Below are 230686 nucleotides of genomic sequence, written 5' to 3'. Positions count from 1 at the left end.
AATATTAATAGAAGCCGGTTACAAAACTGTTGGAAAAACAACAGGAACAGATGCAAGAATGATTTACTGGGACACACCGGAGGAAAAGCCGATTAAACGGAAACCTCAGGGGCCGAATATCGGAGAGCAAAAAGAAGTCATGAGAGAAACAGTAGAAAGAGGGGCTAACGCGATTGTCAGTGAATGCATGGCTGTTAACCCAGATTATCAAATCATCTTTCAGGAAGAACTTCTGCAGGCCAATATCGGCGTCATTGTGAATGTTTTAGAAGACCATATGGATGTCATGGGGCCGACGCTTGATGAAATTGCAGAAGCGTTTACCGCTACAATTCCTTATAATGGCCATCTTGTCATTACAGATAGTGAATATACCGAGTTCTTTAAACAAAAAGCAAAAGAACGAAACACAAAAGTCATCATTGCTGATAACTCAAAAATTACAGATGAATATTTACGTAAATTTGAATACATGGTATTCCCTGATAACGCTTCTCTGGCGCTGGGTGTGGCTCAAGCACTCGGCATTGACGAAGAAACAGCATTTAAGGGAATGCTGAATGCGCCGCCAGATCCGGGAGCAATGAGAATTCTTCCGCTGATCAGTCCGAGCGAGCCTGGGCACTTTGTTAATGGGTTTGCCGCAAACGACGCTTCTTCTACTTTGAATATATGGAAACGTGTAAAAGAAATCGGTTACCCGACCGATGATCCGATCATCATCATGAACTGCCGCGCAGACCGTGTCGATCGGACACAGCAATTCGCAAATGACGTATTGCCTTATATTGAAGCAAGTGAACTAATCTTAATCGGTGAAACAACAGAACCGATCGTAAAAGCCTACGAAGAAGGCAAAATTCCTGCAGACAAACTGCATGATCTAGAGTATAAGTCAACAGATGAAATTATGGAATTGTTAAAGAAAAGAATGCACAACCGTGTCATATATGGCGTCGGCAATATTCATGGTGCCGCAGAGCCTTTAATTGAAAAAATCCACGAATACAAGGTAAAGCAGCTCGTAAGCTAGGGGGAAATGCAGACATGTTCGGATCAGATTTATACATCGCACTAATTTTAGGTGTACTACTCAGTTTAATTTTTGCGGAAAAAACAGGGATCGTGCCGGCAGGACTTGTTGTACCGGGATATTTAGGACTTGTGTTTAATCAGCCGGTCTTTATTTTACTTGTTTTGCTAGTGAGCTTGCTCACGTATGTCATTGTGAAATACGGTTTATCCAAATTTATGATTTTGTACGGACGCAGAAAATTCGCTGCCATGCTGATAACAGGGATCGTACTGAAAATCGCATTTGATTTTCTATACCCGATTGTACCATTTGAAATCGCAGAATTTAGAGGAATCGGCATCATCGTGCCAGGTTTAATTGCCAATACCATTCAGAAACAAGGTTTAACTATTACGTTCGGAAGCACGCTGCTATTGAGCGGAGCGACCTTTGCAATCATGTTTGTTTACTACTTAATTTAATGTAAGGTGTGTCAAACGATGAAAAAAGAACTGAGCTTTCATGAAAAGCTGCTAAAGCTGACAAAACAGCAAAAAAAGAAAACCAATAAGCACGTATTTATTGCCATTCCGATCGTTTTTGTCCTTATGTTCGCTTTCATGTGGGCAGGAAAAGCGGAAACGCCGAAGGTCAAAACGTATTCTGACGACGTACTCTCAGCCTCATTTGTAGGCGATATTATGATGGGACGCTATGTTGAAAAAGTAACGGAGCAAAAAGGGGCAGACAGTATTTTTCAATATGTTGAACCGATCTTTAGAGCTTCGGATTATGTAGCAGGAAACTTTGAAAACCCGGTAACCTATCAAAAGAATTATAAACAAGCAGATAAAAAGATTCATCTGCAGACGAATAAGGAATCAGTAAAAGTCTTGAAGGACATGAATTTCACAGTTCTCAACAGCGCCAACAACCACGCAATGGATTACGGCGTTCAGGGCATGAAAGATACACTTGGAGAATTTGCGAAGCAAAACCTTGATATCGTTGGAGCGGGATACAGCTTAAGTGATGCGAAAAAGAAAATTTCGTACCAGAAAGTCAACGGGGTAACGATTGCGACGCTTGGCTTTACCGATGTGTCCGGGAAAGGTTTTGCGGCTAAAAAGAATACGCCGGGCGTGCTGCCCGCAGATCCTGAAATCTTCATCCCTATGATTTCAGAAGCGAAAAAACATGCGGACATTGTTGTTGTGCAGTCACACTGGGGACAAGAGTATGACAATGATCCAAATGACCGCCAGCGCCAGCTTGCAAGAGCCATGTCTGATGCGGGAGCTGACATCATCGTCGGCCATCATCCGCACGTCTTAGAACCGATTGAAGTATATAACGGAACCGTCATTTTCTACAGCCTCGGCAACTTTGTCTTTGACCAAGGCTGGACGAGAACAAGAGACAGTGCACTGGTTCAGTATCACCTGAAGAAAAATGGAACAGGACGCTTTGAAGTGACACCGATCGACATCCATGAAGCGACACCTGCACCTGTGAAAAAAGACAGCCTTAAACAGAAAACCATTATTCGCGAACTGACGAAAGACTCTAATTTCGCTTGGAAAGTAGAAGACGGAAAACTGACGTTTGATATTGATCATAGTGACAAACTAAAATCTAAATAAACGGAGTGATAAAGATGAAATTTGTCAAAGCCATCTGGCCATTTGTTGCCGTAGCCATCGTGTTCATGTTTATGTCAGCTTTTAAATTCAATGATCAGCTGACAGATCAGGAAAAACAGAAGATTGATATGGAAATGAATAAAATCCAACAGCAGGAAGAACCGGTAAACGCCAATAAATAATTCAAAAAAGAGAGTGTCTGATGAGACACTCTCTTTTTATTTGCCCAGCATATTCATTCTGTAAAAATATCAAAAAGTCTCTTAACATATTCAAAAAAATACCGATGTTAAAACTGCAAAAAGAGGAGGAGATAATAAAAGTGAACACACTGGCAAACTGGAAGAAGTTTTTGCTTGTGGCGGTTATCATTTGTTTTTTGGTTCCAATTATGACAAAAGCGGAGATTGCGGAAGCTGATACATCATCAGAATTGATTGTCAGCGAAGCAAAAAACCTGCTTGGATATCAGTATAAATATGGCGGGGAAACGCCGAAAGAGGGTTTCGATCCATCAGGATTGATACAATATGTGTTCAGTAAGGCTGATATTCATCTGCCGAGATCTGTAAACGACCAGTATAAAATCGGAACAGCTGTAAAGCCGGAAAACCTGAAGCCGGGTGATATTTTGTTTTTCAAGAAAGAGGGAAGCACCGGCACTGTTCCGACACATGACGCCCTTTATATCGGAGACGGCCAAATGGTTCACAGTACACAGTCAAAAGGGGTTATCATCACCAATTACAAAAAAAGCAGCTATTGGAGCGGAACTTATATCGGGGCGAGACGAATCGCTGCCGATCCGGCAACGGCTGATGTTCCTGTCGTACAGGAGGCTGAAAAATATATCGGTGTCCCATATGTGTTTGGCGGAAGCACGCCGTCAGAGGGCTTTGATTGCTCGGGGCTTGTGCAATATGTGTTTCAACAGGCACTCGGCATTTATCTGCCACGATCAGCCGAACAGCAGTGGGCAGTGGGCGAGAAGGTAGCCCCTCAGAACATAAAGCCTGGTGATGTCGTCTATTTCAGCAATACGTATAAAACGGGAATTTCACATGCAGGCATTTATGCGGGCGCAGGCAGGTTCATTCAGGCAAGCCGGTCAGAAAAAGTAACCATTTCCTATTTGTCAGAGGATTACTGGAAATCGAAGATGACGGGTATTCGCCGATTTGACAACCTGACAATCCCGAAAGAAAATCCGATTGTTTCCGAAGCGACGCTTTATGTCGGAGAAGTACCTTATAAACAGGGCGGAGTAACACCTGAGACAGGATTTGATACAGCTGGATTTGTCCAATATGTATACCAGAAAGCAGCTGGTATTTCCCTGCCTCGATACGCAACAAGCCAGTACAATGCCGGAACTAAGATTGAGAAGGCGGACCTGAAGCCGGGAGACATTGTGTTCTTTCAATCAACAAGCTTAAATCCCTCCACCTATATCGGAAACGGACAAGTTGTTCATGTCACATTATCAAACGGCGTGACCATCACCAATATGAACACTAGCACATATTGGAAGGATAAATACGCAGGAAGTATACGGGTGCAATAAAAGAAAAAGACTCCAATCTCTGGAGTCTTTTCTTTATGCATATTGTCCTGAAAGAAGCTGGTCTATAAAGTAGGCCACACCATTTTCGTCATTGCTTTTTGTGACAAAGGTGCTTTTTTCTTTTAATTCATCAATCGCATTTTCCATGGCGATACGGTGTCCGGCGACTTCAAACATGGATAAATCGTTTGGACTATCGCCGATCGCATAGATATCCTGTGGTTCAATTCCGTATAGGTCAGCGAGCTTTGTTAACGCGCGTCCTTTTCCTGACGAGGCCGGCAGGATTTCGATAATATGTTTTCCTGAAGAGGTTTGAGCCAGTTTTTTATGATGCTTCAGTTCTTCCTTCGCTTGTTTCAGCTTGTCCATATCAAAGGAGAAGCAAAGAAGCTTATAAATGTTTTCACTCCCGTCAAAAACCGATTCGATATGAGGGATTGGTTTAATGCCAAACTGTTTGAATTGAGTCATGGCTCCTTGCCACAATTCATCCGTCTGCTCGTTTGGGTTTGCGCTCTTTAGAATGTCAAGCTCCGCGTGCAGCTTAGCTTCGCCGTCAAAAGGAGAAAGCAGATGGTCATCTGTATATACCTCAAAATAAATGTTTTTTGAAAGTAAGTAATCAGCAATCGCTTTACCGGCTTCCTGATCCATTAATGTCCGGCTGATCAAACGGTAACCCGTGTCATGGATCGTGCCGCCATTAGCTGCAATGATAGGGATGTCCAAGTCATTCAGCAGCGCTTTTACATCAAATGTCGCTCTTCCCGTGCAAATGGTGACGAGGATGCCGGCATCAACGGCCCGCTTGATCGCCTCTCTGTTTTCCGCAGAAATGACGCTTTCTTTATTCAGTAATGTTCCGTCTAGATCAATCGCAATACATTTCATATGTAGGGGAACCTCCTTAAAAATGAAGCTGCTTCGTGTAGTATGTTCAGCTTGCCTGTGAAACATAATCCATATAAATTAAGGCTAATCGTTACTTTGATAATTTTCAACAAAATAAGTAAAAAAAAACGAAATGGCTTTTGCCATTCCGTTTAAATCAGTTATTTAGGGCATCTTTTAGTTCAGTTTTTACTTTTTCAAGTTTTTTATTATCAAGCTGCAAGTAATACAGTTTTTTGCCCTCACGAGAGCTATAGAGATACATGTCTGATCCCGTAAGCTGCTCAGAATCAACTGATTTTAAAGACGCTATAAAAGGAAACAAACCGATTGCGTCATTTAACGATAAATTCATCTTTAAATTTTTCCCTAGACTATCAACAATATCATCATAGGCTGGAATAGAGCTTAAAGATTTAGATTCTTTAATAATTGCATTTAAGACTTCCATCTGTCTTTGGCCGCGTTGAAAATCTGTATCGGCTTTACGCGTTCTTACATACGCAAGTGCCTCTTCCCCGTCGAGTGTTTGAACGCCGGTTTTTAATACAACTTTTCCTTTTGTATCCTTTTTAATTTGATTAACAACTTTTTCACTTTTTACATTTACACTCACACCATTTAACTCATTAACAACATCTTTAAAGGCAGCAAAATTACTTTCTACTACATAATCTACTGGAATATCCAATAGATTTTCTACTGTTTTTGCCGTGAGTTTTACGCCGCCATATGCATGAGCATGAGTGAATTTATCATAGCCATGGCCTGGAATATTTACATAAGAGTCCCTAGGAATGCTTAACATTGTAGCTGTTTTGTTCTTCCGGTTAAAAGTAACCAATACATTGGCATCACTTCTAGCATCATCAACTGTCTCACCACTTGCGTCTCTTGCATCGATACCGAGAAGCAGTACAGTAAAAGAATCTTTTTTCGGATCAAATTCTTTAATACGTTTTACGGATTGACCATTCTCATTCAGATCAATATGAGCTTCTTTAGAAGCATTGTTCAGCTTTACAAAAGCATAGGCGCCGACAGAGCCTGCCGCAATGACTAAGAAAGCCATTAAACCGGCAACGACTTTTACCCATTTTCTCAGTTTTCTCTTTTTCTTTCTGCGCTGTGATCGTTCTTCCATATATCAATACCTCACGTTTCTTTATTATTTGAAGCGTACCATTCATTTTGCCATGGGGCAACTCCTCGAAAGACATTTTTCGATAAATATTCCTATATTTATAAGTTCTTGTTTTTGAAAATTGATAATGATGATGTGCTGAATCACCTTATATTGGACGCCGCAGCAGGTAAAATGTTTCAGTGACATTGAAAAAAATACAAGTAAATGATTGGAAAACTTATGATCAGCAAAATAAAAAGGTTTAATAGCCGGAAAAAGAGGCTAAAAGATTTCTAAAAAAATCCCACAGACAATGTCATTTCAGCTGATGGAGAAAGGGAGTCATTTTTATGAAAAAGCAGTCAAATATATGGCTTTATTTTTTCGGAGCTCTTGGAGGCGCGTTATATGGCTATGATACCGGAGTGATTTCCGGAGCTATTTTATTTATGAAAAAGGAGTTAGGCTTAAACGCGTTTACAGAAGGTCTTGTTGTCAGCTCCTTGCTGGTTGGGGCGATATTAGGCTCAGGAGCGGCCGGCAAGCTGACTGACCGTTTCGGAAGAAAAAAAGCAATTATGGCAGCCGCGCTGCTGTTTTGTATAGGCGGTCTTGGTGTGGCACTGGCCCCAAATAAGGGAGTCATGGTGCTGTTTCGCATCATTTTGGGACTTGCAGTCGGAACATCGACGACAATCGTGCCCCTTTATTTATCTGAACTGGCGCCAAAACATAAACGCGGGGCGCTGTCATCGCTGAATCAGCTGATGATCACGGTCGGCATCCTTCTTTCTTACATTGTCAATTACATATTTGCCGATGCCGAAGCGTGGCGCTGGATGCTTGGATTGGCTGCTGTGCCGTCATTGCTCTTGCTCATTGGCATTTTGTTTATGCCGGAGAGCCCGCGCTGGCTGTTCACGAATGGCGAAGAAAGCAAAGCGAAGAAAATTCTTGAAAAATTGCGTGGCACAAAAGATATTGATCAGGAAATACATGATATAAAAGAAGCGGAAAAGCAGGATGAAGGCGGCCTGAAGGAGCTGTTCGATCCATGGGTGCGCCCAGCGCTTATTGCAGGTTTGGGACTCGCTTTTTTGCAGCAATTTATCGGAACGAATACGATCATCTACTATGCGCCAAAGACCTTTACAAACGTCGGATTCGGAAATTCCGCTTCGATTTTAGGCACAGTCGGAATCGGCACAGTCAATGTTCTCATGACATTAGTAGCGATTAAAATCATCGACAAGATTGGAAGAAAGCCGTTACTGCTATTCGGGAATGCGGGAATGGTGATCAGCTTGATCGTTCTCGCTTTAGTAAATCTCTTTTTCGATAACACTCCTGCTGCCTCATGGACGACAGTCATTTGTTTAGGTGTCTTTATTGTTGTCTTTGCAGTCAGCTGGGGACCGGTTGTGTGGGTGATGCTTCCTGAATTGTTCCCCCTTCACGTCAGAGGGATCGGAACCGGGGTATCTACCTTGATGCTGCACGTTGGGACATTGATTGTTTCATTAACCTATCCAATATTAATGGAAGCGATCGGCATCAGTTATTTATTCCTGATTTATGCGGCGATCGGTATCATGGCGTTCTTATTTGTCCGTTTTAAAGTGACAGAGACAAAGGGAAAAAGCCTTGAAGAAATTGAGCAGGACTTAAGAAACAAAAACGGGCAGGGAGGATCAGCTGGAAAACAGCAGACTGTCGGAACATAAAAAAGGGTGCGCGATCATGCGCACCCTTTTGATTGCTTACTTTCCCACCGTGCCAAAGTTAATGATTTTAAAAGAAATATCGTACTTAAAATCAGCCTCAGAAAATATTTCATCCCAATGCCCTTTTACTTTATTCCAGTAGTCAGGGTGTTGAATCCTTATGTGGTCTGATAAAAAGACCGGATCGGTTTTATACTCGTGCTGCAGTTTATCCATTACCTGCTTTACGTCTCGTTCAAGCTTTTTCTCAAAAATGTTCTCCAGCCTGTGCAAATATCTTTTGCTAAAGGAGTTTTCATTCGGGTTTTGGTCTTCTGTCAGGAAACCCTTTGTTTTGACAGAGACCTGAAAGACAGGCTTCCCATTTTCAATGGACGGCTTGATTTTAGATTTCGACTTTTTAACCTCAAACGTAATCGGATGACCTTTAACTGTTGTCGGCATAACGCCGCCTTGGATCGTCCCCATGACCCAGGTCAGTGTCTGGGTTTCATCAGCAGAAAGAAATCCGACGAGTTTATTGCTGCCGCTTTTGATAATGCCTGCCCCGTCATACTTTGCTTTTCCCTTTTGGTTTTTTACGGCTTGAATAAGAAAACTGTAGCCATTTTGGCAATAGATAGAAGCTCTGCCGATACGAAGCGGCATCATAATCTTCCCGTTATACCCGCTGTTATTGGTCAGATCAATTAGCTTTTCGGAAGGCATCGGCAGCTGCTGCTTCGGACTTCCTTTTGTGAAAATATCTCCGGCTGTCCCTCTTGCTGCCATCAAATAGCTGCTGCGCCGCAGCTCATCATCCCGGATAAAATGATTGAAGACCTGATCTATGTTTTGATTCCTCATTAGCTTTTCTCCAAGAAGAATGACTTTTAAATGATCGCTATAAATAGGAGGGTCCTTGATGGATACATCACTGACTGCTTCTAGAATGGTTTTCCCATGGGATGTCACATTGACAAATTCGGGTTTTCCGGATGCTTGGCTGTCTTCACTTTGGGGAAGAAGGTTTTGGTATGTTAATTTATACTGGTGGTTATCCGTTTCATCGAGCGCAAGTCCTCTCGCGAAAGACAATTTTTCAATATTTTTTACATCCCAGCATCCGCAGAGCATCTGCAGCATCAGAACCATTACAAAAAGTTTCAGCATTGTCTTCATTGCAGCTGCCCCCTCCCCAGTTTTTTCTGTATCCAGCTTAAAAACCAGATGAAAAATGGTATTACAATGATGCCTAGAAATATATATCCGAGAAGTGTACCGTAATAAAACACGGCATTAAGATCTTCAGGAAACATTGATAGAAAAAATGTAACAGCCAGCAATGCAGTAAGCAGCCAAGGATTGTTTTTATTTTTCAGGTGGAAGATATCTGTTAATCCGATATGCGCCCCTTTAAAGGAGCCGAGCATACATGCAAATTGCTGTGCTGTCCAAGTTAACTGTAAAAACAGGTCAAACCGTTCAATAAAAATGCCCGGGATTTCTAATGCATGAATGAGTGAAATCGTCGGCCACGTCACTGTTTTTGCCTCAGCCACACTCATACAGCCAATGACAATAAACAAAGTAATGCTGTAGAAAACAGTTGAGGTTACAATACCAAAGGCGACAGCTTTTTTTACCTGCTTTGGATCTTTCATAAAGGGAACGAGATAAAAAATAATTTCAAATCCAGAAAAATATAAAAGGGTTTTAGGAAATAAAGAAAAAAAACTTTGAAAGCCGCCTTCAAAAACGGGCCGTATAAAATCTAACTGAAACAAACGAAAGCTAAACATCAAAAGCATGAGAAAAATAATAATTGTAATAGGGAAGATATATGCATATACCTTCGCAATGGGGTATACGCCCCCAGCCACATGATAAATGGCAACTGCCAGAAAAATGATCACAACAACCGCCATCGGTGTGTTTTTTAAAAGAAAGAATCCGACAACCTCGCCTAAAATCCGTGTCTGAAAACATACGATACCGATAAAATACAGGGAAATAAATACATTCAAAAAGAAACCAACCACTTTTCCCGCTGCAATGCTGTTGAGCTCAAAAATCGTTTTCCCGCTGTTTCGTTGAAGAAAAGGCAAAAAAAGCAGAGAAAAAATAATAAAAATAACGCCCTGCAGCAGGATCATGATCCATCCAATCGGACTGTCGGTTTCAGCGGCTGAGCGGGGAAGGGTTAAGACGCCAGCACCGATCATTGTACTGCTTACCATAATAAGCGTCTGCATAAATGTAAGCTTGTCCTCTGATTGCCTCATAGCCATCACCTTTGTCTGATTTTATCTTTTGTGCCTTTGCGGGTAGGTCTTCTTTTTAAAAATAGGGTGGGAACGCGAATAATCGTGTCTTTCAAATCTTGTCCGGGCTGTGCCATTATCGGAATAATGTAATCCTGGCCAAAGCTTTTCAAACGCATTAAATGGCCAATTACTAACAGAAAGACCATGATGACGCCATACATGCCCAATACAGCTGCACTTATCATTGCTGCGATACGAATAATCCGCAGCGGAAAGTTAAAGGCGTATGAAGGAACGGTAAAGGACGCCAATGCCGTAACGGAAACGACAATGACCATCAGTGCGCTGACAATTTGCGCCTGCACAGCTGCCTGTCCGATGACAACGCCTCCAATAAGCCCAATCGTCTGTCCGATCGGCTTTGGCAGCCGTAAACCGGCTTCCCGGATCAGTTCTATCGTAAATATCATAATAAAGGCTTCAACAAAAGGCGGAAAGGGCACATTCAGCCTGCTGCCTGCAATTGAAATAGCCATTCTCGTCGGCAAAAGCCCCGTATGGAAGGAAACGAGAGAAATATATAAGCCCGGCAAATAAATGGTAATCAGGATGCTGGAATAACGAAGCAAACGAATAAGTGACATTGTAATCCAGCGCTGGCTGTAATCATCCGGTGAATGAATAAATTCATCAAGCGTTGCGGGGACAACGAGTGCAAACGGCGTGCCATCCACCAAAATGGAAACCCGGCCTTCCAACAATGAGCTTTCTACACGATCTGGACGCTCTGTACTTAAGATCGTCGGAAAGATCGAAAAAGGTTCATCTTCAATGAGCTGCTCAAGTGTGCCTGATTCCGGCAAATCATCTGTTATGATGGATTTTAGGCGTTTAAACACTTCTTTTACGACATAATCAGGGGCAATATCCTGAATATATGCGACAGCTATCTTTTTTTTTGTCCTTTTGCCTATCGTCATTTCTTTTATGATGAGATTAGGGTCACTCGTCCGCTCTCGTAAAAGCGCCGTGTTTGTCCGGAGATTTTCAATAAAGCCAATCTTCGGACCGCGTTCTACGATTTCAGAGGAAGGTTCTTCAAAGGCGCGCGTCATGAATGTTTTCGTATCAAAAGCCAGCCCTCCGCTGTATCCATCGGCCAGCAAGATGGCATGTCCGGAAAAAATAAGCTGCTGTATTTCCTTTATAGTAGAGATTACATTGTGATGATAGCCGAAAAAGAAAGCGGATAAATCTTCAATCAAGCCCTCTTTTTTGTCTAACGCTTCTTTTTGTAAAGGAGAAATGACGTATTGCGCCAGAAGTTTATTTTCTGTCAAACCGTCAATATACAGTAGGCACGCTTTCTGTCTGTTGCCTCCAAATGAAAACGTATAAAACATGATATCGTCGTTTTGTCCCAACTTTTTTTTCAATGTCTCTATATTGCGTTGGAGATCAGAGTCGATTTGCATAGTTTCTCTCCTTCGTAAACAGATTGACGGTTTTTATTAATTTGTATCAAAAAAGGAGAATTATTCTTATCGAGGAAAAGGCTGAAACAAAGCTTCTTTTCGACGTGATATAATAGATAGGAAGCGTTTTCTTTGAAGGGGTAGTGAAAAGATGATGCTTTGTACATATGTTGTCATCGGAAAAAAGATAGCTTATACGGGCGTTTGTAAGAGGGGCGCACCGGGAAAATGATGATCAGTTATTTACAGGGGAGGGGTACGGATCATGACGCAATCACCGATTTTTCTAACGCCTGTGTTTAAAGAAAAAATCTGGGGCGGAACCGCTTTACGAGATAGATTTGGATACAGTATTCCTTCAGAATCAACGGGGGAATGCTGGGCCATTTCCGCTCATCCAAAAGGACCGAGCACTGTTGCAAATGGCCCGTATAAAGGAAAGACATTAATCGAGCTTTGGGAAGAGCACCGTGAAGTATTCGGCGGCGTAGAAGGGGATCGGTTTCCGCTTCTGACAAAGCTGCTGGATGTGCGGGAAGATACGTCAATTAAAGTTCACCCTGATGATTACTATGCCGGAGAAAACGAAGAGGGAGAACTCGGCAAGACGGAATGCTGGTACATTATCGACTGTAAGGAAAACGCAGAAATCATTTACGGGCATACGGCCCGCTCAAAAACCGAACTTGTCACAATGATCAACAGCGGTGACTGGGAGGGCCTGCTGCGAAGAATCAAAATTAAACCGGGTGATTTTTATTATGTGCCGAGCGGAACGCTGCATGCATTGTGCAAGGGGGCCCTTGTTTTAGAGACTCAGCAAAATTCAGATGCCACATACCGGGTGTACGATTATGACCGGGTTGATAGCAACGGAAGTCCGAGAGAGCTTCATTTTGCCAAAGCGGTCAATGCGGCCACGGTTCCCCATGTGGACGGGTATATTGATGAATCGACCGAATCAAGAAAAGGAATAACCATTAAAACGTTTGTCCAAGGGGAATATTTTTCGGTGTATAAATGGGACATCAATGGCGAAGCTGAAATGGCTCAGGATGAATCCTTTCTGATTTGCAGCGTGATAGAAGGAAGCGGTTTGCTCATGTATGAGGACAAAACATGTCTGCTCAAAAAAGGCGATCACTTTATTTTGCCGGCTCAAATGCCCGATTTTACGATAAAAGGAACTTGTACCCTTATCGTGTCTCATATTTAAACTTAATCTCACTTCGAGATTAAGTTTTTTTATTAGAAAATGGAAGTGATTCACCTATAAATGAAGCATGCGCGTGCCGATAAATAAACTAGTTTTATATACTCATAGAATAAGAAAGAGGAGAAGGAATGAAAAAGAGACTAATCGCACCTATGCTTCTATCCGCCGCGTCCCTTGCCTTTTTTGCCATGTCTGGTTCTGCCCAGGCAGCCGCGTATACCGACTACTCACTATATAAAGTAGAGCCGTCGAATACATTCAGTACAGAAAGCCAAGCCTCACAAGCTGTCGCCAAACTGGAAAAAGATACTGGCTGGGATGCATCCTATCAGGCTTCAGGCACAACAACGACCTACCAAATTTCCGCCTCAGGCATTCATAGCGAATCAGAAGCGAAAGCAATACTGAGCGGACTCGCCAAACAGACATCGATTACAGGAACGTCAAGTCCTGTTGGACGCAAACAGCCATATGTCACCATCTCGTCAGGTGCCATCTCCGGAGAAAAACAGGCCAACACTATCCTAGCAAAGCTGAAACAGGAGACGGGAGTGGCTGGCGCTGTAAAAGCTTACGGAGCAGCTCGGCCCTATATGAACGTCATGACATCAGACATTGCTGATGAGACAAAAGTCAAGGCGCTTATCCAGAGCCTGGCCAAGCAAACGGGGATTAAAAGCTCGTATCAGCCCATCACACACACGGTGTCTGTCACAACCATTCAGTCTGGCACAATCGTGGGAGACAGCAGAGCAGCGCAGATCAAAAACGCCTTCCAAAAGGAATCTGGGCTGCAGGCATCATTAAAGGAAACAGTGAAAGGGCAAGCCTATTATACGTTCGCAACTGCTGCCATTTCAGGTGAAGCGAATGCCAAGACTCTATTGCAGCAGCTGAAACAGAGCACTGGCATCACAGGCAGCTACAAGTCCATCAATCAAAAAACAACCGTTGAGTCATACAATGTCCAATCAGCTTATTTCAAAGGACTGAATACAGTAAAGGATGCCATCAGCCAAATCAAGAAAAACACCGGCGTATCCGGCAGTTATCAACAGGTTGGAAAAAGCACATCATATACCGTGAATATGAAGGGTATAACAAAACAGCAGCTCCAAAAAATAGACACTTTCTTTAAAAAGAAAAAATGGCATTACACGTCATCCAGCGTCAAAAAAACGACAACGTCTGCAGCTTATCAAATCACGACGGCAAAGATTTTAGGCGAGCAGCAAGCAAACAAAGCAGCAGCCTTCTTTGCTCAGAAAAAAGTAAAAGCTGCAAAAACAGCAGCTGGATCAACAGCAGAAAATCAATATCAGCTCATTTCAGAAGAAACATCAGATCAAGCAAAGGTCACAAAGGGTTTGAACATATTAAAGAAAAATCAGCTGAGTGCTTCTGCGAAATCCGTCAAAAAACAAATAGCTGACACGTTTAAAATCACAACCGAATCTCTGCTTGATCAAACGAAAGTCAATCAGGCACTCACGTTTTTCAAATCGAATCATATATCAGCAGCAAGCCAGAAAACCGGTCAGACAGCTGCGAGCAGCTACCAAATCACAACTGAAGCTATCATCAGCCAAGAAGAGATTGACCGCGTTTTAACATTTTTCAAACAAAATAAAATCGCAGTCACAACATCAAAAACAGGCCAGACTGCATATACACAATACAAAATCGTGACAACACAGCTCAGCAGCAAAACAGCATTGAACAATGGGTTAACCTATCTTAAATCGAAAAGTGTAACCCCGAGCTATACAACGAAAAGCAATACGCTTTTTAAAATCAGCGTAAATGAGCAGTTCACAGGCAATGATACAGCTGCTGCGGCATCAACGAAGCTAAAACAATTATACGGATGGACATCATCTATCGTGAAGATCAAAAACGGCCCGCAAATCATGAAAACAAATTACAATCTCTCGCTTCGTGATATGGTCCAAAAACAAATGACAGTAAGTCCGCAAACAGACGGAGCGGCTTACGTATCGCTCACGTACATTAATACAGCAACATCAACCGTTACGGCTGATGTACTAAATATCCGGTCAACGCCGGAAGTCAGCCCGACAAACGTGATCGGCCAATTTAAAAAAGGCGATAAAGTGAAAATCATCGGACAGATAAACGGCTGGGCTAAGATCAATTTGGGCTGGCGAAACGCAAGCAGTGATGAAGTAGTTCAATACGTGGATCCAAATAACTTTACCAGAGACAGCAAATACTACTTCCAATTTCTCAAGCTGTCACAGACAGCGGGCCTCAGCGTTACTGAGGTCAATCAGAAAGTGCTTGCGGGTAAAGGCATCCTGACAGGGAGAGCAAAGGCATTTATCGATGCCGCCAATCAATATAGCATCAACGAACTGTATTTAATCTCACACGCTCTTCTGGAAACAGGAAACGGGACATCCGCCTTAGCCAATGGATTAACCTATAACGGAAAGACCGTATACAACATGTATGGAATTGGAGCATACGACAGCAATCCGAATTACTACGGAGCCAAATATGCGTACGAACAGGGCTGGTTCACACCAGAAGCGGCCATTATCGGCGGAGCTAAATTCATAGGCTCATCGTATATCCACAACACAGCTTACAATCAGGACACACTGTACAAAATGAGATGGTCAGCTACAGCGACACATCAATACGCAACAGACATCGGCTGGGCGTACAAACAAGTAAACCGCATGTACAGCCTGTATTCATTGCTGGACGGTTATACACTTTACTTTGATGTTCCGGAATATCAATAAAAAAAACACCTTTTGCGGCTGCAAAAGGTGTTTTTGATTTATCTTTTAAGAACTTTATCCTCTGATGGCTCTTCTTCCTGAGGGAAAACAATTTGATCGACGACTCGCTCACTTGCTTTTCCATCAAGATCATCGAAGAAATAATGAACAAATGAATCAATTTGCTCAAAGTTATACTTCTCTTCTTTAATGATCGAAATCATTTGCTCAGACGTTTTCGCAAGAGGGCCAGGAATAAAGTCAAAGTAATCGTAATAGAAATCACGTTTGCGAATATAATCATCTACATCATAGCTGAAGAAGATCATTGGTTTATTTAATAAAGCATACTCAAAGCAAACAGAAGAGTAATCCGTTATCAGAATATCTGTTACGAGCAATAGCTCGTTAATTTCCCTGAACGAAGAGAAATCATAAAAGAAATCGCTGTACTGATAAGGAATATTGGCATCGTTTCGTACGAATGGATGAATTTTGAATAAGAAGATATATTCATCCTTTAACTCACGATACAGACGGTCAAAATCAAGCACTTCAAAAGGATAATGAGCTGATTGCTGACCGTTTCCGCGGAAGGTTGGAGCAAAAAGAATGACCTTTTTGTCCTTTAGAAACGGATATTCCGTATAAAGGCGTTCTTTTACAAATGCCTTCTTCGCTTCATCAAAGAAAAAGTCTGTTCGCGGTACGCCCGTAGCAATGACGTTCTCAATGTCTACCCCAAAGCCCTCTGCGTAGTGCTTCCGTATATTTTCAGAGCTGACAATAACCTTCGTGTAGTTTCTATGGTTTTTTGAATGCGGTGACGGTCCTCCCGGCAGACCTATTCGGCTGTAGCCGAATGTCTTAAAGGCGCCGACAGCATGCCACAGCTGGACAAGGTCCGCATTTTTACGGATTTTTAACGGATAAATAATCGGATAAAAATCATCTATAAAAATGATTTTGCTTGTCGCAAAATGATAAGCCATAGACATCAGTTCAGACAGGCTTTTTCTATCTCGAATGCTGCTCTTTAAGAAAAATTTGAAATCAAAATTTTCTTCACGTTTCAGCAGCTCTTCATAAACAAATTCGAAGTTTCCTGTCATATCAAGCCGGCTGTCAGAAGCAAAGACAATTTTATTAGACTTAATTGGAAGCAGGCGGAATACATCATAAGCAAAATGGAATAAGCTTGTATTCAGCTTGCGCAAAAAGCGGTTTGCCTCTTTTCCAGTATCCAGCTCCAAAAGGCTCGGATCAATTTCCTGCAGTTTGTTGCAAGACAAATTAATCGTCTTTTCGCCCTCATCATAATTAACGATCAAATTGAACTTCATCAGCTTTTTAGCAGAATGAAATTCCATTTTTGTGGCATACACATCATTAGATAGGAAACTACTGACATTTCCAACTGTGTGCACTTCCTGATGTTTTACATTTTGGTCATCTACAGCTTCAATCTCGAGAAACAGCTTATACTCGCCCTGCGGAAGAGGCTTGTCATTCATCAGCTTAGAAAAGTTAATCTGCTGTGAAAATCCTGCCCACTTATAGGCTCCAGGCACATTTGAAGTATCAATTGACAGCTTATCTACCGGAACATCCCGCAGTGAAACAGCTGTAAATAAAACACCGTTGTTCACCAATAATAAACGTTTTCGAACCTGATCCTCTTTTTGAAGCGGCAGGCCCTTGATATACATATAACCCGCAATTTTTAGGATTGACCCATTCCAAGAAAACTCAGAAATCTTTCTGACAGGGACTTGCTGATTTTCTTCAATTCGCTTCGTTTTATCAAATAGAGAAAAAACCCTGTTATCAGCTGGATGGACAATGACAGCTGCATTTTCTTTTTGCGTTTTCTTTTTTGATCTGAAAAGTCTGTTCTTAATCTTTCTTGCCAGCTTCACTTTGTACCTCACTTTCTCCTAATCGGCACCAGATGTTAAAAATGATGAAATAAAATCGGCCACCCGCTCTGAAGATTTGCCGTCCTGATGGGTGATAAATGCCTGTGAAAAATCTTCAATACGTTTCGTATCAGCCTCGTGATCACTCTCGATATCGTGTACAAGCGATGGAACGTCTTTCGAAATCGGCCCGGGTACAAACGATTCAAACGGGTAGTAGAAATCACGTTCTTCCAAGTAGTCTTCTAAATCCGGACAGTAAAAATACATCGGACGTTTCAGCAGGCTGTACTCGAAAATAACTGAAGAATAATCGGTTATCAGCCCATCAGAGATTGCCATCAAATCGTACAAAGAGTACGAATCAGTTAAATCCAGCACAAAATCATCCTCTTCCGTGTGCGCATGTTTGCGCATATACGGATGAAGATGGAGGATCACGACATAATCTTTATGGTTTAGCGCCGATTTTAATTGTAGCAGATCAAGCGGTATAGCGTCACCCTCTTGATGATGTCCGCTGCCTCGAAAAGTAGGAGCATACAAAAGCTTTTTTTTATGCTTCAGTTCAGGATAAACCCGATGAAACTCATCCAGTACAGTGCGAATATGTTCCTTATGATAAAAATAATCCGTTCTTGGAATGCCGAGCGGCAAAATCTGCTTTTGCTCCATTTGAAAGGCTTCGGCGAAATGCGGAACGGCAGCGGGTGCACTGACAATGGCATAATCATAGTTTGAATGCACGGGAACAATCTTCAAATAATCAGAAGAAGGGCCGAACGGCTTGTTCACAATGCTGTAGCCAAATTTTTTAAACGCGCCGCAAGCATGCCAAAGCTGGATGGCAACAGTTTCCTTTCGTTTTGGCACAACATACAAAGGAAAATAATAATCATCCAACAAAAGCACGCGGCATGTTGCAAGGTGATATAACGAGCTGAAAAGGTGAAGCAAATATGCAGCTCGTCCAATCAGCCCCTTATCCATCTTGCGGAACAGCAGGGTGATGCGAAGAGACGGATCTTGCTTCAGCTTTTCATAGACACCTTTAAAATTATCACTTAAATGATCCTCACGATAGGAAGCTATGACAATTTTGTTGTGCTGTACTGGTAATAAAGCGCTCAATAGTTTATAAGCAGTGCCGAATACTCCTTTTACAATTCGTGTAAGGAATGTTTTCACTGTTTAAATTTCCCATTCAATAACAGTTTTTCCCCAAGATGAAGTCAAATCTGCTTCAAACGCGTTTGTAATTTCCTCAATACTGCGTACCGGGAAGCGTCCGCCAACTAATGTTTCTAAATAATCAACGACTTCAGGGTATTGAGCTAAAAAGTCTACAGTACGGGCAAAATCCTCGCGTCCGCTGCGGCTGCTGCCGATCAGCGTAATCCCTTTTTCAAGCACCATTCTTGTTTCAATTTCAACAGGGTATTCAGACACGCCTAGGAGCGCTACACACGCTTCAGGATGGACATGGGCAATGATTTGCTCAATTGCGCTTTCGCTGCCGCGTCCGCCCACGCATTCAAAGGCATGATCAATTCTGACATCTTCAGGAATGTCGTTAATTTGATAAGCTGCATCAACAAAAGAAAAATGATCAAGCTTGTAAGGTGTTTTTCCGAAAATAAACACCTTGCTGTCTGGATATTTTTTCTTCAGTAGAAGCGTCATGATAAATCCGAGATTTCCGTCCCCCCAGACACCGAATGTGTCACGCTTCTTATGCGCCATGCGCTCAAAGCGGGAAAGCGCGTGAACTGCAATTGTAATAAGCTCAGTGAAGGCTGCGACATGCGGATTAATGCTGTCTGGAAGCTCAACAAGCCGATCAGGCGCCATGAACATATAATCCTGCATAAATCCATCATAACCGCTTGAACGGAATCTGCTGGAACGCAGGTAATTCTCTGCGATGACTTCATGCTCTTCAACCGGTGTATTTGGCACCATAACAACCCGGGTTCCGACTTTAAATGTGCCTGTTGGATCAAACATGACTTTTCCGATCCCTTCATGGATCAGAGCCATCGGCAGTTTTTTGTCCATCGCTTCTTTGCCGCGTGAGCCAGTATAATAACGCTGGTCTGCAGCACAGATGGATAAATGGGTAGGACGGACGACGACCTTATCTGAATGGACAACTTTATCTTTATATGTCACTTCAAATTGTCGGGCAGAAACTAAACGATATGTTTGATTAATCATTGTGAAATTCGCTCCTGTAAAATGGCATTAGCCACTTTTAAGTCATATGGTGTCGTTACTTTAATGTTAAAGACTTCACCGCGGACCAGCTTCACTTTTTCACCCGCTAACGAGCAGATCTTGCAAGCGTCAGTAAGGACAGCTTTTTGCTCATCGGACAGTTTATTATAAAGCTCGACCAATTTGCTGATCCGGAAGCTTTGCGGTGTTTGCCCCTGATACATGTTATCGCGGACAGGGATATCAGAAATAAATTCCTGGTCTTCTGAAGCAATAATTGTATCAATGGCTGAGATAACAGTATCAACCGCGCCGTATTGAAGAACAGCATCAATGTTTTCATCGATAATGCGATGAGTGAGAAACGGACGCACAGAATCGTGAGTGATGATCACGTCATCATCCTGAATACCGAATTCTTTTTCAATATAGCGGATGCCGCTCATAATAGATTCATTACGGTCGCTGCCGCCTTCAACGACAATCAGGCGATCATCCTGCCCGATGAATTTCTTTAAAATGTCTTTTGTATGGTTAATCCACTCTTTAGGGGAGACGATTAAAATCTTATCGAAACGGTCATTTAATAAAAACTTTTCAACCGTATGAATGATAATTGGGCGTTTATTTAACGGCAAAAACTGTTTTGGCATATTAACGTTCCCCATGCGGGAACCTTTTCCACCGGCTAGAATCTCAGCATAAATCATAAAATGACTCCTTCCTTACTACAACTCATAATGTTTTATAAAAGGTTTTCATATTATTTGCAATACCGATCTCTATTATATATAAAGATCAGTTTAATTTCTCATTTACATAGCTTAAAAGCAGCTTGCTGGCATTCCCTCTCGAGTACAGATTCCATTCACGTGAAAAGCGCTCCACTTCAGATTGAAGCCTGTTCATATCTTTCAGCTGGTCCAAGAGCATTCCTGAATCACGGCAAGGAACCCCAGGGATTACCTCTGTATAATGGCGGATTAAACCGCGGGTTCTGTTGTAAGCCTCCATATCATACGTATAAAACAAAATGGGTTTGTCCAGCAAAGCAAATTCAAAAGGGACAGAAGAATAATCTGATATTAACAGATCACTCATTTTTAAAAGGTCTGCAAGAGGGAGATCTGATACGTCTTTTATCCACGCACTATCCCCATGCAATTGAGCAGATTGCTTCATAACAGGATGAAGTTTTACTGCAAGTAAATATTCTCCTTTTAAATCATGCTGCAGCTGTTTTTCTGAAAACGGCAGCGAAAAGCTTTCAAACTGATGATCCCTAAAGGTTGGCGCATACAGGATGATTTTTTTCTCTGCTGGCAGGTGATATTTGCTTTTAAGGTCATTGCTGTTTTCTTTCACCTCATAGTAAGCATCGGTTAAAGGCACGCCAAACCGAAGAAATTTATCACCTTTTATATCGAAGAATTCCTTGAATATGTCAGCCATATGTTCAGAACCGACGACAATCCGGTCAAATGAAGCATACACTTTGCGAAAGCGTCTCACGTCAGCCCGCGAACGATTCTGTGTGTTGATATCCTTTAACCCAAATCGTTTAAACGCTCCATTCGCATGCCAAACTTGGATACACTCGATATCAGGTCTGCAGGTCAAAACGGTTGTCAAAACAAAATAGTTATCAACAATCACAGCTTTACTGCTCAGCATAGAAAAGACCGCTTTATATATATGAAGCGGGTGTTTTTCGTTAATAACTGAAACAGTAAGCTCAGGAAATTCTGTTTCCAGCGATTTGGCATGCTGGGTCAGAAGTACATGAATGGGAAATGAGTAGTGTCCCATCTGATATTCCTTTAATATTGCCCGGGCATTATCAGGAAAGGAAACAAGAAGGGTCACTTGACTTCCCGGTTTGACCCAAAACAGCAATGCGCCGATGACTTTGATGAACAAATAGTAAAAAAACGCAAACCAGGATTTCAATCTGTCATCAGCTCAAAACGGCTGCCGCGGATTGTCGGCAGGCACAGCGAAAGATTCATGCATTTCATTACATACCATAGCTCCTTTAAGGCCCATTACAGATGGCGTGATTGATCTTTGACCTGTCCCGTATATTGCGGCTTTGCTGAAGTTCGTTCATGTTTCAGCACGGCTGTAACATACTTAGGAATGCTAAGCATTCTTCTCCAGCGCGCAGGGTTTGTGATCAGCCTGTACATCCATTCAAGGTGAAAACGGATAAAAAATGAGGGCGCTCTTTTGACATTGCCGCTGAACACATCAAAGCTTCCGCCCAGCCCTACAGAAACAGCCTGAGGGAATAGATGTCGGTATTTATGGATAAAGAACTCCTGATTAGGATAACCTAAAGCAACAAATACCATGTCAGGATTTGAGGCTGCGATCTTGTCTGCCACCTCATGTTGATTCTTCACATAACCGTCAGAATATCCGGCAATTTCAATCCCAGGATAATCACGTTCGACTCGCTCGATTGTCTGAGCAATCACATGCTTAGCTGCACCGTAAAAGAAAACCCGTTTTTTCTTTTGATCAGCCTTCTCAAGCAAAGATGTAAACAAATCATAACCGGCGATTCTGGATTGAAGCGGCTTACCAATTAGCTTGGAAACCAACACAACACCAATGCCATCCGGCAAAATAAAATCAGCAGATGAAAGAACCGCTTCATAACGCGGATTTTGCATCGCTTCAAATCCGATTTCAGGATTCGCTGTTACGATGAACGCACCTTTATTCTGGTCCAAAAATGACGTTTCTAAATGTGATACAAATGAAGTCAGTTCACCGTCTACAAAATCTAATTGATTAATGGGTTTCGTTTGCATCGTATCAACCCTCCTTTTCATCTATATGTCTATAAAAAACACGTGTCATTCGTATAGTTTGATTAAAGACTCTTTGTCTGAAAACATTTTACTCTATCTTACCACAAAAATCTTTAGGAACTTTTAACATTCACATTACAATTCCTTCACGTTTTGACGATGAATTAATATGAGGAGGGCGTACAAAATAAATGACGCAGCAGAAAGAAAATCGTTTCACTTAAAAACGCGACAAAAGATTCGATTTTTTCGAAAAAGAAAACTTGTTATAATGGGTATGGATAAGACATTAGACCTGTAAAAAATATACATCAATACAACGATGATACCAAAAAATGCTGGTGATTGACATTTTTAAAGAGCCTTAACTTTTATAGGAACTTATGCTATTATTGTTCAATATTAATGGTACGTAAAAAATGTGTCGAAATTATAAACAATCTGTTAAGGTTTGTGGTTTTTTTCTGGTACTCTCAGTTGAAAACAGTTGGAAGGTGATGTTATCTGATGAAGAAAGTGATAACGTACGGAACATTTGATTTATTTCATTATGGACACATGAAGCTGCTACAAAGAGCAAAAAATCTGGGTGATTACTTAATCGTGGGATTATCTACAGATGAATTTAATCTTCAAAAACAAAAAAAATCGCATCATTCCTATGAACATCGAAAATTCATTTTAGAAACAATTGATTTTGTGGATGAAGTGATTCCCGAAAAAAACTGGGAACAAAAAATTTCAGATATTCAAAAGTACGATATAGATACATTTGTGATCGGCGATGATTGGAAAGGGAAATTTGACTTCTTAAAGGAATATTGTGAGGTCATTTACCTTCCAAGAACAGAAGGCATTTCAACTACCAAAATAAAAAAAGACATGGCTAGTTTATAGAAGCACTAATTTAAAGAGGCTTGAAGTAATTCAGTTGCTTCTTTTTTTCTTGTTTGCGCAAATATAAATTTTTTACTCTTTAAGGAGTTCATTATGAAATCTTTTATTTTACAAAAATGCAGAAGTTTATTAGTCAGGGTGTATTCAGTTCTTTTTAAGACTTTTGCTCTTCTGCCAAGAAACAATAAATTAATTTTATTTGAAAGCTACTCAGGAAAACAGTTTAGCTGCAATCCCCGAGCAATCTATGAATATTTACAGGAAAATAAAGATCAATATGATTATAAAATGATATGGAGCATTGATAAACGATATTTGTCGGCATTAGACGGCGTAGATGCAGCATATATAAAAAGGTTTTCTTTTAAGTGGATTTGGTACATGGCTACAGCGAAATATTGGATTACAAACAGCCGGCTCCCTTTATGGATTCCAAAACCAAAAAACACATTGTATGTACAGACGTGGCACGGCACTCCGCTAAAAAAACTTGCTAATGATATGGATGAAGTGCATATGCCCGGAACCACAACTGAAAAATATAAACAGAATTTTCTGCAGGAAGCAAGCAAATGGGATTATTTGATTTCTCCTAATGCTTATTCGACTGAAATTTTTAAACGGGCATTTCAATTTAAAAAACAAATTTTAGAAACAGGTTATCCGAGAAATGATTATTTATTTTCGCCAAAAACACATAACGAGAAAAATAATATAAAGCAGAAGCTCGGTATAGATATAAGTAAAAAAGTTATTTTATACGCACCTACATGGCGTGACAACCTATATCATAAAAAAGGCGCCTATAAATTCGATATTCATTTGAATTTAAAAAAATTAAAAGAACATCTAGGCGATGAATATGTTGTTATACTTCGAATGCATTATTTAGTAGCTGATGTTATTGAGTTAGAAGGCTTAGAAGAATTTGCATATGACCTGTCTATGTATAAGGATATTCGTGAACTATATTTTATTTCAGATATCTTAATTACTGATTACTCTTCTGTATTCTTTGATTTTGGGTCACTTAAAAAACCTATTATCTTTTTTGTTCCCGATATTGAAACATACAGGGATAAATTAAGAGGGTTTTATTATGACTTTGAAAGTGAAGCTCCTGGACCGTTATTGATGACCACAGAGGAAGTAATTAAAACTATTCATGATGTCGAAAGTTTTGATTATATTACTAACGATAATTATCAGAAATTTCATAGTAAGTTTTGTTATTTAGAAGCAGGCGAGTCAACAAAGAGAGTTGTAAAAAGGATTTTTGGATAATAGGAAGTCATTTAAAAGCAAGCAGAGAAAGGCGAGGCTTAATGGACTACGGCATATATTTAATAAACATAAAAGTTGAAAACGAAAATATCATATTGGATCTGATGTGTGAAAAAAAGGATTTTTATGATCACTTTTTTAGTAGAATAAAGAATGTTGTTCTTACAACTTTTAATGGGCACATAGATATCTTATCTAATATCTCTTTACTTAGCGATGAAGGCATCATGAAAGTTGTTATCCCGTTAAATGAGCTTAAGTCTTGTTCGGATCGAACAGTTTTTAAACTGAAGCTTATTTTAGATAATGATGAAGTTTTTATTGATATCCTAAACCATTTAAATGATACATTTAAACTGGTTATTGACGGATCTGTGCTAGAGTTGGTTCCACAAGAGAATGATAATTTAATCATAAATAAAACAAGCCTTTCCGAATTGGCTTTTGTTGTTGAAAATGTCCAAATGTCATTAAATTGCACTACCTTTTTTGGATCTCATTCATTTTTCTTTTTAAATAACTCAGTCAAATTCATAAATTGTTACTTAGAAAACGAAGTAACTAAGGAACAATTATTAATACCAAAGAAATCTTTTGTACTATTAGAAGACTCAACTTTTGAAATATCCTTAGCAATGAAAGATTATCCTTTATATCAAGGTAATTGGTACTTTTATACTGAAGTTAAGGTAGGTGAAGAGCAGTTTACAGTTAAAATGAAAACTGATATTAATGCTGCTTTACAAACCAAGGAGTTTTTTACTGAAAATGGCGAACTCTTTGTTCATAATGTTGCTCAAAATCAAAATGAAGAATTGCTAATTAACATTTCAAAATTTAATGAACAGTTAATTCAAACTAAAGTTCATCATTTAAGCATCGATAATAATAATTTTCATATAAAATGTGAGGTCATTCCAAATGAGAATGAGCAAATTTTTATAAAAAAATTAGTTTTTATCAATAGAAAAACTGAAGATAAGCACATGGTTCATTTGCAGGAAAATGATCATGATAATGGATTTTTACAGGTAAGTGTTCCTTTTTTAAGACAAAGCTTCTTTGAGACTGATGGAATATGGGATGTTTATCTAGATTTTGATACAAACGGTTTAACAGTTAGCCAAAGATTATCTTTTGATTCTGCAAATGATAAATCCGCAGGTAAATTTATTAGTCTGCCTAAAACCATTTACAATTCTAAAGGAAGCATTAAAAGAGCACGTATGTATGCTACTCTAGATAACAATTTAGCAGTTTTAATAAAAGATTCAGCGATTTATGGAGATATATCTTATATACATCATGATGGTGATGATGTAATAGTTAAAGGTTCTATAGAGATATTAGATACAGATTTTGAAATTGATAGTATTTTTTTAGCAAATGAGAATGAGCAAAAAATTTATTTTAATAATAACCTTGAAAAGAGAAAAAATTCTTCTTGGCGATTTGAGAGCAGGCTTAAAATAAATAAAGCAGATATAGATGTAATGAATCATTTCATATTTGATTTTTATATCTCAATTCTTATAAAGGATCAAGAATATGTAGTAAAACTGAAGTCGAACTTGGACAATATTTTAGATAAATCACAATCTCATGTTTATCCGGAGTTTATAATTAAAGATATTAAACCGTTCTCAATACAGCCTAAGTTTAATAAGTTAAATGAATTATCTTTTGTTTTTTCTTCTTATATTAATGCTGAATGCACAGGTATAATCAGCAAAAATAAAGAAATAGAAATTCGCTTAGCTATTGAAAAAAATAATTTGATATACGATAAAATTTATTTGAAGTTAAGAGACAAGAATAGCAGTTCGATCTTGCTAGAACCCGCACTAAAACAGGAACAGGAAGACTATAAAGAAATTGTGTTTTTAATAAATGTAAGTGAAGCTAAGAGTTATGGCTTGGAAAAACAAATGCAATACGATGTTGGTCTATGTTTATTAATTAATGATAAGTATGTTGAGTCATCAATAAAAATAAAAGATTTGAAACTAATAAATAGTAAGTCAACATTTAAATCTGGTGCAATTAAAATGAATAATTCCCTCTTTTTATCTGCTTTTATTGATAAAAGAAACTCTCATTTAAAGTTAGAATTGAGGGACATAAAGGCCACTGAGAAGAAATCGGAAAAAATAAGGTTTATATTTGCGGGACTGGTTGCAAAAATTTTAAAGCCGTTTGTTAATAAACCAGTGTGGTTTGTTGGAGAGAATTTAGGAGAAGTAGCACAGGATAATGGGTTTGCATTTTTTGAATACTGTGTTCGAAATAAAAGACACGAAAAATACTACTATGTAAGTAAGGAAGATAACAAAAACCCTGATAACATTTCAAAATATCCGAAAAACATTATAACTTATGACAGTTTTAAACATCTCGTATTTTATCACTTAAGTGAATATTTAATTGTAAGCCATGGTATTAGAGATGTTATCCCTAGTGTCATTCATAATAAAATGAGTGAAAATCCAAAAGAAATTATCTATTTGCAGCATGGCATCATTGCAATGAAAAAATTGAGTTTTAATAGAAAGTCATATAACAGTAAGATTAAAAAGTTTGTCGTTTCATCTGATTACGAAAAGCACATTTTAGTGAAGGAAATGAATTTTAAAAAAGATCAAGTGATGGTTACAGGATTATCGAGATTTGATACATTGATTGACAACAGTACAAAGGTGCAACCCAAACAAATACTCCTTATTCCGACTTGGAGAGAGTGGATTGACGACTTTGCAAGTTCGAAATTCTATCTTAAATACAGTGGGTTTTTAAATAATAAGAAACTGCATAAACTTTTAGAAGACAACAATATTATATTGAAGTTCTTCATGCATATAGAACTGCAAAAAAAATATAGTAACTATTTTAAAGATCTGCATAAAAACATAAAATTAGTAAAGGTCGGAGAAGAGAGCGTTAAAAGTCTCGTCAGTGAAAGTTCTTTAATGATAACTGATTACTCAAGCGTAGCTTTTGATTTTAATTATCTGGAAAAGCCTGTAGTCTTTTATCAATTTGATTTACCAGACTATTTACATTACAGAGGGTCTTATGTCAATTTAAAAACAGATTTATTTGGTCAAACAGCTTATACCGATGAGAGCTTATTGGAAATCGTTCAAAAACAAATTGAAAATGATTTCAAGTATGAGAAAAAATACACAGTGAAATCAAAGAAATTTTATAAATATCAGGATAAACAAAATTCAGAACGTATTTATAACCAAATAAAAATGCTTAAATAGAAAGGAGGACAATTTAGTGAAAATTACTTTTTTGGTTTACAATATCTATGGTATGGGCGGAACAGTGAGAACTGTTGCTAACACAGCTAATTATTTGGCTGCCCAAAACTATGACGTTGAAATTATAAGTGTTAGAAGAACAAGGGGTAAACCTATGTTTGATATAGACAAGAGAGTTAAACTGAAACCAATATTTGATGCAAGAAGAGGAAAGCTCTTTGGTAAGAATACACCTTTATATAAGAAAATTATTAAAAGAATTTTAATGAAGATACCAAGTGTGTTTATTGATAAGAATGAAGATCTATATCATATGTTTAATTTATTTGTAGACCTTAAAATTCTAAAAAAACTTTCAGAAATTAATCAGGGTGTACTTATAACGACCATTCCATCTTTTAATTTCTTATCTGCTAAATTTGTTAATCGTAATGTCATTAAAATTGGCCAAGAGCATAAGTATTTTGGCGGATATGAAAAGTCAATTCAAACGAAAATCAGAAAGTATTATAAAAAGCTGGATGCTCTGACATGCTTAACTGATGCAGAAATTAATGATTATCAGAAGCTTCTAATTAAGCATTCTACAGATTTATATAAAATAGAGAATGCAACACACATGCCAAAGGAGAGCTCAAATCTAGAAGAAAAAACAGTAATTGCTGCTGGGAGATTTGTTCATGAAAAAGGTTTTGACCTATTGATTGAAGCATTTGAAAAAGTGGCTCAACAATATCCAGAATGGAAATTGAAGATTTTTGGTGATGGTGTGGAGAAAGATTCATTGCGTCAAATGATATTCGATAAGAAGTTGTATAATAATGTTTTCTTAATGCCAAAAACAGATAACATTATTAATGAGATGGCCAATTCCTCGATATACGCATTGAGCTCAAGAAATGAATCATTCGGAATGGTTATCATTGAAGCTATGTCCGTAGGGGTTCCTTGTGTTAGTTATTCTTGTATTGGTCCTGCTGAAATTATCAAAGATGGTGAAGATGGGGTATTAGTTGAAAGAAATGATGTAGATAAGCTAGCAGAATCTTTAACCACTATAATAAAAGAAGATGATTTGAGGAAAACAATGGGCAGGAATGCGAAGGAAAATGTAAAAAGATACTCATTTGAAGTTGTAGGAAAGAAGTGGGAAAATCTTTTAAATGAGCAAGAATTCAAAAAAAACAAAACTCCCTTAAAAAAGGTTTATTCTCAAATTAAGGTCCAATAATGCTGTAATTAGTATTTCGAGACAAATATCTCGAAATACTTTTTTGTTTACTATATCTATATTTTAGTTAAAAATGAAATGTAAGTTTTTTCACTGACCTTAAACCTGCTATGATGTGAAAAAAACTCTATTATCTGTTACAATATTCACCGGTGCTTTCAAATTTCTTTAACCGAAAGATCCAAAAAATCATTTAAGTCTAAGGAAGATAAACAATGAATGCATTAGTAAGAATCGTAAAAGAGCAAGTGACATCGTTTCCTTTAATTTTGCGCTTAGCTTCGTATGAGACAAAGTCTCAGTATCAGATGAATTATCTTGGCGTATTATGGCAGTTTCTCAATCCTCTCATTCAAATGCTGGCGTATTGGTTTGTATTTGGTATGGGGATTCGTAACAGCAAGCCAGTCATAACAGGTATTGGAGAAGTGCCTTTTATTGTTTGGATGCTGGCTGGTTTGATCCCGTGGTTTTTTATTAGCCCGACGATTCTGGATGGATCAAACAGTGTATTTAAACGGATCAATATGGTGGCGAAAATGAATTTTCCGATCAGTTCACTGCCTTCTGTTGTGATTGCTTCAAATTTATTTAGTTATTTTGTAATGATGGGTGTTTATGTCATTGTGCTTTTAGCAAGCGGTATTTATCCTAGCTTGCATTGGATACAATATATTTACTATTTAATCTGCATGATTGTGTTTATGTTTTCATTTAGCTTGTTTAACTCTACAATCAGTGTGCTTGTCAGAGATTATCAATTTCTGCTGCAGGCCGTAACCAGATTATTGTTCTTTTTACTTCCGATTTTTTGGAATATCTCAGAGCAGCTCGGGAAAAATCACCCGAATCTTCTGCCTGTGCTTAAGCTGAATCCGATTTTTTATCTGATAGAAGGATTTAGGAACAGCTTCTTAGACGGAAAATGGTTTTTCCAAGACATGAAGTACACGCTGTATTTCTGGCTGTTCACATTCCTTTTATTGTTAGTGGGTTCTATTCTGCATATGAAATTCAGAGACAAGTTTGTTGACTTTCTTTAATACGTAAGGAGATTGTACGATGAAACTAAAAGTTTCGTTTCGAAATGTTTCAAAGCAATATCATTTGTATAAAAAACAATCGGACAAGATAAAAGGATTGTTTTTTCCGGCTAAGGATAATGGTTTTTTTGCTGTGCGGAATGTCTCCTTTGACGTGTATGAGGGAGAGACAATCGGCTTTGTAGGGATAAATGGATCAGGGAAATCAACCATGTCTAACCTGCTGGCTAAAATTATTCCGCCGACCAGCGGTGAAATTGAAATGAACGGCCAGCCGTCGCTGATTGCGATTGCTGCCGGTTTAAATAACCAATTAACGGGCCGGGACAATGTCCGGCTCAAGTGTTTGATGATGGGGTTAACCAATAAAGAAATTGATGATATGTATGACAGCATCGTTGAATTTGCCGAGATTGGCGATTTTATTAATCAGCCGGTTAAAAACTATTCTAGCGGGATGAAATCTCGTCTCGGTTTTGCGATTTCCGTGCATATTGACCCTGACATTTTAATAATTGACGAAGCGCTTTCTGTAGGGGACCAAACGTTTTATCAGAAGTGTGTAGACAGAATAAATGAGTTTAAAAAGCAAGGAAAAACGATTTTCTTTGTCAGCCACTCAATCGGTCAGATTGAAAAGATGTGTGACCGTGTTGCTTGGATGCACTATGGCGAGCTTCGTATGTTTGATGAAACAAAAACGGTTGTCAAAGAGTATAAAGCGTTTATTGACTGGTTTAATAAGCTGTCTAAAAAAGAAAAAGAGACATATAAAAAAGAGCAGACGGAAGAGAGGAAGAAAGAAGATCCTGAAGCGTTTGCCCGTTTCCGCCAAAAGAAGAAAAAGCCGAAATCATTGGCTAATGCGGTTCAAATTGCTATTTTGTCTATCCTGACTGTATTCATGGCAGGAACGATGTTCTTTAATGCTCCGCTTCGTACAATTGCTTCGTTTGGCGCTATCCCGCAAAATGAAGTGAAGAATCATCATGGCAATGCAAAGGGCAAGTCAGAGGAACGCTTAACCGCAGTCAATAAGCAAGGGTTTATAGCAAATGAAAAAGCGGCTGCTTATAAAGATCAGGGTTTGAAACAGAAGGCTGACGTTACACTGCCATTCGGTACAGAGGTGACGGTAGCTGCAAAAGGCAAACAAGCAGCGAAAATAAAATTTGACGGGCACTCTTATTATGTGAAAAAGAGCGCTGTTGCAGCTAACATGAAACATGCTGAATTGCATGCCGCTGCATTTACGTCTTATGTCTCGCAAAACGCAGCTTCTTCCTATGAATACTTTCTGAAATTCCTGGGAGACAGCAGAACCAGCATTCAATCCAAGTTGAATGGATATACTGAAGGGGATACGGCTGACGGCAGAAAAACATTAGATTTTGATTATGAAAAAATCAGCTATGTGTTGGAGAATGATAAAGCAACAGAGCTTATTTTTCATAACATTTCTCCTATCACCCCGACGTCACTATCCTTAAGTGATAGCGATGTATTGTATGACAGCAGCAAGAAGCGTTTTCTTGTGAATACAGCTGATCAGGTTTTTGCAGTTGATAATGAAGAGCATACACTGACTTTGATGTTGAAATAAAAAAAGGCTATTGGATGAATGTCCAATAGCCTTTTTGTTTAGATTTCTTCTTTGTTTAGTAAACCTTCCATAAATGGAACGAGCTGATCGCGAAGCTCTTTATCCTGCATCGCAAATTCTAGAGTTGTTGTGATAAAGCCGAGCTTTTCACCAACATCATAACGCTTGCCTTCAAAGTCGTAAGCAAACACTCTTTGAATTTCATTCAGTTTTTGAATGGCGTCTGTGAGCTGAATTTCTCCGCCGGCGCCAACCTGCTGCTCTTCTAAATACATGAAGATCTCAGGCGTGAATACGTAACGGCCTAAGATGGCAAGATTAGAAGGTGCTGTGCCTTTAGGCGGTTTTTCAACGAAGTTTTTCACCTGATAACGGCGGCCTTCACTTGTCAGCGGGTCAATAATGCCGTAGCGGTGGGTTTCTTCTTCAGGCACCTGCTGAACACCGATAATAGAAGAAAGTGTTTTTTCATATTCATCCATTAATTGGCGCAACCCTGGTGTTTCAGCCTGAACAATATCGTCTCCAAGCAGTACCGCAAACGGCTCATCGCCGATAAAGTTGCGCGCGCACCAGACAGCATGTCCGAGACCTTTAGGTTCTTTTTGGCGGATATAGTGAATGTCAGCCAGATTAGAAGCCTTTTTCACTTTTTCAAGCAGCTCAGTTTTTCCTTTTTCTTCTAGGTTTCTTTCAAGCTCAGGAGAGTAATCAAAATGATCCTCAATCGCACGCTTGCTTTTTCCTGTTACGATAATAATATCTTCAATACCGGCTTCAACAGCTTCTTCAATTATGTATTGAATGGTAGGTTTATCAACGATAGGAAGCATTTCTTTCGGCATTGCTTTCGTAGCCGGCAAGAATCTCGTTCCGAGACCTGCGGCAGGGATTATGGCTTTACGTACTTTTTTCAATTTCAAAGCACCTTCCTTAAGAACAGATTTAGGGTCACTCTTTTGAATGCTGAGTATTTAAAATGTTTGAGTTTCTTTTCTCATCAATACCCTATTTTCATTCTGTTAAACACATTTAATCATATAAGAAAAACCAATATTAAACAAGAGTCAATTCAGTGACTTTGGGGTCGAGGAAATACAAAAAAATATCATTAATTGATAGATATAACAGTTTCACCTGATCCGGTATTTCAAGAAATATAACAGCTTCTTCATCTCTAGAGCCTGCTCAGCAAAAGTGATATAATGTAGTTCTGAAAATGTGACTGTACGAATTTATTTGAAAGGTAATAAATAGATGATGACAATTAAGGTTTCTACTCCAAAATTAGCATTTGTTTGTCAAGAGCTGAATGCTGCAAAAAAGTTTAGTATCAATACGATCGATTGGAATTATCCAATGGAAATTGTCACTTTACATCATGAGCCCAATGGGCCTTCTTCTTTTAAAGATACTGCTGTTATTAATATGTACAGCTACTTTAAAGGTTCTGAACCTCAGAAAGATAAAATCAAGCATCCGATTGAACAAGAAGGTTTAACATATATTCAAGAACCAAATAAGCCAATTTATCGTTATTACAATAATGGACGTTATATCAAATATCAAAGGTTTACAGCCTCAGGAGAACTTGCTGTCATTGATTACTTTAATGAAAGCAGGCAAAGATTTAAAAGGGAAGAATATGATTTGTCTGGATATGTACACAGCTTAATGTACATGGATCTGGACACTAACAAACCGAAGCAGCATCTTTATTTAAGGGCAGATGGCACTTGTTATATGACAAAATGGTATAAGAATGATGGAACAACTGAAAAAATTGTCATTTTTGACGAAAAAGAGAATATAGTCAGTGTATTGTATTCAGAAAATGAACTTTCCCGTTATTTTCTGAGCCGCTTGATAAAGGAAGCGGATTATTTATTTATGACTTCTGAAGTTGAGTTATATACTACATTAAAATCTCTTTCAGTTGAATATTCTTCCATGTATCTAGGTTTTATAGAGACGAATGAGATGTTGGAAAAACCTGAAAAGGAAATAGGCCACCTTGATGCTTTCGTGGTTCCTTCCTTGAAGAGATATCATGACATAATTAAAAATACGGGGCCTCGCACAAATATTTATTACGTTTCTGAAGAGCCGTTTACCCGCAAGCGTTTTGTGGACAAACTAATAGATCAGGTGCCATTTAATAATCAATTGAAGGATATGAATGTTGAGCTGTTAATGGCAGAATGGCAATCAAAATCCGATTTATATTTGTCAGCCAAGGTTGAATTTAAAGGCTGCATTCCTCCCCATGCTATTGGCCGCCATAAAATGTATTGGAAGTTAAAAAATAAAAAGAGCGGCACTGAAAGCACGTTTAACGCAAAAGTAAACAGCGAGGAAGAACTAATATTTACCGTAAGCGGTACACTTCGTGTTCACTCTGTATTAGATCAGTTGTCCACCATTGAATTGCATCTCTGTTGCGAGTGGGATAATAGCTTCTTTGCATCAGGTGTGCGAATAACCGGTTCAAAGGAAATTCCATTATCAGAACAAAGTATTTCAGGCTGGCAAGTTACTTTAGAAAAAGAAAATAATTATTTGCGTGTTCAGACTGCCGAGGGATTTCGGAGAAAATTAATGAAACGGCTGTTTGTGAAAAAATAGCAGACAAGGTTTTACCAGAAGAAGGAGCTTGAAGATGAGAAGGATCTTTTCACTAATATATGAAATAGACATTGAAAAAGGCGGCATTACAAGCTCTATGATGTCAAGATCTTTTACATTTGCGGAGCGCGGCCATAAAATCGATTTGGTTACACTTGATTATAAAGACAATTATGATCAGATTGAGCAAGTGCTGAAGAGCGCTGGAAGGCTGCATGCTGATGTAAATATCCTCAATATTTATGATGACTATAAAAATCAGCATAAGCATATAAAAATTGGGGAAGTGCAACAAAGTTACTATGATCAAAATTGTAATCGCTTTGAAGAACCATATGCTGCGCATCATAATGAGGAAAAATTAGAAACGGAATACTTCAAGAATGGCTTATATATAAAAAAGAAAAAATGGGATGAGTCGGATAATCTTTTATATGTAGATCATTTCAATGAAAATATGCAAATGACAAAGCGAGAATTCTTTCATGGCGGTTATGTAAATAAAACTGTGATATTCGATACAAGAAGCGGAAAAATCAATCAAATTCACTACACAGCACCCGACGGTTTCTGTTATTTAACAGAATGGTACCATTTTAAAACAGGAGCCAGTCAAGGAGTTATGCTGTTTGGCCGTGATGAAAAGGAAGCTGTATTTTTCAAAAACAAGCACCAGTTTCATACACATTGGCTTGAAACGTTATGTGAGAAAGAAAAGGACCCTATTATCATCTGTGATGGAGTCGGAAGTGCTTCAAAAGTAAATGAAATGCGTGCAGGATTGGCAAAACGATTTTACTGTGTTCACTCAAATCATTTAGATTATCCTTATACGTTAGGCAGCAAAGTTCGAAACAATCATCAATATGCGATGGAGCATATTAAGGATTATGACGGGCTGATCGTATTAACGAATGAACAAAAAGAAGATATCATGAAGGATTTTGAGTCGAACAATAATATTTTTGTTATTCCTCATGCACCAAGAAGGCTTGAAAAATTACAAACGTATGAAAAAAAGAAAAACGAGTTTGTCATGGTGGCCAGATATCATGAGGAAAAAGGGATCGATAAGGTCATAAAAGCAATGGGAATCGTAAAAAAATCCCGGCCGGATATTGTCCTGAATATATATGGCAGCGGTCCCGGCCATGAGGAATACCAGCAATTGATCGATGATCTTAAGTTAGATAATGTACATTTAAAAGGGTATGTCGCAAATCCTGCTCCATTTTATCAGCAGGCGCTTGCCACATTATTAACATCAAAATTTGAGGGGTTTAGTCTCGCGATTTGTGAATCGTTTTCGTGCGCAACCCCTGTTGTCAGTTTTGATGTGAAATACAGCCCGAGGGAGCTCATAAAAGAACACGAAACGGGAATGCTTGTAGAACCTGATAATATTGACATGCTTGCTGAAAGTATTATTTATTTGTACGACAACCCTGAGAGAGCCATTCAATACGGAAAAAACGCAAAGAACTTAATGGATACTGAATATAGTGAAGCCCGATTATTTGAAAGATGGGAAGAAGTATTTGAAATGACGAAATAGTGCTTTTTTATACTGTTTTTGTTCATTATATGAGCTTTTGTGAATGAAATAGAAGCGGATAAGGATAGAGGTGTCATGGTGAAAATTACTGCAGCAGTACCCACATACAACTCAGAACATTTTATCTCCCGCTGCCTGGATAGTCTGGTTCAACAAACCATGCCGAATAATGAGTACGAAATTATTTGTGTAGATGATTGTTCTCAGGATGGCACGGTTTCAATATTAAAAAAGTACAGTGAACAGTATTCTAATATAACGGTTATAGAACGAGAAAAAAACTCGGGAGGGCCGGGAGAGCCGCGAAACCAGGCGATACGTGCTGCGAACGGTGAATACATTTTTTTTATTGATTCCGATGATTATGTAGGAATCGAAGCGTTTGAGAGAATGTATCAATTTGCAAAACAGCATGATTCAGATATTGTGCTTGGGAAAATGGTCGGTGTAAACGGCAGATCAGTCCCGCAAGCTATTTTTAAGGAAACGAAACCTGAGGCGGATCTTGTAAAATCTCCGCTTGTTTACTCAATAGGACCGACAAAACTTTTTAAAGTTTCACTGCTTAGAATGCATGACATATATTTCCCCTCTAATATACAGGCTACAGAGGATCAGGTATTTGTCATGCAGGCTTATTTAGAAGCGGACAAAATTTCTGTCTTGGCCGATTATGATTATTACTATGCTGTACAGCATGACGGCGAGCATATGACGTTTGCATACGTTGCGCCTCAAAGCTACTATGGCGCAATGAAGGTAATCATAGATATGATTCGTAATAGCCGTCTTTCACATAATCGCAAAATGAAGTTTATGGCGAAGTTTTTAAATCGTCATTTTGATTTTTCCAGAACAACGGACTTTACCGTAACAATCGAGGACGAACGGGAGCAGCAAACATGGATGACAGAGCTGCATCATTTTGTTGAACAAAATATACCACGGGAAATTGATAAGCTTGTTCATTCTCATACGCGGTTAAAATTACACTTTGTACGCCATAATGACCTAAAGGGCTTGAAGCAGTTTGAAGCTGATAAAGAAAATATGGCCCAATATACGTCAGTTAAAAATGGTCATATCATAGCAAACTATCCCAGCCTTATCTCATATCATTTGGCAGAGAATGAACGGATTGTTGATGACAGAAACAAAATCAGTCATTACGTGAGCGAATTTCAAATGAAGGACAACACTTTCACATTAAGAGGCTCGGTTACCCACACGGCTTTACAACCAGAGCATCAAGCTATGCAAACTTTATACGGCATTTGGGTGCACCGTGATAGAAAAACTGAAAAAATCATTTCTCCAGTGTATTCCAAGGACGGAGAATTTGAATTTCTCACGAAGTTTACTGATTTGGCTATTCATGAAGAAGATATTGGTGTTTGGGATTTCTTTATTGAATCGGGGATAGACGGCTATAAAAAACGCGTCCGAATTGGCAGCAGCAGAGAACCGTATCCTTATTCAAAACATGCTAAATATATTGGGAATAACGGGGAATATGCTTTCAGCGCACGGCCGTACTTTACTAAAACCTATGATAATTTGTCGGTGGATATCAGAAAGCAGGAAGTTCTGAAAGTCGAATTCAGAGATAATGATTCGGACCAGCATTTAACGTTCGTATTTCCTGGAAGCCAATTGTTTTTTCCGAAGCAATCTTTATTATTGCTCGAATGCAATAACCAAGAGTTTTTAATCCCAATAAAAAATCAAATCAGTTCAGCTGATGGGACAGTGATACAGGTTGATCGGAATCTCGTTCAGCAAAAGTTTGCTCCGGCTTATTTACAAAACACCAATATTGTTTTATCCATTAATTCTTATAAAACCACATTGGTTCCGAAAAAGGATGTCAGTGTGTACTTTTGCAGTAAAAATATTGAAAAAAAGCTATGGTGCTTTAAAATAAAGAAGAAAGTAGATCTATTTATACAATCGGACCAATCGAAATTCTATCTAACAGCCCGTTAAACAAAGAAACCAGGTGACAAATATGAAAAAACTAAAAGTGATGACCGTTTTCGGGACCAGGCCTGAAGCGATCAAGATGGCACCGCTTGTGCTTGAATTGAAAAAATATCCTGAAATAGATTCCTATGTAACGGTAACTGCACAGCACAGACAGATGCTCGATCAGGTGTTAGATGCGTTTCACATCAAGCCTGACTTCGATTTGAACATTATGAAGGAGCGGCAGACACTGGCAGAGATTACGTCTAACGCACTTGTAAAATTGGATGAGTTGTTTAAAGATATTAAACCCGATATTGTGCTTGTCCATGGTGATACAACGACGACGTTTGCCGGAAGCCTAGCCGCTTTTTACCATCAAATTGCTGTCGGTCATGTGGAGGCGGGGCTCCGTACAGGGAATAAGTATTCCCCGTTTCCGGAAGAGCTCAATCGACAGATGACAGGGGCGATTGCTGATTTGCATTTTGCTCCGACAGGCCAGGCGAAAGACAATTTATTAAAAGAAAACAAAAAGGCCGACTCTATTTTTGTAACGGGCAATACAGCGATTGACGCACTCAACACAACGGTTAGGGATGCTTACTCACATCCTGTTCTCGATCAGGTGGGTGAGGATAAAATGATTCTCTTGACCGCTCACCGCCGGGAAAATTTGGGTGAGCCAATGGAAAAAATGTTCAAGGCCATCCGCAGAATTGTAGGGGAATTTGAAGATGTACAAGTCGTTTACCCTGTGCACCTGAATCCTGTTGTCCGGGAAGCGGCTCATAAGCATTTTGGTGATTCTGACAGAGTGCATCTGATTGAACCTTTAGAGGTGATCGATTTCCATAACTTTGCAGCGAAATCGTATTTTATATTGACAGATTCGGGCGGCGTGCAGGAGGAAGCCCCATCTCTCGGGAAACCGGTGCTTGTTCTGCGTGATACGACGGAACGGCCTGAAGGAGTGGAAGCGGGAACGCTGAAACTTGCAGGGACGGATGAGGAAAACATTTATCAGCTGGCAAAACAGCTGTTAACTGATCATGATGAGTACGAGAAAATGTCCCAGGCTTCTAATCCGTATGGAGATGGAGAGGCTTCCCGCCGGATTGTGGAAGAATTGCTGTTTCATTACGGGTACCGGAAAGAACAACCGGATTCATTTACAGGCAAATAAAAAAGAAGCTTTGCACATTGTGCGAAGCTTCTTTTTGTTTTACTTTTCGAGGCTTTCCTTCAGCTCTTTTGTAATATCGGAAAGGGCGCTTTCATCAGCTTGGTAGTAGTAAATTCCATTGATTTTCGTGCCTGTACCTTTTAGTTCGTGCTGTTTAATATGTTTCCGCGCACCTTTGTAATCCGACTGGATATCCCACATGTTATCGAAGGTCAAATTCGTTTTCACATTATCTTCAACAACTTTAAACATATCTCCGAATTTCGTGATGGAAGAAATATTAGCGCCTTTATTAATAATACCTTGGATGACTTGACGCTGGCGGTCCTGGCGTCCGAAGTCGCCTCTCGGATCTTCTTTTCTCATCCGGGTATAAGCGAGCGCTTCTTTTCCGTTCAGTGTGATTTCTCCTTTGCCGAACGAATAACCGTCATAATTGAATGCGAATGTGCTGTTAACTGTAATGCCGCCAAGTGTATCAACAACGTCTCTAAAGCTTTCCATGTTCACTTTCACAAAATAATCAACCGGAACATCGAGGAAGTTCTCAACAGTGTCTACCGTCATCTGCGTGCCGCCGAAAGCGTATGAATGGTTGATTTTATCCATTGTGCCTTTTCCGATAATTTTTGTATACGTGTCACGCGGAATGCTGACCATGTCGGTTGTATTCGTTTTTGGGTTAACGGTCATATAAATAAGCGTATCGGCACGGCCCTTGTCGCCGTCGCGTTCATCCACACCCATGATTAAGACGGAAAAAGGATCTTTTTTATTGATACTGACCTCTTTATCCCTCTTTTTCGATTTATCAATGCTTTCATGAATACTTGCCACGGTTGATGATGCTTTATGCCATAAGTAGTATGCATAGCCTCCAGTTCCGAGTACAAATACGGCCACAATGGCTAAAATGACAAGTAACGCCTTTCTTTTTTTCTTTCTTTTTTCAGCTCTCATAATAAAGTCCTCGCTTTTTTGTAATCTAGTACGATTATAAGTTTCTTAATATTTGAAAACAACTAAAATTTGTCTGATTCTTTACAATAGACGGCTCCTTGTAACAAATGTTTCGGTATTTTAAGAAAATCCGCAAAAATTTTTCGTTGTTTTGAAAGAAATCTTAAAATAAGCTTAAAATTGTCGATAAAAAGTGGAGAGGTGATATAGGAATGAAAAAAATTGCTATTTTAATGTTCTCAATGCTGCTTCTTTTGTCTGCGTGCGGCACAGCTCAGAACACATCAGGAGCAGAAACAAAATCAGACAGCCAGGATGCAGCTGCAGAAGAGACAGTAACGAAGGAAGGCACTTTTGCCGGTTTGGCGGACAGCCATACAATTGCAGTCACTATTGATGATAAAGAGACGTCGATTCAGGTTGGTTCAGACCTTCAGGACAAAATGAACAGCATTTCAGAAGGGCAAAAAGTTGTTGTCAAATATACAAAAGATTCAAATGGCGCTTTAATGCTTAAGGATCTTGAGACAAAGTAATAAAAAACTCTTAGGGGGTTCCATGTTTTGAAAAAAATGAAGCTCTTGCTTCTATCGTCAGTCACTGCGGCGGCTGTAGCATGTCCGGCGTTTATGCAGACTGCGAAAGCTGCTGATAAAACCATTTCGGTTAAGCTGAGTAATTATGTAGGCAGCAAATCAAGTTTGGATGTCGATATCACAGGCGGATATGAAATTTCCGGCTCAAGAATTGCGGATACGGAGCGATATGGAGGAGCAACCCGTTTTGATGTTGCCAATAATGTCGCCTCTGCCGGATGGACAAATCCAACGACTGTGGTCATTGTAAATCGGGACGCTTTTGCCGATGCGCTCTCAGCAACCCCGCTTGCCAAAAAGTACGATGCACCGATTTTATTAACAGACGCAGATTCGCTAACACCAAAAACAGAAAGCGAAATTGCAAAATTAAATCCTGACAATATTCTCATCATTGGCGGGACAATCAGTGTTTCTAAAAATGTAGAAAATACATTAAAAAAATATGGTTCTATCGATCGGATTGGCGGAGCAACCCGTTACGAGGTTTCTAAAAACATAGCCGATCGGATGGGGAATTACAGCCAGGCAGTAGTGGCCACAGGCATGGTCTTTACGGACGCCCTGTCAATCGCGCCATATGCTGCAATGAACGGTTATCCGATTTTACTTGCGGGAGACAATAACATCCGCAGTGATTACAAAATTCCAAGCAAGGTTACAATTGTCGGCGGTCCGTTGAGTGTCAGCACTGGTGTGGAAGCTGCATTAAAAAAGAAGGCAACTGTGAAACGGATTGGTGGCGTTTCACGATATGAGGTATCTGCCAATATCGTTAAAGAATTAAATATGAAAGCAACAAAGGTATTTATGTCAAACGGCCAAACATTCGCGGATGCATTAACGGGATCTGTGCTTGCAGCAAAGCAGGGAAGCCCTTTACTGCTGGTTGAATCAGGAAGCCTGCCGTCACCAGTCGCTGATGTGGTAGCGTCAAAAGGGACTCAGTCATTTGCGCTGCTTGGAGGAAGCATCTCCATCAGTGATACGCTAAAGAACAAACTGGCAGATACTTTTGCAGGAACTGGATATACAGTCAAGTTAACCGGCGGAAACCTGGTGCTTTATAAAAACAGTACTGCAATCAAGACGCTTGGAACGTCTTTTACAGCACAGCCTAAAAAGTATGCAACTACAAATTCTATCAGTCTAAATGGAACGCCATATCTCGGAAACATGAAATTTACAATAGAGTCAGGCAAATATATTCGTCCGATCAATGTGAATATCCCCTTTGAAGATTATTTAAAGGGTGTTGTGCCTCATGAAATGCCGGCCAGCTGGCAGAAAGAAGCGCTTAAAGCCCAAGCTGTCGCAGCGAGAACTTATTCCATCAATTCGGCCGGAAAAGAAGTAAAAGACACCACTGCTTTTCAGGTATATGGCGGATATGACTGGAATTCGAAAACTTCAGAAGTTGTTGAAGCTACAAAAGGAAAAGTTTTGAAATACAATGGAAATTTGATTTCAGCTACGTATTCCTCAAGCAACGGCGGCTATACAGAAGCGAGCGGCGAGGTGTGGAGCAGCCAGCTTCCTTATTTAATCGCCAAAAAAGATACATACGACCCGCAAATCAGCTGGTCTCTGTCTTTAAATAAAACCCAGATTGATAAAAGCGCTCTGAATCTGAAAAGCCCTGGATCTTGGTGGAGCTCTAAAAATGAAACAAATTCAGCATATTTGAGCGGTTTGAAAAGCTGGTTTATTAAAAATAAATACAGCAATGCTGAGTCTATCAAAATCACAAAAATATCCAGTGTGAAATTCAGCACGGAGAAAACTGCCGGTCAGCGGCCGGAAACAGCAAGTGTCACATTCTCATATTTCGTGAAAGAAAAATCAAATGGCTACGTTCTTTCAAATGGAAGCCTGAGTGAAAAAACGGCAACAATTTCAGTACCGGCAACAGAGCTGAGAACAATGCTTGGCGCTTCGAATATGAAGAGTACATACGCTTCTGTCTCAAGCAATACAAACGCCTTTCTCATTAGCGGTAAAGGATACGGACACGGCATAGGCATGAGTCAGTACGGAGCCAATGCCAGAGCAGCTGCCGGACAATCTTATACAACGATTTTAAGTTTTTACTATCCGGGAACAACTCTATCAAGCTATTAAAAGATTGTTAGAGTCCAAGGAGGCGAGATGCCTCCTTTGTTCGTTATTTGATTTATGAATCATTATGAATCTTTGGAGGGACTATCTTTGCGGATCTTTCTTAAAAGCATACCTATGCTGATACTAGGAGTCGTGTTATTTGTACCAAATGCGTTTGCGGCCAACTCTGTTACAAGGCTGGATGGAGCAAGCAGATATGAGGTTGCAGTAAATGTATCAAAACAAGGCTGGAGCAGTGCGGGCACGGTTGTTATAGCAAACGGAACAGCATATGCCGATGTATTAACTGCTGCACCTTTGGCTTACAAATACAATGCCCCGATTTTATTGACGGAATCATCTAAACTGACTGCGCCGACTAAAGACAGAATCAGCCAGCTTAAACCGAGCAAGGTCATCGTCATTGGCGGAACGATCAGTGTTTCTAACAACGTTGTAAGCGACATTAAAAAATTGGGTATTTCCAATGTGGAACGGATCGGCGGAAGAAGCCGCTATGAAGTTGCCCAAAATATTTCTAAAAAGTTATCTTCAAATTCAAAAGCGGTAATCGCAAATGGCACGGCATATGCTGACAGTCTGGCGATCGGTTCTTATGCTGCCCGTAATGGTATTCCAATTTTACTGACTACTGCAAGCTCCATTCCTGCACCAACGAAAAGTGCGATGAACAGCAAAGGGACATCATCGACTATTGTGGTCGGAGGAGAAATCAGTGTCTCTAAAAATGTTTACAGCCAGCTTCCTTCACCAACAAGAATCGGCGGAAACAGCCGTTTTGAAGTGGCTGCAAACATAGCGAAAAAATATTATTCTTCATCAAAAGCTGCATTTGTCAGCAATGGCTATCAATATGCAGATGCTTTAGCGGGTTCTGTGCTGGCGGCGAAGCAAAATCGCCCAATGCTATTTACTGACGCCGGTTCATTGCCGACTGCGACAAGAACAGTCATCGGATCAAATAGCAAGAATACCTTCACAGTTCTTGGGGGAACTATTTCAGTGACAACAAATGTCGTGAACCAGCTTAAAAATGTAATTGTAGGCAAAAAGGTATTTGTGGATGCAGGACACGGTGGTTATGACAGCGGCGCGGTAGGTAATGGTTTAAAAGAGAAAGATGTTAACCTTGCCGTTGCTAAGCTTGTAAACAGCAAACTTTCTAATGGTGGAGCCATTCCGATTATGGCCAGATCTACAGATGTTTTCTTAGAGCTTTCAGAGCGGGTTGCAAAAGCAAAAAGCAATAATGCAAACCTGTTTGTGAGTATTCATGCCAATTCAGCGAGCCCAGCAGCAACCGGTACTGAAACCTACTATTATACAAAATATGAGTCAGAAAACAGCAAACGGCTTGCGACAGAAATACAAAACAGACTCTATAAAGCACTCAATACTCAAAACCGCGGCGTGAAAATCGGGAATTTCCATGTCATCAGAGAATCAACGATGCCGAGCAGTTTAGCGGAGCTGGCGTTCATTTCAAATGCGAACGACGCAAGTAAGTTAAAGAGTGCTTTGTATCAAGAAAAAGCAGCTCAAGCAATATATGAAGGAATCATTGGATATTATTAGGGGATTAAATTAGTAGACATCAATAGCGGCTTGCCGGCAGAACCCATCAGGAATTGCCGGCAAGCTTTTTTATACGATAAAATGAGAAAAATTTTAAACCACATATGCTATGTAAAAGTTTAACAAAATTTAAGGTTAGGCCTATTCTTATTGACAGATGTTTTTGATATAATTATCAGGCAAAAATATAACCGATCCATTAGGGTAGTGAGGTAATCGATGAAAATAAGCATTGTTATCCCTGTATATAATTCAGAAGATCTTATTTCCGAATGTCTTGATAGCTTAGTTAACCAAACGATGCCAAAAGAGGATTATGAGATTATATGTGTCGATGATAAATCTACGGATTCATCTTTAGACATTTTGAATCGATATAAAAAGAAATATGACAATATTGTTGTTGTTGAAAGAACCGTAAATTCAGGCGGTCCAGGTGCGCCGCGGAATGATGCAATAAAAATTGCCAAAGGTGAATACATCCTGTTTGTTGATTCCGATGACTATCTAGGCAATGAAGCATTGTTAAGATGGTACAATTTCTCAAAAGAGAATGATTCAGATATTACTTTAGGTAAGTTAAAAGGGATAAACGGCCGAGGTGTTCCCAAATCAATGTTTAAGGAAACAAACCCAGATGTTGATTTGGTTGATTCCAAAATTGTTTTCACATTGGGACCCCAAAAACTGTTTAAAGCCTCACTTTTAAAAGAAAATCAAATCATCTTCCCTACTCACATAAAAGCAGCGGAAGATCAAGTCTTCACAATGAACGCTTATTTAAAAGCAAAGAAGATTTCTGTTTCAGCTGACTATGATTATTACTATCTGGTCAAAAGAGACGGTGAGCATATGAGTGTCGCTTATGTTCCCCCAGAGAACTTTTATGGAGCAATGGAAGATATTATCTCTGCTATCAAGGCTAGTGATCTAGAAGAAGCAAGAAAAACGAAACTGATGGCAGTATTTTTAAACAGGCATTTCGATTTTTCGCGGACAAAAAATGTCACAATAAAAATGAAGACAGATGAAGAAAGAGCTGAATGGTTTAAATATTTGTCCTCATTTATTCATGCAGTACCTGAAGAGGCTGACCAATTTGTGCTTCCGCATATCAAATTGCGGCTGCTGTTTATTCGAAATAATGATTTGCAGGGGTTAACCCAGTATGAGCGTGAAGAACAAGACATTAAAAAGTTCTGTGTTGTAAATAATGGGGATTTAATTGCACGTTATCCGAGCTTAGAACGCTATCCAATTTCTGAAGAGTTATTAAAAGTAAATTATAAAAATAAGCTTGAACATTATCTGCAGAATATTGAATTTAGCGATCACAGCCTCAGCATTCAAGGAACCATTAAACACAAATTGTTGGATGATGAAACGAATCAAAATCAATCTCTGACAGGAATATTTGTTCATCGCGATACAAAGGCGGAAAAATATATCGCGCCGGCTAAGTATGAAAATTCAACATTTACATTTGAGTGCAAGTTTGATGAACTGGCATCTGCAGAAGAAGATTTAGGCGTTTGGGATTTCTTTATTGAATCGTCAATAGATGGCTATAAATTAAGGGCGAGAATCGGAAACAAGCGTGCTGCGTATAAGTATTCAACAAACACGATGTATTTAGGGCATAATGCGTTGTTTGTCTTCAGTGCAAGACCATATTTCACAATGAACTACGATAATCTTTCGATTGATATAAAGAAACATGCCTATACAGAAGCAGAACTTTCATATGAAACTGAATCAAAAGATTTATCATTTATTTTTAAAGATAAGCAAATCTGTTTGCCAAATCATTCAAAAATGATTGTGAATACCGGACAGTCTGAAATCTCATTACCGGTAAAACGTATAGACTTAGAGCCTAATTGCACAAAATTGACGGTAAACGTGCAGGGTTTGCTTGAACAGCTAGCTCATGTAAAGAAAGAGCGATTAATTGAATTTGCGATAAACACTTCTCAAAATAAAATCAGTGCAAAAGTGGATAACCAAGCAATTGTCTTGGACACAAGGAATGTTGAACGAAAATCCATGTTATTCTTTAGTAAAATGGTTGAGGTTCAATACAAGCTGTTAACCTCTAAATCAAAGTTTTATTTTCAATATTAAATGCTTCACAACGAAAAGAGACAAATCAGTAAAATGATTTGTCTCTTTTTTTAAACAATATGCTTAATTTTTAAAAAAAGTGTCTAAAACAATAAAAAGTTTACGGATAAATGTCAGAAAAAATAACAAATTCACACTTCTTAACATACCATTTACATCCAATTAACATCCGTCTGCTAAACTGACTGGCATAGGTCATCATAACATCCCAAACAAATCGTGAGGTGTGTGTCAGTGAGTGCAGAGAAAAGCATGAATGTGAGTCGTGAATTCTCAGTTCAGCAAATACATTCTTTTACATTATCTGAAAAGACGGCTCGTTATTTGGCAATAAAGCGCGTAATGGATATTTGGTTTGCGCTCATTGGGTTGGCGATTGCGCTGCCAATGATTGCGGTATTTTCAATATTGATTTGTTTGGAGACGCCGGGGCCTGCCATTTATACGCAGGAACGCGTAGGGAAAGGCGGGAAACCATTTAAGCTTTATAAGCTTCGTTCCATGAAAATAGATGCCGAGAAGTCTGGGGCGGTTTGGGCACAGAAGCAAGATCCGCGGGTGACAAGGATCGGAGCTTTTATCAGAAGAACGAGAATTGACGAGCTTCCTCAGCTGTTTAATGTGCTGAAAGGCGATATGAGTATGATTGGCCCTCGTCCGGAACGGCCCGTATTTACGGAAAAATTCCAGAATGAGATTCCAGGCTTTACACAGCGTCTGGCTGTTAAACCGGGATTGAGCGGCTGGGCTCAGGTGAACGGCGGTTACGATATGACGCCGAAGGAAAAGCTGATATTTGATTTATATTACATTCGCAATCTGACTTTCACTTTAGAATTAAAAATTATGTTAAAAACTTGTAAAGTAGTTTGGACGGGTGATGGTGCAAGATAAAACGGTATTCCATTATTCACCATCAATCTGAGCTTAAAAAGAAGTAGGGAATATGATGCCAAGTATTACAAAACAAATCATGAGCGGTGCAAAGTGGACAAGTATTTCAACCATGTGTATTACAATCATACAAATTGTTCAGTTTGCCCTGCTTGGAAATATGATGACCTTAACAGAATTTGGGCTTGTCGGCATGATCACAACGGTTACAGTTTTCGCCCAGATTGTGCTCGATATGGGTTTTGGCGCAGCATTAATTCAGAGAGACGACGCGACGGAGCGCCAGCTGTCAACATTGTATTGGCTTAACATTATGACGGGCGTTTTGCTGTTTGTTCTTTTATATGTGAGCAGTCCTGTCATTGCGGGATTTTATCAAAGAGAAGAGCTGGTGTTTCTGGTTCGGATTCTGGCGATTATGTTTTTGATCGCGCCAATTGGACAGCAATATCAGTATATGCTGCAAAAGCAGCTGCATTTTAATACGTTAAGCAAAATAGAGATTTTTTCAAATGTATTGTCATTCGGATATTTAGCGATAGCAGTTTTTATGATGGATGCGATTTTGGCGTACGTGATTTCTCAAGTCCTGCTGCAGTCCAGTAAAGGGATTTTATATTGGGCTGTATACCGAAAAAAGTGGCATCCTGCTTTTGTTTTTGATTTGAGAGGCATGAAGGATTTCTTTACTTTTGGAGCCTTTCAGCTTTCATCCCGTCTTGTGAACAGGCTCGGAGCAAATATCGACATGATTTTGATCGGCCGGTTTATTGGTGCTGAAGCATTGGGGATTTATAACCTCGCTTATCAGATTGTCACCATTCCGGTTTTGAAGATCAATCCGATTGTCACACGGGTGGCATTCCCTGTTTTCGCAAAAAACAAATATGAAAACAGCGTGATCAGAGAAGGCTTTCTGAATATGACAAAAATGCTGGCGCTTGTTTCGTTTCCGCTGTTAATCGGGCTCGTGTCTGTGTCAGACGCCTTTATCACAGCGGTTTTCGGAGAAAAATGGCTTGCTGCTGTTCCGATCCTAAATGTTCTGGCGATTGTCGGAATACTAAGAGTGCTCATGAATCCAAATGGATCTGTGTTGCTGGCTAAAGGAAGAGCTGACTTAGCGTTTTATTGGGATTCCGGCGTGCTGCTGCTGTACGGATTATCACTGTTTGCAGCTGTACAGACGGGAAGCCTGCTGACAGTCGCATGGGTGTATGCCATTATCAGCGTTGTTAATTTCCTGATTGGGCGCTGGCTTTTGGCATATGTCATCAAGCTTAACCTTTCAGCTTATTTCCAGTCGATTATGAAGCCATTTCTGATTACTGCGGCGATGGGCATCATCGCGTTTGGTGTAAGCCTCAGTACCGAACACTTCAGTATGCAGGCAGAAATGCGGTTGGCCATTTCAGTTGCGGCCGGGGCGCTGTGCTATCTCTTTCTTTTGGTAAAAGCGTACCCTCAAACGAAAAGCAAACTACTAAGAAAAGGACGTTTGTCATGAAGATTTTGTGGATCACAAGCGTATATCCGAGCAGTATGAAACCCGGAGAGGGTGTGTTTCATGAGACACAGGTGCAAGAGCTGCAAAAACTCGGGCTTGATATCACTGTGATATGCCCACGGCCTTTTCATTCAGCACCTGTCCGCATGCTGAAAAAGACATATCGAAAAAAGGATGCCAGACCGGAGTATGAGATTAGAAAGGGAATACCGGTTTACCGGCCTTTCTATCGGGCAGTTCCCGGCCAGCTGAAGTGGGCGCAGCCTCATCGGAGAATCGCATCAGCCGTTTTAAAAACCATGAAACAGCGCGACCTATATCCGGATCTGATCCATGCGCATTTTGCCATGCCATCGGGCGGGGCTGCGGCAGTCGTGTCAGAGTCAGCGCAAATTCCTTATGTCCTGACCTTGCATGGCAGTGATGTGAATGTCTATCCGCATTACAGCAAAGGAGCGTTTAAAGCCTTCAAGCGTGCCGTAGGTTCTGCGTCAGTTGTTTTAGCAGTCAGCCACAAGCTTCAGGAAGAAGCCAAAAAGCTTTCGGGCTTTGACAGCTCGGTTTTGCCAATCGGCATACAGCTCAGCCGCTTTCAGGAGAATGAGGAGACGAAAGAGGAAATCAGAAAAAGACTCGGACTCCCGCTCGATCAGCGTCTGGCTGTCTATGTCGGCCGGCTGGTCAGAGAGAAAGGCATTTTTGAACTGTCTGAAGCGATCGAATCGCTGCAGGACTCTCCTAAGGCAGTCTTTGTCGGGGATGGTCCCGCAAAATCGACGCTGACGCAGAAGGGGCATATCGTCACCGGCCAAGTGCCGAATCATCAGGTAAGAGACTATTTACTTGCGGCAGATCTATTTGTACTTCCTTCTTACAGTGAGGGGATGCCGACTGTTGTGATTGAGGCGCTGGCGCTAAGGGTTCCTGTTATTTGTACGGATGTTGGCGGAGTGTCGTCTTTATTCGGAAAGCACCAACATCTGCTGATTAAACCGAAATCCGCTCAAGCCTTGGCAGAAGCGATCACTCGGTACGAACATGAGCAAATATGGAAGCCGGAAGTAGCAGATGACTTGTATGAAACCGTGCAAGCTCAATTTGACGCAGGAAAAAACGCCAAGGCTTTGCATCATCAGTATCAGACGGTCACGAAAACGTCCGTTTAATCGTAAGAAACTGCGACCAATATAAATAGGAAGTTCATTTTACAGGAGAGGGATGAGCGCTGTGAAAAAAATAGCTGTCATTGGAACAGGTTATGTAGGACTCGTATCAGGCACTTGCTTTGCGGAGATCGGCAATAAAGTTGTTTGCTGTGATATCGATGAATCAAAAATCAGAAGTCTGAAAAATGGGGTAATCCCAATCTATGAACCAGGGCTTGCAGACTTAGTTGAAAAAAATGTGCTGGATCAGCGCCTGACCTTTACGAACGATATCCCGTCTGCCATTCGGGCCTCAGATATTATTTATATTGCAGTCGGAACGCCTATGTCCAAAACAGGTGAAGCTGATTTAACGTACGTCAAAGCGGCGGCGAAAACAATCGGTGAGCATCTTAACGGCTACAAAGTGATCGTAAATAAAAGCACAGTCCCGGTTGGAACAGGGAAACTGGTGCAATCTATCGTTCAAAAAGCCTCAAAGGGGAGATACTCATTTGATGTTGTATCTAACCCTGAATTCCTTCGGGAAGGGTCAGCGATTCATGACACGATGAATATGGAGCGTGCCGTGATTGGTTCAACAAGTCATAAAGCCGCTGCCATCATTGAGGAACTTCATCAGCCATTCCATGCTCCTGTCATTAAAACAAACCTAGAAAGTGCAGAAATGATTAAATACGCCGCGAATGCATTTCTGGCGACAAAGATTTCCTTTATCAACGATATCGCAAACATTTGTGAGCGAGTCGGCGCAGACGTTTCAAAAGTTGCTGATGGTGTTGGTCTTGACAGCCGTATCGGCAGAAAGTTCCTTAAAGCGGGTATTGGATTCGGCGGTTCATGTTTTCCAAAGGATACAACCGCGTTGCTTCAAATCGCAAAATCGGCAGGCTATCCATTCAAGCTCATCGAAGCTGTCATTGAAACGAACGAAAAGCAGCGTGTTCATATTGTAGATAAACTTTTGACTGTTATGGGAAGCGTCAAAGGGAGAACCATTTCAGTCCTGGGATTAGCCTTCAAACCGAATACGAACGATGTGAGATCCGCTCCAGCGCTTGATATTATCCCAATGCTGCAGCAGCTGGGCGCCCATGTAAAAGCATACGATCCGATTGCTATTCCTGAAGCTTCAGCGATCCTTGGCGAACAGGTCGAGTATTACACAGATGTGTATGCTGCGATGGAAGACACTGATGCATGCCTGATTTTAACGGATTGGCCGGAAGTGAAAGAAATGGAGCTTGTAAAAGTGAAAACCCTCTTAAAACAGCCAGTCATCATCGACGGCAGAAATTTATTTTCACTTGAAGAGATGCAGGCAGCCGGATACATTTATCACTCTATCGGCCGTCCCGTTGTTCGGGGAACGGAACCTTCTGACAAGTATTTTCCGGGCTTGCCGCTTGAAGAATTGGCTAAAGACTTGGGAAGCGTCAATTTATAAAAAGAAAAAGTGTTACTTGGTTGAAGCTGCCGGCTGCTAGGCTCGGCCGCCGGCTCCTGAAACATCAGGAAAGGGGTTAAACATGTGAGTATCAAACGATCAGCGGTCCATACGCTAGCGTTACTGGCCGCTGCTATATTTGGAGTCGTCCTATTGCTGGGAGCCATCCATAAAGATATAGGTTTCATGCAGATGGCTGCTGTGCTTGCGGTGTTGGCAATTGGCCTGTTTTTACTGACGCTTGCAACCGCATTTACAACAAAAGAACGGCTCTTTATGGCTGTAATCTATATTTTGATCGCCTGCACTTTTTTAAATAATGCATTTTTCGCTATTCATCTTGGATTTTTCAGTTTGTTCCTTTACCGGCTTCTGCTCATCGCAGCGGGTTGCCTTCATATTTTCGGCATGGTTCGGAATCGAACCCATATTGAAAGATGGCATGGGCTGCAAGTAAAAGGGATTTTACTCTTTTTCGCCTTTTGGTTTATATATGGCCTTGTTTCTCTGCTGTGGGCCAAGTCGGTAACAGTTGGCCTCAAGTATTTAGCCTTATTGGCAATGGGAATTTTCTTCATTTATCTTATTGTCATGTACGTGCAAAAAATGGAGCGGCTGATGATTGTTTATGCCATTTGGCTGGTGATGACGGTATTTCTGATGATCATTGGCTTTTACAATCATATCACCCACCATCATCTTGCGAGTTCCACATTGTACAGCGGACCGGAGTATAAGCAGCATTATCCGACATCGGTCTTTTTTAATCAAAATGACTTTGCGACCTTTTTATCCATCAGCTTCTTTTTTTACATCACGATGATGAAAAACATTAAGAATGGATACATCAAGGCAATTGGCCTTGTGCTCTCGCTCTGTGCGTTGTATTTAATTTTTGCCACTGGTTCAAGAGCCAGCCTTCTGGGTATTTTTGCAGGTATTGCTGTCTACATCTTCATTGTATTGCCGCCTGTTTTAAAGAAAATGGCTATATGGCTGTCGGCGGCGGGAATTGCTCTTTTCGCAGTTTTTTTCGCCAGCAAAATCTATTCAAAGTTTTGGGAGCTGTTTCTGGCTCCGCAGACGCTGCATTCATTTCATGACAGGCTTCCATCAAATGTGGCTCGGGCAAATCTGCTGAAAAACGCTTGGCATTTTTTCCTTGATTCATACGGATTCGGAGTCGGGGCAGGAAATGTATCCTATTATCTTGAGCATTATGCTGTATATGATACTGACAATGTGGCAGAGGTGCATAACTGGCTTGTTGAAATTCTTGCTAATTTTGGCTTGTTCATCATGCTGGGATATCTGTCCGTTTATGCCTACCTCATATGGGTGCTTTACAAGTTTTATGAAAGAAAATTAGAAAATCAGTCAAAACTGATCACAGAAGGACTTATTACCGCTATGGTCAGTTTCCTGGTATCAAGTATCAGCCCAAGCTCTGTTTCAAATTTATTTTTCCATTGGGTGTTTATGGCGCTCGTCATCGCCGCCGTGAATGTGTTAAGGCGATCCAGACAAATGCCTGAGCCGATGTACAGATAAACAGACTACAAAAAGCAGGGAGACTTATATGAACGATATATTGATAAGAATAGCCCGTCGCATAAAAAAAAATATCATTTGGATCATAGCGGTGCCAATTATATTAGGTGCGGCGGGGTATATCCTGCCGTCACAGATCGCTGATCAAAAGAGCTATACAGCTGAAGATACTTTGGCTGTGGGGAGCTATGATCATCCGGTTTATAACAGCACAGAAGAGATTCCGCTTCTGCTTAAGAGCGACTCTTTTTTGAAGGAGGCGCTTCCTGATGAAAAGGATGAAGATGTAGCAGAGATCAAAGAGAAGCTTACCATCAAAACGGAATCCAAATCGTTACTGACTTTAAGCTATAGCGACGAGGATAAGGATAGAACGGAATCTGTCTTAAACGCCATATCCTCCACCTTCCTCAAAAATGATCAAAAGCTGTATGCAGAAAGAGAAGCCGTTATCCGCAGCAGCATAGACGCGCTTGAAGGCGAGTCGGTGAGCGAGGATTCCAAAGTGGATAAAGAGAGATTTTTATATGAGCTCAAAAACACACAGCTTAACCTGAAAGCGGCCAGTATTACTGATTCCGAAACCGTAAGTGAGACAGCAGGCGGGGGAATGTCTCCGAAAAAGAAAGCAGTTCTCGGCGTTATGATTGGCCTTACGATTGCCTTTATGTTCGTTGTCATTCCTGAATTTTTCAGAGAATCCTTTTAAAATCATACGATGGAGATGTGATCATGACCAATTGGAAACCTCTCGTATCTGTCATTACACCTTCCTATAATGCGCGTGACTATATTGAAGACACGGTTCATTCGGTATTAGATCAGAGCCATCCTCATTGGGAAATGATTATCGTGGATGATTGCTCAACGGATGGGACCCGCGACATTTTACAGCAGTATGAAAAAATAGACGAAAGAATTCATGTGGTGTATTTGGAAGAGAACTCCGGAGCTGCGGTTGCTCGCAACAAAGCGTTGGAACGCGCTCAAGGGCGCTACGTAGCATTTTTGGACAGTGATGACAAATGGAAAAAAGACAAACTGGAAAAGCAGCTTGAGTTTATGATGGAGCGCTCCTGTGCGTTTTCTTTCACGGGCTACAGCTTAATGGCGCAGGACGGGACCCCACTCGATAAATTTATTCATGCGCCGGAAAGCCTGACGTACGATGACGCCCTGAAAAATACAATTATCGGCTGCTTGACGGTGATGATTGACAGGGAGCAAACGGGACAGATCCAAATGCCGAATATCAGAACGAGACAGGACTTAGCCACATGGCTGTCTCTTTTAAAAAAAGGATTTACTGCCTATGGAATGAATGAATGCCTGGCTGAATATCGGCTTGTCAATAACTCAATTTCCAGCAACAAATGGAAGGCTGCGAGAAAAACGTGGTTTGTCTACAGGGAGATCGAACGGCTTCATTTTATGAAAGCAACATGGTGTTTTGTTCAATATGCAAAAAACGCGGTGAAAAAAAGATTATAGCCGCAAACAGAGAGAAAAGGTGATGAAGGTGGAAACAAAAGAAGCAATCATTCATGTCATCGTTGCCACTGCTGAATGGGGAAAAGACCAATTGAGATACAGAAGGCACCGGCTGGCAGAATTTTTAGCTGCTCAGGAGGAAACGAAGGAAGTTATTTGGGTATGTCCGGCTCAGCGTGCCCAAGGGAAAGAGTTTCAGGAAGTCCATTCTGGCATCAGGCAATTCGCTGTCAAAGACCTGCTGCAGAAAAAAATGTTTCGTTTCGGACGATATACAGATGTCTTTTACAGACATAAGCTCTCCCCATTACTCGATGAGCTTACATCTGCTTCTGCAAACGGTGAACGCTGCTGTTTATGGTACACGTTTCCGGGATTCCCGCTGCTGTCTTCGCTGTATCCTTGGGATCAGGTCATTTATGACTGCAGTGACTTATGGGCGGCGCCGATCAGCGGCCGATCAAATCTGCTGTCTGAATTCCGGCGAAAAGTCATTAAATCGGCAGAGCTGAGAATTATACAACGAGCAGATTCAATAACCTGTTCATCAGATTATCTTCACAAGGAAGTAGACAAAAAACTGACTGCAGGACGAGAAAAGGTTCATACTGTGGAAAACGGTGTGGAGTATGAGCTGTTTTCTGCACATAAACAAGCTACCGATCGCAGTATACTGCAGGGGAGAGAAGGAACGGTGTTAGGCTTTATTGGCGGGATTAAACCGAAGCTCGATTTTAAAATGATTAAAGAAGCGGCACTGCAAAAGCCTGATTGGATATTTTTATGGGTTGGCCCGGATGCCACCAATGGTGATGTTTCGTTTCAAGAGCTGCTGAGGCTTCCAAATGTCATATGGACCGGCCCGGCAGATCCGAAAGAAGTTCCGCATTTTATGGAGCTTATCGACATTGGCATCATGCCATATAAACAATCACCGTATAATCAAGCTGTGTTTCCGCTGAAACTATTTGAATTTTTAGCGGCAGGAAAACCTGTCGTCGGCTCTAATCTCCCGTCAACCTCAAAAATGCAAAAGCCGTATGTATACGAATATGTAGAAGGTGATCATCCAATTGATTTTATAGCAGCTTGTGAAAAAGTTCTCGGACAAAACGGAGACGAAACCTATAAAGAAATGCGCCGAAACATCGCCCGGACACAAGATTGGAATTGCTTATTTAGACAAATTATGAAATATACAGGGATTCAAAAACATGCGTAGTCCTATAAATTGGGATGCGCGTTTTTTGATTATACGTGTTTCTTTTTGATGAAGCTTGTTATAATAACTAAGGAGAAGGTATAATGGAAGGAACGGTTCTCTATATAAATAAAGACTTCATTTAATTCCAAAGGAGACTTCTTTATGCTTGACGAACGCATGATTCGCATTGTTGTTGCGTTTATTGTCTCGCTGCTGACAGTTTTAATCATAACCCCAATCGTAAAAAGGATTGCGATTAAAATAGGTGCAGTTGACCAGCCCAGCAATCGAAAAGTACATGACAAAATCATGCCCCGTATGGGCGGGCTGGCCATATTTATCGGGGTGGTTGCAGGCGTGCTTGCATCCGGTATTTACACAGAAACAAGGATGACGGCAATTACAGTCGGAGCATTCATCATTATTGTGTTAGGTATTCTTGACGATAAATATCAATTAAGTGCAAAAGTTAAGTTTTTGATTCAATTAGGTGTAGCCATAATGATTGTAAGCACTGGCTTAAAAATGGACTTTTTCTCAGTACCTTTTTTAACAGAACGGTTTGAGTTAGGATGGATGGCTTATCCGCTGACGGTATTATGGATTGTCGGCATCACGAACGCAATTAACCTGATTGATGGATTGGATGGCCTTGCTGCCGGTCTTTCTGTTATCGGCCTGTCAACGATCGCTGTCATGGCGCTATCCGGCGGAAAAGTGCTCATTCTGTCACTCTCATTAGTCGTTATTGCCAGCACGCTGGGGTTTTTGTTTTACAACTTCCATCCGGCAAAAATCTTTATGGGAGATACGGGATCACTGTTTTTAGGGTATAGTATTTCGATTCTTTCATTATTAGGCCTGTATAAAAGTGTCACATTGTTCAGTATCGTTATCCCGATTATTATATTAGGCGTACCGATTTTTGATACAACATTTGCTATCATCAGGAGAATATTAAACAAACAGCCGATTTCAGCGCCTGATAAGTCGCATATTCACCATAGACTGATGGCCTTTGGCCTTTCACATCGGATGTCGGTCTTAGTTATTTATTTAATTGGATTTATTTTCAGTATCAGTGCGATAGTACTTAAAAGTGCCACAATTTGGCTTTCTTTGTTTATTATCTTCATTTTAATTATTTTTATGCAAATCATAGCAGAAGTGACAGGACTCGTGAATGAAAAATTTAAGCCGTTTACAAAGTTTTATAAACGGCTGGTGAAAAGGAATTAAAAATTCCGGCTTATGTGCCGGAGTTTTTTTCTGCGCAAAAATGCCCGATCCTCTAAAAGGACCGGGCATTTTTTAATAGGATGAATCAGTTGTTGAATTCGTTGTACTGTTGTTTGAGCTTGTGCTGCTGTCATTCGAATAGCTGTTTCCGCTCGTCGTCCCGTCAGTTGTTGTGCCAGTGCTGCCAGAACTGCTTGAGCTGTCAGTCCCGTCTGTTGCATTTCCGGTACCGGAAATGCCAGTGCTTGTATCAGGAGTATAATCTAAATGCTCTTGAAGCGTTTTTCTGACTTTCTCGAGATTTGTAGCATCAGGTTCAAAGTAATATGTGTTGTTAGGCCCTAAATACAAATCAGAACCTGTAATGCTCAATGTGTCGATTTTTTTGCTGGTAAAGCCGCTGTAAATCTGCTGAAGCGCTAAACCTTCAGTAATGCGAATATTGGTTTCAACGTTTTCGCTGGCTTTTTCTGCGATTTTATCAATTTTAGCAATGTTGCTTGCACTTGACATGCGGTCAATCAGCGCGTTTAAGATTTGTTTTTGTCTGTCATTACGGCCAAAGTCTCCGCGTTTATCCTGTTTTCTCATCCGGGCATATGCTAAGGCTTCTTCGCCGTTCAAATGCATCTCGCCTTTTTTGAAGTAAATCCGTTTGCTTTCGTCTACATCACTTTTTTCATCGAAATCGAAAGGCACGTCAACATCAATACCGCCGACTTCATTAATCACATCTTTAAATCCGTCAAAATCAACTGTGACATATTTATCAATCGGGATTTGCAAGAAGTTTTCAACAGTTTCAACTGTCTCATCTTTACCGCCTTTGCTGTAAGCGGCATTGATCTTCGTCTTGCTTCCCGTTGTGTCACCAGCTAATTGCACACGTGTGTCACGCGGAATGCTCAGCATTTTCATGGTTTTATTTTTGGGATCCAGGGTAACAACAATAAGAGAGTCTGATCTCCCTTTTTGTCCTTTAGTCGCGTAATCCTCTATTCCCATAAATAAAATAGAAAACGGTTTTTTCTTCATGTCTACAACTTCGTTGCGAAGATTTGATTTATTCCCGCGGGATAGGGCATCGTACGATTCATCCGCAGCGTTAATTGTTTTATAAAGTTTATACCCGCCAAGCCCTACAACTACCAATAGTGCAAGGGCGAACAATAACATAATTCTTTTTAAAATTTTCCTGCGTTTGCTCTTTTTCTTTTTTCGCACACGCACTCTAACGCGTTCAGCCATTATTCAGTCTCCTTTATGTGATTGACGGCTTTTTCAAGATACGTCAACTCTCCCTCTTTAATATCACTCTTTCCATTTGTCAGTTCTGTCATCCATTCAGAAAAAGCGTTTGTTTCTTTTTCTTCGACGTATGTTTCGAATTCAACATTTTCTGAATAATGGATTTCCTTTAACAGAAATTGTGACTCCCTTAATTCATTTTCAATCTTGCCAAGCCATGTGTAATCTGCAGAAGTATGCATGATTCGCATAAGCTTCCGTTCTACAACACCTATATGATTTAATCCTTCAGACACTGATTTCCCATAAGCGCGAATTAATCCGCCAGCACCAAGCTTAATGCCTCCGAAGTAGCGTGTAACGACGGCGCAAGTATCCTTCAGCCTGCGTTTTTTTAAAACCTCGAGCATCGGCACTCCCGCTGTACCGCTTGGTTCCCCGTCATCATTGGCTTTTTGGATATGATCATTCTCGCCAATAACATAAGCCGAGCAATTATGAGTCGCATTCCAGTGCTGTTTCTTTATTTTCTGTATAAATTCCTGTGCCTCTTGTTCGGTAGAAACACGGCTTAAATGACAGATAAAACGCGATTTTTCTATAACAATCTCGTGTTCCCCTGCTTCTTTCACAGTAAAATAGCTGTGCAGCATGCTAGCTGACCCTCCTGCTAAGCATAAAAGACTGCCTATACAAATTCGTACAGTCTTTAGAATTTTTGTGCGTATTTTGGTATCATAAAGAGTAGATAGTATATAAAAATGTTTTTTTCTAGAATATACGCATTCTTTCATTATAATTCGACATAATTTGCAGATCAATTACATTTATAATAAAAATATATGACAACGCCGTGACGGAGGGAAATTATGAATAAAACAAAGATGGATTCCAAAGTGCTGGATTCTATTTTGATGAAGATGCTGAAAACCGTTGACGGGAGCAAGGACGAAGTTTTTCAAATCGGGGAGCAGTCACGCCAGCAGTATGAACAGCTGGTCGAAGAACTGAAACAAATTAAACAGCAGGTGTATGAAGTGATCGAGCTTGGCGATAAACTTGAAGTGCAAACCCGCCATGCGAGAAACCGTTTATCCGAGGTCAGCCGTAATTTTCATAGATTCAGTGAAGAGGAAATCCGCAATGCTTATGAAAAAGCCCATAAGCTGCAGGTAGAATTGACGATGATCCAGCAGCGTGAGAAGCAATTGCGCGAACGGCGGGACGATTTGGAGCGCAGATTGCTAGGGCTTCAGGAAATCATTGAGCGGTCAGAATCATTAGTAAGCCAAATTACAGTTGTGCTCAACTACTTGAATCAGGATTTGCGCGAAGTTGGACTGCTTCTTGCTGATGCTCAGGCAAAACAGGATTTCGGCTTAAGAATTATTGAAGCGCAGGAAGAAGAGCGAAAAAGAGTCTCAAGAGAAATCCATGACGGACCCGCTCAAATGCTGGCGAATGTTATGATGAGATCGGAATTAATCGAGCGGATTTTCCGTGACCGGGGCGCAGAGGACGGATTCCAAGAAATTAAAAATCTACGCCAAAATGTTCGGAATGCCCTTTACGAAGTGAGAAGGATTATATATGATTTAAGACCGATGGCCCTTGATGACCTAGGCCTGATTCCAACTTTAAGAAAATATCTATATACAACCGAGGAATATAACGGGAAGGTCAAAATACATTTTCAGTGCATTGGAGAAACAGAGGATCAGAGGCTAGCGCCTCAGTTTGAGGTTGCGCTCTTCAGGCTCGCACAGGAAGCTGTGTCTAATGCGCTAAAGCATTCTGAATCTGAAGAAATTACAGTCAAAGTTGAGATCACAAAGGATTTTGTGATTTTAATGATAAAAGATAACGGTAAAGGGTTCGACCTGAAGGAAGCGAAAGAGAAGAAAAACAAATCATTCGGCTTGCTGGGCATGAAAGAAAGAGTAGATTTATTGGAAGGAACGATGACAATAGATTCGAAAATAGGTCTTGGGACATTTATTATGATTAAGGTTCCGTTATCTCTTTGACTATGATTTGTAAAATAGAGCCAAAAGGCATATTGACCGAATGCTAGAGTATATAGAACAATAATACAAGGAGGCGTGGCTTGTGACTAAAGTAAACATTGTTATTATCGACGACCATCAGTTATTTCGTGAAGGTGTTAAACGGATATTGGATTTTGAACCTACCTTTGAAGTGGTAGCCGAAGGTGATGACGGAGACGAAGCGGCTCGTATTGTTGAGCACTATCATCCTGATGTTGTGATCATGGATATCAATATGCCAAACGTAAATGGTGTGGAAGCTACAAAACAGCTTGTAGAGCTGTATCCTGAATCTAAAGTAATTATTCTATCAATTCACGATGACGAAAATTATGTAACACATGCCCTGAAAACAGGTGCAAGAGGTTATCTGCTGAAAGAGATGGATGCTGATACATTAATTGAAGCGGTTAAAGTAGTGGCTGAGGGCGGATCTTACCTTCATCCGAAGGTTACTCACAACCTCGTTAACGAATTCCGCCGCCTTGCAACAAGCGGAGTTTCTGCACACCCTCAACATGAGGTTTACCCTGAAATCCGCAGACCATTACATATTTTAACTAGGCGGGAATGTGAAGTGCTGCAGATGCTTGCAGACGGAAAAAGCAACCGCGGAATTGGTGAATCATTGTTTATCAGTGAGAAAACCGTTAAAAACCATGTCAGCAATATTTTACAAAAAATGAATGTAAACGACCGGACGCAAGCCGTTGTGGTCGCCATTAAAAATGGTTGGGTAGAAATGAGATAGTATAATAGGAGACTTGCCTTTTTCTAGGCAGGTCTTTTTTTAGGCTGCCGTTTCCCTTACAATAGAGTTATAAAGCAATAAGGCAGGTATCGAAGCTATGAATATTGCAGTCGTAACAGACAGCACGGCATATATTCCGAAAGAAATGCGTGAACAACATCAGATACATATGATCCCTCTCCAGGTTGTTTTTAGGGAGGAGACTTACCGTGAAGAAATTGAGTTGGACTGGAAAAGCTTTTACGAAGAAGTGAAAAAACATAATGAGCTCCCGACGACTTCTCAGCCGCCAATCGGCGAGCTGGTTGCGTTGTATGAAGAGCTTGGCAAGTCTTATGATGCGGTTATCAGTATCCATCTTTCCAGCGGGATCAGCGGAACATTCAGCAGTGCAGCAGCGGCTGATTCGATGGTCGACAATATTGATGTGTATCCATTTGACTCAGAGATCAGCTGCTTGGCTCAAGGCTTTTATGCCCTTAAAGCTGCTGAATTAATCAAAAACGGAGCATCATCGCCGGAAGATATTATAAAAGAACTGGAAGAAATGAAAAAAACAGTTCGAGCTTATTTTATGGTAGATGACTTAGCTCATCTTCAGCGCGGCGGGCGATTAAGCAGCGCCCAAGCCTTCATTGGTAGTCTTCTAAAGGTAAAGCCTATCCTTCATTTTGACAATAAGGTAATTGTGCCTTTTGAGAAGATTCGCACACGTAAAAAAGCAATTTCGCGAATTTATGAGCTTTTAGACGAAGATGCGAGTAAAGGGTTGCCTATGCGAGCTGCTGTTATCCACGCTAATCGAGAGGAAGAAGCAGCGAAAATCATTGAAGAGCTTTCTGCAAAATATCCTCATGTTGAATTTTATAACAGCTATTTTGGCGCGGTAATTGGCACTCATTTGGGTGAAGGTGCGTTAGGAATTTGCTGGTGTTTTAAATAAGGCCAAATCTCCGTTTTTAGAGCGGAGATTTTTTTATATTCTTATTTTAATTGTTGGACAGAAAATATTCATTCAGGCATACTGTCTCGAAAGGAGGCGTGCTATGTGAATGTGCCAGTTGAAAAAAACAGTTCCTTTTCTAGAGAATTGCAGCAGACGCTTCGAAGCCGTCATTTGCTCAGGACTGAGCTCTCATTTTCCGATGAGATGATTGAATGGCATATCAAGAATGGATATATCACTGCTGAAAATTCTATATCCATAAATAAACGGGGATATAGATGTAATAGGTGCGGCCAAACTGATCAGCGGTATTATTCTTTTTATCACTCATCTGGAAAGAATAAGCTGTATTGCCGTTCCTGTGTCATGATGGGAAGAGTGAGTGAGGAGGTTCCTTTATATTCATGGGAAGAGGAAAATGAACCAAACTGGCAGTCAATTAAACTGACATGGGACGGCAAGCTTTCAAGCGGACAGCAAAAAGCCGCCAATGTTTTAATTGAAGCAATATCAAAAAAAGAAGAGCTCCTCATCTGGGCGGTTTGCGGCGCTGGCAAAACAGAAATGCTGTTTCCTGGTATAGAATCAGCGTTAAATCAAGGACTGCGTGTATGTATTGCAACACCTCGCACCGATGTTGTATTAGAGCTTGCTCCAAGGCTCAAGGCTGCCTTTCAGGGTGCTGACATTTCAGCGCTTTACGGAGGAAGCGATGACAAAGGGCGGCTATCTCCGCTTATGATTTCCACTACGCATCAGCTTTTGCGATATAAAGATGCAATCGATGTTATGATCATTGATGAAGTTGACGCTTTTCCATATTCTGCTGATCAAACCCTTCAATTCGCTGTTCAAAAAGCAAGAAAGAAAAACAGCACCCTCGTTTATTTAAGTGCAACACCTCCTAAAGAATTAAAAAGAAAAGCACTGAACGGACAGTTACATTCAGTTCGCATCCCCGCAAGACACCACCGGAAACCTTTACCCGAACCGCGCTTTGTATGGTGTGGAAACTGGAAGAAGAAATTAAACCGAAATAAAATTCCGCCAGCGGTGAAAAGATGGATAGAGTTTCATGTAAAAGAAGGGAGGCCTGTTTTTTTATTCGTTCCTTCCGTTTCTATTCTGGAAAAGGCTGCTGCGTGCTTTAGAGGGGTTCATTGCCGAACCGCATCTGTGCACGCGGAAGACAAGCATAGAAAGGAGAAAGTGCAGCAATTCAGAGATGGTCAGCTCGATCTATTAATCACAACAACAATACTGGAAAGAGGCGTCACAGTCCCCAAGGTGCAAACGGGTGTACTAGGAGCGGAATCACCTATCTTTACGGAAAGCGCACTTGTTCAAATTGCAGGAAGAACCGGCCGGCATAAAGAATATGCGGACGGCGATGTCATTTTCTTTCACTTCGGCAAAACAAAGAGTATGCTCGATGCAAGAAAGCATATAAAAGAAATGAATGAATTGGCAGCAAAAGTTGAATGTACAGACTAGCCATTATTTGAAAACGTGGTACAGTATACTCATATAACCGATGATGAGGAGCTGTAAAAATGCTTGTCAATTCAAAAGAAATTGTAATGAAAGAACTGCTCGACCGATATATGGACCAGCTTCATATGGCCTGTACTTGTCAAGTATGCCAGAACGATGTATTGGCACTTTCTTTAAACAAAGTGAGTCCATCCTACGTTACTGATCTTAAAAAGATCGCATATACGAAAGCTGAGCTGGTAGATAAACAAAAAAACACAGCAATGCTTGTCATTTTGGCTGAATCTGCTGCAGTAGTTTCAGAGAGTCCAAGCGATTTATGTCACACGAAGCAGGAGGAGGCATTCATAAACTGATCTGTTTATTATGTGATTCGCAATTTTCTCAAGATGTTACATGGAGAGCCCTTTTTTTATTAAAGCCTGATGAAAAGGTTTGTTATTCTTGCAGAAGCAAATTAAAGAAAATCACAGGACATATCTGCCCCCTGTGCGGCAGACCTCAATCTGTTCATGCCGTATGCAGGGATTGCGAGGTGTGGAGAACAAGGATCAGAGACAGTTTGCTATTGCGTCAAAACCGTTCAGTTTACACATATAATGATATGATGAAAGAAACGCTCTCCCGTTTTAAATTTAGAGGAGATGCAGAAATCATAAATGCATTTAAAAGTGATTTTTCTTCAACCTTTTCTAAGGTTTACCCCGATAAGCATTTTGTTCTTGTACCTATTCCGCTGAGCAAGGAACGGGAAGAAGAGCGCGGATTTAACCAGGCACAGCTCTTGGCAGAATGTTTAGACCGGCCTTCCCACCATCCCCTCATTCGCCTGAATAATGAGAAACAGTCAAAGAAAAAGAAAACAGAACGCCTGCTGTCAGAGCGCATTTTTGATACAAAAAATAATTCAGCAGAAGGTATGAATATCATTTTAATAGACGATCTTTATACAACAGGCGCCACCTTGCACTTCGCAGCCCGCTGCTTATTAGAAAAAGGAAAAGCCGCTTCAGTGTCATCTTTTACCTTGATCAGAAGCTAAATGATTCTGTTTTTATGCCGATATAATCACTAGAAATTGACACAGGCATATTATCTAATAAGGAGAAAAAAAGATGGGAGAACTGGCTAATTGTCCGAAATGCAATGCTTTATTTTTAAAAACAAAGCTGCAAACCGTATGTCAGGCGTGTATTAAGGAAGAAGAAAAATCATTTGAGACTGTCTATAAATTTTTAAGAAAACAGGAAAACCGGCAATCAACTTTGAGCCGGATAACTGAGGAAACAGGTGTGGAAGAAGAGCTGATATTGAAATTCATCAGGCAGAAGCGAATTCAGATCACTCATCTTCCTAATTTGGCATACCCTTGTGAAAGGTGCGGGACATCGATTAGAGAAGGCAAGTTCTGCAAGGCTTGCCAGTCCGATATTAAGGATCAAATGGATCATTTGAACCACGAGGATGCTCTGAAAATCGAGAAAGAAAATAGTAAAAAAGACACATACTATGCCTATAATACCAAAAACAGCTGATTCCCTAAACTAACTGAAAACGCAGTCGATAAAAGGGTTAAGATTGTTTAAAGACTGCAACGGAAAGCGAGAGGAATCCTATGAAAATCAATCAATTTGGAACACAATCCGTTAATCCATATCAAAAAAATTATGATAAGCAAGCGGTGCAAAAAACTGCTGCACAGCCTCAAGATAAAATTGAAATTTCATCACAGGCTAAAGAAATGCAACATGCATCCGACGCAGTCACTGGTTCACGACAGGAAAAAATTGCGCAGCTTAAAGCGCAAATTGAAAACGGGTCATACAAAGTAGACGCAAATCATATCGCGAAAAATATAATTAATTTTTATAAAAAGCAGTAAAAAAGGAGAAAGCCCATGTCAGCGAAGGCAATTATTGAACAATTGAAGCGACTTTGCGTTCTGCATGAGCACCTGCTCACGCTGTCTGAAGAAAAGACGGAAGCGCTCAAAGCCGGCAAAACAAAAGAGCTTTCTAACATTTTGACAAAAGAGCAAAAATATATTCAAGCAATCACGCAGACAGAAGATGACCGGATCAAAACAACTTCGGCCTTTCTCGGATATAGCGAAAATAATACTATTTCCGCATGTATCGCCAAAACCTCAGGCAGTGAAAAGGAAGAGCTGGAACAATTATACGAATCTCTTTCTCAAGTTCTCGGACGTCTGAAAAAAGTAAATGAGATGAATAGGCAGCTGACAAGAGACGCGCTGCAATTCATCTCTATTTCGTACGATATGCTGGTTCCTAAGGAAAATAACTTCAATTACAGCAAATCAATTAAAGCTGAGCTGCCGAAAAGCAGCCAAATGAAACTGTTTGATTCAAAAGCTTAGCAGAAAGGAATTCAGAAAATGACATCTACCTTTATGGGGCTTGAAACTGCAAGGCGGGCGTTAAGCGCTCAGCAGGCAGCGTTAAGCACTACTGCAAATAACGTGGCAAATGCCAATACTGATGGTTATACAAGACAGCGGGTCTCATTGGAGGCAACTGACTATTTCCCTGCTGTATCTAAAAATGCAGAAAAAACAGCGGGACAAATGGGTACGGGCGTTCAAGGAAAATCAGTTGAGAGAATAAGAGATATCTTTCTTGACTACCAATACCGTCTTCAAAACAACAGTGCCGGATACTATGACACGAAGGCAAAAGCGCTGTCCCAAATGGAAGGCGTTTTAAATGAAACGGATGACAGCGGCTTGAACAGTGTGCTCAATTCGTTTTGGAATTCCCTGCAGGAATTATCGAATAATACAAATGAAGAAAGTGCACGTTCTGTTGTTGCTCGAAAAGGACAAGCTGTAGCTGAAACGTTTAATTATATTTCTGAATCACTTACAAATGTCCAATCGAATTTAAAAGCAGAGCTAAATACAACTGTGTTGGATGTCAATTCTCTGCTTTCTCAATTAAACAGTTTAAATAAGCAAATTGCACAGGTAGAGCCGGTCGGGCTTCTTCCGAATGGCTTATATGACCAGCGAGATTTGCTGATCGATAAATTATCCTCAATGGTTGATATCAAAGTCAGCTACAACAAATCAGGCGGGAATGCACTTGCATCTGCTGAAGGAACTGTATCAATTGAAATCCTTGATAAAAATAAACAGTCGCTAGGAACTGTTTTGGACGGTAAAAATTACGAGGTTTCAGAACTTGCAGCCAACTATGATAATGAAACTGGGTTAGTATCAAGTATTTCAATCGGGGATACAGCTGTGCAGGCGGAGTCCTTTAGCAGCAAGGGATCCCTTTTAGGATTTATAGAGTCTTATGGGTATATAACAGCAGATGGCCAAGAAAAGGGCGTATACCCGGAAATGCTTTCTGATCTTGACAATATGGCGCTTGAATTCGCGAAAGCTTTCAATGAAGTGCACAGAAATGGTGTGACAAAGAGCGGTGAACAAGGCGGAGACTTTTTTGATTTTACTGGCGGTGAAACTGAACCTGCCAAGGGCGCGGCGGGCAAGATCAAAGTGGCTGACAGCATAATAGATTCAAAAGGCGCAAACATTGCTTTCTCACTTACTGGTGCAGCCAACGATAACGCAAATGCTACAAAATTAGCAAATGTTTTAACAGGTAAAATAACCATTAACGGTAAAGAAACTAGTGTTTTAGATTATTATGCGGGTCTGATTGGCGAGCTAGGGATCGAAGCTCAAGAGGCTAATCGACTGGCGTCTAATACAGAAACACAGCTAAATGATGCTGACATAAACCGTCAGCAAATGAGCGCAGTTTCTTTAGACGAAGAAATGACGAATATGATTCAATTCCAACACGCATACAATGCAGCTGCAAGAATGGTGACTTTACAAGACGAATTACTTGATAAAGTGATCAACGGCATGGGTGTTGGAGGAAGGTAGGTAGAGTCACATGAGAGTAACACAAGGCATGATACAGCAAAACTCACTGAGATATATCGGTTCGAGCTACTCGAAGCTGGATAAACTCCAGTCGCAGATTTCTTCAGGGAAAAAAATCTCAAAAGCTTCCGACGATCCTGTAGTAGCAATGAAAAGCTTAAAGTATAATACGCAACTGTCTCAAGTGCAGCAGTACAAAAGCAATGCTTCTCAAGCCTTTACCTGGCTCGAAAACACAGAAACAAACATTACAGAAGGAATTGACATCCTGTCAAAGGTCAGAGAATTAGCGGTTGAAGCTCAAAATGATACAAACGGCGAGTCGGAGCGGCAAGCGATTGGCGTAGAGGTAAAGCAGTTAAAGGAACAGCTTTTAAATATTGCGAATACACAAGTGAACGGCAGATATATCTTTAATGGCACAAATTCAGATAAGCCTCCGGTTACAGATAACGGAGACGGAACTTATACAATTTCTGATACAGCTGATGTCGTAGTCAATATATCAAATAATATGTCATTGAAAGTGAATTCAGATCCAAAGTCAGCTTTTGGAGGCACTTCTGAAAGCGGGCAGAATGTATTTGAAATGCTTGATTCTTTTGAGAAAGCACTAAATTCTGGTTCGCTAGATGGCATGGACAGTGTTTTAGATGATATTGATCATTTTTCTGACGGCATGAGTGCTGAACGATCTGATCTTGGAGCGAGATATAATCGTCTTGAACTGGTTAATACAAGACTGTCAGCGCAAGAAGAAACAGCTACCAAAGTGTTATCAGACAATGAAGATGTAGAACTGGAAGAAGTAATAACTGAATTTATTGCGCAGCAAAGTGTGCACAGGGCTACTCTGGCCGTTAATGCGCAAATTGTTCAGCCTACATTGATTGACTTTTTAAAGTAAGCGGCTCTTAGGAGTTCGCTTTTTTTATAGTTCAGGAGGTAGAGTGATGCAGATTCCCAGATTGATTATGCATAGTGTTCAAGGAAAAATTGGTTTAACAACGACGCCTGCCAGCTTAAAAATGGAGCAGCCTCAAGCTGATCTAGAGATCGAACAGCCGAGTGCGGAAATGGAAATATCGGTGACACCTGGAAAACTCACGATTGACCAGACACAAGCATGGGAAGAATTAGACAGAAAGCATGTTTTCAAGAGAATTGAAGAAGCCGCCCAACAAGGGCATGAGGATGTAATGGAGGGAATAGCGCGCACTGCAGAAGAAGGCGACGAGCTTATGAGAATTGAAACTAAAGGGAACCCAATCGCTTCACAAGCAAGGAGGAACTCTGAAATGCACCAAATTCAATTAGGTGAAAATTATGCTCCTTCTCTATCTAGGGTGAAAATACAATATACTCCGTCACAGCTTGACGTTCAGATTACGCCGCGAAAGCCTGTTATTCAGGCTGAGCCGCATAAGCCAATTGTTGAATATACGCCAGGAAATGTTAAGGTTGACATGCTCCAATACCCTGATTTAAATATAGATGTAGAATACCCGAAAGAATCACCCGAAAAGTAAAAAGAAAAGGATCGTGAACAATGATCATTCATACGAAGTACCATGGCCAAATGAACATAAAAGAAGAACAAATCATTCTTTTTGAAAGCGGGATTCCAGGCTTTTTAGAAGAAAAACAATTTGTCATACTTCCGCTTTCAGAAGACTCTCCATTCGTGGCACTGCAGTCCGTCACTTCAGAAAATCTTGCGTTCATCGTTGTAAGTCCGTTTATCTTTTTTAAGAATTATGAATTTGACCTTGATGAATCAACTGCTGAACTTTTGGATATCGATAATATTCAAGACGTAGAAGTCATGACAATATTGACCATGGCAGAGCCATTCGAAAAATCTACTGCTAATTTATTGGCTCCCATTATTGTGAATCGCAAGAACATGATGGCTAAGCAAGTCGTTTTACACGACTCCTCATATACGACAAAGCATCCGATTGGAGGAGAATCATGCTAGTTTTATCGCGGAAAATAAGCGAAGCGATTCAAATAGGTGCTGATATTGAAGTAAAAGTGATTGCGGTTGAGGGGGATCAAGTGAAGCTTGGAATTGACGCCCCAAAGCATATTGATATTCACAGGAAAGAAATTTACTTGACCATTCAGGAAGAAAATAACCGTGCAGCAGCGTTATCCAGCGATGTGATCTCGGCATTATCCTCACAAAAAAAGTGAGGATTTTTTTATTTTTGTATTAACAAAATCAGAGACAATCCGATATTAATGATGTAGCCGGGAGGAGGCGCAAAAGACTCCGCCAGTTACAAAATAAGGGCACAAGGACGTGCCTTAACAACATATTCAAGGAGGAACAAAACAATGAGAATTAACCACAATATCGCAGCACTTAACACACTAAACCGTTTGTCTTCAAACAACAGTGCGAGCCAAAAGAACATGGAGAAACTTTCTTCAGGTCTTCGTATCAACCGTGCGGGAGATGACGCAGCTGGTCTTGCGATCTCTGAAAAAATGAGAGGACAAATCAGAGGTCTTGAAATGGCTTCTAAAAACTCTCAAGACGGAATCTCTCTTATCCAAACAGCTGAGGGTGCATTAACTGAAACTCATGCGATCCTTCAACGTGTTCGTGAGCTAGTTGTTCAAGCTGGAAACACTGGAACTCAGGACAAAGCAACTGATTTGCAATCTATTCAAGATGAAATTTCAGCTTTAACAGATGAAATCGATGGTATTTCAAATCGTACAGAATTCAATGGTAAGAAATTGCTCGATGGCACTTACAAAGTTGACACAGCTACTCCTGCAAATCAAAAGAACTTGGTATTCCAAATCGGAGCAAATGCTACACAGCAAATCTCTGTAAATATTGAGGATATGGGTGCTGACGCTCTTGGAATTAAAGAAGCTGATGGTTCAATTGCAGCTCTTCATTCAGTTAATGATCTTGACGTAACAAAATTCGCAGATAATGCAGCAGATACAGCTGATATCGGTTTCGATGCTCAATTGAAAGTTGTTGATGAAGCTATCAACCAAGTTTCTTCTCAACGCGCTAAGCTTGGTGCGGTACAAAATCGTCTAGAGCACACAATTAACAACTTAAGCGCTTCTGGTGAAAACTTGACAGCTGCTGAGTCTCGTATCCGTGACGTTGACATGGCTAAAGAGATGAGCGAATTCACAAAGAACAACATTCTTTCTCAGGCTTCTCAAGCTATGCTTGCTCAAGCAAACCAACAGCCGCAAAACGTACTTCAATTATTACGTTAATTGTAAAAAAGACCTTGGCAACGCCAAGGTCTTTTATTTAATATTTCTAGCTCCGAATACTTCCCCCTTGCTGTCTCTAACTCGTGGTATAATAATCGGATTCTCCGCAAATTTATTAAGTATATTTCCGAACAAGAAATCTAAAACAGATCAGTTTTTTTCCAAAAATATGTGTAATCTTATCTCGACTTAGTCGATATAAACGATAGATTGGGGCATAGGGGATGATCAATTGAACATTGAAAGGCTCACTACGTTACAACCTGTTTGGGATCGTTATGATACTCAAATACATAATCAGAAAGATAATGATAACGAGGTTCCTGTTCATCAAGTTTCATATACCAATCTTGCTGAAATGGTGGGGGAAATGAACAAGCTTTTGGAACCTTCGCAAGTTCATCTGAAGTTCGAGCTTCATGACAAGTTAAATGAATACTATGTAAAGGTAATAGAAGACTCTACAAATGAAGTGATCCGCGAAATTCCACCAAAACGGTGGCTTGATTTTTATGCGGCTATGACTGAATTTCTTGGGTTATTTGTAGATGAAAAAAAGTAGAATAGGAGTGGTTTGAAATGGTCACGAGAATAACAGGTCTGGCGTCAGGAATGGATATAGATGATATCGTATCAAAGCTGATGCAGACAGAAAGAGCGCCGCTTGATAAGCTAACACAAAAAAAGCAGACTCTTGAATGGCAGCGTGACAGCTATCGTGAAGTAAACTCAAAAATAAAAGAATTGCAAGATTATATGTCTAAAAATACGTTGACATATCCGAGCACGTATCAGAGCAAAACTGTGACAAGCTCTAATGAGTCTGTGTTAACTGCTACAGGAAGCGTAAGTGCGCCGAATTCTTCGTCTACTGTTGAAGTGGCGAGCTTGGCAACCGCAGCAACGTATAAGGCAAACAATTATACGGGATACACACAAGGCGATCACAATTTGGCATTTAACGTTGTTGCGCCTGGCGAAACAACGGCAAAAACAGTGAACATTAGTGTGACGAGTGCCGATACGATTGATAATGTGATTTCTAAACTTAACAGCTCAGATCTAGGAGTATCAGCATTTAAAGATAAAATTTGGAATGGTACAGAGTACGTAGAAACGATTGCGTTTTCTTCTAAAGCAACGGGTGCAGGAGGCAGTATACAGGCGGCAGACTCTGCTACAGCGGACTTTATGTCCGGTCAGCTTGGTTTTTCTTTGGATGCTGATAATAAGCTCACTGCTTACAAAGAAGGCACAAATGCCAAAGTCACAATCAACGGCTTTGAAATGGAGAAGCTGACAAACAATTTCACGGTGAATGGTGTTACCTACTCGATTAAAAATACAACTGCAGCCACAGGCCCTGTTACCACATCTGTTTCTACTGATGTTGACGGAATTTATAACCAAATCAAAGAGTTTGTAGATAAATACAATGAACTGGTTGACAGCCTGAATGAAAAGCTGAAAGAAGAAAAATACCGAGACTATACGCCGCTCACGAGTGAACAAAAAGAAGCCATGTCCGATAAAGAGGTAGAGCTATGGGAGGAGAAGGCGAAAAGCGGTTTGCTTAGAAATGATTCCAGCATCAGCACCGGCACGAACCAAATGCGGACTGACTTTTATACTCAAGTTAATGCTGATGGGAAAACCTATCAATTAACTGAATTTGGCATCACAACTTCAAGTGCTTACCAACTGCGAGGGCACTTAGAGATTAACGAAGAGAAATTGAAAGCAAAAATAGCAGAAGATCCTCAAGGAGTTGCTAATCTTTTTACAAGTGGAACAAATGATAGTAACTATAGCGATAAAGGTATTATGAAGCGGATTACTAATACACTTAGAAGTACGGTGAAAAGCATTGAAGCAAAAGCTGGGAACTCGACAATGGGAGCTAGTAGCTATTCCATTGGAAAAAATTTAAACTCGATAAGTACTGAAATAACTGATATGCAGGACAGATTGAATACCATAGAAAACCGCTATTATTCAAAATTCAGTGCAATGGATTCTGCGATTCAAAAAATGAACGAACAAGCGTCCTATTTATCACAGCTTCTTGTACAATAAATGTAATTTGGAGGATGACACATGGCGATCCAAAATCCTTATACAGCCTATCAGCAAAATTCAGTGAATACGGCTACACCCGGTGAACTGACGCTTATGCTGTATAATGGCTGTTTGAAATTTATAAGACTTGCCGCTCAGGCCATTGAGAATGATGATATGGAACGTAAAAATGAAAATCTGATTAAAGCGCAAAATATTATTCAGGAATTAAATTTTACACTTAACCGTAACATAGAGCTTTCCGCTTCTATGGGTGCGATGTACGATTATATGTATCGCAGATTGGTACAGGCAAATATCAAAAATGATACGGGCATGCTGGCTGAGGTTGAAGGTTATGTAACAGATTTTCGCGATGCTTGGAAACAAGCCATTCAAAGTGAACGGAAGGACCGGCACGGATCAGGCGGGATCGCATGAATAATATAGATCAACTATACACTGAGACGAAGAGTATGCTGTCACACATACAAAATACGCCGGAAAGCGATGAACTTTTAAAGCAAATTGAAGACTTTGTGGCTACACGGTCTGAACTGATTCAGGAGATATCTCTGCCGCTTTCAGAAGAAGAGCGAAAGCAGATGAAACTTATTTTGACATGGGATCAGCTGATTGTGAAGGAAATGGAAAGACTGAAGCAGTCAATCGCAACAGAACTTCAGCAGATGAAAAGAAAACGTGTGATGCATACGACGTATTTAAACCCTTATAACAACATTACGATTGACGGCACATATTATGACAAGCGTAAATAGGTGAGTGCCTTGAAGAGCATTGAAGATTATACGCTTTTATCAGCTTATTATCATCTTCTTTTTACCATCGAAGAGGGGTTGTGTTATTTGATAGAGGCTGAAGAGAATTTATCAAAAACAGAAGGGGATCGGATCTACCAAGATCTGATCCAAGCCTTTTTTTATTTGGATTCAACACATTCAACACTTCTCTTCATTATGGATTCGCGGTGTGCTGAAATTTGTGTGAAAGCATTTGACCAAATTTTTGCGGAGTTTGATCAATTGGTCTCTTTCTCTTTTCCCTCTCATGAGTTCTGTGAGTATTTAAAGGAACATTTTCTGATTCAGTATAGAAAATGGATGCTGTCTATTCATCAATGTATGGAACCCTTTTTAATCAATTAGGCGTGTGTGAGGTATTTGTTTCGTTCAATCAGCATATACATATACCTCCGAACCGCCAATAACAGAGCAAATACAAACAAAATTCGACAAAGTTCACTGAATTTTCACAAAAGATTTATGTTTCAGCAGGAATTGTAAAGGGTAAAAGAGAAATAGATACATATCCTTAATAAAAGGGAGGCGTTCTTTGATGAACTATAACATCAGAGGAGAAAATATTGAAGTGACACCCGCGTTAAAGGATCATGTCGAGAGGAAGATCGGCAAGCTGGAGCGCTATTTTGACCATAGCGTGGATGCTGATGTGAACGTCAACTTGAAGTTTTACAATGACAAGGAGTCTAAGGTTGAGGTTACGATTCCGATGACAGATCTGGCGCTTCGGTCCGAGGTGCATAACGAGGATATGTACAACGCAATTGATCTCGCAACAAACAAACTGGAACGTCAAATCCGTAAGCATAAAACGAAAGTAAACCGTAAATTCCGTGAGCAGGGCTCTCCAAAATATTTATTGGCAAACGGTCTTGGCTCTGATACAGATATTGCGGTTCAGGATGACATAGAAGAGGAGGAGAGCTTGGATATCGTCCGTCAGAAACGCTTTAATTTAAAGCCGATGGATAGTGAAGAAGCGATCCTGCAAATGAATATGCTCGGCCATAATTTCTTTGTTTTCACAAATGCGGAAACAAACCTTACAAATGTCGTGTACCGCAGAAATGACGGGAAATATGGCTTAATTGAACCGACTGAATAATGAAGAGAAGCCTTCCGTGATGTCCGCGGAAGGTTTTTGTTTTTCTTATTTGCAAATTCTTTGGAAATAACAAAAGGTATGATATGATAATGAGAGGTATACATGGACTAGTAAATTATTTATACATGCCTTTAAAATAGGCATGTGATGATAGAGGAGCGTTATAAATGCTTGGAATTTTAAATAAAATGTTTGATCCAACAAAACGTACGCTGAATAGATACGAAAAAATTGCTAACGATATTGATGCGATTCGCGGAGACTATGAAAATCTCTCTGACGACGCGTTGAAACATAAAACAATTGAATTTAAAGAGCGTCTTGAAAAAGGGGCGACAACAGATGATCTTCTTGTTGAAGCTTTCGCTGTTGTTCGAGAAGCTTCACGCCGCGTAACAGGTATGTTTCCGTTTAAAGTCCAGCTCATGGGGGGCGTAGCGCTTCATGACGGAAATATCGCGGAAATGAAAACAGGGGAAGGGAAAACATTAACGTCTACTCTGCCTGTTTATTTAAATGCGTTAACAGGTAAAGGCGTACACGTCGTGACTGTCAACGAATACTTGGCAAGCCGTGACGCTGAACAAATGGGGAAAATTTTCGAGTTTCTCGGTCTGACTGTCGGCTTGAATTTAAACTCAATGTCAAAAGACGAAAAACGGGAAGCTTATGCAGCTGACATTACTTACTCTACAAACAATGAGCTTGGCTTCGACTATTTGCGTGACAATATGGTTCTTTATAAAGAGCAGATGGTTCAGCGCCCGCTTCATTTTGCGGTAATAGATGAAGTTGACTCTATTTTAATTGATGAAGCGAGAACACCGCTTATCATTTCTGGACAAGCTGCAAAATCCACTAAGCTGTACGTACAGGCAAATGCTTTTGTCCGCACGTTAAAAGCGGAGAAGGATTACACGTACGATATCAAAACAAAAGCTGTACAGCTTACTGAAGAAGGAATGACGAAGGCGGAAAAAGCGTTCGGCATCGATAACCTCTTTGATGTGAAGCATGTCGCGCTCAACCACCATATCAACCAGGCCTTAAAAGCTCACGTTGCGATGCAAAAGGACGTTGACTATGTAGTGGAAGACGGACAGGTTGTTATTGTTGATTCCTTCACGGGACGTCTGATGAAAGGCCGTCGCTACAGTGAGGGGCTTCACCAGGCGATTGAAGCGAAGGAAGGGCTTGAGATTCAAAACGAAAGCATGACCTTGGCGACGATTACGTTCCAAAACTACTTCCGGATGTACGAAAAACTTGCCGGTATGACGGGTACAGCTAAGACAGAGGAAGAAGAATTCCGCAACATTTACAACATGCAGGTTGTCACGATCCCTACCAACAGGCCTGTTGTCCGTGATGACCGCCCGGATTTAATTTACCGCACGATGGAAGGAAAGTTTAAGGCAGTTGCGGAGGATGTCGCACAGCGTTACATGACGGGACAGCCTGTTCTAGTCGGTACGGTTGCCGTTGAAACATCTGAATTGATTTCTAAGCTGCTTAAAAACAAAGGAATTCCGCATCAAGTGTTAAATGCCAAAAACCATGAACGTGAAGCGCAGATCATTGAAGAGGCCGGCCAAAAAGGCGCAGTTACGATTGCGACTAACATGGCGGGGCGCGGAACGGACATTAAGCTTGGCGAAGGTGTAAAAGAGCTTGGCGGACTCGCTGTAGTCGGAACAGAACGACATGAATCACGCCGGATTGACAATCAGCTTCGAGGTCGTTCCGGACGTCAGGGAGACCCGGGGATTACTCAATTTTATCTTTCTATGGAAGATGAATTGATGCGCAGATTCGGAGCTGAGCGGACAATGGCGATGCTGGACCGCTTCGGCATGGACGACTCTACTCCAATCCAAAGCAAAATGGTCTCTCGCGCGGTTGAATCGTCTCAAAAACGTGTCGAAGGCAATAACTTCGATTCGCGTAAACAGCTTCTGCAATATGATGATGTTCTCCGCCAGCAGCGTGAGGTCATTTATAAGCAGCGCTTTGAAGTCATTGACTCTGAAAACCTGCGTGAAATCGTTGAAAATATGATCAAGTCTTCTCTCGAACGCGCAATTGCAGCCTATACGCCAAGAGAAGAGCTTCCTGAGGAGTGGAAGCTTGACGGTCTAGTTGATCTTATCAACACAACTTATCTTGATGAAGGTGCGCTTGAGAAGAGCGATATCTTCGGGAAAGAACCGGATGAAATGCTTGAGCTCATTATGGATCGCATCATCACAAAATATAATGAGAAGGAAGAGCAATTCGGAAAAGAGCAAATGCGCGAATTCGAAAAAGTTATCGTTCTTCGTGCCGTTGATTCTAAATGGATGGATCATATTGATGCGATGGATCAGCTCCGCCAAGGGATTCACCTTCGTGCTTACGCGCAGACGAACCCGCTTCGTGAGTATCAAATGGAAGGCTTTGCGATGTTTGAGCATATGATTGAATCAATTGAGGACGAAGTCGCAAAATTTGTGATGAAAGCTGAGATTGAAAATAATCTGGAGCGTGAAGAGGTTGTACAAGGCCAAACAACAGCTCATCAGCCGCAAGAAGGCGACGATAACAAAAAAGCGAAGAAAGCACCGGTTCGCAAAGTGGTTGATATCGGCCGAAATGCCCCATGCCACTGCGGAAGCGGGAAAAAATATAAAAATTGCTGCGGCCGTACTGAATAGTTCGCCCCGGCAAGTTTACTGACCGCGGCGCCTGCAGGCGCCTGCGGATCTTTTAATGAGGTGAATGAAATGGAATTATCAGAAATCAGAGCAGAGCTCGAAAATATGGCTTCTCGTTTAGCGGACTTTAGGGGGTCTCTTTGACCTCGAATCAAAGGAGGCCCGCATTGCTGAGCTAGATGAACAAATGGCTGATCCGGAATTCTGGAATGATCAGCAAAAAGCTCAAACGGTTATAAATGAAGCAAACGGTTTAAAGGATTATGTCAATTCGTATAAAAAATTGAATGAATCCCACGAAGAATTACAAATGACTCATGATCTTTTGAAAGAAGAGCCGGACACTGATCTCCAGCTTGAGCTTGAAAAAGAACTAAAATCATTAACAAAAGACTTCAATGAGTTTGAGCTTCAGCTTCTTCTCAGCGAGCCGTATGATAAAAATAACGCGATTTTAGAACTGCACCCTGGTGCTGGCGGTACAGAGTCACAGGACTGGGGCTCTATGCTTCTTAGAATGTATACAAGATGGGGAGAGCGCCGCGGCTTTAAAGTAGAAACACTCGATTACCTTCCAGGTGACGAGGCTGGAATCAAGTCAGTGACATTGCTCATCAAAGGACATAACGCTTACGGGTATCTCAAAGCAGAAAAAGGTGTCCATCGTCTTGTGCGGATCTCACCATTTGATTCATCAGGCCGCCGCCACACATCTTTCGTTTCATGTGAAGTCATGCCTGAATTTAACGATGAAATTGATATTGATATTCGTACGGAGGATATTAAAGTTGACACGTACCGTGCAAGCGGCGCGGGCGGACAGCACGTCAATACGACGGATTCAGCCGTTCGGATTACTCACTTGCCGACGAACGTAGTTGTGACATGCCAAACGGAGCGCTCACAAATTAAAAACCGTGAAAGAGCCATGAAAATGCTGAAGGCCAAGCTGTATCAGCGCAGAATTGAAGAGCAGCAGGCAGAGCTGGATGAAATTCGCGGTGAACAAAAAGAAATCGGCTGGGGCAGCCAAATCCGTTCTTATGTATTCCATCCGTATTCCATGGTAAAAGACCATCGGACCAATACAGAAATGGGGAACGTTCAAGCTGTAATGGATGGTGACATTGATACGTTCATTGATGCCTACCTGCGTTCTAAGCTTTCATAAGCTGAAAAACACACCTGATGCATACGGGTGTGTTTTTTTTATTCCTTATATCCTTGATTTCACTGCTGCTTTAGCATATTACCACTGTATTTGGGTGTTATTTACATCTAATCAGGGAAGGATTAAAATGCTATCGGAGAGCATTGGAAGAAACGGAGGATATATGATGGACGTACGGAATAAAGCATTGTGGATTTTGCGGGATTATGTATACATATTGATAGGAGCAGCGATCACGGCCGTGTCCTTTAATGTATTTTTGCTTCCGAATAAGATTGCCGCCGGCGGTGTCAGCGGGATCAGTACGATTCTACAATCATATGGTTTTGAAGCAGCGTATGTACAGTGGATTATTAATATCCCTTTATTTATTGCTGGCGTCATTTTGCTCGGCGGGAAATTTGGACTAAAGACGCTTGCAGGTTCTGTGTTTTTGCCGCTAGTAGTGTTTCTGACAAGGGATATTCAGCCCGCCACTCATCATGAACTCTTGGCGGCGATTTTTGGCGGTGTCGGGATAGGTATCGGAATTGGTATTGTGTACTTAGGGAAAGGTTCGACGGGAGGTACAGCCTTGGCTGCACAGATCATTCATAAGTACTCCGGTCTGTCATTGGGGAAGTGCCTCGCCATCATTGACGGAATGATTGTTGTTACGGCTATGATCGTATTTAATATTGAGCAAGGCTTATATGCCATGCTTGGCGTCTATGTGTCCAGCAAAACCATTGATGTTGTGCAAGTCGGCTTTAATCGTTCAAAAATGGCACTCATCATTACAAAGCAGGAGCAGGCTGTCAAGGAGGCTGTCTTACAGAAGATTGACAGAGGCGTGACAAAAATTTCTGCAGTCGGCGGATATACTGACGATGACCGTCCGATTTTAATGTGCGTGGTTGGGCAAACTGAATTCACCAAATTGAAACAAATCGTCAAACAGATTGATGAGTCAGCTTTTGTGATTGTAGCAGACGCGAGCGAGGTGCTGGGCGAGGGTTTCAAACGCGCTTAAACGAGGTTATAATATGGAAGAGATCGTAAAGGAGTTGTGCTTCTCAACATGAAATCAAAGTTATCGATACTAATGATTGGATTTGCGCTTTCTGTTCTGTTGGCTGCCTGCGGATCAAACGATGCAAAAGAAGAGAAGGCAGACACCGGCAGCAAGACGGAAGCCACTGCATCTGAAGGGGAAGAATTATATCAGCAAAGCTGCGTAGGCTGCCACGGCAAGGATTTAGAAGGTGTGTCAGGGCCTAATCTCCAAGAGGTCGGAGGCAAATACGATGAACACAAAATTGAAAGCATTATTAAAAACGGCCGCGGCAATATGCCAAAGGGGCTTGTAGAGGATAACGAAGCCGCTGTTATTGCCAAATGGCTGTCAGAAAAAAAGTAAGATAAAAACATCCTTGCCGAGTGCCGGCAAGGATGTTTTTATGCCTTGACAATATGAATGAAAAGAAACTGTAATAGTATTATGTCTAAATTTGACGTATAATGAAGTGTATTGAAAAAGGGAACTTTCAGATTTTTCATCTTTTTACAAATGAATGGGTCATAAATTGTCGAATGCATTCGAAGAGTATGACCGTGTGATAGATAAAATGATATAAAAGATTAGGTGATTTCATGATAGAGATGAAGGAAGTATATAAAGCCTATCCGAACGGCGTAAAAGCGCTCAATGGGATTTCTGTTACCATTCATCCCGGCGAGTTTGTGTATGTTGTTGGTCCGAGCGGAGCGGGTAAATCTACTTTTATTAAAATGATTTACAGAGAAGAAAAACCGACAAAAGGACAAATTTTAATCAATCATAAAGATCTCGCGACAATTAAAGAAAAAGAGATTCCTTTCGTGCGCCGCAAAATAGGCGTTGTCTTTCAGGATTTCAAGCTTCTTCCGAAACTTACTGTTTTTGAAAATGTGGCATTTGCCCTTGAAGTGATTGGAGAACAGCCGTCTGTCATTAAGAAACGGGTGCTTGAAGTGCTTGATCTCGTGCAGCTGAAGCATAAAGCGCGACAATTTCCTGACCAGCTTTCAGGCGGGGAGCAGCAGCGTGTATCTATTGCAAGATCAATTGTGAACAATCCTGATGTTGTCATTGCTGATGAACCGACAGGAAACCTTGATCCGGATACGTCTTGGGAAGTCATGAAGACGCTGGAGGAAATTAACAACCGCGGGACAACAGTCGTGATGGCGACACATAATAAAGAAATCGTAAACACCATGAAGAAACGTGTCATTGCAATCGAAGATGGTATCATTGTGCGTGATGAGTCAAGAGGGGAGTATGGTTCATATGATTAAAATTCTCGGGCGCCACTTGCGTGAGAGTTTTAAATCTCTCGGGAGAAACACATGGATGACATTTGCATCCATTAGTGCTGTAACCGTTACGCTGATTTTAGTCGGCGTGTTTTTAGTGATTATGCTGAATTTGAATAACATGGCCACGAATGCTGAAAAACAAGTTGAAATCAAAGTGCTGATTGATCTGACTGCAGATCAGAAGGCACAGGACAAGCTTCAGAACGATATTAAGGAACTGAAGGGCATTCAGAGTGTCACTTTTTCATCTAAAGAAAAAGAGCTTGACCAGCTGGTTGACAGTTTTGGTGACAGCGGAAAATCCCTGACAATGAAGGATCAGGAAAACCCGCTTAATGATGCGTTTGTCGTCAAAACGACAGATCCGCATGATACGCCGAACGTGGCGAAAAAGATCGAAAAAATGGATCATGTTTATAAAGTCACTTATGGAAAAGAAGAGGTCAGCCGTTTGTTTAAAGTGGTCGGCGTTTCCCGCAACATTGGAATCGCGTTAATTATCGGCCTGGTATTTACGGCGATGTTCTTAATTTCCAACACCATTAAAATTACAATTTTCGCAAGAAGAAAAGAAATTGAAATCATGAAGCTTGTCGGCGCGACAAACTGGTTTATCCGCTGGCCGTTTTTCCTTGAAGGATTGCTGCTAGGCGTATTCGGTTCTGTGATTCCGATTGCACTGGTGCTGAGCACTTACCAATACGTCATCGGATGGGTCGTTCCAAAGGTTCAAGGATCATTTGTCTCTCTTCTTCCTTATAATCCATTTGTATTCCAAGTTTCGCTAGTGCTGATTGCAATCGGCGCAGTAATTGGAGTATGGGGAAGTCTGACTTCCATCCGCAAGTTTTTGCGAGTATAAAGTGAAAAAGCCGTTCCGCTTTCGGGACGGCTTTTCATTTGCCTTCTTTTTCTTCTATGATTACATGAAATCTCCATCCTTTACATATACTATCTCTAGGTTTTGGTAAAGACAGTCTGGCATACAGGAGGAGTAAAGGATGAATCAAAAAATAATGGCTGTGATAGCAGCAGGGAGCATGCTGTTCGGAGGCGCCGGTGTATATGCGGGAATCAACCTGCTTGAGATGGATAAGCCCCAGACTGCAGCAGTTCCCGCGACGGCACAAGCTGACTCTGAACGGGATAAAGCTATGGACAAAATCGAAAAAGCGTATGAGTTAATTTCGAATGAGTACGTAGAAAAAGTAGATAGAGAAAAGCTGCTCGAGGGAGCCATCCAGGGAATGCTGTCTACGCTAAATGATCCTTATTCTGTTTACATGGATAAGCAGACAGCTAAGCAATTTTCTGATTCTCTTGATTCCTCATTTGAAGGCATCGGGGCTGAGGTTGGCATGGAAGACGGCAAAATTATTATTGTTTCCCCATTCAAGAAATCGCCAGCGGAAAAAGCCGGGTTGAAGCCTAATGATGAAATTATCAGCATCAATGGAGAATCGATGGCCGGCAAGGATTTAAACCACGCTGTGTTAAAAATAAGAGGAAAAAAAGGGTCCAGCGTTTCAATGAAGATTCAGCGGCCTGGAACGAAGAAGCAGCTGTCATTCCGGATCAAGAGAGCTGAGATTCCACTCGAAACGGTTTTTGCATCAGAGAAAAAAGTACAGGGGCATTCTGTCGGATATATTGCCATCTCTACTTTTTCTGAGCACACCGCAGAGGATTTTGCAAAAGCGCTGAGGGAGCTTGAGAAAAAAGAAATAGAAGGACTTGTCATTGATGTACGCGGCAACCCGGGCGGATATCTTCAAAGTGTGGAAGAAATTCTTAAGCATTTCGTTACAAAGGATCAGCCGTATATTCAGATTGCTGAACGCAATGGGGATAAAAAACGTTATTTTTCAACATTGACCCATAAAAAAGCGTACCCTGTCAATGTGATTACGGATAAAGGAAGTGCCTCTGCATCAGAAATTCTTGCCGGCGCATTAAAGGAAGCTGGCCATTATGATGTTGTAGGCGATACGTCTTTTGGAAAGGGAACGGTTCAACAGGCTGTGCCAATGGGGGACGGCAGCAACATCAAATTAACGCTTTACAAGTGGCTGACGCCAAATGGAAACTGGATTCATAAGAAAGGAATTGAACCGACCATTGCGATTAAGCAGCCCGATTATTTTTCCGCCGGGCCTTTACAGCTGAAAGAGCCGCTTAAAGTGGACATGAACAATGAAGACGTCAAGCATGCGCAGGTATTGTTAAAAGGTCTCAGCTTTGATCCGGGACGTGAGGATGGCTATTTCAGCAAAGACATGAAAAAAGCGGTTATGGCTTTTCAGGATCAAAACAAGCTGAATAAAACCGGTGTGATCGACACTCGCACTGCAGAGACATTAAACCGGCAGATAGAAAAGAAAAAATCAGATGAAAAAAATGATTTGCAGCTTCAAACAGCATTGAAATCATTATTTGTCAATTAAAGGAGATGGTATTCCATCTCCTGTTTCTTTGTGCTTAAAGAGATTATGGATCATAAGTCACATAAAAAATGAGTTTTTGACAAGAAATTAAAAAAATTTTCACAAATAAACATTTATAAAGGACTGTTATTACCCGATATCAATATATGAGAGAGACTTTCTAACGAGTTAATATGCATTTAAAATGAAACTTTTGCAAGTTGCCTAGTCTTTGTTTACTTCATACAATATAAGAAGGTTCTAAAAAGAACAGTAATCAGGTTAATGGCAGCTGAACGACAGGTATTTAAAGAGTAACGTTAGCGAGAATGCTTGTTAGCACTCCAGTACTGCTGCTTATACTGGCCCGTGCTTATCTGTATAAAGAAAATGGGGGTTCACAATTGAAGAGGGCAAGTATTGTGCGTGAAAAAAAATATTATGAATTAGTGGAACAATTAAAAGACAGAACACAAGACGTAACATTTTCAGCTACAAAAGCACTAAGTCTTCTTATGCTGTTCAGCAGATATTTGGTCAATTACACCAATGTCGAATCAGTAAATGACATTAATGAGGAATGCGCCAAACATTATTTTAACTACTTAATGAAAAATCATAAGCGATTAGGAATTAATCTGACAGATATAAAAAGGTCGATGCATCTAATCAGCGGGTTATTGGATGTGGATGTAAACCACTATTTAAAGGATTTTTCACTATCGAATGTCACGCTGTGGATGACGCAAGAGAGATAAACTCTCCTGAGGATATCCAAGCCATTTAATATTTGATAGAATATAAGTAACATGTTTGGCTTGAGGCGGTGAGAGATAGTGTCTGTTCAATGGGGAATTGAACTGTTAAAAAGCGCGGGCCTGTTCTTCTTACACCCGCTTTTCTGGTTTTTTATCATCATAACCCTGGCTTTCGGCTATGTAAGAATCAAACGGGAACGAAAAACCTTTCATACAAGAATAGCAGATATTTATGATGATCTGAAATTTACATATACAAAGGGACTGATTCCAGGTCTTCTTTTGTCAGTTATTTTAGGTGGACTCGGAATATCGATTCCTCTCGGTTTACTTGCGATTATTGCCGTTATCACTGCAGCGGCAGCGTTCACTCTTCGCGCAAACTGGATGTCTGCTGCATATATCGTCAGTGTGAGTATGCTGATAGGTTTTGGACTGCAAATATATCAGGCGGAGCCCTTTCTGGAGAGATTTCCGCAAGGATTTGCAGTTGTTTGGCCGGCTGTAGCTGTGTTTCTAGGTTTGCTGATTATCACTGAAGGAGCGGTTGCTTATCGTTCTGCGCATGTGAGAACATCACCGGCACTTGTCGTAAGCAGCCGCGGTTTGCCGATCGGACAGCAGCTGGCAAACCGGGTTTGGCTTTTGCCGCTGTTCCTTCTCGTGCCCGGTAATGGTTTAGAATCGCACCTTAGCTGGTGGCCCGTGTTTACTGTTCCCGGCGGCTCATTCCATTTTCTATGGATTCCTTACTTTGTCGGATTTGGACAAAGGGTACAGGGATCGCTGCCTGAAACGAGTATAAGGATCACAGCGAAACGCGTTTGTATTCTCGGTCTTGCCGTCGCAGTTCTCGGTGCAGCGAGCTTACTGTGGACGCCGCTTGCGGGGGCAGCGGTCTGTACTGCTTTGTTAGGGCGCATTTTTCTGTCCATAAAGCAAAGAGTGAATGATAACGCGGCTCCGTTTTATTTCTCGAAAAGGGATCAGGGCTTAATGGTGCTTGGGATTATCCCCAATACGCCGGCTGAGGACCTGGAATTGAAAATCGGGGAAATCATAACGAAAGTCAATGGCATACCGGTTAAGAATGTTTCTGATTTCTATGAAGCGCTTCAGCATAACCGTGCATATGTAAAGCTTGAAATTATCGGTTTGAATGGAGAAATCCGTTTTGACCAGCGAGCTTCTTATGAAGGAGAACATCATGAATTGGGCATCCTCTTCGTAAAGGATGACCGTGAAGACGAAGCAGCCGCTTCTGGATCATAAAAGGCAGCCCGGCACCGCAGGAAGATGCGATGCCGGGCTGTTTTGCGTTACGCTGAGTTTTTTTCTATCCGTGCCGTTTCATCAGATTTGATGCCCAATGAAACAAAAACGCCGATGATGGCTACAGCAAAGAGAATCATAAATAGGGTGTGATATCCCGAAATCAGGCCAATTAAGGCTGATGAAATGATGCTTCCGAAATAACGGAAGGTCGAGAAAATCCCGGATGCCACTCCTGACATACCGGGGTCTACTGTGGCAAGGGATGAAACCTGCATGCTGGTCAGACCGACTCCGGAAGCGAGCCCGCCAAGGATAAGAGAGAGCATGAGGAACAAGACAGAATGCGAGCTGCTTAACAGCAGAAATAATAGATTCGCACCAGCCATCATGGCAAATGAAAGAAAAATAATTTTTTTTGCTCCCCATTTGTGATGGAGCTGCGCGCCCACCCAGTTGCTGGCTGACATGAAGATCGAAAATACAGAAAGCGCCATCCCGCTGTTAGACGTATTAAGCCCAAATTGGTTCGTCATAAATAACGGCATAATCAATAAGACGGCATACATCATCAAATTGCTTAACAAGACTGATAGATTCGCATTTGTAAAGGTTGAGCTTTTAAACAGTGCAAAGTCAATGATAGGGTGCTTGGTACGTTTTTCTCTTCTGAAAAAAAGCGGAACAAAAAGAAGTATCAATACACTGTATACCGCATATCCCCATGGAGCCTCATTTTTCGTCAGCAGGATAATGGAAACGATGCTGCCTGCAAGCAAGAGAGAGCCGATGATATCCAGCGGCGCGTCAGATTTATTTTCTTTATATTGAGGAAACATCGTTAATGCCGTAAATAAAGCAATAGCGAGGAACGGGATGTTGACCCAAAAAATCGAATGCCAGCTGAAGCTGTCAATCAGTATAGAGCCGATAAAAGGCCCGAGTGCTGCACCAAGTCCCGCACCCAGTCCGAAAAATCCAAACACTTTCGGTAGGCGTTTTTCGGAAACAACATGCCGGATAATGGCAATGCTGTTTGGCGTAAGCAATGCCCCGCCGACAGCCTGCAATGCCCGAAAGACAATTAACAGGAGCAGACTCGGTGAAAGGGCGCAGCCTAGAGATGCGATTAGAAAAAGGCCGACTCCCCATAAGTACATTGTTTTATTGCCGTACATGTCACCGAGCTTTCCTGCAATCGGCTGTGTGACTGCCATCACGATTAAATAAACGGTAACCACCCAAGTGATGCTTGCGATGGACTCGTTATACGTATGGGAAATAGATGAGAGCGCGACCGCGATCATCGTTGAATTAATGGGAGCCAGAATGGCCCCCAATAATAGCGAGACGATCAGCGCCCATTCTTTTCTTGAGCTCATTGGGATCCTCCTTTTTATTATGCCAAGGAGTTAATCAGCAGAAATTCCTTTGACAAATAGAGCTGTGCTGTGCTCCAGCATTTTTTCCTGGGGCATTGATATGACCCGGTCTCCTAAGTGGAGACGGTGAATGAAATAACCGAAGATAATCGACATGAACACGTCGGCATTCTCCGCTTCATTTCCTGTCTGAATAACCCCTTTCTCACCCATCGTTTTGAGATAATCAACCAATAGCTGTTTCATAGATTGGGGATATTCAGTGACGTGGTTAATGACATCCTGAAACATGGCCGGTTCACGAAAGCTGATTTTAATGATATCTTTTCTATGTTCGAGCTCCTCCAAGAGACAGATTCCGATATGAAGCAGGTCTTTGTACAAATCCCCTTCTGTTTGTTCCAAAATGCTGCCTCTGTTTGAAGAATGCTGAGAAAGCAAAGCCTCAACCAGTCCTTGTTTGTTTTTAAAGTTCCTGAAAATCGTCGCTTCACTTACATTTGCTTTTTCTGCAATTTCTTTTGTAGTTGTTGCGCGATATCCTTTTTTGACGAGCAGCTGCATGGCAGCGTCAAGGATTCTCTTGTTTGTCGGTCTCAATACGTTTCACCTCACGAGTATACTGGCAGGACAAGTATACACCCGCCCCGCTTGTATAAGAAAGAGGGGGACGCATCAGGACCGGCTGACAACTGTGATTTTGCCGCTGCTTCCGTCAACAGTGATGATGTCACCGTCTCGCAGTCTTTCGGTTGCCGTGCGTGTGCCGAGAACGGCTGGAATGCCGTATTCACGGGCAATAATCGCAGCGTGAGACAAAATGCCGCCTGTGTCTGTAATAATCGCTTTGGCGTCTTGAAACAGGCTGGTCCATAGCGGTGTGGTCATCTTGCAAACGAGTACGTCCCCAGGCGCGAATTGAGAAAATTCATTGGCGTCCCGAATGATTTTCACCGGACCTGTCGCAATGCCGCTTGATGCCGCAATGCCAAAAATATGATTCTCTGTGTTTTTTTCATCCTCTATCACAGCGCCGACAATTTCTTCAGCTGCTTTGAGCTGTTCTTTTGTCGGGGTGCCGAGGTAGGCAGGGGCTTGGGCCAGCTCATACTCATGAAAAATCTGTCTGCGTTTTTCAGCCTTTTCTTGCAGGGATACAGGGTGAAGAAGCGCTTGTTCCACTTCGTCGTCATATAAAAACCAAAGGTCCTCACGATCTTGAATGACACCGTTTTCCGCCAGCAATTCACCTATCTTCAGCAGAAAGATTCTCGCCTTGGCATCCAGCATGGCGTCAATATAAAAGTGGTGATCATCTTTTATATTTGCAGAGTTCAGTGTCCATTGATAATAGCGGTCAAATTTGGTGCGCAAACCGGGATCTTCTATGTTTTCCAAGAATTCATTGTATAATTTCTCTCGTTTTTCTTTCGTTTTCTGAAATTCATTGTCAAAATGATAGCCATTACGGACATAATTTTGAATATTAGCCAGAGCGAAATACGGATTTTCCACCCAGATTTGTTCAATCAGATCATGACTTTTAACAGATCTCCATCCGTATTCTTGCAAGAATTCATGGACGTTCTTCAGGAAGTGTCTCCCCTCATCTGTTTGTTCTAATTTCTCCTGGAGCTGTTCAGGCTTGTTGTTTTCAAAAATGGTCAGAAGGTTCGGGTTCTCCTGAACTTCCACAGAAAATAGCCATAAGCAACGGTCCGTTTCCAGTGATTTGTTCATTTTTCCTGTCAGCATCTCGTAAAAATGAGCGTTTTCGGACTCTCCTTGAATGTCCTGATACATCGCTTGCAGTTTGTTTGTTAAAAGGATTTGCGGGAAAACGATATTGAAGTGCTCTTCATAAGCCGTGAGATAAAAGGCCTTTAGTTTTTGAAAAGCATCCAGTGCGCTTTCTGCGGTATGCTCAGTTTGTGCGAGCTGGTCCAGTGTCCGGTAAAAAGGGAGGTATGTGTGATTGATGATGTCATACATATGCTCCGATAAAATCGGGAAAAGCTCTTTGCCGCAGTCTTCAGAAGGAGGCTGCTGTCCACCTTGGTTTTTGGAATAAATATGTCCGCGATAAAGTTTTACTTCATCAACAACTACACCAATCGGAAACTTTTGCATGCTCTTCTTCAAGCCATATTCCAATGCCGGCACGATGAAGGATGAAAATAACGGACTCACCGGACCTTCAATATTAGACTCCATGTTAAGCCAGAAATCATTCATATCAGTGTCGGTAATCATGAAGCTGCGTTTTTCTTCTGCCGCCTTTTTGTCCTGATCAATGGTTGTAATCGGGCGAGCTTGCAGAAGGTATATTTGATGATCAGCAATTCCAAATTCTATATCGACAGGATATCCGTACAGGTCTTCGGTTTTTTTTGTGATTTCAGCCAATTCAATCACTTGTTCATCTGTAAGGCAAAAACGGCTGCGCATGTCTTCACTGGTTTCTTTTTCAGCAATTCCTTCTGCCGCAGACTCCATGTAGATTTCCTTTGCACCTATTTCTTTCTGAATCTCAAACGAAGATTTATTAACAATGAACGTGTCTGGGGTAACACTTCCTGAAACAACAGCTTCACCCAACCCGTAGCTGGCGCTGATTAAAAGCTCTCTATCATCATGGGTAACAGGGTTGCGGCTGAAGATAACACCTGACATTTCTGAATCGATCAGCCCCTGAACGACTATTCCCATTAACGGCTCTGCGATTTGATTGTTCATTTTTTTCTTATAGCTGCTGACCCGCCCAGAAAAAAATGAGGCCCAGCATTCTTTCACTTTAGCCAGAAACTCTTCCTCTGTTTTGATATTTAAGTAGGTTTCATATTGACCCGCGAATGAGGCGCCTTCTAAATCTTCCGAAGCAGACGAAGAACGCACGGCTACGGATCGATATGATTCTCTAAGCTTATAAAAGGAACTAGTCAGCTCATCTTTCAGCTCATCCGAAAATGTTCCAGAAATGATCCCGCTTTCGACGTTTTCACTAGTCTCTTGAAGCTGGTTGTCCTCCATAAAACGTGCGAGCGCATTCGTTTGAATAATAAACCCGTCCGGAACAGGAAGACCGTGTTTGGTCAATTTAATCAAATTCATTCCTTTTGCTCCAGCCAGCTGGCTGGACTCTTCTGCCTGGCGAAATAAAACAGAATACATATTTGAAACCCCTCTTTTCTTCATTCATTTTGTTTTTCTCTCTAGTCTTTTTATTGCGGAGCCTGTGTTTAAAAAATGATAGTAAACACTATCATTCAATTGTAGGTTTTCAGGAAAATGCTGTCAAACGCAGAAAGTCCTAAATAAAATGAATAGTTAAGTTGGTTATATTATCCTGAAAAATGCGGCCGTACTGGTACTGTATGCCTATTTTCTTTTATTCTCGGAATCTGGCGGCGGACTTGATGATGTAATAAAAAAAGTGCCGCTGATTAGAACAGCGGCACCATGGAATAAGTTTTGACCGGCACCAAAATGCAAATATGGTGATTGATTTTGGCTGAAAAGGGGTATGGTGTAGGAGAGGGAGCGAATGCACGATTGTCCGATTCTTCATTTTTTACTATAATCAGATCAGATGAAGAATCCCTGAGGAGGGTTTTTGTTGATTACAAAAGCCGTTTTTGCATTGTTTTTCCCTTTTATGCTTGTTGTTCTATTTACTAGAGTCACCTTTAATCATTATGTGGCGATCGCTTTAACAGCTGCATTGCTGTTTGCCTCTTATTTAAAAGGCTATACAGAAACGTATTTTATTGTAGGATTGGATGTTGTGTCTCTTGTGGCTGGCGGACTGTACATGGCCAAAAAAGCTGCAGAGAAAAAAGAAGAATAAATCGGACATAATGAATATAAAGACTGAATACCTGCTTTTACGATTTAAAAGCAGGTTTTTTATACACAAAAACAGCTGGAAATAAAAAACCACCGAACTTTAGTTCGTATTTTTAGTGATTTTGCTTTCCATTGTGTTACTATATCTATAGGAAGATTTCGTTAAAGAAACGGAGGCTTATTTTTGTGAAAGATCGCTTTGAGTTAGTCTCGAAATATCAGCCCCAGGGAGATCAGCCGAAAGCCATTGAAAAGCTTGTGAAAGGAATTCAGGAGGGCAAGAAGCATCAGACTCTGCTGGGTGCGACAGGAACTGGGAAAACATTTACGGTGTCTAATTTGATTAAAGAAGTCAATAAGCCGACTCTCGTGATTGCCCATAACAAAACCCTTGCTGGACAGCTTTACAGTGAGTTCAAGGAATTTTTTCCGAACAATGCTGTCGAGTATTTTGTCAGCTACTATGATTATTATCAGCCGGAGGCGTATGTGCCTCAAACGGATACATTTATAGAGAAAGACGCTAGTATTAATGATGAAATTGATAAACTGAGACACTCCGCCACATCAGCTTTGTTTGAGCGCAGAGATGTCATTATTATTGCGAGTGTATCTTGTATATACGGCCTCGGTTCGCCTGAGGAATACCGGGAAATGGTCGTGTCACTGCGGACTGAAATGGAAATTGAGCGTAACGAGCTGCTCAGAAAACTTGTAGACATCCAATATGCCCGCAACGATATCGACTTTCAGCGCGGTACATTTCGTGTGCGCGGGGATGTAGTGGAAATCTTTCCGGCATCCCGTGATGAGCATTGTATCAGAGTTGAATTTTTCGGTGACGAAATCGAACGGATTCGGGAAGTGGATGCGCTGACAGGAGAAATTCTCGGCGACCGAGATCATGTTGCGATTTTCCCGGCATCCCACTTCGTAACGCGGGCCGAGAAAATGGAGAAGGCGATTCAAAATATCGAGAAGGAGCTTGAGGAGCAGCTGAAGGTCATGCACGAAAACGGAAAGCTCCTTGAAGCGCAGCGTTTAGAGCAGCGGACAAGATATGATCTTGAAATGATGCGTGAAATGGGTTTCTGCTCCGGCATCGAGAACTATTCAAGACATTTGACTCTGCGGCCTCCAGGTTCAACGCCGTATACGCTTCTTGATTATTTCCCAGACGATTTTATGATCGTGGTGGATGAGTCGCATGTGACAATTCCCCAGGTGCGCGGCATGTTTAACGGAGACCAGGCGCGGAAACAGGTGCTCGTGGATCACGGCTTCCGGCTTCCATCAGCGCTTGATAACCGTCCGCTTCGTTTTGAGGAATTTGAAAAGCATATGCACAATATCGTGTATGTATCAGCAACACCAGGGCCGTACGAGATTGAACATACAGATGAAATGGTCGAACAGATCATTCGTCCGACGGGGCTTCTTGACCCGCTTATTGACGTCCGTCCAATCGAAGGTCAGATTGACGACTTGATCGGCGAAATTCAAGCAAGAATCGAGCGAAATGAACGGGTGCTTGTGACAACTTTGACGAAGAAGATGTCAGAGGATCTGACCGATTATTTAAAGGAAATCGGCATTAAAGTAAACTATCTGCATTCTGAAATCAAGACGCTTGAACGGATTGAAATTATCCGCGACCTGCGCCTTGGCAAGTACGATGTGCTTGTCGGCATCAACCTGCTGAGGGAAGGTTTGGACATTCCCGAAGTATCCCTTGTTGCGATTTTGGATGCGGATAAGGAAGGTTTCCTTCGTTCGGAGCGGTCGCTGATCCAGACCATCGGACGGGCAGCGAGAAATGCGGAAGGCCGCGTCATTATGTACGCCGATAAAATAACGAAGTCTATGGAAATTGCGATTAATGAAACAAAACGCCGCCGCGAGCAGCAGGAGCGGTTTAATGAAGAGCACGGCATTACGCCGAAAACGATAAATAAAGAAATTCGCGATGTCATTCGTGCCACAGTAGCAGCTGAGGATAAAGCGGAATACAAAACAAAAGCCGCGCCGAAGCTGTCGAAAATGACGAAGAAAGAACGCCAGAAAGTCGTTGAACAGATGGAGCATGAAATGAAGGAAGCCGCCAAGGCGCTTGACTTTGAGAGAGCCGCGGAGCTTCGCGATTTACTTTTAGAGCTAAAAGCGGAAGGATGATGAACAAATGGCTATGGATCGGATAGAGGTGAAGGGAGCCAGGGCGCATAACCTGAAAAATATAGATGTAACGATTCCGAGAGATCAGCTTGTCGTTGTCACGGGTTTGTCCGGATCAGGTAAATCCTCCCTTGCCTTTGACACGATATATGCTGAAGGACAGAGACGGTATGTCGAGTCGCTGTCTGCTTATGCCCGCCAGTTTTTAGGGCAAATGGATAAGCCTGATGTGGATGCAATTGAGGGGCTCTCTCCCGCCATCAGCATTGATCAGAAAACAACAAGCCGTAATCCGAGGTCTACTGTCGGTACGGTAACTGAGATTTATGATTATCTGCGTCTTTTATATGCGAGAGTAGGGAAGCCTCATTGTCCGGAGCACGGAATTGAGATTACATCCCAGACCATCGAGCAAATGGTGGACAGAATTCTGGAATACCCGGAACGGACGAAGCTTCAGGTGCTGGCGCCGATTGTCTCGGGCCGAAAAGGCGCTCATGTCAAAGTGCTTGAACAGATTAGAAAACAAGGCTATGTCAGAGTCAGAATTGACGGCGAGATGGCTGAGCTTTCCGACGATATCGAATTAGAAAAGAACAAGAAGCATTCCATTGAGGTAGTCATTGACCGGATTGTCGTGAAAGAAGGCGTGGCAGCCCGGCTGTCTGATTCATTGGAAACGGCGCTCCGTTTAGGTGAAGGACGGGTTATGATCGATGTCATCGGTGAGGAAGAGATGATGTTCAGCGAGCATCATGCCTGTCCGCACTGCGGATTTTCAATTGGTGAGCTTGAGCCGCGTCTGTTTTCGTTTAACAGTCCGTTCGGGGCGTGTCCGACGTGTGACGGTCTCGGAATGAAGCTTGAAGTGGATGCCGATCTTGTCATTCCCAATCAAGATTTGTCATTGAAGGAGAATGCGGTCGCCCCTTGGACACCGATCAGCTCACAATATTATCCTCAGCTGCTTGAGGCAGTCTGCACCCACTACGGGATTGATATGGATGTGCCGGTCAAAGATTTGCCGAAGCATCAACTGGATAAAGTGCTGTACGGCAGCGGAGATGACCTGATTTATTTCCGATATGAAAATGATTTTGGACAAATCCGCGAAGGTGAAATTCAATTTGAAGGCGTATTGCGCAACATTGAAAGACGCTATAAGGAGACAGGCTCCGATTTCATACGTGAGCAAATGGAGCAGTATATGTCTCAGAAGTCTTGTCCGACGTGCAAAGGCTATCGGTTAAAGAAAGAGGCGCTTGCCGTACTGATTGACGGCCGCCACATTGGAAAAATTACCGAGCTGTCTGTCGCCGACGCACTTGCCTTCTTTAAAGACCTTACCCTTTCTGAGAAGGATATGCAGATCGCCAATTTGATTTTGCGCGAAATTGTGGAGCGCTTAAGCTTTCTGGACAAAGTCGGCCTCGATTACCTGACATTGAGCAGGGCAGCGGGTACATTGTCCGGGGGAGAGGCACAGCGCATCAGGCTGGCGACTCAAATTGGCTCGCGTTTATCCGGTGTGCTTTATATTTTAGATGAGCCGTCTATCGGTCTGCATCAGCGTGATAACGACCGCTTGATCAGCGCTCTGAAAAATATGAGAGACCTCGGGAACACGCTGATTGTTGTCGAACATGATGAGGACACGATGATGGCAGCAGATTATTTAATAGATATTGGACCGGGAGCCGGCATTCACGGCGGACAGGTGATATCTGCGGGTACGCCGGAAGAAGTGATGGAAGATCCAAACTCATTAACGGGCAGCTATTTATCAGGGAAAAAGTTTATCCCATTGCCTCCTGAAAGAAGAAAGCCGGACGGACGTTACATTGAAATTAAAGGTGCTTCAGAAAACAACCTGAAAAAAGTGAATGCCAAGTTCCCGCTTGGGACGTTTACAGCAGTTACAGGTGTTTCCGGTTCAGGAAAGAGTACACTCGTTAATGAAATTTTGCATAAGGCGCTGGCGCAAAAGCTTCATAAAGCGAAAGCGAAACCCGGCAGCCATAAAGAGATTAAAGGTTTGGATCATTTAGACAAAGTCATTGACATTGACCAGGCGCCAATCGGAAGAACGCCGAGATCCAACCCTGCGACATACACCGGTGTATTTGATGACATTCGTGATGTATTCGCGCAGACAAATGAAGCGAAGGTCCGCGGCTATAAAAAAGGCCGTTTCAGCTTCAACGTGAAGGGCGGACGATGTGAAGCCTGCCGCGGAGACGGGATTATTAAAATTGAAATGCACTTCCTTCCTGACGTATACGTTCCATGCGAGGTGTGTCACGGCAAACGCTATAACCGTGAAACGCTTGAAGTGACGTACAAAGGAAAAAGCATCTCTGATGTGCTTGATATGACGGTTGAAGATGCTCTTTCTTTCTTTGAAAATATCCCGAAAATCAAACGCAAGCTCCAAACCCTTTATGATGTTGGTTTAGGTTATATTACGCTCGGCCAGCCGGCGACGACCTTGTCAGGCGGAGAAGCGCAGCGCGTGAAGCTCGCGTCAGAGCTGCACAAACGCTCGACCGGACGCACGCTCTACATTTTAGATGAGCCAACGACAGGTTTGCATGTCGACGATATCGCCAGGCTTCTTGTCGTGCTGCAACGGTTGGTAGACAACGGAGACACTGTACTTGTTATTGAGCACAACCTTGATATCATTAAGACAGCCGATTACATTGTGGATTTGGGCCCGGAAGGCGGAGCCGGGGGCGGAACCATTGTCGCGTCAGGAACGCCTGAGGAAATCACTGAAGTGGAAGAATCATATACAGGCCGTTATTTGAAGCCTGTTATCGAACGTGACAAAACACGCATGAAATCGCTCTTGAAAGCGAAAGAAACAGCTACATCTTAAAACCCTCTGTTAAGAGGGGACAGCTTGTCAGCAAGTCCATCCTTGGGCTTAGCAGGCAAGCTTTTTCTTTACGGCATAATAGGTTTAGAAGTGAACTTACTGTTCAAGCAGGAAACACAGGTACACAACAAGCAGAAGATCTTGGTGCAATTAAAGATGAAATGGATGCGCTTATTGAGGAAGTTGATGGCATTTCAAATCGTACTGAATTCAACGGCAAAAAGTTATTAGATGGTACTGAAACTGATGGTTTCACTTTCCAAATTGGAGCAAATGCTGGCCAGCAGCTTACAGTTAACATTGACAGCATGTCATCAACTGCTTTAGGAGTAAACGCACTTAATGTAACAGATTTTGCTAATACTCCTTTTGATACTCAACTTGAAAGTATTGATACTGCAATCAACAATGTCTCAAACCAACGTGCTAAACTTGGTGCGGTACAAAACCGTCTAGAGCACACAATCAACAACCTTGGTGCTTCTTCTGAAAACTTAACAGCTGCTGAGTCTCGCATCCGTGACGTTGACATGGCGAAAGAAATGAGCGATTTCACAAAGAACAACATTCTTTCTCAAGCTTCTCAAGCGATGCTTGCTCAAGCAAACCAACAGCCGCAAAACGTGCTTCAATTGTTACGTTAATTTTGAACGGCTATCTCTTTCTGATAGTTACAGCTTGCCGACAGAGTCCATTAACTGGATGTGCCGGCAGGCTTTTTTTGTTACAATCATTTTGTGACAGCCAGGGAATCACTTGTTTTTTCAAAACAAAAAAGGCAAGATATTGTCATCTAACCTTTAACTTTGTTTCAGTTATAATGAATGATATGTTTTCCGCAATTACAAAGTCTTCTTATACAGCTGCTTACTTACACTCATTAAATCTTGAACAATATGCGTGTTGCTGCTGTCGAGCAGCACTTTTATATATTGGATATCGTGAGAGATCGGGAAGGGTCCGTGAATCTGCTCAAGCTCGGCGATCATTTCACGATTCATTCTTTTTTGTTCATGAATCAGCTTTAACACTGATTCTTGTGTTACTGTATAGTCACTGGGATCTTTCTCCATTGCTTGTCCAGCCTCCTTGGTTGCCGTAAGCTTTTTACATATTGTAATCGGTATAGCCGGAAGATTCTACTTCTAAAACTTTTTAAAATCCAATTTCCGTAAATCGGAGCATGTCTAAAGAATGAATTTGAAACCTGAAGAGATTTTAAACGTATAAATAAGTAAAACGTCCCTGATCTTTTGTCATGGACAATTCACAATAGGAGTGTGGAATGAATTGAACCGTAATCAAGCTATTATTGCATCACTTTGTTATTTCAGTGTGTTTATTGCGCCAATCATTGTGCCGATTGTCGCTTATTTTGTTGTAAATGAGAAAGAAACAAAACGCCATGCGATACGCTCTCTTATTTCTCACATAGTTCCGTTTGTCGGCTGGCTGTTCCTTTTTATTGCTTTACTTGGCGGAGCCGTTGCGATTGATGGAGACAGCTTGCTTCCTGTATTTGTAATCATCGGGGGAGCGGTTATTTATTTCTTAGTTGTCATTGGCATTATCATTTGGAATGTGATTCAGGGCATTAAGGTCCTGCGTGAAGCATAAGTAGACAATGGGGAGGAGATCGTAATGAAGCAAGAAAAGGAACGAATCCTTAAGCTTGTTGAGGAAGGAAAGCTTACAGCACAAGAAGCTTTGACACTGATTGAAAAGCTTGACAGCGACTACAAGGAAAAAGAAGAGAAAATCACAGCGCTCTCAGTTCACGTTCATGACGAGGAAGAGCCATTTACAACGGCAAAAAAAGAAAGCGGCAAGCCGTCTTTAGGAGCCAAGCTGTTTGACTGGATTGATTCTGCTGTAAAAAAGGTCAAGGAAGTTGACCTTGATTTAAACTTTGGCCATGCGTATGATGTTCAGCACATTTTTCAATTTAAAGATACTGACTTTTCCAGTGTTGAGCTACAAATTGCCAATGGCAGCGTGAATATCGTTCCTTGGGAAGATGACGATATCAGAGCGGAATGCCAGGCGAAGGTATATCGCGCTGATAGCCAGGATGCGGCGAGACACGCATTTCTTCAGCATATTGAATGTGAAATCAAAGGAAATAAGTTTTTTATCCGTACTGAGAAAAAGACGATGAAAACGAATGTCACTTTGTATATTCCTCAGAAGGAGTATGATAAGATTCGAGTGAAGCTGTTTAACGGTCCGGTCAGAGGGGAACATTTACATGTAAAAGAGTTCTCAGCGAAAACGACAAACGGCGTGCTGTCGTTCTCGCACTTAACAGCCGAAAAAGCCATAGCTGAAACGGCCAACGGGCAAATTAAGCTCGCCAGCCACAGCTGCGGAACGATAGAAGCGGAAACCATTAACGGATTGATCGATCTCAGAGGGAAAAGCGAATCCATTGACGTTCAAAGCTTTAACGGAAATATTGCGATTAACGTAACAGAATCAGACTGCCGCTCCATTTATGCAAAAACAACGACTGGAAGTGTGGAGCTTGCGATTCCGGACGATCTCGCAGTGAAGGCAGAGCTGAAAAGCAATCTTGGTTCGCTGTCCCATGAATTAATGGATGTTGAGATGCTGAAGGAAAAAAATGATACCATTCAAAAAGAAATGATGTTCACTTCAAATCAGGCACATGATCAAAACATCACCGTCTTCTCAGAATCACTAACAGGCGCCATCAAACTAAAGTACTCACAGAGGTGATCGAATGAATAAGCTTTATCGCTCAGAAAAAAATAAGAAAATCGCCGGTGTTATCGGAGGTCTCGCGGAATATTTCAATTGGGACGCATCACTCCTCAGAGTCATAACTGTCATCTTAGCCATTATGACAAGTGTCTTGCCGGTTTTGCTCATTTATATCATTTGGATTTTTATCGTCCCGTCAGAAAGGGATATGAAATGACATGGTAAAATGGGCAGTCAGCATTTTAGTCAATGCATTGTTATTAATCGTCATTGATGGATATATTGACTCCATCCATATCAGCAGCATTGGGGCAGCGATTATCGCCAGCCTCATTTTATCGATCTTAAACGTGCTGATTAAACCGCTTTTAATTATCTTTACACTGCCGGTCACCATGGTGACGCTTGGACTCTTCTTGTTTGTGATTAACGCCATCACGCTTATGATGACCGCGTCCATTATGGGTGACAGCTTTCAAATCGACGGCTTCGGCACAGCGATATGGGCATCCGTTATCCTGTCGGTCTTCCATTTGCTGATTCAAAAAGGCATTTTAGAGCCGCTTAGAAAAAAATAAAAAAAGCTGCCCGCAAAGGCAGCTTTTTTACATGTGGTGCTTTTTTTGTTTCGTGCGCTTCTGCGGCGAAAACATTGGCGGAAGAAGGCAAAAGCTCAATGCGGCAAATCCAAGGCCTAGGAGGCTAAAGGACATGGCAGACGGCATCATTGTGAGCAAGTAGGCAGATACCATCGGACCTGCTGCCATGCCTGTATATCGGATAAAGTTAAACATTCCGATTGCACTCCCTCTGTTGTGCTCAAATTCATTAGTAATCATTGTAGAGTACAAGGGAGGAATAACCCCCATCGAGATGCCAAACAGTGCCAGCGTCAGAGCCATGAGAACGAGAGAAACGGAATGTGTAACAGCAAATAAAATGATGCTGCAGGCGGCAATCACATTGCTTCCGATAAACAAGGTGTGCAGCCCGATTTTTGCCTGTATTCTTTTAAACAGAAACGTACCTGCAATCGTGCTCAGCGCCAGCGGCAAATATAACAGTCCTGCTATACCCACATCTATATGGTAATGCTCTGTCAGCAATATTGGGAGGTAGACAATTACTGCAAAATAAATGAAAAAGAGAACAAAACTTAAAGTCAAAATGACGTTCCCTGTTCGATTTGTAAATATTGATTTATAATGAGCGAACACATTGCCTTTGGCTTGCTGCATAGATTCAGTTGGAGAATCTTTAGGAAAGGTGATGCTGTTTGTCACCAGCAAAACGATCGAGATGGCCGCAAGTATCCAAAAAATCCCTTCGTATCCGGCTGCTCCGCCTATGAATCCTCCTAGAACTGGGGCAATAGCCGGTGCGACAGACAGGAGCATTTGATACGTTCCCATTGCACTCCCGCGTTCATTGCCTGTAAACAGCTGTCCGATCGTTGTGGCAGCAATAAGAGGCAGTGCTGCGGAACCGGCTGCCTGTATCATTCTGAATATCAGAAACAAAGTAAAGTCAGTAGTCACCGCACAGCCGATGCTGGCTGCTGCCGTTGCCAGAATACCGGTAATCAAGACGATCCGAGCGCCTTTAAAATCAATGATCGCTCCTAATATAATTTGCATTATTGCTGTCACAATCATAAAAACTGAGACTGACAGGTTCACCATAGCTGTGGAAACATGGAATGATTCTTTAATGATCGGAAGAATAGGTGAATAAATGTTCTGGCTTAAAGATGCAAAAAATGCACTGAAGCAAACAGTGTATAAGATCAATACTGCCTTTGATTTTGTATGAGCCAAAGTGTACACCGCCTTTTTGTTTACTTTACAGGTTTGTCCGGAGTCCCATCGGTTTGTTCTGCTTCAAGTGTTGACGTCAACTGCTCTAGAAACTTCAATACAGCCTTTTGTTCTTCTTGTGAAAATGAATCGAGGAATTGGTAAAAAGCCAGCTCCTTTTTTTTATGCAGTTTCTCATGTAAGTCGAAAATCCGTCTGCCTTTACGGGTTAATTTAAAATAAACTTCTTTTTTGTTATCTGTCAGCTGATAGCTGTTAATGAATTCTTCCTTGATCAGTTTTGTGCTGATTTTCGTTACATTCGCTTTCGATAAGTTCATTTTTCTGGCAATCCCCGCATTGTTAATGGGTTCATGCTGGCCGATGCAGTCAATGACGTGAATGCTTGTCATATTTTTGGGAATTTCAGCTACATCTTCTTCTGCGGCCTCCTTAAAAAATTGCTGAAGTAAAGTGTTCGCTTTTTGTTCATTAAGGTGCAGCAGTCTCACGTATATGTCGTATATCATCTGTTTTGTCAAATCAGACATAGGCTACCTTCTTTCTTAGGAATAATAGTTTACGATGAAACAATAAAACAAATCGTTTACTGGTGAACAATTTTATTTTATCTTTTCTTGTTTTCGTTGTCAATTGTTGGTGTTTAGACTATTTGTTGATATGTCATGCTGAATATGCGTGTAAAAAGTGTGTGGAAAATGTGATGTTTACATTTATTTTCAAATATTTGGGCACAGATCATATTGACGTTTGGAAGGAAAAGGGATAAAATGACTAATGTTTACTAGTAAACATTTATCATGATATGGGTATTGAAAATGATTATTAAAATCTTAAAAAACATTTGGAAACTTTAAGTGATGCCTGCCATTCGTCTTGTTCAGTTGTTCTAGCTATTCCATCTTGTATTTGAGGGTGATGACTTAAAGCGGGATAAGTTTTAGGGGTGAATGAGATGACCGGAATGGTAACGGAAAGAAGGTCTGTGCATTTTATTGCTGAGCCATTAACGGAAAACTGCAGAGAAATATTTGAACGGCGCAGGCATGTTTTGGTGGGGATCAGCCCATTTAACAGCAGGTTTTCAGAGGATTATATTTACAGATTAATTGGATGGGCGAAAGCTCAATTTAAAAGCGTTTCTGTTTTACTTGCGGGGCATGAGGCCGCTAATCTTCTAGAAGCGCTTGGAACTCCGAGAGGAAAGGCTGAACGAAAAGTAAGGAAAGAGGTATCACGAAACAGGAGATTTGCAGAAAGAGCTCTTGTGGCTCATGGCGGGGATCCGAAGGCGATTCATACATTTTCTGATTTTATGGATAACAAAGCCTACCAGCTGTTGAGACAAGAAGTTGAACATGCTTTTTTTGAGCAGCCTCATTTTCGACATGCTTGTTTGGACATGTCTCGTGAAGCGATAATCGGGCGTGCACGGGGCGTCAGTTTGATGATGGAAGAAGTCAGTGAGGATATGCTGAATTTGGCTGTGGAATATGTCATAGCTGAGCTGCCGTTTTTTATCGGAGCTCCGGATATTTTAGAGGTGGAAGAGACGCTCCTTGCTTATCATCGTCCGTGGAAGCTCGGTGAGAAGATCAGTAACCATGAATTTTCTATTTGTATGCGGCCGAATCAAGGGTATCTCATTGTACAGGAAATGGCGCAGATGCTTTCTGAGAAACGGATCACATGTGAAGGATGATAGGGGGAGTAAAACATGAGCCAATCGATTAAATTGTTTAGTGTGCTTTCTGATCAATTTCAAAACAATCCATATGCTTATTTTTCACAACTGCGGGAGGAAGATCCGGTTCATTATGAAGAGTCGATAGACAGTTATTTTATCAGCCGCTATCATGATGTCCGCTATATCCTTCAGCATCCGGATATTTTCACGACGAAATCACTTGTTGAGCGTGCCGAACCAGTAATGCGAGGCCTGTACTGGCCCAAATGCATGGAAAAGAACACTCTGCCAAAAGAAGAATTGTAGTGAGAAGCTTCATCGGTGACGCACTGGATCATCTGTCTCCATTGATTAAACAAAATGCAGAAAACTTGTTAGCGCCCTATCTTGAAAGAGGGAAAATTGATCTCGTCAATGATTTTGGAAAGACGTTTGCGGTGTGCGTCACGATGGACATGCTCGGGCTGGATAAAAGAGACCATGAAAAAATCTCTGAGTGGCACAGCGGAGTTGCCGATTTTATCACGAGTATCTCTCAATCTCCTGAAGCGCGGGCACATTCGTTATGGTGCAGCGAACAGCTTTCCCAATACTTGATGCCGGTCATTGAAGAACGTCGCGTCAATCCGGGATCAGATTTAATTTCCATCCTATGTACTTCTGAATATGAAGGCATGGCGATGTCGGACAAGGATATACTCGCACTGATTCTTAATGTGCTGTTAGCCGCAACGGAACCGGCTGATAAGACGCTGGCACTGATGATCTACCATTTGCTCAACAATCCTGAGCAGATGAATGATGTTTTGGCTGACCGTTCGTTAGTTCCGAGAGCCATTGCGGAGACATTGCGTTATAAACCGCCGGTTCAGCTGATTCCGCGGCAGCTGTCCCAAGATACAGTGGTCGGCGGTATGGAAATCAAAAAAGATACGATTGTTTTTTGTATGATCGGTGCGGCTAACCGGGACCCTGAAGCATTTGAACAGCCTGACGTGTTTAATATTCATCGGGAAGATCTTGGCATCAAGAGCGCTTTTAGCGGCGCCGCCCGGCATCTCGCTTTCGGATCCGGCATTCATAACTGTGTAGGAGCAGCTTTTGCCAAAACCGAAATCGAAATTGTAGCTAATATTGTGCTGGATAAGATGCGGAATATCAGATTAGAGGAAGATTTTTGTTATGCTGAGTCCGGTCTGTATACACGCGGACCCGTCTCACTTCATATTGTATTTGACAGGGCTTAATAATATGGAAAGGTCTCTCCCGTGCGGGTGAGGCTTTTTTACATATGCTTGATCCACAAGTTAATAAACGCAGTCACTGTTTTCAACTCATCAATTGAAAATTCATTGAAGAGCTGTTTGTATTGCTCCTTTGCTTTTTGATGAAGCCGTTCATGTAACCCCGCCAGTTCTTTGCCGCTTTCAGTTAACGTATAAAAAATTTCTTTTTTGTTGCCCGGCTTTTTTGTCACTGTAATGATGTTATGTTTCAACAAAGCTTGAATTGCTTTTGAAACAGCTGCTTTTGAGATATGTAAGCGGGATGCTAAGAAGCTGTTATTCACATTTTTGCTGGTATGTAAACAGGAAACAATGTGAAGCTGGGTCAATGTCCAGTCTTTTTTGAGGTGGTCGAGATGTTGTGAGGACGGAATCTGCACCTTTTGCCAGACGCGTTTATCTCTTTTTAATGCGAATTGTTGTATAGCTTGAAATAATTCATCATGAATGCTGTTGTTCATCAATTTGCCTCTCTGATTTAATTGTTAACTGGTTAACTATCCTTAGTTTACTGGGGAATAGTGGAATTTTCAAGAGGCAGACGTTTTTTTGTTCTTTATGCACAAAAATGAACTCATAAGCTTCCCTGTTCAGACGCAAAATACATGAAAAGGGAGGTGATTTGATGAGGAAATACACGGTTATTGCTTCTATATTACTGTCTTTTCTTTCCGTTTTGTCTGGCGGCCATCATGAATCAAAAGCTTTTCCTGTTGTACAGCAGGAACTATTTCAAACGCCTCATTACATACCCTTGCTTGAAAATCCTCCTCAAATTGATGTGAAAGCTGAAATGAGAAACAATCTAATGATTGAGGCTCAAGTTCGCGATAATTCGTATCAAGCATTTTCCGCCTTTCTTTTTTATAAACAAAGTAATGAGCTGGGCTACAAAATGGTGCCGATGGACCCGACCCCCGGAGCGGTCCGCAAGTTTTTGGCACAAATTCCGAAACGTTTGATTTGGAACAGCGAGCTTGAGTATTACATTGTGATGTCGAATGGGAAGCAGCGGGTGGAGTCGGAGACGAAGAAACTGAAGCTTGAAGGATACCAGGCTGACCTTGCCCATATTCCGGAGCTTCTGATCACAGAGCTGGCGGTTGATACGAAGAATATAGGACGTGCAGACGGTTATGAATTTATTGAGATTTTTAATACGACTGACAGAACGATTGATTTTAAAGACTACCATTTCCGTTACCGCTACCCAAAAGAAGGGCCTGACTCCGATCTGATTTGGAGACCTGATGAAAGGATCTTGATACCATCCGGCGAAACGTTTGTCGTCTGGCTGAAGCCTGCCGGGCATCCAGAATTGACGTCAGAGGATTTCAATCGTTATTATCAGACACAACTAAAAGAAGGAAAAAATCTCGCGGTGATAGACGAGACAGAGGGTATGGCCAATACGAGGCCGCGGGCTGTTGTGATATCAACGAATACAGGAAAGGACATTTCGGTTGCGCATTATCGGAAACATGCGCTGCGCCGGCTGTCATCAGTGCTTTATAAGTATCCGTTGAACGGAACCGCAGAACTTCTGAACATTTCAATCGGGGAAAAGAATCCGTCTCCCGGAACGGTATTACAGGCACAGGTGCCCGAGCAGAAACGGAAAATCAAGCTCGATAAAGAAAAGCCGGTCATTGAGGATTTGACTGACCGCAAGCCTGTCCGCCCTGCTGAAAGCATTGAGCTGCGGGCTGACATACGGGACCGAAGTCTAGTGAAAACAGCGGCCTTTTACTACCGGACGGATGAGAACAAACCGTTTAAGCGAATTCTTGCTGAAAAAGACCGCAACGATAATCTCTACCATTATATTGTGTATTCGCCTGAATTGATCGGGAAGGATCAGCTAGAGTATTATGTGGCGGCCGGGGACGGGATCAATGAAGCGAGAACGCCGGTCAAAATGATTGATATTAAACAAACAAGCAAGTCGCACGGTCTGCGGATGAATATTGAAAACAGAGACACGCTGTCGGGAACTCAATTTCTCAAAGCCACGACAGAAGGGCGAGCTGACCGCATTAAGCTATGGATTGACGGGAAAAAACAAGTGACAGAGCCCGCGATGGAAAAAGAAGTATATTTTGCGTTCGATACGAGGAAAACGAACCTTTATTTTAAAAACGCGGTAACGATGGAAGGAAAAGTGCTGAAGGTGTTCGATGATACAACAAATAAATACCGCACCTATTCTGTTCCATTGCCAGAGACACTGCTTCGGAAAGGGAAGCAGCTGCAGCGTATTACAATACGATCGGGTTCGAAGGTGTCTCCGTTTGATACGGCTGAAAACCGTGATGACTTCTTAGTCAAAAACGCCCGATTGGTGTTATCGGATGGAACGGTGATCAGGGATCAGAGGGTGTCTCCTGAGAAGGAACTCTTTATTGGCGATAATCAGCGCTCGAATAAAAGCTGGCAATTTCAGTTCAATCTGCCTGACGGACTATTTACATCACAGCTGCTGGAGTGGGACACATCAAAGCTTTCTGAAGGCGCTCACCATATTCAAGCAAGCGACGGCAAGGAAAATGTCAGCCTGGTTGTACGGGTAGATAATTCAGGACCTCACATTGAGCCGAATATCACCGAGGGGCAAACGTATAAGGGAAACCTTATCCTGCAGGCCGATATGTATGATAAATGGAGCAAAATTGAGGAAGCGGAGGCGTCTTTAGATGGAGAAAGCATTACACTCCCATATCATACGTCATCTTCTGACCTTTTGCCGGGAAAACATTCTCTAAAAGTGACAGCAACGGATCTCGCGGGCAATAAAGCAGTGATTGAGAGGACGTTTAAAACCGAACGAGAGCATCCGGACCAGCCGGAGGTTATAGACAGCGATGCCGACACGCATAAGGCCAAGCTTTCTGTCCGGGTGAAAGATCCGACGAATGATGCCATGGATGTTGGTTTTTATAGGGGATTTCAATATACAGCGCGAAATCATGTGAAAATATTTAAGCACGCGTCACTGACTGAACCGCCGAAAAGCTTTGTGCCGGAAAGGGAGACCCCATTTACGAATAAAGAATTGGAGCGGGTATCAGCTGCTGATGGAAAAACAGTATCGACAGAAAACAAAGAGCTTTTCCCTTATCATCGCTTTGAAGTGACGGTTGATCCATCAATTGATGAGAATGATCTGGCAGAAGCGGTTTGGAAGGGCAGTTCTTTGCCGGGGAGAAAGGTGACGATGTATGCTTGGAATTATCGGACAAACGAATGGCAGCCTGTTGACAGCTTCGTCGCGAAGGATGACAAACCGTTTACGCTGAAAGCGTCTGTGATTGCCGCCGATTTTGTACGGGAGTCGAAAATGAATGTGATTGTACAGGATGAAATTCCTCCTGCGAAGGATATGTACACATTTGTCTGGATGTCTGATACACAGTATTACGCCGAAAGCTATCCGCATATTTTTGATAAACAGACCGAATGGATAAAGGATAATCAAAAGCAGCTCAATATCAAATATGTGTTCCACACGGGTGATATTGTAGATGATTCCGCCGATATCAGACAGTGGAAAAACGCTGATCGGTCAATGTCCGTTCTGGATAAGAACGGAATTCCTTACGGCGTGCTGGCCGGCAATCACGATGTCGGGCATAAGGACGGCTCCTACAGGGCGTTTGGCAAATATTTTGGCAGCGATCGTTTTGATAAAAAATTGCATTATGGCGGTTCCTATAAAAATAACCGCGGACATTATGATCTGATTTCTAGCAACGGCAATGATTATATCATGCTGTACATGGGGTGGGGCATTACGGATGAAGACATCGCGTGGATGAATCAGGTGCTGAAGAAACACCCTGACCGGATGGCAATTTTAGCTTTTCATGAGTATTTGCTGGTCAGCGGAAACAGAAGCCCGATCGGAGAGAAAATATTCAAAGAAATCGTAAAGCCGAACCCGAATGTCGTGATGGTATTGAGCGGGCATTATCATAGTGCGATGAGAAAAACAGATGAGCTGGATGATGATGGTGATGGGAAACCGGATCGTCTTGTGCATCAAATGCTGGCCGATTATCAGGGCGGGCCAGAAGGCGGTCAAGGGTATTTGCGTTTGCTTCAATTTGACCAGGCCAATGACATGGTGCACGTATCGACGTATTCTCCGTATGTAAAGGATAAGAATTACTATGATACGGATACCTATGGCAACAAGGATGAATTTTCCCTTTCGCTTGATTTGAAGCCAAGAATCAAAAAGGTGGAAACCGATTATTTTGAATGTAACGTATATACCAATGAAGAGCTCGGAAAACGGGAGCAAGTGAAGAGCGGGGATACAGCTGAATTCCGCTGGGATCATCTTGAACCGCAGTCTGTTTATTATTGGTACATTATAGTGGAAGACAGTTTTAACGGCAAAACGAAATCACCGATCTGGAAGTTCAAGACGAAAAAAGAAACATATCGTCCGGCACCAGACCAGTTTGATTTTCGCCATGTCTCCAATCCTTAAAAAGGGTTGGAGGCTTTTTTATGAAAGACGATCCATATAGTGGACAAATGTATAACGGTCGCCTCTGTATACGGATTTTGCATGCTCAAAAGCAGTTCCGTTCTGCAGATATGTTGTTCGTTTAATTAATAGGACTGGCGCTCCCTTTTGAATACCAAGAATGTTCGCTTCTTCCGTGGTGGCAGCGCTTGGCTCAAGCTCCTGTTTTGCACGGGAAATCGGTATGCTGTTATACCTTTCAATATGATCATAGATCGACGACTGAAAATGCGATTCGTTCAATTCACCCGCAAGCTCAAAGGGAATATGTGAGGACTCAATCGCCATTGGAATATCATTTGCCAGCCGCACCCGAGTGATTTTATGGATAGAGGAGGGGTGCCCGCAGCCTAATATAGCCGCGAGCTCCTCAGTTGAATCAATAAGCTGATAATCAATGAGCCTGCTGCCCGGTGTCATCCCGCGGCTTTTCATATCCTCGGTAAAGCTTGTCAGCCCTTGAAGTGCTTGTTCCATTTTTGGCTTGCTGACAAAGGTGCCCCGCCCTTTCAGGCGATAGAGCAAGCCTTCATTAACTAAATTAGAAAGCGCCTGGCGAACTGTCATCCGGCTGATCCCGAATTGTTCGGCATATTCGCGCTCAGAAGGAAGAGGCATATCCGGCTGCAGCTCTCCGTTCTTAATTTGGGTTTTTAATTGCTCCATAATCTGATAGTAAATCGGAATAGGCGATTGTTTATTGATATTCATAAGTCAGCATGTTCCTTTCAAGGTCTTAATGACGCGGCTTCACGATCAATCAAAACCGTAACATCGGAATGCAGGTGCAAAGCAGATGCGGGAAAATCTTCGCTTATGTTTCCTTCTAACAGCTTACGAACAGCTTCCGCTTTGCTTTTTCCAGAAATAAGCAGCAGAATGCGCTTGCTTGAGAGTATCGTTTGAATTCCCATTGTCAGTGCTTTTTTCGGCACGCTGTCTATGGAGGGAAAATATCTGGCATTCGCTTGGCGGGTTTGCTCATTTAATGTCACAACATGAGTTCGCGACTTGAAAGACGTTCCCGGTTCGTTAAAGCCGATGTGTCCGTTTCGGCCGATGCCGAGAAGCTGAATGTCAGTGCCGCCGAGGGACTCGACTAGCTGTTCATACCGTCTGCATTCAGCTTCCAAATCGTCTGCATTTCCATTCGGAATAAAATGCCGGCTAGGCTTGCTGTCGATATGCTGAAAAAAACGGTCGTTCATATAGAAGTGATAGCTGTTCGGGTCATCGCTTGAAAGTCCGGCGTACTCATCCAAATTAACTGTAGTGACGTTTTGAAATGAGAGATTCTCAGTTTGGTGCAGGCGGATCAGCTCGCGATAAGTGCCTTCCGGTGTGCCGCCTGTCGCTAACCCGAGAACGGCATCAGGTTTTTCCTTGATTGTATCTGCCGTTATTCTGGCTGCTTTTTGGCTTAGCTCTTCATACGTTTGACATTCCATTACTTTCATATCTGGTCAGCCTCCTTGGATATAAATGCAATGTTTCCGCGGCAAATGGTGAGAATCACCTCGCAATCACTGCTGACAATCACTAAATCTGCATCTTTTCCCACAGTCACACTGCCTTTTCGGTCAAAGATGCCCAGCTGTTTGGCCGCGTTTGCAGAAGTTATATTAGCTATATCCGTCCAAGAGCAATTTGTAAACTCACGCATATGCCGTGCACCTTCGTTCATTTTGAGGATCGAACCGGCAAGGGTTCCGTCTGAAAGAAGAGCTGTTCGTCCTCTTACCGTCACACTTTGGCCGCCGAACTCATAAACGCCGTCTTTCAGTCCTTTTGCCCTCATGGAATCGGTAATTAAAATGAGCTTGCTGCTGCCTTTCGCCAAAAAAGCAAGCTTAGCCGCTAAAGGATGGGAGTGGATGCCATCGGCTATTAGCTCTGTCACAAACCCATCATGGGCCAGCGCCGTTCCGATCACTCCGGGTTCTCGGTGATGAAACGGGCTCATCGCGTTGTACAGATGGGTCATATGGCTCGCCCCTGCTTTTGCGGCATCCGACAGCATTGCGGAATCGGCATCCGTGTGCCCCATGGACGCGATAATCGATTCTTCTTTCAAATGGCGGATCAGTTCAAAATGCTGATCCTCCTCCGGCGCAAGTGTAACAATTTTGATCAGTCCGCCCGCCTCCTGCTGCCACTTTTTGAAAAGCGCAACATCCGAAGGCCTAATCCACTCCTTTGGCTGCGCTCCGGCTCTTTTAGGCGAAACAAAGGGGCCCTCTAAATGAATGCCGAGCAGTTCTGCACCTAATAAAGAGGACTCTTCAGCCGCTTTCCACTCTCTTGCGTTCACCAAAGCTTGAGAAATGTTCCCATGCTCTTGGGTAATCGTTGTGGCTAAAAAGCTCGTCGTGCCTTCTTCGGGCAGTCTTGACGACATGATGTCGAGCGTGGAAAAGCTAGCATCCATTGTATCTGCGCCATAGCCGCCGTGGATATGAATGTCAATCATGCCGGGAAGCAAAACGGAATCCGCAGGTGCTTGAATCTCTTTTGAATATGACTCCTTGGGCCGTTCTGTTGAGACTGTGCTGATTTTTCCGTCATTGATTCCGACATAGCCGTTTTTGATTACTTCATTTTCTGTCACGATCGCAATGTCTTTGATAAGAAGACTCTCTGCCATAGATGATCCGCCTTTCTGGAATTTGAATACCTTTATTTTACTCTTTTTCAGACTAGTGATCTAGACCAGCTGAGGTGTTTTCCCGCCTTTTATAAAATCTGTTTTAGGTTCAAGCCTGAAAGTGATAAAATGAAAGTATTGTGAGCAAGCTCGGGGCAGCCCGGAACAGGAGGAACATATCGTGGCAAAGGTTCGCACAAAAGACGTAATGGAACAGTTCAATTTGGAATTAATCAGCGGAGAAGAAGGAATTAACCGCCCGATTACAATGAGTGACCTATCAAGACCAGGCATTGAAATTGCCGGATATTTTACATATTACCCGAGAGAGCGCGTGCAGCTTCTCGGAAAAACAGAGCTTTCTTTCTTTGAACAGCTTCCTGAAGAGGAGAAAAAACAGCGAATGGATTCTCTGTGCACTGATGTAACACCAGCTATTATTCTTTCTAGAGATATGCCCATCCCGCAGGAGCTGATTGACGCCTCCGAGAAAAATGGGGTGCCTGTCCTCAGATCGCCGCTGAAAACGACAAGACTGTCAAGCCGTTTAACCAACTTCCTTGAGAGCAGGCTGGCGCCTACCACAGCAATTCATGGCGTTCTTGTCGATATATATGGTGTCGGCGTGCTGATCACAGGAAAGAGCGGCGTCGGAAAAAGCGAAACAGCGCTGGAGCTTGTGAAAAGAGGGCATCGCCTTGTCGCCGATGATTGCGTTGAAATTCGGCAGGAGGATCAGGATACTCTTGTCGGAAACGCTCCGGAATTAATTGAGCATCTCCTTGAAATCAGGGGGCTTGGCATTATCAACGTGATGACGCTATTTGGCGCTGGCGCGGTCAGAAGCAATAAACGAATCACGATTGTCATGAATCTTGAACTTTGGGAGCAGGGCAAGCAATACGACCGGCTCGGACTTGAGGAAGAGACCATGAAAATCATTGATACAGAAATCACAAAACTGACGATTCCCGTCCGTCCAGGCCGAAATCTTGCAGTCATCATCGAAGTGGCAGCAATGAACTTCAGATTGAAGCGGATGGGGCTGAATGCCGCTGAACAATTCACCAACAAGCTGGCGGACGTCATTGAAGACGGTGAACAAGAAGAATAGGAGTTGGCGTTAAATGAATGAAGCGATAGAACCACTCAATCCAATAGCATTTCAGCTGGGGCCGTTAGCCGTCCATTGGTACGGAATCATTATCGGTCTCGGCGCTTTGCTCGGGCTGTGGATTGCGATGAGGGAAAGTGAAAAACGGGGGCTGCAGAAAGATACGTTTATTGATCTTGTCCTGTTTGCCATTCCGATTGCGATTATTTGCGCGCGAATTTATTACGTTGCCTTTGAATGGGACTATTATGCGGCACATCCGGGAGAAATCATTAAGATTTGGAAGGGCGGCATTGCCATTCATGGCGGATTAATCGGCGCCATTTTAACGGGTTATGTGTTTTCGAGAGTGAAAAAACTTTCGTTCTGGAAGCTTGCGGACATTGCCGCGCCCAGCATTTTGCTCGGCCAGGCGATCGGCCGCTGGGGGAACTTCATGAATCAGGAAGCGCACGGCGAGGCTGTCAGCAGAGCCTTTTTAGAAAACCTGCACCTGCCTGAATTTATTATCAATCAAATGTATATCAATGGGCAATATTATCATCCTACTTTTTTATATGAATCACTATGGAGTTTTGTCGGCGTCATTGTTTTACTGCTGCTTCGCAGAGCGAATTTGCGTAGAGGCGAGATGTTCTTGATCTATATCATTTGGTATTCAATCGGAAGATACTTTATTGAAGGAATGCGGACTGACAGCTTAATGCTGACAGATTCACTTCGCATCGCTCAGGTGATTTCAATCGTATTGATTGTTTTGGCTGTGGCAGCCATCATCTTCAGACGCGTCAAGGGATACTCGAAGGAGCGGTACGCGGAGTAGACGTCAACAAAGGGGGATGAGGCATGAAGAAAATCTTTCTGGCCGGTCTTGCAGCAGGTTTTCAAACAACATGGACGCTGGGTAAAGTGATTTTCCCGGTAACGCTATTGGTCACTTTGCTTCAGCATACCCCTGTCATGGATTGGCTTGTACGGCTGATCACACCGGTAATGGGTCTCTTCGGTCTTTCTGGTGAAGCGGCCATTCCGCTTGTACTGGGAAATATGCTGAATCTGTATGCGGGAATTGCCGGGATTTTAACATTGGATTTATCTGTGAAAGAAGTCTTTATTTTAGCTGTTATGCTTTCATTCTGTCATAACTTGATTATCGAATCGACAGTTGCCGCAAAGGTTGGCATCAGAATTGGCGTCATATTGGCCGTGCGCATCGGTTTAGCCGCTGTGTCAGCCATCGTCATCAACCTTATTTGGCATGGCGGACAGGAAACGGCGCAGTACGGTTTTATCGCTGCGAAGAGCGTGGCGCCAGACAGCTGGCTGGCAATGCTGACAGAAGCCTTAACGAAAGCCGGACTTGGTGTTTTGCAGCTGGCGGCAATTGTCATACCTCTGATGATCATCATCCAGTTTTTAAGAGATTTAGGCTGGCTGCATCGGTTCTCCAGGTGGCTGTCTCCGTTTACGCAGCTGCTTGGCATGAATAAAAATACGTCTATGACAATGGTGGCGGGACTGACGATTGGTCTGGCCTACGGAGCGGGTGTCATGATCAAAGCTGTCGAGGATGACGGCGTGAGCAGGCGGGATATGACATTGGCATTTATATTTCTCGTTGCCTGCCACGCGGTCGTGGAAGATACACTTGTCTTTATTCCGCTCGGCATACCAGTCTGGCCGCTTCTTTTGATTCGTGTCACCACAGCAGTTCTGCTGACAATGGCTATTGCGCATACATGGAAAAAGTGGAAACCCTCAGCGGTTGGAAAGGAAGCAATATGAGTGACAAACAAGTAACGACGATTCTGTTTGATTTAGACGGAACGCTTATTAATACGAATGAATTAATTATCGCGTCCTTTTTGCATACACTGGAGCATTATTATCCGAGCAAGTATAAACGAGAAGATGTCCTTGCATTTATCGGGCCGTCTCTTTTTGAAACGTTCTCTTCGATGGACCCTGATAAATGCGAGGATATGATCGCCATGTACAGAGCGTACAATCATGACATGCATGATTCACTCGTGACTGAATATGAAACGGTATATGAGACCCTGGATGCATTAAAAAAAGCCGGCTTTACATTAGGAATCGTGACAACAAAATTAAGAGATACTGTCAATATGGGCCTCAAGCTCACGGGAATCGGCGAATTCTTTGAAACAGTTGTCACCCTAGATGATGTGACGAATGCAAAGCCTGATCCCGAGCCTGTGCTGTTAGCGCTGAAACAGTTAGGAAGCAAGCCCGAGGAAGCCATTATGGTCGGAGATAATTACCACGATGTGCTGGCAGGCAAAAACGCCGGTACAAAAACGGCAGGAGTCGCATGGACGATTAAAGGGCCGGAAATGCTGGCGAAGCATGAGCCGGATTTTATGCTTGAGAAAATGAGTGATCTATTACAAATCGTTGGAGTGAAGTAATCTGTGAGAAAAACAGATCGTCATCCGGTCTCGGGGGCCAACTCACTGTGGCATGTCTATCAAACGGTACCTTTTCTAAAGGTCGTCAAAAATTTCATTGTCATTCAAATTGCGAGATATACGCCGTTTATAGGGATGAAAAACTGGCTGTACCGTACATTTCTGCGGATGAAGGTTGGAAATCAGACATCCTTTGCCCTCATGGTGATGCCAGATATCATGTTTCCGGAAAAGATCTCAGTCGGAACAAATACAATCATCGGGTACAATACGACCATTCTGGCCCATGAGTATTTGATTCACGAATACCGGATCGGCACAGTTCTGATCGGAGACGAAGTGATGATTGGTGCCAACACGACCATTCTGCCCGGGGTGAGAATAGGAGATGGCGCAGTTGTGTCCGCCGGAACACTTGTCCATAAAGACGTGCCTGCCGGCGCATTTGTCGGCGGAAATCCGATGAGGATCATCTATACGAAGGAAGAAATGCAAGAAAGATTGAAAAAGTCCGCTGAATAACATCAGCGGACTTTTTTGGTTAAAATTGAGTGTTGTTGTTTTCGTAAATATGCTGAACACCAATCCATTTTTGACCGACATTAGAGTAGCGTGTATTTGTCATTCTGACCGTGCTTGTTTTGCTGTCCGTCCGGAATATCGCTTCCTTCATGTTTGTGATGGTGCACTTATCGATGATCACATCAACGTGGAAGGTTGAACCGCCAAGCTGTCTTATGAACTTTCCGCCATTGTCTGCCGTGAAGTTTTTCACTGTGAATGTACTGGCTCTATTGATTTGGAATATCTTATCTGACGCTTTTTGAGCAGAACCGCCGTCGATCGTCACTTTTCCTTCCTTCTTCACCGTTAACGCATCCTCACCAACATCTTCCCATTTCACATTCTGAATGTTAACGTTTCCATAAGTGTGCACGCCATCAGCGGCAGGTGCACCAAGCATCACATTTTTCAGGGTTGCTCCATCCTCCACACGAAAAACAGGGTCTTGGTTTTCTGACTGGCTTCCGTCGCCTAATTCTTTCCCTGCCACAAACCGCTGTCCTTTCCCGTCATATGTTGTATTTTTTGGTACGATAATTGTTTCGTGCACCACTTTGTCTGCTGCAAAAGCGGTTGATGACTGAAACTGGCTGAACCCCATAACCAATCCGAACATAAATAGGATAGACACGAATTTTTTCAATGATAAATCCTCCCCGGATATCTTTCATTTTTTGCAAGAGAAGCGTCAGCGACTTGCACCGGCTTCTCTCACATAGATCGGGGCAAGGCTGAATCTGCTTTAATCATAAAAACAGATAGCCTGAAAGTAAAGACAATTCTGGATGATAAATGGAAAATGAATCGATCTTACCGATTGAAACAAAAAGCATGAATATTGTCGTATTTGCTCAGGATAGAGCATAGTGAGGCTTCAGGTGTTTACTTTTGAATAACTACGGCCTGACTGCCCATTTGTTTCCACGCTTTTTCAAAGCTTGTTCTATCGGTTTTTCTGTTTTTATAGCCATACGGATCATTGAGATACACATATTTATCATCATATCCCGTAACGGCGACGCTGTGTTCGCTGTACGTAATCTCTATCGTTCCGTTTGGCGTTTTCCATGTCTGCATGTTGTCAACTGGCGTAAAGTTGGCTGTCGTAATAACCCAAACTGGATTGCCTTTTTCAAGCTGTTCATAAACAGCAGAAATGCTTTTTCCAGTCAGATCAGACACTTTGTCTCCCGCATAGGTTTTCGCCAGCTGATAGATCGGTCGATGGTAGACACCGAGACCAGGGCCATTCGCCATATCCCCGACAAATCCGTCATTCGGATCACCCTTTAATCCGCTGCTGTATGTCAAAGGCACTGTGGCAACCTGATTTGCCAGGGTGTTTTTTGTCACGTCGTATCCTGCGTAATTCAGCACCATCGCAAGGCTTGTTACTTCACAGCCGTTATAGAGCCGGGGTGCGTCCATTTGATTGTAAAGGATGACATCCAGCGGTTTTGCGCTTCCCTTCAGCTCCTTTTTGCTATTCGCAGCTGAGTCTGTATCGCTATCAGAAACCACTTTTTTAAGGCTGTTCAAAAAAGGAATATCTATATCTTTTGCATCTATTTTAAGTCCGAAAAAAATAACGCCTGAAAGAATCATCAGGACACATAGAGTTCGCAGTGTTTTCATCTTTATCTCCTTGTTCTCTATTTGATTTGTATTATAGCATGCCAGACATAAAGAATTTGAGATATTACGTACCTTTAATACATTGTTCATGATTTTTTCATAATGAGGAGAAGGATATTTGAACTAAAAAAATCCTTACTGAAGTTAAGCGTTGATTTTCACTCTTTCATCTGCTAACATATTATCATATTAGCGAACTAAAGGATTCGGAATTTTCCTTCATAAGATAACAGCGGAGGTGCTCGGGTTGATGTTTATGTTTGAAAAACCGCACGGCATGAGAGATACACTGCCCGGTTTATACGAAACGAAAAAAAAGGTGAGACGATCGTTAACCGATTTGATCAATAAATGGGGATATCAATTTATGGAAACGCCGACACTGGAGTTTTACGATACGGTTGGCGTCCAGTCAGCAATTGAAGAGCAGCAGCTGTTTAAGCTACTTGATCAGGACGGCAAGACATTGGTGCTTCGCCCGGATATGACGGGGCCGATTGCAAGGGTGGCGGCATCGAAGCTTCTGAAACACGGTCATCCGCTAAGAGTCGGCTATGCGGCAAATGTATTCAGGGCTCAGGAGCGTGAAGGCGGACGTCCGGCTGAGTTTGAGCAGGTCGGAGTGGAGTTAATCGGTGACGGCACGACGAGCGCGGATGCGGAGGTCATTGCTTTAGTCGTCGGGGCATTGAAAAACGCTGGGCTGGCATCCTTTAAAATTGCCATTGGCCATGCCGGCATTGCGGATGCTTTGTTTGTTGAGGTGCTCGGGAACGTTGAACGAGCTGATGTGCTGCGGAGGTTCTTATATGAAAAGAACTACGTCGGCTACAGAGAGCATGTCAAGTCTCTCCCGCTTTCCTCCATTGATAAAAGCAGGCTGCTTGAGCTCCTTGAACTGCGGGGCGGTATAGAAGTATGCGGACGTGCCGAGGAAATCGTCGATTCTGCGCAAGGAAAAAGCGTGGTTGATGAGCTGAAGGCGCTGTGGGACATTCTTGAGGATTACGGATGTACGGAAAATGTCCGCCTGGATCTGAATATGGTCAGCCACATGAGCTATTACACAGGGATTTTATTTGAAGTGTACGCCGAGAATGTCGGTTTTGTCATTGGAAGCGGCGGCCGTTACAACAAGCTGCTGGGCCATTTTGATTCACCTGCACCGGCAACAGGCTTCGGGCTTCGGATCGACCGGCTGATTGAAGCCCTTCATATGAAAGAAGAACCTTGTGATATAGACGCTGTTATTTTCAGCAAAGAGCAGCGGGCGCAAGCCATCGCTTATGCGAATGAAGAACGCATGAAAGGGAACAAAGTGGTTCTTCAAGATTTATCGGGAATAGAAAATATCGACCAGATGACAAAATCTTTTGCAAACGTCACTTATTTTATCGGTGCCAGAAAGGAAGAGCAAAATGGGTAAGTTACTCACAATGGCGATGCCAAAGGGCCGGATATTTGAAGAAGCGGCAGGGTTGTTGAGGCAGGCAGGCTACAGGCTCCCTGAGGAGTTTGAAGATTCGAGAAAACTGATCATCGATGTGCCGGAGGAAAATCTTCGTTTCATATTAGCGAAGCCGATGGACGTAACCACGTATGTGGAGCATGGCGTGGCAGACGTCGGAATTGCGGGCAAGGATGTCATGCTGGAGGAGGAACGCGATGTGTATGAGGTACTGGATTTAAAAATCAGCAAATGCCACTTAGCTGTCGCCGGACTTCCGAATACAGACTGGAGCGGCGTAGCGCCAAGAATCGCGACAAAGTATCCGAATGTGGCTTCCAGTTATTTCAGAGAGCAGGGAGAACAAGTCGAGATCATTAAGCTCAACGGTTCAATTGAACTGGCTCCGCTCATTGGGCTTGCAGATCGGATAGTGGACATTGTTTCCACAGGACAGACGCTGAAGGAAAATGGGCTTGTTGAAACGGAGCACATTTGTGACATTACCTCTCGCTTTATTGTTAACCCGGTAAGCTATCGCATGAAAGACGATGTGATTGACGAAATGGCATCCCGCCTATCTCTCGTTGTGGAAGGAGAGACGGCAAAATGAAGATCAAAACCATCAGCGGAGCGGAACGGCTTTCTCTCAAGCGTTCCATCGATGCCGGAACGGAAGAGCAAAGAAAGACGGTCCGGTCCATTATTGAAGATGTTAAAGCAAACGGTGATCAGGCGGTTCACAGCTACACGGCGAAATTTGACGGCATCGAAATAGACAGCCCGCTGGTCACAAAAGAAGAATTTGAGGAGGCATACACCTCACTGGATTCACGTCTTCTTCAGGTGATTAGGCAGGCAATCGAAAATATTAGGGAATATCACGAAAGACAGCTGCAATCCTCCTGGTTTTATCACAGAAAGGACGGCACAATGCTGGGGCAGAAAGTGACGGCGCTGGATTCCGCCGGTGTATATGTGCCGGGGGGAACGGCCGCATATCCTTCATCTGTTTTGATGAATGTGATTCCGGCGCTTGTAGCGGGCGTTGAAAGAATCGTTCTCGTCACGCCTCCGGGAAAAGACGGTCTGCTGTCTCCTGGAGTTTTGGTTGCTGCAGCCGAGCTGGGCATAAAAGACATTTACAAAATGGGCGGCGCTCAGGCGATTGCGGCGTTAGCATACGGAACAGAAACCATTGAGCCGGTGGATAAAATCACGGGTCCGGGCAACATTTATGTCGCGCTTGCCAAACGGGAAGTGTTCGGCGATGTCGATATCGATATGATTGCCGGACCTAGTGAAATCGTCGTGCTGGCTGATGAAACAGCGATTCCGAGCGAAATTGCAGCCGATCTGCTGTCACAGGCGGAACACGATAAGCTCAGCTCATGTGTGTTTGTCACAGATTCCATGGCGCTGGCCGAGGCGGTTTCAGCCGAGGTGAGTAAGCAGCTGAAAACCTTGCCGCGTAGAGAAATAGCGGAAGCTTCAGTGAGAGATTACGGTTGTATATATGTGGCGGAAACAATGGTGGAAGCGATTGATACTGTCAATACACTCGCGCCAGAGCATTTAGAAATCATAACACAGTCTCCGGAAGCTTTGCTTGGCAGTATCAAACATGCGGGTGCAATTTTCTTAGGCAGATACAGCCCTGAGCCTGTCGGTGATTATTTTGCCGGACCGAACCATGTGCTTCCGACAAACGGAACAGCCAGATTTTCAAGTCCATTAAACGTAACTGATTTTCAAAAGAAATCGAGTATTATTTCTTACAGTCAATCAGCCTTTGAAGAACATGCCGAAAGCATCGCGGCTTTTGCCAGACTGGAAGGGTTAGAAGCCCATGCCAGATCAATTGAAGCGAGAGAACGGAGGATTTCTAAATGAGAAAAGCGGAACGCGTCAGGAAAACAAACGAAACAGATATTGAGATGGCATTTACAATAGACGGCGGGGGACAAGCGGATATCAAAACAGATGTGCCGTTTATGACACATATGTTGAATTTATTCACGAAACACGGCCAATTCGATCTTTCCATTAACGCAAAAGGCGATGTTGATATAGATGATCACCACACGACTGAAGATATCGGCATCTGCTTAGGGCAGGCGCTGCTCGAAGCGTTGGGCGATAAAAAAGGAATCAAACGCTACGGATCGGCGTTTGTGCCGATGGATGAGGCACTTGCTCAAGTTGTGATTGATTTAAGCAACCGGCCGCACTTAGAAATGCGAGCTGACTTCCCGGCTGCTAAAGTCGGAACTTTCGATACGGAGCTTGTACATGAATTTTTGTGGAAGCTGGCGCTCGAAGCTCGAATGAACCTGCACGTCATCGTTCATTATGGCACAAACACCCACCACATGATTGAAGCCGTTTTTAAAGCACTCGGACGTGCGCTTGATGAAGCGACAACGATCGATCCGCGAGTTAAAGGAATACCGTCAACGAAAGGGATGCTGTAAATGATCGGCGTGATAGATTACGGAATGGGGAATTTATACAGTGTCTCAAAGGCGCTTGAACGTGTCGGCGTGCCGTATTTTGTTTCTGAAAAGCCGGAGGAGCTGAAAGAAGCTGATGCCTTCATTTTGCCGGGAGTCGGTTCATTTGGAGACGCGATGGACAATTTGCGCTACACGAAGCTTGATCAATTGATTCACGATATGGTCTCAGAGGGAAGGCTGCTTCTCGGGATCTGCCTCGGCATGCAGCTTTTATTTGAAGAAAGCGAAGAAAACGGCACCGCTTCAGGACTCGGGCTGTTAAAAGGAAAAGCAGTCAGGCTGAAAGCAGAAGATGAAAAAGGAAACAAGCTGAAGGTTCCTCATATGGGCTGGAATCGTCTTTCCTTTCATAATGAATCTCCGCTGCTGACTAAAACAGAACAAGGCTACGCTTACTTCGTTCATTCCTATTACATAGACGGGATGGAGGAGAACGCGCTTCTGGCAAGCGCCGATTATGGTGTACGAGTGCCTGCTGTAGTCGGAAAAAGAAACGTCTTCGGCGCCCAATTTCATCCGGAAAAAAGCAGCACGGTCGGAATGTCTATTTTAACCCAATTTACGAAAATGGCAGCAGAACAGAAGGTGAAAAAATGAGTGCTTTTACATTATATCCGGCAATTGATATGAGAAACGGCAAATGTGTCCGCCTTGTTCAAGGGGATTATAATAAGGAAACGATATATGGCGATTCACCGTACGACATGGCTGAGTTATTTGCGAAAGAGGGTGCCGAATGGATCCATCTCGTTGATCTCGACGGGGCCAAAGAAGGGAAAAGAGTGAATGACCGCCATGTGATTGAGATTGCGCAAAAGCTGAACCTGAAAGTCGAAATCGGCGGCGGGATCCGTTCAGAAAAAGACGTCTACGAATATTTATCAGCTGGAGTCGATCGGGTGATCCTAGGAAGCTCAGCAGTTTCTGACCCTCCGTTTGTCAAAAAAATGCTGAAACAATATGGCGAGAAAATTGCAATCGGACTGGATGCGAGAAACGGTTTTGTTTCAACAGAGGGATGGCTGGAAACATCAACCCTTAAGGCAACTGAACTGGGCAAAGAGCTGGCCAATGAAGGTGCGGAAGTCTTTATTTTTACTGACATCGCGACAGACGGAATGCTGTCAGGCCCCAATGTTAAAAGCACGGTCGAGCTTGCTAAGGAAACGGGGAAATCGGTGATCGCTTCAGGCGGAGTCAGCTCCGTCACGGATCTCGAAGCCCTCGCCCGCTATGAGGCGGACGGCGTCTCTGGAGCAATCATCGGAAAAGCATTGTATACCAATCAGTTTACGCTGTGTGAGGCGCTTGAAAGGGTGAAGCGCAAATGATCACAAAACGGATTATTCCATGCCTTGATGTCAAAGAAGGACGCGTTGTCAAAGGAATTCAATTTCTCGAATTGAAGGATGCAGGTGACCCAGTTGAACTCGCTGAAGTGTACGACCGGGAAGGTGCGGATGAACTTGTTTTTCTTGATATCTCCGCCTCGCACGAAGGACGAAAGACGATGGTTGACGTTGTGGAGCAGGTTGCCGCGAAGCTTGCCATTCCCTTTACAGTCGGCGGCGGCATCAATCAGCTCAGCGATATGAAAACGATACTGCGTGCCGGAGCGGACAAAGTGTCGGTGAACACGGCAGCTGTTCTCCGCCCTGAGCTGATTGCAGAAGGAGCCGAGTTTTTCGGTTCTCAATGCATCGTTCTTGCCATTGATGCCAAGTATGACAAAGAATCTGACACATATAAGGTCTACACGCACGGCGGCAGAAAGAAAACAGATTGGGAGGTCACCGCGTGGGCAAAAGAGGGCGTCAAACGCGGGGCAGGAGAAATATTGCTGACAAGCATGGACTCTGACGGTGAGAAAAAAGGCTTCGACCACACGCTGACAAAGCTTGTTTCCGAAGCTGTCCCCGTCCCTGTTATCGCCTCGGGAGGCGCGGGAAACGCACAGCATATGCTTGAGGCTTTTACAAAAGGAGAAGCCGACGCCGCGCTGGCTGCCTCAATTTTTCATTATAAAGAAACATCGATTAAAGAAGTGAAATCATACTTGAAAGAGTACGGGGTGAATGTGAGATGAAACAGGCAGATGAACTGCGTTTTAACGAGGACGGATTAATTCCTGCTATCGTGCAGGATGCGGCAAGCAAAGAAGTGCTGACACTTGCGTATATGAACAAGGAATCGTACGAAAAAACGCTGGAAACGAAGGAAACATGGTTTTACAGCCGCTCACGCCAAGCGCTATGGCATAAAGGAGAAACCTCAGGGAACACGCAAGCCGTCAAAGGTATCCGGTATGACTGCGACCAGGACGCATTGATCGTACTTGTAGAGCCATCCGGCCCGGCATGCCACACTGGCAGCTACAGCTGTTTTATGAAGGAACAAACAGAAGAACAGGCCGCAGGCCGATTCGGCATCATGAACGAACTGGAACGCGTGATCGCGGAACGCCAAGCGGAAATGCCTGAGGGAGCTTATACTACTTACCTTTTCCGTGAAGGCGTCGATAAGATTTTGAAAAAAGTCGGTGAAGAAGCATCCGAAGTCATCATCGCCGCGAAAAATCGGGACCACGAGGAACTCAAATGGGAAGCGGCAGACCTGCTGTATCACCTGCTTGTCCTGCTCAGAGAACAAGCCTTGCCGCTGGATGATGTGCTTGACGTATTGAAAAAACGCCATTCTGAGAAAGAAGAGTAAAGAGCCGTATGATACGGCTCTTTTTGTTTTGTGAAAAAAGTAATAGGTATTTAGATTTATATGAGGTGTTATATATGATTAGTTAATAAAAGGAGATCAAAACCGAGTCTGATTTCCTATTTATCCAAATTCCGCCATGATGTAACATGAAAAAGGATGAAATAATCATCTCTTAACCAGGTCAATAGAATTATTTTTGATATAAAAATAGAATACTATTCTCACAAAACCCGTGGAGGTTCGTAATGAAAAAGATCATCTATATTTGCTTCAGCTTATTACTTGCCCTGACAGGAGGATGCAGTATGAATGACAATGATAAAAACACCACAAATGACAATAAAACAGAAGCGGTAAAACCAAAAGACATGGATCCCAAGGATCTGCCTCAAGTACCTGCGTTTCAGGACGAGAAAACGAGAGAGTATATGGTGTCAACAAAAGAAGAGGAACCAGGATATTATTTGCTGGAATCTAAGCTGAAAGGGTTTAGGATGTTGTTTCCGGAGGATGGGAAGTATCTATCAAGAAGATCATCGTTAACTGGGAAAAACAAAGAAAGTATTGGGTTTAATAGTTATGATAAAGACACCAATGTAATGTTTGATGGCCATGTAACATATTACAAAGAAGAAAGTTTTGCGAATGAACCTAAGACAATGCTAGATATTGTTAGTGGAAAAAATGATTATAAAGGCGAATACAAAAAAAGCAGCAAAAAGAAAACGGATATTTACACTGCCAAGAAAAAAGACATCTTTGACGATATTGATAGAAAATATAATTATTCATACAGTTATTTTGGATATGTTAAGTCTACAGAGGAAGATAACCTAGGAGTAGAATACGCCTTTACCCTTGGATGCAAAAATGAAAATCAACCATGCTCCTTAGATGAACAAAAGGCTAAAAATAAAGTTGAGAAATTAATTAATTCTATCACCTTTTTAATAGATAAAAAGGAGAAATAAGATGGGAAATAAAAATGTATTTGAGAATGAGAACGTAAAGTTAAGGCTAATTGATTTAGAATATGACTATAAACAAAAGTTTGCCTCAACTATTGCGAGTGAAGTTAAGAAAGCTAAGAAGGATTTCGAAGCAGATATACGCAGAATTTATAAAGAGGAAACCCACCACGATCTTCCTGAGAATATGAAAATTGAAATTTACACCTCCAATGAACTTGTAAATCAGAATACAAGTATACAAAGTTCGACCAGAGAATCAGGTTACGATGGAACGGCAATCCATATAATAGATGAGAAAAAACATATTGATCAGCTTCAGATTATTTCAGAAGGTAGTGCCGATAATAAGGATTGGTCATATAACTTTTTTGGTCTTTTTTTAGGAATTGATCATAGTCAGTATGAGGCTACAAAGGAGTTTACTAACAAAGCAAAGAAAGCAGCAGGTAACTCTGAGGATTTAAAAACATTCGCCTTAGGACATTCACTTGCAAATAATAACCAAGTTATGGTGCAATTGATTGATGGAGAATATGATGAAGTTTATGGGGTAAATGGAGCTCAAGTCAATATTGATCAATTACTTGAAACTGATGAAAGTTTATATAGATATGTTATTAGGAAATTTAGTTATAAATATGAAGATATAGATTCCATCCCGCCAGAAAAGTTAAAAAAAGAAATCCAAAAATATTATGAAGACAAAGGCGTAACAGCAAACATCACCCAACGCATCTCAAAAGACGACCCGCTGTACGGAGTCAGCGGCAAGGCCGATTTCATTACATTCGGTGATGTGAAGATGGCAGATACAAATACAAGTGTAAAAGGCATCCGAAATATTATGGATGGGGTTCCTGACGAAGATGTGAGGTCAATTCAAAAATTCCTTCAAAAATATAAGGATGACTATGAAAAAGACGGCTTGAACGGTTTTATAAAGGCAGCCAGCGGGATAGACATAGACCTGATTGAAAAAGTGAAAAACACAGACGGCGCTTTAAAGAAAGTAAGTGTCCTATATGAGCATTTTGATGATGTTAAGCAAATGTATGGCCGAATAAAAGAAGAACTGCCTTCGTTTTTAGGTTTTCTTCATACCTTGTTGAGAAACAGCGGACCGGTCGTAGATCAGTTAGCTGAAAATGGTTATATTGATGAAACGCAAAAGAAAGTCATCAAAAAAGAATTAACGAATATTAATGCGAGTATGCGAGGCATAGAATCACGGTACGAACATTTCATTGACCATCTAAAGCATGGCCAATTTATGCAAGCTTTAAAAGACGTTGGTGAAATAGTGGACTACGTAAAATCAATTCTGTCCTCATTGAAAACACTCGACACAGAAACAAAAGACGCACTAAAACTTATCGTCGACGGCCACAGTATCGTTCAAATGCTCAACGCCTTGTCAAAGGAAAAAGGCTTCAGCTATAAAGGCTCCGATATTTATTTTACAGGGAAGAGCGGCTCGGGAGAAACGATTCAAGTCAATCTCTCATCCGCTGTCAGAATCTATCAAAACGGTATGAAAATCGTTGAAGATATGGAAGATGCGATTTCTAAGTACCAGAAGGTTTACAGTCAGGAAATCGATGAAGACTTCATAGACAAAAAGCAGGCGATCATCACGGCTATTCATCATATGGAAGAAAACCCTTCGCATTATGCCTTCGATCTTCAATTCCGGCTTGCAGCTGGTTTCAGCCACACATTCGATAAATTGGAAAAAATCTCAGTTCATGAATCATTCCACACAGGTGCGCTTCCTGCTAATGATGGAATTGTTGCTGAATTAAAAAAACAGACAACAGAAAAAAGAGATTTTATCAAAAACATCCGCGAGAGTATTGAAAAGCTGTTTGAAAAAGAGGAAATGATTTCTCAGTTATTTGATTTTCAGCCTTAGGAGGAATATGAAGAGTGACTTCCTTATTTTCAGAAAGTGAAACAGAAATTGTATCAACGACCTATATGTTTCTTACCCAAGATGAAATGAAGGGGAAAGCGGGCAGCCTCAATCAACCGATCAACGACTTTCTCAGCCTGACAAAGAAATTTGAGTCTTCATTAAAAGAGGAAATCAAAGGGCAAAAAGGGTTGATTGTAAAAAAAATAAAAAAAGAGCTTGAGTCTAAAAGCGAAAAACGAAAAGCCGCCCTTGAGATGATAAAAGAAGAACATACCGCAAAAGTTGATCGGTACAAAATGATAATAGAAGACCTGCGACAGCAGGATGTAACATTGACTTACAGAAAAAAGAAGCCTGTGAAAGATGTCTAACATAAAAATCTCCTATTCAAACAATGAGTGGGAGATTTTTATTTTGATCACGGCAAAAATATACTGAAAAAGTCTTTCTCCATTGATATGATTGAGAAAGAGTAAAAATCATCCTTTTGCTATGACTTTTCACCTTTCTGAACGCTGAAACAGGAGGAAAATATATGCCAACCAAGAAACAAAAATCTAAAAGTAAATTGAAACCCTTTTTTGCCTTAGTAAGACGGACCAATCCTTCTTATGGAAAGCTCGCCTTTGCGCTTGCCCTCAGTGTTGTAACCACACTGGTCAGCCTGCTCATTCCATTATTAACAAAGCAGCTTGTCGATGGTTTTTCTATGTCAAATCTGTCAGGCACGCAAATCGGGTTGATCGCGCTGGTGTTTTTCGTTCAGGCGGGTTTAAGCGCTTATGCCACCTATGCCCTTAACTATAATGGACAAAAAATCATCTCCGGCCTGCGGGATTTATTATGGAAGAAATTAATTAAGCTTCCTGTCTCTTATTTTGATACAAATGCTTCCGGAGAAACAGTCAGCCGTGTAACGAACGATACGATGGTGGTCAAAGAATTGATTACAACCCATATCAGCGGATTTATTACAGGCATCATTTCTGTCATTGGATCATTGACAATCTTGTTTATTATGAACTGGAAGCTGACACTGCTTGTGTTAGTGGTCGTTCCGCTGGCCGCTCTTATTTTGGTGCCGATTGGACGGAAAATGTTCTCCATTTCACGGGAAACACAAGATGAAACGGCTCGTTTTACAGGACTGCTGATTCAAATTCTCCCGGAAATTAGACTTGTTAAGGCTTCAAATGCGGAGGATGTCGAATATGGGCGCGGGAAGATGGGGATTTCCTCATTATTTAAGCTTGGCGTTCGTGAAGCCAAGGTTCAATCGCTTGTCGGCCCGCTTATTTCACTCGTGTTAATGGCAGCGCTTGTCGCAGTGATCGGATATGGCGGCATGCAGGTCTCATCAGGCGAGCTCACAGCCGGAGCGCTCGTGGCTTTTATTTTATATTTATTTCAAATTATTATGCCGATGGGCCAGATTACAACGTTTTTCACACAGCTGCAAAAATCAATCGGTGCAACAGAACGAATGATTGAGATTTTGGCAGAGGAAGAGGAAGATACAGTGACAGGAAAACAAATTGAAAATGCACATCTGCCTATCCAGCTTGATTGCGTGTCTTTTGGATATAAGCCTGATCAGCTGATCTTAAAAGAGGTCAGCGCCGTCATTGAAGCAGGTAAAGTCACAGCGATTGTCGGTCCGAGCGGCGGGGGGAAAACGACGCTGTTTAAGCTGCTTGAACGTTTTTATACTCCGACTGCAGGGACCATTCGGCTGGGGGACGAGCCGGTCGATACTTACTCGCTTGAATCGTGGAGGGAGCATATCGGGTATGTATCACAGGAAAGCCCGTTAATGTCCGGGACAATCAGAGAAAATATTTGCTACGGGTTAGAACGAGATGTGACGGATGCTGAGATCGAAAAAGCCGCGGAGATGGCATATGCGCTCAATTTTATAAAGGAGCTGCCGAATCAGTTTGATACAGAAGTAGGCGAACGCGGCATTATGCTGTCAGGCGGACAAAGGCAAAGAATCGCGATTGCGAGAGCACTTCTCCGTAACCCAAGCATTCTTATGCTCGATGAAGCTACCTCAAGTCTCGACAGCCAATCTGAAAAATCAGTTCAGCAGGCACTGGAGGTGCTGATGGAGGGCCGCACAACGATTGTTATCGCTCACCGCCTATCTACCGTTGTAGATGCGGACCAGCTTTTGTTTGTTGAAAAAGGGGAAATTACCGGTCGTGGAACACACCATGAGTTAATGGCTTCCCATGGCCTTTATCGGGATTTTGCTGAACAGCAGCTGAAAATGAATGCAGACTTAGAAAACAAAGCCGGGTAAATTTTGGTCGAATCAGCCAATAAAAAAGAGGAGGGATTTTCCCAATCCTTCCTTTTGAACTATTGAGGGGCCTACGATTTATGGTATACTACTGACGGTAATATTGTATAAAACGGAGGGTAGTTGTGGGAAAACACACTTCTGAACATAAAAATCACGCACAAATTGTCCAGCTGCTTCAAGATGGACAATATTTTTTTCATAAAGGCTTGAAAGCGTATAAAGAGCGCAATCTAAAACGGGCAAGCAAACTGATTCAGCGCGCGGTTCATTTGGAGCCGGAGGATTCAGAGATGCTTTCACAGCTTGCGGTCATTTATTCGGAAATGGGCCAATATCAAGAGTCGAACGATCTTCTTGACTATATCATGGCAAATCTGGAGGCCGAAATGCCGGAGTGCCATTATTTTAAAGCGAATAACTTTGCCCATCTGGGGCTCTTCCAGGAAGCTTATAAAGAAGCGGCCGCTTATTCTGATGCGGACCCGGATGGTGAATTCGCCGAAGAAAACGATAGTCTGCTTGATTTGCTCGATTTAGGAGACGACGGCATTGAGGATTCGTTGTATGATCAGGATGAACTGCTGGTGAAACAGGATCGGGCAAAGTCATTGCTGGAAAGCGGCCAGCTTGCTGAAGCGGTTGCGGCGCTTGAGGAAATCACAGCTGAATATCCGGAGCTTTGGTCAGCATACAACAATCTCGCGCTTGCCTATTTCTATTCAGGAAACGTTGTAAAAGCGAAGCAAACCGCTTATGAAGTGCTTTCTCATAATGAAGGAAATCTTCACGCCTTATGCAATCTTCTCGTTTTCTACTATTATGAAAGAGAAGACGAAAAAGTGGCGGAATTGAGTGATCAGCTCTCCAATGTCTATCCGATGCTAATGGAGCAGCGTTATAAATTGGGTGCTACTTTGGCGCTTGTCGGCCGCTACGAGATCGGATATAAATGGCTCAAATCATTATATAAAATCGGCTTTGAAGGTGACGACACCTTCTTTTACTGGCTTTCATGCTCTGCTTATTTTACGGGACATACCGACTTTGCCGAGACGATCTGGAGAAAAGTCGAGTCGCAATATCCCGGCGAAGACCGCCCGGCGCCTTGGATTGAGCGGAGGGAAGCTCTTCCTTCATCTGTGGAACAGCGTCTCGCAGCCTATTATATCAGCAGCACAAAGGGAGAAACAGAGCATCTTGAAGCGGTGATACGCTCAAAGAGAATAACCGCTCCTTTTGAAAATCATTTTGTAAAGCTGCTTCTAAATGGAGATTCTGCTGCTGCTGACGTTTCAGAGGATGCACTTTTCGCCTATCAAACGGTCAAACTATTAGAGCAAGCTGAAAAAGAAGAGATGAAAACAGAAGTCATGAGCTGCTGGGTTTTCCATGTCATCCAGCAAATTCGTGCAGATGCTCCGTTGAAAAATGAGAAAGGCTGGGCAGCAGCCATCTGTTATATTTGGAAAGAAGCCCATGGCAAGCAAGACACGAAAAAAGACACAGCGGCCCGATTCGGCATCTCTCCGGCAACTTTGACGAAATATATGAAATATATTGATGATATTTTAGAATAGTAAATTTTAAAGAGTCGATTTATTTAATCGACTCTTTTTTTGTTTGATAGATTATATTAAGAAAATAATATCGACAGTTTTTTTACACGCTTAAGAAAAATGACAAATGATGTGTGACTTGACATCTGTTTGAAACATAAATGTAATAAAATTTATCGCTAATTTGTCGAAACTTGATGGTATAATGATTCTCGTACATAAGGAATTAGTGTTTTTTACATATGATGTGAAATAAACGCTATACAACCAGAATAAGAGATGCACAGAATAATTAACCATAAACAACCATCATTCCTCGTAGAGTATGAGGAACGAAACTTGATGTTCAAAATACGATTCCAAATGAGGACAGGTTCACAGTAAAAGGGAGGATATAAAAAGTGAGAAAGAGTTTAATTACACTTGGTTTGGCTTCCGTCATCGGGACAAGCAGTTTTTTGATCCCATTTACAAGTAAAACTGCATCGGCGGAAACATTAGATGAAAAGAAACAAAAAATCGAAAGCAAGCAATCTGAGGTTGCTTCCAGCATTGAAGCGAAGGAAAAAGAATTAACTGAGCTTCAGGAAAATCAATCAAAGATTGAAAAAGAACTGAAAGACATTAACGCTAAGGCGCTTGATACAAGTAACAAGATCGAAGATAAAAAAGAAGAAAATGATAAAACAAAAGAAGAAATCAAAAAACTGAAAAAAGAGATTAAAGAAACAGAAGCACGTATCGAAAAACGCAATGAAATCCTGAAAAAACGCGTTCGTTCTTTACAGGAAAGCGGCGGATCTCAAGGATACATAGATGTTCTTCTAGGATCAACAAGCTTTGGTGACTTTATCTCTCGTGCGACTGCGGTTTCATCTATTGTGGATGCAGACAAAGATTTAATCAAACAGCAAGAGCAGGATAAAGCGAAGCTCGAAGATTCTGAAGCGGATTTGAATGATAAGCTGAAAGAAGTTCAAGCTGCATTGGCTAAATTAGAAACAATGCAAAAAGACCTTGATAAACAGCTTAATGAAAAAGACAAGCTTTTCGACGAAGCAAAAGCAAGCCAAAAGAAAACGGCTAAAGCGATTTCTGAATTAAAATCAGAGGCGTCTGAACTTGCAAATCAAAAAGCAAATACTGAAGCTGAACAAGCACGCATCAAAAAAGAACAAGAAGCAGCGGCTGCTTTGATCAAAAAGCAGGAAGAAGCACAAAAAGCATCTGATGAAACACAAACAGATGACAGCCAAACGGCTACAACTGAATCAGCAAAAGCAAGCTCATCTGATGATTCTTCAGACAATTCTTCTAACGGTTCATCAAACAGCTCGTCTAACGGCTCATCTTCTAAGAAGAGCAGCGGCTCAAACAGCAATTCAGGCGGCACTGTTATCAGTAACTCTGGCGGAATTGAAGGCGCGATCAGCGTTGGTTCAAGCATTGTAGGACAATCTCCGTACAAGTTTGGCGGCGGACGCAGTCAGTCTGATATCAACAACCGTATTTTTGACTGCTCATCTTTCGTACGCTGGGCATACGCTTCTGCAGGTGTTAACCTTGGACCTGTAGGCGGAACAACAACTGATACGTTAGTTGGCAGAGGACAAGCTGTCAGCGCGTCTGAAATGAAACGCGGAGACCTTGTGTTCTTTGACACTTACAAAACAAATGGACACGTAGGAATCTACTTAGGAAACGGTACTTTCCTAAACGACAATACATCTCATGGCGTATCTGTTGACTCTATGAGCAATCCTTACTGGAAAGCAGCATTTAAAGGCGTTGTAAGACGTGTTGTTCAATAATAAATATGACAAGGGCCTTCTATAAACAGAAGGCTCTTTCTTTATTAGCATATACCCTTTTCGAATACATTTAATCGTGTTGAGCAAAAAAATAGCGTATCACCATGAGATTTTATAGGATATGGGTAAGGAATACGTTTGATGGGGATTCTTATCTTATAAGAAAGAGCCCAAACTTGAAAAGATGGTTTAAGGAGTGAATAGTGTGTCAGAAGAAAAAATTTATGACGTGATTATAATCGGCGCAGGCCCTGCTGGGATGACGGCCGCTGTATACACATCAAGAGCGAATTTATCGACATTAATGATTGAAAGAGGAATTCCTGGCGGACAAATGGCCAATACGGAAGATGTAGAAAACTATCCTGGATTCGAAAGTATCCTTGGGCCTGAGCTTTCTAACAAAATGTTTGAACACGCGAAAAAATTCGGCGCTGAATACGCTTATGGCGATATTAAAGAGGTCGTTGACGGCAAAGAGTACAAAGTAGTCAAAGCTGGTTCAAAAGAATATAAAGCCCGTGCTGTCATCATTGCTGCTGGTGCGGAATATAAAAAAATCGGTGTGCCTGGCGAAAAAGAATTGGGTGGCCGCGGTGTATCTTATTGTGCAGTATGTGACGGCGCTTTCTTTAAAGGCAAAGAACTAGTCGTTGTTGGCGGCGGAGATTCCGCGGTTGAAGAAGGCGTATATCTGACTCGTTTCGCTTCAAAAGTAACAATTGTTCACAGACGAGATAAACTCCGTGCTCAAAGTATTCTTCAAGCGAGAGCATTTGACAATGAAAAAGTTGACTTCCTGTGGAACAAAACCGTGAAGGAAATTCATGAGGAAAACGGCAAAGTCGGTAACGTAACGCTTGTCGATACGGTAACCGGTGAAGAAAGTGAATTCAAAACAGACGGCGTATTCATTTACATCGGCATGCTTCCTCTGTCTAAACCGTTTGAAAACCTGGGCATTACGAATGAAGAAGGCTATATCGAAACAAACGACCGCATGGAGACGAAGGTTGAAGGGATTTTCGCTGCCGGAGACATCCGCGAAAAATCACTGCGCCAAATCGTAACGGCTACAGGAGACGGAAGTATTGCGGCACAAAGCGTACAGCATTATGTCGAAGAGCTCCACGAAACGCTGAAAACCTTAAAATAAAAAGGGCTGTCATACGAGTTTCACATTACGTTACTGGGTTTTAATTCCGTTGTAACACATGTGTAATGCTTTTCGGTTATGATTAATAAAGTAATTGACCCCCTTTTTATAATGAATACACTTTTTTGGCACGGATTCTCCAGTTATCCGTGTCCTTTTTTTGTCCATAAATAAAAGATGAATGCCAGTTACAGCAAAATCATCTGAATTAAGGAATGAATATGCTGTAAAATAGAAGAAAAGATTGTCAATGTCTCTTCATTGTGGGAGGCATCTTGAAGCGGTATAATAAAGAGACGATGACAGGACGAAGGTTAGGTGACGTACTTGCAAAGAGTGACAAATTGTGTGCTTCAGACGGATGACAAAGTTCTTCTGCTTCAAAAGCCGAGACGCGGATGGTGGGTCGCGCCGGGAGGCAAGATGGAGAGCGGAGAATCAGTTAGAGACTCCGTCATCAGAGAGTACAGAGAAGAGACTGGTATCTATATCATAAATCCTCAATTAAAAGGCGTTTTTACCTTTATTATTAAAGACGGTGACCACATTGTCTCCGAGTGGATGATGTTTACGTTTGTCGCTGATTCATATACAGGACAAAATGTATCAGAATCAGAGGAAGGCAAACTGCAGTGGCACGATGTCAATGACATTCAGAACCTGCCTATGGCCCCTGGAGACGGCCATATCCTTGATTTTATGATGAAGGGACAAGGGCTGCTGCACGGCACATTTACGTATACACCGGAATTTGAGCTGCTCAGTTATCGTTTAGATCCGCAGCACATCAAATAGAAAGACAAGTCAGGGGGGAGAAAGATGAGTGCTAGTGAATCACATGATATTCAGCTTGTCATTATAACCGGAATGTCGGGAGCGGGGAAAACTGTCGCGATCCAAAGCTTTGAAGATCTCGGCTATTTCTGCGTCGATAATCTTCCGCCTTCATTGCTTCCGAAGTTTTTAGAGCTGATGAAGGAATCAAATTCGAAAATGAGCAAAGTTGCGCTCGTGATGGATTTGCGCGGCCGCGAATTTTTTGACCGGCTGATTGAAGCGCTGGATGAAATGGCCGAAAATCCGTGGATCACACCGCGAATTTTATTCCTGGACGCGAAGGATTCCATTCTCGTCACGAGATATAAAGAAACGAGACGCTCGCATCCGCTGGCAGCGACTGGCCTGCCGCTTGAAGGCATCGCGCTGGAACGAGAGCTGCTTGAGGAATTAAAAGGCCGCTCTCAAATCATTTACGATACGTCTGACATGAAGCCGCGTGATTTGCGTGAAAAAATCGTGAAGCACTTTGCGACAAACCAAGGAGAGACATTTACCGTGAATGTCATGTCATTTGGTTTTAAATACGGTATTCCAATTGATGCAGATCTCGTCTTTGATGTCAGATTTTTGCCGAATCCGTACTATATCGAAAGCATGCGGCCGCTGACTGGCAAGGATAAAGAGGTTTCCTCTTACGTCATGAAGTGGAATGAAACACAAAAGTTCAATGAGAAATTAATTGATCTGCTGAGCTTTATGCTTCCATCTTATAAAAGAGAAGGAAAAAGCCAGGTTGTCATTGCGATCGGCTGCACAGGGGGCCAGCACCGCTCTGTGACATTAGCCGAGAATTTAGCTGATTATTTCAAAAAGGATTACTATACTCATGTTACTCACCGGGACATTGAAAAGAGAAGCCGGAAATAAGATGGGACATAAGCCGAAAATTGCAATCTTTGGCGGCGGTACAGGTCTTTCTGTATTGCTTCGGGGCTTAAAGCATAAACCTGTTGACATCACGGCCATTGTAACAGTTGCCGATGATGGGGGAAGCTCTGGCCGTCTGCGGAATGAACTGAAAATTCCGCCTCCCGGAGACATCAGAAATGTGCTTGCCGCTTTATCCGATGTGGAGCCGCTTGTTGAAGATCTTTTTCAGCACCGCTTCAATAAAGGGAATGACTTAACAGGCCATTCTCTCGGGAATTTGATTTTGGCAGCGATGACAAATATAACCGGTGATTTTTTTCACGCTGTCACTGAAATGAGCAAGGTGCTGAATGTAAGAGGAAAGGTTTTGCCGGCTGCCAATGCCAGTGTTGTTTTGCATGCTGAGATGGAAGACGGCCGCGTGGTCTCAGGCGAGTCAACGATCCCAGAATACGGACAGCGCATTAAGCGTGTTTTTCTCACGCCTGAACAGATTGATCCGCTGCCGGAAACAATAGACGTGATCAGGGAAGCGGATTTGATTATTATCGGCCCGGGAAGCCTCTATACAAGCATTCTTCCCAATTTGCTCGTCCCAAAAATCGGGGAAGAAGTGATAAAGGCGCCGGCGAAAAAAGTATACATTTGCAACGTGATGACTCAGCCCGGCGAAACGCTCCATTACACCGCTGCTGATCATGTGAAAGCCCTCAATCAGCATATGGGCTGCGGTTTTATTGATACGATATTAGTGAACAGTGAAGACATTCCCGACGAAATAAAACGTAAGTACGAAATGGAATCGGCGCGTCCTGTTGATTTTGATATCGAAGAGCTGAAAGCGATGGGGCTTGAAGTCATCAGAGATCAAATTGTAACGTATAAAAATGACGTAATACGTCACGATACACATAAAGTGGCCTCTCTTCTTGTTGATTTACTGAAAGAATGAAGCCTTGAAATGAGGTGGCTATATGTCATTTGCATCAGAAACAAAAAAAGAATTAACGAATCTGGAAGTGAAGGACTGCTGCATTAATGCCGAGCTGTCTGCACTCATTCGGATGAATGGAGCTTTATCATTTACAAACCGCCATCTCGTACTCGATGTTCAAACCGAAAACGCGGCGATTGCCCGCCGCATCTATACATTGCTGAAAAAACAATATGATGTGTCGGTCGAGCTGCTGGTCAGAAAGAAAATGCGGCTGAAAAAGAATAACGTCTATATTGTGCGTTTTTCAGAAAATGCAAAAGCGATCTTAGAGGATTTAAAAATACTCGGGGAGAATTTTGTGTTTGAACGAAGTATTTCGAAAGAGCTGGTCAAAAAGAGATGCTGCAAGCGTTCTTATATGAGAGGAGCATTTTTGGCAGGAGGTTCGGTCAATAACCCGGAAACCTCCTCGTATCATTTAGAAATCTTCTCTCTTTATAAGGAGCATAACGATTCATTATGTGACCTGTTAAATGAGTTTCAGTTAAACAGCAAAACGCTTGAACGGAAAAAAGGCTACATTACCTATTTAAAAGAGGCTGAAAAGATTACAGAGTTTCTGAACGTAATTGGCGCTCACAATTCGCTTCTGCGATTTGAGGATGTCAGAATCGTCCGGGACATGAGAAATTCGGTCAACCGCCTCGTCAATTGTGAAACAGCCAACTTAAACAAAACAATCGGCGCATCGCTGAGACAGGTGGAAAATATTAAATACATCGATGAAAGAATCGGCCTGGAGGCGCTGCCTGAAAAACTTCGGGAAATTGCGCAGCTGCGAATTGATTATCAGGAAGTGACGCTGAAAGAGCTGGGGGAAATGGTAGCAAGCGGGAAAATCAGCAAATCAGGGATCAATCACAGGCTGAGAAAACTTGACGAAATCGCAGAACAGCTGCGGACAGGGCAAACCGTCACTTTAAAATAACCGTAAAGAAAAGGGGAGATCTTATGGTTCAACAGAAAGTGGAAGTTCGATTAAAGACAGGACTGCAAGCACGTCCTGCTGCTTTGTTTGTACAAGAAGCAAACCGGTTTACGTCAGATGTGTTTCTTGAGAAGGATGGGAAAAAAGTAAACGCCAAAAGCATCATGGGGCTGATGAGCCTTGCGGTAAGCACAGGCACTGAGGTTATCTTGATTGCCCAGGGAGAAGATGAACAAGAGGCGCTGGAGAAGCTGGCTGCTTACGTTCAAGAAGAAGTTTAGGTGATAAAAATGAGTGACTTTCTAAAAGATTGCTTTCAGAAAATTGGCTGGGAGAAAGATCATGTCAGCTTCGGCGATCTTCCCCTTTTTCTCAAAGCAATGGCATACCGTTTTCCATTCGAAAACCGTGCCGTACTTGCAAAAGAGAATTATAAGATCACAAAAGAAGAGCTATGGCGACGTCTGCTCAAAGATCAGCACGGCGGCCTATGCTACGATCTAAATGGTTTCCTTTATTTTGTCTTGCATGAGGCCGGGTTTCATGTGAAGCTCATTCGAGGAACGGTTTATGCAGGCAATCAAGAGGGATGGGCACTAGAAGGGACGCATGCTGCTGTATGGCTGTCTGCGGAAAACGGCGATTACCTCGTTGATATCGGCTTCGGCATCAACCTGGCGCTCCAGCCGATACCGCTTTCCGGAGAAACGGTACAGTCACCAGTCGGGTCATTCCGAATCAAAAGAGAAGAGACAGAAAAGGGCAGCCATGTTCTGCTGATGGACAAGGGAGAAGGCTGGCAAATCGGGTACGCCTTTACTCTTGAAGAGAGTGATCTCGGTGATTTAGATAACATGAAGGACATCATTCACTCTCATGAAAAATCTCCTTTTAACAAATCCCCGCTTGCCTCAAAGCTGACGCCGAGCGGAAGGATGGTCATGTCAGAGCGCCATTTTACGATTTATGAAAACGGCGGTGACATTCAAAAAAGCGACATCGGTCCTTCAGAATTTGAAGAGAAATTAAATACTCATTTTTTGTAACGTGAAAAGCTTGCAGGTTATCTGCAAGCTTTTTCTTATGAACAAGTGTAGATCGCTGTATCAAATGCATCTTCTGGGATATACAGTTTTCCCTTTTCGTATTTATAAGGAATTTCATTCTCTTTAAAACACTCTTTGGTATAGTCAGTTAGTGTATCCCCAATTTCTATGTATTTCCCGGTATAGTTGGGCTGACATGCTGAAAGAATTGACGTCATTGCCAGAAACAGCATGATTTTCTTCATCACGACACCTGCCTATTATGAAAATTTTACCTTTATCATTCTATCATAGCAAAAAGAAAAAGACCGATTTACTATTCCGCACATGCTATAATAATTTTGGAATCTTCTAGAAAAATCATCGTGATGTACATATAAGGGGGATCAACGTGTATCGGATTTTGCTTGTGGAAGATGATGAGCGGATTGCTTCTTTGCTGGGCGGTCATCTTCAAAAATACGGATATGAAGTGAAAATTGCTGAACAGCTGAATGATATAAAATTGGAATTTGCAGAAATGAAGCCTGATCTTGTGCTGCTTGATATCAACCTGCCTTTTTTTGACGGGTTTTATTGGTGTAGGCAAATCCGTACCATTTCCAATGCGCCGATTATCTTTATATCGGCACGGACCGATGAGCTGAATCAGGTAATGGCGATTGAAAATGGCGGCGATGATTATATCACAAAGCCGTTCCATCTAGAGGTAGTGATGGCCAAAATCAAAAGCGTCCTGCGCCGCACATATGGTGAATACTCGCCCTCTTTGCCGCAGGAATCAAGAATAGTGGAGCTTGGCGGGCTGACGATTTATCCTGATCAAAATGAGGCCGAATGGAACAGCGTCCGTATTCTGTTTTCCCAAAAAGAATTTCAGCTTCTCTCTATTTTTGTGAGGGAGCATAAAAAAATTGTCTCTCGTGATGAACTATTGGAGGCGTTATGGGATGACGTTGATTTTGTCGATGACAATACGTTAACGGTCAATGTCAACCGGCTGCGGAGAAAACTGGAGAATGCAGGACTGACAGATTGCATTTCCACAATCAGAGGACAAGGCTATCAATTTCAAGTCAATCGGAAGGATGAAGCGGAGTGTTAAAGACTTATCTCATCGACCGCTTAGCCATTATTCTATTTTCATTATTAGGGATAGGGTCCGCCATGCTGATTGCGTATTTAAGCATTGTAGAGAGCGGCGCAGAACCTTCCAAAGAAAATATGATGTACATATGGATTTTGCCCGGTACTCTTTTAGCCGCAGGTTTTGCTGCTGATTATGTTCGGCAATTTTCCTTTCTCACATATGTTAAAAAGCTTGCAGAACAAGCCTCTTCTTCGAATGACATCGGACAGTCTTTGAAAGCCAGAAAGCCAAGAACAGGAGAGCAAGCGCTTTGGACGAAAATGATCAACGCACTCGGGCAGCAATACGAAAGCAGGCTCTCACAATATATCAATCAGCAAAAACAGCATTATACCTTCACCAACCAATGGGTCCACCATATGAAAACACCGGTATCCGTCATATCCTTAATGATTCAGGAAGGAAAAAACGGAACCTCATCCTCTTTTTCGACGTTTTTAGAGGAGCTGGAGGATGAGAATGAGAGATTTCGCCACGGTCTTGATATGATGCTGCAAACGGCCCGGCTGGAGGAATTTGCATTTGATGTAAAGCCGCAAACCTTTGATTTGGCAGAAATGGTTCGTTCACTGATCAATCAGGAAAAACGTCAGTTTATTAAACGGCGCCTTTTTCCAACATTACATGTGCCGCCAAATGCCGTTCAGATTTCCAGTGATCAAAAGTGGCTTTCCTTTGTTGTTGAGCAAATCCTTTTCAACGCCTTAAAATATTCAAAGCAAGGTGTGGGAGACCCTATTACAATCCGGATTGAAACACAGGGACATGAGACGCGCTTGTCGGTTGCCGACGAAGGAATCGGCATACCGCCGCAGGATCTGCCGCGGATTTTTGACGCGTTTTTTACCGGAGAAAACGGACGAACCATGAAAGAGGCAACTGGAATGGGCCTTTATTTGGCAAAACAGGTGTGCAGCCGTCTCGGCCATAAGCTGTATGCGGAATCAAAAGAAGGGGCTGGCACTGTGATGACCATCGTGTTTTCAAGTGACACCCTCGTGAATGTGACAGCATTGTAAGGTTGGGGAGCGGAATTGCAAGAAAGTTCGATGGGAGGATGCTGACTTCCTTTTTATAATAAAGAAAAAGGAGGAGCAGAACATGAACGTGTTGCAAACAACGAACCTATCGAAAACGTACTATTCAAATAAAGGAACAATATCATACCAAGCGCTCAGCGCCTTTGATCTCAGTGTGTCAAAAGGAGAATTTGTCGGGATTATGGGGCCGTCGGGAAGCGGAAAAACCACGCTTTTGAATTTGCTGGCTACCATTGATAAGCCGACCCAGGGCGAGATGATGATCAACGGCATTCAGCCGAAAACGTTAAAGGACCAAGAGCTGGCTTTGTTTCGCAGAAGAGAACTCGGCTTCGTCTTTCAGGATTTTAATCTGCTTGATACGCTGACGATTCGTGAAAATATTCTCTTGCCGCTCGCATTGGATAAGGTAAAGCTGAGAGAAATGGAAGCCCGATTGGATGAACTGGCGGATACGCTGCAAATCAAGCATATTCTCGATCACCGCACATATGAGGTGTCGGGCGGACAGCAGCAGCGGGCAGCCTGTGCCAGAGCGATTATTCACAATCCAGCGCTCATTCTTGCCGATGAACCGACAGGAAACCTCGACTCAAAATCGGCAAAGCAAGTGATGAACACACTAGCTCAGTTGAATGAGGAAAAGGAAGCGACGATTCTGTTGGTTACGCATGATGCCACAGCAGCAAGTTTCTGTAAACGAATTGTTTTTATTAAAGACGGACGTTTCTTTTCAGAGATTCACAGAGGAACAAACAGGCAGGTGTTTTATCAAAGTATATTGGATACCTTGAGTGTGTTGGGAGGCGATTTTCATGAATTTGAGAACTATCGCCCGTAAAAACATTCTTGGGAATCTGCAACGGTATGTGGCCTACTTTTTAAGCTGTGTGTTTGCCGTTTCGGTGTTTTTTGTCTTCACATCATTTATTTTTCATCCTGATGTCAATGAAGACAATATATATGGCGGAAGCCTTGTCAAAACATGCTTGAGCGCAGCTCTTGTCGTCATCATTGTGTTTTGTATATTTTTCATCACATATTCCAATTCAGCGTTTTTGCAGGCAAGAAAGAAAGAGTTTGGGCTGCTGACACTGTTTGGCACATCAAAGCAGCAGCTTCGCAAGATGATTTATTATGAGCAGTCACTTATTTCTCTTGCGGCGATTGCGGCCGGCATTGGAGCAGGCCTGTTATTTTCAAAACTGTTTTTTATGATCATGACATGGATGCTCAGCGTGAAGGTGCCGATTTCGTTTGCCATTGTGCCGAAAGCGTTTGTGATGACAATTGCCGGCTTTCTCATCCTGTTTCAGACGCTGCTCATTTTATCACTGGGACGGATTCGGAAGCTGGAAATCATTGAACTGATTAAATCGGCCAAAAAGCCGAAAAGCTTGCCGGTTTATTCGAAATGGCTCACTGTATTGTCTTTGCTATGTCTTGGCAGCGGTTATTATCTATCTGCAACAGCCAATGCAATTGACATGATGTTTCGGGTATTTCCAATTTTGATTTTAGTGTTAATTGGCACGTATTTCTTTTTTACACAAAGCAGTGTGGCGTTTTTCCGCATGCTGTACCGAAAGAAACACAGCTTCTACAAAGGCACAAATATCATTGTGCGTTCCAACATGATATTCAGGCTGAAGGATCATGCACGCATGCTGTTTTTAACCTCTGTCATTACAGCGGTCATACTAACAGCTACAGGTGTCATCTATATGTTTTATTCCGATTTACAAAGGCAGGAGGAGCAAAGCATTCCTCAGTCTGTTTCCTGGGTGGAAAAGGATGCTTCCCGCTTTCAGGTCATGAAGCCTGAGACGGCTGAGAATACATTGAAAAAAGCTCATGTTGTTATCAAGTATAAGGTGGATGCCACTGGGATTCCTGTCACTTTTCAGTCAGACTTGCCGTATGGAAATAAGAAGATGGAAGCGGAAGCTTTGCTGATTTCAGAAAAGGTCTATAATCAAGTCGCAAAGGAAAAAGGGTTCCCAGTTATTCATTTACAAGAAAATGAAGCATTTATTAATGTTTCTTTTCAAATGATGGTTAAAGACACATTTGGAGAAGGGGAAACAGCAGCATTTCATATGAAGTCAGGAAAAACCCTTTCCTACGTCATGAAAAAGCAGCAAAACAAAGGGATATTGATGTCTGTCGATGGAGTCAGCCGTTTATTGGTTGTCAGCGAAAAGAGCTTTGACAGTCTGTCACAGGATGTGCCGCTGAAGGAACAGATGAGAATGGTAGGTTATGAGCTTGAGCATTGGCAGGAGACGGTGGATGTCTCTGAAAAGCTTGAAAACATGGTGCCGAAAGAACATACATCTGATTTTCAAACACGTGCTCCTAGTTATCAAATTGTGAAGCAGGGAGTTGCATTAATGCTGTTTATTGGTCTGTTTGTCAGCGTGCTGTTTTTTATCGTGCAAGGAAGCATGCTGTATTTGCGGATGTTTACGGAAATAGAAGATACGAGAGTGCAGGTGTTAGCGTTAAAAAGGATAGGGGTTACGGACAAAGAGATTCACTCGATCCTTGGAAAGCAAATAGGATTTTTATTCTTCATCCCATTTATCGCAGGTACGATTCACGCCGGCTTTGCGTATGCAGCGTTAAGTAATATGCTGAATTCCAATTTATTTCTTGAGGCCGTAATTGTCATCTTCATTTATTTTGTATTCCAGGCTGTTTATTATATCGTCACCCGCCATATTTATAAGCGTGCTGTTCTTCAGCGTATGTAATAGAAATCCGGTCTGTTATCAGACCGGATTTTTGATTTATTGAAATTCTCTTGTGAGATTTTTCGGTGTTTGTCCTTGAATGGCTGCAATCATATTTTCGGCGGCCTGTTTGCACATGTTGAAGCGCACTTTAGCTGTTGCTGAACCGATATGAGGAAGCAGCGTGACATTATCCAGCTGCAGAAGCGGATTATCTCGGGTGACAGGCTCTTTTTCGTATACATCTAAGCCGGCTCCCCTGATCCAGCCTTCCTGAAGAGCGCGAACCAGTGCTTTTTCATCGACTGTCTTTCCCCGGGAAATATTGACGAAAATTGCTGAATCCTTCATTAACTTAAATTCACGTTCTCCTATCATGTGATAGGTTTCATCAGTCAGCGGCGTAATGAGAAGAATAAAATCAGATTGCTCCAGCAATGTATCAAGCTCTGCATACTTAACGCCGATGCTGTCTTCTGTTTCTTGTTTGCGATGTCGGTTATGATAAAGCACTTCCATATCAAAACCAAATTTGGCGCGTCTCGCTGCTTGTTCTCCAATTCTGCCCATGCCGATAATGCCTAACGTTTGATGATGAACATCAATTCCGAAAAGCGCTTCCTCTTCCACGGTTCCCCATTTTCCTGCTCTGACAAAACGGTCCAGTTCGGCAACACGTCTGGCGGAAGACAGAATCAGTGAAAAAGCCAGATCTGCAACTGTGTCATCCAGTGTATAAGGTGTATGAGTCCCGACGACTCCTCTTTCTTTCATTGCTTCTATATCGAAGTTATCGTAGCCTACTGATTGGTTGCTGACCACTTTGAGCTTAGGCGCGTGTTCCAGCAACTCACGATTGATTGACGGCCCGGAAGTCCCTGACGTTAAAAGCCCTTCCGCATCTTTTAATTTTTCAAATAGCACGTCACTCGGAAGCGTATCCTCCTGCCATACTTCATAACGGCAATGTTCACCGATGAATGCTTCAATCTCTTCAGGAATCGGTTTTGTGATAAATACAAATGGTTTCAACAAGGCTCCCCCTTTATGGCTATTGTCTATTTCATTATATCGGAAATAAATAGATGTTAAAAATATAGCTGCATTCTTTTTATTTTCTGGTTCTTTTGAACTTAAAATGGAGATCGAACAGCTAAATCTGCTTAAAAAAGTTTTTTAATTATCAGAATTCACCCATATTTTTTGTCAGACAAATCATCAATATGCGAGCAGCAGCCGGATTATAGGATTCATTAAATATAAATTTTATTATCTTTGAAAGATATAAATGTTTATGTTTTGATTCTACAGTCCAATTATAGTGTCTTTTTTTGAAATCCTTTTCTTGGCTTATTCCTATGCTATAATTCCTTACTGTAAGCTGGGTAAGAAGGCTTGCAAAATCATATGGATGGGAGATGAATCAAATGGTTTCTTTAACATCAATTTTGGAACACAATCAGCGGTTTGTCAGAGAGAAGAAGTATGAACCGTACAAAACGACAAAGTTTCCTTCGAAAAAGCTCGTCATTGTCACCTGTATGGATACAAGGCTTACAGAACTTCTTCCGCAAGCAATGGGGCTTAAAAACGGTGATGCTAAAATTGTAAAAAACGCGGGAGCCATCGTTTCTCACCCATTTGGAAGCGTGATGCGAAGCATACTGGTCGCGATTTATGAATTGCAGGCTGAAGAGGTATGCATTGTCGGCCATCATGAATGCGGAATGTCAGGGCTGAATGCGTCCTCGATTCTTGAGAAAGCAAAGGAACGCGGGGTGGAGGATAGCTGCCTGAATTTGCTGACGAGTGCCGGACTCGATTTGAAAACGTGGCTGACTGGTTTTCACAGCGTGGAAGAAAGCGTTTCCCACAGTGTGAACATGATTAAGAATCATCCGCTGCTTCCGAAAAAAGTGCCGGTTCACGGACTTGTCATTCATCCTGAAACAGGAAAACTTGAAGTGGTCATTAACGGTTATGAAACTGAGCTTATAAACAATCACTCATAAGGGAGGTTATAATAAAATATGCGATTCTCAGGGAGATTCAAGGGATACAATTTACAGAAATTTCAGAAAGACTTGATTGCAGGTATCGTAGTAGGTGTCGTGGCAATTCCTTTAGGAATGGCGTTTGCCATTGCCTCGGGAGTCGAGCCTGAATATGGGCTATACACTGTTGTTATAGCAGGGATTTGTATTTCTTTGTTTGGAGGATCAAAATATCAGATTGGCGGTCCGACGGGCGCCTTTGTCCCGATTTTATTCGGCATTATCATGCAGTACGGCTTGGAAAATCTGCTGATTGCGGGGTTTATGGCAGGAGTGATGCTGGTACTTTTTGGGCTGTTTAAGCTCGGGAAAATAATGAAATTCGTGCCCAAACCCGTTATCGTTGGTTTTACAGCCGGAATTGCCGTGCTGATCTTTACGGAACAAATCGCTAATTTTCTCGGATTGAGAAATGTTGAAAAACATGAGAACTTTCATCACAACATGTTTGAAATTGTGCAGCAGCTCGGCACCTTTAACGTGTATGCCATTTTGACAGCTGTGATCGGGCTCGTCATTTTGCTTGTATCCGCCAAGGTGATGCCTAAAGTGCCGGGCGCTTTGTTGGCGCTTCTTATTTCCACAGTGGTCGCGGTTGTCTTTTTCCCTGACCGCATGGCAACGATCGGGTCAACTTATGGAGAAATCCCCCGCCATTTGCCTGAATTTCAGTTTCCTGAGCTTACTCTGGATAAAATGGTTATGCTGTTTCCGGCTGCGCTTGTCATCGCGCTTCTTGGAGGACTTGAGTCGATTTTGTCCGCAATGGTCGCTGATAACATGAAGGGCTCAAAGCATGACAGCAACAAGGAGCTTGTCGGCCAGGGGATTGCGAATATGGCAGCGCCCCTGTTTGGCGGAATCCCGGCTACAGGAGCGATTGCGAGAACGGCGACCAATATAAAAAACGGAGCGGTTTCTCCAGTTTCCGGCGTCGTTCACGGCGTAGTCGTTCTCCTTGTCCTGCTTGTATTTGCGCCTTATGCGTCCCATGTGCCGCTCGCCAGTATGGCACCGATTCTCATGGTGGTCGCATGGAATATGAGTGAGCGCAAGGAAGTCGCAAACATGCTGAGACTGAAAAACGCTGATTCCTTTATTTTGGCGGCGACCTTCGCCCTTACGGTTCTGTTTGACTTAATCATCGGTGTGGCAACCGGATTGCTGCTCGCATTTGTGTTCTTTATCAGAAGAATGAGCGAAGCGACCCGCATCCACAATCAGGAATCGCATCCTGTTCTGGCGAAGAGAGAAGATCCATCTGTCAGCATGTATGCCATAGAAGGGCCGCTGTTTTTCGGGTCAATTGATTCCCTTGAATCGTCATTGCTGGAGCATGTACAGAAAAAACCGAAAACCCTCATTCTGCTCATGAATAAGGTGCACTATATGGATACGTCAGCTGAAGCGGTGCTTGGGAACATTATGAATCGAATTAAACGCCACAATGGAAAGCTGATGATTGTAGGATTGCAATCGCAGCCGAAGGAGCTGCTGCATAAAACAGGCCTTTTTCACAAAATAGGAAAGCAGCATTTCTTTGATCACCATGATGAAATCACAGGTTAAAAAAAGCGGCCATCGCGGCCGCTTTTTTATGCATGCTCAAATCGTTTTGTCAGTTTTTCTTGGTGGGCCTTCATGACGTCTTCTAAAGAGACACCATACATATCAGCAAGAATGGCGATATTTCCGATGACATCTCCCATTTCTTCAATCAATTCTTGTTTTTGCTCAGCACGTGACGATTCTTTCTCATCCGGCCGGTCTCTGCCGATTTCATACGCCCTGACAGCCCGGGCCAGTTCTCCGGCTTCCTCCATTAAAAAGCCGACGCGAATAAAAGGTCCGTATTCTGTCCAGCCTCTTTTTTCGTAAAACTCTTTCATCCATTTTTCTGCATCAGCCAGCTGCAACCTCATCACTCCTGCATTCTTTATGTATTTCATATTGATATTATCACATGAAGATGGGACAATATATAGTGTGTTTTTGAATATTTAACACGATATATAGATGCGGAGATGACAAGATGAAAACCATTTGTGTATTTGCGGGATCAAACCCTGGGGGAAATGAAGCGTATAAAAGAAAAGCGGCAGAGCTTGGCACGTACATGGCTGAGCAGGGAATCGGCCTTGTCTATGGGGGCTCCCGCGTAGGCTTGATGGGCACGATTGCTGACGCGATTATGGAAAACGGCGGAACTGCAATCGGGGTCATGCCGAGCGGTTTGTTCAGCGGGGAGGTTGTCCATCAAAACCTGACTGAGCTGATTGAAGTAAACGGGATGCATGAACGAAAGGCTAAAATGAGCGAGCTGGCGGACGGCTTTATCTCGATGCCGGGCGGCTTCGGTACATATGAAGAATTATTTGAAGTGCTGTGCTGGGCACAGATCGGCATCCACCAAAAGCCAATCGGACTGTACAATGTAAACGGATATTTTGAACCGATGATGAAAATGGTGAAATACAGCATTCAAGAAGGGTTTTCTAACGAATCGCACCTAAAACTGATTCACAGCTCGTCACGGCCGGATGAGTTAATTGAGCAAATGCAAAATTATTCTTATCCGATTTTAGAAAAAAAGTGGACAGAAATTTAAAAAAGAGACTTTCTCATGGAAGTGGAGAGAATGAGTCTGCCACCTAGCGTATGATCCATGAAATATCGAGTGTTTTTAACAAAGTGAGGTTTCCTTAAGGGAAATCTCTTTTTTATTTCTCTTTTGCCTGCATCGTATATTTAACAGTAATAGAGGACTTTATCACTAGTTTGGATAATAAGCACAGATAAGGAGGGGATGAAAATGGCAACATTGTCAGATGTGGCAAAAAAAGCAAATGTTTCGAAAATGACGGTATCACGAGTGATCAATCACCCTGAGACGGTGACAGATGAATTGAAAAAGCTTGTTCATTCTGCGATGAAAGAGCTGAATTACATCCCTAATTATGCGGCGAGAGCGCTCGTGCAAAACAGAACACAGGTTGTGAAACTATTGATACTTGAGGAAATGGATACGACAGAACCATATTACATGAACCTGCTGACAGGAATCAGCAGGGAGCTGGATCGCAATCACTATGCTCTCCAGCTTGTGACAAGAAATTCTCTTAATATTGGCCAATGTGACGGCATTATTGCCACCGGCTTGAGAAAGAACGATTTTGAAGGTGTAATAAAAGCTTTTGAGAAGCCGCTCGTCGTATTTGGACAAAATGAAATGGGCTATGACTTTATCGATGTGAATAACGAGAAAGGCACTTTTATGGCAACCCGCCATGTTATGGGGCTGGGGGAGCGGGAAGTTGTCTTTTTTGGCATTGATTTAGATGAGCCTTTCGAACGTGCAAGAGAACAGGGGTATATACGGGCGATGAATAAAAGCTTTAAAAAATCGAATATGTTTCGGATCGACAACAGTTCAAAGAAAAGTGAAGACCTTGCAAGAGAACTGCTGAAATCCATGGACAATCAGGCCGCATTTGTCTGCGCATCTGATCGAATCGCGCTCGGCGTCATTCGTGCGGCGCAATCCCTTGGAAAGCGAATTCCAGAAGACGTTGCGGTTACCGGGAATGACGGTGTGTTTCTTGATCGCATCTCCTCGCCGCGCTTGACTACGGTCAGACAGCCTGTTGTTGAAATGGGGGAAGCCTGTGCGAAAATGTTGCTGAAAAAAATGAATGAAGACGGTGCTGCACAAGGAAGTCTATTTTTTGAACCAGAGTTAATTGTACGAGAATCAACGCTGTAAGCGCCTTATTCTGTTATCGGTAACAGGGTGAAAAGGATTGTTCCCACAATTTCATCATGATACTTTCAAACTATGAGCCGGCTTCAATAAAACGGAAATCAAAGGGGGAAACATGATGGAATATGCAGCGATTCACCACCAGCCATTCAGCACAGATGCTTATTCTTATGATGGGCGGACTGTGCATATCAAGATTCGGACGAAAAAAGGTGATGCAGATCACATTCGATTCATTTGGGGTGATCCCTATGAGTACAACGACGGCAAATGGTCGGCAAACGAGCAGCCGATGAGAAAAATTGCTGCAACAGAAATGCATGACTATTGGTTTGCTGAAGTGGTGCCGCCATTTAGGCGTTTACAATATGCGTTTGTTGTAACAGACGATCATGAAGACATCTTTTTCGGAAGTTCGGGTGTATGCCCTTATAACGAAAAAACACTGGAAACGATTCATTATTACTTTAAATTTCCGTTTGTTCACGAGGCTGATACATTTCAAGCGCCTGAATGGGTCAAGTCAACGGTTTGGTATCAAATTTTTCCGGAGCGTTTTGCAAATGGAAGAGAAGACTTGTCACCGAAGAATGCATTGCCGTGGGGGAGCAAGGACCCGGGCGTCAATGATTTTTTTGGAGGGGATTTACAAGGAATTGTTGACAAGCTTGATTATTTAGAGGATTTAGGGGTGAACGGCATTTATCTGACGCCGATCTTTTCCGCGCCTTCTAATCATAAATACGACACGCTGGATTACTTTTCTATTGATCCGCATTTCGGGGATCCTGAGCTTTTTCGTACATTGGTCAGCCAGCTGCATCAGCGGGGGATGAGAATTATGCTTGATGCGGTTTTTAACCATATAGGAAGCGCGTCTCCGCAATGGCAGGATGTCGTCAAAAACGGAGATCAATCCCGCTATAAGGACTGGTTCCATATTCACTCTTTTCCCGTCACAGACGACAATTATGACAGGTTTGCTTTTACAGCTGATATGCCGAAGCTAAACACGGCTAATCCCGAGGTGCAGAAATATTTGCTTGATATTGCTTTGTACTGGATTCGCGAATTTGACATTGACGGCTGGCGTTTGGATGTCGCAAATGAAGTGGATCACGCTTTTTGGAAGACATTCAGGCAGGCTGTAACTACTGAAAAGCCTGACGTTTATATTTTAGGTGAGATCTGGCATTCTGCCGAACCCTGGCTTAGAGGGGATGAATTTCATGCGGCGATGAATTACCCTTTTACAGAGCCTATGATTGAATACTTTGCTGACCAGACGATCTCAGCTTCACGTATGGCTCACCGTGTCAATGCACATTTGATGAATGGGATGAAGCAGGCCAATGAGGTGATGTTTAATTTACTGGATAGCCATGATACAAAGCGCCTTTTGACCAGATGCCGCAATGATGAGAAGAAAGCACGCGCATTGCTGGCCTTTATGTTTGCCCAGGCAGGTTCCCCCTGCATTTATTACGGGACGGAAATCGGGCTGGACGGCGAAAATGATCCATTATGCCGGAAATGTATGGTTTGGGAAAAGGAGAAGCAAAACCAAGACATGCTGCAATTTATGAAACGGTTAATTGCTTTACGCAAGCAGGAAAACACTTTATTGACTGAAGGACATCTTGAGTGGAATCTGCTGGACGACAAAAATGATTTTATTAGCTTTTCGCGGACTCTTGATGAAAAAATACTGATTTATTTCTTTAATCAAGGGAATGTGGTTCAACACGTCAGTTTACGAGAGTTGAATATTGATAGGAATAAGAAAATCTGTGATGCATGGACAGAGCAGCCACTTCATCATCACGATGTCATTGCCGTTCAGCCGGGAGAATTTTTGATTTTGAGTGCTGCTGCCCCTGTATAACATTCTGTTATCGGTAACAAATCGAAAGTTGTTGTAACCGCTTTCTATAGGACGATACAATTGTTATAGTTTCGTAAATAGAAGGGGGAAAAGAGATGGTTCTTTTAAAAAAGGGGTTCGCCATATTGGCGGCATCATTTCTGGCAATCGGCCTTGCCGCCTGCTCAAGTTCAAAAAATCCAGCAAGCGCTGATGGCAAAAAGGTGCTGACTGTGTCTGTCGAAGAAACGTATAAAGAATACATTGAAAGCATAAAAACAAAGTTTGAAAAAGAGAATGACGTCACAGTAAAAATTGTTGAAAAGCAAATGTTCGAACAGTTGGAGGCGCTTCCTCTTGATGGCCCGGCGGGTAATGCGCCTGATGTTATGCTGGCTGCATATGACCGGATCGGCAGTTTGGGACAGCAAGGACATTTGCTTGACATTAAGCCATCTCATACAAAAAGCTTTGGTGATAAAGAAATGCAGCAGGTGACAGTTGACGGCAAAGTGTACGGAATGCCGCTAGTCATTGAGACACTTATTTTGTATTACAACAAAGATCTTTTAAAAACAGCGCCAAAAACATTTAAAGACCTTGAAAAGTTAACGGAAGATCCTCGATTCGCGTTTGCTTCGGAAAAAGGAAAATCAACCGGATTTTTAGCAAAATGGACTGACTTTTATATGTCGTACGGCTTATTGGCTGGATACGGCGGATATGTGTTTGGAAAAAACGGCACAGATTCCGGGGACATTGGCCTGAATAACAAAGGTGCTGTGGAAGCCGTGAAATATGCGGAGAAATGGTTTAAAACCTATTGGCCGAAAGGAATGCAAGACAATTCAAGCGCAGACGACTTTATTCAGCAGATGTTTTTAGAAGGCAAAGCGGCTGCGATCATTGGCGGTCCTTGGTCAGCTGCCAACTATAAAGAGGCTAAATTGAACTACGGAGCGGCTCCCATTCCGACATTGCCAAATGGAGAAGAATACGCCCCTTTTGCTGGCGGGAAGGGCTGGGTTGCCTCGAAATATACAAAAGAGCCCGAGCTGGCTGAAAAATGGCTTGAGTATGCTGCAAATGATGCCAATGCTTACGCTTTTTATGAGGATACAAACGAAGTTCCGGCCAACACGGCTGCAAGGAAGAAAGCCGATGAGCAAAAGAATGAACTGACGTCAGCTGTAATTAAACAATATGAAACAGCAACGCCGACTCCAAATATTCCGGAAATGGCTGAAGTATGGACAGGAGCGGAAAGTTTAATTTTTGATGCAGCTTCAGGAAAAAAATCGACACAAACATCAGCGAATGATGCTGTAAACGTCATAAAGGAAAATATTAAAGAAAAGTATGTGAAATAAAACGGCGGGATAGCGTCCGGAAGAATAGAGGGCGGAAAAAATGAATAAACATCACACACTTGCAAAGCAAAAACGAAAGGCAGGGCTTTTATCGATCATTCCAGGACTTGGGCAGATTGCGAATCAGCAATTGTCAAAGGGGCTCTTATTTCTTGCCATCACAGGCTTGTTTGCTTTTGAATTATGCGTTTTCGGTATACAGGCGCTAACCGGATTGATGACATTGGGAAGTGTTCCCGGTGAAGATCACTCGCTGTTTATGCTGATTGAAGGCACGCTGCAATTGATCGTGACGGTGATTTTCCTCATGTTCTATATCTTTAATATCCATGATTCGCGTAAGACCGCCGCTATGAAAGCGGCGGGTTTGGAAGTCAATACAACAGCCAAGGATATGATCTGTCATGCGGGCGATAAAGGGTTTCCATATCTATTTACACTTCCGGCATATATCATGATGGTGTTTGTGATTATTTTTCCGGTTTTGGTGACTCTGTTTGTTGCATTAACAAACTATGATTTTTATCATATTCCGCCTAATCGTCTGATTGACTGGGTCGGGTTTAAAAATTTCTTAAATATTTTTTTCCTTGGCTCCTATCGTGAAACATTTGTGAATGTACTGGGCTGGACGGTTATCTGGACAATCTGTGCAACAACGCTGCAAATCATTTTAGGTATTGTGACGGCACTTTTCGTCAATCAGGATTTTATAAAAGGCAAGCGGATATTTCGAATGATTTTCTTATTTCCATGGGCTGTTCCGGCGTTTATTACAATCATGAGTTTTTCCAACATGTTTAACGACAGCATAGGAGCGGTGAATGCACAGGTGATTCCACTATTCAATCACCTGCCGTTTGTTGAGCTGCCTGCGATCGCGTGGAAGACTGATCCTTTCTGGACAAAGACAGCCCTCATTATGATTCAGACGTGGCTCGGCTTTCCATATATATATGTCATGGTAACGGGAGTGCTTCAGGCGATTCCAGGTGAACTGTATGAAGCGGCAAAGATTGACGGGGCCACTTTTATTCAGCGTTTTCGGCATATTACATTCCCGATGATTTTATTTGCCACAGCACCCGTGATGATTACTCAGTATACGTTTAATTTCAATAATTTCTCGATCATCTATTTATTTAATGAGGGAGGGCCAGGCAGTGCGGGAGCCGGGGCCGGGTCGACCGATATCTTAATTTCGTGGATTTATAAACTGACAACAGGCACATCACCCCAATATTCCGTTGCGGCGGCTGTGACACTGTTAATTTCTTTCATTGTCATTGGGATTTCACTGATTGCTTTCAAAAAATCGAATGCTTTTGGCAATGAGGAGGTTATGTAGGTGAACGCGAGAACTGCCAGATTCCTTAATAGAATCTGTACGTATTTATTTTTGACGCTTTTAAGTATTGTCATTATCTATCCGTTGCTGATTACGGCATCATCAGCCTTCCGTGTGGGGAATTCGGCGGCTTTTCAGCTCGATTTTTCGGGTTCTTGGACATTGGATCATTTTAAGCGGCTATTTGACGAAACGCTTTATCTCAATTGGTACAGCAATACACTTGTCATCGCGCTATCGGTCATGGTTTTGCAGGTTACAATCGTGACACTTGCCGGGTACTCGTACAGCCGCTATCGGTTTGCAGGCAGAAAAAAGAGTCTGATATTCTTTTTAATCATTCAAATGGTGCCGACAATGGCGGCGCTGACTGCTTTTTATGTCTTGGCGATGCTAATAGGCGCACTCGATCAATACTGGTTTTTAACAGCGATCTATATCGGCGGCGGAATTCCGATGAACACGTGGCTGATGAAAGGTTATTTTGATACTGTGCCGAGAGAAATTGATGAAGCCGCGCGAATTGACGGAGCGGGACATCTGAGGATTTTCGCTTCAATTGTTCTGCCGCTTGTTAAGCCAATGCTCGCGGTACAAGCGCTTTGGGCGTTTATGGCACCATTTGGCGACTATTTGCTGGCGAAATTTCTGCTTCGCTCACCGGAAAGGCTGACCATCGCTGTAGGATTACAATCCTTTATTTCTAATCCGCAGCAGCAAAAAGTAGCTCTATTTGCAGCCGGTGCCATCCTTGCCGCACTGCCGATATGCGTTCTATTCTTTTTTCTCCAAAAGAACTTTGTGTCCGGATTGACAGCCGGCGGAACAAAGGGGTAATTCCAATGAAGAATCTGGAGAATGAAAGCTTTATCATCCGCTGCCTGAAGGCGGCTGCATCCCCATCAGGTGTTTGCCGCTATGGGAATACCTTCAGCTGGCTGCAGCTCTCTTTTCTCTTTCTGTTTTTAACGGCCTGCTTAATGGCGCCGTTAGCGGTTTCGTTTGTGAAAATGGATCACTTCAGCGTTGCATCTTTCATGCCGTCAGCGATTCAAGGGGTTAATGATCAATTTGCTGATCAATTGCAGGGTTTTCAAATCAGGAACGGAAAACTAACAGGCGGGAAGAGCTCTGAGAGAATTGAAGATGGGCAGAATGTGATGGCAGTCGATGTGAAGCATGAATATGAGACAAGCGGTGAAAATGGGCGATTGAAAGTAACTGGATTTGAAAACGCCATCATATTTCAACCTGATCAACTGGTGATCACCGATCAAAACGAAACGGGGTTTTCTGTTGGCTATGCGAAAATGGACGTTAAGCTCGAGAAACCAAACGTCCATGATGTAGAGGTCTTGATCGATACATTGTGGTTGGCACAGTATAAGCCGATGATCATGATGCTGGCATATACGGTGGTTTCTATGATCCAGCTTTTGTTAACGTTTGTTCTTGCAGGTGGCCTCTGGATCACAAAAATATCAAACATGATCTCTATTGCGTCATTCAAGGAAGCAGTATCTACGGCGATTTGCGCCTCGGCATTGCCGGCATTTGCGGCAGCTGCTATCGGCATGGTTCATTTTGATTTGATTACTGTATTGATGATCCATTCGTGGGGCGTTACTTTGATGATTTCTTTTGCATTTAGATATTTGACCAAAACCCGCCGTGATAATGGAAACTTACATTCGGGAGGAAATGATGATAAATCAGCGGTTATTTGAGATTGATGAATGGAAAATCAAAACAAATACATTTAATAAGGAGCATACACGGCTGCTGGAAAGCCTGACGTCTCTTGCCAATGGCTATATGGGGGTCAGAGGGAATTTTGAAGAAGGCTATTCAGGCGACAGTCACCAAGGCACATATATTGCAGGCGTGTGGTTCCCCGACAAAACGCGAGTAGGCTGGTGGAAAAACGGGTATCCAGAATATTTCGGAAAAGTGATCAATGCGATGAACTTTATAGGCATAGGCTTATATGTTGACGGTGAAAAAATCGATCTCCATCAAAACCCAATCGAATCATTTGAGGTAGAACTCAATATGAAAGAGGGGATTCTGCGGCGAAGCGCTGTTGTCCGCATTCAGGATAAATCCGTCAGAATCAGGTCAGAGCGGTTTCTTAGCCTTGCTGTAAAAGAACTCTGTGCGATTCATTATGAAGCGGAGTGCCTGACGGGAGATGCTGTCATTACGCTTGTTCCTTACCTGGATGGAAATGTGGCAAATGAAGATTCTAACTACCAAGAACAGTTTTGGCAGGAGGAAGCGAAAGGTGCTGATTCTCACAGCGGCCATTTAGCGGCAAAAACGATCGAAAATCCATTTGGAACACCGCGCTTCACGGTTTTAGCCGCGATGGCAAACGAGACGGAGGGTTTTGTCAATAAAAGCTTTAAAACGAATGAAATGTATGTCGAGAATCGCTACAGCTACCAAACGAAGGCATCTTTGAAAAAGTTTGTGATTGTCACGACTTCCCGTGATTTTCGGGAGGAAGAGCTTTTTTCGAAAGCCAAGGAGCTTTTGGCGGATGTGGTTGAGTACGGCTATGAAAAAGCAAAACGGAGGCACACTGATCGATGGAAGGAAAGATGGGCAAAAGCGGACATTGAGATTAAAGGAGATAAGGAGCTTCAACAAGGAATACGCTACAATATCTTTCAGTTATTCTCGACATATTACGGGGGCGATGCCCGTTTGAATATCGGGCCGAAAGGATTTACTGGCGAGAAATATGGAGGTGCCGCATATTGGGATACTGAGGCGTACGCCGTTCCGATGTATTTGGCGACAGCCGAGCCGGAGGTGACGAAAAACCTGCTTTTGTATCGCTATCATCAGTTGGAGGCTGCCAAACGAAACGCTGCAAAATTGGGGATGAAGGGGGCACTTTATCCGATGGTGACGTTCACCGGTGATGAATGCCACAACGAATGGGAAATCACCTTTGAAGAAATTCACCGCAATGGCGCGATCTGTTATGCGATCTACAATTATATCAATTATACAGGCGACTGTAACTATATGGAAGAATACGGGATAGATGTTCTTGTGGCAGTCAGCAGATTTTGGGCCGACCGTGTTCACTTCTCGAAACGAAAAAATAAGTATATGATCCATGGCGTTACAGGGCCGAATGAATACGAAAACAACGTTAACAACAATTGGTATACGAATGTCATTGCGGCTTGGACGTTGGAGTATACTCTACAAAGTCTCGAAAGTATCTCAGCGGAGAAACGCCGCCTTCTGGATGTGCTGGAAGAAGAATTGAAAGTCTGGAGAGAAATCATCCAGCACATGTACTATCCATTTAGTGAAGAACTGCAAATTTTCGTTCAGCATGACACGTTCTTGGACAAAGACCTGCAAACAGTTGACGAATTAGATCCAGCGGAACGGCCTCTTTACCAGAATTGGTCATGGGACAAGATTCTCCGTTCCAATTTTATTAAGCAGGCAGATGTTCTCCAAGGCATTTATCTTTTTAATGACCGTTTTACAATGGAAGAAAAACGGAGAAACTTTGAATTTTATGAGCCAATGACTGTTCATGAATCAAGCCTATCGCCCTCTGTCCATGCGATTCTTGCAGCCGAACTCAAGCTGGAAAAGAAAGCGCTCGAATTATATAAGCGCACAGCAAGGCTTGATCTTGATAATTACAATCATGATACGGAAGAAGGCTTGCATATTACTTCAATGACGGGTAGCTGGCTGGCAATCGTTCATGGCTTTGCAGGCATGCGCACCGCGAATGAGACGCTGTCATTTGCTCCGTTTTTGCCGAAAGAATGGGACGAATATTCATTCAACATCAATTATCGAAATCGATTAATCAATGTGACGGTTAACGAAAAGCGCGTTATTTTTGAGCTTGTAAAAGGCGAGCCGCTGCACATGAACGTTTATGAGGAGCCAGTTGTCCTACAGGGACGATGTGAAAGGAGAACGCCTAATGAGTGAATGGTGGAAAGAAGCTGTCGTTTATCAAATTTACCCGCGCAGTTTTTATGATGCCAATGGAGATGGATTCGGAGATTTGCAAGGTGTGATTCAAAAGCTGGATTACATCAAAAATCTCGGGGCGGATGTCATCTGGCTCTCCCCGGTATTTGATTCCCCGCAGGATGACAACGGATATGATATCAGCGATTACAAAAACATGTACGAAAAGTTTGGGACAAATGAAGATATGTTTCAGCTGATTGATGAAGCCCATAAACGCGGAATGAAAATCGTCATGGATTTGGTCGTGAACCACACATCAGATGAGCATGCTTGGTTTGCTGAAAGCCGCAAGTCGAAGGACAATCCTTACCGGGATTATTATTTTTGGAAAGATCCTAAATCGGACGGCTCAGAGCCGAATAATTGGGGATCGATCTTTTCAGGCTCAGCGTGGACATACGATGAAGGAACAGGGCAGTATTATTTGCACTACTTTTCGAAAAAACAGCCTGATTTAAATTGGGAAAACGAAGCCGTTCGCCGGGAAGTTTATGATGTAATGAGATTCTGGATGGATAGAGGCGTTGACGGCTGGCGGATGGATGTGATCGGCTCTATTTCTAAATACACCGATTTTCCGGACTACGAAACGGATCACAGCCGCAGCTATATTGTTGGCCGTTATCACTCTAACGGCCCACGTCTTCATGAGTTTATTCAAGAGATGAACAGGGAAGTGCTTTCTCATTACGACTGCATGACAGTCGGAGAGGCAAACGGCTCTGATATTGAAGAGGCGAAAAAGTACACAGATGCAAGCAGGCAAGAGCTGAATATGATCTTTACATTTGAACATATGGATATTGATACAGAACAAAACTCGCCAAATGGGAAATGGCAGATCAAGCCGTTTGATTTGATTGCTTTAAAAAAGACGATGACAAGGTGGCAGACCGGGTTAATGAATGTCGGCTGGAATACCCTTTATTTTGAGAACCATGACCAGCCGAGGGTTATTTCCCGCTGGGGCAATGACGGGAAGCTGCGTAAGGAATGTGCGAAGGCATTTGCAACGGTTTTGCACGGCATGAAAGGAACGCCGTTTATTTACCAGGGAGAAGAAATCGGCATGGTCAACAGCGATATGCCGCTGGAGATGTATGATGATCTTGAAATAAAGAATGCATATCGTGAACTAGTCGTCGAAAACAAAACGATGTCAGAAAAAGAGTTTGTCAAAGCCGTGATGATAAAAGGAAGGGATCATGCGAGAACACCGATGCAGTGGGATGCCGGAAAACATGCGGGATTCACAGCCGGAGACCCGTGGATACCGGTAAATTCCCGCTATCAAGATATCAATGTGAAAGAGTCCTTGAAAGATCAAGATTCGATTTTCTTTTACTATCAGAAGCTCATTCAATTACGAAAGCAATATAAGATTATGATATATGGCGATTATCAGCTTTTGCAGGAGAATGATCCGCAGGTCTTTTCTTACCTTCGAGAATATCAAGGGGAAAAGCTTCTTGTCGTTGTGAATTTATCGGAAGAAAAGGCTCTGTTCGTAGCGCCTCCAGAACTGATTCATGAGCGTTGGAAAGTGCTGATTTCAAACTATCCGCAGGAGCGGGCTGACTTAAAGAGTATTAGCCTCAAACCTTATGAAGCTGTGATGGGCATTAGTATATGAAAGCGGTCATTTTTGATTTAGACGGAGTGATAACAGATACTGCTGAATATCATTTTCTCGCTTGGAAGCACGTCGCAGAACAAATCAATATTCCCTTTGACAGAGACATGAATGAAAGGCTAAAAGGAATCAGCAGAGAAGAGTCACTTGAAAGCATATTGATCTTTGGCGGTGCGGAAACAAAGTATACAAATGCGGAGAAACAAGAGCTTATGCATCGGAAAAATCACAATTATCAAACGCTGATCAGCAAATTGACGCCGGAAGATCTTTTACCGGGGATTGGCAGGCTCCTATGTCAATTGAAAAACGAAAATATAAAAATCGGGTTAGCATCTTCAAGTCGCAATGCTCCTAAGATTTTAAGACGTTTGGCAATTATCGATGATTTTGATGCCATTGTTGATCCGACGACTCTTGCGAAGGGGAAGCCTGATCCTGACATCTTTTTAACAGCTGCAGCGATGCTCGATGTTTCCCCTGCTGATTGCGCGGCAATAGAAGACGCAGAAGCAGGCATTTCTGCAATCAAATCTGCGGGGATGTTTGCGGTTGGTGTCGGTCAAGGACAGCCGATGCTTGGTGCTGATCTAGTTGTGAGGCAGACGAGTGATCTAACACTTGAGCTGTTACACGAGGAATGGGAGCAGTTTAGAATCAAAAGTGTTTAAATGAAAAAAACCTGCAAGAGACGCAGCTCTTGCAGGTTGTGTTATTACTTTTTGTCTTCTGTGTGAGTCAAAATTTTGTCAATCAGGCCGTATTCAAGCGCTTCTTCAGCAGACTTGAAGTTATCACGGTCTGTGTCACGTTCGATCACTTCAAGCGGCTGGCCAGTACGTTCAGCTAGGACTTTGTTTAATTTGTCGCGAAGCAAGAGAATGCGTTTCGCAGCAATTTCAATTTCTGTCGCTTGACCTTGCGCACCGCCAAGAGGCTGGTGAATCATGACTTCACTGTTTGGAAGTGCATAGCGTTTGCCTTTTTCGCCGGCTGCAAGCAGGAACGCGCCCATTGACGCAGCCATACCGATACAAATTGTAGATACCTTCGGCTTAATAAACTGCATGGTATCATAGATCGCCATACCGGCTGTAATAGAGCCGCCCGGGCTGTTGATGTAAAGAGAAATTTCTTTTTCAGGGTCTTCTGCTGCTAAGAATAAAAGCTGTGACACGATGGAGTTCGCAACGTTGTCATCAATCGCAGATCCAAGCATGATGATACGATCCTTTAATAGACGAGAATAAATGTCATACGCTCTTTCTCCGCGGTTCGTTTGTTCAATGACTGTAGGTATTAAATTCATAATGCTCCTCCTTCACCTTTTAGGTAAGTATGTAGTTACATGATACATTTTTGGTCAATAAAGGTCAAACAAAAAGCTGGCCTAATATGCAAAGTCGTCTCTTTTTCCCATTTTCCCCAAAAATACAGGGGTTCAAACCATCGTATGTCAGATTGCCAATTAAGATGCTTTGTCTATTTAAAAAACGGCCTCTCGAAATAGAGGGTTGTTATTTGAATGGAATTATCGTATAATTAGTTGTGCTGACGTTCTCATAACGCAGTCATTCTGCGCTCGTAGCTCAGTTGGATAGAGCGGTGGTTTCCGGTACCACGTCTGTCGGGGGTTCGAATCCCTCCGAGCGCGTCCAATAGAACAACAGGAAAGACAAGGGTTTGGCGATTTGCCACTCTTGTCTTTTTTGTTTTGGTTCATAAATTTTTCTTGCTGCAACATAAATTTTCCTTCTCTCGGGCACGTTATGGAATGTATGCGATATTGAATTTGCGAGGAGGATGAACATGGGTATTTTAAGCGGAAATCCGCAGGATGAACCGATGCATTACGGTGAGGTATTCGGCTTGTGGAGTTATGTGATGGCGGGCAATAAAATGGTCGGCAATTACCAAATGCTATTGAATCATGTCGGTGATGACGACCTGAAGAAACTGCTTCGTGAGTCTATTGAGAAATGCCAAGATGAAATCAAACAGGTCAGCACGATCCTGAAAGAAAACGGGGTGGCGCTGCCGCCGGCTTCTCCTGAACCGCCGACAGCAGATCTTAACGACATTCCGCCTGGCGCACGGTTTCTCGATCCGGATGTGGCGGCCTCCGCGGCAGCAGAAAATGCTGCAGGTCTGGTGACATGCAGCAAAATGATGGGGCAATCGATTCGTGAGGATATTGCCATGATGTTTGGGCAATTTCATATGTCGAAAGCGGCAACCGGCGCAAAATACTTAAGGCTGCTAAAAAACAAAGGCTGGCTCATCCCACCGCCGCTTCATCTTCAAAAACATCACGAAGCTTAATGGCAAAGGCATATACAGCTGTATATGCCTTGATTTTATGAAGATGACGTAAGACGCAGGCCGATGACGCCAGCTAGGATAAGGCAAAGTGAAATCACCTGTGAAAGCTGAAACCGCTCCTTAAACCAGATGAGCCCGACCGCCGAAACACCAATGCTTCCAATGCCAGTCCAGACGGCATATGCGACTCCGGCAGGCAGGACGATCATCGCTTGGGAAAGGCAGTAAAAGGATAAGCCGAATCCAACAGTCATCACAATGATTGGCCATTTTTTTCTTGTTCCGTCTATATATTTCATGGCAATGGCAGCTATAATTTCTTCTATGCCGGCAATCACTAATAAAAACCATGCCATTATTGTTCACCTCCCGGCTGAGATTCGCTTTCTTTCGTAAATAATTTCATTCCTAAAATGCCAGCCAGCAATAAAGCTAAAAAGAACATTTGGGCTGCTGAGAAGGATTCGCCCAGAACAATTCCAGTCAGATATGTTCCGACGGTTCCGATTCCCACAAACACAGTGTACGCCGCGGCCATCGGGATTTTTTGATAAGAGCGGATCAACAGGATAAAGCTGACCGCGATTAAGATAAAAATGATGATCCAATCCAAAAGCGAATCGGCATGTTTGAGGGAAGAGGCCCAAACAACTTCTAAAAGCCCTGCAATAAAAACAAGAACCCAATTCAAATGAAACACCTCTCTATTTTTATGAATGAACGTCAGTCATTTTTAGAATATTAAAAAATGAGCGGTGTTACCCAGTCATTTTTTAAGCAGTACCTAAGCTCCGTTTTAAGAAAGTAAAGATTTCTTTTTTATACACTTCAACATTTTCATCTTGTTCAAATCCGATATAGAATCGTTCTGCAGTATTCTCGACCAAGTTGATAATCGTTCTGGCCGTCCATTTTGAATTGATTCCTTCCGTTACCTCATGGTTTGCAATGGCCTTGTTGATGATTTTTTCAAGCCAGGAATAATAAGGCTGATAGATCGTCTCCCATTTTTCCATGGAGTGGTCGATCGCAAGCCCGGAATAACAGAGGACAATAATATCCTTATGGCGTTCTGTAATGAGAAATGTCTCATCAATTAATATATCTAAAACGGTCCAAAAATCCTCGTCCCCATGCAGCCTACCTTTGATTTGATCAAGTGTATGGGTGAGAAGATTTTCTGCAATGGCCGGTATGAGGGCATTTTTAGATGAGAAATACAAATAGAATGTTCCTTGGGCAGTGCCGGCCTTTTTGACAATATCAGAAATAGATGCTTTGTCGAGGCCTTTTTCAGAAATGACTTCTATGGCAGCCTGCAGAATTTTTTCATATTTGCCCGATGATTGTTTTGGCATGAGGAACACCTCCGATAATGACTGACTATCATTCATTTTATCGCGTGTATGTATGTTTGTAAAGAATAAAGAAGCAAGAAAACCTCTTGCTTCTTTATTTATCATAATCAATGGCGGCTTTTGGGAGCCCGGTATACTTTGCCCAGTAATAAATCGCAAGTGAGCCGATCGCGACTAAAATGAGGTCGACGGGATTGCTGATAATCCCTAAACCATGTCCGAAAGAACCGATGTAGGAAAAGATCAGCATCATAATATAAAACCCGATAAGCCACCAGGCTGATTTCAGCTGCTGAGCGAGGCTGACATCTTCTTTAGGCGTATATTTGCTGAAACAGAGATAGATCAAAAACATCACGAGTTGTGAACCGAGCAGCCAGGAGACTGTTTTCCATCCTGACCAGTACACGATAAACGCTGTAAATATAAAGGAAAGCGGCCCGATAATGCTCATTCCCTTTAAATAAAACGGCCTGTTTAAGTCCTTCGCGTTGACCCTCAGCGCAGCTGAAGAAATGGGTGCAATCGCATATGAAAGAATGAGCGCGACTGAACAGACATTGACGAGCGCGTTCCACGAAGGAAAGGGAAGTGTCCAGAAAATGGACAGGGCAAACGAAAGCCAAAGCGAAGCGCGGGGTGTCCCCGTATCTTTATTGACCTTTGAGAATATGCCAAATAATGTGCCGTTACGCGCCCAGGCGTAAACAAGGCGGGATGTCGTATTCATAAAGATATTCCCGTTTCCACCAGGAGACAGAATGGCGTCTAAAATGACAAGCGTTGCAAGCCAGCCTAACCCGAGCATGACCGCAATATCCTTAAACGGCAATGAGAACTCCCGGCCAATTGCCGGCCAGCCATGTTTCAGTGTTTCTGTCGGGATTGCACCAATAAAGGTGACCTGCAAAACTGTATAAATGATGGTTGAAACGATGATGCAAATGATTAAAGCGATCGGGATATTGCGTTTTGGATTTTGGACTTCGCCTGCTACAGATACAATCGGATGCAGGCCGAGATACGCAAACATGACGCCGCCTGTCGAGATGGCAGCCTGAATACCTGTAAATCCAAACGGTGCAAATCCTTGAACGGATAAATTCTCCGGCTGAAAATGAAAGATCAGCACAATAATGATGGTAATCGGCACAATATATTTAAAAATCGATATGATGAAATTCGCCTTAGCGAAGGTTTTGACGCTCCAATAATTCAGCAGGAAAAACAAGCATAATAGGGCAAATTGCAAGATCCAGCCGGAAATGGTCGGCGAATCAGACCCTTTAATGGTCAGGCCGGGAAACCAATAGGCCACATACTGGCGCACAGCTGTCACTTCAATTGAAATCAAGCTTGTATAAGCGACAATCGTGACAAACGAAATTAAGTAGCCGACAAGGTGGCCATGTGAATAAACGGGGTATCGAATGATGCCTCCGGTACGGGGCAGAGCGGCTCCGAGCTCTGCATATACGAGCCCGATTAACAAAATAATGGCTCCTCCGAGGATCCAGGAAAAAGCGCCGGAGGGCCCTGCTTTTGAAGCGACATTACTGACAGCGAACAGCCACGCTGATCCAAAGATGGCTCCCATCCCAATCAAAATCAGATCAAACAGCGACATTGATTTTTGAAAATTTCCTTGTTTAGACATTCGCTTCCTCCTTTGAAACCAGCCTTATATTTCTTACAATGCCCAATATGTAACAGAGAATACCGCTCCTAATAAAAAAACAGGGGCAGCCTGCGCCGCCCCTGTTTTTATTCATGAATCGAATCAAAGTGTTTCACTGTTATATTTTTGAAGGAGGCTGTGCCGCCGTCAGAATAAAGGGTAATTCCTTTATCTTCAGGTTTTGGGAAGACTTCATTTGAAAAAACGGTTTTCCCGTCGCCAACAAATACTTCTATCGTTGTTTTATCGACAAGTATTTTCAAATGCACCTTACGTTTGTTTACATCATAAGGAGCTTTGCTTTCGACATAGGTATTGCTTTTGTCAGGTTGATTTGTGGCTGCTCTATTGACATAAGCATAGCCGCCTTCAGCGAAAATACCGACATCAATATGGCGTTTTTGGTCTTCTGATTCTCTGAGCCTGACGCCTGCATTCTTTAGCTCTGACCAAGAAAGATCCGTATCAAGCTGGTACGTATCACCTGTTATCGACAATGTTTTTGATCCGTTCACATCCTGATCCTCTATTTCGTCAGTTGAAACAGTCAGCTGCTCCAAAGCTTCAATCGGCTGTGAGACGAGGCTGTATGTTCCATCCTGCTCCTTCAGCCGGAGTTCGCGTATGACAGAATCTGTGCCGTTAAAGCCGTTCTTCATTGTCGGGGTGTTGTTGGCATAATCCCAATTGTTCATCCAGGCAAGCGCATACCGCTTTTCTAATGGATCTGTGCTTTTGCTGTCTTCGAACGTCACACCGCCATACCAGTCGAAGCCATAGTCAAGCCATTGGGCTTCAGTCTGATCCGCTTTGAATTCTTTTCCGTCGAAGCTTCCGGTCCAGTAGGCGTACGTATTTGGTTTGCCCCACGGTTTGCCATTCGCGCTGGCACCGAGAACCCACTTATTCGTTCCGTCGCTTGCCCGCATGATGTAGAGGTCGGGGCATTCCACCATTCCCGCCTGTTCTGGGAAGAATCCGCTTGTGTAATGCCAGTCCTTAAGATTATCGGATTCATAAAAGCCGATTTTTGATCCTTCAGCCATGACCATGACCCATTTGTTATCTTGGTCATCCCATATGACTTTCGGATCTCTGAAATCGTCTGTACCCGGATTAGGCATAACGGGGTTGCCACTGTAGAATTTGAATGATTTTCCCTTATCTGTGCTGTACCACAAATATTGTTCCTGTTTTTTGTCTTTGGCTGAGGGCTGTGTCACAATCGCGACAAGCGCATTTTTCCCAAAGCCGGCTGTGTTCTCTTTATCAACCACGACGGAACCGGTCCAAATGTCACCGTCCGGGTTTGTATATTTCGGAATCGCCACGCCTTCATCGGTCCAGTGCACCAAATCCTCTGAGACGGCATGGCGCCATTCTGTGCCGTTGCCTTTTGGGTAATCCCGGTTATATAGATAGAAATAATGATACTTGCCATCAAAATAGATCGGTTTTTGAGGGTCATTTTTCCATTTATCCGGCGTCGTAAAATGATATGCCGCCCGGTAGTCCGGCTTCTGTTTTGATTTTGTTTTTTGGTCATGTCCTTCTTTTGGAAATAAGTCGATAAACAGCAATATTCCTAAAAAGGTTAGGAATACGGTTAGCCATTTGCCTGCTTTTATATAGTTCATATGGGATTCACCTTTATGTTGATAAGAAATAAAAGAAAATGCCAATAGGATATCGGCATTTTCTTTTGCGTTTTTATTTGTTAACTGTTAATTGTCCTTGTTCAAGGATGCTGTCTTTGACAACAGATGTTTTCTTGCCTTTGATGTTCAGCAGGAAGCTTGGCGCAAACGTTGATTGTTTGTCTGCGTAGAATCCTCTGTTTGTCATATAGCTTGTAATCACGACATTGTTTCCTTTCGCTTGAGGTACAGCGAAGTGTGAGTAAGTAAAGGTTACATCGTTAGGATCAAGATCCATTTTTAACACAAGGCCAGTTTTGTTCAGCGGCTTGTATGGGCCAGTTAAAGAATTAGAAACATAGCCAAGCATGTAAATATCGTTAGACGTAATGCCGTCAATCGTCATTTTTGATCCGCGGGAGTCAGTGAACAGGTACCATTTGCCGTTCATTTTAAAGACGTTCGCGCGTTCAATTTCATCTGTTACTGTGTTAGATGCAATCAGCGGTTTCATCACTTTTTTCAGTGTGTAGTCATCATTTAGCTCGATCATGCCGAGTGCGCCGTTTGCTAATTCAGCAGTGCGCTTTTTATCACTTTGCAGAAGCTTTTGACTTTCTTGACGGAAGAATGATGTGCTTTTGCCATAGTATGCTTTGTTAAATAAAGATTCTTCGCCTTGGTAGCCATCTTCAGTTCCAGTGTTTGCTTCAAATACTAAGTATTTGTGGCCTTTATCTTCTACGTAGTGAGGATCTCTCAGCGTATGGTTGTCGCCTGAGCTGTAGTTGCCTTCATCGATGAACTGCTGTACATTTTGATACGTTTTGCCGTCACCGTCAAAGATTGATTTATAATCCTCTACACCGTTGATGTTCAGAGAGCTGTCTGATGCTGATACGTTAACCTGTGCAGTTGTCAGTGTTTGTTTGCCGTAATGTTTACCGGAGAAATCAGTGTAGAATAAACGGATTTTTCCGTCAGATGTAAATGTGGCTGAACCTGACCATTCTTGCGTTTGGTCTTTTAGGATAGAATCATTTGCATCGAATTTGTCGCTGTCTTTAAAGACGCGGCCAGCGTTTTTCCAGCTGTCAATAGAAGTTTCGCCGACTTTTTGATAGAACATGTAAATCGATGTGTCATCCGCATTTTTAGGATCTCCGGCTAATGCAAAGACGATGTGGTAGCCGTGATAGTTTGCGACAGTGCCGTCAGCGTTTTGTAATGGCCAGCTGTCCCAAACGTCCAGGCCTTTTGCAGAAGAGATATTTTTAATTGTGGACGAATCGAATTCAGGCACTTGATATTTTTCATTTTTTTGCTGTTCAGGGATTTGCAGCATATCATGGCGTGTAATATGGGAAATGCCGTATGTTTCCTTATATGGCTTTTGGTTCGTTTCTTTCGCAAACGCTTGAGTTGCGCCTCCTGCCAGCAGTGCGGTAGTAAAGGTTAATACTGTTGCTTGTTTTGCAAACTTTTTGATGTTCATCGTTCATGTCTCCTTTTTTATGTACTGTGTTAGCGGTCTGCTTCTTCCAGCCCTCCTGTTTGAAGATGGCAAGTTAGTTACGCACAATAAAAAAAGACCTAAAATATGTAAGGGGTGACGCCAAAGTATACACTTTGCCCTTTACACATTTTAGGTCTTGCCTGCTTTATCAGTAACAAACCCGCTCGATTTACTTTTCGACCTCATTCTATTAGACTCTCGTTTGGATTGCAACTGGTCTATTTTCCTCTTTTGTTTGATAGAAAATCATAAAAGTATTTACGGTCTACGGGCCTAAAGAACTAAAAAATCTATCTGTTTCTTTTCATTCTCTGTATTTTTTATAGCTTCTGTTGCATGGGCATAAAGTTGCCTTTTTAATCATAATTCAGAAAATATCATAATATCTCATTTCACTAAATAGTAGTGAACGGCAGGTATATGTGATGGGTTAAAAAGGATCTCTAACTGAAGGGTTTTTCAAAATATTTGAAACGTTAGTAGGTTAGTAACGTACAGAGATATGGGAGGTGGAGGAATGAAGCAGAATAAAAGAAAGCATCTTCAGACGTTATTTGAGACATTAGGCGAAAAACATCAGTTTAACGGGGCGGTTCTGGCTGCGGAGGGTGGCGATATTTTATATCATCACTCTTTTGGTTATGCGGAAATGACGGAAAAACGCCCGTTGCAAACCAACTCTTTGTTTGAGTTAGCGTCTTTGTCAAAGCCTTTTACAGCATTGGGAATCATCTTGCTGGAGGAGAAGGGGATTCTTGGCTATGAAGATAAAGTGGATCGCTGGCTGCCCGGTTTTCCGTATCAGGGCGTAACGATTCGGCATTTATTGAACCATACGTCAGGGCTTCCTGATTATATGGGATGGTTTTTTGCCAATTGGGATTCACACAAGATTGCGGTGAATCAGGATATTGTCGATATGCTGATGAATGAGGGGCTATCTGGTTATTTTGAACCGAATGAAGGCTGGATGTACAGCAATACGGGGTATGTGCTGCTGGCATTTATCATTGAAAAAGCATCTGGCATGAGCTATGCGGATTTTAAGAAAACAAGTATTTTTTCACCGATCGGCATGAATGAAACAAGAGTGTATAACAGGAGGCTTTCGCCTGAGCGAATTGATCATTATGCATATGGATATGTGTATGATGTACATTCCGAAACATACGTCCTCCCTGATGAGCTGGAGGAAACGAACTATGTTGTGTATCTCGATGGCATACAGGGAGATGGGACGGTGAACTCTGTCACAAGCGATTTGTTTCGATTTGATCAGGCTTTATATCAGGACGATTTCATCAGCAAGGCTTCTAAGGAATCTGCGTTTTCTCCAGTGCGCCTCAACAATGGAGAAACAATTGATTATGGCTTTGGCTGGGTACTGCAAAATAGTCCTGAAAAAGGGCGGATTGTCAGCCACAGCGGAGGATGGCCCGGCTATTCGACGTTGATGATCCGATATATCGATCATCGTAAAACACTGATCTATTTGAGTAATAAGGAAGAGGATACTGAATATGAACAAGCGATTCTGAAGGCGGCGGAACATATTCTATTTGGCCAGCCATATGAGGTCCCGGAACGTCCTGCTGATAAAAAGAAAAAAGCAATTGATACGGCGATATACAGCCGCTATGTTGGCAGCTACCTGTTGCAGGATGGAACGGCTGCACAGGTGACAGCCGAGAATGAACGGCTTTATTTGGAGATCACCGGACAGCTGAGACTGGAGTTATTCCCTTCCTCGGAAACCCGTTTCTTTCTGCGAGCATTGTCTGTTGAAGTCGAGTTTATGTTAGGCGGGGATGCTGCGAAAAGCTTTATCCTCTATGAGGATGGCTCAGAAGAAGAAGCGGTCCGTACAAATTAGAAAGGAATGAATTTGATGATCGGAATATTAGCCGGAATGGGGCCGAAATCGACCTCGCCGTTTATTGATAAGGTGATTGATTACTGTCAGAAGCTGTATGGGGCTTCAAACGATATTGACTACCCGCACATGATGATCTATTCATGCCCGACGCCCTTCTATGCAGATCGTCCAATTGACCATGACGAGATGAAAAAAGCGATTATCGACGGAGCGGTAAAGCTCGAGAAAACAGGCGTGGATTTCATTGCGCTGCCTTGTAATACGGCGCATATCTACTATGAAGAGATTCAGCAGGCATTGTCGGTTCCTATGTTGCATATCGTTGAGGAAACGATAAAAGAGATTCCGCATCCTGCAAAAAAAGCGGTGGTTTTAGGAACAGAGCCAACCATCCAATCCGCCATCTACCAAAAAGTTCTGAAGGCAAATGGACAAGAAGTTGTTCACAAGGACCATTGGCAGCAGGTTGTGAACCAGCTTATCGCCGCAATCAAACAGCCTAATCATATGGAGCATACACAAGCATTGTGGCAGACGCTATATGAAGAAATCAGTCAGCATGCAGACATCATCATTTCAGCCTGCACGGATTTAAATGCGGTGTTAGATCATATTCAAAGTGAGATTCCGATTATAGATTCCTCTGCCTGTCTTGCAAAAAGCACTGTCAGCACATATCTTGCATATCAAAGCTAGCTTCAGACAAGGACTGTCTTCAAACAGTCCTTGTTTTTTTATGTTCCTATTGTTTGACAGTTAACTGCAATAGTGTTAAATTAAACATGTAAATAGTTACATGATTTTTTCTGAAGGTGAGGTGGTTCTCGTGAAGAAGCCGGTTTTAAAACCATTCGCCTCTTTAGAAATCAAGGTTGATCCGCCTATCACGATTGGTGAGACAGGCCTGGGACTGAGACGATTCATTCCGATTCGTTCGGGAACAATAACCGGGGAAGTAAAGGGACGTATTTTGCCGAGCGGTGCCGATTCGCAAATGATTCGCGCTGACGGCAGAACCGATTTATCTGCCAGGTATGTGATCGAAACAGCAGATCATGAACTGATTTACATTGAAAACAATGGAATACGGCAAGTCAGCGAGCCGTTTCGAAAACAAGCGGCAGCCGGGGAAATTATTGATCCGGAGCATGTTTATTTCCGTACGGTACCGACGTTTGAAACAGGCAGTGAAGCCTATCAATGGCTCCATGACCGCTTGTTTATCGGTTCCGCAGAAAGAACCCCTGATTACGTTCGACTAGACATTTATGAAGTGCAGTAAAAGACTAAGGAGAGTGTGAAAAATGGAAAACTTTATCGGAAGCCACATGATTTATACGTATGAAAACGGCTGGGAATACGAGATTTATATTAAAAACGACCATACAATTGATTATAGAATTCATAGCGGAATGGTTGCCGGACGCTGGGTTCGGGATCAGGAAGTGAATATTGTCAAACTGACAGAAGGCGTATATAAAGTGTCTTGGACAGAGCCGACTGGCACGGATGTTTCATTAAACTTTATGCCAAATGAAAAACGCATGCACGGCATTATTTTCTTCCCGAAATGGGTGCATGAACATCCTGAAATTACGGTTTGCTACCAAAATGACCACATTGATTTGATGGAAGAATCCCGCGAAAAATATGAAACGTATCCAAAATACGTTGTACCTGAATTTGCGGAAATTACATTTCTGAAAAATGAAGGAGTCGACAACGAAGAAGTGATTTCGAAGGCTCCTTATGAGGGAATGACAGACGATATTCGCGCGGGAAAATTATAATAAACATAAAAACCCGGAAAAGAGAATTACTTCTCTTTTCCGGGTTTTCTTTTTGCTGAGTATGCGGGAACCATCACAATTCCCGCGAAAAACAGTATGATGCCAGTCCAGAACATAGGCTGGTAATAGACTGTGTCCCGTAAACATACCACGGCCGACAAAATAATGATACAAGCTGCCACAACAATGGCAGCACCAATGTATCCTGTTTTCCCCATATTTATTCTCCTTTTGAAGGGAATAGCTTCTGCCTTTTTTCAGATTCGGGATCGTTTTCGATCGTAATCTCTGAGTCTAAAATCAGCGTCTCTCTCGTTTCTTCATGATACGCAGGCCAATTCACAGCTTCGGTGCTTGGGTTTCCTGTTTTAGCGAACGTGATCCACGCTGATTGTATCGTGTGAGAAAGCTGTTTCACCTCATCCGTAATCTCCGCTTTTGCCATTCGTTCCAATCCGTCCAGATTTCCAAAGACAAAAGGAAGCTCTAATGCGTGAAACGCTTTATTGTACGGCGGCTTCTTCGGGTGCCAATCGAACCTGTACATCCAGACAGGGGCGTAATGAGACTGTGCGGATGCATAGGCGACGGCAGGGCGCCAAAATAATAAATCAGTCATCATATGAATTTGGCTTTCCAGAGAACGCGGATACAAATCGGCAACTTTCTCTGCCAGCGGCTTCCCTAGTAAATACTCGAGCGCTGCATCAAGCGTTTCCTGAGAATGAACGTCTGAATCCGGGGTGAAAAATAAATATCCTTCATCACGGGTTGTTCCAATTAATAGCGGAATACCGGAAGCAGCCCCTTCTGCGATCGCTTTTTCTGGTTCTTCAGGCAGCGTTTTCGGATCAAGGGCGGGCTGGAAGAACAGCTGAAAGATATTTTCTTTTTCTGCAATCCGAAGCTGATCAGCCGCTTTTAGCAAATCTTCCGCAGAAACCGTATGCAATTTATCCAGTTGGCCCTCGTTAATCCCAAGGACCTGTAAAAAGGCTGCCGAGGTGCTCGCCGCTTGTTCTTTCGTCATCGTTCGAGAAGCGCCGCTTTCCATGATTGCTTTCTGGAACAGGCCTTTTGCCGCAGGCATAGCAAGCAGCGCGGCAATGCTCATGCCGCCGGCGGATTCTCCAAATACTGTTACGTTATCGGGATCACCGCCAAACGCTGAAATATTCTCCCGCACCCATTTCAGCGCGGCGGCTTGGTCTAAAAGCCCAAGGTTATCGGAATACGCCTCATCAAACGAAGACAAGTGCAAAAAGCCAAACGGCCCCAGCCGATAGTTCAATGTAACGACAATGACTTCTCCCTGTGCCGCAAGTTTTGATCCGTCATACAATGGCTCACTGCCCGCTCCTAGATAAAAAGCGCCTCCGTGAATCCACACCATGACAGGAAGATTTTGACTTGGAGTGTCAGGCGCAAATACATTGACATACAAGCAATCCTCGGACTGGCGGGGCAGCTCTGTATACGACAGTGACAGCAAATCAGACGGCTGCGGGCAAATAGGGCCGTACGCTGTGGCATCAAGCACATCTTCCCACACTTCATGCGGCTCAGGTGCTTTAAAACGCCATTGTCCGACAGGCGGCTTGGCATAGGGGATGCCTTTCCACTTATGTACACCGTTTTCCGTGGTGCCTTTTACTTTGCCGTATTGAGTCGTTACTATTTGATGAGTCATTGTGTTCTCTCCCTTTTTCCCCCATTATAAACAGATTTCCCCTATAGATGCGAACGTTAGCCCTTTAATCGATCATCATCTTCCCATTGTTTTTAAAAAGGATTTGACTTCATGGACAGACAAGCCGATTTCTCTTGCCTCAGCCATCAGCGCTTTCCATTCTTCTATATTGGATTCCGTCAGTTTGCGGTTGCGGTAAGAGGCAGTTTCAGGCTGTTCTTTCTTGAGTCTGTTCGTAAAAGTGAACAATTCTTCCTTTTCCATCCCGGCTTGTACGGCTTGCACTAAATGTACGCGCCATTCTTCTTCACCGCCGCTGATTTTTTCATACATCATTGTTTCTGCGTCAAATAATTCTGTTAATTCAACTTCCAGTGTGGCAGAAACCTTTTTTAAAAATTGAACGGACGGATTCGTGTGAACGCCTCTTTCAATCTTGCTTAAATAGGATTTGGATACACCTGACTCAACAGCCAGCTGATTAATAGAATAGCCTTTTCTTTTACGGTACAAACGGATAATTCTTCCAATCATAATGTGAAATTCTCCTCTATTCCTGTCGTTATTTCGTTCATTATAAGGAATTTTTCGTTCTTTATAAAATTTAAAATAATAAGGGAAGTGCAGTAAATTAGAGGAAAATCATGATTTTGTTCTCTAAAGAGAACTTATTGGCTTATTTTGCAATTTTTAAATAATAACGTTTTCTTTTATAATCCAATCATTAACAGAAAGGGGCGCGGGAAGCCAGCCGCGGGAAGGCTGAAGGCTATGAATACATGAATGAGAATATGAGTTTCAAAGAATTATATGCGATTGTCAGACACAGATTCGTGCTGATTCTGCTCATCACAATCGGCGTCACCCTTATGATGGGTTTTGTGCAATTTAAGGTCATTTCACCGACCTACCAGGCGTCGACACAGGTGCTGGTTCATGAATCAGACGGTGAAGAAAACTCGAATCTCAGTGACATCCAGCGAAATCTTCAGTATAGCAGCACGTTCCAATCGATTATGAAAAGCACTGCCTTGATGGAAGAAGTTAAGGCGGAATTGCACCTATCTGAATCGGCTTCCTCGCTGAAAGGAAAAGTAATCACCAGCAGTGAAAATGAATCAGAAATTATCAACGTTGCCGTCCAGGATCACGATCCGGCGAAAGCGGCTGAGATTGCGAACACGTTAGTGAACAAGTTTGAAAAAGAAGTAGATGAAAGAATGAATGTACAAGGCGTACATATATTATCAGAGGCGAAGGCTTCTGAAAGCCCGATGATCAAGCCGGCCAGGCTGCGAAATATGGTCATGGCTTTTGGCGCTGCTGTCATGGGCGGCATTACACTGGCATTTTTTCTGCATTTTCTCGATGATACGTGCAAAAGCGCACGGCAGCTCAGCGAGAGAACCGGATTGCCATGCTTAGGCTCCGTTCCTGATGTCCACAAAGGGCGGAATCGCGGGATAAAACATTTCGGGGAGTGAAGCGAGTGATCTTTAGAAAAAAGAAAGCAAGGCGAGGTTTGGCTCAAATATCTGTTTTACACAATAAATCAGTTGTTGCGGAACAATATCGCACCATTCGGACAAACATTGAGTTCTCATCTGTCCAGACCAGCTTGCGATCTATCCTCGTCACCTCCTCTGTGCCTGGTGAAGGTAAATCGTTCAGTGCAGCGAATCTTGCGGCTGTCTTTGCGCAGCAGCAGGAAAAGAAAGTACTGCTGGTGGATGCCGATTTAAGAAAGCCGACCATCAATCAGACGTTTCAGGTTGATAATGTAACCGGGCTGACAAATGTGCTGGTCGGTAATGCTTCACTCAGTGAGACGGTGCAAAAGACGCCGATCGATAACTTATATGTACTGACAAGCGGGCCGACCCCGCCAAACCCGGCAGAACTGCTGTCTTCAAAAGCAATGGGAGATTTAATATCTGAGATCTATGAACAATTCAGCCTCGTCATCTTTGATTCCCCTCCGCTTTTGGCTGTTGCAGATGCTCAGATTCTAGCAAATCAAACAGACGGCAGCGTGCTCGTCGTTTTAAGCGGAAAAACAAAAACCGATACCGTTCTGAAAGCAAAAGATGCACTGGAACAATCCAATGCGAAGCTGTTAGGCGCTCTTTTAAACAAAAAGAAAATGAAAAAATCGGAACACTATTCCTACTAGTTTTTGTAAAGGTGATGTCTCCTGACCTGTATCAATGGAGGCACTCGGCTCTGCTGTGGGCAGCTGAAGTTGCTGCCTTAGATGCTGGTCGTCGCTGGCGGGGCGTGAGGATGGGTTAAATGCCCACTTATCTGATATATACATAGGACGTATTGTCGGTTTAGCTGCTGCCGATTTTTTGGAGAGACGAAAACCGCCGCAGCTAAACCGATAAAAGAATTAGGGGGGAAAAGGTTGAGTTACCGGAGAAGACTGTCAATGATTATTGCGCTGGATACTTACCTCGTTTTAAATTCAGTTATTGCAGGATATCAATTTTTAAAAGATTCCTATCAATTTTATGACTCCGGAGCATTACTGCTTACCGCTGTCAGCTTGCTCCTCAGCTATCATGTGTGTGCTTTCCTGTTCAATCAGTATAAACAGGTGTGGACATACACCGGACTCGGCGAGCTGATTGTCCTGCTTAAGGGCATTACGCTTTCAGCCGCTGTGACCGGCGTCATTCAGTATGCTGTGTATCACACGATGTTCTTCCGACTGTTAACCGCGTGCTGGGTGCTTCAGCTTTTGTCTATTGGAGGGACCCGTATTTTATCCAGAGTATTAAACGAAAGCATCAGGAAAAAACGCTGCGCCTCGTCCCGCGCGCTGATTATCGGGGCGGGCTCAGGTGGGACTCTGATGGTCAGGCAGCTGCTTTCGAAAGATGAACCAGATATCATACCCGTCGCTTTTATTGATGACGACCAAACGAAGCATAAATTAGAAATTATGGGGCTGCCCGTAATCGGCGGAAAAGAAAGTATCATGCCTGCGGTGCAAAAGCTCAAAATTAATTTTATTATTATTGCCATTCCTTCACTCCGCACCCATGAGCTTCAGGTGTTATATAAAGAATGTGTGCGAACCGGAGTAAGCATTAAAATTATGCCTCATTTTGATGAAATGCTGCTTGGCACACGAACTGCCGGACAAATTAGAGATGTAAAAGCTGAGGACTTGCTCGGCAGAAAGCCGGTAACCCTCGACACTAGCGAAATTTCGAATCGCATCAAAGGAAAAACAGTTCTCGTCACGGGAGCGGGCGGATCAATCGGCTCAGAAATCTGCCGGCAGATCAGCGCGTTTCAGCCTAAGGAAATTATTCTGCTCGGCCATGGGGAAAACAGCATTCATTCAATTTATACAGAGCTGAACGGACGATTCGGCAAACACATTGTGTTCCATACGGAAATCGCTGATGTGCAGGACCGCGATAAAATGTTTACATTGATGAAAAAATACGAGCCGCATGTTGTCTATCATGCAGCTGCCCATAAGCATGTGCCTTTAATGGAACATAATCCTGAAGAGGCGGTCAAAAACAATATTATCGGAACAAAAAATGTCGCGGAAGCAGCCGATATGTCGGGAACAGAGACATTCGTGCTGATTTCATCGGACAAAGCGGTGAACCCAGCCAACGTAATGGGGGCGACAAAACGATTCGCAGAGATGATTATTATGAATCTTGGGAAAGTCAGCAGAACCAAATTTGTCGCTGTTCGCTTCGGCAATGTACTCGGGAGCCGAGGCAGCGTCATTCCGATTTTCAAAAAACAGATTGAAAAAGGCGGCCCGGTGACAGTAACACATCCGGCAATGACCCGCTATTTCATGACGATTCCCGAGGCATCAAGGCTTGTGATTCAGGCTGGGGCACTGGCGAAAGGGCGTCAGATTTTTGTTCTCGATATGGGAGAGCCCGTAAAGATTGTAGATCTTGCCAAAAACCTCATTCATTTGTCCGGCTACACGACAGAGCAGGTTCCAATCGAATTCACAGGCATTCGTCTGGGCGAAAAAATGTATGAAGAATTACTGAACAAAAATGAAGTCCATGCTGAACAAATCTTTCCGAAAATTCACATCGGTAAAGCGGTGGACGGTGATTGGCCGGTGTTGATGCGCTTTATCGAGGATTTTCATGAGCTGTCGGAGGCCGACCTGAGAGCGAGGCTGTTTGCGGCAATCAATACATCAGACAAAATGACGGCTGCCAGTGTTCATTAGGGGGAGTGAAAATGACGAAAAAGATCTTGTTTTGCGCGACTGTTGATTATCATTTTAAGGCCTTTCACCTCCCTTATTTTAAATGGTTTAAACAAAGGGGCTGGGAGGTTCATGTCGCCGCGAACGGACAAACCAAGCTGCCGTATGTAGATGAGAAATTCTCCATCCCGATTCGCAGGTCACCTTTTGACCCTCAGAACCTGGCCGTTTATAGGCAGTTGAAGAAAGTGATCGACACTTATGAATACGACATTGTCCATTGCCATACACCGGTCGGCGGCGTTCTCGCCAGACTAGCAGCGAGGCAGGCACGGCGGCACGGAACAAAGGTGCTGTATACAGCGCACGGATTTCACTTCTGCAAAGGAGCACCAATGAAAAATTGGCTTCTTTACTATCCGGTCGAGAAATGGCTTTCAGCATATACGGACTGCCTGATTACGATTAATGAAGAGGATTATAAACGGGCGAAAGGACTTCAAAGGCCGGGCGGAAGGACGCAGAAAATTCACGGCATTGGCGTCAACACCGAGCGTTTCCGGCCTGTCAGTCCGATAGAGCAGCAAAGACTCAGAGAAAAGCACGGGTTCCGTGAAGATGATTTTATATTGGTTTATCCGGCTGAGCTCAATCTGAACAAAAACCAGAAGCAGTTAATTGAAGCCGCAGCCTTGCTAAAAGAAAAAATTCCCTCGCTCCGCCTTGTGTTTGCCGGGGAAGGGGCAATGGAACAAACGTATCAAACGTTAGCTGAAAAGCTTGGTGCCTCCGCCAATGTCTGTTTTTACGGCTTTTGCAGCGACATACATGAGCTGATTCAGCTTGCGGATGTATCTGTCGCATCCAGCATTAGAGAGGGCCTCGGCATGAATGTGCTTGAGGGAATGGCGGCAGAAAAACCGGCGATCGCCACAGATAATCGCGGGCATCGGGAAATCATTCGCGACGGAGAAAACGGTTTTCTGATCAAAATCGGTGACAGTGCTGCTTTTGCCCGCCGGATTGAACAGCTTTACCATAAGCCGGAGATCTGCCGAAAGCTGGGACAGGAAGGCCGAAAAACAGCCTTGCGCTTCTCGGAGGCGCGAACGGTGGAAGAAATGGCAGATATTTATTCCGCGTACATGGATATGGATACAAAGGAGAAAAGCGTATGAACTCAGGACCGAAAGTTTCTGTCATTATGGGCATTTATAATTGCGAACGCACTTTGGCAGAAAGCATAGAATCCATTCTCAGCCAATCCTATAAAAATTGGGAGCTGATTTTGTGCGATGATGCGTCAACAGACGGCACGCTCCGTATCGCGAAGCAGTATGCCGCTCATTACAGCGACCGCATCAAACTGATTCAAAACAAAACAAATAAGCGGCTTGCCGCATCATTAAATCATTGTCTTTCGCATGCGACAGGCGATTATATCGCACGTCAGGACGGAGATGACCTTTCGTTTCCGCGCCGTCTGGAAAAGCAGGTCGCGTTTTTAGAAAAGCACCGACACTATCAGGTGGTTGGCACCGGCATGCTTGTGTTTGATGAATTTGGCGTAAGAGGCACCCGCATTCTGCCTTCTGTTCCGGAGCCGGGCATCATGGCAAAAGGGACTCCATTCTGCCACGGCACGATTATGATGAGAGCGAGTGCCTACCGCACGCTGAAAGGCTACCGGTCGGTGCGGCGGACGAGACGAATGGAAGATATTGATTTGTGGCTTCGCTTTTTTGAAGAGGGCTTCAGGGGCTATAATCTTCAGGAAGCCTTGTATAAAGTGAGGGAAGACAGCGATGCATTCAAACGGCGGTCATTTACGTATTCAATCGACAATGCCATTCTTGTCTATCAGGCGTGCAGACGCTTGAAGCTTCCTTTATCTGATTACATATATATCGCAAAACCGTTAATTCGCGCCTTTATGCCTGCAGCCGTGATGAATCGCTACCATAAAAAAAGAGTGATGAACCAAAAGGAAGGGCTTGTCAAGCATGAATAGCAGCCAAAAGCGCGTGCTCCATGTTCTCAGCGGCATGAACAGGGGCGGCGCGGAAACCATGGTAATGAATTTATATCGGAAGATGGACAAAAGCAAAGTGCAATTTGATTTTTTAACGTATCGAAATGATCCGTGCGCTTATGATGAAGAGATTTTATCTTTAGGCGGGCGGCTTTTTTATGTCCCGAGCATTGGGCAAAGCAATCCCCTTACATTTGTGAGGAATGTGAGAAACGCGATAAAAGAAAATGGGCCGTTCAGCGCCGTTCATGCGCACACGGATTTCCAAACGGGTTTTATCGCCCTTGCGGCAAGGCTCGCCGGAGTGCCGGTCAGGGTATGCCACTCCCACAATACGTCTTGGAAGACCGGCTTCAACTGGAAGGATCGATTGCAGCTGCTCGTGTTCAGGCGGCTCATTTTGGCAAATGCGACAGCGCTGTGTGCCTGCGGAGAGGATGCGGGCAGGTTTTTATTTGGACAGTCCAATATGGAGCGGGAGCGTGTTCACCTTCTTCCTAACGGGATTGACCTTGAGTTGTTCGCCCCAAATGGGCAGGCGGCTGATGAAGAAAAAGCAGCACGCGGCATTGCAGCCGACCGGCTCATCATTGGCCATGTGGCCCGGTTTCATGAAGTGAAAAACCACGCGTTCCTGCTGAAGCTTGCCGCACATCTCAAGGAAAGAGGCATTCGCTTTCAGCTCGTTCTGGCGGGAGACGGGCCGTTGCGCGGGGAGATAGAGGAGGAGGCGCGGCAGCAGAATTTGCTATCAGACGTCCTCTTTTTAGGCACGGTAGAACGGATCCATGAACTGATGCGAACATTCGATGTATTTGTCATGCCGTCTCTGTACGAAGGCTTGCCGGTTGTGCTTGTGGAAGCGCAGGCGTCGGGGCTTCCATGCATCATTTCAGACAGCATTACAGAAAAAGTCGACGCCGGTCTCGGGCTTGTCACAAGATTAAGTCTTTCTGAGCCGATCAGCGTCTGGGCTGAAACCATTGCAAGGGCCGCCGCCGCAGGCAGGCCGAAGCGTGAGTTCATCAAAGAAACACTCGCTCAACTTGGCTACGATGCACAGCAAAATGTAGGAGCGCTGCTGAATGTATACAACATCAGCACGGAAAAGGACCATAACCGATGATTGTATATGCCGTCAATATGGGGATTGTATTTATTTGGTCTTGGTTCGCTAAAATGTGCGGCGGCCGTGACGATTCGCTTGCCACGGGGTATCGGCCGAATAAGCTTTTGATCTGGATTCCGCTCGCTTCACTTGTGCTCGTGTCAGGTCTCCGTTATCGAGTCGGCACGGATTTTCAGACGTATACGCTGCTGTACGAATTGGCGGGCGATTATCAAAATGTGTGGCAGATATTCGGTTTCGGCACAGCAAAAACAGCGACAGATCCGGGGTTTACCGCACTCCTTTGGCTGATGAATTTCATCACGGAAGATCCTCAAATCATGTATTTTACGGTGGCGGTCGTGACCTACAGCTTTATTATGAAGACACTCGCCGACTATGGCAGGCCGTTTGAGCTGAGTGTCTTTTTATTTTTGGGAACCTTTCATTATTACGCATCTTTTAACGGCATCAGGCAATACATGGTCGCAGCTGTTTTGTTTTGGGCGATCCGTTATATCATCAGCGGGAACTGGAAGCGATATTTCCTGATTGTGCTGGTCAGCTCGCTCTTTCATTCGTCGGCGCTGATTATGATTCCAGTGTACTTTATTGTCAGAAGAAAAGCCTGGTCTCCGGCGATATTCGGCCTATCCGCTTTATTTCTCGGCATGACATTTTTATATCAAAAGTTTATTTCTGTGTTTGTCGTTGTGCTTGAAAACAGCTCATACAGCCATTATGAAAAATGGCTCATGACGAACACAAATGGAATGAATGTGATCAAAATCGCTGTTTTGGTTCTGCCGCTGTTCCTTGCATTTTGCTATAAAGAACGACTGCGGAGTCTGTGGCCGCAAATTGATATTGTCGTCAATTTGTGCCTGCTAGGTTTTTTGTTCGGCCTTTTGGCCACAAAGGACGTGATTTTTGCCAGATTCAATATTTATTTCGGTCTGTATCAAATGATCCTAGTCCCTTATTTTGTCAGGATATTTGATGAAAAATCGAACGCTCTTATCTATATCGCTATCGTTGTTTGTTATTTTCTTTACAGTTATTTGCTTATGCCGGTCGATTCATCGGTTCTGCCTTACAGAACGATTTTTTCCCGGTAATTTATGCACGAGGAGCCGGTCATTATGGAAACACCTGCGGTTAGTCTGTTAGTCGCTGTTTATAACACAGAAACATATATCAGAACGTGTCTCGAATCACTGCGGAACCAGACAGTGGACAATATTGAAATCATCATTGTCAATGACGGTTCAGCTGACGCCAGCCCGGATATCGCAGAAGAATACGCCAAAATGGACAACAGGTTCAAGGTGATTCATCAGGAAAACCAGGGACTCGGTGCGGTTCGGAATAAAGGCATTGAAGCTGCACGCGGCGAATTTATCGCGTTTATCGATTCAGACGATTGGATTGAGCCTGATTATTGCGAGCAGATGCTCCGGGCAGCAGGCGATGAAACTGATCTGGTCATTTGCAATTACGCCGCAGAGTTTGAGGACACTGGCAAAACCATGGACTCAGACATTGCCCAAACCTATCAGGATCAGCCGAAGGAGCACTATATCAAGGCGTTATTCGAAGGGAAGGTCAGAGGGTTTTCATGGAACAAACTGTACAGAAGAAGCATGATTGAAGCCCATCGGCTGTCGTTTCCGCTCCGAGGCGAGCTGGAGCATGTCGAGGATCAGTTTTTCAGCTTCAGGGCTCACTTTTTCGCCCGCTCAGTATCCTACGTAAAAACGCCGCTCTATCATTATCGAATTCACCTTTCCTCCATTGTGCAGCGCTATCAGAAAAAATTGTTTGAATCAGGACTTGCGCTGTATGAGGCGAATGCGGCGTTTTTACAGGAGAACAACAAACTGGAGGAGTATCGCAAGGAGCTTGATACCTTTATCGTTCTTCACAGCAGCATCTGTATGCTGAATGAATGGAAAACGAGCGGCAGCCGCCGGCTGTTTGAAAAGCTTAGAAATGTTGGCGTGATATGCGCGGACCCGGTGTTTCAAGAAAGTCTTTCAAAAACGGGTACCGCTCCTTTTGACGCAAAACGGTCATGCCTGCTTCTGATGGCGAAATACAGAATAATTCCGTTCGTCGCGATGGTATCGGCTGTGTATCAGCGGGTGATCGAGTACAAAATGAGAAACAGAGGGTGAGGACATGTCGTTACAATCGTTGAAAATCAATTTTGCAGAATGGCTGCTGCTAAAGGTCAAATACCCGTCCCAATATTGGCTGGGAGCGGCAGATCAACCGGTAAAGGCCGCAGCACATCAGAAAAAAATCATACTGACCCTGCTGCCGTCCCATGACAATTTGGGAGATCACGCAATTGCTTATGCCAGCAAGGCATTTCTTGAGCGAGAATACCCGGACTTTGACATCGTCGAGGTCGATATGAAGGACATTTACAAATCAGCAAAAAACCTGATCCGCTCGCGCCATCCGGAGGATATGGTCTTTATCATCGGCGGCGGAAATATGGGGGATTTATACCGTTATGAGGAGTGGACGCGCCGCTTCATTATTAAAACATTCCATGACTATCGGGTTATCCAGCTTCCGGCAACGGCTCATTTTTCTGACACGAAAAAGGGGCGCAAAGAGCTGAAACGGGCACAGAAAATTTATAATGCGCACCCCGGCCTATTGCTCATGGCACGGGATGAAACAACGTATCAATTTATGAAACAGCATTTTCAAGAAAAAACAATTTTGAAGCAGCCGGACATGGTGCTGTATTTAGATAGAAGCAAGACCCCCGCAGAACGCGAAGGGGTTTATATGTGTTTGCGCGAGGATCAGGAAAGCGTGCTTCAGGAGGACCAGAGGAACCGGGTCAAGGCTGCGCTATTTGAGGAATTCGGCGAGATCAAATCCTTTACGACAACGATCGGCCGCCGGGTCAGCCGGGATACACGCGAACAAGAACTTGAAGCACTGTGGTCTAAGCTGCAAAGCGCAGAAGCCGTCGTCACTGACAGGCTTCATGGCATGATTTTTTGCGCGCTGACAGGAACGCCATGTGTTGTCATTCGCTCCTTTGACCATAAGGTGATGGAGGGCTATCAATGGCTTAAAGACATCCCGTTCATGAAGCTGATAGAACATCCGGAGCCAGAGCGCGTAACAGCCGCAGTCAATGAGCTTTTAACAAAAGAAACACCCCGTGCAGGCTTTCCGAGAGATGTGTATTTTAAAGGTCTGCGTGACAAAATCAGCGGTGAAGCGCAATGATCCCGCTCGTCAGCATTATTGTCCCGATGTATAATGTTGAACCATTTATAGAAGAGTGCATTGATTCTTTGCTTCGTCAAACGCTTTCTGATATTGAAATCATCCTCGTGAATGACGGAACACCGGATCGTTCAGGCGAGATTGCAGAGGACTATGCAAAACGGGATGCGAGAATCCAGGTCATTCATCAGGCAAACGGCGGGCTTAGTTCAGCGCGAAATACGGGAATAAAGGCCGCGCGGGGCGCTTACATCGGCTTTGTAGACGGAGACGATTATGTATCTTCCGCCATGTTCCAGAGGCTGGCTGAAGAAGCGGAGCAAAATCGGCTCGACATCGTCGGCTGCGGTTTTTACAAGCAGTCATCGGACAGGCGGACATATGTAGCGCCGCAGCTTGAGGCAAACCGCGTGCTGACGAAACCAGAAATGACTGAACAGCTTAAACATGCTCACGAAACGAGATTTATCTGGTATGTATGGCGTTATCTTTACCGTCGTGAGCTTTTTGAAAGGGCGAATCTGTTGTTTGATGAAGACATCCGTTTTGCTGAAGACTCTCCCTTCAATTTGTCCGCTTTTTGCGAAGCGGAGCGGGTGAAAATGCTTGATGAAGGATTGTACATTTATCGTGAAAACCCGAACAGCCTGACAGAAATTCCTTATAAGCCGGCGATGGATGAACATCTTCAAAAACAATATCAGGCTAAAATCGCATTCTACAATCACTACGGCTTAGCAGGCGCATGTAAAGAAGATTTGAATGTGTACATTTGCAGGCATCAGCTTCCGATGCTTTTGGCAAATGCCTGTGCTTCTCCGAATTCGCCGAAAGACATCAAAAAGAAGATCAGGAAGATTTTATCCTATGACATGGTGCGGCAGGCTGTCAGACATACACCGTTTCAGCATGAGAAATTATTAAGAGGAGAGCGCTTGGTATTAGCACTGTGTAAATGGCGGCTCACTTTTCTCATCAAGCTGTTTTTCGAGCATCGGGGGACAATGAAAGGCAGTGCGAAGCAGGTATGAAATTTACGATAAACTTCAGCGCTAATCTCACGGCTTTTCTCTTGTCCGTTTTCCTATCGGTTTGGATGACGCCTTTTATTGTCAAAACGCTCGGTGTCGAAGCGTTTGGCTTTGTTCACTTGACACAAAATGTGATTAATTACTTTTCGGTTATTACCGTGGCGCTCAGCTCGGTTGTCGTTCGGTTCTTTTCTGTTGCTGCCCACAGGGGAGAGCGGGAGAAAGCAAATGCGTATATCAGCAATTATTTAGCGGCCTCTGTTTTGATTTCATTGCTGCTCTTGCTGCCGCTTGCGGGTTCGGCTTTTTTTATTGACCGCGTCATGAATGTGCCGCAAGCGCTTTTGGCAGATGTGCGTTTGTCGATTTTGATCGGCAGTTTGCTGTTTATTTTAACGTTTCTGATGGCTGGTTTCGGCGCTGCACCATTTTATGCCAACCGCCTTTATATCACCAGTTCCATTCAGGCGGTGCAAATGCTTATACGGGTGCTGTCTGTGCTGCTCCTGTTTGCATGCTTTGCGCCGAAAATCTGGCAGATCCAGCTTGCAGCTTTAGCTGGTGCTGTCATTGCGTCTGTGCTGTCTTTCTATTTCTTCAAAAAGCTGATTCCGTGGTTTTCGTTTCGTATGAAGGATCTTTCATTCCGCACAAGCAAGGAGCTGTTTCAAGCGGGCGCATGGAGCTCCGTCAATCAAATCGGCGTCCTGCTTTTTTTGCAGATTGATCTGTTAACCGCCAATTTGATGCTTGGGGCGTCCGCATCTGGGAAATACGCGGCAATTATCCAGTTTCCGCTGCTTTTGCGCAGCTTGGCCGGAACGGTCGCATCCCTGTTTGCGCCTATCATGACTTCATATTATTCAAAAGGCGATATGGACGGATTGATGAATTACGCCAATAAGGCAGTGAGGCTCAATGGTCTTTTGCTTGCACTTCCTGCTGCCTTATTGGGCGGATTGGCGGGGCCTTTTTTGACAATCTGGCTCGGACCGTCCTTTTCGTCGATAGCACCGCTTTTATTTATTCATGCCGGATACTTGGTTGTCAGCCTCGCCTTTATGCCGCTGTTTTATATATGGACCGCTTTTAATCAACAAAAAACACCGGCGATTGTTACCCTGCTGTTAGGTGCGGTGAATGTGGTGCTGGCGGTCACGCTGAGCGGGCCGGCTCATCTCGGTCTGTACGGCATAACATTGGCAGGGGCCATTTCTCTTATTTTAAAAAATGCCATCTTTACGCCGCTTTACGTATCCCGCATTACAGGCTGCAAAAAGCACGTGTTCTTTAAAGGCATCATCGGGCCTCTTTCAGCCGCTGTGTTTGCCTGGACGGTCTGTAAGGCAATTCAGTTCATTGTGAAGATTGACAGCTGGCCGTCATTGATAGCGACGGGAGTGACAGTCAGCTTTTTCTACGCTGTTTTCGCTTTTATGCTCGTTTGTACAAAAGAGGAAAGACAGCTGGTATTAAAACGGTTTCGAAAAACGAAAGGAGCTGTGAATCTTTGATCCTGAAACGACTTTTTGATCTGACGGCCGCCATTTTTTTGTTGTGCTGTACAAGTGTGATCATTCTGTTCACCATCGCCGTTGTCAGGCTGAAAATAGGATCACCTGTCTTCTTTAAGCAAGTAAGGCCAGGCCTGCACGGCAAACCGTTCACCCTATATAAGTTCCGGACAATGACGGATGAACGGGACGGTGAGGGAAATCTGCTGCCCGATGAAGTCCGGCTGACGAAAACGGGCAGGCTGATCAGAAAGCTGAGCATTGATGAGCTTCCGCAGCTCCTGAATGTCCTGAAGGGCGATCTGAGCCTTGTCGGGCCGCGGCCGCTTTTGATGGACTATCTGCCTCTTTATACAGAAAAACAGGCACGGCGCCATGAGATGAAGCCGGGTATCACAGGCTGGGCGCAAATCAATGGCAGAAACGCGATTTCCTGGGAAAAGAAATTTGAATTAGATGTTTGGTACGTTGACAACCGGTCATTTTTTCTCGATTTGAAAATTTTATGTTTGACGGTGCGAAAGGTCCTTGTTTCAGAAGGGATTCAGCAAACCAATCATGTGACCGCGGAACGGTTTACCGGAAGCGGAGATGTGTCCTCATGAAAAACGTGGCCATTGTGGGTGACGGCGGACACGGAAAGGTGATCAGAGAGCTGATAAACGCCCGCTCAGATACGCGCTTAGCCGCGGTGCTGGATGATAAATTCAAAACGTTCGAAGGCGGAAAAGAATGGTACACAGGACCGCCGGAAGCCGTTACTGAACTACGCAGGCTCATACCTGATGTGCTGTTTCTGATTGCTGTTGGGAATAACAGTGTCAGAAAACAGCTGGCGGAGCGACTGGGACTGAGGAAAGATGATTTTATTACATTGATTCACCCGTCAGCCATCGTCAGCAGGTCGGCTGTCATTGGGGAAGGGACAGTAATTATGGCGAGCGCGATCATTCAGGCGGATGCGCGCATCGGCGCTCATTGCATCATCAATACGGGTGCAGTGGCAGAGCACGATAATCAAATCAGCGATTACGTTCATCTGTCCCCGCGTGTCACGCTGTCAGGAGCGGTTTCCGTTCAGGAAGGCGCTCACGTCGGAACTGGTGCATCCGTCATACCGCAGATCACAATCGGGGCTTGGAGCATTGTCGGAGCCGGCTCCGCGGTGATCCGTCCCATACCGGACAGGGTAACGGCGGCCGGTGCTCCGGCACGCATCATTTCTTCCATTCAAACATCAAACAAAGGATGATTCTATGCATAAAAAAATCTACTTATCTCCCCCTCATATGAGCGGCAGGGAGCAGCACTATATTTCAGAAGCCTTTCGCTCAAACTGGATTGCGCCGCTTGGGCCGCTCGTGAATTCATTTGAAGAACAGCTGGCAGAACGAGTCGGTGTAAAAGCAGCTGCTGCGGTCAGCTCAGGAACGGCGGCGATTCATCTCGCGCTGCGTTTGCTTGAGGTAAAAGAAGGTGACAGCGTGTTTTGCCAGTCCTTCACATTTGTAGCAACCGCCAATCCGATTCTATATGAAAAAGCGGTGCCCGTCTTTATTGATTCTGAGCCTGATACGTGGAATATGTCGCCGACAGCCCTTGAAAGAGCATTGGAGGAAGCGAAAAGAAACGGAACACTGCCAAAAGCGGTGATTGCCGTCAATCTATATGGGCAGAGTGCGAAAATGGATGAAATCGTAAGCCTGTGTGATGCATACGGAGTTCCTGTCATTGAGGACGCAGCCGAATCTCTCGGAACAGTCTATAAAGGGAAGCAAAGCGGAACTTTCGGGCGCTTCGGCATTTTTTCATTTAACGGGAACAAAATCATTACCACATCAGGGGGAGGGATGCTCGTTTCAAATGATGAAGCAGCAATGGAAAAAGCAAGATTTCTCGCTTCGCAGGCACGAGAGCCGGCTGTTCATTATCAACACAGTCAAATTGGACATAATTACAGGCTGAGCAATATCTTAGCCGGCGTCGGCATTGCCCAGCTTGATGTGCTGGATGAGCGAGTGGAGAAAAGAAGGACCATTTTCACGAGATACAAAAATGCGCTCGGTCACATAGACGGCGTCCGCTTTATGCCGGAGTACGCAGCAGGCGTATCCAATCGCTGGCTCACCACGCTCACACTTGATAACGGGCTCAGCCCATATGACGTAGTTCAACGTCTTGCTGAAGAAAACATTGAAGCCCGTCCGCTGTGGAAGCCGCTCCATACCCAGCCGCTGTTCGATCCGGCTTTATTTTATTCTCATGAAGAAACAGGAAGCGTATGCGAAGATTTATTCAAGCGAGGAATCTGTCTCCCATCGGGGTCCAATATGACAGAAGATGAGCAAGACCGGGTCATTGAAGTGCTACTGCACTTATTCCAAACTGCCGAGGTGAAGAAATGGACAGCAAGCATTCGATGATCAGCCTGAAACAGAAACTGTCCGGGCTGCTCGACGTCATTCCGAAACAATCAGAGATTATATATGCGGACTATCCTCTATATGGGAATGTAGGGGATTTATTTATTATGAAAGGAACAGAAGCCTTCTTTAAAGAACACGGGATTCGGGTCAGAAAACGCTGGAATCCTGACAATTTTCCAGTCGGGCGAAAGCTGGATCCTAATCTCATCATCGTCTGCCAGGGAGGCGGAAACTTCGGGGATCTGTATCCGTATTATCAAGGCTTTAGAGAGAAAATCGTCCAAACCTATCCGAGCCACAAAATTGTCATCCTGCCGCAATCGATTTATTTTCAAAACAAAGACAACCTCAAACGGACGGCAGAGATATTTTCTAAGCATGCGAACCTTCACATCATGACAAGGGAAAAAGCCTCCTATGCTACGGCACAGGCTTATTTTTTAAAAAATCACATTCAGCTTCTGCCTGATATGGCTCATCAGCTGTTTCCCGTCATTCCCACGCAGCAGCCGTCCAATCAAAAGCTGAGATTTATCCGAACAGATCATGAAGCAAACCAGGCGCTTCAGGAACACACAGAAACGGAAAGCTACGACTGGCGCACGGTGCTGTCAGCTTCAGACCGCCGGACGATTGCTTTTCTCCAAACGCTGAACGTCCTGAACAAAAAAGCAGGCAACCCTTTGCCCATTGCGTATATATGGGGAAAATACTCGGATTATATCGTCCAAAAAGCCATTCGGTTTTTCAGCCGTTACGAATCGGTGGAAACGTCAAGGCTGCACGGACACATCTTGTCCGCTCTTCTTCAAAAAGAAAACACGGTCATTGATAATTCCTATGGGAAAAACGCCAATTACTTTCATACCTGGATGGAAGGAGTGCCAGGCACCCGGCTCATCCAGCACGCCTCAAAGAAGGAAAACCTTCCTGCTCACATGTGAGCGGAAGGTTTATTTTGATTCTCCACGTTTGACTTTGTTGTATGCTTCATCTAAATGCTGAATCCGTTTCAGGACAACTGCGTTTTTGGTCAGCTGGTCCTGCACGAGCGTTGAGACGACGGAACGGTAGTAGCTGTTCATCGCGTGGATTTTATCCTCAGACTGATTCATTTCAATATGCTGTTTTAAATTCTCAATAAAATAAGGGACGGAAAAAAGTTCAGACATTTCTTTGGCAGCTCCTTTTTCATAAATGTATACGGTGTGATCTCAATCATGTACAATGAAGAAAGGGGAGTGAGCATGATGGATATGAAACTTCAGCAAGTACAAGTATTAAAGCCTCAACTGACACAGGAGCTCAGGCAGGCCATCACACTGCTTGGCTATCATTCGGCAGAACTCGCCGAGTACATTGATGAGCTCTCACTGGAAAACCCTCTTATTGAACGAAAGGAAACAGACACACCGCCACTATCTTACCATAAAACAAACAAAAACAGGATGAATGCACAGGAAGCGGGCCTTCAATTAAGTAATCCGCAAAAAACATTGCAGGATGCGTTAAAACAGCAGTCACTCGATATGAATCTGACCAACACTGAAAAAAAGATTTTTAATTATCTGATTCATTCGCTTGATTCAAACGGGTACTTGGAAGAAGATGTGGAGGAGGCAGCACGGCGCCTATCTGTATCGGCTAAGGAAACGGAGGCTGTTTTGGCAAAACTCCAGTCATTAGAACCGGCTGGAATTGGCGCGAGATCTTTGCAGGAATGCATCCTTCTTCAATTACAGCGGCTGCCGAACAGAAATGAACAAGCAGAAATGCTGGTTTCAGCTCATTTTGATGCTTTTGCGCAAAAAAAATGGAAAGCGCTTTCAGTAGAGACAGGAATTCCGCTTCATACCATTCAAGATATCTCAGATGATATCGCGGCTCTTCATCCTAGACCTGGCCTTCTGTTTGCCCGGCCAGAGCAAGATGTGTATATTGAGCCTGACATTTTTATTACCGTAAAAAACGGGCACATCGCAGCGGAACTGAATACCCGCTCGTTTCCCGAGATCGATTTGCATCCGCAGTACAGAACGCTTTTATCATCCGGCTCTTGTCAGGATACTGTCTCCTATTTATCTGCGAAATATCAGGAGTGGCGCTGGCTGAGCCGCGCGCTGCGGCAGCGAAAACAGACAATCACGAGAATTATCAATGAACTGATCACACGCCAAAAGGATTTCTTTCTGAAAGGGCGAAGCGCAATGAAGCCGCTGACTCTCAGAGAGGTGGCGGACTGTCTAAGCCTTCATGAATCAACTGTGAGCCGGGCCATTAAAGGGAAAACAATACAAACGCCTTACGGGTTGTTTGAGATGAAGCTCTTTTTCTCAGCAAAAGCCGAGGCTTCAGGAGAGGGAGATGCGTCGAATTATGCAGTCAAAATGCATCTGGAAGACCTGATCAATCAAGAGGACAAAACAAAACCGCTTTCAGATCAAAAGCTTGTCGATTTGCTGTATGAACAACACGGCATCCAAATCTCGAGACGCACCGTGGCAAAATATCGCGATCAAATGAATATTCCGTCATCGGCAGCGAGAAAGCGATATAAATAAAATCCTCCCTAGACGGGAGGATTTTTTTAAGGAATCATCCAACTGAATACGTGATGCTGCAAAAAGGTGATGATACAAACGAGCAGCAGCAAAAACAGACTGTGTTTAATGGTAAAGCGGAAAAGATCTGACTCCTTTCCGGCGAGTCCTACCGCGGCGCACGCCACCGCTATCGACTGCGGTGAAATCATTTTTCCTGTGACACCGCCTGAAGAGTTGGCGGCCACAGACAGAACGGGGTCCATGCCGACTGATAATGCGGTGACTTTCTGCAGGTTGCCGAACAGCAGGTTGGCGGAAGTATCCGAGCCGGTAATGAAGACGCCGAGCCAGCCGAGGACGGGCGAAAAGAAGGTAAACATCGAACCTGTCAGCGCGAGTGTCATCCCGAGTGTCGTGCTCATTCCCGAGGAGTTGGTGACATAGGCAAAACCAACGACAGAAGCGATGGTCAAAATCGGAAGCTTCAATTCCTGGACTGTTTCTTTAAAAACGGTTCCCCAGTCTTTCCACGAAATCGCCGTGATGAACTTTGACAGCACTGCGGCAATCAATATCGCGGTGCCGGCTGAACCAAGCACCTCAAGCTTGTAAACCGCCTCAATCGGCGTACCGTCAGCATTGACAATCTGATTGTTCAAAAAAGGCACACCGGGGGCAAAAGTCAGTTTTTCTCCAACAGCATTCAGCCACTTCAAGAACACCGCAGAGCCTTCATAATGCCCGGTCAGTGCAGATTTGACAGATGGAATGCCCCATACGGAAATCATCGCCGTCAGCAGCAGAAATGGCGACCAAGCCTTAAAAATCTGTCCGCCGCTGTACGCAGGCGCCGCCGGATTTGTGCGCGCCGTTTCAATTGAGGCGGCCGACTCTTGTTCACCGGCAAACCGGAATGTTGTTTTCGGCTTCCACCATTTCAAAAACACAGCAAGCGCAGCCATTGAAACAAGAGCTGACAAAACATCGGGCAGCTCAGGCCCTAAAAAATTGGAACTGAGATATTGAACAACAGCAAAGGAAACACCGGATACGAGAATCGCCGGCCAGATCTCCAAGGCTTTCCTGAACCCGCTCATGATGATGATTAAATAAAGAGGGATAAATACGGATAAAAACGGCAGCTGCCGCCCAACCATTTGTGAAATCTCCATCGCCGGAATCCCTGTCGGCCCTTCTACGGCTGTAATTGGAATCCCAATTGCCCCAAAGGCAACCGGCGCCGTATTGGCGATCAAACAGATCCCCGCAGCATAAAGAGGATTAAAGCCGAGACCGACCAGCAGCGCGGCAGAAATGGCGACCGGCGCTCCGAAGCCTGCTGCCCCTTCTAAAAAAGCCCCGAATGAAAAAGCGATCAAGAGAGCTTGAAGCCGTCGGTCATCAGTAATCGAGAGAACAGAGCTGCGAATGATATCAAACTGTCCCGTTTTCACAGTGATTTTATACAAAAAAACAGACGTCACAATGATCCAGCCGATCGGCAACAATCCGTATACGGCTCCTTGTGTCGCGGACATCAGCGCTTTTTCCGCCGGCATACGATAAACCAATACAGCAATAATAAGGGCGATCCCCAATGTGGCCAAGCCTGCTGTATACCCCTTCATCCGTTTAATCGCGAGTGCCCAAAAAAAGAAAATAATCGGTACAAGTGCGGCAATCGCTGATAATAGCAAATTTCCCCCTATAGGCGTATATGCCTGTGTCCATTGCATCCCAAACCCCTCCTTGAAACATAAACTGGCGCCATATGTAAGCGGTTTCTATAGATGATATGATCATCTGATGACTGGGTAATAAGACCAGTTACCTAGCATTATATTTTGAAAAAAATCAAAGTACAAGACTTTTTGACAAAATAGTCAAAATCTTTTGGCGGCCCACAAAACAGAGTATAATAGATCGTAAACAGCCAGACCTACAAGTTACGGGGTGAATTGCATTGAAATACAAACAGATTAAAACAAAAAAAATATATGAAGAAGTAGCAGATGCCCTATTAGATATGATCAAAAACGGCGAATTGAAGCCGGGGGATAAACTGGACTCTGTTCAGGCGCTTGCTGAGAGCTTTCAAGTCAGCCGTTCAGCGGTTCGCGAAGCACTTTCTGCGCTAAAAGCGATGGGGCTTGTCGAAATGAAACAGGGAGAAGGCACGTATCTGAAGGAATTTGAGCTCAATCAAATTTCTCAGCCGCTCTCAGCCGCCCTTCTGATGAAAAAAGAGGACGTCAAGCAGCTGCTCGAGGTCAGAAAACTGCTTGAAATCGGAGTGGCTTCACTAGCGGCTGAAAAAAGGACAGAAGCAGATCTCGAAAGAATTCAGGATGCACTAAAGGAAATGGGCAGCATTGAAGCGGACGGGGAGCTGGGAGAGAAAGCAGACTTCGCATTTCATCTTGCGCTTGCGGACGCTTCTCAAAATGAACTTCTTAAACACTTGATGAATCACGTGTCATCATTGCTGCTGGAAACAATGAGGGAAACGAGGAAAATCTGGCTGTTTTCCAAGAAGACCTCCGTTCAGCGGCTGTATGAGGAGCACGAACGGATTTACAATGCTGTGGCTGCCGGGAACGGTGTACAGGCGGAAGCCGCCATGCTGGCGCATTTGACGAATGTGGAAGATGTGCTTTCGGGATATTTCGAGGAAAATGTGCAATAACCAACTCATTTCCCGGGCAATTCCGCCGGTTCCGAATGATACGAACAACTGAGACTGAGCCGCAAATGGTTCAGTCTTTTTACATGGAAGCCAGAGGGCTTTGTGCACTTGACATTTGTGAAAAATAAAGTAAAATATTTTACTAAAACAATCCGAGCTGAATAATGGAGGCAGATACAATGGCGACAATTAAAGATATCGCGCAGGAAGCGGGATTTTCAATCTCAACCGTTTCCCGCGTTTTAAATAACGATGAAAGCCTTTCTGTTCCTGATGAGACACGGGAGAAAATCTATGAAGCGGCGGAAAAGCTCAATTACCGAAAAAAAACAGTAAGGCCGCTGGTGAAACATATTGCGTTTTTATATTGGCTGACAGATAAAGAAGAATTAGAAGATGTCTATTTTAAAACGATGAGATTAGAAGTAGAGAAACTGGCGAAAGCATTCAATGTCGATATGACCACTTATAAAATAGCGGATGGAATCGAGAGCATTCCTGAACATACGGAAGGGTTTATTGCCGTTGGCACATTTTCAGATGAAGAGCTGGCTTTCCTCAGAAATCTCACTGAAAATGGCGTGTTCATCGATTCAACTCCTGATCCCGATCATTTTGACTCGGTAAGGCCCGATTTGGCACAAATGACAAAGAAGACGGTAAACATCCTGACTGAGAAGGGGCATAAGAGCATCGGTTTTATCGGCGGCACATACAAAAATCCGAATACCAATCAGGATGAAATGGACATCCGTGAACAAACCTTCAGATCCTATATGAGGGAAAAAGCCATGCTGGACGAGCGCTATATTTTCTGTCATCGCGGATTCTCTGTAGAAAACGGCTACCGCCTGATGTCAGCAGCGATCGACACATTAGGCGATCAGCTTCCGACTGCTTTTATGATTGCAGCGGACCCGATTGCAGTGGGCTGCCTGCAAGCCCTGAACGAAAAAGGAATTGCCATACCAAACAGGGTAAGCATTGTGAGTATCAACAACATCAGCTTCGCGAAGTATGTCTCGCCTCCTCTGACGACGTTTCATATTGATATACATGAATTATGTAAAAATGCTGTTCAATTACTGCTTGAACAAGTGCAGGACAAGAGAAGAACGGTAAAAACATTATATGTGGGCGCAGAATTAATCGTCAGGAAGAGTATGAATGAAGGATGACTTAGGACACTAAGTCATTTTTTATTTGAGTAAAAAAATTTACTATAGGAGGTAAATAGTTTGTTTACACATTTTCTTAGGCGTGCTATATTATCTTTAAAGCGCTTTCATTCCTACCGAAAGGGTGACAATCAATGAAAATGGCAAAAAAGTGTTCAGTATTCATGCTCTGCGCAGCTGTCAGTTTATCCTTGGCGGCTTGCGGCCCAAAGGAAAGCAGCAGCGCCAAATCGAGTTCAAAAGGGTCAGAGCTTGTTGTATGGGAGGATAAAGAAAAGAGCATCGGCATTAAAGACGCCGTTGCTGCGTTTGAAAAAGAGCATGATGTGAAGGTCAAAGTCGTTGAAAAACCGTATGCCAAGCAGATTGAAGATTTGCGAATGGACGGACCGGCCGGCACAGGCCCTGACGTGTTAACAATGCCAGGGGACCAAATCGGAACCGCTGTCACGGAAGGATTACTCAAGGAATTACATGTCAAAAAAGACGTTCAATCACTTTATACTGACGCTTCCATTCAGTCTCAAATGGTAGATCAAAAGCTTTATGGACTGCCAAAAGCGGTCGAAACGACTGTCCTTTTTTACAACAAAGATCTCATCTCCGGAAAGGGATTGCCCAAAACGCTGGAAGAGTGGTACGACTATTCCAAAAAGACTGCTAATGGCAGCAAATTTGGCTTTTTAGCCCTATTCGATCAAATTTATTATGCAGAAAGTGTGATGAGCGGATATGGCGGATACATTTTTGGAAAGGCCAAAGATGGGAGCTATAACCCGTCAGACATTGGAATTAATAATGAAGGAGCTGTCAAAGGTGCGGCGCTGATTCAGAAGTTTTACAAAGATGGCCTGTTCCCGGCTGGCATTATTGGAGAACAAGGGATTAACGTATTGGAATCGCTGTTCACAGAAGGAAAAGCCGCCGCAATTATTTCTGGTCCATGGAATGTAGAAGCCTTTTCGAAAGCAGGAATCAATTATGGCATTACGAAACTGCCGAAGCTGGAAAATGGGAAAAACATGAGCTCCTTTATCGGCGTCAAAAGCTACAACGTCAGTGCATTTTCAAAGAATGAAGAGCTGGCGCAAGAATTAGCCGTTTTCCTGGCAAATGAAAAAAATTCCAAAACACGATATGAAGAAACGAAAGAAGTTCCTGCTGTGAAATCCCTAGCCAATGACCCGGCTATTATGAAAAGCGAGGCGGCACGGGCTGTTACTGAACAATCCCGTTTCTCAGAGCCAACACCAAATATTCCGGAAATGAATGAAATATGGACGCCGGCTGATTCAGCATTACAGACGGTTGCAACAGGGAAGGCAGATCCGAAACAAGCATTGGATCAAGCAGCTGAAACGGCCAAAGGACAAATTAAGGCAAAGCACAGCGGAAAATAAAGAGAAAGCTAGATTTGTATTGTAAGAGAGGTGAAAACGGTGCAGCATCGTCAAGTCGCTTTGTTGCTTTCTATCATTCCGGGACTCGGGCAATTTTATAACAAGCAATGGATAAAAGGTATTGTCTTTCTTTTCTTAGGCGCATCGTTTTTTGCGGTCTTTGGAGATCTGCTCAATATGGGGTTTTGGGGAATCTTTACACTGGGAACAGAAGTGCCGCGGGATAATTCCGTTTTTCTGCTGGCGGAAGGGATTATTGCTGTCATCGTGACCTGCTTTGGCCTTGCGGTGTATTATGTAAATCTTCGCGATGCGTTCCAAAGCGGAAAACAGCGTGATGAAAATAAGCCATTAAGTTCCTTAAAGGAACAATACCAGCATATCATTTCTGAGGGCTATCCTTATGTCGTCAGCGGCCCATCTTTGTTTATTTTAATTTTCGCCGTGATCTTTCCTATCTTATTCAGCTTTGCATTAGCGTTTACAAACTATGATTTGTATCATTCTCCTCCTGCAAAATTAATTGATTGGGTCGGTTTTCAAACGTTCGCAAATATTTTCACAGTTGATATTTGGAGGTCGACTTTTTTTGATGTACTGGCTTGGACGGTGGTTTGGACACTTGCTGCATCCACACTGCAAGTCACCTTGGGGATTTTTCTCGCGATCATTGTTAACCAGAAAGACCTTCGGTTTAAACGTTTTTTTCGGACGATTCTGATTTTGCCATGGGCCGTTCCCGGTTTTGTGACGATTTTAATTTTTGCGGGACTGTTTAATGATAGCTTCGGTGCGATGAATCACGACATCTTGGCTTTCTTCGGGATAGATCCGCTTCCGTGGATGACAGATGCCAATTGGTCGAGGCTTGCATTGATTCTCATGCAGGGCTGGCTCGGATTTCCGTACATCTTTCTCGTCTCAACAGGCGTATTGCAATCCATCCCGGACGATCTGTATGAAGCAGCTACGATTGATGGCGCTTCTGTCTTTTCAAAGCTGAGATACATCACGCTTCCGATGGTGTTCATTGCAATGGCTCCGATTATCATTACCCAGTTTACGTTTAATTTTAATAACTTTAATATTATCTATCTATTCAATGGCGGAGGTCCGGCTGTAACCGGATCAACAGCCGGCGGGACAGATATCCTCGTTTCATGGATTTATAAATTGACAATGCAGTCAAGCCAATATTCACTTGCTGCGGCTTTAACCATTTTATTATCTGTATTTGTTATCTCCATCGCATTGTGGCAGTTCAGACAGACAAAGTCTTTTAAAGAGGAGGCATAAGGCATGCTGGCAGATATGAAGGTCAGAAAATATATCCGTCTCCTTTTCTCTTACTTGTTGCTAGCCTTTATGGCGGTCATCATTGTTTATCCTCTCCTTTGGACGGCAGGCGCAAGCTTTAATCCCGGCAACAGCTTAATCAGTACATCCATCATTCCGAAGCATCCGACATTCGACCATTACAAGGAATTATTTGCGGGCAAAGAAAGCCTTCAATATGTGCAGTGGTATGTCAACTCAATGAAGATCAGCCTGTTTACAATGGCAGGGTCTTTGCTCTGTGTGACGTTTACGGCCTATGCGTTTTCGCGCTTTCGCTTCAAAGGCAGGAAATACGCTTTAACGCTCTTTTTATTGCTGCAGATGATTCCTCAGTTTTCAGCTTTAATTGCCTTGTTTGTGCTGGCGCAAATCTTGGGAATGATCAATAGCCACTGGCTGCTAATCTTGCTTTATATCGGCGGCCTGATCCCGATGAATACGTATTTGATGAAAGGGTACATGGATTCCATTCCGATGGATTTAGACGAAAGCGCCAAGATTGACGGAGCCAGCAGCACCAGAATCTTCTTCCAGATCATTCTGCCATTATCAAAACCGATGGCGGCAGTCGTGGCCATGAACGGCTTTACCGGTCCGCTCGGAGATTTTGTGCTGTCCTCAACCATATTGAGAACGCCTGAATCATATACATTGCCCGTCGGTCTATTCAATTTAGTGAATGATGTCATGGGGGCCAGCTATACGACATTTGCGGCCGGAGCCCTGCTTATCAGCATACCGGTTGCCGTTATCTTTATCATGCTGCAAAAGAATTTTGTATCCGGATTAACCGCAGGCGGAACGAAGGGCTAAGAGAACAAGGAGGAGAATGTGATGTCAAAGCTTGAAAAAACGCACGTAACAGAAGCGAAATTTATGCTCCATGGGGGAGACTACAACCCCGATCAGTGGCTGGATCGGCCCGATATTTTAGCTGACGATATCAAACTGATGAAGCTTTCTCATACGAATACGTTTTCTGTCGGCATTTTTGCATGGAGCGCACTTGAGCCGGAGGAGGGCGTATATCAATTTGAATGGCTGGATGATATTTTTGAGCGGATTCACAGTATAGGCGGCCGGGTCATATTAGCAACGCCGAGCGGAGCCCGTCCGGCCTGGCTGTCGCAAACCTATCCGGAAGTTTTGCGCGTCAATGCTTCCCGCGTCAAACAGCTGCACGGCGGAAGGCACAACCACTGCCTCACATCTAAAGTCTACCGAGAAAAAACACGGCACATCAACCGCTTATTAGCAGAACGATACGGACATCACCCGGCGCTGTTAATGTGGCACATTTCAAACGAATACGGGGGAGATTGCCACTGTGATCTATGCCAGCATGCTTTCCGAGAGTGGCTGAAATCGAAATATGACAACAGCCTCAAGGCATTGAACCATGCGTGGTGGACTCCTTTTTGGAGCCATACGTTCAATGACTGGTCACAAATTGAAAGCCCTTCGCCGATCGGTGAAAATGGCTTGCATGGCCTGAATTTAGATTGGCGCCGGTTCGTCACCGATCAAACGATTTCGTTTTATAAAAATGAAATCATTCCGCTGAACGAATTGACGCCTGATATCCCTATCACAACGAATTTTATGGCTGACACACCGGATTTGATCCCGTATCAGGGCCTCGACTACAGCAAATTTGCAAAGCATGTCGATGTCATCAGCTGGGACGCTTATCCTGTCTGGCACAATGACTGGGAAAGCACAGCTGATTTGGCGATGAAGGTCGGCTTTATCAATGATCTGTACCGAAGCTTGAAGCAGCAGCCCTTCTTATTAATGGAGTGTACGCCAAGCGCGGTCAATTGGCATAACGTCAACAAGGCAAAGCGCCCGGGCATGAATCTGCTGTCATCCATGCAAATGATTGCCCACGGCTCGGACAGCGTTCTCTATTTTCAATACCGCAAATCACGGGGGTCATCAGAAAAATTACACGGAGCGGTTGTGGATCATGACAATAGCCCGAAGAACCGCGTCTTTCAAGAAGTGGCCAAGGTAGGCGAGACATTGGAACGGCTGTCCGAAGTTGTCGGAACGAAGAGGCCGGCTCAAACCGCGATTTTATATGACTGGGAAAATCATTGGGCGCTCGAGGATGCTCAGGGGTTTGCGAAGGCGACAAAACGTTATCCGCAAACGCTTCAGCAGCATTACCGCACATTCTGGGAACACGATATCCCTGTCGACGTCATCACGAAAGAACAAGACTTTTCACCATATAAACTGCTGATCGTCCCGATGCTGTATTTAATCAGCGAGGACACCATTTCCCGTTTAAAAGCGTTTACGGCTGACGGCGGCACCTTAGTCATGACGTATATCAGCGGGGTTGTGAATGAGCATGACTTAACATACACAGGCGGATGGCATCCGGATCTTCAAGCTATATTTGGAGTTGAGCCTCTTGAAACGGACACCCTGTATCCGAAGGATCGAAACGCTGTCAGCTACCGCAGCCAAATATATAAAATGAAGGATTATGCAACCGTGATTGATGTAAAGACAGCTTCAGTGGAAGCGGTGTATCAAGAAGATTTTTATGCGCGCACGCCAGCGGTCACAAGCCATGAGTATCAGCAGGGCAAGGCGTATTTTATCGGCGCGCGTTTGGAGGATCAATTTCAGCGTGATTTCTATGAGGGTCTGATCACAGACCTGTCTCTTTCTCCAGTTTTTCCGGTTCGGCACGGAAAAGGCGTCTCCGTACAAGCGAGGCAGGATCAGGACAATGATTATATTTTTATCATGAATTTCACGGAAGAAAAACAGCTGGTCACGTTTGATCAGAGTGTGAAGGACATAATGACAGGAGACATATTGTCAGGCGACCTGACGATGGAAAAGTATGAAGTGAGAATTGTCGTAAACACATATTAGGCTGATGCTCCGCTCGATATGGGCGGATTCTTTTTTCTATAGAGTGAAAACGCTTACTAAGTCTTGGGGGGATGAAATCATGAAAAGCAAAGTGAAAATGTTCTTTGCGGCTGCCATCGTGTGGAGTGCATGTAGTTCAACAGGATATGCCGCTGCCATTGAGAAGGAGAAGCACGTGTCAGAGCTTCGGGCAGAGGATCTTTTTGTTAAAAAAGTAGAGGGGATGAACAAGGACTTTATCAAAGGGGCAGATGTATCCAGCGTTATTGCTTTGGAAAACAGCGGTGTCACCTTTTACAATACAAGCGGAAAACGCCAGGATATCTTTACAACTTTAAAACAGGCTGGGGTCAACTATGTTCGCGTCCGCATCTGGAATCACCCGTATGATTCAAATGGCAACGGGTATGGCGGGGGAAACAATGATGTTCAAAAAGCCATCGAAATCGGAAAAAGAGCGACAGCGAACGGAATGAAGGTGCTGGCCGACTTTCACTACTCTGATTTCTGGGCCGATCCAGCGAAACAAAAGGTGCCCAAAGCCTGGGCGAATCTCAGCTTTGAAGCAAAAAAAGCAAAGCTCTATGAGTATACGAAACAAAGCCTGCAAAAGATGATCAAGGAAGGCGTTGACATCGGCATGGTTCAGGTCGGAAATGAAACAACAGGAGGATTTGCCGGTGAGACTGATTGGACGAAGATGTGCCAATTATTTAATGAAGGAAGCCGAGCGGTCAGGGAGACAAATTCAAATATTTTGGTCGCCCTGCATTTTACCAATCCTGAAACGGCTGGAAGGTATTCATTTATTGCGGAAACACTCAGCAAAAACAAAGTGGATTATGATGTGTTTGCGAGCTCCTATTATCCTTTCTGGCATGGCACATTACAAAATTTGACCTCCGTGCTGAAGGCTGTTGCCAATACGTACGGCAAAAAAGTCATGGTGGCGGAGACATCGTACACCTATACCGCTGAGGATGGCGATGGGCATGGAAATACAGCACCAAAAAGCGGGCAGACGCTGCCATATCCAATTTCTGTTCAAGGCCAGGCAACTGCAGTAAGAGATGTAATGGAGGCAGTGGCGAATACGGGCAAAGCAGGACTTGGTGTTTTCTACTGGGAGCCGGCGTGGATTCCAGTCGGGCCGAAGACACAGATAGAGAAAAACAAAGTGTTATGGGAAACATACGGGTCAGGGTGGGCGTCCAGCTATGCTGCTGAATACGACCCTGAAGACGCCGGGAAGTGGTATGGGGGAAGTGCTGTAGATAATCAAGCTTTATTTGATTTTAATGGACACCCGCTGCCTTCCTTGCAGGTGTTTCAATATGCGGAGTCAGGACATATTCCAAAGAAACGCTGAAACAAAAAAATCCATGAGATGTAACAAATCATTGTTATGTCTCATGGATCATTTTATTTTACATCAACTAATATAAAACATTCGTCATCACTCTTATGATGAGCTTCCTTTTGATGCTGCAGTGATGTAAGGATTTTCTCCTTCAGGTCAGCGATTGGCGAATCAGGATGATCCTTTAGTAAATCAAATAAATAACATGAAGCCGTAGGATCCATCACGCCATCCGTATACAGAAGCAATCTTCCATCCTCCGTGTATGAAAGGCTGCTTGACTGAAACTCTAAGTCTTCAAACATCCCGATCGGAGGTGAAGTCGCGTGAAGCAGATGTTGAGTTCCGCTATCGTCCTGCCAAAGTGCCGGCGGATGCCCTGCGTTGACATAATCAATTCTTTGCCGTGCTATATCAATCTCGAGATAAATAGCAGTGCAATAATGTCTTGCTTCCTCATCATTTTGAAACAAGCTGTGAAGGTGCCGGTCCAATTCCTTCATAACTTTAACGGGGCTGAGACCTTGCGTGATCTGGCGCTGGAACAAAGGATGAAGAGACATCGTAATCAATGCAGATGAAATTCCGTGCCCCATCACATCAAGGATAATAATGCCGTAACGGTGTTCATCGATTTGATAATATCCGTAAAGATCACCTGACAATTCACTCGATGCGTTGTAATAAGAGTCAATCTGAACCTGATCGTTTACAATCGGTTCAGTCAACGAGTTTTTCTGGATCTTTCTGGCGAGTTCAAGCTCTCTTTTGGTGTTTAATTTAAATTGTTGATTTTGTTTATTGATCTCAAGAAGTTCTTCTTGTTTTGCTTTCAGCGTTTCCAAGGCAATTTCTAACTCCGCATTGGCTTTCTGTTTGGCAAGCAAAGCTTCCTGAGCCTCATTTCTGGCTATCAGCAGCTCATTTTCATATTCATTTCGCTTTCGCATTGGAATCAGAACACAATCAAAGACAGAAGCAGCCTCGCTATCGTGTCTCGCAATAGCATTGATAAGGACGGGAATTTCTTCTCCATCTCTTGCTTTCAAGGAAATGTATATTTCTTCGATGTGATGCTCCAATTTCAAAAGCGGAAAAAAATAAAGCTGGCAGAAAAGCTGTGCGGGAATGGTCAACATCATATTCATGTGCTGGCCGATAACCTGCTCCGGTTCATAATCCAGAATCTTGATAAGGGTGCGGTTGGCAGCTATGATCGACCCCTCTTCTGACAAAGCGAGGAAACCGCATGGTGCATCATTCAATTGTTTGTCCATCTAAGAGGGTCACCTCTATCCCTTTCGTTCCTATATCACACGTGTGCTTTTAAATAATCGCCGATCAGCTGTATCGTCTCATCTGGATGGCTCATATGAGGGCAATGTCCGCGAGCCTCCATTTGTTTCAGACTGCTATAAGGCAGATGCTGATGCATATACTTACCTACTGTTGCAGGTGCGATGATATCATCTGCACATTGGAGAATAAGAGAGGGAACCGTTACCTTCGAAAGATCCTCTCGGTGATCAGAAAAAAACGCCGCTTTCGCGAATTGGCGGGCAATGACAGGATCAGTAGAACAAAAACGGCTTTCAAGCTCTTCCTTAATTTCAGGCCGATCTGGCTGATTCAGAACGGTTGCCGCAAATACAGTTGCCCAGCCGATATAATTTTTCTCCATCATCTCCAGCAAGCCAAGGAGCTGCTCCTCTTCAAATCCTCCGTAATACTCAGGCGGATCATTCAAATAGCAAGGAGAAGGCCCCACCATCACCAGATGGGAAAAAAGCTCCGGGCGGCGGATGGATGCAAGCATCCCAATCAAGGCCCCGACGGAGTGCCCCACAAACACGGTTTCCTTCAGATCTAAAGCTTCACAAACATCAAGAACATCCTGGGCATAGCCGTCAAGTGTCTGGTAACGATTCATGTCATATGCGCGCAAATCTGAATGTCCCGAACCGACGTAATCAAATAAAATCACCCGATGATCTTCTTCAAAGGCAGGTGCCACGGCATTCCACACACTTTGATCGCATCCAAAACCAGGTGCGAACATGACAGGTGCTTTGCCGCTGCCTTTCACCTTCACATGATTTCTAGACAAAATCGCTTCGTTCATGATTGGCTCCTTTCAGCCGGAAAGTAATATAAAGTTCAATATGTCTATCATAACACTCGGATGGTTTGAAGAGTGTATCTTTCTATGAATGTCACAGCAGTTTAAAAGAAGGAGGACATGGGAGATAGAAAAGATGGATGAATTGGAAGATGCAGGAGGAGGATTACCTAGACACCGGGGTGAGAAAGAAAATGACATTTGTCACTTCATCATCATGACACCCCATACTAACATCGTCTTCTCCGTCATTTTACAATCAATGTAAACGATCAGGAGGTGCTCATGTGATGAAAGAAGCAATAACAGTAAGCAACGTGACAAAACATTTCCATCGAAAAACCGCTGTAAACCACATCAGCTTCAGTATTGAAAAAGGAGAAATTGCAGCCATTCTCGGGCCAAATGGGGCAGGGAAGACGACCGTCATCTCTATGATATTAGGATTGCTGAAACCGAATGAGGGAGAAATCAAACTATTTAACCGGGTTCCCGATGATCAACAGGTTCGTGAAAAAATAGGTGTAATGCTTCAGGAAGTAAGTGTCATGCCGGGCCTTAAGGTGGATGAAATCCTTGAACTCTTCCGGAGCTATTATCCGAATCCATTGTCCATGAAAGAACTCGTTTCGTTAACAGCACTCACCAAAGAAGATTTGAAAACAAGAGCAGAAAAATTATCCGGCGGACAAAAACGCCGTTTGAGCTTTGCTTTGGCTCTTGCCGGGAACCCGGAGCTGCTTATACTTGATGAACCGACAGTCGGCATGGATACTTCATCAAGACATCGATTCTGGCAGACCATTCACGGACTGTCGGACCAAGGAAAAACAATTATTTTTTCAACTCATTATTTACAAGAAGCAGACGATGCCGCACAGCGAATCCTATTTTTTACTGAAGGACGGCTTGTTGCAGACGACTCACCAATGCAAATCCGCTCAAGAATTCAAAAACAGTCTGTTTCCTTTACGCTTCATTCAAGTGAATCATTGGAAAGGCTGTCTTGTCACCCGGAAGTCGAGAGAGTGATCCATGAGCATGAGAGAACCATCATCCAGACATCAAATACAGATAAAGTGTTGGCGCTGATCTTTCAAGAAAACATCCCAGCACGAGATATTCGAATTGAGCAAGCGACGCTCGATGAGGCATTTCGCCAGCTGGCTGACGGCAACAGGGAGGCGATGTGAGTGAACATGCTGCAAAAGCAAAGCATCGCTGAAATGAAAAGGGTGATTAGGAACAAGTACTTTGTGCTTTGGTCTCTGATCATGCCGATTGCCTTTTATTATTTCTTTACAAATGTAGTGAATACCAACGTCCCTGATCAACGTGCATGGGAAGCCCATTACCTGATGTCGATGACAGTCTTCAGCGTGATGGGTTCCTCTATCATGACGCTTGGCATCCGAATGGTACAAGAGCGGTCACAAGGCTGGACCGCCTTTATCCGCCTTACGCCTCTTCCGGATCATATCTATTTATCAGCTCAGATGATCGGCCAAAGTGTCATTCACGTTTTATCGATTACCGTCATATTTCTGTTCGGCGCAATCATCAATGATATTGCCTTGTCACCGTTTGAATGGATGATGAGCGGACTGTGGATTTTGTTTGGCGCATTGCCTTTTTTAGCATTAGGCACACTAATCGGCCTCATGAGAAAAGTAGAAACAGCGGCCGGAATCAGTAATGTGCTTTATATGCTGCTGGCTTTAGGCGGAGGGATGTGGATGCCGTTTGAGGTCATGCCTGACATGATGCAGAGCATTGGCCAGTGGCTTCCGTCTTATCATTTCGGGAGCGGAGCGTGGGAACTTGTCCGGGGTGGGAGTCCGACTTGGAAAAATATTCTGATATTAATCGCTTATATGATGCTCTTCATGCTACTATCTAAATATATAAGAAGAAAACAAGAAGCGGTGTAATACATGAAAAAGGCAATATCTATTTTCCCGAAGGAATTCGGGTTTTTCCCTTATATCTTTCTGGTGTATACGATTATGCCGTTCCTTTCTTTATTAAAAGAATCAGGTGTCAAACAGGGGATCGGATATGGCATGCTGCTCCTTTTTGTAGCGGCATATCGCCAGTTATTCTGCAGCGTGGGCAAAGCTTCGTTTACATATTGGCTTATCGTGCAAATGGCGGTTATTTTGATATATAGTGTGTTTTACAATATCACCTATATATACTTAGGTTTTTTCCCGGCAAACTTTGTTGGTTATTACAAAGAGAAAACGAATTTTAACCGTGCGTTCTGCGCTTTAATCTTTATACTGCTTTTTCCATGCCTATACCAATTTAGCGCGAATTCGGTCTCGCTTCGGGAGCTTTTTTCTGTTCTCCCGTTTCTCGTCATTATGCTCATTTCTCCATTCGGCATTCGTTCTATGTTTCGGAGGATTGAGCTTGAAAATAAGCTTGCACAAGCCAACGAACAGATAAAAGAACTCTCTAAAAGAGAGGAGCGTGTTCGAATCGCCCGTGATCTTCACGATACTCTTGGCCACACCCTGTCGCTGCTTACATTAAAAAGCCAGCTCATTCAGCGGCTGGCTGCATCTGATCCAGAACGGACCAAGCTTGAGGCAAAAGAAATGGAAAACAGTTCACGCTCCGCACTCAAGCAAGTTCGAGAGCTGGTTTCTGATATGAGAACGGTCACGATAACAGAGGAGCTCGTAAACATTCAGCACATATTAAGAGCGGGGAACATTACCTTTCAATACGAAGGAGCCGATGACTTTTCAGTGATATCTCCCGTCACTCAAAATATTATCAGTATGTGTATGCGAGAAGCCGTGACTAACATTATCAAGCACAGCAAAGCAACCCACTGTGCCATCACCATTTCCCAGTTTGCTGACAAAATGAGGATCGTGATACGGGATGACGGAAAGGGAGCGCCGAAGGAGAAAATGTTTGGGAATGGCCTGCGGGGAATGGAGGAACGGCTCATGCTCATTGAAGGGGGATTAACGGTTTCAGATCAAAACGGAACGGTTGTGGCACTGACGATTCCGCTTATTAAAAAAGCAGAATGATTGGAGGACGAAAAGAATGATTCGTCTGTTTATTGCTGAGGACCAGCGAATGCTTTTAGGCGCTTTGGGATCTTTGCTTGATTTAGAAGAGGATATGACAGTCATCGGACAAGCATTAAACGGGGAAGAGGCGCTACATGCTATTTTGAAGCTGGAGCCGGATGTATGCATTATGGACATTGAAATGCCGGTTCGAAGCGGGCTGAATGTGGCAGAGGAATTAATGAAAAAAGGCTGCGTCAGCAAGGTCATTATTTTAACCACCTTTGCTCGCCCCGGATATTTTGAACGCGCCGTAAAGGCCGGTGCACATGGCTATCTGCTGAAAGACGGCGAAATTGACGATCTGGCCGATGCCATTCGAAAATGTGTAAAGGGAAAACGTGTCTTCAGCCCTGAGCTGACGTTTAATATGATGCGAGACGAAAATCCGCTAACCGTTAGAGAGCAAGAAATTCTGAGGCTTGCGGCTTTAGGCAAGACAACAAAAGACATTACGCTGGAGCTCTATTTATCTCAAGGCACAGTTCGAAACTATATCTCAGAAATCATCCAAAAGCTTCATGCGAAAAATCGGACAGAAGCCGCCAGCATCGCTGAGGAAAAGGGCTGGATTTAACCATATACTGCACTCCTGGGAGATCGGGAGTGTTTTTGATATGCCACAAATGAAAATATCCCTAGAAAACCCTTCCCTTCTATTATCAGAATAGTGTACGATATTCATATAGTTATTTTAACTCAGGTCATCAGATGACCTGATCATATATTGGGGATGAGAGAGGGGTTCATCATGAAAGTCTCACTTTTTGTCACTTGTCTTGTTGATATGTTTCAAACAAATGTCGGAAAAGCAACGGTTGAGCTGCTGGAGCGGCTTGGGTGTGAGGTTGATTTTCCGGAAGGGCAGATTTGCTGCGGGCAGCCGGCTTACAACAGCGGCTATGTAAATGACGCCAAAAAAGCAATGAAACGGATGATCGAAACGTTTCAGGATTCCGAATATGTTGTCAGTCCTTCCGGTTCCTGCACAACGATGTTCCGGGAGTATCCGCACCTGTTTCAGGATGATCCGAAATGGGCCGATAAAGCGCAAAAGCTGGCGGATAAAACGTATGAACTGACAGATTTTATTGTGAACGTACTTGGAGTAGAGGATGTCGGCGCGACCCTTCATACAAAAGCGACCTTACATACGTCGTGCCATATGACAAGGCTGCTGGGTGTTCGGGAGGAGCCGATGAAGCTGTTGAGTCATGTGAAGGGCCTGCAGTTTACAGAGCTTCCGGGCAAACATAACTGCTGCGGATTCGGAGGAACGTTCTCCGTCAAGATGGCGCAGATTTCTGAGCAGATGGTCGATGAAAAAGTCGAATGTGTGGAGGAAACGGGAGCAGAGGTGCTGATCGGTGCTGACTGCGGCTGTTTGATGAATATCGGGGGACGGCTTGGCCGAAAAGATAAGAATGTCAAAGTGATGCACATCGCCGAAGTGCTCAACAGCAGATAAAACTGGATACAGAGGGGGAAAGGATCATGGCGATGAAAATCGGTACTGACGCTTTTAAAGAGCGGGTATCACAGGGGATTGATAATGAATTTATGAGAGGCGCTGTTTCGGGTGCACAGGAGCGTCTGCGGACGCGGCGCCTAGAGGCAGCAGAAGAACTGGGAAACTGGGAGGAGTGGCGCTCATTATCAGAGGAAATCAGGCAGCATGTCCTTGAAAACCTTGATTTCTATCTTGGACAGCTTGCCGAAAATGTGGCGAAAAGAGGCGGACATGTCTATTTCGCGGAAACAGCGGATGAGGCGTCTTCTTATATTCGCGATGTCATTCAAAAGAAGAACGGGAAGAAAATTGTGAAATCTAAATCAATGGTCACAGAGGAAATCAATCTGAATGAGGTGCTGGAGAAGGAAGGCTGTGAAGTCGTAGAAACCGATCTCGGGGAGTATATTTTGCAGATTGATGATCACGATCCGCCGTCACATATCGTAGCGCCCGCCCTTCATAAAAATAAAGAGCAGATACGCGATGTGTTTAAAGAAAGACTGGACTATCAACATACAGAAAAACCGGAAGAGCTGGTGATGCATGCGCGCGCCATTCTCCGGAAAAAGTTTCTGGAAGCGGATATCGGCATTACCGGCTGTAACTTCGCCATCGCTGACACGGGTTCTGTCAGCCTTGTGACCAATGAAGGAAATGGACGGCTTGTGAGCACCTTGCCGAAAACACAAATTACCGTCATGGGAATGGAGCGGATTGTCCCGTCATTTTCTGAATTTGAAGTGCTTGTCAGCATGCTGACAAGAAGTGCTGTCGGACAGCGGCTGACAAGCTATATTACAGCTTTGACGGGTCCGAAGCTGGAAGGTGAAGTGGACGGTCCGGAAGAATTCCATCTTGTCATCGTTGACAATGGACGATCCAATATCCTTGGAACGGAATTCCAGTCTGTGCTGCAATGTATCCGCTGTGCCGCCTGTATCAATGTCTGTCCTGTGTACCGCCATGTCGGCGGACATTCATACGGCTCAATCTACTCGGGGCCGATCGGAGCGGTTTTATCGCCGTTGCTCGGCGGTTATGACGATTATAAGGAGCTGCCGTACGCATCTTCACTGTGCGCTGCTTGTTCAGAAGCCTGCCCGGTCAAAATCCCGCTTCATGAGCTGCTACTCAAGCATCGTCAGAATATCGTCGAAAAAGAAGGCAGAGCGCCGATCAGTGAAAAGCTTGCAATGAAAGCATTCGGACTTGGCGCATCCTCCTTATCGCTTTACAAAATGGGCTCAAAATGGGCGCCGGCCGCCATGACGCCTTTTACAGAGGACGAAAAAATTTCGAAAGGGCCCGGCCCGCTTAAAAATTGGACCCAGATCCGCGACTTCCCGGCACCGCATAAATCGAGATTCAGAGACTGGTTTGCGGACAGAGAAACAAGTGAACGCACGAAGGAGGAGCAGTGATGACAAAGGGAACCATTCAGAATCAAGAGAGCTTTTTAAACCGAATCGCATCCAGCCTTAGCCGTGAAAGAAGAACAGGAGGCGTGGCAGTTCCTGAGTGGGCGCATCAGCCGCAATATAAAACACTTGAAGGATATTCAGCGGATGACTTAGTCAAAGTGCTCAAAAACCATTGTGTCAAAATCCATACAGAGCTGATTGAAACGGATTCAACCGGCCTTTACGATGCCCTTCGCGAGCAAGTCAGCCGCTTTTCCGGAGGCCCTGTCATCATTCCGAAAGACCCCCGCTTTGAAGAATACGGACTGAAAAGCCTGCTCACCAAGGACTGGCCGAGTGAAGGAACGCCGGTCTGGGAGTGGGATGCTGACAAAGGCGAGGAAAATATCAAAAAAGCGGAGCAAGCCAATGTAGGGATTACATTCAGCGAAATTACATTGGCTGAGTCGGGGACGGTTGTCCTCTTCTCCTCAAAAGACATCGGCCGCTCTGTCAGCCTTTTGCCGACGACTTATATTGCGATCGTGCCGAAATCAAGCATTGTACCGAGAATGACACAAGCCAGTGATATCATCCGCCAAAACATTGCGAACGGTGTCACTGTTCCTTCATGTATCAACTACATTACCGGACCGAGTAACTCAGCCGACATTGAAATGGATTTAGTTGTGGGGGTGCACGGACCAGTAAAGGCAGCATATATTCTCGTCTCTGACCGCTGAACTCAGGAAGCCCGGCAGGCATATGCCGGGCTTTTTGCTTGTAAAAACTTCAACTTCCAATTTTTTGGCCGATGAGAAGAGTATGACTTGAAATAGGAGGAAATGCGATGAAAAAATGGCTGATCATAGCGGTTTCACTGGCGATTGCGATTGTTCTGTTTATGTATACAAAAACAGAAGCGAAGGCAGCCGGAATGACACTAGGCTACACGACTGGGGATACGGCTTCATACAATTCTCTTACGAAATATCATACATACATGAATGCCATCGCAACCGATACATTTGCGTTTGAAAAAAACGGACAAATCATTGGCGATGCCCCAAGCAAGCAGCTGACATATGCGAAAAAGAAAAAAATCAAGACATGGGCTGTCATTTCAAACTATAATGATGCCATTTATGACTTTGACGGAGATTTAGCGAGTCGAGTCATGAGTAATAAAACAGCGAAAAAACGATTCACAGATCAGTTAATTACACTGGCCAAAAAGCACTCATATTACGGAATCAATATCGATTTTGAAGCAGTAAATCCAGAAGACCGCGCTGCATACTCGAACTTCATTCAATATGTCTCACAGGCTTTGAATAAGAAACATATTAAAACAATGGTATCCGTTCCGGCCAAAAGCGCCGATGATAAAAATGATGACTGGAGCTGGCCGTATAATTATGTGAAAATCGGCAAATATGCCGACTTCGTACAAGTCATGACCTACGATGAACACGGCATTTGGGGTGAGCCGGGGTCAGTGGCAAGCACAAACTGGATCAAAAGCTCTCTGCAGTTTTCAGTCAAAAAGATCAAAGCCAATAAAGTCATCATGGGAATCCCTGCGTACGGCTATGACTGGGATGTAAAAGACGGAAGTACCAGCACAATAAGGGAATGGAATGAGCTCAAATCCCTCATCAAAAAACAAAAAGCAAAGCCGGCATTCAACAAAAAATCAGGCTCGATGACATTTTCTTATGTTGACAAAAAGAAGCATAAACATGTCGTGTGGTATGAAAACGAAAAAACCGTTCAAACGAAAAGCCATCTGGCAAAGCAATATAAAATAGCAGGTGTTTCAGTTTACGCATTAGGAAACGAGTCAGAATCCTTTTGGAAAGCCATTCGAAAAGGGACAAAATAACAGTTTCTTTTTTCTCTGAAGTTATTGACAGTTAAAAGAGAAGCACGTATATTATGTTAATATATTCAGATCATAAAATTTGAGTTTTTCAGAAAACTAAAACACATAGATTGGGAGCAGTAAAAGAAAGTGGTCAGAACAGAGAGCTGCGGGGTGGTGCGACGCAGCCTGATTCTTCTTTGAACTCGCCCGGGAGTGGTAAGACGGAACGGAATAGATTGAATATTCCCTATGTTTTAACGGCTAACCTTCGTTACAGGTCAAAAGCAGGATTCTTCATGAAGAATCAACAAGAGTGGTACCGCGGTCAGCCGAAGGCTCGTCGTCTCTTTATCTATTAGATTAGGTAGGAGACGGCGGGCTTTTTTGTTTTTGAAAACGAGAAGGAGAGGTAGAAGAGGATGAAAAACGACAATCAAACGTTAAAACGCACGATGACGTCCCGCCATATTATGATGATGGCGCTGGGCGGAGCAATCGGCGCAGGTTTATTTAAGGGGAGCAGCTCAGCAATTGATGTGGCAGGGCCATCTGTCATTATCGCATATCTGCTCGGCGGGATTATTTTGCTGTTTATTATGCAGGGGCTGGCGGAAATGGCTGTTCGAAACCGTAACGCCAGAACCTTCCGTGATCTTGTCCAGCAGGTATTGGGAAATTACGCCGCTTACTTTTTGGACTGGATCTACTGGAAAATGTGGGTGCTTAACATTGCGGCTGAAGCTGTTGTAGCTGCGATTTTCATTCAATATTGGCTGCCGGGCTGCCCGATCTGGGTGTTGGCATTAGGAATTTCTCTTATCGTCACGATTGTAAACTTGCTTTCTGTTAAAATCTTCGCCGAAACTGAATATTGGCTGGCAATGATCAAGATTACCGTTATTATTATCTTTATTATTCTGGGATTGCTGCTCTTATTTGTATCATTCGGTGATCATACAGCATCCGGATTTTCCAACCTGACAGACCACGGCGGATTTTTCCCGCACGGCGGCACAGGGCTGATCACGGCGATGCTTGTCGTCATCTACTCTTACGGCGGTACAGAAATTATCGGTGTAACGCTTGCAGAGACAAAAAATCCGGAAAAGGTTGTCCCGAAAGCTGTCCGCAGCACACTGACACGGATTGTCGCGTTTTACCTGCTGCCGTTTTTCATCATCGTCAGCCTGATTCCATGGAACCAAGTCAATTCCGTTCCGGAAAGTCCTTTCGTGATGGTCTTTAAAATGGTAGGCATTCCGGGCGCGGATCATATCATGAATGCAGTCATCCTGCTGGCGATCATTTCTTCTATGAATTCAGGTTTATACGGATCATCACGCATTTTGTATACACAGGCAAGTGACGGAAGGCTTCCAAAGGTCTTCTCGAAGCTTTCATCGAAAAACGTACCGATGTTTGCGATTCTGATGTGCACTTCTTCTCTCTATATTGGCGTATTGATTTCTCTGTTCGCAGGAAGCCAAACATTTAATTATTTAATGGGATCATTGGGATATACCGTTTTATTCATTTGGCTGATCATCGGATTCGCTCATTTAAAATCGAGAAAACAGCAAACGGAAACACCGGCCTATTATGTAAAATGGTTCCCGTACACGACATGGTTTGCGATTGTGGCATTACTCGCCATTCTGATCGGGGTCATCATGACAACATCAATTGTCATTACCGGCATTACTGCGGCGATCTACCTTTTGATTACAGTTGCATATTTGGTCAAAGGACGCAAGCATCAGTAAATAAGAAACCCTCTTGCCGCATCCGGCAAGAGGGTTTTTATTATTGTGCAGCTTTCTCGTTTATACCAATCGCCGCAGCTTTCTGCGCTTTTGATTTTGTATTCACGAGACAGATGCTCGTGACAATCAGCAGCAGCCCTGCCAAGAGGCTAAGGGTGAGCGGTTCATGCAGGAAAATGGAGCTGGCCACGATTGATATGAGCGGAATCAAAAAAGTATAAGATGCGACCTTGCTTGCTTCGCCTGAACCGACAAGCGTAAAAAAGACAAGCCAGCCGAGCGCGATAACGAATACGGAGATGAACAGCAGGCTCGTGATAAACGGAGCTGTCCATTGGATCGCCGAAAAGCTTTCTGTCCAAAAGCCGGATATAAGCAGAAACACGCTTCCGATCGTCAGCTGCAGAGCGACCATCCAGATGGAATCGACGCGGCTGCCTGTTTTTTTCATATATACCGTCCCGAGCGCCCAGCTGATTGCGGAGCCGAGAGCCAGCAGAACCCCCATGACAGAAATATGCCCGCCAAAGCCCGCAGCACTAATGACGGCTACTCCCGCAAAACCGAGGATGAGGCCGATCACTTTCATTACAAACATGGATTCGCCGAGCCACAGCCAAGAAAATACACCCATCAGAACAGGCTGGAAGAAGACGATTGCAGAAAACAGGCCGGCCGGAAGATAATTCAGCCCGATCGTTTGCAGGCCGTAGAATAACGTAATATTTAAAAGAGCAGAAACAAGATAAATCGGCCACGTTTCTTTTAAGCGTAATTTATGAATACGCGGCAGTGCGACAATGACTAATAAAAGCCCGCCGATCAGCGTTCGGATGCCCGCGAACAATAATGGCGGAGAATAGGCGAGCGCGGCTTTGGACAGCGGCCAATTGACGCCCCACATGATGACGAGAAATGCGAGCAGGAGAGCTGTCCGCGTTTTTGAGAGCTGCTTCATTGTTCATTCACTCCTTGTAGAACTTTTCCATCATATGATACGGTAGAACATAAGATAAATAAAATGAATCTTTTTTTATAAGGAGCATAAGTAAATTGTTATGACCATTACACAATTAAAGGTTTTTGTGAAAATAGCTGAAACGGGAAGCTTTACAAAAGCGGGTCAGGCGCTGAACATGACACAGCCAGCTGTCAGCCATGCGATTTCTGCGATCGAAGCTGAGCTTGATGTAAAGCTGATCATTCGTGACCGCCGCAATGGCCTGATGCTGACAGATACGGGAAAACAGATCTTAGTACACATCAGAGAAGTCTTAAAAGGCATTGAAAAAGTTGAGCAGGTAGCAGCAGCGGAAAAAGGGCTTGAACTGGGAACGATCCATATCGGCACATTCTCAACTGCCTCGGCTTATTTTATGCCGAAGCTGATCAGTGAATTTAAACAAAAATATCCAAAACTTGAGCTCGTGCTGCACGAGGGAACTGTAAATGAAGTCAAGGAGTGGCTTCATACGCGGATGATAGATGTCGGCATTCTTCTGTATCCAACAGAGGAGATGGAGTACATCCATTTGAAAAAAGACAAAATGGCTGTCGTGCTCAGGGACGATCACCCGCTTGCCAGTCATTCGGCCATTACGCTGAAAGATCTTGACCATGAACCGATGATCGTCTGTGACGGAGGCTATGAATCACCATTTGTCGATATGTTCAGGCAGGCGGGCGCTACGCTGCACCCAGCTTTCACGGTCTATAACATCAACACCTCGATCAGTATGATCAGAGAAGGCCTGGGTCTCGCGATTTTATCAGAAATGTCCATGTCGGGGATGCCGCTTCCGGAGCATGTGGTGACCCGGGAATTGGACCCGCAGGTATACCGTGATGTGCAGCTTGCTGTTCCGTCGCTAAAGGAGGCTTCTCTGGCGGCTAAGCTCTTTATTGAGATGGCTAAGGAGCTGTTTGGAGCAGAATAGCGGGCCAAACCGTTCGTTTTACATTGTTCGAATTTCATCGAATCAAATTCTTTTATTCCTGAATGCAGTTGTGTTATGGTGTGATAGAAGTTCTTTCAATCATGACCTGACAGCTTTGGGCTGTTTACTGATAACACATTTGCAAAGGAGAACAATATGTCTAACAACCAACGCAAAGATACCTTGCTTTCTGTCTTGAATTTATCTCCGGTTGTTCAGGGAGGAACGATTGCAGAATCATTCCGAAACAGCATGGACTTGGCGCGCCGGGCAGAGGAATGGGGCTATCACCGTTACTGGCTTGCTGAACATCATAATATAGAAGGTGTTGCAAGCTCCGCCACTGCAGTTTTGATTGGCCATATTGCCGGAGGCACGAAGAAAATCCGCGTCGGTTCCGGCGGCATTATGCTCCCGAATCACTCTTCATTAGTCATTGCTGAACAATTCGGCACACTGGAAACACTGTATCCCGGGCGGATTGATCTGGGGCTTGGACGTGCGCCGGGAACAGACCAATTGACAGCCAGAGCGCTCCGCAGAAACATCAACAGCGGGGAGGATTTTCCAGAACAATTAGAGGAACTGCGCAATTATTTTAAACCGTCAGGAAATGTGCGCAATCAAGTTCGCGCCATTCCCGGAGAGGGCATAGATGTGCCGATTTGGCTGCTGGGCTCAAGCGGCTTCAGCGCCCGTCTGGCTGGTGAACTAGGTCTTCCGTTTGCCTTTGCCGCTCATTTCTCACCGGCGAATACGGTTCCTGCATTGGAGCTTTACCGCAATTCCTTCACGCCGTCAGACGTGCTCGACGAACCGTATGCGATGGTCGGTGTCACCATTATCGCGGCAGATACAAACGAGAAAGCGCAGCACCTTGCGACTTCGCATTATCAAAGGTTTCTTGATCTTGTCCGCGGTACGCCGAACCAGCTTAAACCGCCTGTTGAGGATATGGATCAAATCTGGAGCCCGTATGAAAAAGCGATGGTCAATGAGCAGCTGAGCTCCACGATTGTCGGAGGTCCGGAAGAAGTGAAGGCGAAGCTTGAAGATTTCGTCAAAACGACACAGGCTGACGAAATTATGGTTAACTCAGAAACCTTTGAACACGCAGACAGAATGCGTTCGTTTGAAATCATCGCTGACGTTTGGAAAAACAGATAACAGCTATAAAAAAAAGCAATGTAGCGGGGAGACCCATACATTGCTTTTTTTATTCATTCAGTTTTCGTGCGGACTGGCGAATGATCAACTCAGGCTCAAATATGACATCCTCTTGCTTCGGCTTTTTATGCTCTAAGCAGTCAATGACATATTTGGCGGCTGCTTTTCCAAGCACTGATTTCGGATGTTTGACAGAGGTTAGTTTCACTTCTGAGATTTGGGCGAAATGTGAATCATCATACCCGACGATAGACATATCTTCCGGCACTTTAAGATCCATCTCCCTCAGCATATCAATCACCTTCAGCGCAATTTCATCGTTATAACAAAGAATGGCTGTCGGCATGTGCTTGCTGTTTTTCTCCAGTGTGGCTTTTACTTTCTCCAGAAGTTTTGATTCTTTTTCTTCCGTTGTAAATGTCACGATCATATCCGGAGAAGGAAACAACTCACGCTCCCGGTGCGCCTGTATAAATCCGTTCATCCGTTTCACGCCTTGTGTGTCATCAGCTTTAAAAATACCCATCATATGCGTGTGGCCGAGAGAAAGCAAATGCTCCGCCGCCATCATCCCGCCTTTCACATCATCCAAGGTAAAACTTGGCGCGGCAAGCTCGGCATATGACGCGTTAATCATCGCAAAAGGAATGCCGTTTTTCTCCAAGTTCAGATAATAGCCGATGTTTGGGGTTTGAAGGGCGCTTTTTGTCGGTTCTACGATGAGTCCGTCAATATGCTGGGACAGCAGGTTTTCTAAGCCTCTTCTTTCATTGTCCGGGTTGTTGTTTGTGCTTGTCAAAAGCATAGAATACCCCTGCTCGCTTAAATAGGACTCGATTCCTCTGATGATGCTCGGGAAAATATAGTCTGATATGTAAGTTGTCAAAACACCGATCGTTTTATTGGAATGCAGCGCTGACTTAGCAGAGCGTGAAGCGACAAAGGTGCCTCCGCCTTGCACGCTGTACAGCAGACCTTGTGATACGAGGTCTCCGATCGCTTTGCGGATGGTATGCCGGCTGACGCCGAATTGCTGCATTAATTCGTTTTCGGTAGGGATTTTTTGATCGGGCAGTATTTTGCCTTGATTAATCCAAGAACTGATTTCTTCTTTTACTTGCGCGTATTTTGGTAACATATCCATTCCTCCAAAATGTATACGGACAAATTTCAGTATATCACAGCGTTCTTTGTAAGAAAACATTGACAGAAAATGCAAACAAGATTATTCTATATTTGTACGTACTAATTAAATGTAATTTTCGTTAAATTTTAATATAAGTACGTACAATTGAAAATCATAATGTAAACGCTTTACTCAACATTCGGGAGGGCAGGGAAATGAAGAATACTCCAACTCAATTAGAACCAAATGTTCCTGTAACACGAAGCCATTCTATGGGATTTGTCATTTTGATCTCATGTGCGGCGGGGCTTGGCGGCTTATTGTATGGCTATGACACGGCAGTGATTTCTGGCGCTATCGGTTTTCTGAAAGATTTATACAGCCTGAGTCCGTTTATGGAGGGACTTGTCATTTCAAGCATTATGATTGGAGGAGTTGTGGGCGTCGGGATATCCGGATTTTTAAGTGACAGATTCGGCCGGAGAAAAATTTTAATGACAGCCGCTTTGTTATTTGCGATATCAGCAATCGTTTCAGCACTTTCTCAAGACGTGTCCACCTTAATCATTGCAAGGATTATCGGGGGGCTGGGAATCGGGATGGGCTCATCGCTCTCTGTTACGTATATTACAGAAGCGGCACCGCCCGCCATACGCGGAAGTTTATCTTCCTTATATCAGCTCTTTACGATACTGGGTATTTCCGCAACATACTTTATTAATCTAGCTGTGCAGCGGTCCGGAACATACGAATGGGGCGTGCACACCGGCTGGAGATGGATGCTTGCTTATGGAATGGTGCCGTCCGTCATCTTTTTCCTTGTCCTGCTCGTCGTCCCGGAAAGTCCGAGATGGCTGGCGAAAGCGGGCAAAACAAATGAAGCTTTAAAGATCCTGACACGTATTAATGGAGAAACTGTTGCAAAAGAAGAATTAAAGAACATTGAGAACTCTTTAAAAATAGAACAAATGGGGTCGCTCTCCCAGCTGTTTAAGCCGGGACTCAGAAAGGCGCTTGTCATTGGAATCCTGCTGGCGCTGTTTAACCAAGTCATTGGCATGAACGCGATTACTTACTACGGGCCGGAAATCTTTAAAATGATGGGATTCGGGCAAAACGCCGGATTTGTGACGACTTGTATCGTCGGGGTTGTAGAAGTCATCTTTACCGTTATTGCGGTATTGCTGATTGATAAAGTCGGACGAAAAAAACTGATGTCCATCGGTTCTGCTTTTATGGCTATTTTTATGATTTTAATCGGGACGTCGTTTTATTTTGAGTTAACAAGCGGGATCATGATGATCGTCCTTATATTAGGTTTTGTCGCTGCTTTCTGTGTCTCGGTCGGACCGATCACATGGATTATGATTTCTGAAATCTTCCCGAACCATCTGCGTGCGCGGGCCGCGGGCATTGCGACCATCTTTTTATGGGGAGCAAACTGGGCGATCGGACAGTTTGTGCCAATGATGATCGATTCTTTCGGGCTCGCCTATACATTTTGGATCTTTGCGGTGATTAACATCTTTTGTTTCCTGTTTGTCGTTACGATCTGTCCGGAAACGAAGAACAAATCGCTCGAGGAAATTGAAAAGCTTTGGATAAAATGAAAACGCTTTAATGAAACAGCCCTTTCTACGGGAAGGGCTGTTTATATTGGGATGCACCATTTGGCGCTTTCTGTATAAGATAAAGATATATAGGATAAAATATTGCTGGATAAAACGACGCGGCATGAAAACTCTGCGAATATTGTCGATGAATTGGCTCTTAACAGTTGAATAAACAATTCCACCCTGTTAAAATAATTAAAGAAAGCAGAAATGATTTTTTTTGGCTATGACGGGACGTTTTTTGTCATAGCGGGACATATAATGTCCAGCAAAAAAGGAAGGAACGTTTGAGTCATGAACCAGTTAATACAAGCTCAAAAAAAATTATTGCCTGATCTTCTGCTCGTTATGCAAAAGAGGTTTGAAATCTTGCAGTATATCAGGCTGACAGAACCCATCGGGCGAAGAAGCCTGTCTGCCAGTCTCGAAATCAGCGAGCGTGTGCTGAGGGGCGAGGTTCAGTTTTTAAAGGAACAGAACCTGGTCGATATTAAGACAAACGGCATGACATTGACAGAAGAGGGCTATGAACTGCTTTCTGTTTTGGAAGATACGATGAAAGATGTTTTAGGTTTGACTCTTTTGGAAAAGACATTAAAAGAACGTTTAAATCTGAAGGATGCCATTATCGTATCCGGAGACAGCGATCAATCCCCATGGGTCAAAAAAGAAATGGGAAGAGCGGCTGTCGCATGTATGAAAAAAAGATTTTCAGGCAAAAATATCGTCGCTGTAACTGGCGGTACGACAATTGAAGCTGTCGCCGAAATGATGACGCCGGATTCTAAAAACCGCGAGCTTTTGTTTGTGCCTGCAAGAGGCGGTTTAGGCGAAGACGTGAAAAACCAGGCGAACACCATATGCGCGCATATGGCGGAGAAGGCTTCAGGCACTTACCGGCTTTTGTTTGTTCCGGGACAGCTGTCACAAGGCGCCTATTCATCTATTATTGAAGAGCCTTCTGTCAAAGAGGTGCTGAAAACCATTAAATCAGCGAGTATGCTGGTTCACGGAATCGGCGAAGCTAAAACTATGGCTCAGCGCAGAAACACGCCTTTAGAAGACTTAAAGAAAATAGATGATAACGACGCGGTGACAGAAGCGTTCGGCTACTATTTTAACGCGGACGGCGAAGTGGTTCACAAAGTGCATTCTGTCGGAATGCAGCTGGATGACATAGACGCCATCCCCGATATTATTGCGGTAGCGGGCGGATCATCAAAAGCCGAGGCGATCGAGGCTTACTTTAAAAAGCCACGCAACACGGTTCTCGTCACAGACGAAGGAGCCGCAAAGAAGTTATTAAGGGATGAATAATCCCTCAATATAAATATCTCTCACTTATTTAAAGGAGGAAACAATCATGGCAGTAAAAGTCGGTATTAACGGTTTTGGTCGTATTGGACGTAACGTATTCCGCGCAGCATTAAACAATCCTGAAGTTGAGGTAGTAGCGGTTAACGATTTAACAGATGCTAACATGCTGGCTCACCTTTTACAATATGATTCTGTACACGGAAAATTAGACGCTGAAGTTTCAGTTGACGGTAACAACCTTGTTGTTAACGGCAAAACAATTGAAGTTTCTGCAGAACGCGATCCTGCTAAACTTAGCTGGGGCAAACAAGGCGTTGAAATCGTAGTTGAATCTACTGGTTTCTTCACAAAACGCGCAGACGCTGCGAAACACTTAGAAGCTGGCGCGAAAAAAGTAATCATCTCTGCTCCTGCTAACGAAGAAGATATCACAATCGTTATGGGTGTTAACGAAGATAAATACGATGCGGCTAACCACGATGTTATCTCTAACGCATCTTGCACAACAAACTGCCTTGCGCCGTTTGCAAAAGTACTTAACGATAAATTCGGCATCAAACGCGGTATGATGACAACTGTTCACTCTTACACAAACGATCAGCAAATCCTTGATCTTCCGCACAAAGACTACCGTCGTGCGCGTGCAGCAGCTGAAAACATCATCCCAACATCAACTGGTGCTGCTAAAGCAGTTTCTCTAGTTCTTCCTGAACTAAAAGGCAAACTGAACGGTGGAGCAATGCGTGTTCCAACTCCAAACGTTTCTCTAGTTGACTTGGTTGCTGAACTGAACCAAGAAGTAACAGCTGAAGAAGTAAACGCAGCTCTTAAAGAAGCGGCTGAAGGCGACCTTAAAGGAATCCTTGGCTACAGCGAAGAGCCATTAGTTTCTGGCGACTACAACGGAAACAAAAACTCTTCTACAATCGATGCTCTTTCTACAATGGTTATGGAAGGCAGCATGGTAAAAGTAATCTCTTGGTACGATAACGAAAGCGGCTACTCTAACCGCGTTGTTGACCTTGCAGCTTACATCGCAAAAAAAGGTCTTTAATTTATAGCTGAAAAAGGACCTGACTTGGTTCTTTCGAATAGAAGCGCTATAATGAAAGCGGACAAGGGAAGGGGACGGACTCCCTTTCCCTTTTTCCATGAAGACCGGCTTTCAGAAAACGCTCTGTGATAGAGAAACGACCGCATTTTAAGCAGCTTTGCCGGCGCTTTCGCCTAAGGCCGCTGCCCTGGCTTTTAGACGAACTGCCCTGTGCCGAAAAAGACTGCGATCTGCCCTAGCGGAGTTATCGCTTGAACAGACGGTTTCACGTTTTTCGTGCTGTATGCAAACCATTTTGAAGGAGGATCTCCTAGGCATGAATAAAAAAACTCTCAAAGACATCGACGTAAAAGGCAAAGTTGTATTCTGCCGCGTTGACTTTAACGTTCCAATGAAAGACGGGGAAGTAACAGACGATACACGTATCCGTGCTGCGCTTCCAACAATCAAACACCTTGCAGACCAAGGCGCAAAAGTCCTTCTTGCGAGCCACTTAGGCCGCCCGAAAGGCGAAGTGGTTGAGGAGCTTCGTTTAACTCCTGTCGCTGCACGTCTCGGCGAACTGCTTGGCAAAGAAGTGAAAAAAGCGGATGAAGCATACGGCGATGCTGTAAAAGCACAAATTTCCGAGATGAAGGACGGAGACGTTCTTGTATTGGAAAACGTACGTTTCTATCCTGGTGAAGAGAAAAATGACCCTGAGCTTGCAAAAGCATTTGCTGAGCTTGCAGATGTATATGTAAATGACGCATTCGGTGCTGCCCACCGTGCTCACGCATCTACAGCTGGAATTGCCGAGCATCTGCCAGCAGTTGCAGGTTTCTTAATGGAAAAAGAGCTTGATGTACTTGGAAAAGCGGTTTCCAATCCTGACCGCCCATTCACAGCGATCATCGGCGGAGCGAAAGTAAAAGACAAAATCGGTGTAATCGAAAGTCTTCTTGATAAAGTAGACAACCTGATCATCGGCGGAGGTCTTGCTTATACTTTCGTAAAAGCGCTTGGCTATGAAGTCGGTAAATCTCTTCTTGAAGAGGATAAAATCGAGCTTGCGAAATCATTTATGGACCGCGCTAAAGAAAAAGGCGTTAACTTCTACATGCCTGAAGATGTACTCGTTGCAGATGATTTCTCTAACGATGCAAACGTGAAAATTGTGCCGATCTCTGAAATCCCTAGTGATTTAGAAGCAATCGACATTGGTACGAAAACACGCGAAACGTATGCTGACGTCATCAAAAACAGCAAACTTGTCGTGTGGAACGGACCAATGGGCGTATTCGAAATCGACTTGTTCGCTCAAGGAACAAAAGCGGTTGCGGAAGCATTGGCAGAGGCGAAAGATACATACTCTGTCATCGGCGGAGGAGACTCTGCGGCAGCGGTTGAAAAATTCGGCCTTGCTGACAAAATGAGCCACATCTCAACAGGCGGCGGCGCATCCCTTGAGTTTATGGAAGGCAAAGAGCTTCCAGGGGTAGCTGCACTGAACGATAAATAATCTCAAAACTGCTATAAGGAAGTGGAACAGATGAGAAAACCAATTATCGCCGGTAACTGGAAAATGAACAAAACACTCGGCGAAGCTGTCAGCTTCGTTGAAGAAGTGAAATCTTCCATTCCAGCAGCAGACAAAGCTGAAGCTGTTGTTTGCGCGCCAGCGCTTTTCTTAGAAAAGCTTGCTTCTGCTGTGAAAGGCACTGACCTAAAAGTCGGCGCTCAAAACATGCACTTCGAAGAAAGCGGCGCGTTCACAGGCGAAATCAGCCCGGTTGCTCTGAAAGACCTTGGCGTTGACTACTGCGTCATCGGCCACTCTGAGCGCCGTGAAATGTTCGCTGAAACTGATGAAACAGTTAACAAAAAAGCACACGCAGCTTTCAAACACGGCATTGTGCCGATCATCTGTGTAGGTGAAACGCTTGAAGAGCGTGAAGCCGGCAAAACAAATGATCTTGTTGCTGACCAAGTGAAAAAAGGCCTTGCTGGTCTTTCTGAAGAACAAGTTGCTGCTTCTGTTATTGCGTATGAGCCAATCTGGGCAATCGGAACAGGCAAATCTTCTACAGCGAAAGATGCGAATGACGTGTGTGCGCATATCCGTAAAACCGTCGCTGAAAGCTTCAGCCAAGAAGCTGCAGACAAGCTTCGCATCCAATATGGCGGAAGCGTAAAGCCTGCAAACATTAAAGAATATATGGCAGAGTCCGATATTGACGGTGCTTTGGTCGGCGGCGCGAGCCTTGAGCCACAGTCATTCGTTCAATTATTGGAGGAAGGTCAATATGAGTAAAAAACCAGCTGCACTCATCATTCTTGATGGGTTCGGATTACGTAACGAAACAGTAGGGAACGCAGTCGCTTTAGCGAAAAAACCGAATTTTGACCGCTATTGGAACCAGTATCCTCATCAAACATTGACTGCTTCAGGCGAGGCTGTAGGTCTTCCTGAAGGGCAAATGGGGAACTCCGAAGTAGGTCACTTAAATATCGGTGCGGGACGTATTGTGTACCAAAGCTTAACACGCGTAAATGTTGCCATTCGCGAAGGAGAGTTCGAACGCAATCAAACATTCCTTGACGCGATCAGCAACGCGAAAGAAAACAACAAAGCCTTGCACCTGTTCGGTCTTTTATCTGACGGAGGCGTGCACAGCCATATCAACCATTTATTCGCACTGTTAAAGCTTGCGAAAAAAGAAGGGCTGACAAAGGTTTATATCCATGGCTTCCTTGACGGCCGTGATGTAGGTCCGCAGACAGCGAAAACGTACATCAACCAGTTGAACGATCAAATCAAGGAAATCGGTGTAGGTGAAATCGCCAGCATTTCCGGACGTTACTACTCTATGGACCGCGACAAACGCTGGGACCGTGTAGAAAAAGCGTACCGCGCAATGGCGTACGGCGAAGGCCCATCTTACCGCAGCGCCCTGGATGTTGTTGATGATTCATATGCAAATGGTATCTACGATGAATTCGTGATTCCATCTGTTATCACAAAAGAAAACGGTGAGCCTGTTGCGAAAATCCAAGACGGCGATTCTGTGATTTTCTATAATTTCAGACCGGACCGCGCCATCCAGATTTCCAACACGTTCACAAACAAAGACTTCCGTGACTTCGACCGCGGCGAGAATTATCCAAAGAACCTGTATTTCGTCTGCCTGACTCACTTCAGTGAAACAGTTGACGGCTATGTAGCGTTTAAACCGATAAATCTTGATAACACAGTCGGAGAAGTATTATCTCAGCACGGATTAAAACAGCTTCGAATTGCAGAAACTGAAAAGTATCCGCACGTCACGTTCTTTATGAGCGGCGGCCGTGAAGCTGAATTCCCGGGTGAAGAGCGTATTCTCATCAACTCGCCTAAAGTTGCAACGTATGACTTGAAGCCTGAGATGAGTGCTTATGAAGTGAAAGACGCGCTTGTCAAAGAAATTGAAGCTGACAAGCATGACGCGATCATTCTTAACTTCGCAAACCCTGATATGGTCGGCCACTCCGGAATGGTTGAACCAACAATTAAAGCAATTGAAGCAGTGGACGAATGCTTGGGCGAAGTCGTTGACGCGATTCTTGCTAAAGGCGGACATGCCATCATTACCGCTGATCACGGTAATGCTGACATTCTGATTACAGAATCAGGCGAACCGCACACTGCGCATACAACAAACCCAGTCCCTGTGATTGTAACGAAAGAAGGCATTACGCTGCGTGAAGGCGGAATCCTAGGCGACCTTGCACCAACGTTATTAGACCTTCTTGGTGTTGAAAAACCGAAAGAAATGACAGGAACATCTTTAATTCAAAAATAATTTGAAAATCAAAAGGAGAGACAAAACTCATGCCATACATTGTTGATGTTTATGCACGCGAAGTATTAGACTCCCGCGGCAACCCAACAGTTGAAGTTGAAGTATATACAGAAACAGGAGCTTTCGGCCGCGCATTAGTGCCAAGCGGAGCTTCTACAGGTGAATACGAAGCGGTTGAGCTTCGTGACGGCGACAAAGACCGTTACCTTGGAAAAGGCGTGTTAACAGCTGTTAACAACGTAAACGAAATCATTGCTCCAGAGCTTCTTGGCTTTGATGTAACTGAACAAAACGCAATCGATCAGCTTTTAATCGAGCTTGACGGTACTGAAAACAAAGGCAAACTTGGTGCGAACGCAATCCTTGGCGTATCTATGGCTTGTGCGCGTGCTGCTGCTGATTTCTTACAGATTCCTCTTTACCAATACCTTGGAGGATTCAACTCAAAAACGCTTCCTGTACCGATGATGAACATCGTAAACGGCGGAGAGCATGCTGATAACAACGTGGATATTCAAGAATTCATGATCATGCCTGTAGGTGCTCCTAACTTCCGTGAAGCACTTCGCATGGGCGCTCAAATCTTCCACAGCCTGAAATCAGTATTAAGCGCAAAAGGCTTAAACACTGCTGTAGGTGACGAAGGCGGATTCGCTCCAAACCTTGGTTCTAACGAAGAAGCGCTTCAAACAATCGTTGAAGCAATCGAAAAAGCCGGCTTCAAACCTGGCGAAGAAGTTAAACTTGCTATGGATGCTGCATCTTCTGAGTTCTACAACAAAGAAGACGGCAAATACCATCTGTCTGGCGAAGGCGTTGTGAAAACATCTGCTGAAATGGTTGACTGGTATGAAGAGCTTGTTTCTAAATACCCAATCATCTCTATCGAAGACGGACTTGATGAAAACGACTGGGAAGGCCACAAGCTTCTTACTGAGCGTCTTGGCAAAAAAGTTCAGCTTGTTGGTGACGACCTCTTCGTTACAAACACGAAAAAACTTTCTGAAGGTATTAAAAACGGCGTAGGCAACTCTATCCTGATCAAAGTAAACCAAATCGGTACATTGACTGAAACATTCGATGCGATCGAAATGGCGAAACGCGCAGGCTACACAGCTGTTATCTCTCACCGTTCTGGTGAAACTGAAGACAGCACAATCGCTGACATCGCTGTGGCAACAAACGCAGGACAAATCAAAACAGGTGCTCCGTCTCGTACGGACCGTGTTGCGAAATACAACCAGCTTCTTCGCATCGAAGATCAGTTGGCTGAAACTGCTCAATACCACGGTATCAACTCTTTCTACAACTTAAACAAGTAATAAAAAGACCGCCGGGATTTTCTCGGCGGCTTTTTTATGCTTTCAGAGATCCAAATAAAGCCTCACCATATCGCGGCATTGAATCCCGTTTTCAAAAATGTCCTCATCATAATGTCTGAGAAAGAAATCGTGGTCGATCGCCTGAATGCGGAATCCGCATTTTTGATAGAGGGAAAGCTGATGAATGCTCGAATTCCCCGTGCCGATTTCAATCGTGTCCGCCCCCAGCTCCTTCGCTTTTTCGATGGCGTCAAGTACAAGCTGTTTGCCAAAGCCCTTCTTCTGAAGAGATTCTTTTACCGCAATATTTACAATTTCAACTGTTTGCGGCCTTGTTTTTAGCAATACATAAACACCTGCAAGCTCATCACCGGCCCAAGCTGTGTAACATTCTCCCCTCTCAAGATATTCATCTACAATGTCTTTCGATGGATCGGCGAGCAGCAATAGATCATATAATTCGTCATTTTTTTCTTCTCCTAATTCAATCCTGAGCTTTTGCATATTCGTACCACCTTTTTAGTCTGATAGATATTTAATTTTTTCATTCGTTCCCAATTTCATTCTGTTTTATTATAAAATATGAAAAGCAGTAAATGTTATCAAATTAGTAGAATAGGAGGAAAGTCATGTTTTTTTGTAAGAATTGCGGCTCCCAGAATAATGAAGGAGCCAAGTTTTGTAAACAATGCGGCACCCCGATCGGAGGGGGCAGCAAACAGGCAAATCAAGAAACAGCTAGCACTGCAGAAACAAGGCAGGCTCCGCGAAAACCGATCCCTAAGAAAACCATCATTTTATGGAGCAGCATTGCCGCGGCGTGCGTTATATTATTCGCCGCATATAAAACCGGAGCGTATTTTACTTCAAAGGATAGGTTAGTAGACAAGTTTGAACAGGCCGTAAATGATGGGGATCAGGACCAAATCGCGACTCTGCTTACACCGGTAAATGACAATCTTAAACTCACTAAAAATAATGTAAAACCGTTTCTTACATATTTGAAGGATCATCCAGACAAAAAAGATGAACTTTTTGCATCGCTGCGTGATGAAACAGCCCAGAAGGATATCGTATATGCAGAAAAAGACGGAAAAAGCCTGCTGGTATTTGACCATTATGACTTAAAGGTAGCACCTGTTTATTTTGAAGTGAGCAGCAATTATAAAAATACCGATCTATATGTCAATAAAGAGGAAGCCGGATCTGTAAAGAAAGCAGATCAAGCACAAACCCTCGGTCCGTACATTCCCGGCGAATATACAGTCTCAGCCAAACTGAAAAACGATGTCGTCGATCTTGTGAAAAAGGAAGACATTCAGGCGGTTGGCGATAGCAGCTTTCGTGTTGATCTCTCATTGGAAGCAGACGATGTGACATTCAGCTTAGCGGATGACATCAAGAGCGGGAAGGGAGATTTGCTGATTAACGGTAAATCAATTCATAAAGATCCGTTCAAATCCGTAACATATGGTCCGCTGCTGACAGATGGATCAATGACAGCTTCAGTCGAGGCAGAATTTCCGTGGGGAAAAACAAAAACTGCCGGCATTCCGATCGATGATAAAGAAATGGAGTTAACGTTAATTCCTGATCAAGATACACAGGAACAGATTATGAACACAATTGTCAAAACAACAAAACAATACTCCAAAGCTCTATCTGATGGGAATACAGCCCAGATGACAGAGGCAAGTGCCAATTGGAAGGCGGAGACGAAGGACACCGTCGATTCTATGAAAAGCGCGGATTCATACTTAAAAGATAGATACTTGGAAACTGATTTTGACCTGGACACATTTGCCCTCTCTCAGAAAAACGACGGAACGTGGCAGGTTTCGGTAACAGGAAAAGAACTTCACCAGTCTTCTTCGTATAACGACTATACAAAATCTGAAATGACTGACGACAGTCCGAGTTATGAATATCTTCTTTCATATGATAAAAAACAGAAAAAGTGGATTTTCGAAGATGCAGAATCAACATTCGAATCTGCAGGCACAAATATAAAGAAAATCAAAAATGATAAACCAGAGACATACACTTCCACCTGGGCTGGCTCGAAAAACAAAGGCAGTGAAAGCTCTGCAAGCGGCGATGTTACAGATGAACAAGTGACATTATTTATGGGCAGTTATCTGCAAAGTCAGGCAGATGCCGTGAATCAAAATAATTTCTCACTGATGGAAGACAGCCTTGAAAAAGGCAGTTCCCTTTATTCCGACCAGCAGCATCTCGTGTCGAAATTAAATAAAGAGGGGACAACAGAAGACTTTAATAACTATGAAGTGAAAAGCTGGAGCCAAAATGGGTCGGCTATCACGATTAAGACGTATGAAGAATTCTATATCACAAAATCAGGCGGCAGTCCAAAGCTCAGAACATATAACTGGACTTATACCGGCGTAGTGAAGAACGGAAGAATTTACTTAACGTCTATTCAATAAAACAACCCCATCACCAGCAGGTGATGGGGTTGTTTTTAAAAGAGCATATAACGGAAAATTTCTTTGACATAGTGTTCGATAATAAGCTGAAATGTAACGCAGATGATCAGATAAATCACAATCGTTGAGTAAATGACATCAATTTTCCCTTTATATGAATGCTGGTAACTGCTCAGCATCGCAGGAGGAATGGCGAAGAATGCACCGATTAAACCAACGGCTAATATGGTAAAGCAAATGTCTGTATGTAATAAAAAGAAGAAAAGGGCAAGAATCAAAATAGCCGTAAAAGGAATAAGAAATGCTCCGAATCTTGAGAATGAATCCTTGAAAGACACTTGGTTTCCCGCGATTTTCAGGGCGAAAAAGATGCATGCATGCAGGCCAAATAGAAATAAAATAAAATAAATGGTTGGCTCTAAGAAGATTGCTGTAAAGCTTACGCTTCCGGGACCGTCTGAAAAAAGAATATAAAACATCAAAGGGGTCAGCAAACTGAAAAGAACCAGCGTAATCACCGCGCTGATCAACTGCTCTCCGCCTGTTGCTTTACATTCCTGATAAGGGCGTTTCAGGACGGATAAGACAAATGAACCGAACTGTTTTGCTGCTTGCTTTGCAGCGGCTCCAGTTTGAGCTGCATGCTGGTGGCCTGATTGACCGGGGAGCGGTGATCCGCATTTCTCACAAAAATTTCCGCCATCTGTTTGATGGCCGCATTGAGGACAATACATAAAATAACTCCTTTACATGTAATATAGGGAAAATAGACTAATAGTTTTATTATAAAAGAAAAAAGTTGTAAAGTAATCAATATTCATACAAAAAAAGACACGTGCCCGATAGCAGCTGTGTCTTTTTATATCTAGTTATTCATATATTTCTCAAATACATCCCCAAAATCCTTGATATGATACTGTGAGCGAACGGATGTCAGCCAAGTGAATCCGAATTCGGTCAGCTCTTTGTATTGCGTTTCAATATTAACGTGCTCAGGGCGGGTATGGTGAAGAATCGTCACTGCTTTATCTAAGCTTTGCTCCGCTTGATTGATTAAAATGTCATTTTCATAGGTTGTTTCAGCGATGCGAAGCAGTGCTTTATAAAGGTCTTTTAACTTTTCAATCTGGTCTTTGTGGACATCAATGTCGAATTGTTCTCCGCCCAGCTTAAACTTTATTTCAACATCCAAATCGACTTTTCCGGCAGTTTCAAGAAAAACGTCAGAGATTTTATATTGCGAATAAGGATAGCGTTTCAACGTTCGTTTCGAGGAAGTGGCGCGTTCGCCGTCTACATGGATCAGGGCCAGGTTCGTAAAGCAATACTCGTCTGCTTTTGTTTTAATCAAGAAATAAATTTTCTCATTATCTTCATGCATGACATAATCATCTGCGTCTGTTTTGTCATAGTCCTGAGGTTCGATAATTTTTCCGATATCAGATAAGCCCAAGGCATCTGCCGCAATTTTTTTGAACATCTGTATACGTCCTTCCTATTCAATTTGTCACTTCATTGTAGCATGGCGCGTTTCTGACAGGCTATAAAGGTTTACCGGGAAATCGCCTCCGGGTAAAAGGGTGGAGAATCATTCTATTTCCTGTGCAGAGACTATCAACAAGGAGGTATATGATGTTCTCATTCATTGTTCACGTCTTCATTTCTTTATTCGCAGTATCGAATCCGATCGGAAACGTACCGATATTTCTGACGCTGACAGAAGGCTATACTGCAGCGGAAAGAAAAGCGATTGCCCGGAAGGCAGCTATTTTATCCTTTTTTATTCTCGCGGCTTTTTTGGTTTTCGGCCATCTTATCTTTAAACTGTTTGATATCAACATTCACGCGCTCCGAGTGGCGGGCGGCATATTCATTTTCGGCATTGCCTATAATCTATTGAATGCGAAACAATCACACGTGCAATCTCTTCACCATGATGAACATAAGGAAAGCAAGGAAAAAGCGGATATATCAGTCACACCTTTATCCATTCCGATTATTGCTGGGCCCGGAACGATTGCAACAGTGATGAGCCTTTCCGCCGGTCATAGCGGCATTGGTCATTATGCGG

At 43.3% G+C, this 230686-nt stretch carries 210 protein-coding genes, 1 tRNA gene, 2 pseudogenes and 1 other annotated feature (2 of these 214 cut by a window edge); of the genes and pseudogenes, 164 read left to right on the top strand and 49 right to left on the bottom strand.

Features of this window, described 5'->3' with window-relative positions; all coding sequences use genetic code 11:
• From pgsB to pgdS, 5 genes are all read left to right on the top strand, one after another.
• Nucleotides 1-1033 carry the 3' portion of a poly-gamma-glutamate synthase PgsB gene (pgsB, locus tag KXZ66_RS18905; protein ID WP_003227883.1) on the top strand. 149 nt of this gene lie to the left of the window's left edge, so the window shows 1033 of its 1182 coding nt (coding positions 150-1182); its start codon lies off the left edge, out of view; the stop codon is at nt 1031-1033.
• A gap of 14 nt (nt 1034-1047) precedes the next feature.
• Nucleotides 1048-1497 (top strand): poly-gamma-glutamate biosynthesis protein PgsC, encoded by a 450-nt coding sequence (gene pgsC, locus KXZ66_RS18900; protein WP_003227889.1) that lies wholly within the window; start codon nt 1048-1050, stop codon nt 1495-1497.
• Between the two features lie 18 nt (nt 1498-1515).
• On the top strand, nt 1516-2658 hold the full coding sequence (gene pgsA, locus KXZ66_RS18895; protein ID WP_003227891.1) for a capsular polyglutamate synthetase PgsA: 1143 nt from the start codon (nt 1516-1518) through the stop codon (nt 2656-2658).
• A 14-nt stretch (nt 2659-2672) separates the two neighbouring features.
• Entirely contained in the window at nt 2673-2840 is a 168-nt protein-coding gene (gene edmS / locus KXZ66_RS18890) for an extrachromosomal elements maintenance protein EdmS (RefSeq protein WP_003227896.1), read from the top strand.
• A gap of 140 nt (nt 2841-2980) precedes the next feature.
• A complete protein-coding gene (gene pgdS, locus KXZ66_RS18885) occupies nt 2981-4222 on the top strand; it encodes a gamma-DL-glutamyl hydrolase (protein ID WP_151870016.1) in 1242 nt (413 codons plus the stop codon).
• Between the two features lie 33 nt (nt 4223-4255).
• Here the strand turns inward: pgdS and ywtE are convergent, their stop codons facing one another.
• Both ywtE and KXZ66_RS18875 read right to left on the bottom strand, forming a co-directional pair.
• Nucleotides 4256-5116, bottom strand: coding sequence for a 5-amino-6-(5-phospho-D-ribitylamino)uracil phosphatase YwtE (gene ywtE / locus KXZ66_RS18880; protein WP_003227900.1), 861 nt, complete (start codon nt 5114-5116; stop codon nt 4256-4258).
• A 157-nt stretch (nt 5117-5273) separates the two neighbouring features.
• Nucleotides 5274-6260, bottom strand: coding sequence for an LCP family protein (locus tag KXZ66_RS18875; protein ID WP_015384821.1), 987 nt, complete (start codon nt 6258-6260; stop codon nt 5274-5276).
• Between the two features lie 332 nt (nt 6261-6592).
• On the opposite strand from KXZ66_RS18875, the gene KXZ66_RS18870 reads away from it, so the two are divergent.
• Complete coding sequence (locus KXZ66_RS18870) at nt 6593-7966, top strand: sugar porter family MFS transporter (protein ID WP_070547904.1); 1374 nt, start codon at nt 6593-6595, stop codon at nt 7964-7966.
• Nucleotides 7967-8002: 36 nt separating this feature from the next.
• Here KXZ66_RS18870 and KXZ66_RS18865 read toward each other — a convergent pair whose 3' ends face one another.
• Genes KXZ66_RS18865 through KXZ66_RS18855 form a run of 3 tightly spaced genes read right to left on the bottom strand, consistent with a single transcriptional unit; the run spans nt 8003 to nt 11687 of the window.
• On the bottom strand, nt 8003-9127 hold the full coding sequence (locus tag KXZ66_RS18865) for a spore germination protein GerBC (RefSeq protein WP_070547902.1): 1125 nt from the start codon (nt 9125-9127) through the stop codon (nt 8003-8005).
• On the bottom strand, nt 9124-10230 hold the full coding sequence (locus KXZ66_RS18860) for a spore germination protein GerBB (protein WP_021480748.1): 1107 nt from the start codon (nt 10228-10230) through the stop codon (nt 9124-9126). Before KXZ66_RS18860 ends, KXZ66_RS18865 begins: the two co-directional genes overlap by 4 nt.
• 5 nt (nt 10231-10235) lie before the next feature.
• Nucleotides 10236-11687, bottom strand: a complete 1452-nt coding sequence (locus tag KXZ66_RS18855; RefSeq protein ID WP_070547900.1) for a spore germination protein GerBA — start codon at nt 11685-11687, stop codon at nt 10236-10238.
• Between the two features lie 265 nt (nt 11688-11952).
• Here KXZ66_RS18855 and manA point away from each other — a divergent pair, with 265 nt between their 5' ends.
• Entirely contained in the window at nt 11953-12903 is a 951-nt protein-coding gene (gene manA / locus KXZ66_RS18850; protein WP_070547898.1) for a mannose-6-phosphate isomerase, class I, read from the top strand.
• Nucleotides 12904-13031: 128 nt separating this feature from the next.
• A complete protein-coding gene (lytD, locus tag KXZ66_RS18845; RefSeq protein ID WP_163138362.1) occupies nt 13032-15674 on the top strand; it encodes a beta-N-acetylglucosaminidase LytD in 2643 nt (880 codons plus the stop codon).
• A 38-nt stretch (nt 15675-15712) separates the two neighbouring features.
• Here lytD and KXZ66_RS18840 read toward each other — a convergent pair whose 3' ends face one another.
• From KXZ66_RS18840 to KXZ66_RS18815, 6 genes are all read right to left on the bottom strand, one after another.
• Nucleotides 15713-17572 carry a CDP-glycerol glycerophosphotransferase family protein gene (locus KXZ66_RS18840; protein WP_219144983.1) on the bottom strand — a complete coding sequence of 620 codons (1860 nt, stop codon included), beginning with the start codon at nt 17570-17572 and terminating at the stop codon, nt 15713-15715.
• An 18-nt stretch (nt 17573-17590) separates the two neighbouring features.
• Nucleotides 17591-18760, bottom strand: a complete 1170-nt coding sequence (locus KXZ66_RS18835) for a CDP-glycerol glycerophosphotransferase family protein (RefSeq protein WP_024571914.1) — start codon at nt 18758-18760, stop codon at nt 17591-17593.
• Nucleotides 18761-18763: 3 nt separating this feature from the next.
• A complete protein-coding gene (locus KXZ66_RS18830) occupies nt 18764-19789 on the bottom strand; it encodes a ribitol-5-phosphate dehydrogenase (protein ID WP_003235523.1) in 1026 nt (341 codons plus the stop codon).
• A complete protein-coding gene (locus KXZ66_RS18825; protein ID WP_003235520.1) occupies nt 19786-20499 on the bottom strand; it encodes an IspD/TarI family cytidylyltransferase in 714 nt (237 codons plus the stop codon). The genes KXZ66_RS18830 and KXZ66_RS18825 overlap by 4 nt, the downstream gene beginning before the upstream one ends.
• Nucleotides 20500-20587: 88 nt before the next feature.
• Complete coding sequence (locus tag KXZ66_RS18820) at nt 20588-21739, bottom strand: CDP-glycerol glycerophosphotransferase family protein (RefSeq protein WP_103803445.1); 1152 nt, start codon at nt 21737-21739, stop codon at nt 20588-20590.
• A 95-nt stretch (nt 21740-21834) separates the two neighbouring features.
• Nucleotides 21835-22608 (bottom strand): WecB/TagA/CpsF family glycosyltransferase, encoded by a 774-nt coding sequence (locus tag KXZ66_RS18815; RefSeq protein WP_029318765.1) that lies wholly within the window; start codon nt 22606-22608, stop codon nt 21835-21837.
• Nucleotides 22609-23115: 507 nt separating this feature from the next.
• Here KXZ66_RS18815 and tagD point away from each other — a divergent pair.
• The 6 genes from tagD (at nt 23116) to tagH (ending at nt 31932) form a co-directional block, all read left to right on the top strand.
• On the top strand, nt 23116-23505 hold the full coding sequence (gene tagD / locus KXZ66_RS18810; protein ID WP_024571912.1) for a glycerol-3-phosphate cytidylyltransferase: 390 nt from the start codon (nt 23116-23118) through the stop codon (nt 23503-23505).
• A gap of 93 nt (nt 23506-23598) precedes the next feature.
• Nucleotides 23599-24789: a CDP-glycerol glycerophosphotransferase family protein gene (locus KXZ66_RS18805; protein WP_141949242.1), complete on the top strand. Its 1191-nt coding sequence runs from the start codon at nt 23599-23601 to the stop codon at nt 24787-24789.
• Nucleotides 24790-24830: 41 nt separating this feature from the next.
• On the top strand, nt 24831-28055 hold the full coding sequence (locus tag KXZ66_RS18800; protein ID WP_049140501.1) for a CDP-glycerol glycerophosphotransferase family protein: 3225 nt from the start codon (nt 24831-24833) through the stop codon (nt 28053-28055).
• Nucleotides 28056-28071: 16 nt separating this feature from the next.
• The gene (locus tag KXZ66_RS18795; RefSeq protein ID WP_049140502.1) at nt 28072-29286 is read left to right on the top strand and encodes a glycosyltransferase family 4 protein; all 1215 of its coding nucleotides are present in this window, start codon (nt 28072-28074) and stop codon (nt 29284-29286) included.
• A gap of 215 nt (nt 29287-29501) precedes the next feature.
• Nucleotides 29502-30329, top strand: coding sequence for a teichoic acids export ABC transporter permease subunit TagG (gene tagG, locus KXZ66_RS18790; RefSeq protein ID WP_003235506.1), 828 nt, complete (start codon nt 29502-29504; stop codon nt 30327-30329).
• Between the two features lie 19 nt (nt 30330-30348).
• The gene (tagH, locus tag KXZ66_RS18785; RefSeq protein ID WP_151870018.1) at nt 30349-31932 is read left to right on the top strand and encodes a teichoic acids export ABC transporter ATP-binding subunit TagH; all 1584 of its coding nucleotides are present in this window, start codon (nt 30349-30351) and stop codon (nt 31930-31932) included.
• A gap of 38 nt (nt 31933-31970) precedes the next feature.
• On the opposite strand, the gene galU is transcribed toward tagH, so the two are convergent.
• Nucleotides 31971-32849 (bottom strand): UTP--glucose-1-phosphate uridylyltransferase GalU, encoded by an 879-nt coding sequence (gene galU / locus KXZ66_RS18780; protein WP_003227944.1) that lies wholly within the window; start codon nt 32847-32849, stop codon nt 31971-31973.
• Nucleotides 32850-33189: 340 nt separating this feature from the next.
• On the opposite strand from galU, the gene KXZ66_RS18775 reads away from it, so the two are divergent.
• From KXZ66_RS18775 to wecB, 4 genes are all read left to right on the top strand, one after another.
• Nucleotides 33190-34557, top strand: coding sequence for an alpha-glucosyltransferase N-terminal domain-containing protein (locus KXZ66_RS18775; protein WP_103803397.1), 1368 nt, complete (start codon nt 33190-33192; stop codon nt 34555-34557).
• A 34-nt stretch (nt 34558-34591) separates the two neighbouring features.
• Nucleotides 34592-36112, top strand: a complete 1521-nt coding sequence (locus tag KXZ66_RS18770; RefSeq protein WP_103803398.1) for a glycosyltransferase — start codon at nt 34592-34594, stop codon at nt 36110-36112.
• A gap of 75 nt (nt 36113-36187) precedes the next feature.
• Entirely contained in the window at nt 36188-38098 is a 1911-nt protein-coding gene (locus KXZ66_RS18765; protein ID WP_029318775.1) for a glycosyltransferase, read from the top strand.
• 22 nt (nt 38099-38120) lie between these two features.
• Nucleotides 38121-39263 carry a non-hydrolyzing UDP-N-acetylglucosamine 2-epimerase gene (gene wecB / locus KXZ66_RS18760; RefSeq protein ID WP_041850465.1) on the top strand — a complete coding sequence of 381 codons (1143 nt, stop codon included), beginning with the start codon at nt 38121-38123 and terminating at the stop codon, nt 39261-39263.
• 39 nt (nt 39264-39302) lie between these two features.
• Here wecB and lytR read toward each other — a convergent pair whose 3' ends face one another.
• The gene (lytR, locus tag KXZ66_RS18755; protein ID WP_219144696.1) at nt 39303-40223 is read right to left on the bottom strand and encodes a polyisoprenyl-teichoic acid--peptidoglycan teichoic acid transferase TagU; all 921 of its coding nucleotides are present in this window, start codon (nt 40221-40223) and stop codon (nt 39303-39305) included.
• Nucleotides 40224-40435: 212 nt separating this feature from the next.
• Here lytR and KXZ66_RS18750 point away from each other — a divergent pair, with 212 nt between their 5' ends.
• From KXZ66_RS18750 to KXZ66_RS18690, 13 genes are all read left to right on the top strand, one after another.
• On the top strand, nt 40436-40759 hold the full coding sequence (locus KXZ66_RS18750) for a hypothetical protein (RefSeq protein ID WP_021480727.1): 324 nt from the start codon (nt 40436-40438) through the stop codon (nt 40757-40759).
• A 27-nt stretch (nt 40760-40786) separates the two neighbouring features.
• The gene (locus tag KXZ66_RS18745) at nt 40787-42940 is read left to right on the top strand and encodes a SpoIID/LytB domain-containing protein (RefSeq protein ID WP_219144695.1); all 2154 of its coding nucleotides are present in this window, start codon (nt 40787-40789) and stop codon (nt 42938-42940) included.
• An 87-nt stretch (nt 42941-43027) separates the two neighbouring features.
• Nucleotides 43028-44515 carry an N-acetylmuramoyl-L-alanine amidase gene (locus KXZ66_RS18740; protein WP_031315357.1) on the top strand — a complete coding sequence of 496 codons (1488 nt, stop codon included), beginning with the start codon at nt 43028-43030 and terminating at the stop codon, nt 44513-44515.
• 219 nt (nt 44516-44734) lie between these two features.
• On the top strand, nt 44735-46639 hold the full coding sequence (gene tarQ, locus KXZ66_RS18735; protein WP_049140506.1) for a (poly)ribitol-phosphate teichoic acid beta-D-glucosyltransferase TarQ: 1905 nt from the start codon (nt 44735-44737) through the stop codon (nt 46637-46639).
• A 234-nt stretch (nt 46640-46873) separates the two neighbouring features.
• Nucleotides 46874-47533, top strand: coding sequence for a sugar transferase (locus KXZ66_RS18730; RefSeq protein ID WP_003242561.1), 660 nt, complete (start codon nt 46874-46876; stop codon nt 47531-47533).
• 55 nt (nt 47534-47588) lie between these two features.
• Nucleotides 47589-49040 (top strand): teichuronic acid biosynthesis protein TuaB, encoded by a 1452-nt coding sequence (locus KXZ66_RS18725; protein ID WP_120028569.1) that lies wholly within the window; start codon nt 47589-47591, stop codon nt 49038-49040.
• Nucleotides 49037-50206: a teichuronic acid biosynthesis protein TuaC gene (locus KXZ66_RS18720; protein ID WP_219144694.1), complete on the top strand. Its 1170-nt coding sequence runs from the start codon at nt 49037-49039 to the stop codon at nt 50204-50206. The genes KXZ66_RS18725 and KXZ66_RS18720 overlap by 4 nt, the downstream gene beginning before the upstream one ends.
• 61 nt (nt 50207-50267) lie before the next feature.
• A complete protein-coding gene (gene tuaD / locus KXZ66_RS18715; protein WP_151870021.1) occupies nt 50268-51653 on the top strand; it encodes a UDP-glucose 6-dehydrogenase TuaD in 1386 nt (461 codons plus the stop codon).
• 84 nt (nt 51654-51737) lie between these two features.
• On the top strand, nt 51738-53204 hold the full coding sequence (gene tuaE / locus KXZ66_RS18710) for a teichuronic acid biosynthesis protein TuaE (protein ID WP_151870022.1): 1467 nt from the start codon (nt 51738-51740) through the stop codon (nt 53202-53204).
• 28 nt (nt 53205-53232) lie between these two features.
• Nucleotides 53233-53913 (top strand): teichuronic acid biosynthesis protein TuaF, encoded by a 681-nt coding sequence (locus KXZ66_RS18705; RefSeq protein ID WP_024573113.1) that lies wholly within the window; start codon nt 53233-53235, stop codon nt 53911-53913.
• A gap of 23 nt (nt 53914-53936) precedes the next feature.
• On the top strand, nt 53937-54695 hold the full coding sequence (locus KXZ66_RS18700; RefSeq protein ID WP_038829893.1) for a teichuronic acid biosynthesis protein TuaG: 759 nt from the start codon (nt 53937-53939) through the stop codon (nt 54693-54695).
• Nucleotides 54696-54723: 28 nt separating this feature from the next.
• Nucleotides 54724-55917, top strand: a complete 1194-nt coding sequence (locus tag KXZ66_RS18695; protein WP_151870507.1) for a teichuronic acid biosynthesis protein TuaH — start codon at nt 54724-54726, stop codon at nt 55915-55917.
• Between the two features lie 144 nt (nt 55918-56061).
• Nucleotides 56062-57138: an MraY family glycosyltransferase gene (locus tag KXZ66_RS18690; protein ID WP_003227975.1), complete on the top strand. Its 1077-nt coding sequence runs from the start codon at nt 56062-56064 to the stop codon at nt 57136-57138.
• Nucleotides 57139-57210: 72 nt separating this feature from the next.
• On the opposite strand, the gene tagV is transcribed toward KXZ66_RS18690, so the two are convergent.
• Entirely contained in the window at nt 57211-58386 is a 1176-nt protein-coding gene (gene tagV / locus KXZ66_RS18685; RefSeq protein ID WP_015714802.1) for a polyisoprenyl-teichoic acid--peptidoglycan teichoic acid transferase TagV, read from the bottom strand.
• Nucleotides 58386-59039 (bottom strand): YigZ family protein, encoded by a 654-nt coding sequence (locus KXZ66_RS18680; protein ID WP_003227979.1) that lies wholly within the window; start codon nt 59037-59039, stop codon nt 58386-58388. Before KXZ66_RS18680 ends, tagV begins: the two co-directional genes overlap by 1 nt.
• 216 nt (nt 59040-59255) lie before the next feature.
• Between KXZ66_RS18680 and degS the strand changes: the two genes are divergently transcribed.
• The 30 genes from degS (at nt 59256) to minJ (ending at nt 85446) form a co-directional block, all read left to right on the top strand.
• Nucleotides 59256-60413, top strand: coding sequence for a two-component sensor histidine kinase DegS (degS, locus tag KXZ66_RS18675; RefSeq protein ID WP_003227983.1), 1158 nt, complete (start codon nt 59256-59258; stop codon nt 60411-60413).
• Between the two features lie 82 nt (nt 60414-60495).
• On the top strand, nt 60496-61185 hold the full coding sequence (gene degU / locus KXZ66_RS18670) for a two-component system response regulator DegU (protein WP_003219701.1): 690 nt from the start codon (nt 60496-60498) through the stop codon (nt 61183-61185).
• Between the two features lie 97 nt (nt 61186-61282).
• Complete coding sequence (locus tag KXZ66_RS18665; protein ID WP_003244125.1) at nt 61283-62128, top strand: DegV family protein; 846 nt, start codon at nt 61283-61285, stop codon at nt 62126-62128.
• A 105-nt stretch (nt 62129-62233) separates the two neighbouring features.
• Nucleotides 62234-63625, top strand: coding sequence for an ATP-dependent helicase ComFA (gene comFA, locus KXZ66_RS18660; protein WP_014481052.1), 1392 nt, complete (start codon nt 62234-62236; stop codon nt 63623-63625).
• A gap of 59 nt (nt 63626-63684) precedes the next feature.
• Nucleotides 63685-63981, top strand: a complete 297-nt coding sequence (gene comFB, locus KXZ66_RS18655; RefSeq protein WP_014478130.1) for a late competence protein ComFB — start codon at nt 63685-63687, stop codon at nt 63979-63981.
• Nucleotides 63945-64667, top strand: coding sequence for a comF operon protein ComFC (gene comFC, locus KXZ66_RS18650; RefSeq protein ID WP_033884179.1), 723 nt, complete (start codon nt 63945-63947; stop codon nt 64665-64667). Before comFB ends, comFC begins: the two co-directional genes overlap by 37 nt.
• Nucleotides 64668-64740: 73 nt before the next feature.
• On the top strand, nt 64741-65160 hold the full coding sequence (locus KXZ66_RS18645; protein WP_003227995.1) for a TIGR03826 family flagellar region protein: 420 nt from the start codon (nt 64741-64743) through the stop codon (nt 65158-65160).
• An 80-nt stretch (nt 65161-65240) separates the two neighbouring features.
• Nucleotides 65241-65507, top strand: coding sequence for a flagellar biosynthesis anti-sigma factor FlgM (gene flgM, locus KXZ66_RS18640; RefSeq protein ID WP_014481049.1), 267 nt, complete (start codon nt 65241-65243; stop codon nt 65505-65507).
• 15 nt (nt 65508-65522) lie between these two features.
• Entirely contained in the window at nt 65523-66005 is a 483-nt protein-coding gene (gene flgN, locus KXZ66_RS18635) for a flagellar protein FlgN (protein WP_014481048.1), read from the top strand.
• Nucleotides 66006-66023: 18 nt separating this feature from the next.
• Nucleotides 66024-67547, top strand: a complete 1524-nt coding sequence (gene flgK / locus KXZ66_RS18630) for a flagellar hook-associated protein FlgK (protein WP_003228001.1) — start codon at nt 66024-66026, stop codon at nt 67545-67547.
• A 10-nt stretch (nt 67548-67557) separates the two neighbouring features.
• Entirely contained in the window at nt 67558-68454 is an 897-nt protein-coding gene (gene flgL, locus KXZ66_RS18625; RefSeq protein ID WP_015714797.1) for a flagellar hook-associated protein FlgL, read from the top strand.
• A 46-nt stretch (nt 68455-68500) separates the two neighbouring features.
• The gene (locus KXZ66_RS18620) at nt 68501-69076 is read left to right on the top strand and encodes a DUF6470 family protein (protein WP_041850476.1); all 576 of its coding nucleotides are present in this window, start codon (nt 68501-68503) and stop codon (nt 69074-69076) included.
• A gap of 20 nt (nt 69077-69096) precedes the next feature.
• The gene (fliW, locus tag KXZ66_RS18615; protein ID WP_003228007.1) at nt 69097-69528 is read left to right on the top strand and encodes a flagellar assembly protein FliW; all 432 of its coding nucleotides are present in this window, start codon (nt 69097-69099) and stop codon (nt 69526-69528) included.
• On the top strand, nt 69522-69746 hold the full coding sequence (gene csrA, locus KXZ66_RS18610; protein WP_033884178.1) for a carbon storage regulator CsrA: 225 nt from the start codon (nt 69522-69524) through the stop codon (nt 69744-69746). The genes fliW and csrA overlap by 7 nt, the downstream gene beginning before the upstream one ends.
• A 144-nt stretch (nt 69747-69890) precedes the next feature.
• Nucleotides 69891-70805, top strand: a complete 915-nt coding sequence (hag, locus tag KXZ66_RS18605; protein ID WP_003228021.1) for a flagellin Hag — start codon at nt 69891-69893, stop codon at nt 70803-70805.
• Nucleotides 70806-71037: 232 nt separating this feature from the next.
• Nucleotides 71038-71367 (top strand): flagellar protein FlaG, encoded by a 330-nt coding sequence (gene flaG, locus KXZ66_RS18600; protein WP_009968250.1) that lies wholly within the window; start codon nt 71038-71040, stop codon nt 71365-71367.
• Nucleotides 71368-71384: 17 nt separating this feature from the next.
• Nucleotides 71385-72881 (top strand): flagellar hook-associated protein 2, encoded by a 1497-nt coding sequence (locus KXZ66_RS18595; protein ID WP_014478123.1) that lies wholly within the window; start codon nt 71385-71387, stop codon nt 72879-72881.
• A gap of 21 nt (nt 72882-72902) precedes the next feature.
• On the top strand, nt 72903-73304 hold the full coding sequence (gene fliS / locus KXZ66_RS18590; RefSeq protein WP_003243747.1) for a flagellar export chaperone FliS: 402 nt from the start codon (nt 72903-72905) through the stop codon (nt 73302-73304).
• On the top strand, nt 73301-73642 hold the full coding sequence (fliT, locus tag KXZ66_RS18585) for a flagella biosynthesis regulatory protein FliT (RefSeq protein ID WP_003242603.1): 342 nt from the start codon (nt 73301-73303) through the stop codon (nt 73640-73642). The genes fliS and fliT overlap by 4 nt, the downstream gene beginning before the upstream one ends.
• A gap of 9 nt (nt 73643-73651) precedes the next feature.
• Nucleotides 73652-74029: a DUF8042 domain-containing protein gene (locus KXZ66_RS18580; RefSeq protein ID WP_032726950.1), complete on the top strand. Its 378-nt coding sequence runs from the start codon at nt 73652-73654 to the stop codon at nt 74027-74029.
• A 190-nt stretch (nt 74030-74219) separates the two neighbouring features.
• Nucleotides 74220-74789, top strand: a complete 570-nt coding sequence (gene hpf / locus KXZ66_RS18575) for a ribosome hibernation promotion factor (RefSeq protein WP_003228031.1) — start codon at nt 74220-74222, stop codon at nt 74787-74789.
• Nucleotides 74790-74956: 167 nt separating this feature from the next.
• Complete coding sequence (gene secA, locus KXZ66_RS18570) at nt 74957-77482, top strand: preprotein translocase subunit SecA (RefSeq protein WP_003228033.1); 2526 nt, start codon at nt 74957-74959, stop codon at nt 77480-77482.
• Nucleotides 77483-77551: 69 nt separating this feature from the next.
• Nucleotides 77552-78653 (top strand): peptide chain release factor 2 gene (gene prfB, locus KXZ66_RS18565; RefSeq protein WP_145924791.1). Its coding sequence is split into 2 segments (ribosomal slippage): nt 77552-77623 and nt 77625-78653, totalling 1101 coding nucleotides; the frame shifts between segments, so codons are not numbered across the junction.
• Nucleotides 78654-78819: 166 nt separating this feature from the next.
• The gene (locus KXZ66_RS18560) at nt 78820-79665 is read left to right on the top strand and encodes a YitT family protein (protein WP_070547851.1); all 846 of its coding nucleotides are present in this window, start codon (nt 78820-78822) and stop codon (nt 79663-79665) included.
• A 48-nt stretch (nt 79666-79713) separates the two neighbouring features.
• Nucleotides 79714-80052 (top strand): cytochrome c551, encoded by a 339-nt coding sequence (gene cccB, locus KXZ66_RS18555; RefSeq protein ID WP_021480707.1) that lies wholly within the window; start codon nt 79714-79716, stop codon nt 80050-80052.
• A 233-nt stretch (nt 80053-80285) separates the two neighbouring features.
• Complete coding sequence (ftsE, locus tag KXZ66_RS18550) at nt 80286-80972, top strand: cell division ATP-binding protein FtsE (protein ID WP_003228039.1); 687 nt, start codon at nt 80286-80288, stop codon at nt 80970-80972.
• A complete protein-coding gene (ftsX, locus tag KXZ66_RS18545) occupies nt 80965-81855 on the top strand; it encodes a permease-like cell division protein FtsX (protein WP_009968247.1) in 891 nt (296 codons plus the stop codon). The genes ftsE and ftsX overlap by 8 nt, the downstream gene beginning before the upstream one ends.
• A 139-nt stretch (nt 81856-81994) precedes the next feature.
• On the top strand, nt 81995-83437 hold the full coding sequence (ctpB, locus tag KXZ66_RS18540) for a carboxy-terminal processing protease CtpB (RefSeq protein ID WP_014481034.1): 1443 nt from the start codon (nt 81995-81997) through the stop codon (nt 83435-83437).
• Between the two features lie 383 nt (nt 83438-83820).
• Nucleotides 83821-84174 carry a swarming motility protein SwrAA gene (gene swrA, locus KXZ66_RS18535; protein WP_015251121.1) on the top strand — a complete coding sequence of 118 codons (354 nt, stop codon included), beginning with the start codon at nt 83821-83823 and terminating at the stop codon, nt 84172-84174.
• Nucleotides 84175-84252: 78 nt separating this feature from the next.
• On the top strand, nt 84253-85446 hold the full coding sequence (gene minJ, locus KXZ66_RS18530; RefSeq protein ID WP_003228042.1) for a cell division topological determinant MinJ: 1194 nt from the start codon (nt 84253-84255) through the stop codon (nt 85444-85446).
• Nucleotides 85447-85493: 47 nt separating this feature from the next.
• Here the strand turns inward: minJ and KXZ66_RS18525 are convergent, their stop codons facing one another.
• The 3 genes from KXZ66_RS18525 to KXZ66_RS18515 all read right to left on the bottom strand — a co-directional run bounded on the left by KXZ66_RS18525 (nt 85494) and on the right by KXZ66_RS18515 (nt 89999).
• On the bottom strand, nt 85494-86828 hold the full coding sequence (locus KXZ66_RS18525) for an MFS transporter (RefSeq protein WP_219144693.1): 1335 nt from the start codon (nt 86826-86828) through the stop codon (nt 85494-85496).
• 30 nt (nt 86829-86858) lie between these two features.
• Nucleotides 86859-87428 carry a TetR/AcrR family transcriptional regulator gene (locus KXZ66_RS18520; RefSeq protein WP_219144692.1) on the bottom strand — a complete coding sequence of 190 codons (570 nt, stop codon included), beginning with the start codon at nt 87426-87428 and terminating at the stop codon, nt 86859-86861.
• A 75-nt stretch (nt 87429-87503) separates the two neighbouring features.
• A complete protein-coding gene (locus KXZ66_RS18515) occupies nt 87504-89999 on the bottom strand; it encodes a PEP/pyruvate-binding domain-containing protein (protein WP_101501511.1) in 2496 nt (831 codons plus the stop codon).
• A 445-nt stretch (nt 90000-90444) separates the two neighbouring features.
• Between KXZ66_RS18515 and KXZ66_RS18510 the strand changes: the two genes are divergently transcribed.
• The 4 genes and pseudogenes from KXZ66_RS18510 to KXZ66_RS18495 all read left to right on the top strand — a co-directional run.
• Nucleotides 90445-90675 (top strand): CsbA family protein, encoded by a 231-nt coding sequence (locus KXZ66_RS18510; RefSeq protein WP_003228053.1) that lies wholly within the window; start codon nt 90445-90447, stop codon nt 90673-90675.
• A 185-nt stretch (nt 90676-90860) separates the two neighbouring features.
• Nucleotides 90861-92846, top strand: a complete 1986-nt coding sequence (gene uvrB / locus KXZ66_RS18505; RefSeq protein WP_003228054.1) for an excinuclease ABC subunit UvrB — start codon at nt 90861-90863, stop codon at nt 92844-92846.
• 7 nt (nt 92847-92853) lie between these two features.
• A complete protein-coding gene (uvrA, locus tag KXZ66_RS18500) occupies nt 92854-95727 on the top strand; it encodes an excinuclease ABC subunit UvrA (protein ID WP_219144691.1) in 2874 nt (957 codons plus the stop codon).
• A gap of 92 nt (nt 95728-95819) precedes the next feature.
• Nucleotides 95820-96371 (top strand): annotated as a pseudogene (locus tag KXZ66_RS18495) (flagellin); the annotation flags it as partial.
• A gap of 198 nt (nt 96372-96569) precedes the next feature.
• On the opposite strand, the gene KXZ66_RS18490 reads toward KXZ66_RS18495, so the two are convergent.
• Nucleotides 96570-96800 (bottom strand): hypothetical protein, encoded by a 231-nt coding sequence (locus KXZ66_RS18490; protein ID WP_003235419.1) that lies wholly within the window; start codon nt 96798-96800, stop codon nt 96570-96572.
• A 217-nt stretch (nt 96801-97017) separates the two neighbouring features.
• Between KXZ66_RS18490 and yvlA the strand changes: the two genes are divergently transcribed.
• Genes yvlA through KXZ66_RS18470 form a run of 4 tightly spaced genes read left to right on the top strand, consistent with a single transcriptional unit; the run spans nt 97018 to nt 99029 of the window.
• Entirely contained in the window at nt 97018-97344 is a 327-nt protein-coding gene (yvlA, locus tag KXZ66_RS18485) for a protein YvlA (RefSeq protein WP_032726939.1), read from the top strand.
• A 24-nt stretch (nt 97345-97368) separates the two neighbouring features.
• On the top strand, nt 97369-98466 hold the full coding sequence (locus KXZ66_RS18480; RefSeq protein WP_014478112.1) for a DUF4097 family beta strand repeat-containing protein: 1098 nt from the start codon (nt 97369-97371) through the stop codon (nt 98464-98466).
• Between the two features lie 4 nt (nt 98467-98470).
• Nucleotides 98471-98668 (top strand): PspC domain-containing protein, encoded by a 198-nt coding sequence (locus KXZ66_RS18475; RefSeq protein WP_003228065.1) that lies wholly within the window; start codon nt 98471-98473, stop codon nt 98666-98668.
• Between the two features lies 1 nt (nt 98669).
• Nucleotides 98670-99029, top strand: a complete 360-nt coding sequence (locus KXZ66_RS18470; RefSeq protein WP_003228066.1) for a phage holin family protein — start codon at nt 98670-98672, stop codon at nt 99027-99029.
• A gap of 27 nt (nt 99030-99056) precedes the next feature.
• On the opposite strand, the gene KXZ66_RS18465 is transcribed toward KXZ66_RS18470, so the two are convergent.
• Both KXZ66_RS18465 and pchR read right to left on the bottom strand, forming a co-directional pair.
• Nucleotides 99057-100268 (bottom strand): MFS transporter, encoded by a 1212-nt coding sequence (locus tag KXZ66_RS18465; protein ID WP_003228068.1) that lies wholly within the window; start codon nt 100266-100268, stop codon nt 99057-99059.
• Between the two features lie 20 nt (nt 100269-100288).
• The gene (pchR, locus tag KXZ66_RS18460) at nt 100289-100798 is read right to left on the bottom strand and encodes a pulcherriminic acid biosynthesis transcriptional regulator PchR (protein ID WP_041850480.1); all 510 of its coding nucleotides are present in this window, start codon (nt 100796-100798) and stop codon (nt 100289-100291) included.
• 425 nt (nt 100799-101223) lie between these two features.
• On the opposite strand from pchR, the gene pchC reads away from it, so the two are divergent.
• Together pchC and cypX are read left to right on the top strand one after the other, a co-directional pair.
• A complete protein-coding gene (gene pchC, locus KXZ66_RS18455; RefSeq protein ID WP_021480699.1) occupies nt 101224-101970 on the top strand; it encodes a cyclo(L-leucyl-L-leucyl) synthase in 747 nt (248 codons plus the stop codon).
• 15 nt (nt 101971-101985) lie between these two features.
• A pseudogene (gene cypX, locus KXZ66_RS18450) lies at nt 101986-103202 on the top strand (pulcherriminic acid synthase).
• Nucleotides 103203-103240: 38 nt separating this feature from the next.
• Here cypX and KXZ66_RS18445 read toward each other — a convergent pair.
• A complete protein-coding gene (locus KXZ66_RS18445) occupies nt 103241-103702 on the bottom strand; it encodes a MarR family transcriptional regulator (RefSeq protein ID WP_021480697.1) in 462 nt (153 codons plus the stop codon).
• Between the two features lie 164 nt (nt 103703-103866).
• Here KXZ66_RS18445 and KXZ66_RS18440 point away from each other — a divergent pair, with 164 nt between their 5' ends.
• The gene (locus KXZ66_RS18440; protein ID WP_077671021.1) at nt 103867-107736 is read left to right on the top strand and encodes a lamin tail domain-containing metallophosphoesterase family protein; all 3870 of its coding nucleotides are present in this window, start codon (nt 103867-103869) and stop codon (nt 107734-107736) included.
• A gap of 18 nt (nt 107737-107754) precedes the next feature.
• Here KXZ66_RS18440 and nagR read toward each other — a convergent pair whose 3' ends face one another.
• From nagR to nagA, 3 genes are read right to left on the bottom strand one after another with little or no spacing between them, the layout of a single operon-like run.
• Nucleotides 107755-108486, bottom strand: coding sequence for an N-acetylglucosamine utilization transcriptional regulator NagR (gene nagR / locus KXZ66_RS18435; RefSeq protein WP_003228089.1), 732 nt, complete (start codon nt 108484-108486; stop codon nt 107755-107757).
• Nucleotides 108487-108503: 17 nt separating this feature from the next.
• Nucleotides 108504-109232: a glucosamine-6-phosphate deaminase gene (nagB, locus tag KXZ66_RS18430; RefSeq protein WP_038829909.1), complete on the bottom strand. Its 729-nt coding sequence runs from the start codon at nt 109230-109232 to the stop codon at nt 108504-108506.
• Complete coding sequence (gene nagA / locus KXZ66_RS18425; protein ID WP_046160894.1) at nt 109229-110419, bottom strand: N-acetylglucosamine-6-phosphate deacetylase; 1191 nt, start codon at nt 110417-110419, stop codon at nt 109229-109231. The genes nagB and nagA overlap by 4 nt, the downstream gene beginning before the upstream one ends.
• Before the next feature lie 181 nt (nt 110420-110600).
• Between nagA and hprK the strand changes: the two genes are divergently transcribed.
• From hprK to hprF, 5 genes are read left to right on the top strand one after another with little or no spacing between them, the layout of a single operon-like run.
• Nucleotides 110601-111533 carry an HPr(Ser) kinase/phosphatase gene (gene hprK / locus KXZ66_RS18420; protein WP_003228097.1) on the top strand — a complete coding sequence of 311 codons (933 nt, stop codon included), beginning with the start codon at nt 110601-110603 and terminating at the stop codon, nt 111531-111533.
• Nucleotides 111534-111546: 13 nt separating this feature from the next.
• On the top strand, nt 111547-112356 hold the full coding sequence (gene lgt / locus KXZ66_RS18415) for a prolipoprotein diacylglyceryl transferase (protein ID WP_021480693.1): 810 nt from the start codon (nt 111547-111549) through the stop codon (nt 112354-112356).
• 23 nt (nt 112357-112379) lie between these two features.
• Nucleotides 112380-113318, top strand: a complete 939-nt coding sequence (locus KXZ66_RS18410; RefSeq protein WP_021480692.1) for a nucleoside recognition domain-containing protein — start codon at nt 112380-112382, stop codon at nt 113316-113318.
• On the top strand, nt 113315-113965 hold the full coding sequence (gene ppaX, locus KXZ66_RS18405) for a pyrophosphatase PpaX (protein WP_014481021.1): 651 nt from the start codon (nt 113315-113317) through the stop codon (nt 113963-113965). The genes KXZ66_RS18410 and ppaX overlap by 4 nt, the downstream gene beginning before the upstream one ends.
• A gap of 3 nt (nt 113966-113968) precedes the next feature.
• Nucleotides 113969-114487 carry a heptaprenylglyceryl phosphate O-acetyltransferase gene (gene hprF, locus KXZ66_RS18400; RefSeq protein WP_219144690.1) on the top strand — a complete coding sequence of 173 codons (519 nt, stop codon included), beginning with the start codon at nt 113969-113971 and terminating at the stop codon, nt 114485-114487.
• Between the two features lie 19 nt (nt 114488-114506).
• Here hprF and pelC read toward each other — a convergent pair whose 3' ends face one another.
• Both pelC and KXZ66_RS18390 read right to left on the bottom strand, forming a co-directional pair.
• Complete coding sequence (gene pelC, locus KXZ66_RS18395) at nt 114507-115172, bottom strand: pectate/pectin lyase PelC (protein ID WP_219144689.1); 666 nt, start codon at nt 115170-115172, stop codon at nt 114507-114509.
• A 239-nt stretch (nt 115173-115411) separates the two neighbouring features.
• Nucleotides 115412-116164: a C39 family peptidase gene (locus tag KXZ66_RS18390; RefSeq protein WP_015483750.1), complete on the bottom strand. Its 753-nt coding sequence runs from the start codon at nt 116162-116164 to the stop codon at nt 115412-115414.
• Between the two features lie 250 nt (nt 116165-116414).
• Here KXZ66_RS18390 and KXZ66_RS18385 point away from each other — a divergent pair, with 250 nt between their 5' ends.
• From KXZ66_RS18385 to KXZ66_RS18285, 21 genes are all read left to right on the top strand, one after another.
• Entirely contained in the window at nt 116415-117590 is a 1176-nt protein-coding gene (locus KXZ66_RS18385; RefSeq protein ID WP_032726933.1) for an ATP phosphoribosyltransferase regulatory subunit, read from the top strand.
• Entirely contained in the window at nt 117583-118224 is a 642-nt protein-coding gene (gene hisG / locus KXZ66_RS18380) for an ATP phosphoribosyltransferase (RefSeq protein WP_015251138.1), read from the top strand. The genes KXZ66_RS18385 and hisG overlap by 8 nt, the downstream gene beginning before the upstream one ends.
• Entirely contained in the window at nt 118221-119504 is a 1284-nt protein-coding gene (gene hisD / locus KXZ66_RS18375) for a histidinol dehydrogenase (protein WP_219144688.1), read from the top strand. The genes hisG and hisD overlap by 4 nt, the downstream gene beginning before the upstream one ends.
• Entirely contained in the window at nt 119501-120085 is a 585-nt protein-coding gene (gene hisB / locus KXZ66_RS18370) for an imidazoleglycerol-phosphate dehydratase HisB (protein ID WP_219144687.1), read from the top strand. Before hisD ends, hisB begins: the two co-directional genes overlap by 4 nt.
• Nucleotides 120086-120724 carry an imidazole glycerol phosphate synthase subunit HisH gene (gene hisH / locus KXZ66_RS18365; protein ID WP_015251140.1) on the top strand — a complete coding sequence of 213 codons (639 nt, stop codon included), beginning with the start codon at nt 120086-120088 and terminating at the stop codon, nt 120722-120724. It abuts the gene before it with no gap.
• The gene (hisA, locus tag KXZ66_RS18360; RefSeq protein WP_120027531.1) at nt 120721-121458 is read left to right on the top strand and encodes a 1-(5-phosphoribosyl)-5-[(5-phosphoribosylamino)methylideneamino]imidazole-4-carboxamide isomerase; all 738 of its coding nucleotides are present in this window, start codon (nt 120721-120723) and stop codon (nt 121456-121458) included. The genes hisH and hisA overlap by 4 nt, the downstream gene beginning before the upstream one ends.
• A complete protein-coding gene (gene hisF / locus KXZ66_RS18355) occupies nt 121455-122213 on the top strand; it encodes an imidazole glycerol phosphate synthase subunit HisF (RefSeq protein WP_015384749.1) in 759 nt (252 codons plus the stop codon). Before hisA ends, hisF begins: the two co-directional genes overlap by 4 nt.
• Nucleotides 122210-122839, top strand: a complete 630-nt coding sequence (gene hisIE, locus KXZ66_RS18350) for a bifunctional phosphoribosyl-AMP cyclohydrolase/phosphoribosyl-ATP diphosphatase HisIE (protein ID WP_003228125.1) — start codon at nt 122210-122212, stop codon at nt 122837-122839. Before hisF ends, hisIE begins: the two co-directional genes overlap by 4 nt.
• Nucleotides 122840-123084: 245 nt before the next feature.
• On the top strand, nt 123085-123810 hold the full coding sequence (locus KXZ66_RS18345; protein WP_219144686.1) for a lipoprotein YvcA: 726 nt from the start codon (nt 123085-123087) through the stop codon (nt 123808-123810).
• 1 nt (nt 123811) lies between these two features.
• Nucleotides 123812-125722 (top strand): DUF6792 domain-containing protein, encoded by a 1911-nt coding sequence (locus tag KXZ66_RS18340; protein WP_213783459.1) that lies wholly within the window; start codon nt 123812-123814, stop codon nt 125720-125722.
• Between the two features lie 14 nt (nt 125723-125736).
• Nucleotides 125737-126096: a hypothetical protein gene (locus KXZ66_RS18335; protein ID WP_063334722.1), complete on the top strand. Its 360-nt coding sequence runs from the start codon at nt 125737-125739 to the stop codon at nt 126094-126096.
• Between the two features lie 164 nt (nt 126097-126260).
• Nucleotides 126261-128030, top strand: a complete 1770-nt coding sequence (bmrA, locus tag KXZ66_RS18330) for a multidrug resistance ABC transporter ATP-binding protein/permease BmrA (RefSeq protein WP_219144685.1) — start codon at nt 126261-126263, stop codon at nt 128028-128030.
• Nucleotides 128031-128155: 125 nt separating this feature from the next.
• On the top strand, nt 128156-129610 hold the full coding sequence (locus tag KXZ66_RS18325; RefSeq protein ID WP_219144684.1) for a tetratricopeptide repeat protein: 1455 nt from the start codon (nt 128156-128158) through the stop codon (nt 129608-129610).
• A gap of 380 nt (nt 129611-129990) precedes the next feature.
• Nucleotides 129991-131400 (top strand): peptidoglycan DL-endopeptidase CwlO, encoded by a 1410-nt coding sequence (gene cwlO / locus KXZ66_RS18320; RefSeq protein WP_021480679.1) that lies wholly within the window; start codon nt 129991-129993, stop codon nt 131398-131400.
• Nucleotides 131401-131605: 205 nt separating this feature from the next.
• On the top strand, nt 131606-132556 hold the full coding sequence (trxB, locus tag KXZ66_RS18315) for a thioredoxin-disulfide reductase (RefSeq protein WP_219144683.1): 951 nt from the start codon (nt 131606-131608) through the stop codon (nt 132554-132556).
• A gap of 318 nt (nt 132557-132874) precedes the next feature.
• On the top strand, nt 132875-133351 hold the full coding sequence (locus KXZ66_RS18310) for an 8-oxo-dGTP diphosphatase (protein WP_010886622.1): 477 nt from the start codon (nt 132875-132877) through the stop codon (nt 133349-133351).
• 24 nt (nt 133352-133375) lie between these two features.
• Nucleotides 133376-134263 (top strand): RNase adapter RapZ, encoded by an 888-nt coding sequence (rapZ, locus tag KXZ66_RS18305; RefSeq protein WP_003228143.1) that lies wholly within the window; start codon nt 133376-133378, stop codon nt 134261-134263.
• 1 nt (nt 134264) lies between these two features.
• Nucleotides 134265-135218, top strand: a complete 954-nt coding sequence (mgfK, locus tag KXZ66_RS18300; RefSeq protein ID WP_049140423.1) for a gluconeogenesis morphogenetic factor — start codon at nt 134265-134267, stop codon at nt 135216-135218.
• Nucleotides 135219-135240: 22 nt separating this feature from the next.
• Nucleotides 135241-136191: a DNA-binding protein WhiA gene (gene whiA, locus KXZ66_RS18295; RefSeq protein ID WP_003243775.1), complete on the top strand. Its 951-nt coding sequence runs from the start codon at nt 135241-135243 to the stop codon at nt 136189-136191.
• A 23-nt stretch (nt 136192-136214) separates the two neighbouring features.
• Nucleotides 136215-136472 carry an HPr family phosphocarrier protein gene (locus tag KXZ66_RS18290; protein ID WP_077671033.1) on the top strand — a complete coding sequence of 86 codons (258 nt, stop codon included), beginning with the start codon at nt 136215-136217 and terminating at the stop codon, nt 136470-136472.
• Nucleotides 136473-137237 (top strand): arylamine N-acetyltransferase family protein, encoded by a 765-nt coding sequence (locus KXZ66_RS18285; protein WP_080529834.1) that lies wholly within the window; start codon nt 136473-136475, stop codon nt 137235-137237. It abuts the gene before it with no gap.
• A 35-nt stretch (nt 137238-137272) separates the two neighbouring features.
• On the opposite strand, the gene KXZ66_RS18280 is transcribed toward KXZ66_RS18285, so the two are convergent.
• A complete protein-coding gene (locus tag KXZ66_RS18280) occupies nt 137273-137482 on the bottom strand; it encodes a lipoprotein (RefSeq protein WP_003243327.1) in 210 nt (69 codons plus the stop codon).
• A 146-nt stretch (nt 137483-137628) separates the two neighbouring features.
• On the opposite strand from KXZ66_RS18280, the gene psdR reads away from it, so the two are divergent.
• From psdR to psdB, 4 genes are all read left to right on the top strand, one after another.
• Nucleotides 137629-138342: a two-component system response regulator PsdR gene (gene psdR / locus KXZ66_RS18275; protein ID WP_003244535.1), complete on the top strand. Its 714-nt coding sequence runs from the start codon at nt 137629-137631 to the stop codon at nt 138340-138342.
• Nucleotides 138336-139406 (top strand): two-component sensor histidine kinase PsdS, encoded by a 1071-nt coding sequence (gene psdS / locus KXZ66_RS18270; protein WP_165634575.1) that lies wholly within the window; start codon nt 138336-138338, stop codon nt 139404-139406. Before psdR ends, psdS begins: the two co-directional genes overlap by 7 nt.
• Before the next feature lie 82 nt (nt 139407-139488).
• Entirely contained in the window at nt 139489-140268 is a 780-nt protein-coding gene (gene psdA, locus KXZ66_RS18265; protein WP_003228167.1) for a lantibiotic ABC transporter ATP-binding protein PsdA, read from the top strand.
• Nucleotides 140243-142183 carry a lantibiotic ABC transporter permease PsdB gene (gene psdB / locus KXZ66_RS18260; protein WP_041850493.1) on the top strand — a complete coding sequence of 647 codons (1941 nt, stop codon included), beginning with the start codon at nt 140243-140245 and terminating at the stop codon, nt 142181-142183. Before psdA ends, psdB begins: the two co-directional genes overlap by 26 nt.
• 36 nt (nt 142184-142219) lie before the next feature.
• On the opposite strand, the gene KXZ66_RS18255 is transcribed toward psdB, so the two are convergent.
• Entirely contained in the window at nt 142220-143197 is a 978-nt protein-coding gene (locus tag KXZ66_RS18255; RefSeq protein WP_072173470.1) for a 2-hydroxyacid dehydrogenase, read from the bottom strand.
• 383 nt (nt 143198-143580) lie between these two features.
• Between KXZ66_RS18255 and KXZ66_RS18250 the strand changes: the two genes are divergently transcribed.
• Both KXZ66_RS18250 and KXZ66_RS18245 read left to right on the top strand, forming a co-directional pair.
• The gene (locus tag KXZ66_RS18250; RefSeq protein ID WP_163138367.1) at nt 143581-144174 is read left to right on the top strand and encodes a beta-class carbonic anhydrase; all 594 of its coding nucleotides are present in this window, start codon (nt 143581-143583) and stop codon (nt 144172-144174) included.
• Between the two features lie 18 nt (nt 144175-144192).
• Nucleotides 144193-145785, top strand: a complete 1593-nt coding sequence (locus KXZ66_RS18245) for a SulP family inorganic anion transporter (RefSeq protein WP_003228175.1) — start codon at nt 144193-144195, stop codon at nt 145783-145785.
• A 26-nt stretch (nt 145786-145811) separates the two neighbouring features.
• On the opposite strand, the gene KXZ66_RS18240 is transcribed toward KXZ66_RS18245, so the two are convergent.
• Entirely contained in the window at nt 145812-146132 is a 321-nt protein-coding gene (locus tag KXZ66_RS18240) for a MazG nucleotide pyrophosphohydrolase domain-containing protein (protein ID WP_003242570.1), read from the bottom strand.
• 116 nt (nt 146133-146248) lie between these two features.
• Between KXZ66_RS18240 and KXZ66_RS18235 the strand changes: the two genes are divergently transcribed.
• The 10 genes from KXZ66_RS18235 (at nt 146249) to pgmB (ending at nt 158885) form a co-directional block, all read left to right on the top strand.
• On the top strand, nt 146249-146824 hold the full coding sequence (locus tag KXZ66_RS18235) for an LOG family protein (protein ID WP_014665480.1): 576 nt from the start codon (nt 146249-146251) through the stop codon (nt 146822-146824).
• A 204-nt stretch (nt 146825-147028) separates the two neighbouring features.
• The gene (locus KXZ66_RS18230) at nt 147029-147979 is read left to right on the top strand and encodes a LacI family DNA-binding transcriptional regulator (RefSeq protein ID WP_032726916.1); all 951 of its coding nucleotides are present in this window, start codon (nt 147029-147031) and stop codon (nt 147977-147979) included.
• 112 nt (nt 147980-148091) lie between these two features.
• Nucleotides 148092-149861, top strand: a complete 1770-nt coding sequence (gene mdxD, locus KXZ66_RS18225; protein ID WP_219144682.1) for a maltogenic alpha-amylase — start codon at nt 148092-148094, stop codon at nt 149859-149861.
• Nucleotides 149862-149956: 95 nt separating this feature from the next.
• Nucleotides 149957-151210, top strand: a complete 1254-nt coding sequence (mdxE, locus tag KXZ66_RS18220) for a maltodextrin ABC transporter substrate-binding protein MdxE (RefSeq protein ID WP_088327031.1) — start codon at nt 149957-149959, stop codon at nt 151208-151210.
• A gap of 40 nt (nt 151211-151250) precedes the next feature.
• Complete coding sequence (mdxF, locus tag KXZ66_RS18215; protein WP_014478063.1) at nt 151251-152558, top strand: maltodextrin ABC transporter permease MdxF; 1308 nt, start codon at nt 151251-151253, stop codon at nt 152556-152558.
• Complete coding sequence (gene mdxG / locus KXZ66_RS18210) at nt 152559-153395, top strand: maltodextrin ABC transporter permease MdxG (protein WP_017695262.1); 837 nt, start codon at nt 152559-152561, stop codon at nt 153393-153395.
• Between the two features lie 5 nt (nt 153396-153400).
• Complete coding sequence (locus KXZ66_RS18205; protein WP_088327029.1) at nt 153401-154285, top strand: DUF1189 domain-containing protein; 885 nt, start codon at nt 153401-153403, stop codon at nt 154283-154285.
• Nucleotides 154263-156536: a maltose phosphorylase gene (gene mdxK, locus KXZ66_RS18200; protein WP_128422566.1), complete on the top strand. Its 2274-nt coding sequence runs from the start codon at nt 154263-154265 to the stop codon at nt 156534-156536. The genes KXZ66_RS18205 and mdxK overlap by 23 nt, the downstream gene beginning before the upstream one ends.
• Nucleotides 156529-158214, top strand: coding sequence for an oligo-1,6-glucosidase (gene malL, locus KXZ66_RS18195; RefSeq protein ID WP_163138368.1), 1686 nt, complete (start codon nt 156529-156531; stop codon nt 158212-158214). The genes mdxK and malL overlap by 8 nt, the downstream gene beginning before the upstream one ends.
• A complete protein-coding gene (gene pgmB / locus KXZ66_RS18190) occupies nt 158211-158885 on the top strand; it encodes a beta-phosphoglucomutase (protein ID WP_041850503.1) in 675 nt (224 codons plus the stop codon). The genes malL and pgmB overlap by 4 nt, the downstream gene beginning before the upstream one ends.
• Before the next feature lie 44 nt (nt 158886-158929).
• Here pgmB and clpP read toward each other — a convergent pair whose 3' ends face one another.
• On the bottom strand, nt 158930-159523 hold the full coding sequence (gene clpP / locus KXZ66_RS18185) for an ATP-dependent Clp endopeptidase proteolytic subunit ClpP (RefSeq protein ID WP_003228214.1): 594 nt from the start codon (nt 159521-159523) through the stop codon (nt 158930-158932).
• A gap of 269 nt (nt 159524-159792) precedes the next feature.
• On the opposite strand from clpP, the gene KXZ66_RS18180 reads away from it, so the two are divergent.
• Nucleotides 159793-159868, top strand: a tRNA-Arg gene (locus KXZ66_RS18180).
• A 155-nt stretch (nt 159869-160023) separates the two neighbouring features.
• Complete coding sequence (locus KXZ66_RS18175) at nt 160024-160536, top strand: DUF3231 family protein (RefSeq protein WP_003243249.1); 513 nt, start codon at nt 160024-160026, stop codon at nt 160534-160536.
• Between the two features lie 35 nt (nt 160537-160571).
• Here KXZ66_RS18175 and KXZ66_RS18170 read toward each other — a convergent pair whose 3' ends face one another.
• From KXZ66_RS18170 to sacB, 6 genes are all read right to left on the bottom strand, one after another.
• The gene (locus KXZ66_RS18170; protein ID WP_003228222.1) at nt 160572-160892 is read right to left on the bottom strand and encodes a QacE family quaternary ammonium compound efflux SMR transporter; all 321 of its coding nucleotides are present in this window, start codon (nt 160890-160892) and stop codon (nt 160572-160574) included.
• Nucleotides 160892-161227 carry an SMR family transporter gene (locus tag KXZ66_RS18165; RefSeq protein WP_038429685.1) on the bottom strand — a complete coding sequence of 112 codons (336 nt, stop codon included), beginning with the start codon at nt 161225-161227 and terminating at the stop codon, nt 160892-160894. The genes KXZ66_RS18170 and KXZ66_RS18165 overlap by 1 nt, the downstream gene beginning before the upstream one ends.
• 82 nt (nt 161228-161309) lie before the next feature.
• On the bottom strand, nt 161310-161894 hold the full coding sequence (locus tag KXZ66_RS18160; RefSeq protein WP_072175091.1) for a TetR/AcrR family transcriptional regulator: 585 nt from the start codon (nt 161892-161894) through the stop codon (nt 161310-161312).
• A 94-nt stretch (nt 161895-161988) separates the two neighbouring features.
• On the bottom strand, nt 161989-163551 hold the full coding sequence (gene aspP / locus KXZ66_RS18155; protein ID WP_003228228.1) for an aspartate/proton symporter AspP: 1563 nt from the start codon (nt 163549-163551) through the stop codon (nt 161989-161991).
• A gap of 107 nt (nt 163552-163658) precedes the next feature.
• Entirely contained in the window at nt 163659-165209 is a 1551-nt protein-coding gene (gene levB, locus KXZ66_RS18150) for a 2,6-beta-fructan 6-levanbiohydrolase (RefSeq protein WP_088327021.1), read from the bottom strand.
• A 73-nt stretch (nt 165210-165282) separates the two neighbouring features.
• Entirely contained in the window at nt 165283-166704 is a 1422-nt protein-coding gene (gene sacB, locus KXZ66_RS18145) for a levansucrase (RefSeq protein ID WP_001022105.1), read from the bottom strand.
• Nucleotides 166705-167242: 538 nt separating this feature from the next.
• On the opposite strand from sacB, the gene KXZ66_RS18140 reads away from it, so the two are divergent.
• The 4 genes from KXZ66_RS18140 to padC all read left to right on the top strand — a co-directional run bounded on the left by KXZ66_RS18140 (nt 167243) and on the right by padC (nt 170391).
• Nucleotides 167243-168598, top strand: coding sequence for a serine hydrolase (locus KXZ66_RS18140; protein ID WP_088327020.1), 1356 nt, complete (start codon nt 167243-167245; stop codon nt 168596-168598).
• Between the two features lie 15 nt (nt 168599-168613).
• A complete protein-coding gene (gene racX / locus KXZ66_RS18135) occupies nt 168614-169297 on the top strand; it encodes a broad specificity amino-acid racemase RacX (RefSeq protein WP_088327018.1) in 684 nt (227 codons plus the stop codon).
• Nucleotides 169298-169427: 130 nt separating this feature from the next.
• Complete coding sequence (locus tag KXZ66_RS18130; RefSeq protein ID WP_033883464.1) at nt 169428-169883, top strand: DUF3237 domain-containing protein; 456 nt, start codon at nt 169428-169430, stop codon at nt 169881-169883.
• Nucleotides 169884-169905: 22 nt separating this feature from the next.
• Nucleotides 169906-170391 (top strand): phenolic acid decarboxylase, encoded by a 486-nt coding sequence (padC, locus tag KXZ66_RS18125; protein ID WP_015384708.1) that lies wholly within the window; start codon nt 169906-169908, stop codon nt 170389-170391.
• 26 nt (nt 170392-170417) lie between these two features.
• Here the strand turns inward: padC and KXZ66_RS18120 are convergent, their stop codons facing one another.
• The 3 genes from KXZ66_RS18120 to slrR form a co-directional block, all read right to left on the bottom strand.
• Entirely contained in the window at nt 170418-170609 is a 192-nt protein-coding gene (locus KXZ66_RS18120; RefSeq protein ID WP_021480656.1) for a hypothetical protein, read from the bottom strand.
• 2 nt (nt 170610-170611) lie between these two features.
• On the bottom strand, nt 170612-172081 hold the full coding sequence (gene pnbA / locus KXZ66_RS18115) for a para-nitrobenzyl esterase (protein WP_219144681.1): 1470 nt from the start codon (nt 172079-172081) through the stop codon (nt 170612-170614).
• A 75-nt stretch (nt 172082-172156) separates the two neighbouring features.
• Nucleotides 172157-172615 (bottom strand): HTH-type transcriptional regulator SlrR, encoded by a 459-nt coding sequence (gene slrR / locus KXZ66_RS18110; protein WP_014478046.1) that lies wholly within the window; start codon nt 172613-172615, stop codon nt 172157-172159.
• A gap of 245 nt (nt 172616-172860) precedes the next feature.
• On the opposite strand from slrR, the gene KXZ66_RS18105 reads away from it, so the two are divergent.
• The 15 genes from KXZ66_RS18105 (at nt 172861) to KXZ66_RS18035 (ending at nt 188601) form a co-directional block, all read left to right on the top strand.
• Nucleotides 172861-173565, top strand: coding sequence for a YveK family protein (locus KXZ66_RS18105; protein WP_021480654.1), 705 nt, complete (start codon nt 172861-172863; stop codon nt 173563-173565).
• A gap of 5 nt (nt 173566-173570) precedes the next feature.
• On the top strand, nt 173571-174254 hold the full coding sequence (gene epsB / locus KXZ66_RS18100; RefSeq protein WP_021480653.1) for a protein tyrosine kinase EpsB: 684 nt from the start codon (nt 173571-173573) through the stop codon (nt 174252-174254).
• 234 nt (nt 174255-174488) lie between these two features.
• Complete coding sequence (locus KXZ66_RS18095) at nt 174489-176309, top strand: polysaccharide biosynthesis protein (RefSeq protein ID WP_219144680.1); 1821 nt, start codon at nt 174489-174491, stop codon at nt 176307-176309.
• An 11-nt stretch (nt 176310-176320) separates the two neighbouring features.
• Nucleotides 176321-177466 carry a glycosyltransferase family 4 protein gene (locus KXZ66_RS18090; RefSeq protein ID WP_128747243.1) on the top strand — a complete coding sequence of 382 codons (1146 nt, stop codon included), beginning with the start codon at nt 176321-176323 and terminating at the stop codon, nt 177464-177466.
• Entirely contained in the window at nt 177463-178299 is an 837-nt protein-coding gene (epsE, locus tag KXZ66_RS18085; protein ID WP_003228255.1) for a glycosyltransferase EpsE, read from the top strand. The genes KXZ66_RS18090 and epsE overlap by 4 nt, the downstream gene beginning before the upstream one ends.
• Nucleotides 178292-179446, top strand: a complete 1155-nt coding sequence (locus KXZ66_RS18080; RefSeq protein WP_219144679.1) for a glycosyltransferase family 1 protein — start codon at nt 178292-178294, stop codon at nt 179444-179446. Before epsE ends, KXZ66_RS18080 begins: the two co-directional genes overlap by 8 nt.
• Entirely contained in the window at nt 179443-180546 is a 1104-nt protein-coding gene (epsG, locus tag KXZ66_RS18075; protein WP_003228259.1) for a biofilm exopolysaccharide biosynthesis protein EpsG, read from the top strand. Before KXZ66_RS18080 ends, epsG begins: the two co-directional genes overlap by 4 nt.
• A gap of 24 nt (nt 180547-180570) precedes the next feature.
• Nucleotides 180571-181605 (top strand): glycosyltransferase family 2 protein, encoded by a 1035-nt coding sequence (locus tag KXZ66_RS18070; protein ID WP_219144678.1) that lies wholly within the window; start codon nt 180571-180573, stop codon nt 181603-181605.
• 4 nt (nt 181606-181609) lie between these two features.
• On the top strand, nt 181610-182686 hold the full coding sequence (locus KXZ66_RS18065) for a polysaccharide pyruvyl transferase family protein (protein WP_014478038.1): 1077 nt from the start codon (nt 181610-181612) through the stop codon (nt 182684-182686).
• The gene (locus KXZ66_RS18060) at nt 182683-183717 is read left to right on the top strand and encodes a glycosyltransferase (RefSeq protein ID WP_219144677.1); all 1035 of its coding nucleotides are present in this window, start codon (nt 182683-182685) and stop codon (nt 183715-183717) included. The genes KXZ66_RS18065 and KXZ66_RS18060 overlap by 4 nt, the downstream gene beginning before the upstream one ends.
• On the top strand, nt 183714-185231 hold the full coding sequence (locus tag KXZ66_RS18055) for an MATE family efflux transporter (protein ID WP_161986353.1): 1518 nt from the start codon (nt 183714-183716) through the stop codon (nt 185229-185231). Before KXZ66_RS18060 ends, KXZ66_RS18055 begins: the two co-directional genes overlap by 4 nt.
• Entirely contained in the window at nt 185228-185836 is a 609-nt protein-coding gene (locus KXZ66_RS18050) for a sugar transferase (protein WP_219144676.1), read from the top strand. Before KXZ66_RS18055 ends, KXZ66_RS18050 begins: the two co-directional genes overlap by 4 nt.
• Nucleotides 185833-186483, top strand: coding sequence for an acetyltransferase (locus KXZ66_RS18045; RefSeq protein WP_219144675.1), 651 nt, complete (start codon nt 185833-185835; stop codon nt 186481-186483). The genes KXZ66_RS18050 and KXZ66_RS18045 overlap by 4 nt, the downstream gene beginning before the upstream one ends.
• A 4-nt stretch (nt 186484-186487) precedes the next feature.
• Nucleotides 186488-187654, top strand: coding sequence for a DegT/DnrJ/EryC1/StrS family aminotransferase (locus KXZ66_RS18040; protein ID WP_021480644.1), 1167 nt, complete (start codon nt 186488-186490; stop codon nt 187652-187654).
• Complete coding sequence (locus KXZ66_RS18035) at nt 187633-188601, top strand: polysaccharide pyruvyl transferase family protein (protein ID WP_219144674.1); 969 nt, start codon at nt 187633-187635, stop codon at nt 188599-188601. Before KXZ66_RS18040 ends, KXZ66_RS18035 begins: the two co-directional genes overlap by 22 nt.
• A 9-nt stretch (nt 188602-188610) precedes the next feature.
• Here KXZ66_RS18035 and yvfG read toward each other — a convergent pair whose 3' ends face one another.
• Nucleotides 188611-188829: a protein YvfG gene (yvfG, locus tag KXZ66_RS18030; protein WP_003219905.1), complete on the bottom strand. Its 219-nt coding sequence runs from the start codon at nt 188827-188829 to the stop codon at nt 188611-188613.
• Between the two features lie 78 nt (nt 188830-188907).
• Here yvfG and rpoN point away from each other — a divergent pair, with 78 nt between their 5' ends.
• Complete coding sequence (rpoN, locus tag KXZ66_RS18025) at nt 188908-190218, top strand: RNA polymerase factor sigma-54 (protein ID WP_041351752.1); 1311 nt, start codon at nt 188908-188910, stop codon at nt 190216-190218.
• 26 nt (nt 190219-190244) lie between these two features.
• On the opposite strand, the gene lutP is transcribed toward rpoN, so the two are convergent.
• Nucleotides 190245-191936 carry an L-lactate permease LutP gene (gene lutP / locus KXZ66_RS18020; protein WP_219144673.1) on the bottom strand — a complete coding sequence of 564 codons (1692 nt, stop codon included), beginning with the start codon at nt 191934-191936 and terminating at the stop codon, nt 190245-190247.
• A 227-nt stretch (nt 191937-192163) separates the two neighbouring features.
• Between lutP and lutR the strand changes: the two genes are divergently transcribed.
• From lutR to ganB, 7 genes are all read left to right on the top strand, one after another.
• Nucleotides 192164-192886 (top strand): L-lactate utilization/bacilysin biosynthesis transcriptional regulator LutR, encoded by a 723-nt coding sequence (lutR, locus tag KXZ66_RS18015; RefSeq protein ID WP_021480640.1) that lies wholly within the window; start codon nt 192164-192166, stop codon nt 192884-192886.
• Nucleotides 192887-193065: 179 nt separating this feature from the next.
• Nucleotides 193066-194064 carry a galactan degradation operon transcriptional regulator GanR gene (ganR, locus tag KXZ66_RS18010; RefSeq protein WP_021480639.1) on the top strand — a complete coding sequence of 333 codons (999 nt, stop codon included), beginning with the start codon at nt 193066-193068 and terminating at the stop codon, nt 194062-194064.
• 134 nt (nt 194065-194198) lie between these two features.
• Nucleotides 194199-195464: an arabinogalactan oligomer ABC transporter substrate-binding protein GanS gene (gene ganS / locus KXZ66_RS18005; protein WP_072173484.1), complete on the top strand. Its 1266-nt coding sequence runs from the start codon at nt 194199-194201 to the stop codon at nt 195462-195464.
• A 39-nt stretch (nt 195465-195503) separates the two neighbouring features.
• Nucleotides 195504-196760: a galactooligosaccharide ABC transporter permease GanP gene (ganP, locus tag KXZ66_RS18000; RefSeq protein WP_003243623.1), complete on the top strand. Its 1257-nt coding sequence runs from the start codon at nt 195504-195506 to the stop codon at nt 196758-196760.
• A gap of 3 nt (nt 196761-196763) precedes the next feature.
• The gene (gene ganQ, locus KXZ66_RS17995) at nt 196764-197615 is read left to right on the top strand and encodes a galactooligosaccharide ABC transporter permease GanQ (RefSeq protein WP_014478026.1); all 852 of its coding nucleotides are present in this window, start codon (nt 196764-196766) and stop codon (nt 197613-197615) included.
• 18 nt (nt 197616-197633) lie between these two features.
• A complete protein-coding gene (gene ganA / locus KXZ66_RS17990) occupies nt 197634-199697 on the top strand; it encodes a beta-galactosidase GanA (protein WP_219144672.1) in 2064 nt (687 codons plus the stop codon).
• Nucleotides 199698-199776: 79 nt separating this feature from the next.
• Nucleotides 199777-201066: an arabinogalactan endo-beta-1,4-galactanase gene (gene ganB, locus KXZ66_RS17985; RefSeq protein WP_021480636.1), complete on the top strand. Its 1290-nt coding sequence runs from the start codon at nt 199777-199779 to the stop codon at nt 201064-201066.
• 53 nt (nt 201067-201119) lie between these two features.
• Here the strand turns inward: ganB and rsbP are convergent, their stop codons facing one another.
• Nucleotides 201120-202334, bottom strand: a complete 1215-nt coding sequence (rsbP, locus tag KXZ66_RS17980; RefSeq protein WP_219144670.1) for a phosphoserine phosphatase RsbP — start codon at nt 202332-202334, stop codon at nt 201120-201122.
• Between the two features lie 35 nt (nt 202335-202369).
• Nucleotides 202370-203179: a sigma factor SigB/phosphatase RsbP regulator RsbQ gene (rsbQ, locus tag KXZ66_RS17975; RefSeq protein WP_219144668.1), complete on the bottom strand. Its 810-nt coding sequence runs from the start codon at nt 203177-203179 to the stop codon at nt 202370-202372.
• 133 nt (nt 203180-203312) lie between these two features.
• On the opposite strand from rsbQ, the gene KXZ66_RS22675 reads away from it, so the two are divergent.
• From KXZ66_RS22675 to KXZ66_RS17930, 10 genes are all read left to right on the top strand, one after another.
• A complete protein-coding gene (locus KXZ66_RS22675) occupies nt 203313-203444 on the top strand; it encodes a hypothetical protein (RefSeq protein ID WP_021480633.1) in 132 nt (43 codons plus the stop codon).
• Nucleotides 203445-203463: 19 nt separating this feature from the next.
• Nucleotides 203464-204369: an ABC transporter ATP-binding protein gene (locus tag KXZ66_RS17970; protein ID WP_072175073.1), complete on the top strand. Its 906-nt coding sequence runs from the start codon at nt 203464-203466 to the stop codon at nt 204367-204369.
• Nucleotides 204370-205107, top strand: coding sequence for an ABC transporter permease (locus KXZ66_RS17965; protein WP_038829404.1), 738 nt, complete (start codon nt 204370-204372; stop codon nt 205105-205107).
• A 3-nt stretch (nt 205108-205110) separates the two neighbouring features.
• Complete coding sequence (gene yvfT, locus KXZ66_RS17960; protein WP_219144666.1) at nt 205111-206226, top strand: two-component system sensor histidine kinase YvfT; 1116 nt, start codon at nt 205111-205113, stop codon at nt 206224-206226.
• A gap of 16 nt (nt 206227-206242) precedes the next feature.
• Nucleotides 206243-206845, top strand: coding sequence for a two-component system response regulator YvfU (gene yvfU / locus KXZ66_RS17955; protein ID WP_049140436.1), 603 nt, complete (start codon nt 206243-206245; stop codon nt 206843-206845).
• A gap of 174 nt (nt 206846-207019) precedes the next feature.
• Entirely contained in the window at nt 207020-207736 is a 717-nt protein-coding gene (gene lutA, locus KXZ66_RS17950) for a lactate utilization iron-sulfur protein LutA (RefSeq protein WP_024573483.1), read from the top strand.
• A gap of 26 nt (nt 207737-207762) precedes the next feature.
• Entirely contained in the window at nt 207763-209202 is a 1440-nt protein-coding gene (gene lutB, locus KXZ66_RS17945) for a lactate utilization iron-sulfur protein LutB (protein ID WP_041850520.1), read from the top strand.
• Entirely contained in the window at nt 209202-209924 is a 723-nt protein-coding gene (lutC, locus tag KXZ66_RS17940; RefSeq protein ID WP_021480629.1) for a lactate utilization protein LutC, read from the top strand. The genes lutB and lutC overlap by 1 nt, the downstream gene beginning before the upstream one ends.
• 107 nt (nt 209925-210031) lie before the next feature.
• On the top strand, nt 210032-211066 hold the full coding sequence (locus KXZ66_RS17935) for a glycosyl hydrolase family 18 protein (RefSeq protein WP_041850521.1): 1035 nt from the start codon (nt 210032-210034) through the stop codon (nt 211064-211066).
• Between the two features lie 97 nt (nt 211067-211163).
• Nucleotides 211164-211399, top strand: a binding site (T-box leader).
• 68 nt (nt 211400-211467) lie between these two features.
• Nucleotides 211468-212811, top strand: coding sequence for an amino acid permease (locus KXZ66_RS17930; protein WP_003228313.1), 1344 nt, complete (start codon nt 211468-211470; stop codon nt 212809-212811).
• A gap of 40 nt (nt 212812-212851) precedes the next feature.
• On the opposite strand, the gene KXZ66_RS17925 is transcribed toward KXZ66_RS17930, so the two are convergent.
• On the bottom strand, nt 212852-213769 hold the full coding sequence (locus KXZ66_RS17925; protein ID WP_046160857.1) for a DMT family transporter: 918 nt from the start codon (nt 213767-213769) through the stop codon (nt 212852-212854).
• A 100-nt stretch (nt 213770-213869) separates the two neighbouring features.
• On the opposite strand from KXZ66_RS17925, the gene KXZ66_RS17920 reads away from it, so the two are divergent.
• Both KXZ66_RS17920 and KXZ66_RS17915 read left to right on the top strand, forming a co-directional pair.
• Nucleotides 213870-214748: a LysR family transcriptional regulator gene (locus KXZ66_RS17920; protein ID WP_003228316.1), complete on the top strand. Its 879-nt coding sequence runs from the start codon at nt 213870-213872 to the stop codon at nt 214746-214748.
• 156 nt (nt 214749-214904) lie between these two features.
• Nucleotides 214905-215915, top strand: coding sequence for an LLM class flavin-dependent oxidoreductase (locus KXZ66_RS17915; protein ID WP_003228318.1), 1011 nt, complete (start codon nt 214905-214907; stop codon nt 215913-215915).
• Between the two features lie 49 nt (nt 215916-215964).
• Here the strand turns inward: KXZ66_RS17915 and araR are convergent, their stop codons facing one another.
• The gene (gene araR, locus KXZ66_RS17910; protein WP_003243070.1) at nt 215965-217053 is read right to left on the bottom strand and encodes an arabinose utilization transcriptional regulator AraR; all 1089 of its coding nucleotides are present in this window, start codon (nt 217051-217053) and stop codon (nt 215965-215967) included.
• Nucleotides 217054-217256: 203 nt separating this feature from the next.
• On the opposite strand from araR, the gene araE reads away from it, so the two are divergent.
• The 7 genes from araE (at nt 217257) to eno (ending at nt 226168) form a co-directional block, all read left to right on the top strand.
• Nucleotides 217257-218651 (top strand): arabinose-proton symporter AraE, encoded by a 1395-nt coding sequence (araE, locus tag KXZ66_RS17905; RefSeq protein ID WP_049140433.1) that lies wholly within the window; start codon nt 217257-217259, stop codon nt 218649-218651.
• Between the two features lie 297 nt (nt 218652-218948).
• Entirely contained in the window at nt 218949-219971 is a 1023-nt protein-coding gene (cggR, locus tag KXZ66_RS17900; protein ID WP_153257029.1) for a gapA transcriptional regulator CggR, read from the top strand.
• Nucleotides 219972-220017: 46 nt separating this feature from the next.
• On the top strand, nt 220018-221025 hold the full coding sequence (gene gap / locus KXZ66_RS17895; protein WP_003219957.1) for a type I glyceraldehyde-3-phosphate dehydrogenase: 1008 nt from the start codon (nt 220018-220020) through the stop codon (nt 221023-221025).
• A gap of 316 nt (nt 221026-221341) precedes the next feature.
• A complete protein-coding gene (pgk, locus tag KXZ66_RS17890) occupies nt 221342-222526 on the top strand; it encodes a phosphoglycerate kinase (RefSeq protein WP_003243051.1) in 1185 nt (394 codons plus the stop codon).
• 30 nt (nt 222527-222556) lie between these two features.
• Entirely contained in the window at nt 222557-223318 is a 762-nt protein-coding gene (gene tpiA / locus KXZ66_RS17885) for a triose-phosphate isomerase (protein ID WP_003243394.1), read from the top strand.
• Nucleotides 223311-224846: a 2,3-bisphosphoglycerate-independent phosphoglycerate mutase gene (gene gpmI / locus KXZ66_RS17880; RefSeq protein WP_003228330.1), complete on the top strand. Its 1536-nt coding sequence runs from the start codon at nt 223311-223313 to the stop codon at nt 224844-224846. The genes tpiA and gpmI overlap by 8 nt, the downstream gene beginning before the upstream one ends.
• A gap of 29 nt (nt 224847-224875) precedes the next feature.
• The gene (eno, locus tag KXZ66_RS17875) at nt 224876-226168 is read left to right on the top strand and encodes a phosphopyruvate hydratase (RefSeq protein WP_003228333.1); all 1293 of its coding nucleotides are present in this window, start codon (nt 224876-224878) and stop codon (nt 226166-226168) included.
• A 42-nt stretch (nt 226169-226210) separates the two neighbouring features.
• On the opposite strand, the gene KXZ66_RS17870 is transcribed toward eno, so the two are convergent.
• Complete coding sequence (locus tag KXZ66_RS17870; RefSeq protein WP_032726872.1) at nt 226211-226672, bottom strand: GNAT family N-acetyltransferase; 462 nt, start codon at nt 226670-226672, stop codon at nt 226211-226213.
• 125 nt (nt 226673-226797) lie between these two features.
• Between KXZ66_RS17870 and KXZ66_RS17865 the strand changes: the two genes are divergently transcribed.
• Nucleotides 226798-228615 (top strand): zinc ribbon domain-containing protein, encoded by a 1818-nt coding sequence (locus KXZ66_RS17865; RefSeq protein WP_219144664.1) that lies wholly within the window; start codon nt 226798-226800, stop codon nt 228613-228615.
• Between the two features lie 35 nt (nt 228616-228650).
• On the opposite strand, the gene KXZ66_RS17860 is transcribed toward KXZ66_RS17865, so the two are convergent.
• Both KXZ66_RS17860 and KXZ66_RS17855 read right to left on the bottom strand, forming a co-directional pair.
• On the bottom strand, nt 228651-229349 hold the full coding sequence (locus KXZ66_RS17860; protein ID WP_014478007.1) for a zinc ribbon domain-containing protein: 699 nt from the start codon (nt 229347-229349) through the stop codon (nt 228651-228653).
• Nucleotides 229350-229480: 131 nt separating this feature from the next.
• Nucleotides 229481-230095, bottom strand: coding sequence for a PH domain-containing protein (locus KXZ66_RS17855; RefSeq protein WP_003228342.1), 615 nt, complete (start codon nt 230093-230095; stop codon nt 229481-229483).
• Nucleotides 230096-230244: 149 nt separating this feature from the next.
• Between KXZ66_RS17855 and KXZ66_RS17850 the strand changes: the two genes are divergently transcribed.
• Nucleotides 230245-230686: the 5' portion of an NAAT family transporter gene (locus tag KXZ66_RS17850; RefSeq protein WP_163117167.1), read on the top strand. 194 nt of this gene lie beyond the right edge of the window; only the first 442 of its 636 coding nucleotides appear in the window; its start codon is at nt 230245-230247; the stop codon falls past the right edge of the window.

The organism is Bacillus sp. LJBS17, from assembly GCF_019334685.1.
Lineage (GTDB): Bacteria > Bacillota > Bacilli > Bacillales > Bacillaceae > Bacillus > Bacillus subtilis.
The sequence above is the reverse complement of the archived record's forward strand: the minus strand, read 5'-3'. Positions and strand labels throughout refer to the sequence as shown.

What these genes read in the sequence shown, in the direction of transcription:
- KXZ66_RS18385 (WP_032726933.1), top strand. Translation starts at nt 116,415, where the DNA reads ATGTTTATGTTTGAAAAACCGCACGGCATGAGAGATACACTGCCCGGT.
- KXZ66_RS18175 (WP_003243249.1), top strand. Translation starts at nt 160,024, where the DNA reads ATGGGTATTTTAAGCGGAAATCCGCAGGATGAACCGATGCATTACGGT.
- yvfT (WP_219144666.1), top strand. Translation starts at nt 205,111, where the DNA reads ATGAAAAAGGCAATATCTATTTTCCCGAAGGAATTCGGGTTTTTCCCT.
- KXZ66_RS18140 (WP_088327020.1), top strand. Translation starts at nt 167,243, where the DNA reads ATGAAGCAGAATAAAAGAAAGCATCTTCAGACGTTATTTGAGACATTA.
- KXZ66_RS18340 (WP_213783459.1), top strand. Translation starts at nt 123,812, where the DNA reads ATGGGAAATAAAAATGTATTTGAGAATGAGAACGTAAAGTTAAGGCTA.
- KXZ66_RS18860 (WP_021480748.1), bottom strand. Translation starts at nt 10,230, where the DNA reads ATGAGGCAATCAGAGGACAAGCTTACATTTATGCAGACGCTTATTATG.
- racX (WP_088327018.1), top strand. Translation starts at nt 168,614, where the DNA reads ATGATCGGAATATTAGCCGGAATGGGGCCGAAATCGACCTCGCCGTTT.
- KXZ66_RS18230 (WP_032726916.1), top strand. Translation starts at nt 147,029, where the DNA reads ATGGCAACATTGTCAGATGTGGCAAAAAAAGCAAATGTTTCGAAAATG.
- KXZ66_RS22675 (WP_021480633.1), top strand. Translation starts at nt 203,313, where the DNA reads ATGGATGAATTGGAAGATGCAGGAGGAGGATTACCTAGACACCGGGGT.
- hisH (WP_015251140.1), top strand. Translation starts at nt 120,086, where the DNA reads ATGATCGGCGTGATAGATTACGGAATGGGGAATTTATACAGTGTCTCA.
- KXZ66_RS18120 (WP_021480656.1), bottom strand. Translation starts at nt 170,609, where the DNA reads ATGGGGAAAACAGGATACATTGGTGCTGCCATTGTTGTGGCAGCTTGT.
- lgt (WP_021480693.1), top strand. Translation starts at nt 111,547, where the DNA reads ATGAATGAAGCGATAGAACCACTCAATCCAATAGCATTTCAGCTGGGG.
- hpf (WP_003228031.1), top strand. Translation starts at nt 74,220, where the DNA reads ATGAACTATAACATCAGAGGAGAAAATATTGAAGTGACACCCGCGTTA.
- KXZ66_RS18235 (WP_014665480.1), top strand. Translation starts at nt 146,249, where the DNA reads ATGAAAACCATTTGTGTATTTGCGGGATCAAACCCTGGGGGAAATGAA.
- csrA (WP_033884178.1), top strand. Translation starts at nt 69,522, where the DNA reads ATGCTAGTTTTATCGCGGAAAATAAGCGAAGCGATTCAAATAGGTGCT.
- KXZ66_RS18645 (WP_003227995.1), top strand. Translation starts at nt 64,741, where the DNA reads ATGGGAGAACTGGCTAATTGTCCGAAATGCAATGCTTTATTTTTAAAA.
- clpP (WP_003228214.1), bottom strand. Translation starts at nt 159,523, where the DNA reads ATGAATTTAATACCTACAGTCATTGAACAAACGAACCGCGGAGAAAGA.
- KXZ66_RS18665 (WP_003244125.1), top strand. Translation starts at nt 61,283, where the DNA reads ATGAATATTGCAGTCGTAACAGACAGCACGGCATATATTCCGAAAGAA.
- KXZ66_RS17870 (WP_032726872.1), bottom strand. Translation starts at nt 226,672, where the DNA reads ATGCAAAAGCTCAGGATTGAATTAGGAGAAGAAAAAAATGACGAATTA.
- pgmB (WP_041850503.1), top strand. Translation starts at nt 158,211, where the DNA reads ATGAAAGCGGTCATTTTTGATTTAGACGGAGTGATAACAGATACTGCT.
- KXZ66_RS18800 (WP_049140501.1), top strand. Translation starts at nt 24,831, where the DNA reads ATGGACTACGGCATATATTTAATAAACATAAAAGTTGAAAACGAAAAT.
- eno (WP_003228333.1), top strand. Translation starts at nt 224,876, where the DNA reads ATGCCATACATTGTTGATGTTTATGCACGCGAAGTATTAGACTCCCGC.
- KXZ66_RS18445 (WP_021480697.1), bottom strand. Translation starts at nt 103,702, where the DNA reads ATGAACAACAGCATTCATGATGAATTATTTCAAGCTATACAACAATTC.
- edmS (WP_003227896.1), top strand. Translation starts at nt 2,673, where the DNA reads ATGAAATTTGTCAAAGCCATCTGGCCATTTGTTGCCGTAGCCATCGTG.
- KXZ66_RS18830 (WP_003235523.1), bottom strand. Translation starts at nt 19,789, where the DNA reads ATGATTAATCAAACATATCGTTTAGTTTCTGCCCGACAATTTGAAGTG.
- KXZ66_RS18105 (WP_021480654.1), top strand. Translation starts at nt 172,861, where the DNA reads ATGAATGAGAATATGAGTTTCAAAGAATTATATGCGATTGTCAGACAC.
- uvrA (WP_219144691.1), top strand. Translation starts at nt 92,854, where the DNA reads ATGGCTATGGATCGGATAGAGGTGAAGGGAGCCAGGGCGCATAACCTG.
- KXZ66_RS17925 (WP_046160857.1), bottom strand. Translation starts at nt 213,769, where the DNA reads ATGAAGCAGCTCTCAAAAACGCGGACAGCTCTCCTGCTCGCATTTCTC.
- whiA (WP_003243775.1), top strand. Translation starts at nt 135,241, where the DNA reads ATGTCATTTGCATCAGAAACAAAAAAAGAATTAACGAATCTGGAAGTG.
- ganB (WP_021480636.1), top strand. Translation starts at nt 199,777, where the DNA reads ATGAAAAGCAAAGTGAAAATGTTCTTTGCGGCTGCCATCGTGTGGAGT.
- gap (WP_003219957.1), top strand. Translation starts at nt 220,018, where the DNA reads ATGGCAGTAAAAGTCGGTATTAACGGTTTTGGTCGTATTGGACGTAAC.
- ganS (WP_072173484.1), top strand. Translation starts at nt 194,199, where the DNA reads ATGAAAATGGCAAAAAAGTGTTCAGTATTCATGCTCTGCGCAGCTGTC.
- psdB (WP_041850493.1), top strand. Translation starts at nt 140,243, where the DNA reads ATGAATTTGAGAACTATCGCCCGTAAAAACATTCTTGGGAATCTGCAA.
- tagH (WP_151870018.1), top strand. Translation starts at nt 30,349, where the DNA reads ATGAAACTAAAAGTTTCGTTTCGAAATGTTTCAAAGCAATATCATTTG.
- KXZ66_RS18090 (WP_128747243.1), top strand. Translation starts at nt 176,321, where the DNA reads ATGACGAAAAAGATCTTGTTTTGCGCGACTGTTGATTATCATTTTAAG.
- KXZ66_RS18775 (WP_103803397.1), top strand. Translation starts at nt 33,190, where the DNA reads ATGATGACAATTAAGGTTTCTACTCCAAAATTAGCATTTGTTTGTCAA.
- KXZ66_RS18410 (WP_021480692.1), top strand. Translation starts at nt 112,380, where the DNA reads ATGAAGAAAATCTTTCTGGCCGGTCTTGCAGCAGGTTTTCAAACAACA.
- gpmI (WP_003228330.1), top strand. Translation starts at nt 223,311, where the DNA reads ATGAGTAAAAAACCAGCTGCACTCATCATTCTTGATGGGTTCGGATTA.
- KXZ66_RS18280 (WP_003243327.1), bottom strand. Translation starts at nt 137,482, where the DNA reads ATGAAGAAAATCATGCTGTTTCTGGCAATGACGTCAATTCTTTCAGCA.
- aspP (WP_003228228.1), bottom strand. Translation starts at nt 163,551, where the DNA reads ATGTCTAAACAAGGAAATTTTCAAAAATCAATGTCGCTGTTTGATCTG.
- wecB (WP_041850465.1), top strand. Translation starts at nt 38,121, where the DNA reads ATGAAAAAACTAAAAGTGATGACCGTTTTCGGGACCAGGCCTGAAGCG.
- KXZ66_RS18070 (WP_219144678.1), top strand. Translation starts at nt 180,571, where the DNA reads ATGGAAACACCTGCGGTTAGTCTGTTAGTCGCTGTTTATAACACAGAA.
- epsE (WP_003228255.1), top strand. Translation starts at nt 177,463, where the DNA reads ATGAACTCAGGACCGAAAGTTTCTGTCATTATGGGCATTTATAATTGC.
- degS (WP_003227983.1), top strand. Translation starts at nt 59,256, where the DNA reads ATGAATAAAACAAAGATGGATTCCAAAGTGCTGGATTCTATTTTGATG.
- epsG (WP_003228259.1), top strand. Translation starts at nt 179,443, where the DNA reads ATGATTGTATATGCCGTCAATATGGGGATTGTATTTATTTGGTCTTGG.
- mdxK (WP_128422566.1), top strand. Translation starts at nt 154,263, where the DNA reads ATGATAAATCAGCGGTTATTTGAGATTGATGAATGGAAAATCAAAACA.
- pgk (WP_003243051.1), top strand. Translation starts at nt 221,342, where the DNA reads ATGAATAAAAAAACTCTCAAAGACATCGACGTAAAAGGCAAAGTTGTA.
- lytD (WP_163138362.1), top strand. Translation starts at nt 13,032, where the DNA reads ATGAAAAAGAGACTAATCGCACCTATGCTTCTATCCGCCGCGTCCCTT.
- flgL (WP_015714797.1), top strand. Translation starts at nt 67,558, where the DNA reads ATGAGAGTAACACAAGGCATGATACAGCAAAACTCACTGAGATATATC.
- KXZ66_RS18875 (WP_015384821.1), bottom strand. Translation starts at nt 6,260, where the DNA reads ATGGAAGAACGATCACAGCGCAGAAAGAAAAAGAGAAAACTGAGAAAA.
- rsbQ (WP_219144668.1), bottom strand. Translation starts at nt 203,179, where the DNA reads ATGAACGAAGCGATTTTGTCTAGAAATCATGTGAAGGTGAAAGGCAGC.
- manA (WP_070547898.1), top strand. Translation starts at nt 11,953, where the DNA reads ATGACGCAATCACCGATTTTTCTAACGCCTGTGTTTAAAGAAAAAATC.
- hisD (WP_219144688.1), top strand. Translation starts at nt 118,221, where the DNA reads ATGAAGATCAAAACCATCAGCGGAGCGGAACGGCTTTCTCTCAAGCGT.
- KXZ66_RS18825 (WP_003235520.1), bottom strand. Translation starts at nt 20,499, where the DNA reads ATGATTTATGCTGAGATTCTAGCCGGTGGAAAAGGTTCCCGCATGGGG.
- KXZ66_RS18065 (WP_014478038.1), top strand. Translation starts at nt 181,610, where the DNA reads ATGTCGTTACAATCGTTGAAAATCAATTTTGCAGAATGGCTGCTGCTA.
- mgfK (WP_049140423.1), top strand. Translation starts at nt 134,265, where the DNA reads ATGGGACATAAGCCGAAAATTGCAATCTTTGGCGGCGGTACAGGTCTT.
- slrR (WP_014478046.1), bottom strand. Translation starts at nt 172,615, where the DNA reads ATGATTGGAAGAATTATCCGTTTGTACCGTAAAAGAAAAGGCTATTCT.
- KXZ66_RS18470 (WP_003228066.1), top strand. Translation starts at nt 98,670, where the DNA reads ATGGTAAAATGGGCAGTCAGCATTTTAGTCAATGCATTGTTATTAATC.
- KXZ66_RS18525 (WP_219144693.1), bottom strand. Translation starts at nt 86,828, where the DNA reads ATGAGCTCAAGAAAAGAATGGGCGCTGATCGTCTCGCTATTATTGGGG.
- levB (WP_088327021.1), bottom strand. Translation starts at nt 165,209, where the DNA reads ATGAACTATATAAAAGCAGGCAAATGGCTAACCGTATTCCTAACCTTT.
- KXZ66_RS18725 (WP_120028569.1), top strand. Translation starts at nt 47,589, where the DNA reads ATGCCAAGTATTACAAAACAAATCATGAGCGGTGCAAAGTGGACAAGT.
- KXZ66_RS18250 (WP_163138367.1), top strand. Translation starts at nt 143,581, where the DNA reads ATGAATCAAATGGTTTCTTTAACATCAATTTTGGAACACAATCAGCGG.
- KXZ66_RS18870 (WP_070547904.1), top strand. Translation starts at nt 6,593, where the DNA reads ATGAAAAAGCAGTCAAATATATGGCTTTATTTTTTCGGAGCTCTTGGA.
- ganR (WP_021480639.1), top strand. Translation starts at nt 193,066, where the DNA reads ATGGCGACAATTAAAGATATCGCGCAGGAAGCGGGATTTTCAATCTCA.
- KXZ66_RS18035 (WP_219144674.1), top strand. Translation starts at nt 187,633, where the DNA reads ATGGACAGCAAGCATTCGATGATCAGCCTGAAACAGAAACTGTCCGGG.
- ftsX (WP_009968247.1), top strand. Translation starts at nt 80,965, where the DNA reads ATGATTAAAATTCTCGGGCGCCACTTGCGTGAGAGTTTTAAATCTCTC.
- KXZ66_RS18440 (WP_077671021.1), top strand. Translation starts at nt 103,867, where the DNA reads ATGAGGAAATACACGGTTATTGCTTCTATATTACTGTCTTTTCTTTCC.
- KXZ66_RS18055 (WP_161986353.1), top strand. Translation starts at nt 183,714, where the DNA reads ATGAAATTTACGATAAACTTCAGCGCTAATCTCACGGCTTTTCTCTTG.
- KXZ66_RS18480 (WP_014478112.1), top strand. Translation starts at nt 97,369, where the DNA reads ATGAAGCAAGAAAAGGAACGAATCCTTAAGCTTGTTGAGGAAGGAAAG.
- KXZ66_RS17930 (WP_003228313.1), top strand. Translation starts at nt 211,468, where the DNA reads ATGAAAAACGACAATCAAACGTTAAAACGCACGATGACGTCCCGCCAT.
- lutA (WP_024573483.1), top strand. Translation starts at nt 207,020, where the DNA reads ATGAAAGTCTCACTTTTTGTCACTTGTCTTGTTGATATGTTTCAAACA.
- hisF (WP_015384749.1), top strand. Translation starts at nt 121,455, where the DNA reads ATGATCACAAAACGGATTATTCCATGCCTTGATGTCAAAGAAGGACGC.
- KXZ66_RS18765 (WP_029318775.1), top strand. Translation starts at nt 36,188, where the DNA reads ATGGTGAAAATTACTGCAGCAGTACCCACATACAACTCAGAACATTTT.
- KXZ66_RS18865 (WP_070547902.1), bottom strand. Translation starts at nt 9,127, where the DNA reads ATGAAGACAATGCTGAAACTTTTTGTAATGGTTCTGATGCTGCAGATG.
- KXZ66_RS18680 (WP_003227979.1), bottom strand. Translation starts at nt 59,039, where the DNA reads ATGCTGCACAGCTATTTTACTGTGAAAGAAGCAGGGGAACACGAGATT.
- KXZ66_RS18855 (WP_070547900.1), bottom strand. Translation starts at nt 11,687, where the DNA reads ATGCAAATCGACTCTGATCTCCAACGCAATATAGAGACATTGAAAAAA.
- ctpB (WP_014481034.1), top strand. Translation starts at nt 81,995, where the DNA reads ATGAATCAAAAAATAATGGCTGTGATAGCAGCAGGGAGCATGCTGTTC.
- pgsA (WP_003227891.1), top strand. Translation starts at nt 1,516, where the DNA reads ATGAAAAAAGAACTGAGCTTTCATGAAAAGCTGCTAAAGCTGACAAAA.
- rpoN (WP_041351752.1), top strand. Translation starts at nt 188,908, where the DNA reads ATGGATATGAAACTTCAGCAAGTACAAGTATTAAAGCCTCAACTGACA.
- secA (WP_003228033.1), top strand. Translation starts at nt 74,957, where the DNA reads ATGCTTGGAATTTTAAATAAAATGTTTGATCCAACAAAACGTACGCTG.
- flgN (WP_014481048.1), top strand. Translation starts at nt 65,523, where the DNA reads ATGTCAGCGAAGGCAATTATTGAACAATTGAAGCGACTTTGCGTTCTG.
- KXZ66_RS18560 (WP_070547851.1), top strand. Translation starts at nt 78,820, where the DNA reads ATGGACGTACGGAATAAAGCATTGTGGATTTTGCGGGATTATGTATAC.
- KXZ66_RS18750 (WP_021480727.1), top strand. Translation starts at nt 40,436, where the DNA reads ATGAAAAAAATTGCTATTTTAATGTTCTCAATGCTGCTTCTTTTGTCT.
- lytR (WP_219144696.1), bottom strand. Translation starts at nt 40,223, where the DNA reads ATGAGAGCTGAAAAAAGAAAGAAAAAAAGAAAGGCGTTACTTGTCATT.
- KXZ66_RS18060 (WP_219144677.1), top strand. Translation starts at nt 182,683, where the DNA reads ATGATCCCGCTCGTCAGCATTATTGTCCCGATGTATAATGTTGAACCA.
- KXZ66_RS18700 (WP_038829893.1), top strand. Translation starts at nt 53,937, where the DNA reads ATGACCAATTGGAAACCTCTCGTATCTGTCATTACACCTTCCTATAAT.
- padC (WP_015384708.1), top strand. Translation starts at nt 169,906, where the DNA reads ATGGAAAACTTTATCGGAAGCCACATGATTTATACGTATGAAAACGGC.
- KXZ66_RS18805 (WP_141949242.1), top strand. Translation starts at nt 23,599, where the DNA reads ATGAAATCTTTTATTTTACAAAAATGCAGAAGTTTATTAGTCAGGGTG.
- flgM (WP_014481049.1), top strand. Translation starts at nt 65,241, where the DNA reads ATGAAAATCAATCAATTTGGAACACAATCCGTTAATCCATATCAAAAA.
- sacB (WP_001022105.1), bottom strand. Translation starts at nt 166,704, where the DNA reads ATGAACATCAAAAAGTTTGCAAAACAAGCAACAGTATTAACCTTTACT.
- KXZ66_RS17855 (WP_003228342.1), bottom strand. Translation starts at nt 230,095, where the DNA reads ATGTTCAAAAAAATTGCGGCAGATGCCTTGGGCTTATCTGATATCGGA.
- rapZ (WP_003228143.1), top strand. Translation starts at nt 133,376, where the DNA reads ATGAGTGCTAGTGAATCACATGATATTCAGCTTGTCATTATAACCGGA.
- KXZ66_RS17915 (WP_003228318.1), top strand. Translation starts at nt 214,905, where the DNA reads ATGTCTAACAACCAACGCAAAGATACCTTGCTTTCTGTCTTGAATTTA.
- araR (WP_003243070.1), bottom strand. Translation starts at nt 217,053, where the DNA reads ATGTTACCAAAATACGCGCAAGTAAAAGAAGAAATCAGTTCTTGGATT.
- cccB (WP_021480707.1), top strand. Translation starts at nt 79,714, where the DNA reads ATGAAATCAAAGTTATCGATACTAATGATTGGATTTGCGCTTTCTGTT.
- psdA (WP_003228167.1), top strand. Translation starts at nt 139,489, where the DNA reads ATGAACGTGTTGCAAACAACGAACCTATCGAAAACGTACTATTCAAAT.
- KXZ66_RS17920 (WP_003228316.1), top strand. Translation starts at nt 213,870, where the DNA reads ATGACCATTACACAATTAAAGGTTTTTGTGAAAATAGCTGAAACGGGA.
- lutC (WP_021480629.1), top strand. Translation starts at nt 209,202, where the DNA reads ATGACAAAGGGAACCATTCAGAATCAAGAGAGCTTTTTAAACCGAATC.
- mdxE (WP_088327031.1), top strand. Translation starts at nt 149,957, where the DNA reads ATGGTTCTTTTAAAAAAGGGGTTCGCCATATTGGCGGCATCATTTCTG.
- ppaX (WP_014481021.1), top strand. Translation starts at nt 113,315, where the DNA reads ATGAGTGACAAACAAGTAACGACGATTCTGTTTGATTTAGACGGAACG.
- hisG (WP_015251138.1), top strand. Translation starts at nt 117,583, where the DNA reads ATGGGTAAGTTACTCACAATGGCGATGCCAAAGGGCCGGATATTTGAA.
- pnbA (WP_219144681.1), bottom strand. Translation starts at nt 172,081, where the DNA reads ATGACTCATCAAATAGTAACGACTCAATACGGCAAAGTAAAAGGCACC.
- tagG (WP_003235506.1), top strand. Translation starts at nt 29,502, where the DNA reads ATGAATGCATTAGTAAGAATCGTAAAAGAGCAAGTGACATCGTTTCCT.
- KXZ66_RS18595 (WP_014478123.1), top strand. Translation starts at nt 71,385, where the DNA reads ATGGTCACGAGAATAACAGGTCTGGCGTCAGGAATGGATATAGATGAT.
- KXZ66_RS18515 (WP_101501511.1), bottom strand. Translation starts at nt 89,999, where the DNA reads ATGTATTCTGTTTTATTTCGCCAGGCAGAAGAGTCCAGCCAGCTGGCT.
- KXZ66_RS18475 (WP_003228065.1), top strand. Translation starts at nt 98,471, where the DNA reads ATGAATAAGCTTTATCGCTCAGAAAAAAATAAGAAAATCGCCGGTGTT.
- lutP (WP_219144673.1), bottom strand. Translation starts at nt 191,936, where the DNA reads ATGCAATGGACACAGGCATATACGCCTATAGGGGGAAATTTGCTATTA.
- tagD (WP_024571912.1), top strand. Translation starts at nt 23,116, where the DNA reads ATGAAGAAAGTGATAACGTACGGAACATTTGATTTATTTCATTATGGA.
- comFB (WP_014478130.1), top strand. Translation starts at nt 63,685, where the DNA reads ATGCTTGTCAATTCAAAAGAAATTGTAATGAAAGAACTGCTCGACCGA.
- yvfG (WP_003219905.1), bottom strand. Translation starts at nt 188,829, where the DNA reads ATGTCTGAACTTTTTTCCGTCCCTTATTTTATTGAGAATTTAAAACAG.
- yvfU (WP_049140436.1), top strand. Translation starts at nt 206,243, where the DNA reads ATGATTCGTCTGTTTATTGCTGAGGACCAGCGAATGCTTTTAGGCGCT.
- fliT (WP_003242603.1), top strand. Translation starts at nt 73,301, where the DNA reads ATGAATAATATAGATCAACTATACACTGAGACGAAGAGTATGCTGTCA.
- KXZ66_RS18690 (WP_003227975.1), top strand. Translation starts at nt 56,062, where the DNA reads ATGCTTGACGAACGCATGATTCGCATTGTTGTTGCGTTTATTGTCTCG.
- hisA (WP_120027531.1), top strand. Translation starts at nt 120,721, where the DNA reads ATGAGTGCTTTTACATTATATCCGGCAATTGATATGAGAAACGGCAAA.
- ganQ (WP_014478026.1), top strand. Translation starts at nt 196,764, where the DNA reads ATGCTGGCAGATATGAAGGTCAGAAAATATATCCGTCTCCTTTTCTCT.
- nagB (WP_038829909.1), bottom strand. Translation starts at nt 109,232, where the DNA reads ATGAAAGTAATGGAATGTCAAACGTATGAAGAGCTAAGCCAAAAAGCA.
- comFC (WP_033884179.1), top strand. Translation starts at nt 63,945, where the DNA reads ATGTCACACGAAGCAGGAGGAGGCATTCATAAACTGATCTGTTTATTA.
- KXZ66_RS18045 (WP_219144675.1), top strand. Translation starts at nt 185,833, where the DNA reads ATGAAAAACGTGGCCATTGTGGGTGACGGCGGACACGGAAAGGTGATC.
- araE (WP_049140433.1), top strand. Translation starts at nt 217,257, where the DNA reads ATGAAGAATACTCCAACTCAATTAGAACCAAATGTTCCTGTAACACGA.
- KXZ66_RS18040 (WP_021480644.1), top strand. Translation starts at nt 186,488, where the DNA reads ATGCATAAAAAAATCTACTTATCTCCCCCTCATATGAGCGGCAGGGAG.
- KXZ66_RS18490 (WP_003235419.1), bottom strand. Translation starts at nt 96,800, where the DNA reads ATGGAGAAAGATCCCAGTGACTATACAGTAACACAAGAATCAGTGTTA.
- KXZ66_RS17865 (WP_219144664.1), top strand. Translation starts at nt 226,798, where the DNA reads ATGTTTTTTTGTAAGAATTGCGGCTCCCAGAATAATGAAGGAGCCAAG.
- KXZ66_RS18770 (WP_103803398.1), top strand. Translation starts at nt 34,592, where the DNA reads ATGAGAAGGATCTTTTCACTAATATATGAAATAGACATTGAAAAAGGC.
- KXZ66_RS18390 (WP_015483750.1), bottom strand. Translation starts at nt 116,164, where the DNA reads ATGAAAACACTGCGAACTCTATGTGTCCTGATGATTCTTTCAGGCGTT.
- lutB (WP_041850520.1), top strand. Translation starts at nt 207,763, where the DNA reads ATGGCGATGAAAATCGGTACTGACGCTTTTAAAGAGCGGGTATCACAG.
- tpiA (WP_003243394.1), top strand. Translation starts at nt 222,557, where the DNA reads ATGAGAAAACCAATTATCGCCGGTAACTGGAAAATGAACAAAACACTC.
- KXZ66_RS18170 (WP_003228222.1), bottom strand. Translation starts at nt 160,892, where the DNA reads ATGGCATGGTTTTTATTAGTGATTGCCGGCATAGAAGAAATTATAGCT.
- KXZ66_RS18080 (WP_219144679.1), top strand. Translation starts at nt 178,292, where the DNA reads ATGAATAGCAGCCAAAAGCGCGTGCTCCATGTTCTCAGCGGCATGAAC.
- KXZ66_RS18290 (WP_077671033.1), top strand. Translation starts at nt 136,215, where the DNA reads ATGGTTCAACAGAAAGTGGAAGTTCGATTAAAGACAGGACTGCAAGCA.
- hag (WP_003228021.1), top strand. Translation starts at nt 69,891, where the DNA reads ATGAGAATTAACCACAATATCGCAGCACTTAACACACTAAACCGTTTG.
- ftsE (WP_003228039.1), top strand. Translation starts at nt 80,286, where the DNA reads ATGATAGAGATGAAGGAAGTATATAAAGCCTATCCGAACGGCGTAAAA.
- KXZ66_RS18815 (WP_029318765.1), bottom strand. Translation starts at nt 22,608, where the DNA reads ATGCAAACGAAACCCATTAATCAATTAGATTTTGTAGACGGTGAACTG.
- mdxF (WP_014478063.1), top strand. Translation starts at nt 151,251, where the DNA reads ATGAATAAACATCACACACTTGCAAAGCAAAAACGAAAGGCAGGGCTT.
- tarQ (WP_049140506.1), top strand. Translation starts at nt 44,735, where the DNA reads ATGAAAATAAGCATTGTTATCCCTGTATATAATTCAGAAGATCTTATT.
- fliW (WP_003228007.1), top strand. Translation starts at nt 69,097, where the DNA reads ATGATCATTCATACGAAGTACCATGGCCAAATGAACATAAAAGAAGAA.
- KXZ66_RS18705 (WP_024573113.1), top strand. Translation starts at nt 53,233, where the DNA reads ATGAACGATATATTGATAAGAATAGCCCGTCGCATAAAAAAAAATATC.
- KXZ66_RS18720 (WP_219144694.1), top strand. Translation starts at nt 49,037, where the DNA reads ATGAAGATTTTGTGGATCACAAGCGTATATCCGAGCAGTATGAAACCC.
- malL (WP_163138368.1), top strand. Translation starts at nt 156,529, where the DNA reads ATGAGTGAATGGTGGAAAGAAGCTGTCGTTTATCAAATTTACCCGCGC.
- KXZ66_RS18620 (WP_041850476.1), top strand. Translation starts at nt 68,501, where the DNA reads ATGCAGATTCCCAGATTGATTATGCATAGTGTTCAAGGAAAAATTGGT.
- KXZ66_RS18345 (WP_219144686.1), top strand. Translation starts at nt 123,085, where the DNA reads ATGAAAAAGATCATCTATATTTGCTTCAGCTTATTACTTGCCCTGACA.
- fliS (WP_003243747.1), top strand. Translation starts at nt 72,903, where the DNA reads ATGGCGATCCAAAATCCTTATACAGCCTATCAGCAAAATTCAGTGAAT.
- hisIE (WP_003228125.1), top strand. Translation starts at nt 122,210, where the DNA reads ATGAAACAGGCAGATGAACTGCGTTTTAACGAGGACGGATTAATTCCT.
- mdxD (WP_219144682.1), top strand. Translation starts at nt 148,092, where the DNA reads ATGATGGAATATGCAGCGATTCACCACCAGCCATTCAGCACAGATGCT.
- bmrA (WP_219144685.1), top strand. Translation starts at nt 126,261, where the DNA reads ATGCCAACCAAGAAACAAAAATCTAAAAGTAAATTGAAACCCTTTTTT.
- nagR (WP_003228089.1), bottom strand. Translation starts at nt 108,486, where the DNA reads ATGAATATCAATAAACAATCGCCTATTCCGATTTACTATCAGATTATG.
- nagA (WP_046160894.1), bottom strand. Translation starts at nt 110,419, where the DNA reads ATGGCAGAGAGTCTTCTTATCAAAGACATTGCGATCGTGACAGAAAAT.
- flgK (WP_003228001.1), top strand. Translation starts at nt 66,024, where the DNA reads ATGACATCTACCTTTATGGGGCTTGAAACTGCAAGGCGGGCGTTAAGC.
- ywtE (WP_003227900.1), bottom strand. Translation starts at nt 5,116, where the DNA reads ATGAAATGTATTGCGATTGATCTAGACGGAACATTACTGAATAAAGAA.
- hisB (WP_219144687.1), top strand. Translation starts at nt 119,501, where the DNA reads ATGAGAAAAGCGGAACGCGTCAGGAAAACAAACGAAACAGATATTGAG.
- KXZ66_RS17860 (WP_014478007.1), bottom strand. Translation starts at nt 229,349, where the DNA reads ATGTATTGTCCTCAATGCGGCCATCAAACAGATGGCGGAAATTTTTGT.
- KXZ66_RS18160 (WP_072175091.1), bottom strand. Translation starts at nt 161,894, where the DNA reads ATGCCAAAACAATCATCGGGCAAATATGAAAAAATTCTGCAGGCTGCC.
- pchC (WP_021480699.1), top strand. Translation starts at nt 101,224, where the DNA reads ATGACCGGAATGGTAACGGAAAGAAGGTCTGTGCATTTTATTGCTGAG.
- KXZ66_RS18205 (WP_088327029.1), top strand. Translation starts at nt 153,401, where the DNA reads ATGAAGAATCTGGAGAATGAAAGCTTTATCATCCGCTGCCTGAAGGCG.
- pchR (WP_041850480.1), bottom strand. Translation starts at nt 100,798, where the DNA reads ATGTCTGATTTGACAAAACAGATGATATACGACATATACGTGAGACTG.
- KXZ66_RS18245 (WP_003228175.1), top strand. Translation starts at nt 144,193, where the DNA reads ATGCGATTCTCAGGGAGATTCAAGGGATACAATTTACAGAAATTTCAG.
- pgsC (WP_003227889.1), top strand. Translation starts at nt 1,048, where the DNA reads ATGTTCGGATCAGATTTATACATCGCACTAATTTTAGGTGTACTACTC.
- KXZ66_RS17935 (WP_041850521.1), top strand. Translation starts at nt 210,032, where the DNA reads ATGAAAAAATGGCTGATCATAGCGGTTTCACTGGCGATTGCGATTGTT.
- tagV (WP_015714802.1), bottom strand. Translation starts at nt 58,386, where the DNA reads ATGGCTGAACGCGTTAGAGTGCGTGTGCGAAAAAAGAAAAAGAGCAAA.
- rsbP (WP_219144670.1), bottom strand. Translation starts at nt 202,334, where the DNA reads ATGGACAAACAATTGAATGATGCACCATGCGGTTTCCTCGCTTTGTCA.
- cggR (WP_153257029.1), top strand. Translation starts at nt 218,949, where the DNA reads ATGAACCAGTTAATACAAGCTCAAAAAAAATTATTGCCTGATCTTCTG.